The following is a 184,262-nucleotide window of genomic DNA, read 5'->3' on the forward strand; positions in this document are numbered from 1 at the left end:
ATTGCCAGAGGCTATTTAAACCGTCAGTCCCTGACTGCCCAAAAGTTTGTTGATAACCCGTATGAAGCCGGAGAGAAGATGTACCGGACAGGGGACCTTGCCCGCTGGCTGCCGGATGGGAATGTGGAATATCTAGGAAGAATCGATGATCAGGTAAAGATCCGGGGATTTCGGATCGAGCTGGGGGAGATTGAAGCAAACTTACATAAGCATCCGCTGATCCGTGAGGTGGCAGTAATCGCCAGAGAGGATAAAAAGAAAGAAAAATATCTCACAGCATATTTTACTTCGGAAGATGAGCTGAAAGCAGAAGAACTGAAAAAACATCTTTTAAAGGAACTGCCGGACTACATGGTCCCAGCCTTCTTTATGCAGCTGGAGCATATGCCCATGACTCAAAGCGGTAAGATTGACAAAAAAGCACTGCCGGAGCCCGAAATACGCGGAAATTCCGGGGCAGATTTCATAAGCCCGAGAAACGATGCGGATAAGAAGATTCAGGAAGTGTGGCAGGATACACTGGGAATTGATTCAATTGGAATTGACGACAATTTCTTTATGCTGGGCGGTAATTCCATCAAGGCAATTCAGGCAGTATCAAGGCTGGCGTCAGAATTTGAAATTGGGATCAACGACATGTTCCAATACCCCACAATACGTAGCCTGTCAGATCAGATAAAATACTCCAAAGACAGGCTGAAGACAGCGATTGAAGCACTTGAAGAAGCAGCAGTCACCAGAATTGAAGGAAGGGGAGCCAGTGATGGCAGAATCCTTAAAAGCCTGAAAGAATACCATAAAAGAAATCAGAAGTATAAAGAAGTTGCGATATCAGAAAAAGCTGGCTACCAGAATATACTGGTGGCGGGAGGAACCGGTTATCTTGGAATACAGATTGTATATCAGCTGTTGAAGACCACTGATTATAAGATATACATAGTGGTCAGGGGAAAGGATGACAATGAGGCACAGGAACGGCTGTATGCAAAGCTTAAGTTCCACTTTGGAGATGAAATATGCGGTCAGGGAACAATGGAAGACAGATTGTGTGTATTCTGTGGAGATTTGACAAAGGAATACTTCGGGCTGGGTAAAGAGCGTTATGAGAGTCTGGCAGAAATAATTGATGCAGTCATAAATTCTGCGGCAAATGTAAAGCATTTTGGAAATTACTCAGAGTTCTATGCGATTAATGTGGAAGGAAATAAAAGGCTGATTGAATTTGCGGGTACAGGGAAGAGAAAGGTGTATAACTTCATCTCTACCACCAGTGTGGGAAGCGGTTTCATAGAAGGCCAGTCAAGTGTGGTATTTACCGAGTATGACTGTGACGTGGAACAGAGCTCCGATAACTACTATGTAATGACGAAACTGGAGGCTGAGAAGCAGATTGTCAGGGCGAGAGAAGAAGGCATAATATGCAATGTTTTCAGAGTGGGGAATCTGGTCTTTGATTCAAAGTCCGGTATATTCCAGGAAAATATTCAGGATAATGCGTTCTACACCATGGTGAAATCCCTGATAAAACTTGGATATGTCCCTGCGATTGCCGATAAAACTCTGGATTTTTCCTTTGTAGACCAGGTGGCGAAAGCTGTCGTACTGCTGTTCGACAGGAAGAATTTAAAAAATGAGACGTATCATTTATTTAACAGCCATCGGATTAACATGATTTCCTTTGCCCGGTTTTTAAATCAGGCCGGGGTAGAAGTAGAGACGATGCCCGTAGACAGGTTTACCTCATTTATTCTGAAAAAATACGATGATGATGATGCGAAACAGGAAGTATCCAGAATACTTGTCCATTCCAATATATTCTTTGAAGGTGCCAGCAAGACATTATTCCTGGTGAAGAACAGAAAAACTGACGGCATCTTAAAGACACTGGGATTTGAGTGGCAAAAGCTGGACAGCAGCAGAGTAAAGCTCATGATTGAACACTGCAGAAATGTAGGGTTTATGCAATAAAAATACGCTGGAGGCAGTAAAAGATGGATGCAATCAAACTTGCAAGTTTATACTTTTTTGGAACAGAAGAATTTAATTCGTCCAATTGCATGATAGCAACAGTCAGCTTTAAGAAAAAAATTGATCCGGAAAAATTGTATCCCAGCTACCGGGCGCTGGTTATGGAAAATCCGCTGCTGCAGGCAAAAATGGTGGAACGGCCTGAAAAAAATACGTTTCAATGGAACCGGTTTCCCAAAGAGGAGCTAAAAGCTTTGCTTGATTATGAAGAGGAGCAGCTTTCTAAGTATTATACTGAGGAAGAGGTTTTGGAACGATACGATTCCACCAATTCCAGGCTGGTTTTTCATCTGTTTCCTGTAAATGAGAATACGATGGTATTTTCCATGCACCATGCCGTGACCAATGGCCGGGGACTGATATTCTGGATTAAGAAGTGGCTTGAGTATTATTCGTGTGAAATTGATACAGTGCCGGGAGAGACAGACATCTCTTCCGGCTTAAGAGAACGTATTCTTCGCACGGGAAGAAGAATTTCTGCTTATATATGGCTGCCTGTATTTTTAACAGGCTATGCATTCAATGCGAATAAGAAGGATAAAAACGAAACGTTAGACTTAAGTTATGACAGAAAACCAAAGAAAGGCAGAGGCTATGTAAAAAAATCCTACAGCTTCAGTGCTGAAAAAACCCGGGAAATATTACGTCAGAGCAGACGGTATGATATGACATTTAGTGAATATCTCTGTTATAGAATGACGGCTGGATTATTGGAGCATGATTCCGGAAAACAGCGGGTGCTTGTCTCTATGCCTATGGACATACAGCCTTTGCATTTTTATTCGCCACAGACCATGCATGGTAACTATGTGGCAAGTCTTCCGGCGCAGTTTTTCCGGGAGGGAGATTTAAGAAAACAGGTAAAAGAAGCGTTTAAATGGTTCAAAAGAGGAGTCCCGTACGGCTTGCTGCGTCTGGCAGCTGTATTCTCCAATTCATTGAAAAAATACAAGAGACTATGTTTGAAATCGTGTAAGAAAACCATGTCTGAAAGGGGGCCGTTGATGAATACGTCCATCACACTTTCTAACCTTGGCATTATATCCTATCCGATTATGGAAAAATGGGTGGAATCCTTTTATATTTCTGTGAGAGCCCAGTCACTTTTCCTTTCGTCGGCTACCATATCAGGGCGCTTAATGATGGAACTTTGCGTTTCAAAAAATCTTTACGATCCGGAAGAAGTTATTTCTCTTTTTGACAGGATATTATCTGAGAAACATTTATTAAATTCATAGTAATAAGGGGAGATCAATCAGTATGGAAACACAAATGAAAAACGTTACAGAATATCCGTTAAGCTCATATCAGAAGGACATATGGCTGGAACAGTGTATGTATCCCGGTAAGCCGATTTATAATATTGGCGGATATACAGAAATAAAAGGCAAAATTAATGTATCATTATTCAACCAGGCCATTCAGGTTTTCATAAACCGCAATGAAATGATGCGGGCTAACGTGGCAGAAAGGGACGGAGTACCATATCTGAACATATTATCAGAGTCTTTGTATGAACTGCCTGTGCATGATTTCTCCGGGAAGGAAAATCCCCGTGAGTTTTGTATGGAATGGATGCGGGGAGAGTTTCAGAAACCCTTTGATATGGGAAAACAGCTCTTTCAGTTTGATCTGCTGAAATGGAGTGATAACCAGTACTTTGTATTCATCAAAGCCTTTCATCTTATTATAGATGGCTGGGGTTTTGTACTAACTCACAAACAAATCATAGAAAACTATAATGAATTATACAGAGAGGGAAAAACGGAAGAGAAACCGGTCTATTCCTATCACGATTTCCTGTTGGAAGATCTAAACTATCATGATTCAAAAAACTTTATAAAAGACCGGGAATTCTGGAGGGATAAGTACTTAAATATTCCCGAGCCTTTATTTAACCGAAACGCAAACGGCACCAATCCGGACGGGCAGTCAGACTGGAGCGGCAGGCGTGTTTTAAAGATAGACAGGGAATTATATAACCGGATCATTCAGTTTAGTGAAGAAAGGGGCTGTTCTGTCTTTCACTTTGTACTTGGAACCTTATATACCTATTTCAGCAGAGTATGCGATAAGGAAGAGGTAGTAATCGGCGTACCGGTTCTAAACCGAAGTAAAACAAAGTACAAGCAGACGATGGGACATTTTGCCAATGTGATTCCATTAAGGATATCTCCGGGAAGCGATATAAGCTTTCAGGAACTTGTGAAATATATTAAGAATGAGCTCATGGATTGCTACAGGCACATGAGGGTTTCCACCGGAGAAATATACCGGACCGTTTTCAGTACATCAAACGAAAAAAGCAGTCTTTTTGATATTTCGTTTTCCTATGAAAAGCATGGGGCGACGGAAAGCTTTGTGGATGCTGAAATTGGAAGCCATGTAATGCTGCCTCATCATCATGAACGCAACGCCCTGACAGTCTATTTAAGAGAGTATGAGGATGCAGAAGTTTATATTGATTTTTCCTACCGGATGGATGTATTTGACAAATTTATTCCAATTGAAAATGTGGTCTCTCATTTTGACTTTTTATTCCGCCAGGTATTGGAATATAACGAATCCGGCATATCAGAAATCGGAATTGTACCTGAATGGGAACAAAAGAAAATGACAGAAGAGTTTCATGCAGCTGCTGCGGATTACTCCAAAAACAAGACCATACACACTCTGTTTGAGGAACAGGTTTTAAAATACCCGGAACAGGCTGCCGTATGTCTGGAAGATGAGAAGCTTTCGTACCGTGAATTAAACCAAAGGTCTAACCAGCTGGCATGGACCCTGAGAGAGAAGGGGGTAAAAAAAGATCAGATCATTGCCATCATGACCGGACGTTCGTTTGAAATGATCATAGGTATGATGGGAATCCTCAAAGCAGGCGGAGCGTATTTAACCATTGATCCCAACTATCCTTCAGAAAGAATAAAGTATATGCTGGAAGACAGCGCGTCGGAAATTTTGCTGACTCAAAAGCATCTGAGGGATAAAGCATATTTTAACGGTGAAGTGATCCTGCTTGATGACAGTCAGAGTTTTCATGATAACAAAGACAATCCAAAGATCAGAAGTAATCCGGGAGACCTGGCATATATCATCTACACTTCCGGATCTACCGGGAGACCCAAAGGAGTTATGGTGAAGCATCAGGGAATCTTAAACCTTCAGGCCTTTTTTGTGCAGAAGCATGAGATGAATAAAAATGACAGAATGCTGCAGTTTGCAAGCAATTCTTTTGATGCCTCCGTATGGGAGATTTTCACCACCCTGCTGACAGGTGCCACCCTTTATTTAATACCAAAAGAAACCATAAACAACTTAATGGAATTCGAAAAATATGTAAATAAAAACGGTATTACCATATCATTGCTTCCTCCAACCTATCTGTCTAACTTAGAACCGGGAAAACTGCCCACTCTCACAAGACTGGTTACCGGAGGGTCCGCAATCACAAAAGAAATGGTGAAAAAGTGGAAGGATGGGCTTACCTATATCAACGCTTACGGGCCCACGGAATACAGCGTTATTACTACTACGTGGACATATAAAGAAGAAGAGATGGAATATGAATCGGTACCTATCGGAACCCCTGTAAACAATACCAGAATATTTATTCTTGACAAAAAGCGTCATATACTGCCAATCGGTGCAGCGGGTGAATTATGCATTTCTGGTGACGGACTTGCAAGAGGTTATTTAAACCGTCCGGAGCTTACGAAAGAAAAGTTCGTGGATAACCCCTTTGAAGCAGGGGAAAAGATGTACCGGACAGGGGATCTTGCCAGATGGCTGCCTGACGGCAATATTGAATTCCTTGGCAGAATTGACGATCAGGTAAAAGTCAGAGGTTTCAGAATTGAACTGGGTGAAATCGAGAGCCAGCTGCTGAAACTGCCGCAGATCAAAGAGGCAGCAGCCGTTGCAAGGGATGATTTGCAGGGCAATAAATATATTGCAGCTTATATTGTCGGGGAAGAAACATTACCGTCAGACAGGCTGAGAGCAGAACTGTTACAGGAACTGCCGGATTATATGGTACCTTCCTGTTTTGTTCAGCTTGACCAGATGCCGTTAACTGTCAATGGAAAAATTGACCGCAAAGCCCTCCCGGAACCTGATCTGACTATGGATACAGGTGCAGAGTACGAAGCGCCTTCTGATGAACTGGAAGAAGGTATCTGCCGGCTGTGGAAGAAAATATTTAAGGCTGAGCGTGTGGGCATTAATGATAACTTCTTTGCACTTGGGGGAGATTCATTAAATGCTATTGTACTTTCCTCTGAAATCCACAAAGAATTTAATGTTAACATCCCGTTAAAAGAGATTTTCGCAGGTCCCACAGTTAGAGAAATGGCGCAATATTTAAAGAATGCAAAAGAGGATATTTATGCTTCCATCAAACCAGTGGAACAGGCGGAATATTATCCCATGTCATCTGCCCAGAAGAGAGTATATGTATTAGGGCAGCTGGAGGACGGGAAGACAGTATATAACATACCGGGGGCTGTACTGATTGAAGGCAGTATTGACGCGCAAAAAACAGAAGCTGTTTTTAAAAAGCTCATCGAACGTCATGAAACTTTAAGAACCTCCTTTGAGATGATGAACGGGGAACCGGTCCAGAGAGTGCATGAACAGGCAGAATTCAGTGTGTCTTACAGGGAAGCGCCGGAAGAAACAACAGATAACCTGCTGGATGAATTTATAAAGCCCTTTGATTTAAGCAAAGCACCTCTTTTGCGTGCAGGTCTGGTGAAAACCGGAGAAAACAGGCATGTTCTTTTGTTTGATATGCACCATATTATCTCTGACGGAGTTTCCCTGGAGATACTGATCCGTGAATTTTCAACCCTTTATGAAGGAAAGGAGTTAAATCCGCTCAGGCTTCAGTACAGGGATTATTCCGCATGGCAGAATCAGATGTACGGAGATGGAACCTTGAAAAAGCAGGAAGAATACTGGATGAAAACCTTTGAAGGTGATATCCCTGTACTTAACATGCCCCTTAATTATCAAAGACCGGCAGTACAAAGCTTCGAAGGAGACAGAGTCAGGTTTCATTTAAGCCAGGACATTTCCAGGAAGCTTCAGGTTGTGGCAAAGGATAACGGAGCTACCATGTACATGGTGCTGCTTGCAGCATATAACACACTGCTTTATAAATACACCGGCCAGGAAGATATTATAGTGGGTTCACCGATAGCTGGAAGGCCCCATGCTGATCTGCAGAATATTATAGGAATGTTTGTCAACACTCTGGCAATGAGAAACTATCCCCGGGGAGAGAAGACATTTCAGGAATTTTTGGCGGAAGTCAGGGAAATGGCTCTCGGTGCGTATGAGAACCAGGATTATCCCTTTGAAGAGCTGGTAGAAAAGCTTAAGCTGAAAAGGGATGTAAGCCGTAATGCTCTATTTGATGCGTTCTTTGCCCTTCAGAGTGTAGATACTGCAGCGTTTGCAATGAATGGGCTGGAAATGATGCCTTACAGCTATGATGTGAAAATGTCCAAATTTGACATTGCCCTGACTGCCAGAGAGGAGGAAGCGGGGATCGAGTTTGAGCTGGCATACTGCACCAGGCTGTTCAGCAAAGAATTCATGGAGAAAACCGCAATTCACTACGGCACATTGCTGGAAGAGATTGCTGCTGATCCGCAGATCCGGCTTAAGGATCTTCAGATGCTTAAAAAGGAAGAAATTCAAAGAATCGTATATGGCTTTAATGATAACGCTGCAGAGTATGCCAGAGATAAAACCATCATTGAGGTATTTGAAGAACAGGCGGAGAAAAATCCAGACCGTGTAGCTGTGGAATTTGAAGAAAGCAGCCTGACCTATGGGGAATTGAATGCACGTTCCAATCAGCTGGCAGGAGTATTGAGAGAAATAGGAGCTGGTACGGAAAAGACGATAGGTATCATGACAGAGCGCTCGGTAGAAATGATAGTGGGAATTATGGCAGTACTGAAAGCAGGAAGCGCTTATCTGCCCATCGATCCCCTTTATCCGGAAGCAAGAATCCGGTATATGCTGGAAGACAGCCAGACGGAAATCCTGCTGACACAGACAGAAGTTTTGGACAAGGTGCAATTCTCCGGAAAAATACTGGACTTAAAGAATGAGTCATTGTATCAGGGAGACGCAGCAAATATAGCTCCTCTTAATTTCCCGGATGACATGGCCTACGTTATCTATACCTCCGGAACAACAGGTATGCCAAAAGGAGTCATAATCGAGCACAGGAATGTGCTGAATCTGACAGCAGGTTTAAACAGGCATATTTACGGAAAGTATGACAGGAATTTAAAAGTTGCCCTGGTGGCGCCCTACGTTTTTGACGCATCGGTCAAGCAGATATTCCCGGCTCTGATGCTGGGTCATACACTTTGCATCGTTCCGGAAGAAGCAAGGCTGGACGGCATGAGTCTGCTCCGTTACTATAAAGAACATTCCGTGGAGGTCTCCGATGGCACCCCGGCACATATCCGCTTTCTGGAGAATGCCATGCTGGCTGGAGCGGATGTCTTAACGGTAAAGCATTTTATAATCGGCGGTGAGGCGCTGGGGATAGAAACAGTAAAGAGTTTTTATGACCGGATTACCGGAGAAAGACCCAGGATCACCAATGTATACGGCCCCACAGAATGCTGTGTGGATTCCACCTTATTTTCCATTGATTATGAAACCGCATCCGGACTGAACTCCATTCCCATCGGAGTGCCGCTTAACAATGTCCAGGTCTACATTCTTGGAAAAGACAGAGAGGTACTTCCGCTTGGCGCGGCAGGAGAGCTGTACATATCCGGTGACGGAGTGGGAAGAGGCTATTTAAACAGAATGGAACTGACAGAGCAGAAATTTGTGGAGAATCCGTTTGTTCATGGAAGCAGGATGTACCGGACAGGGGATTTGGCAAGATGGCTGCCTGATGGAACGGTTGAGTTCCTTGGAAGAATTGATTATCAGGTAAAAATCCGCGGATACAGGATCGAACTGGGCGAGATCGAGAACCGTCTGCTGACCCATGAGTCAGTCAGAGAAGCCGCAGTGATTGACCGGGAAGACGGATACGGGACAAAATATCTCTGTGCATATATAGCAGGAAAAGAGGAGCTTACAACTGGGGAACTGAGAGCATACCTGTTAAAGGATCTGCCAGACTACATGGTGCCGTCCTATTTTATCCGGCTTGAGAAGCTGCCGCTTACCTTTAACGGAAAGCTTGACAGAAAGGCACTGCCTGAGCCGGAGGGCAGGATTGATACCGGTGTGGAATACGAAAAGCCGGAAGGAATGGTGGAAGAAAAGCTGGCCGAGATCTGGCAGGAAGTGTTGAAAGCTGAGAAAATCGGGAGAATGGATAACTTCTTTGAACTGGGAGGACATTCTTTAAAGGCGACCGTGCTGGTTTCCAGAATCCATAAGGAATTCAACATCAACATTCCGTTAAAGGAGATCTTTGCAGGACCCACAATTGCTGAAATGAAAAAATTCATAGAAAATGCAAAGGAAGACTTCTATGCATCGATTGAGCCGGCAGAAAAAGCGCAGTATTATCCAATGTCCTCTGCTCAGAAGCGGGTTTATGTATTAAGCCAGCTGGGAGGTGGTGGAATTACCTATAACATGCCTTCTGCATTGCGGATAGAAGGTAATATTGATACAGAACGTCTGCAGGCGGCCTTCAGTCAGCTGATTGAGCGCCATGAAACCTTAAGAACATCCTTTAAAACAATAGATGGTGAACTGGTCCAATGGGTGGACGATCACGTCGATTTTACAGTAGGCTATGAAGAAGCCACGGAAGAAGAGGGGAAGGAAATTGTCCGTAATTTTGTAAAACCTTTTGACTTAAGCAAGGCACCTCTTTTGAGAGCAGGACTGGTAAAATTGAAAAATGACACCTACATCCTGATGTTTGACATGCACCATATCATTTCCGACGGAGTTTCCATGGAGATTCTGCTAAGAGAATTCAGCATCCTTTATGAAGGAAAGGAATTAAAACCGCTGCAGTTTCAGTACAGGGACTATACCGTATGGCAGAATCAGATGTATGGGAACGGTTCACTGAAACAGCAGGAAAATTACTGGCTGGAGACATTAGGTGGTGAAATACCTGTACTTAACATGCAGACAGATTTCAAAAGACCGGCAGTGCAAAGCTTTGAAGGAGGCAGAGTCCGTTTTCACTTATGCAGCGAAATTGCCGGGAAGCTTGGTGAGATTGCAAAAGAAAACGGAGCCACCATGTACATGGTACTGCTGGCAGCCTACAACACGCTGCTTTACAGATACACAGGGCAGGAAGATATTATAGTAGGCTCCCCCATTGCAGGAAGGCCTCATGCTGATCTGCAAAATATAATAGGGATGTTTGTTAACACCCTGGCAATGAGAAATTACCCCCAGGGAGAAAAAACCTATAAACAATTTCTGGCGGAAGTCAGGGAAATGGCCCTGGGCGCTTATGAAAACCAGGATTATCCCTTTGAAGAGATAGTAGAAAAACTGGGCTTGAAGGGAGACATGAGCAGAAATGCGTTGTTTGATACCATGTTTGCTCTTCAGAATATGGAAACCGGAATCTTTGAACTGGCTGGATTGAAGGCTGCTCCTTATGGCAGCGGGGCTTCTATATCCAAGTTCGACATCACTCTGGCTGCCATTGAAACACAGGAAGGCATTTCCTTTGAACTGGAATATGGGATTAAGCTGTACAAGAAGGAGACCATGGAAGCTCTTTCGGAACATTTTGTAAATATTTTAAAAGAGGTGGCAGAAAATCCGGAGGTGAAGCTGAAGGATATTCAGATTCTTGATGAAGAAGAACGTAAAAAGATATTATATTGCTTTAACAGGACAGCGGAGCCGTATCCAAAAAACAGTACCATTCATGGAGCCTTTGAAGATCAGGTCAGAAAGGCTCCGGATAAGACGGCGGTAGTCTTTGGTGAGAGCAGTTTAAGCTATCTGGAACTGAACAAAAAGGCCAACGCCCTGGCTAATATACTGAGGAACAAGGGTGTGGGGACGGATAAGATTGTCGCCATTATGGCGGAGCGCTCCCTGGAAATGATTGTTGCAATGTTTGGAGTTTTAAAAGCAGGAGGAGCCTATCTGCCTGTAGATCCCAGTTATCCGGAGGACAGAATCCGGTATATGCTGGAGGACAGCGGTGCAGCGGTAGTCCTGACACAAAGGCATCTTAAGGAGAAGGCTGTGACTGACAGTGAGGTGATTTTCCTGGATGACCAAATTGGTGAATGTGGGGAAAACCCTGAGAACTTAAGCAGTGCAGGAGATTTAGCGTATATTATCTACACCTCAGGTTCAACGGGAAAACCCAAAGGAGTTATGGTAGAACATCATGGTATCATAAACCTCCGGAATTATTTTAAGAGATACTGGAAGGTGGACGAAAATGAGCGGATGCTTCAGTTTGCAAGCAGTTCCTTTGATGCATCGGTATGGGAGATCTTCACCAGCCTGCTGGGAGGAGGGACCCTGTATCTGATATCAAAAGACACCATAAACAACCTAAATGAATTTGAAGCATATGTCAATGAAAAGGGAATAACCATAGCACTGCTTCCGCCTACTTACTTAGCCGGAATTGAACCGGGAAAACTGCATACACTGAAAAAACTGGTTACCGGCGGTTCCGCTATTACAAAAACTATGGCCTGTCAGTGGAAGGACAGTGTTGAGTATATGAACGCCTATGGTCCGACGGAATACAGTATTATAACCTCCGCCTGGAAGTACAGGGAGGAAGAGATGTGCTACGGTTCCGTACCGATTGGAAGACCTGTGGACAACACGAGAATCTATATTCTGGACAAAAACGGCAATCTGCTGCCGGCAGGTGCGGCAGGTGAATTGTGTGTAGCCGGAGACGGAATTGCCAGAGGTTATTTAAACAGGCCGGAGCTGACTGCTGAAAAGTTTACTGCTGATCCATTTATGGCCGGTGAAAGAATGTACCATACCGGAGATTTGGCAAGATGGCTTCCGGATGGAAATATTGAGTATATGGGAAGGATTGACGACCAGGTAAAGATCAGGGGCTTTCGGATTGAGCTTGGAGAAATCGAAGCCCGGCTGCTTCAGTGTCCGTCAGTACGCGAGGCAGTGGTGATAGCCCGCGAAGACAGTCATGGAGATAAGTACCTTGTTTCCTATTATACCGGAGAAGAAGAACTGGAAGCTGCAAAACTCAGGGAACAGATGGCGGAAGCATTGCCTGATTATATGGTGCCGTCCTATTTTGTACAGTTGGATGGGATGCCTGTGACTGCCAATGGTAAGATTGATAAAAAAGCATTACCGGAGCCGGAGAAAGGCGGAAGCGGGGAAGCAGAGTACATCGGACCGAGAAATGACACAGATGCCAAAATCCAGAAGGTATGGCAGGAGGTCCTGGGAATCGGGCAGATCGGTATCGATGACAACTTCTTTATGCTTGGCGGCAATTCCATTAAAGCGATCCAGACAGTATCCAGACTGGCTATGGAGTTTGAAATAGAGATCAACGATATTTTTAAGTGTTTAACTATAAGGGTTTTATCGGATCATATCAGATATTCCAAAGACAGGCTGAAAAATGTGCTGAGTGCCTATAGAGAAGCGGCTGTAACAGCTCAAAGCGGAATGGCTGCATTAGACGAAGGAATGGAAAAACGGATCATTAAATATAAGACCAGGATCCAGAAGTATAAAAAAATGGACTTATCAGAAAAAGCAGATTACAAAAATATCCTTCTGGCAGGAAGCACCGGTTATCTGGGAATACACATTTTATACCAGCTGCTGCAAAATACTGATTATAAGCTTTATGTGCCAATCAGAAGTAAGGATGACAAAGAAGCCTTGGAAAGACTTTTAAAAAAGCTTGAGTATTACTTTGATGCAGATACGAAGCTAAAGAATAGTTTAGCAGACAGAGTCTGTGCATTTTCAGGAGATCTGGCAAAAGACAATATGGGCTTAAGCCAGGAACTGTATGAAGTGCTGGCAGATAAAATTGATGTGATCATTAATTCAGCGGCGAATGTGAAGCATTACGGCCACTACTCTGAGCTGTACGACGCCAATGTGGCAGGAAATGAAAGGCTGATTGAATTTGCCCGGACAGGGAAGAAAAAGGCATATAATCTCATTTCCACAACCAGCATAGGAGAGGGAAATATAGAGGGAAAGGCCAGAGAACTGTTTACCGAATACGATTGTGATCTGGGGCAGAATTCGGAAAATTACTACTCACAGACGAAATTTGAAGCGGAGAAGATGGTTGTAAAAGCCCGGGAAGAAGGCGTAAACGCCAATGTGTTCCGGGTAGGTAATCTGGTATTTGACTCTGCCACAGGTATTTTCCAGGAAAATATCACAAATAACGCGTTCTATGCTGTGATCAGATCCTGTATCAATCTTGGCTGTTTTCCTGAGACGAAAGAAAAGAACATCAATTTCTCTTTCATCGATCAGGTGGCCAAAGCGGTTGTACTGCTGTTCGACAGGAAAAAACTGCAGAATGAAACGTATCACCTGTATAACAGTCATACTGTGAGCATGAGTTTCGTTGCAGAGCTGATCAATCAGGCCGGGGTGAAAGTTAAGATCATTCCTCCTGCAGAATTTGTGGAGAATCTGCTTAAAAAATATGATGATAAAGATAAAACAGATGATATCACCCAGATTCTTGTCCACACCAATATGTTATCCGGAAGCATGGAAAAGACCTCATTTACCTTGTTAAACAGCAAAACGGATGTGATATTAAAAGCTGCAGGTTTTGAATGGTCCAGGCTTGACTGTGAAAAGGTAAAGTTAATGCTTGAGCATTGCATCAAGGTGGGATTTATTAATATAAATAACGGCAAAATGGAGAATAAATAATGGAACGTGTAAGTATTATCCAATGTGAGAATTATGAGTATGAAAAAGTGGAGCATGCAGTTTTTGAGTGTCTGGATCATTTAACAGAAATGAAGGGCATGATCAAAAAAGGGAGCAGAGTTCTGGTCAAAGTAAATCTGCTGAAAAAAAATCTGCCGGAAGATGCCGTAACGACCCATCCGGCTGTTGCAGAAGCAATTGTAAGATATCTCCAGAAAATGGAATGCAGCGTGGTTGTGGGAGACAGTCCGGGAGGTGCTTTCACGCATAAGCGGCTGGAGGATATTTACCGGGCCTCCGGCATGGTAAATGTTGCCCAAAATACAGGCTGTGAGTTAAATTATGATACCTCAGAGGCAGAGGTATCCAATCCCAAAGCAGAGAAATTAAAGCACATGAACATCATAAAAATAGTGGAAGATGTGGACTTTGTCGTATCAGCGGCAAAACTTAAGACACACGGTATGATGACATATACGGGAGCAGTAAAGAATTTGTTTGGTGTCATACCCGGTCTCACCAAGGCGGAATACCATTTAAAGATGATATCCATTGAGAACTTTGCCGAACATCTGGTGGACATCTGTGAATATGTCACTCCTGTTTTTTCTGTTATTGATGCAATAGAGGGCATGGAAGGCGATGGCCCTTCTGCAGGGAAAAAAAGGCACGTGGGACTGATAATGGCTTCTGAAAGTCCTTATGCCCTTGATGTTGCCGGCGCTCATTTAATCGGGCTTAAGCCGGAGCAGGTCCCCACAATCCAGGCTGCTGTTAAGCGGGGACTATGCAGCCAGAATGTGGAAGATATAACCGTATTGGGATGTCCCTTTGAATCCGTAAAAATACCTCCGTTTCAGCTTCCAAAATCCTTTGATCAGGATTTGTTTGGCAGGAAAGTTCCCGGATTCTTAAAACAGATTCTGACCGATGCATTACGTGCTAAGCCGGTCTTTGACTATAATAAATGCATTTCCTGCGGCGAATGTAAAAGAGGCTGCCCTGCAGGTATTATTGACATGAGTTCCGGAAAACCGAAACCGGATTTAAGTAAATGTATCAGCTGTTTTTGCTGTCATGAGTTATGCCCGGTACAGGCGGTGGATATAAAAAGACACTGGCTGAACCGGAAGCTTTTTGACCGGAAGGAGGAGAAACATGAGCAGGATTAAGCTGTTTTGCCTCCCTTATGCAGGAAGCTCCGCCATGATATATTACCAGTGGAGTAAATTCCTCAGTCAGGACATTGATCTGCAGCCTGTGGAACTGGCAGGAAGAGGGAGCAGAATGGATGCCCCTTTATATGAAAGCATTAACGGAGCAGCACAGGAGGTGTGCTGTTCCATAAAAGATCAGATCAAAGATACGCCATATGCCATATTCGGACACAGCATGGGCAGCTGGATTGCGTTTGAATTGTACCATGAAATTATAAAGTCCGGTCTTCCAATGCCGGAACATCTTTTCTTCTCCGGAAACAGGGCACCTCACCTGAATGTCAGAAGAAATAAAATCATCCATAATCTGCCTGAGAATGAATTTAAAAATGCCGTTTTAAAACTGGGAGGGACTCCCAAATCGGTATTTGAAGACAAAGCGCTTGCTGATATCTTCGTTCCTTTAATCAGGGCGGATTATAAAATTACGGAAACGTATCAATACATACCTGGAAGGAATAAAATTGAGTGTCAGGTTTCGGCTTTATGCGGCAGGGAAGATTCAATCACGCAGGAAGACATGGAAGCGTGGAGAGAGCATGTATTAAATAAGATGGATGTTGTATATTTTGACGGTGGACATTTTTTCTTAAACCAGAATATCGGAAACGTAACCTCATATATTAATCAGAGGCTAAAAAGGAGTGATTGTCGAGTGTCATAGGATATTTGTGAATTCTATACCGTACAGCTTGACGTTTGGAGGAATATCCGGGTATAATTAATTACTGCTGTGAAGTTGAGAAGGGATATAAGGAATGGTACGATATGGGCGATTCAGTAAATAAGTGTGACTGTCAGGCGGTTAATAAGGAATTGGCGGAAAAAGTGAAATCAGAGATGGAAGATGACAGCTGTTTTTCTTATCTTTCTGCATTCTTTAAATTAATCAGTGACGATACCAGGATAAAAATTATGTATGCATTATCAAAAAGTGAATTATGTGTGAATGATCTGGCCGTTATTTTAAATATGACGAAATCTGCAATTTCTCATCAATTAAGGCTGCTTAAAGCCTCAGGTCAGGTGAAGTCAAGAAAAGAGGGGAAGTTTGTTTATTATTCTCTGGATGATGAACATGTATTTGAGATTATGGAGAATGCCCTCATTCATGTAAAACACAAAAAATAAATTATCTTGATTTTATAATTTTTTTGTATTATACTGTAGTTAAGTGGATGGTGATTGCATTTGCAAGCTATACCTGTTTATTATGTTTTTATGGCATTTTGGGCCATAATACATGATAAACAGGTTTTTTTTCGCCAAAAACAGGAACTTGAGGGTTATTTATACCAGTGGACAGGGGTGAAACGCATGATCATTTATAAAATTTTTAATAACAATGCAGTCGTTATTAAAGATGAAAACGGGGTGGAGAAGGTTGTAATGGGCTGCGGCCTGGCGTTTAAAAAGAAGAATGGAGATGAACTTGATAAAAGCAAGATTGATAAGATTTTTGTTTTGTCCGACCCACTGATAAACAATCGGTTTCAGGAACTGGTTGCCAGCATACCGATCGGTTATGTGGAGCTTGGAGAGGAGCTGATTGAATATGCCTCAAAGGTTTTAGAGGTGGATTTAAATGATACCATACATTTATCCTTAATTGATCATATTTATTCTGCAGTAAAGAGGTTTCAGGAAGGGATCACAATAAAAAACGCCATTCTCTGGGATATAAAGAAGTTTTATAAGAAAGAATTTGAGATTGGATTGAAGGCCCTGGATATGATAGAGAAGCGTTACTCCATCCGCCTGCCGGAAGATGAAGCTGGTTTTATTGCCATTCATTTTGTGGAAGCCGTGACAAGAAAAGGGGCAGAGGAGATCCATCAGGTTGCTGAGCTGATCGCTGAGATCACAAGTATTGTATCCTATAATTTTCATTTGTATTTTAACGAGGACTCATTATATTATTACCGCTTTATCACTCATCTGAAATTCTTCGCCCAGAGACTGTTAGAAGGGAAAACCTATCTTGATGACGAGCAGGATGACTTGCTTACGATCATAAAGAAAAAATATGCGAATGCATATGAATGTGCGGAAAAGATCTGTGAGTTTCTTAAAAAGAAATATAACTACCAGGTATCCAATGATGAAAAGCTGTATTTAACGCTTCATATTGAACGAGTTGTCTATAAGACTGTTTTATGACAAGATGGTTACATTAGGTTGGCTAAACTTTCATATTTCAAATAAAAAAGAAAAATGGAGGATTTAACAATGGGAAAATATGACCTGTTGGCAAAAGACATTATCAAAAAAGTCGGCGGCAAGGACAACATTTTAAGCCTTGTACACTGTGTAACCCGTCTGCGCTTTCAATTAAAGGATGAAAGTCTTGCAGATGATGAGGCGCTGAAGCAGACAGAAGGTATCATAACAGTGATGCGCAGTTCCGGGCAGTATCAGGTAGTGATTGGAAACCACGTTCCACAGGTATTTGCAGATGTGTGCAGAATTGCAAATATCTCCTCAGAAAAAGAAGCAGAAAAAAAGAAGATGAGTTTCAGGGAAAAATCACTGGATCTTATATCCGGTATTATGATGCCGGCAATCGGAATCCTCTGTGCCTGCGGTATGTTAAAGGGACTTAACTCCATTCTTTCGTACCTGGGACTTTATTCCAATGAAGACGGAATTTATATTCTGCTTAATGCAATCGGAGATTCCATTTTTTATTTCTTCCCGGTAGTGATCGGCTACAACACTGCAAAGAAAATTGAGATGAATCCGTTTCTGGGTCTGATTATAGGAGCTGCACTGTGTTATCCAACCATTAACGGAGTGGATGTACCTTTGTTTGGTCATGTATTCAACGCAACTTATACGTCAACACTGCTTCCTGTTATTTTAATCGTAGCCATAGCAAAACCTCTGGAGCAGTTTTTTAACAGGGTAATACCTGATATGGTGAAAACCTTCATTACGCCAATGCTTGTATTATTAATATCCGTTCCCCTTGGTTATGTGGTAATTGGACCTCTTGCCAATATGATGTCTAATGGCATTTCCCAGGCAGTATTATCTGTATACAAGCTAAGCCCCATAGCAGCCGGATTCTTAGTGGGCGGATTCTGGCAGGTAATGATTGTATTTGGTGTTCATATTGTGCTTGTTGTTTTATGTATTACAAATATTATATCAGGAACTCCGGATCCGATCCTGGCATTTACCACCTTTGTTACGTTCACTACTACTGGTATGGTTTTTGCCATGTGGCTGAAAACAAAGGATAAGAGCTTAAAGCAGATCGCTCTTCCTGCATGGATCTCAGGCCTTTTCGGAGTAACAGAGCCGGCAATTTACGGAATTTTACTGCCGAGAATGAAGCATTTCGTTATTTCCTGTCTCTGCGGAGCTGTCGCTGGTGCAGCAACAGCGGCTTTAGGTTTAAAATATCACACAATGGCAGGTATGGGACTGTTTGAGATCCCGGCGCTTCTTGATCCGGCCCAGCCGGGAGTGAGTCTGGTGAGAGCAGTGCTCGCTGCAGGTATCTCGCTGGTAATTGGTTTTGCCGTTTCCTTTATCACTTTTAAAGATGATGAGCGATCTCAGGCAAAAGGGGAGGAAAGTGTTTCTGAAAAATGTAAAAAAGAAGTAATAGCATCACCGTTGTCCGGTAAGGTTAAATCTTTAAGTCAGATTAATGATTGTGCATTTTCCAATGAAACTCTGGGAAAAGGAATTGCAGTTACACCTGCAGAAGGAAAAGTAACGGCACCCTTTAACGGCACGGTTATGATGCTGTTTCCTACAAAGCATGCCATAGGGCTTATGTCTGATCAGGGCTGTGAGATTATCATCCATATAGGTATGGATACGGTTCGGTTAGACGGAAACCATTTTGAAGCACATGTGAAAGAGGGAGATAAGGTTAAAAAAGGAGATCTTCTTATTACTTTTGATAAAGATGCAATTGAAAAAGAAGGATATTCTCTTGATACTCCGGTCATTGTGACCAATACAAATGATTATATGGATATTATCGCAATGATGGAAGGCGGATCAGCCGTTCATCGCGGTGATGACTTAATCACCACATTATAACAGACGGGAGGAATGAAATTGTTTCCAGATAATTTTTTATGGGGCGGCGCTGTTGCAGCCAACCAGTGTGAGGGAGCCTGGGAAGCTGATGGAAAAAAAGAGAGCATTTGTGATCATCTAACGGCAGGATCTCTGCATAAGAACAGAGTTTTTACTACTGATATTCTTAAGGCAGAGAGTTATCCCAGTCATACCGCAGTAGATTTCTACCACCGCTATAAAGAAGATATTGCATTATTTGCAGAAATGGGGTTTAAAGTATTCCGGTTGTCCATCGCCTGGAGCAGAATTTTTCCAAATGGAGATGATGAAAGTCCCAATGAGGAAGGCCTGCAGTTTTATGACCGGGTTTTTGACGAATGCCGCAGATATGGTATTGAGCCGATGGTGACTCTGAGTCATTTTGAGTTACCTTACCATCTGGTGAAAGCCTATAAAGGATTTGCAGACCGGAGGGTGATTGGCTTTTTTGAACGCTATGTAAGGTGCGTAATGGAACGGTATAAGGATAAAGTCAAGTACTGGCTGACATTTAATGAGATTAATTTTGCCACCATGCCCATGGGCAATCTTGAAGTACTTGGAATCATTAACAGGGAAAACGATGAGGTGGCTGATCCGTTAGATGACAAAAATCTCCGCTTTCAGGCACTGCATCACGTATTTCTTGCCAGTGCAAAAGCAGTGGCTGCAGCAAAGGAGATCAACCCGGAATTTAAAGTGGGCTGCATGCTTGCCCATATTACCATGTATCCTTTGACTTCCAGACCGGAAGATATGCTTCTTATGCAGGAGCTGGACCATTTAATCAATGATTTCTGCGCCGATGTCCAGATCAAAGGAAGCTACCCCGGTTATGCACTGCGCTATCTGGAAAAGAATCACATAGAGCTGTCGGTTGAGCCGGAGGATGAGGCGGTACTGCAAAAGGGGTGCGTGGATTTTTATTCATTTTCGTACTATATGAGCAACTGCGTCACTACTGAAGAAGGCCATGCCACTACTCTTGGAAATCTGCTGGGAGGGGTGAAAAATCCTTACCTTAAGACAAGTCAGTGGGGCTGGCAGATTGATCCAAAAGGGCTGAGGTATACTCTTAATAAGATTCAGGATCGTTATGGGATACCTGTTTTTATTGTTGAGAATGGACTTGGAGCGGTTGATGAGCCAGATGATACCGGCTGCATCCGTGACGATTACAGGATTAACTATTTACGGCAGCACATAACGGAAATGGAAAAAGCCATTGAAGATAAAGTGGATCTCATCGGGTATACCGTGTGGTCGGCTATTGATATCGTAAGTTCCGGTACCGGAGAAATGAAAAAACGGTATGGCTTTATCTATGTGGATAAAGATGATCAGGGGAACGGGACAATGAAGCGGGTCAGAAAAAAATCATTCTACTGGTATAAAAAAGTAATTGAAACCAATGGGGGAGATTTAACAGATATAGAAATTTGATAACAGGGTTATGCTGAAGGCGTTTTGCTTTCAGCATAGCCCTTATTTAAAATAAAATGCCAGAAAGTTTAAGCACAGATACTCTTGACAGAAATTCAAGAAAGGAGTATTATCTATTTAGATAAACTTCTAAATAGAAAAATATCTAAATAGATAGGGGGATTATATTGGGCTTTCCAGATACATTTAAGGCTCTCTCAGATCCGGTCAGGCGGGAAATCCTGTTAATGCTGAGAAGCGGCCGTTTATCTGCCGGACAGATTGCAGATAAATTTGATATGACAAATGCCACGATTTCATACCACCTTGCACAGTTAAAGAAAGCAGACCTGGTAACGGAATCAAAGCACAAAAATTTTGTTTATTATGAACTGAATACCTCTGTTTTTGAGGAGCTTATGCTATGGTTTTCTCAATTTAAGGGAAAGGAAGAAAATGATGAAGAATAAAAAAACAATTATTTTAACATCTGTTTTGTGTTTGCTTCCGGAGATTTTGGCTGTTATACTCTATAAGAGACTGCCGGAGCAAGTTGCCGTGCATTGGAACAGCGCAGGTGAGATTGACGGTTATCTTCCAAAAGCTATGGCTGCATTTGGTATGCCGTTTGTATTCCTGCTATTAAATCTATTTACAAATATCAGTCTGCTCTATGATCCAAGACGGGAGGGACATCCGAAGGCACTGCGTGCGATTGTTAACTGGCTGATTCCTCTTACTTCACTGATTCTGATACCTGCCACCCTGTTTATGTCAATTGGTGTTAAAATTCCAATAACCGCATTATCATTTACCGTTGTAGGCATCGTATTTATCGTAATAGGAAATTACTTACCTAAAAGCAAAAGAAATCACATGATGGGAGTGAGGTTGCCATGGACCTTTCATGATCCCGATAACTGGAATAAAACGAACCGGATAACTGGTCATATGATGGTGGCCGGAGGAGTTGTTATCCTGGTGAGCGCATATTTACAGCAGATAGCCGTTTTGGATGGAGTTTCTATTATTGTTGTTATAACAGCTTTGATCATTGTAATTCCCTTTTTTTATTCCTTTTTTCTCTATAAGAAAGAGCAGGATAAGAATGAGCCTGATTAAAACCGTATTATGAAGTGGCAGAGGCGGTAAATGGAGTCATCATGAAATAAGGTATAAGAACGGAACGAGGACATTGGATTGATAATGTCCTCGTTTTTTACATCTGGAAAACCCTTCAATCTTTTAATTTGAATCTAAAAAATATTTAGGTTAAAAAAATTAAAATAGATGTTGTTGTGTTGTAATAACAACCGACATAAATCAGGTTCAATGATATTCTTAATGAGCAACAGGACATTAACACAATATTGAAACGCGCACAAACTCCCAATGGGGTGTGTATAAATTTACTTTAGGAGGTAAGGAATATGAGCATGTTTTGCTATCAGTGTCAGGAGACAGCAAAGAACACAGGATGTACAGTGAAAGGGGTATGCGGAAAGACAGAAGAGGTTGCCAAGCTGCAGGATCTGCTTATCTATGCAGTTAAAGGAATCTCTGAAGTAGTCGTAAAGACAGGAACAAATGCGGCTGATATCGCTGAAATCAATCATGAGGTAGTAAAGAGCCTTTTTATTACCATTACCAATGCAAATTTCGATGCAGCAGCCATTGAAGCACAGATTTTAAAGGTACTCGGCTTAAGAGATGAGCTGGCATCAAAGAAAGGTTACACGGGCAGCAGCGATGCAGCTATTTTCCACGTGACTACAAGAGAAGCAATGCTTGATAAGGCAGCTACAGTAGGCGTTCTTGCCACAGAGAATGAGGATGTACGTTCCTTAAGAGAGCTGATTATCTATGGTATTAAAGGTATGGCTGCTTATGTTGAGCATGCGGTTAATCTTGGTAAAGAAAATACTGACATTTATGGATTTATGTATAAAGGGCTGGCAGCAACTCTTGACAACACCCTTTCTGCAGATGATCTGGTTGCATTAACATTACAGACAGGTGAAGTTGGCGTTACAGCCATGGCTCTTCTTGATGAAGCGAATACTTCCCGTTACGGTAATCCGGAAATCACTTCCGTTAATATTGGTGTCAGAAAGAATCCGGCAATCTTAATCTCCGGTCATGATTTAGCAGATATGGAACAGCTTTTAGAGCAGACTGCCGGAACAGGCGTAGATGTTTATACTCACGGCGAGATGCTTCCAGCTCATTACTATCCTGCATTCAAGAAGTATGATCATTTCGCTGGAAACTACGGGAATGCATGGTGGAAACAGTTAGAAGAGTTTGAATCCTTCCATGGTCCGGTTCTCTTCACAACCAACTGTATCGTACCTCCAAGAACACCTGAGGCAGCAGCTAAAATTTTCACCACAGGCGCTACTGGTTTCCCAGGATGTACACATATTGAAGCTGATGAAAACGGAAAGAAAGATTTCTCAAAGATCATTGAGCTTGCAAAGACACTTCCAAGTCCGGAAGAAATTGAAACTGGATCCATCGTAGGCGGATTCGCACATAATCAGGTATTTGCACTGGCTGACAAGGTGGTTGATGCTGTAAAATCCGGCGCGATCAAGAAATTCTTTGTTATGGCAGGCTGTGACGGCAGGGCAAAATCAAGAAACTATTATACTGAGTTTGCACAGAAGCTTCCAAAAGATACGGTTATTCTGACCGCAGGCTGTGCAAAATATAAATACAATAAGCTGAATCTGGGTGATATCGGCGGGATTCCAAGAGTCCTTGATGCAGGTCAGTGTAACGATTCCTATTCTCTTGCAGTAATTGCTATGAAGTTAAAGGAAATCTTCGGACTGGCTGACATCAATGAGCTTCCCATCGCTTATAACATTGCCTGGTATGAGCAGAAGGCAGTTATTGTACTTCTTGCGCTTCTTCATCTTGGCGTAAAGAACATTCATTTAGGACCGACACTACCGGGATTTTTATCTCCTAATGTTGCAAAGGTGCTTGTAGATACCTTCGGTATTGCAGGTATTGGAGAAGTGGATGATGATATTGAATTATTTATGAATGCATAATTAAAAATATTTAAAAAAGTCCATCGGACCTGTTGCTTTTAGCAGCATTTCCATGGACTTTTTTTATTGCCTGCATACTGTTTCCGTTATATTCCATATTTTACCAGCACTAACAAAGTTAACAAGAGGAGCTGGTGAATCGAAATTATTTCATAGAATGGTATGGAAAGAAATATGTCGAATAAAATAGTTTATTGTAAAAATGCACAAAATAAGTTTTGCAATTTTATGAAAATTCACATCTTGAATAAAATGCTGAAGTAAAGTAAGATAAGTATAAATTAAATTAATTAATTAATTACTTTTACATTTATCAGAGGTGAAGTATGAAAGAAATAAGTATGGAATTAATAGATGGTTCCTCATGGCTTACGACTGAGGAAATCACAGACAAGATGGAGGAATACGCCCCTTACCTTGATGAAGTAAAGTATGGGGAGAAGCAGTATGAAGATAACCTTGGCTGGCTGAATGTAGATGAGTGGGCAGGTGAAAAGTGGATCACTTACTATCAGGAATTAGCAGCTGATGTACGAAAGAACGCAGATGTCTTTGTGGTCATCGGTATCGGCGGTTCAAATCAGGCGGCGCGTGCAGTGGTAGATGCGATCGGAGAGACCGGTCCGGTCACAATAAAATGGGCGGGCAACAGTATTTCTGCAGACAGCATTCGTAATGTATTGCAGGAATTAAAGGGAAAAAGTGTTTACATAAATTTAATCGCTAAGAATTTCGAAACGCTGGAGCCCGGCATAGGATTTCGTGCTCTTCGCAGTTTTATGAAAAAAGAATACGGTGCTGGATATGCAAAGCGTGTGATCTGTACCGGCACGGAAGGAAGTCATCTGGAGAAGCTTTGCAAGGTGAATGGGTATCACTTTCTTCCGTTTCCCCTTAATATCGGAGGACGGTTTACAGCTCTTTCCCCGGTAGGACTATTCCCTATGGCTGTGGCTGGAATTAATATTGGTGCAATAGCAGCAGGAGCAAAGTGCATGCGGCAGAAGCTGCTTGAAGAAACTGCTTCTGAGAGTATGGCATTAAAATATGCAGTGATAAGAAACCTGCTGTATCAGAAGGGTTTTGGCATGGAGATGCTTTCTTATTTTGAACCGCGCTATTTCCGCTTTGCAAAGTGGTGGATGCAGCTGTTTGGTGAAAGTGAGGGAAAAGATAACAAAGGGTTATATCCGTTATTTGGAAATTTTTCAGAGGATCTGCATTCCATCGGGCAGTTTCTACAGGATGGATCAAATATAATTTTTGAAACTTTCCTGGATATTCAGGATACAGGGGCATCTTATGTACTGCACAATGATAATGTGGATGATATGTTCGATTATTTAAACGGTAAGGATTTTGATGAAATAAACCGGGCAGCGTTTGAGGCGACAATTACTGCACACAGTAAAAAGTTTCCATGTATGAAGATACTTATTCCTGCTGTTGACGAATGCACGTTTGGCCAGCTGTTTTATTTCTTCGAGTTTGTATGTTATTTGTCGGCAAAGATTCTTGGGGTTAACCCGTTTGACCAGCCAGGTGTGGAAGCATATAAACAGTATATGTTTCAGGCTCTGGGAAAAAACAGACATAAGATTCAGGTTAACGGTAATGGGGCAGCTGTCGGTGACAGTAGTGCCAGTGGAATCTCTTTTTAATATCAGGTGCATGAAAAACACTTGAAATATAAGGCATCAGAGAAGGAGGAATTTTTTATGAAAAAAAGTTTTAAGAAGTTTTGCTCACTTGCCCTGGCTGTAGTAATGACAGCTTCAACGCTGGCAGGATGCGGCGGTTCTAAGCCAGAAACGTCAGAAAGCAGTGCAGGCAGCAGTGCTGCAGCTGAAAGTACAACAGCAGGCAGTGGTGATACTAAGGCAGCAGCCACAGGCAGCGATGGTGTATTGGATATCGGTTATAACCAGATGGTGGAAAGCTTAACACCATTCAGGGGGAATACTTTAAGAAATGCTCCGTTTATGACTCAGCTGTATGAATCTCTGGCAGTTGTAAATGAAATACGCGAAATGGAGCCACTGGTTGCAAAATCATGGAAAACAGATGATAACGGATTTACTTACAATATTGAAATCTGGGACAGAGTAAGCGATTCCGCGGGAAATAAAATCGATGCTTCTGATATTGTCTGGTTTATGCAGGAATCCATGAAACGGGCATTAAAGCCTGTATTTGCAAAGGTTGAAAGTGTAGAACAGACTGGCGACTATACATTGACAGTAAAGATGAAATCCAATATCGTCGGTACGTTTGAGTCTCTTTTAAGAGATACATACGCAATATCCAAAAAATCATTTGAGGCCAGTCCTGATGAATTCGGTGCATCACTGGTTTCCTCATCACCCTACATGGTCACAGAATATACTGCTAATTCAATCCTGTCTCTTGAAAAGAGAAGTGATTATTGGCAGGATGAAGCGAATATGCCAAAATGTGTACGCCCCTCAGTTAAGAAGCTCAGTTATCACTGCATTAAAGAATCTTCCCAGATGGCAATTGCTTTAGAAACCGGTATTGTAGACATGGTAATTTCGCTGGATCCATCTTCTGTAAAACAGTTCGCTGACAATAAGGATGATTATACGGTTGAACTGGCGGACGGCTCTCAGGGATGGCAGATGTTTTTCTCCGGTGCAGACAGCAGCATAGTTGCAAATAATGTGAAACTGCGTCAGGCAATTTGTTACAGCATTGATGAAAATGGTCTGATTACAGGTCTTCTTCAGGGCTATGGTACTCCAATGTATGATGTTTGCCCGCCGATGTTTAACGGATTTAACCAGAAGTGGATGGAAGAAGATTATTACAATTTCAATCTTGATAAAGCAAAGCAGCTGATTAAAGAATCCGGATATAATGGTGAACCAATCAGCATTCTCACAACCAGCAATACATTATCACAGAGAATGGCGCAGATGCTTCAAAGCTACATGATGGCAATTGGCATCAAGGTTGAATTAAAAATTGTTGATATGGCATTATATACCGCAACCCGTCTTGATGGTACGCAGTATGACATTGTACTTAATACCATCGGAGGAACATTCTTAAGTGACCATTGGTCTATCCGGTATGACCCCGCTGCTTATAAAACCGGAGATGCAACAAGCCGTCACGACAATACTCTGGCAGAGCTTTTATATAAGACCTGGACACCCAGCGGTTATACAGAAGAAAACATTGATGCAGTACATAAGTATATAAAGGATACTGCAATTGCATATGGTATGTTTAATCCCCAGACAATTGTGGTAATCAGAAAAGATGCTGGTCTTGAAAAAGAAGTTCTTGAATATCAGGGATATATAGCTCCGGCATCAAGTACATTCACCAATTATTAAAGAAAAGAAGCAGGACAGTTTTATACTAATTCTAAGCTGAGGTGCGCAGAAAACTTACAGCTGCGCACCAGTCAGCTTCAATGGAGAATAATATATGCTAAAATATGTATTGAAACGATTGATCTGGATGATACCGATTGTTCTGGGAGTAGCAATTCTTGTTTTCATTATGATGACTTTTTGCCCGGGAAGGCCGGAGGAAATTATCCTTGGTCCCTCAGCGACGGAAACAGAGCTTGCCGCGAAACGTCTGGAACTGGGACTGGATGACCCGATTGTGCTTCGTCTCGGCCGGTATATGAGTGATGTTTTTATCCATTTTGATCTGGGAAAATCCTGGCTGACTAATGTGGATATTATCAGTTCGATTAAGGAACGTCTTCCCAGAACATTGATGCTGACCGTTGCTACCTTATTAATATCCGTTGGTATTGGAATTCCATTGGGTGTAATAGCCGCGATTAAACAGAATAAATGGCAGGATTCTGTGTGTATGGTGCTCGCTCTGGTGGGAGTGGCAATTCCTAATTTCTGGCTTGCCCTGCTGCTGGTTTTACAGTTTTCCGTTAAACTTAACTGGTTACCGGCTTTGGGAATCGGAACCGGGCTTGCAGGAATTAAATTTTACATCCTGCCTGCTATTTCCGGAAGTACCGGAGGTCTTGCAAGCTGTGCGAGACAAACCAGGTCGGCCATGCTTGATGTAATCCGCGCTGATTATATCACAACTGCCCGTTCAAAAGGTGTTCCGGAGCGGGATGTAATCATGAAACATGCCTTAAAAAACAGTCTGATTCCTATTATAACTGTTATGGGAACGATGTTTGGCCATTTTCTTGGAGGAGCGATGATCATTGAAACTATTTTCGCAATTCCAGGTATGGGTACTTATATTATTGAGGCTGTAAACAGCCGTGATTATCCCATTGTGCAGGGCGGATCCATTTTCCTTGCAATTACCTTCAGCTTCTGTATGCTTATTGTAGATTTACTTTATGCAATGGTAGATCCGAGAATTAAAGCACAGTATGCTTCAGGCAGGAAGAAAAGGAAGGTGAAAGCAAATGCCTAAGACAACATATGCCAAAAAACAGAGCGGATTTGCTACTGTCATGAAGCAGATGAGTAAGAATAAAGCAGCAATGCTTGGTCTTTTAATCCTTTCAACTGAAATCATTCTGGCAATTCTGGCACCTTATATTATACCTTATGACTATTCTTATATGGATATGGCAAATATGTTTGCCAAACCATCAGCTTCCCATCTGTTTGGCTGTGATGATATGGGAAGAGATATATTCAGCCGTGTGCTATATGGTGCCAGGTATTCCATTTCCATTGGTATCATAGCTGTTTCCATCGGTTCCGCCATTGGCTGTACCATTGGTGCGATCTCCGGTTTCTTCGGGGGGCAGGTAGACAATATCATCATGCGTTTATTAGATATTATACAGGCTATTCCAGGAATGCTTTTAATGATTGTTATTTCTGCCGTACTGGGACCTGGTTATTTTAATACAATTATCGCATTATCCATAGGAAGTATTTCCGGCATGGCCAGAATGCTGCGTGCCCAGATGCTTAAGGAGAGGGAAAACGAGTACATTGAAGCAGCCCAGTCCATTAACTGCAGCAAATTCCGGATCATTACAAGCCATCTGCTTCCCAACTGTATATCACCCATGATTGTATCTGCTACAATGGGAGTGGCGCAGACCATAACGATTGCAGCTGGTTTAAGTTTTATCGGTCTGGGTGTTCAGCCTCCTATTCCTGAATGGGGTGCCATGCTATCAGCAGCCCGCCAGTTTATTCGACAGGCTCCTCATCTTGTTTATTTCCCCGGCCTTGCGATTGCAGTGACGGTACTTGCATTAAATTTACTGGGAGACGGCTTAAGAGATGCTCTGGATCCCAAATTGAAGAATTAAGGAAGGAGGAACAGCTGTGCATCAGAAAAAAATCAATACAGATATGCCGTTCCTTTCTATAAAGGACTTAAAGGTAGAATACAAATCGGATGGACAGATTGTACATGCCGTAAATGACGTAAACCTTCAGCTGGAGCGCGGAAAAACCCTGGGACTGGTTGGTGAGACCGGTGCAGGTAAAACTACGATTGCAAAATCCATTCTGCGGATTTTGCCTGATGTTGGAAGCAATATCTCCAATGGTGAGATTTACCTGGAAGGGGAGAATCTCTTAAAGTTATCGGAAACTGACATGAGAAAGATCCGCGGCAACAAGGTTTCCATGATATTCCAGGATCCCATGACAGCGTTAAATCCGGTTCTTCGTGTTGGCGATCAGATCGCAGAGGTAGTGAGTCTGCACAGTGATAATAATAATCATGCAGAACATGAAAAAAGAGCAAAGGAAATGCTTGAAATAGTCGGTATCCCTGCAGAACGTTATTATGCATATCCTCACCAGTTTTCCGGCGGTATGAAGCAGAGAGTTGTTATTGCCATTGCCCTGGCATGCAATCCTGATCTGCTGCTGGCGGATGAACCCACCACTGCGCTGGATGTGACGATTCAGGCACAGGTGCTTGATTTAATTGCAGAGTTAAGAAATAAATATAATACTGCCATGCTGTTAATTACCCACGATATGGGGGTTGTTGCGCAGGTGTGCGATACAGTGGCTGTCATCTATGCGGGCAGCATTATTGAATATGGAACGAAACAGCAGATTTTTAAGCACCCCTCCCATCCATATACCATCGGTCTGTTCGGTGCAATTCCTGATATGAATGAGGATGAAGAGTGGCTTCACCCGATAGACGGACTGCCGCCGGATCCAACCAACCTGCCTCAGGGCTGCTCCTTTGCTCCACGATGCAAATATGCAACCGATGAATGCCGGAAGGAAACAATCGGCATGTACAAGACTCAGGATGGACACGACTGCCGCTGCTGCCGTATCGAAGCCGTTATAAAGGGGGAGGATTAAATGAATCCGGTTATTGAAGTGAAGAATTTAAAAAAATATTTTACAACCCCTCGCGGTATGCTTCATGCTGTTGATGACGTCACATTCACCATTGAAAAAGGGCGTACTCTTGGTGTTGTAGGAGAATCAGGCTGCGGAAAATCCACCCTTGGAAGAACGATTATTCATCTCCATGAAAGTACCGAAGGACAGATTTTATTAAATGGAACGGATGTCACCAACTTAAAGGGGAAAAATTTGCGGCAAGCCCGCGAAAAAATGCAGATTATTTTCCAGGATCCTTATTCCTCTCTTGATCCGCGTAAAACAATAGACAGTACGATTCGGGAACCCTTAATTGTATCAAGGCGTTTTACAAAAAGTCAGATTGATGAAAAGACACAGGAATTAATGGATCTGGTTGGTATAGATGAACGATTGAGAAAGGCTTATCCCCATGAACTTGACGGAGGACGCAGACAGAGAGTGGGAATTGCACGTGCGCTTGCACTGGAGCCAGAATTTATAGTGTGTGATGAGCCGGTATCCGCTCTTGACGTATCAATTCAGGCACAGGTACTCAACCTTTTAAAGAAGCTCCAGAAGGATAAGGGTCTGACCTATATGTTTGTGACCCATGATATGTCTGTGGTACGCCATATTTCCGACGATATATGTGTTATGTACCTAGGACAGGTAGTTGAAAAATGCTCTTCTAAGGAACTGTTTCATAACCCGCTTCATCCTTATACAAGAGCATTGCTTTCTGCAATTCCTTCTACAGATCTTGATAAACCCAATAAGCGTGAGATTCTGCGCGGTGAAATCACATCGCCGGTCAATCCAAAACCAGGCTGCCGCTTTTCTGCCCGCTGTCCTTATGCAAAAGAGGAGTGCTTAAAGCAGCAGAAGCAGGAAGAGGTATCCCCTGGACATTTCGTGACATGCTGCCGCCTGCACGAAATAAATTCTTCATATAATTAAAGAAGAAGACTCCAAAAACGCGAAAGAAGAATCAGTGTTTTTGGAGTCTTTTCAGCAGAATCAGAGATGAATATCGCCTGCATTATAAGTCTGGATTTTGTTACTGAATCGCATCTGTATTTCATCTAAACGTTGTTTGGAATAGGTGAGAAAAATCTGATTCTTTGGCGGCCAGTGAAGCATCATGTCAAACCGGTCATCGTCAGTTAACGTTGTTTTTGAAATGTAGATATAGAGTGATCCTGCGTTTTTGGATTCTTTTTTTGTAAATAACCTGGTTCCTGCAACACCAACTTCTGCAATTTCACTCCAGGTGAAGCATTGAAGCGTCTTCCACGGGAGAAATAAGCGGATACCTGTCTGGTCCACCGAAACGAAAGCTGCGTAGGTGAATACTGGTTTTATAAAAATAAGTCCGATCAGGAAGAATACCGCAGCTGATCCAAAACGATGGATGATGATCAGACTGATAACAATTGTGAGAGAAAACAAGACGGTGGCGATGCTGACTGCCGCCTTAAAGGTATCGACCAGGTATGATTTTTTCATGTAGTAATATTCCTCTCCTTAAATTAAATAATTTAACTAATTAACACTATTATAACCAATGAACTGTATTGTGTCAAATTGCAAAAAGATAAGAATAAATTAAATTATAAATGGAGGTATTTGGTATGGAATTATACAAAGATCCACATCAACCGATAGAAGCAAGAGTGGAGGATCTTCTTTCCAGAATGACGCTTGAAGAGAAGGCTGCCCAGTTATGCGGTGATTTGCCGGCTTCATTTATTGAAAATGGGAAGGTAAATACAAATCTGCTGAAAGAGAAATTTCCAGATGGTCATGGCCGTTTTACCCAGTATTCCATTGTTGGTCTGGTAAGTCCTGAGCAGATCTCCAGGATCAGCAATCAGATACAGCGCTATTTTGTTGAAGAAACCAGACTTGGAATTCCGGTTGCATTACAGGCAGAAAATCTTTGCGGTTATCCTGCAGCAGGCGGAACTCTGTTTCCTGCGATGATCAACATGGGCTGTACCTGGGAGCCGGAGCTTGCTCAGAAAATGAGTGAAATTATCGGGCAGGAGAGCCGCAGTGTGGGAATCACCTCAGCTATGAGCCCGGTAATCGATGTTGTACAGGATCCCAGGTGGGGAAGAACTTATGAGACATTTGGAGAAGATCCTTATCTGACCAGTCAGTTTGGCATTCACTATGTAAAGGGTATGCAGGAGCAGGGCGTCAGCTGTATCGCAAAACATTTCCTGGGGTATTCGTCAACACAGGGAGGCTTAAATACGTCGGCATGCCGTATGGGAAAACGGGAGCTTTATGAAATATTTGCAACGCCGTTTGAAGCAGCGGACAAGCTGGCAGGACTGGATGCCATGATGGCAAATTATGGGGAAATTGATGGACTTCCGGTGATTGTGAACAAGGATATTATTGAAAATCTGCTGCGCAAAACAATGGGCTTTGATGGAGTCTTAACGTCTGACGGTGCGGCTGTACTAAAGACTCATCAATACTTCAAAGTTGCAAAAACCTATGAAGAAGCCGGATATCTGGCGAAAAAGGCAGGTACGGACACTGAGATTCCGGTAGGCGCCGCCTTCCGCCAGCTGCCGAAGTACGTCCGGTCCGGCAAACTGAGTGAAGAATGCATTGATGCTTCTGTGCGCCGCGTGCTGAGAATAAAATTCAAACATGGCCTGTTTGAGAATCCTTATTGTGAGGAAGAAAAGGTCTCAGTGGCTTTAAGCAATGCATCTAAAAATAAATTAAGTGAAGAAATTGCGGCAAAATCAATGGTTCTTTTAAAGAATGACGGTCTGCTCCCCCTTAAAAAAGGAACGAAAGTGGCGTTAATTGGTCCTCACGCTGATTCATTGAGATATCCGGTGAGCGGTTATACTTATCCGGCTTATGTAGAAATGATGAAAGCTGGTGCCAGCGGACAGGCAACTGGTTTCAACGGTCTGGCTGATGAACAGGAAAAAGCGCAGAGCAGTGAAAAGAAATATAAAGGGCCGTTTGCGGTTATGTTTGATATGTTCTCAAAGGAAGAGCAGGATTCCATGAATGATATGGAATCGGCACTTAGAAGAACTGGTACCCGTAGCTTAAAAGAGGTTCTAACGGAGCGTTTCTCCGTATCCTATGCACAGGGCTGCAGCATTACAGGGGAAGAGACGGATGGTTTTGCCGGGGCAGTGGAGGCAGCCAAAGAATCAGATGTGATTGTAATGGCGTGCGGTGGGAACTCCGGCTGGGTCAATGTAACCGGAGGTGAGGGAAAAGACCGCCAGTTCCTTGATTTACCAGGTGTTCAGCAGAAGCTTCTGGAAGCGGTTGCAGCAACCGGAAAACCAGTGGTTCTTGTACTCTATGGACCAGGAGTGTTCGCCGTTAACTGGGCTCAGGAAAATTGCGGAGCGATTCTGCAGGCATTTATGCCAGGACCATTTGCCGGAAAGGTTGTCACCGATGTGTTAGACGGAACATTAAATCCTGGAGGAAAGATGACAATGACTGTGCCGAGAACAACCGGGCAGATTCCGATCTATTACAACCACAGAATCGGATCCGGTTATAACAGCGGAGGTGATATCACTGCTTCCTCAATCTTCACCGGGGGATATGTGGATGGTCTGGCAGATCCTCTGTACTGTTTTGGACATGGTCTCAGCTACACTACGTTTGAGCTTTCTGATATGGAAGTATCTGCTGCTGAAATTCCAACAGACGGAAAGCTGGAAATCAGCTGTAAAGTAAAAAATACCGGAACTATGGCGGGGGATGAGGTGGTACAGTTATATACCAGCTTTACTGAGGCACATGTTACCCGTCCTAACAGACAGCTGTCCGGTTTCCTGCGGGTGTCTCTGAAACCAGGTGAGGAAAAGCAGGTTGTATACCATCTGGATCTGGCACAGCTTGGGTATTACAACGAATGTATGGATTTTGTGGTTGAACCGGGTACCATGCATCTTATGATTGGCACTAGTTCTGCAAATCTCCCGTTAAACAGCAGTGTAGCGCTGACAGGAAAACCGGTTGATGTTATGGGCAGACGTTCTTACGTATGCAAGACAGAACTGAGGTAATTTAAAATATGGAGGTCAGCTTAACAATGGCTGGCCTCTTAAATGTACGTTTGACACTGTTCTGGAAAGGAAGAAAGACTTATGGAGAAAAAACCTCATATTATTATTTTTAATCCGGATGAAATGCGCTCAGACTGTCTTGCCCATCTGGGTCAGAATAAAGCTGCCAAAACTCCGTTTTTAGATGAATTTGCCCGGTCAGAAGGTGTATCGTTTCGTAATGCCTTCTGCCAGAATACGGTCTGCGTTCCAAGCAGATGCAGTTTTTTTACCGGTCTCTACCCACATGTCAATGGCCATCGCACCATGCAGCATCTGCTGCGCAGCCATGAGTCAAGCCTGTTTTCTGAATTAAAGGATGCTGGTTATTATGTCTGGATGAATACACGAAATGATCTGGTTGCAGGTCAGATCCCAGGTCTGGTGGAAGCACACGCAACAGAGATCTATTACGGGGAGGATTGTCCTAAAGCACCAGGACCTGAAAAGAAAGATTTTCGCGGAAAGATGGGGGATAAAAACTATTATTCCCATTACGAAGGCAGGCTGCTGCTGGATGAAAACGGAACCCATTATTCGGATGATGACGGAGTAGTGGATGCGGCGATTGACCGGATATTACACCGGGTGAATGACCAGCCGCTTTGCATGTTTCTTGGATTAATGTATCCTCATACACCTTATGCAGTGGAAGAACCTTATTTTTCAGCAATTGATCGAAGTATGCTGCCAAAACGTGCTGCCGCCAGAAAGGATAAGCCAGAGATGGAGTCAGTTCTGAAAAATCTGATGGCTATGGACTCCTATACAGAAAAGGACTGGGATGAGCTGCGAGCCTGTTACTTAGGAATGTGTATGAAGGTGGATGAACAGTTCAGACGATTATGTGATGCGCTTAGGGAAGCGGGAATCTACGACGATTGCGCTATCTTTTTCCTGAGTGATCACGGTGATTATGCCGGTGATTTTGATTTGCCGGAAAAATCCCAGAATACGTTTGAAGATTGCCTGACAAAGGTACCGCTGCTTATAAAACCGCCGATGGGAGAGTTGGTTGATGCAGGAATCTCTGATTCTCTGGTAGAACTGGTGGATTTTTATGCGACTGTAATGGATTATGCTGACGTAGCCCCAGATCATGATCATTTTGGAATGTCACTCAGGCCTGTTCTTAAGGATCGGAGCAGTCAGCTGCGGAATTACGTTTTCTGCGAGGGCGGAAGAATGCCATGGGAAACACAGGCCGATGAGTACCACCCGGCAGCCGGCAGTTCCGGCGTAATTCCCAAAACCAGCATGTACTGGCCCAGGCAGACCGCCCAGCTTAATGCAGATGCCCACTGTAAAGGAACCATGATACGGGATCATTTTTATAAATATGTTCACCGGTCAAACGGGAAGCATGAGTTTTATGATCTTCGGTCTGATCCTCTTGAGGAAAATAATGTGTATGGTGACTTTGAGCACGAAGCAAAAACAGCAGAACTTAAGCATAGCCTTCTGGACTGGTACCAGCAGACCTGTGATGTTGTCCCGCGGGATTATGACAGACGTATGAGTGATCGGATGATGTGGGCAAAAATAAAACAGGATTGTCCGCCGCAATTTGAAGAAAAAGTGTGGGAAATGATCCGGGATGGAAAGGGGATGGCCTATATCAGAGGCCAGCTGGCAGCAATGCAGTCAGAAGAATAAGACGGAAACTGCGGTATCAATTATCTTCTGCTTAAGATAATTGATACCGCAGTTTAATTTTATTCAATAAAAGTTTTCAAGTCATTTTGTACAGCAGCAGCTGCAGCGCCTAAAGCACCGCTGTATATGTCTGGCTCAACAAACATAAATTTTGTATCGATATCTGTGGCGGTATATAAATTCCGCAAAATGACTTCCATAAGCTGATCTTTGTTTTTCTGATTCTGGAAGATATTGCTGTCAATCAGAATGCATTTCGGTCTGACAAAATTATCGATATTGGCGATTCCAATACCCATGTGATAAATCGCATCTTCCAGAATTGCATTCACACTCTGGTCTCCTTCAGACTGTGCTTTTATTATTTCATATATAGTCGGGGATTCTGCATTGCTGCATATCTGGCGGAGTGTATCTGCCTTGCCGTTATTCAGTTCACTGATACAATTGGAAATAATTGCGCGCTCACTTGAAAATGCTTCAAGGCAGCCATGGTTTCCGCATCTGCAGAGAGGACCATGAGAGTCAACCACCATGTGTCCCACTTCGCCCTGACCGATGATAGATTCGCGGAAACGGTCATGTGTATACATCAATGGACAGGCAATTCCAGTTGAAACCATAAAGTATGCGAAGGAATGATAGTTATCCATTCGTTCATGATCAAATAAATAAGAACCATAGGCTCTCGCGCAGGCATTATTTTCAATTGAAACAGGGCCATCGTAGTTAAGCAGCCTGGATAAATCACCTCTTAAATCTTTATTTTTCCATTCATAACCTGGAAGAACAATCAGTTTCCCCTTGTTGCGGTCAACAAGTCCTGGTATGCACAAGCCAATACCGGCTATTTTAGATTTTGGTATTTTACTGGTTTGCAGCAGCTTTTTAACCAGTTCAGAAGTTTCTGTCATGATTTCATCATAATCACTATAGACAATATCGTCTGCAATCGCTTTTATTAAGTTTCCCCGATAGTCTGTGATACAGGCGCGGCGCAGTGTACCGCGTGTTTCTATTCCAACAAAATATCCACCTTCGTCTGAGATATCAATTAAAGATGCCTTTCGCCCAAGGGTCTTACCAGTAGCTTTCGTATTTTCCACTTCTTTAACAAGTCCTTTGGAAAGCAGAAAATTGACGGTGGTGGTGATTGTCGGAAGCGTAAGTGACAGTTTTTCTGATATTTCAATTCTGGAAATCGGGCCATCGTGATAAATCATCTGGCGTATCGCGGACTGATTGGTGACCTTAACTCTTGAGAGATTGTTTCCATTGGCAATCTGCATGTTGTTTGGTTCCTTTCTGTATATGTATCATATATTTTCTATTATTTTAAATGCGGGTTACAGGGAATGATATGTTCCTGCGTAGCAAGTTCGTCACGTTCGGCGATTTAAAGTGTTTTCATATTTCCTCCCGGATGATTTTGCAATAATTAAATGATTTAATAGTCATAATAGCAGAATAATTAAGAAAATACAAGTTTTAGAAAATATTTATTGCAGGTAGATATTGAAATTATAACTTACTGATGATATAATAAATTAAATTAATTAAAAAATAGATTAGAAAGGATAAACGACGTTATGAAGGACGTTTTACTCTACATGTCTGATCAGCATTCCTATAATCTGCAGGGGTATGCCGGAAACAAAATAGTAAGAACTCCTAATTTAGATTCCATTGCCAGGGAAGGAACTGCACTCACCAATGCATATACTCCATGCCCGTTGTGTGTACCGGCCCGTGCCTCCATGATTTCAGGACAGCTTCCCAGCAATAACGGTGTTTTATTTAATTTTAACTCGATTAATTCTGACAGTGCTACCTTTCTTCACAGTCTGACTGTATCCGGCTATGAGACGGTTCTTTGCGGCCGTATGCATTTTGTCGGACCGGATCAGCGCCATGGCTATGCAAAACGTATTGCAAAGGAGCGTACTCCTGTATACCACAATGGTCTTCATAACGTGAAAGGTGAGATGGAAAAAAAATCCAAAGTAAAAGGATTTGATGAGAACAGCTCACTTTACTATATTGGCGGTGGGGATTCTCCGGTTCTGGCTTACGACCGTTATGTTGTAGACCAAGCACTGGATTATTTGAGCCAGGAGCATGATAGACCTCAGTTTATCACGGTAGGAACTTATGGACCGCATTTCCCATATGTCGCGCCTGAGGAGCTTTATGAGTATTATTATGACAAAGTCAGCCTGGAGGATGTTTCAGAAACCTATCAGGGTCATCCGGCTCTTGACGGTAAATTTGTTGAGGCAGATCCGGAAGTGGCCAGAGCAGCGCGTGCAGCCTATTATGGTCTGGTTGAGCAGCAGGATCGGCATATTGGAGCAGTATATCAGGCATTTCAGGAATATTTAAGACGCACCGGTCATGAAGGCGTATTTATCTATGTTTCCGATCATGGTGACATGAACGGCACGCATGGATATTATGGCAAGCAGGTGTTTTATGAACCGTCAGTCCACATCCCATTCTTAATTCAGGGAGATGGAATTCCTGCCGGATGTACGATTGACAGTCCCACAAGCCTTTTAGATATCGGACCTACGATCTGTGGTCTGACTGGTGCGGAGATTTTAGAAGGCGACGGGAAAGATATTTCTGCACAGATTATGGAAAACAGCCAGGATGAAGACAGAATGGTGGTCAGTGAGATGTATACTTATCTGAGTAATGCAGAGACATCGTTAGGAAGGCTTGTCCGTTTTAAGCAGTGGAAGTATTTTACTTATTCCGGTTTTCCAGAGGATGATGTGCTCTATGATCTGGAGAAGGATTCAAACGAAGAACATAATGTAATTGACCGTTTTCCTGAGATTGCAGAAAAGCTCAGGCAAAAGGCTGATTCCTATAAGAGCTATGATGAGGTAATGGAACATGAGAACTGGGTGATGAGGCAGCTTCGTATCCTGATGAAGTGCGATTATGACAATCCGGATGAAAGATGGATTCCCTCTGGCCTTAAGGAACTTGACAATCCGGTTAAAAGCAAAAAGCCATTTCAGCCGACACCCTGGGCAGTACAGATGAGAAAACGGCTGAATGAAATATAAATTACGAAAAAAGGGAGGAAATTACAGTGAGAGTAAAACAGATTAAAGATATTGATGCTTTTTTTAAGGCACTGGCGACCTGCCAGGGCAGAGTGGAACTGATTACAGATGATAAGGATGTGCTTAATTTAGCATCAAAGCTGACGCAGTTTATAGGTCTTACCAGGGTATTCAGCAATCCTGAAATAGAATCCTATGAAATCGTCTGCTACAACGGAGAAGACTATCAGAAAATTAAAGAATACCTGGTTCCTGCAGAACAATAAGTATACAGGTTCAAAAAGGGTAACAAAAACGTTTGACGAATGAATTGTTGAAAGGGGAAAAAACTATGCCAATCATACCATTAAGACCTCTCTTGGAGGCAACCGAAAAATATCAGTTTGCTCAGGGCGCATTCAATGTAAATGCAGTATCCCAGATAAAAGCAGCAATTGAGGTCCATGAAATGTTAAGAAGTCCGGTCATATTACAGGGGGCAGATTTAGCCAACGGTTTTATGGGCGGAAGAACCCATTTTTTAAACTCAACCATTGAGGACAAACGTATCGGTGCAAAAAACATCGGAGCTGCCGTTCAAAAATACGGTGCCTATTCTCCAGTTCCGATTGTACTGCATTTAGACCATGGAAAAGATTTTGACTCGGTAAAAGCGGCAATTGACGGCGGATATACATCGGTTATGATTGATGGTTCGTCCCTTCCCTTTGATGAGAATGTGGAACTGACCCGGGAGGTTGTAAAATATGCACATGCCCGCGGTGTATCGGTAGAGGGTGAGCTTGGGGTTCTGGCCGGAGTGGAAGATCATGTATTCGCTGATACATCTACTTACACTAATCCTATGAAGGCAATTGAATTCTTCAAAAAAACAGAGGTTGACTGTCTGGCCATCTCCTACGGAACCATGCATGGAGCTGTAAAAGGAAAGAATGTAAAACTTCGGAAAGAAATCGTAATTGCAATCAAAGAATGCTTAAGACACGAAAAGATATTTGGAGTATTGGTATCTCACGGTTCCTCAACCGTTCCCAAATACATTGTCGACGAAATCAATGCTCTTGGCGGCGAGATCACCAATGCGGACGGCATTTCGGTAAACGAAATAAAACAGGCAATTACATGCGGAATCGGCAAAATTAATGTAGATACAGATTTACGTCTGGCAGTAACAAGAAATTTACGTGAATATTTCTATCAGAATCCAGATAAGAAAAACAGCCCATCCGTTGGAAAAATATATGATCTGCTGGAAGAAAAGAAATCGGCATTTGATCCCAGAGTTTTCCTGACCCCCATCATGGATACTGTGATGAAGGGAATTGAGAATGATAACGACATACGAACACTGGGAGAGTGTATTGAACAGGGCGTAAAGGAAGTTGTCGGCACTCTGATCGTTGAGTTCGGTTCTGTAGGCAAAGCCTCTGTTGTTGAGCAGCTGACAACAGCTGATATGATCAGAAAATATAGAAAATAATGAGGAAGGAATACCATGAAGCATATCTTTTTAAATTTAAAACGTTTTGATATTCCCAGAGAATACAGCGGAGTAAACAGCATTGCCAGTCCATGTGAATGGGGATCATACATAGTTAGTAAAGTGCAGGAAGAATTAAAGCAGTATCAAAAAGATGATGTGGAATTTGTGATGTATATGCCGGAAGCGCATATTATCAATGCAGTAAAAGAGCGGAAAGAAGATTCGAATCTTAAAATCGGCTGTCAGAGCGTGTTTCGTGAAGATACCGCACCAGGAATGAACTTTGGCGCTTTTACTACTCAGAGAACCGGTAATTCCATGAAGGCGATTGGCTGCGACAGCACAATCATCGGACATTGTGAGGAGCGAAAGGACAAAGCAGGCATTTTGTCTGAAGTTGGAGTGGAGGACTCTGATGCAGTCAACCGTATACTAAACAGGGAGATTAAGGCAGCAATCCAGGCAGGACTGGACGTGCTTTACTGCATCGGTGAAACAGCAGACCAGCAGGAAAACTGGAAGGAAGTTTTAAAAAGCCAGCTGACCATCGGATTAGACGGAGTTGATATCAGTAAAGTGGCAGTCGCCTATGAGCCTGTATGGGCCATCGGACCTGGAAAAACACCGCCTGACAGAGAATATATCCGAAAAATAGCCTGCTTTATCAAAGAGGTAAAAAACGGGATTGCAGTAACCTATGGCGGAGGACTCAAAACAGATAATGCCGCCATGCTGGCCTCTATTCCTGAAATCGACGGCGGGCTTATTGCGCTCACAAGATTTTCAGGAGAGATTGGTTTTTACCCGGATGAATATCTTGAAATAATACGTACATATTTAGGATAGATTAAAATTTGTTATGAAAGTGAGGAACCGAAATGAAATTACAGTTTGAATATGGACATGGTTTTGTAAATGCCGAATTGCCGGACAGCACAGATGTATTTATACCAGGAGAAACAGTTGCAGATCCGCCTTATATACCGGAGGACCAGCTGGAGGCAAAGACTCTCGAATCTCTTCGTAATCCCATTGGTATGGAGCCATTAACAAAGCTGGCTAAAAAGGGATCAAAGGTAACAATAATTTTTCCTGACAGAGTAAAAGGAGGAGAACAGGCAACTGCTCACCGTAAGATTTCAATAAAATTAATTCTTCAGGAATTGTACAGCGCAGGAGTGGAAAAGAAAGACATTCTCTTAATCTGCTCCAATGGTCTGCACAGAAAAAACACCAAGGAAGAGATCTATAATATCCTTGGAAAGGAATTATTCCATGAGTTCTGGTTCACCCATCAGATAATCAATCACGACAGCGAAGATTATGATCATCTGGTCGACTTAGGCGTTACAGACCGGGGAGATCCGGTCATCATGAATAAATATGTGTATGACAGTGATGTGGCGATCCTGATCGGACATACCCAGGGTAATCCCTATGGCGGTTATTCCGGCGGCTATAAGCATTGTTCTACCGGTATCACACATTGGAAATCCATTGGTTCCCATCATGTTCCGGAGGTTATGCACCGGGATGATTTCGTTCCTGTCAGCGGGAAATCATTAATGAGATCTAAATTTGATGAGATTGGCGAGTATATGGAGAAATGCATGGGCAAGAAGTTCTTCTGCTGTGATGCAGTTCTTGATACCTATTCAAGGCAGATTGAAATCAACAGCGGCTATGCAAAAGAGATGCAGCCGGTTTCCTGGAAAACAGCGGATAAAAGAACCTATGTGCCATTTGCTGAGAAGAAATATGACGTAATGATCTTTGGTATGCCCCAGTTCTTCCATTATGGAGAGGGTATGGGGACGAACCCGATCATGCTGATGCAGGCTCTTTCTGCGCAGGTAATCCGTCATAAAAGAGTCATGAGTGATAAGTGTGTCATTATCTGTGCATCAACCTGCAATGGTTATTTCCATGATGAGTTATGGCCCTATACCAGAGAGATGTATGAGATGTTCCAGACAGATCATATGAATACACTTCCGGATATGAACCGTCTGGGCGAATATTTTGCGACAAATGAGGAGTACATCAGAAAATACCGTTATACCAACGCATTTCATCCGTTCCATGGCTTTTCCATGATTTCCTGCGGTCATCTGGCAGAGAAGAATACATCTGCGATTTACATTGTGGGTGCAGAACAGCCAGGCTACGCAAGAGGAATGGGATTAAAAACAAGGGCAACGATTGAGGAAGCACTTGCTGATGCAAAACTCAAATATGTGGGAGAAAATCCAAATATTCTGGCTCTTCCAAAAACATTTAAATTATCAGCCGTTCATCTTATGATGAAGGATGAAGTATACACCGGAGACAACATGTATCATCATCACTAACAGATTAAAACTTGGAATAAGGATTGGTGGATCAATGCAGCGTAGTAAATGGGTTACGATGGAAGAGGGGATTTTAGAAGCGTATATACGAAATCTCAGCGGGGAGATTGTTCTTGGAATTGATGGATTTATTGATCAGGTATGGCAGGTAGTTGAAACAAGAACCCTGGATAATAACTACATACTGATTGATAAGATGCAGGAGTTTGGAAAACTCATTGTCAACCGCAGAGAAGGCGGTATGGCAAATGAGCTGATTAAAAAGAGGCGAAGCTATGGCGGATTTACTGCCAATACCGGAAAAGCTCTGGGAAATATGGATTTGTCAACGACTCTGATTGGAATGTATGGAAAAGAAGAAATTGATAAGATATTTCTTGATCTGGAAAAGAAGTGTAAATTAATATCCGTTGGAGATCCTGTAGTCAGTACAATTCTTGAATTCACTGACGGGAAAATCATGATGCCGAATTTAGATGAACTGCTGAATTTTACATGGGATGATTTCCTCAGCATAATCGGACATGATCAATTACAAAAGATATTATTAAACGCTGATATTGTATCATTGGGATACTGGTCAAACATGCCTGATTTTGATACGTTTATGACGAAACTCAATGAGAATTATTTCCATACAGACCGGCCAAGACGGTTGTTCTTTGATTTTGCAAATATAAAGAAACGAAGTGTGGAGGCGATTAACTCCACTTTCCGGGTTTTAGAAAAAGTGAATGATAAAATACCCGTGAGCCTCAGTTTAAATGAACATGAAGCGGTTATATTGTTCTCTTATTATGACCGGAATTTTTCTGATGACTGTGAAGAGGTTGCAAGGGACTCGGAATATATCAGAAGCATCATAGGTCTTGATGAGCTGATTATACACACTCCCCAATATGCGGTTTTATCTTCCAAAACAGAGGGAATAGAGTTATTAGAGCAGGATTACTGCGCGGCGCCTGTGATAACCACGGGAGCCGGCGATACATTTAACGGCGGATACATTGCCGCATGCCTGGGTAATCTGAAAGCTGCACAACGTCTTGCCATAGCAAATGCAGCCACCAGATTTTATATAAGCAACAGTCATACGCCTGACAGGCAGGAGCTGATTTCAGAGATAAAACGGATTAAAAAAGTTTTAAGCTGAAGTTTTTGAAACAAAAGGAAGGTAACAGGTATGGACAATATATTGTATTTGGATTGCACTTCCGGAATCAGCGGGGATATGTTTGTCGCTTCCCTGCTTGATTTGGGAGCTGACAGGGAGGTTATGCAAAAAGCGTTAGACAGCCTTCTGGTTCATGGGTTCGAAGTAAAAATAAGCAGAGTGGAAAAATCAGGACGTAATGCATGTGATTTTTGTGTTGTTTTAGATGAAAAGCATGAAAACCATGATCATGATATGCAGTATCTTCACGGCAAAGCAGAAGGGCATTCCCATAAGGAAGCCGCCCATCACGACCATGAGTGCAGGGGTATTATTGAGATAAATGAAATTATTGAAAAAGCCGACATGACACCGGGGGCAAGAGCGCTGGCTAAAAAAATATTTTCAATTCTGGCAGAAGCGGAAGCAAAAGCCCATCAGGTTCCGGTAGAAAAGGTACATTTTCATGAGGTGGGGGCAGTTGATTCCATTGCGGACATCGTTGCGGCGGCAGTCTGTTTTGACAATCTGGGTATAAACAGAACGATTATTCCGCAGATATGCGATGGAACGGGCACCATACGCTGTCGTCACGGGGTGCTGCCTGTTCCGGTGCCGGCGGTGAAAAATATCGATCTGGCACATAAGCTGAACCTCCATATTACAGATGTGGAGGGAGAATTAGTTACTCCGACGGGGGCCGCGATTGCCGCTGCAATCCGTACTGATGAACAACTGCCAGATCATTTTACCATAAGCAGGACCGGTTTGGGAGCAGGAAAGAGAACTTACAAATGTCCGGGCATTTTAAGAGCTGTCTTTATTACAGAAGATTAAAACCCGTCCACATGTCGTTTGCCGATGTTAACTAAATAATTGGTAATGGAAGAAATTATTCTGATTTGCTGTTATAATATTTTTAGTTATCTTAAAAAGCAAGGAGGAAATAGTTGTATGCCGCCAGTGAATTTACTGATTAAGCCAGCTTCCGGATTGTGCAATATGGAGTGCGACTACTGTTTTTATTGTGATGAGACAGAAAAGAGAAAGCAGGCTTCTTATGGATTTATGTCAAAAGAGACCTTGGCCAATGTGATACGTAAGGCACTTTCTTATGGAGAGCAGAGTGTTGGGATTGCATTCCAGGGAGGAGAACCGACTCTTTGCGGAATTGATTTTTTTGAAGAGGCAGTCCGGTGTGTAAAACAGTACAATGGAAACAATTTAAAGATTGAATATGCACTTCAGACCAATGGTTACGCAATTACGGAGGAATGGTGCGAATTCTTTAAAAAGAACCACTTTCTTGTAGGATTATCCGTTGACGGTATGGAAGGGACTCATGATAAGTACAGGCACAGCAAAAACGGAGAAGGAACATACCAGAAGGTTCTCCAGGCAGCCAGACTTATGAAGAAAAGCGGTGTGGATTTTAATATACTCACAGTGGTAAACAGGGAAACGGCAGAAAATATCGTACCCATTTACAAGGAATACAAGAGAAATGGCTGGGAATATTTACAGTTCATTGCCTGCCTGGATCCCCTTGGGGAAACCCGCGGACAAAGGGAATATTCCCTTACCCCAAAGGCGTACGGGGAGTTCTTAATCAAGCTTTTTCACCTGTGGTATAAAGACTGGAAACGGGGAAAACAGCCCTTTATCAGACAGTTTGAAAACTACATCGGCATTATGCTGAAGTACGAACCAGAATCTTGTGAGCAGAGAGGCATATGCGGAATACAGAATGTAGTGGAGGCTGACGGCGGAGTCTATCCCTGCGATTTTTATGTTCTGGATGAATTTAAGCTGGGAAATCTAAACCAGGATACAATGGCAAAAATACAGGAACGAAGATCAGAGATCGGCTTTGTTGATCGGTCTTTGAATCATTCCGAAGACTGCAGACAGTGCCGCTGGTTTTCTCTCTGCCGCGGCGGATGTTACCGCTGCAGAGAAGGTGTGGTGGATAATTATTTCTGCGAAAGCTACCGGATGTTTTTTGAGAACTGTTTTACACAGATGGAGGAAATAAGCCGGTTTCTGTTAGCGACCAGGTATATCGGAGCCGGGGACGGTCGAGGATTTCATAATATAAAATAAAATTTTTAGAGAATATCTGAAGTTTATGATTTTGTCTGCATATTTTCCTGGTGACTACAGAAACTAATGTCACACAGGAGGTAAGATTATGGCAAAAGCAGGAATGAGAAGACCGAGTCCTTATGATCCCAAAAATCATGGAACGGAAAATCATGAAAAAATGCATCATCCAAAGAATGAACAGGCCAGGGTTCCCGAGATTCAGGGAGCTGCTAAAAACAGCAATGAAAAAGCAGGTCCTATCAACGCTCCAGACTGGGCGAGCGACGATTACAAAACCGGAAAAAAGAGTGAGGACTGATCAATGAGAAGGACTTAGCAATGTTTAGAGCTAAGTTCTTCTTTCGGTTTTCAGGGTATATTCATTTCTGATAAAATTCTGTCAAATCATTGAAATTTATTGTTGTCCGGTTTGGTTTAATCCCCAGGGATATTGATGAGGCGGCCTTTCTTGACGGGTGCAATAAGTGGCAGTTATTTATAAAGGTGATTCTGCCGATTTCCAAGCCGGCAGTGGCAACTCTGGTTATCACCGATTTTCTGGCAACCTGGAACGAATATTTACTTGCCAGTGTTATTATAAATGATAATGCAAAAAAACTGTTCCAGTGGGAATTATGACGTTTGTCGGAGAGCATGGAACAGATTATGGTTATTTATGTGCAGGAGTTCTGCTTTCGGTGATTCCGGTATTAGTGGTATATCTGGTTTTTCAGCGCCATTTCGTAGAAGGAATGGCGGGAGCAGTAAAATCATAATAAATTTAGGAGATTGATATGACAGAATTTATTCAGAAACTTGAAAAATGGGACACATGGGAAATAACCTGTCCCGGTCACACCGATAAAAATCCGTTTGTGGATTATAAAATCCAGGGAACCTTTACCGGCGCCCATGAATGCAAAACAGTGGATGGCTTTTACGATGGAGACGGGAACTATGTGGTCCGGTTTATGCCTTCCTTTGAAGGGAACTATAAATTTTTTATCAGCGGAAGTTTTTCTGAGAAGACCCTGCAGGGAACCTTTGAAGTACTTCCTGCTTCCGGCAGCAATCATGGACCTGTCCGTGTTGCAAATACATATCATTTTGCCTATGAAGACGGTGTTCCCTATTATTCCGTTGGAACGACCTGCTATGTATGGGAGCTGCAAGCGGAAGAATTACAGAAACAGACTCTGGAGACTCTTAAGACGAGCGCATTTAACAAAATTCGCTTCTGTATTTTACCAAAACATTATGATTACAATTTAAATGAACCGGTATCTTATCCATTTATAGGAACTCCCTGTGACAGCACAAAATTAACCAGTGATAATTTTCAGCAGTTTACTGGAAGGGCAGAGGGAAACCAGTGGGATTATTCCCGCTTTAATCCTAAGCATTTCCGGCATATTGAAGAATGTATCAGACAGCTGAGAGATTTGTCCATTGAAGCGGATTTGATCGTTATGCACCCCTATGACAGGTGGGGGTTCAGTCTCATGAGCAGAGAGCAGGACGAACGATACTGGAACTATGTGATTGCAAGATTTTCTGCATACAGGAATGTCTGGTGGTCACTTGCCAATGAATATGATCTTATGCCTCAAAAGTCCGTGGAGGATTGGGAAAATTATGCAGGGATCATATGCAGAAAGGACCAATACAATCACTTGAGATCCATTCATAACTGCAGGCCTTTTTATGATTATACCAGACCGTGGATTACCCACTGCAGTATACAAAGGCAGGATATCTACAAAACGGCTGAATACGTGGATGAATGGAGAGAACGGTATAAAAAGCCGGTAGTACTGGATGAAATAGTCTATGAAGGAAACATCCAGCATGGCTGGGGAAATATCAGCGGAAAGGAACTGGTGCGCAGGTTCTGGGAAGCCAGCTTGCGAGGGGGATACGCACATGGAGAAACTTACATGAACCCAGATGGGATCTTGTGGTGGTCCCACGGCGGTGTTCTGCACGGAGAAAGCCCGGAAAGGCTGAAGTTTCTGTATCGGATACTATCAGAAACACCGGGCTATGGACTGATGCCGTTAAAACAGGCCTGGGACGAGGTGTGTGCAACCACTGAAGATGTCAGCTCTATGATACTGAATATTAAAAGCTATTATCTGTACTACTATGGGTTTAACAGACCTTCCTTCCGGGAGTTTTACTTTGATGATACTACAGAATTTCATGTAGAAGTCATTGATACATGGGATATGGAAATTCAGTACAGGGGAATATTTAAGGGGAAATTCAAAGTGGAACTGCCGGGGAAGGAATATATGGCGGTCCGCATAAGGAAGCATCAGGCATAGAGACAGCAGGGAAAGAAATATAGTCTGGTGGGGATTATACTGGACCATAGCCGGGCAATATGATATACTGAACCCAAAAATTGATTTTAAGAATAAAGGACAGCAGGAGGAGATTGACCAATGGCAACTCTTAAAGATGTGGCCGAACGGGCAGAAGTTACGGTCACCACTGTCTCGAGAGTCATTAATAACCGGGGCTATATCAGTGAGCAGACGAGAAAAAAGGTTTACGATGTCATGAAGGAGCTGAATTATCAGCCCAATGAACTGGCGCGGTCCCTTTCCATGCAGAGAACCAATACCATAGGGATCATCGTCCCTCACATTGTTCATCCGTACTTTGCCAAGCTTATCAGCAACCTAGAGAATGCAGCTGCGAATAAAGGCTATAAGATATTACTTTGCAATTCAAAAGAAAAGAATGAAAAGGAACTGGAATACATCCAGATGTTTAAAAGCAACCGGGTATCCGGGATCGTACTTTGCAGCAGGAACGTTGATATTGAAGAGATGAAGAATTTAGACATTCCTGTCATTACAATAGAACGTAACTTAGAAGCAGGAACGGTGGGAATCCAGTGCGATAATTACCAGGGAGGCTGTCTGGCGACGGAACACTTAATATCCTGCGGCTGTAAGAATCTGCTACATTTAAGCGGAATCAAGAATGAAAACATGCCGGCAGATGCGAGAGCAGAAGGATTTATAGCCGTATGTGAGAAGTACGGCGTACGCCACCAGGAAGTAATGGCGACCAGCACGATTTACAATACTCTGGATTATCATGAGCATATCAGAAAGGCAATTGAGGCTGATCCTGGCGTAGACGGCATATTTGCAAGCAGTGATTTAATTGCAGCCCAGACCATTCAGATCTGTGCGGAAATGAACATCTCCATACCAGGTCAGATCCGTCTGGTTGGGTTTGATGATGTGGATATTGCCCGGCTGACAACTCCCACAATTACAACGATCAGACAGCCGGTCAGGGAGATGGCGGAATGGGCGGTTGAATTTATACAGAGAAGTCTGGATCACGAAGCAGTTCCGGAGCAGTTTAAGCTGCCGGTTTCTCTTGTGAAAAGAAATTCATCATAAATAAGAAAGGCACTGGAATCTGAGACAGTGTCTTTTTTTTGCAGAAAAGATCCACATAACATTATAAGCGTTTGACTTATAAAAAACACTATTTAAATTTAATAATATAATTATAATATTTATAAAAACCAGTTTTAAATTAGTAATGATGCACAAAAATTAAGAATAAAATTTTGCAGTAAAGACGAAAAACATGTCAAGCGGTTGACATACGCTGCAGAGGGGAATATACTCAGGGTACAGCATACACAAAGCTGCTTTCATGAGGCAATAAAATTTTGTGTAAAAATCAGAATATCAGGGAGGTATTGGAATGAAACGAAATCAGGTTCTTTCATTGGGATTAGCAGCTGTTATGGTACTTTCTGCAGCTGGATGCAGCGGCAAAAGCAAGACACTTGAGGGGGACGCAGGCAGTACGGCGGTACAAAGTGCGCAGGGCAGTAAGGCAGAGGATTCCAAAAATGCAGGAACTGGGGAAGGAGGGGTTACCATCACAATCCTTAACACCAAGGCTGGTATGGAGAAATTTTTTGAACCGGCATTTGAGGATTACAAGGAAAAGACCGGAGTGACAGTGGAGATGTCCTCTATTTCTGAAGGAGATTCTCCCTATGAGGCAATTCAGAAAAGATATGCAGCCGGAGATGCCCCCACACTTGCCATTATGGACTGCAACGATATTGTTGCACTTGCAGAACAAAAAGCGCTCCCGTTAGACGGGGAAAAATGGGTGGCCGACGGCGGAGACAAATACGGTGTGAAAGTAGGGGGAAAGCTGTACGGATTCCCATTCAGTCTGGAAGGAAGAGGGCTTTTATTTAACAGAACTGCCATTGAAAAAACACTGGGAAGGGATTTTGATGAAAAATCCATAAAGAGTCTTGATGATTTTAAGGCAATCTGTGATGAACTGGTTGCTGCAGGTATGGAAAAACCGGTCTGCATATCCAAAGAAGACTGGTCACTGGGAGCTCACTACCTGGGGCTTATGTATGAGGAACAGGACGGAACAGCCAAAGGGGCAGAGAATTTTATTGCTACGTTAAAAGACGGATCAGGAAAGCTGATTGACAATGCAAGATTTAACAGTCTGTTTAACACCTTTGATGTGCTGATGAAATATAACATTAACGGCAAAGATCCTCTGGCAGCAGATTATGACACAGATAATGCCTATTTTGCAGAAGGAGACGTTGCATTCTGGTTCAACGGCAACTGGGTATGGGAAGTTGTATCCGGGTTTGCTGATTCCAGTTCCGAGTTTGGCATGCTTCCTGTAGTTCAGGACACGACGGATGATAAATTCAACACTCTGGTCAATGCAGTTGGTTCCAAACAGATCATGATTGATAAAAGCGCATCTCCGGAACAGATCCAGGCAGCCAAGGACTTTTTAAACTGGCTGGTATATGATAAGACAGCCCAGGATATTGTGGCAAACCAGATTCTTGCAGTGCCGTGCTTTACCACCTACAATGCATCACCGGACAATAAGCTGGGGCAGGCGTTAAAGGCATATGCAGATGCAGGGCTGACATTTGACCAGTATAATGGCCTGCCTGGAGACCACTGGTCTGTATGCGGCGGTTATGTACAGAAATATCTGGGAGGAAAAACTGACAGGGCAGGTCTTGCTGCTGATCTGGAAGGTTATTGGAAATCTCAGAAATAAGAAACAGGCTGAAAGAAAAAGGAAGGAACGCTTTTATGAAAAAAATGCGATGTCCAATCAAATCAAAACATATATCATGTTCGCTGGTCCGGCAATGTTTTTCTTTTTTGCAGTAGTCATCATTCCCTTTATCTATGGTGTGTATCTGACTTTTACCAACTGGGATGGGATTTCTGAGAAAAAGGAATTGATCGGAATCACCAACTACATAGCAGTATTTCAGGACGGAGGGTTCTGGTCTGCACTGCTGCTGACCCTGTCTTATGTGACGGTCAGTACAATCCTGGTGCAGGTGATTGCATTTTTGCTGGCATATTTACTGACCAGCGGGCTGAAAGGGCAGAACTTTTTCCGGGCCGGATTTTTTACACCAAACTTAATCGGCGGAATTGTTTTGGGATTTATCTGGAAGTTTGTATTTTCCAAGGCATTTACAGCCTTTGGAGATATGATTTCGATCCCGCTGTTTGAAAGTTCCTGGTTATCTGACCCCATAAAAGCATTCTTTGCCTTAATCCTGGTCACTGTATGGCAGTATTCCGGATATATGATGCTGATCTACGTTGCAGGATTTGTGGGAGTGCCTAAAGACCTAATGGAGGCTGCAAGCATTGACGGGTGTACCAATATACAGCGGACGAGGCACATTGTGATACCGATGATGGTGCAGTCATTTTCCATCTGTACATTTTTGACATTGACCAGATGCTTTATGGTATATGATTTAAACGTTTCCTTAACAGGAGGGGAACCATACGGAAGCACCATTATGGCAGCACTTTACGTATATCAGAAGGCGTTTAAATCCAAACAGTACGGGTTAGGTCAGGCAGAGGCACTGGTGCTCTTCGTGGTGGTTGCAGTGGTGGCTGTCACCCAGTATTATTTAAGCAGGAAGAAGGAGGTGGAAGCATGATGACAAAAGGGAAAACTGTGGCAGGCGGAAGAAAAGCAGTTATTATGAACCTTATAAAACTGGTTTTATTAGCATCATTGCTGGTTTTATACATGATTCCATTTTTCTTAATTCTGGTGAATTCATTTAAAAGGAAGATTACGATTATAAAGAACCCTCTTATGCTGGCAGATCCCAAAGGTTTCTCGTTTGAAAACTATAGTTCGGCGTTTTGGGAGATGAATTATCTGAGAGCTTTTGGCAACTCACTGCTGATCACGTTTGTAAGCGTGGTGTTTATAGTCCTGTTTGCTTCCATGGCAGCCTACTTCTTTGCAAGAACAAGGAGCTTTGCAGCCAAATTCAGTTTTTCGCTGATTGTGGCTGCTATGGTTATTCCGTTTCAGACGATTATGATTCCATTAATATCTATTTATGGCAATATGTTAGGAATGCTGAATATGAGATCAACTCTGATCTTTATGAATACCGGATTTGGAATGGGGCTTGCAATTTTTATCTATTATGGATTTATACGCTCCGGAGTCCCTGTTTCCCTGGAGGAAGCGGCCATTATCGATGGATGCACACCATATCAGCTGTTTTTTAAGATCGTGTTTCCGCTTCTGAAGCCGACTACCGCAACTTTGGTTGTGCTTGATGTCTTATGGCTCTGGAACGATTATCTTCTTCCCAGCCTGATCCTTGGAAAGAAGAGATTATATACGCTGCCCTTATCAACCTATACCTTTTATGGGACTTATTCCAGTGATCTGGGTAAAATCATGGCAGGTCTGGTGCTGACTATTCTGCCGGTAATTGTCATTTATTTAATATTGCAGAAACAGATTATCAGCGGTGTTGTGGCCGGAGCAGTAAAGGCGTAGGAGAAAAGATATAAAGAGAGGGCGGCAGGTTGAAAAAGACAATTCGTATTACAGGGAAATATTTGTGGATTCCCATCACTCCGGGTGCGAAAGATTCCATTGTATCGTTTTATTATGAGAATGAAAAGATACAGGAAATATGCATTGAAACAGGGGAAGAAGAACCGTGTTTTTACGCATGGTATGATGCCCGGGACTATCAGGGCGGTTCGATAATGTTAGAAGGTGATTACGAAGAAAGCTGGTTTGAACATGTTGTGGTGCGGGATGAAAAACCCTGTAATCCGGGAAAAAGCAGACCTCTTATTCATTATGCTCCGGAGTTTGGGTGGCTGAATGATCCCAATGGGCTGATTTATCACAAGGGACTCTATCATATTTACCATCAGCATAATCCCTATGGAGTGAGATGGGAGAACATGCATTGGGCTCATACCAGTACTCCTGATTTTCTCTCTTATACACAGACGGAAGATGTTTTGTTTCCCGATGAGGAAGGACCGGTTTTTTCTGGAACAGCCATTTTAGATCAGAACAATTGCCTGGGGTTTGGGGCCGATACGATCGCTTATTTTTATACCTCTGCAGGCAGACGCAGCCACTGGTCTATGGATCACTGGTTTACCCAGAAGATGGCAGTGAGCACGGATCATGGTAAGTCTCTTAATAAGCTGGAGGGATTTGTTCTGCCTCATATTAAAGAGGAGAACAGAGATCCTAAGGTGTTTTATCACAAAGAAAGCGACTCCTATATCATGGTTCTTTATATTTCCGATGATACCTTTTATTTCTTCCGTTCCACAGACTTGAATGAGTGGGAGAAAATACAGGAAATTACGATACCCGGGATGTGGGAATGTCCGGATTTTTTTCCTCTGGTCTGTGAGGAGGATGGAGTGAAAAAATGGATTTTATGGTCTGCAGACGGGTATTATTGTGTCGGTGAATTTGACGGGAAGTGTTTTCTGGCTCAGAAGAATAAAGAAGGAGATGGGATTGCCAGATATCAGCTTTATGACATAATCAGAGACAACACAGAAAAAGCTGACCGAAACGTTGTGAGGCCATATGCAGCACAAACCTTTCAGGAGACAGGAGACCGAATTATGCAGATCAGCTGGATTACCAGCGTAAAAAAAGACAGGAATTATGCCGGGATATTATCACTTCCCGGAGAACTTTCACTTACCGCATCTTCTTACGGATACCGGATCTGTATCAGCCCGGCTAAGGAACTGGTAAAACTCAGAAGAGAGTCGTTTGAGACAGTTATTAAAGACAGAGAGGATCAAAAATCCGGTCCGGGCTGTGCCAGTCTTTATTCCGGTGAGGGGCAGGCACTTGAGCTGGAGCTGACATTTAGAGACAGCAGAGAGTTAAGTGATACAGGAGACTCATATATAAAACTGTCTGTTTTTAAAACGTTGTTATTGATTGATCTTTGCAGCCGCAAACTGACAGTGGGACCACACAGGATTCTGCTGCCGGAAGAAAAAGAATATCATCTAAGACTTTATGCAGATTTGGATGTGTTCGAGTTGTTTGTATGCAAAGGTCTGACATACGCTGTTACAGATAATGAAAGCGGGAGTGTGTCGGGGTCAGTTGAGATTGAGTATTCCGGGATCAGGGGAAGCATTCAGCTGCATGTGTTAAAAAAAATCAGGATAAGCGAATCGATAGGAGTTGAATGAATGAAACTGAACAATAAGATCATGTTAATTACGTATGCGGACAGTCTGGGTAAGAATTTAAAGGAACTGGATACAGTGCTGCACACATATCTGAAGAATGAAGTGGGCGGTGTTCACATTCTTCCTTTTTTTCCCTCTTCTGCAGACAGAGGCTTTGCTCCTCTTTGCTATGATCAGGCAGATGCGGAATTCGGAACATTTGAAGACATAAAAAAGATCAGCAGGGATTATTACCTGATGTTTGATTTTATGGTCAATCATATTTCCAGAAGTTCTGTTTATTTTAAGGATTTTGAGGAAAAGAAGGAGTTTTCCGCTTACAGGGATATGTTTATCCGTTATAAAGACTTCTGGGATCAGGGAGAACCGACCGAAGAAGAGGTGGATTTAATCTATAAACGGAAGCCCCGTGCGCCCTATACTGAGGTTCAGTTTAAAAATGGGGAAGTGGAGAAGGTATGGTGCACCTTTTGCGAGGAACAGATTGACTTAGATGTCAGGACTGAGACGACAAAGGAATTCATTCGGAAATCTTTAACCGGCATGTGTGAAAATGGGGCTTCCATCATTCGTCTGGATGCATTTGCCTATGCTGTGAAAAAGAAGAACACCAACTGTTTTTTTGTAGAACCGGATATCTGGGAGCTGCTCCATGATATACAGGATGTTGTGTCCCCAAAGGGCGTGGATATTTTACCTGAAATACATGAGCATTATACCATTCAGATGAAAATTGCACAACAGGGATTCTGGATCTATGATTTTGCCCTTCCGGTGATTGTTTTAAATGCGCTTTATACAGGAAACGGGGTATATTTGAAACGATGGCTTGAGATGTCTCCGAAAAAGCAGTTTACCACACTGGATACCCATGACGGAATCGGAATTGTGGATGCAAGAGACTTAATGCCTGATGAGGAGATTGAGGAGACGAAAGAAAAGATGTTTACCAAGGGAGCTAATGTGAAAAAGATATACAACACAGCTGCTTACAACAATCTGGATATTTATCAGGTAAATACCACCTATTATTCTGCTCTGGGTGACAGGGATGACGCGTATCTCCTGGCAAGAGCCATTCAGTTTTTTGCTCCTGGAATACCCCAGGTGTATTATGTGGGACTGCTTGCCGGATCTAACGATATTGAACTGATGGAGAAAACAAAAAACGGCAGAGATATTAACCGCCACGGTTACAGTCTGGAAGAAATCACCAGAGAGACGAAACGGCCGGTTGTAAAACGGCTTTTTGAACTAATGCGTTTTAGAAACACTCACCCGGCGTTCGCATTAGACGGGAATATGGAGGTGAAGCTTAAAAAGGATCATCAGCTGACCATAATCCGTACCTGGGGCACCTATTATGCAGCGCTTACGGCTGATTTAAAAAGCTTTGAATTCGACATCAGCCATAATTAGAAGATACGAAAGGTTATCAGCATTGACAAAATCCCTCCGCATCATTAAGATTAATACAGAATAAATAAGGAGGGTTCCTGAGGGATGAATACCATAAACAGCGTGATTGCAAAGATGATGGACTATTATAAAGGTGACCCAAAGAGGATTCAGCATTTTATTAAAGTATACCAGTTTGGCAAACTGATAGGAGAAGAAGAGGGGCTTGATGATACGAAACAGCGGATTCTGGAAACAGCCTGTGTGGTTCATGATATCGGTATTAAGGCAAGTGAGGAAAAATATCACAGCAGTGCAGGCAATTACCAGGAACTGGAGGGGCCTCCTATCGCAAGAAGTCTTCTCATGTCTTTTGATTATTCACCGGAAGAGATCGACCGGATCTGCTGGCTGGTAGGCCATCATCATACATATAAGAATATAGAAGGTGCGGATTACCAGATTCTCGTGGAAGCTGATTTTCTTGTCAATGCATGGGAGGATGGGATGTCTAAGGAGGCGGTTGAAAGTGTCAGGAATAAAATATTTGCGACGGCAGCAGGAATCCGGATGTTTGAAACCATGTATATATAACTTAATAATTGAAAATTCTTAAAAATTGCATATCATAAAATAAGTATTGAATATACACGTTTGTATCATTTTATGTAATAATAGTGAATAGGGTTGCTGCATTATTTGCAGCATCCCTTTTTCATTGTGTGACAGTAAAAAAGAAACCCCCTGCTATACAGGGGGAGGGCTGATCTTTAGATATAAGTTACTCCTGTGCTAAAATAAATGTAGGTCTGCAAACCACAAATAAAAGCACAGGAGATCCATAATGGACATTAATAGTTTAGCCCATACTAAATGGGAATGCAAGTACCATATAGTCTTTGCACCAAAATATAGAAGGCAAGTAATCTACAAAGATATAAAGGCAGATGTTGGTCAAATTTTAGGAAGTTTATGCCGGAGAAAAGGAATCGAGATAATGGAAGCGCAATGTATGCCAGATCATGTACATATGTTAATCCGAATTCCACCAAAATACTCAGTATCAGAAATAATGGGATACTTAAAAGGAAAGAGTTCGCTAATGATATTTGAAAAACATGCGAATTTAAAATATAAGTACGGAAATCGGCATTTCTGGTGCCGTGGATATTACGTCGATACAGTAGGAAAGAATACAGCTGCGATTAAGGAATACATACAAAACCAGATAAAAGAAGATTTAGAATACGATCAGATGTCACTAGTAGAGTATATAGACCCGTTTACGGGTGAGCCGGTGAAGAAAAACAAGAAATAAGACTCTTAAGAGTCAGTTGGAAATCAAAGCAAAACTGCAAGCCCCTTTTGGGGCTGCGCCGGAAAAAGGCAGCTCCGATTAAGCCCTTTTAAGGGCAGCTGAGAATGTGGTGCAGTAGGCAGACTTTCGGAGCGCCTTCCGGGCGCAAGCAGGAAACAAACCCCTTATAGGGGGTGAGCAAGCCACCGGCTAAGCCGGTGGTATTGACTTCTATTCTCATAATTCATAAAAAAATTTCCCGTTAGGAGACCTGTTATGAAACAAAATGGAAAGAGAACTTTTAAATTATTCAGAAAATCCAAGGCACATACCATTTTGTATCAATTTATGGTGACGTATTTTATCGTATTATTTATCCCTTTATTGATCTGCAGCGTTTATTATATAAGAATGATTTCAGTAATTGGCAATGACGATATACAGACCAGGAAAACAGAATTAAAGCATGCAGCAGTTTTAGTGGATACCATGCTTAATGAATTTTCCTATCTGGGAGACAGTCTTGCTTCTAATACTGGTGTTAATAGTTTTAAGAGGATTTCTGATGCTTTTGATGGTCCGAATTCCTATAAGGTTTATGAACTTCACAACATGCTTCCGGATCTATATGCCATTAATCAGTCTATATTTGACTATTTCATTTTTTTTGATAAAAGTGAAACGGTAATAAATAAGCAGATTGCTTATACATACAGGGATTTCTATGATCTCTACCTGCATGAGGAGAGGTATGAAAGTTACAATGACTGGTATCGGCATATGAAGGAAGATGAAGTGATCTATGGATTAAGTCCAATGGAAACTTATCAATACAAAACTAAGACCTCCCTGAATATGATTGCTTACACAAGACCTTTGATTTATGGGGATTATAATGGTAAAAGCAGGATACAGATCATGTTTAAAGATACGGTATTAGAAACTTTAATGCCGGCACGGGCTGATAATAGTATCCAGTTTATAAAAGATTTTCATGGCAGGCTGATGTACTATAAAGCCCAGGGGGAGCCTGAAAAGTCCGACCAGGGAGAGGTAACCAGTGCAGTTGATAAAGTCATTACCCAGACTGAAAATCCTGAAAATCAGACAGTATTGATTGATAAAGAAAAATATCTGGTAATCCGGTATGTTTCAGATAAATCCGGGCTGGAATATTATATGCTGCAGCCAATGGTGGCAGTTAACAGCAGGAGCATGTACAGTATTTTCATGCTGGCTGTTTTTGTTTTTGCTGCAGTTACGGTTGGAATCATATTAAGTTATTATATGTCCCGGAAAAGTGCCACTCCCATTAATGATATTATGAAAGAAGTTTCCCAAAGTACGAAACGGTTTCATGGACATCAGGCAGTATTTTTAAGTTTAAAGGAGACTTATAAACATCTTGTGAATACCAATACGGATATGGCGAGGGTAATTGAGAGCCAGAAACCGTTTTTGAGAAATGCTTTTTTAAACCGGTTACTATATGGTAATTTCACTACAGAAGAGGATGCTTCCATAATTGCGGAGAATATTGGGCTGCTTCACAGAGACAGGTTGTTTGTCATCCTTGTTTTTCGTTTTAATGCGGATATCGATAAAATAGTAGAAGATGATTTAAAACTGATTAATTCCTGTATCCTTTCAATGATTGAGGTATTGGTAGAGGTACTTCCAGACAGCCTCTATACGAATCTTGACGGTGATCAGGTAGTACTGCTTATGAGTATCGAGAAGAAACGCAGAGAGTATTTTAAAGAAGAGACAGAACGAAAGATCAGGAGAATCAAGGAAGCAATGCCCTTAGATGTATCGGAGCAGTTCTTTGTATACGGGGGAAATGAAGTTGAGAGTCTGACAGAACTTAAGGATTCCTATAATAACGCAGTTTATATGTTCCAGAATGAGAGGGGACAGATTGATAATACCGTTATCTGGTATATCAACAATTTTGTTAATATACCTTCCTATCCGCCCCAGGATTTTTCGCTGAAACTTATGCATTATGTAATGGCAGGAGATAGTGAGGGACTCCACGATGCGCTTGAGGAGATCATTAAAAAGTATTTTATAGAGAACAGCCTTCCGGTTTACCTCCAGCATATGCTTTTGAATGAATTGCAGACAGCATTATTCCGCATAATCCGCCGGATTGGAACAGATGAATCGGAATACAGTGCTTATTATAACAAATTAGAAGAAAATAATAATGCAACGCTGCTGAATCAGTTCACCCTCACTCTCAACCTGTACCGGGTGGTATGTAAAGGTGTCGGTGACAAAAAGAAGCTTAAGGATACTTCCGTGATTACAGCTTCCATTGCTTCCTATATTGATATTAATTACGGCGATAAAAATCTGTCCCTTACCAGTGTGGCTGATATATTTGGCATAAGTGAACCTTATCTATCCAGTATATTTAAGCAGTCCCTGGGAATTAATTTTTCTACCTACGTGGAAGGGGTAAGAATTGAAAAGGCAAAGGAATTTTTAGAGAAGACGAATTTGTCCATCGGAGAAATTTCCGATCATGTAGGTTATGGTTCGGCTAATTCTTTCTGCAGGGCTTTTAAAAGAGTAATGGGAAGCAGTGCTTCCGAATACAGAAAAAAATAAAGGGATATGAGATCGTAGAAGCCTTGAAAACAGCGGAGTCTTAAAATATGAATAGTGGGAAAAAAGTATTGTATATATATTTTTTTCCGTCAGTGTGCAATGATGAAAAAAAAGAAAAGGGAGAGGTGGATGAATTGCAAATTCAAAAGAAAGGGAGCTTTACGAAATATTTTTCTTCACACTGGCAATTATATCTTATGATGGCACTGCCTTTAAGTGTATTACTGATTTTTTCTTATGGTCCCATGTACGGCATTATACTTGCTTTTAAGAATTATAAGGTAAGTATGGGGATATGGAATAGTCCATGGGCGGACCATTATGGTTTTAATAATTTTATAAGATTCTTCAATAACTATAATTTTAAAGAATGTCTCCGCAATACCCTGGTGGTTTCCATCTATTCCATGGTGGTAAGCATACCCTGTTCCATATTTTTAGCAATTTCCTTAAATTACACGAAAAATGTTTTATTTAAGAAAACAGCCCAGCTGATTACGTATTGCCCCTATTTTATATCTACAATTGTATTTGTAGGAATCATAAATATAATCATGGATAACAGAACCGGTGTAGTCGGCAGTATTCTTTATAATCACTTCGGTATTAATGTACTGGGCAGTGCCGGATTGTTTCCTTCTCTTTATGTATGGTCAGGTGTCTGGCAGGGGATAGGTTTCGGCGCAATTATTTATATTGCCGCACTGGCTGGTGTGGATATGGAGCAGCATGAGGCAGCCATTATAGATGGAGCCACGCTGTTACAGAGAATACGGTTTGTGGATATACCGGCAATTATACCTACTGTGGTTATTATGATGATCCTAAATATGGGAAGCTTATTAAATGTGGGATATGAGAAGGTTCTTGCCATGCAGAACCAGAATAATCTGGCTGCTTCTGAGATTATCACCACCTATTCTTATAAGGTTTCATTGGTTTCCACTTTTCCGGATTATCCGTATTCTACCGCGATTGGATTGTTTCAGTCCCTGGTTGGGTTGTTTCTGATACTGGCCGCAAACAAAATCGCCAATAAAGTATCGGGAAATGGTTTTATGTAAAGGGGGAAATTATGAAGAGTAGAAGAATTACACAGGATAAGGCAGTCTGTTTCATCAATTATATATTACTCACCCTGCTGTTAAGTGTTGTGTTATATCCGATTGTCTATATTATCAGCTGCTCGTTCAGCAGCGGTAATGCGCTGATGTCTGGAAAGGTTAAACTCTTTCCGGTAGGATTCACCCTGGACAGCTATGAAACAGTATTTAAATATAATTCTATCTGGACCGGTTTTAAGAATTCACTTACATATACAGTCTGCGGCGCTTTCATCAGTATAGTTCTTACGCTGTTTGCGGCATATCCCTTATCCAGGTCTGATTTCAGAGGGAGAAAAATATTTACAGGAATATTTTTGTTTACCATGATGTTTTCCGGTGGATTAATACCAACTTTTATGTTAGTGAAGAATCTTAAAATGATTAATACCATGTGGGCGGTCATTTTACCCGGCGCAGTCAGTGCTTATAATGTTATCGTAGCAAGAACATTCTTTGATCAGACGATTCCAAAAGAATTACTGGAAGCCTCACAAATGGATGGCTGCTCTGATTTTAAATTCTTTTCCATGATAGTTGTGCCTTTGTCTAAACCAATTATAGCAGTTCTGAGTCTTTGGGTAACGGTTTCCATATGGAATTCTTATTTTAACCCTATGATTTATATTAATTCCACAGATAAATACCCTTTGCAGCTGGTACTCAGAAAAATCATTCTGATGTCCCAGGTGGATCTGTCATCCGCCAATGTGGACCCGGCTATGGTGGCAAAGAACCAGTATTTAAGTGAGATGCTAAAGTATGGGACAATCATTATCAGCAGTATGCCCTTGATGATTGCATATCCTTTTGTACAGAAATATTTTGTAAAGGGTGTTATGATCGGTTCTGTTAAAGGTTGAATGTGTAATTTTTAAAGTTTATATAGGAAGAAAGAGGAGGGAATTTAAAAATGAGAAGGTTTTTTAACAAACGCACGATATCAGTAATAGCTTCAGCAGCTATGGCAGTATCACTTTTGGGAGGTTGCGGGAACTCAGGTACGAAAACTTCCGTTGCCAAAACAGATGATGCAAATTCTTCAGAAGATTCATTTAATTTCAAATCTGTGAAAGATGTGACTTTTCCACTGAAGCAAAAACTGGAATTAACAGTTTTTGTATATGCGACTGCGACTGGCGGCGGTACGTATCAGGATAACTATGTAACCGACTGGATTGAGCAAAAAACCAATATTCATTTAAACTATGTATATGATTTAGATGGTGATGATGCAAAAACCAAATTAAATCTTGTTATGACAGATAAAGCCAGCCTTCCAGATATCTTCCTGGCCACAAACTGGACGAAATCAGAAGTACAGTCTTATGGACAGCAGGGGCTGATCCTGCCCCTGAATGATTATTTAAAAGATGCACCGAACTGGAATGCCAATAATGAAAAGAGTCCTGGAAGGAAAGCTGATCTTACGATGACTGATGGAAATATCTATACATATGGCGATGAGAATGAAAGCTTTCATAATATGTTCCAGAACAGAATGTGGATCTATATGCCCTGGGTAGATAAGCTTAATGATGGTAAGGTACCCCGGACCACAGAAGAACTGTATGATTACATGAACAAAATTAAAACCCAGGATCCCAATGGTAACGGTGCAGCAGATGAAATACCTATGACCGGTTATATTGGCGGCTGGGCAACCGATCCCACCGTCTGGATGATTAATTCCTTTATACAGTGTAACAATCCGTTAAGCAATACCAACCCTACGGTAGCAGCCGGGTTTGTGGTTAATAACGGAAAAATTGAGTATAACGTAATGAAAGACCAGTATAAAGATGCGCTTAAATACATGAATAAACTTTATAAAGAAGGCCTGCTGGATAATCAGACCTTTACTCAGGATAATACCCAGTTTAATGCTGCTTTAAATAATGATGTCCATCTGGTCGGATTATATGCAGATGGCGGTGTGAATGCAGACGGAGATAATTTCTGGGCTAAAAAACCTGGTGACTGGCAGAACTGGGCATGTCTTGAGCCTGTTGCAGGACCTGACGGGGTCAGGCTGGCGGCCAGAAGTATTGCTACTTATTTTGGTTCTTCCATAGGAAGTATATCAGCAAATTGCAAATACCCTGTTATTGCAGCAGCATTATTTGATTTCATGGCATCAGAAGAGGCTTCCAATGTACAGGCATATGGACCGGAAGGCTTTGGCTGGGATTGGACAAGCGAGGGAACTTCTCTGGGGGATGGTACTCCCAAATATGAAACACATACAATACCGGATGATTTTGACTGGGTTGGAAACGGATTTCCCAGAAATTATGCTCACAAGGCCTACACTGCGGATGCTATGGTAAGATCCAGTGACATTGCCTATCGTTCTGCCTTAAAGATTGAAAATCCAGATCTGGATGTCGAGTATGTATTCCAGAAAGCAGCAGAAAAATATGAGAAATATTCACCGGATATTAATACTCTGATTCCAAACTTAGCATTCGAAGGAGAAGACAGTCAGGCTGTTTCGGAGTATACACTGACCATTGGAGGATATGTAAACCAGGCTACGGTTCAGTTCATCACCGGAAATCTGGATATTGACAAAGAGTGGGATAATTATATCAGTAAATTAAAGGATATGGGAGCAGATGATTATATTGCACGTTATCAGAAATGCTATGATGCATATATGAAAGCGGAGGCAGGTAATAAGGAATAAAAAGTTTGAATCAGAGCGGAGGTATCAATTATGAAAAAACAGGCCTTAAATCCGTATCTTCCCTCATGGGAATATATACCTGACGGGGAACCTCATGTATTCGGGGACCGTGTTTATGTATATGGATCTCATGACCGGTTCAGGGGCAATGCATATTGTTTAAATGATTATGTGTGCTGGTCGGCTCCGGCAGATGATCTGGGTAACTGGAGATATGAGGGCGTGATTTACCCAAAGGTATCTGATCCCCTTAATAAGGACGGCAGTATGTGTTTGTATGCGCCGGATGTGACGTTAGGTCCTGACGGACGTTATTATCTTTATTATGTGCTGGATAAAGTAAGCATCGTATCCGTTGCTGTGTGTGAGGAACCGGCGGGGAGATATGAATTTTACGGATATGTTCATTATGCTGACGGGACACGTCTGGGAGAAAGAAAGGGGGATGAGCCTCAGTTTGATCCGGGAGTCCTTACGGAAGGTGACACAACCTATTTGTATACTGGATTCTGCGGCATAGGGGACAGGTTAAGAAGTGGTCCCATGGCTGCGGTACTGGGACCTGACATGCTTACCATAGTGGAAGAACCTGTATTTATAGCCCCAAGTGAGCCCTTCAGTGAGGGAAGTTCTTTTATCGAGCATGAATTTTTTGAAGCACCGTCTATGAGAAAAAAAGGAGATACTTATTATTTTATTTATTCCTCCATAGTCATGCATGAATTATGCTACGCAACCAGTAAATATCCCACAAAGGATTTTGTATATGGGGGAGTGGTCAGCAGTAATTGTGATATGCACATTCATTCCTATAAACCGGCCAGGAAACCCATGTATTATGGATCTAATAATCATGGCAGCATCGTTGAAATCAAAGGCCAGTGGTATGTATTTTACCACCGTCACACAGACGGAACAAATTTCAGCAGGCAAGGCTGTGCAGAGCCAATTGAGTTTATGGAAGACGGATCCATTATACAGCCGGAGATGACTTCCTGTGGTTTAAACGGGGGACCGCTGGCTGGAAGGGGAGAATATCCTGCTTATTTAGCCTGTAATCTTTTCTGTAAGGACGAAGAGATTTATACTCCCCTCGGAGGTCTGTGGCTGGACAGCCGTTTTCCCAAAATAACACAGGATGGGAAAGACGGGGATGAGGAAGTGGGTTATATTCAGAATATGCGTGATACGGCAACTGCAGGATTTAAATATTTTGACTGCAGGGGAATTAAAAGTGTTATAATTAAAGTACGCGGATATTGCAGGGGACAGTTTGAGATAAAAACATCCTGGGATGGAGAAGTACTTGTAAGTATTCCAGTCGTTTATACCAATATATGGAAGGAATATGCGGCAGATATTGAAATTCCGGATGGGATCTGGCCAATTTATATTACCTATCGCGGAGAGGGAAGTGCATCGTTACAATCGTTTACTTTAATTTAGTCTGGGGGTATCCATATGAAGAATCGTTTCCTATATGACAGACCGGTTCCGTACCAAAGATACAGATCTGACAGTGAAGAAATCTGGAATGAAGCAGCACCCATTGGCAATGGGAACATGGGAGCTATGGTTTTTGGCGGAGTTCAGACTGATAAATTACAGCTGAATGAGGATACCATCTGGTATGGAAACGGGGGCAGAAACCGTGTGAATCCGGAAGCGAAAGATAATTACCTTAAGATTCGCCGGCTGTTGTCAGATGGTATGGTCTCAGACGCTCAGAAGCTTGCCAGTGATACGATGATGCCGATTCCTGACCAGCAGAGAAATTACAGTACTGCCGGCGAAATCTTTTTTGAATTCCATGAGGAAAATAAGGAATTTAAGAATTATAAAAGATACCTTGATTTAAATACGGCGATTGTTACTATGGAATATGAGATTGGCAGGGGGCAGTATCATAGAGAATATTTTGCAAGTGCGCTGCATCAGGTAATAGCCCTCCATCAGGAGAGTAAAGAGGAAGAGAAGGTAAATGGCTGCCTGACCATGACATTTTTCCGAAGTAATGTTGAAAAAATTGAAAAAATCTCTGAACAAATTCTGTCCATGACGGTAAAGGAAGGTGCTGAGGGCTGCTGCTATTGCGTAATGGCAGCAATTAAGAATGAAGGCGGTACCGTGGAGATTCACAGAGACCAGATCCGCGTAAAAGAAGCCGATTCCTTTACGATCTATCTGTCAATCCGAAGTGATTTTTATAAAGAAGAACCAACTGGCTGGTGCAGAAAAAAACTGGAGTCTGTACTTAAACTGCCCTATGAACTTGTAAAGACAGAGCATATAAAGGAGTACCAGAGCTATTTTAACCGCGTTCAATTTTCATTAGGTCAAGACACCGGGAAAGCGGAAAGGCCGATTCCTGAAAGACTAAAAGCCATGCAGCAGGGAGAACAGGATCTGGAGCTGATTGCAGATTATTACCAGTTTGGCAGATATCTGTTGATTTCAAGCAGCAGACCAGGGTCCCAGCCGGCAAATTTACAGGGCATCTGGAACCGGAATGAACATCCTGCCTGGGGAAGTAAATATACAATTAATATTAATACGGAAATGAATTACTGGCCGGCAGAAAGCTGCAATTTATCAGAATGCCACCTTCCGCTGTTTCAATTAATCCGAAGAATGCTTCCATATGGTCAGAAGGTCGCAAGGGATATGTATGGTTTGTCCGGTTTTGTTGCCCACCATAATACAGATTTGTTTGGAGACTGCGCTCCCCAGGATTCAGTAATGTCGTCTACGATCTGGCCTATGGGGGCGGCCTGGCTTTGCATACATATCTGGAATCATTATGAATACACCCTGGATCAGGAATTCCTGAGAGAGAATATGGATTTGATAAAGGAAGCCAGTCTTTTTATATCGGAATACCTCTTTGAAAACCATCAGGGGAAACTGGTGACAGGACCTTCCATATCACCGGAAAATACCTACCTTCATCAAAGCGGACAGGAAGGACAGCTTTGTATCGGGCCGTCCATGGATACCGAGATTATCAGGGATCTGTTGGGGGCTTGCATCAAAGGGGCGGAGATTACTGGCTGCGAGGATGGACTGACAGATAAGCTAAGAGCCATTTTACCTCGTCTGCCGGAACTTTCTGTGGGTAGATACGGACAGTTAATGGAATGGGCGGAGGATTATGAGGAGATGGAACCTGGCCACCGTCATATCTCACATCTGTATGCATTGTATCCGTCTGAGCAGATAACTTATGAGAAAACTCCTAAATTAATGGAGGCTGCAAGGGTGACCTTAGAAAGACGTCTTAAAAACGGAGGCGGTCATACCGGATGGTCAAGAGCCTGGATTATTACCATGTGGGCCAGACTCAGGGATGGGGAAAAAGCAGGAGAGAATGTCAGGGATTTACTGACAAAATCAACCTATCCCAATCTTTTTGACTGTCATCCTCCGTTTCAGATTGACGGTAATTTCGGTGGTACGGCAGGAATTAAGGAGATGTTACTGCAATGCATAAACGGTGAACTTACGTTTCTGCCTGCACTCCCAAAAGCCTGGGACTGCGGACATATAAGCGGACTAAAAGCCAAAGGTGCCGTAACTGTTTCCTTTACCTGGAAGGATGGAGAGGTTATTTCCGGCAGTATTCTTGCAGAAAAAGGTGGAAGATGCAGTTTTATTAAGCCTGACAGAATCAAAAAGATCGTTTCGGAGCAAAAGGTAAACATTACATATGAAGGACAGAAGGTGGTTTGTTACGGTGAGGGCGTCTATGAAATACAGCTCTTAGTATAAAGCTGGCTTATTCTTATTATGCAGGAGAAATTGACGATGGAATATTATGTAGAATTGAAACTAAGAAAAGATGCCCATAGCGGAGGGTTTTCTAATGGTCTGACCTTATGTGGAAGTGAATCCACGAAAGGGCTAGAAAAAGTTCTTGAAAAGGATGACACAATAGTATATAAAAACAGTACCAGTCAGTATGTTACACTGGATATGATAAATAATAACGATACCGTTGAGGTAAATACCATATTTGAGAACAAAGGTACTGAAACTACAACTTTAGAAATGCTCTCATCTTTTGCTTTAAAGGGAATAAAAGCGGATAAAATCCACAGGCTGCAATCCTTTTGGAGTGCGGAAGGAAAACTCAGGACAGAAACAATTGAGGAACTGCACTTAGAGCCCTCCTGGAACAGATGTGGTATGCGTGTTGAGAAATTTGGCAATTTAGGATCTATGCCAGTGCGGAAGTATTTCCCTTTTATCGCGTTGGAAAACAGTGAAACACATGAGTTTACGGCGGTTCAGTTATACGCCCCCTTTTCCTGGCAGATTGAGATTCTGTGCAAAGAGGATGAAACTCTGTCAGTTGTGGGTGGTATTGCAGACAGGGATTTTGGACACTGGTTTAAAAATATTGCACCAGGTGAGACCTTTACTGCCCCCAAAGCGGTCATTGCCAGGGGGAATTCCCTCTATGAGGTATGTGATAAACTGGTGAAGGCACAAAATCCTGACATATCCGGGCTGGATCAGGATATGGGGATTATGTTTAATGAATATTGTACTACCTGGGGGAACCCAACCCTTGAAAACATCAAAAAAATCTGTGATAAGTTAAAGAACAGGGGAGTTAAGTACCTGGTAATTGATTCCGGCTGGTATGGTAAAAATGAGGGCTGGTGGGCCAGCATCGGGGACTGGGATGTCAATTATGAAAAGTTCCCGGGCGGATTAAAAAAAGCTGCGGACTATATCAGGGAATGCGGGATGATCCCCGGTCTCTGGTTTGAACCGGAATCCGTGGGCAGACTGTCAAAACACTGGGACAATACGGAACATTTGCTGAAAAAAGATGGCGTAGTACTTACGGTTGGCGATAAACGCTTCTGGGATATGTCCGATCCCTGGGTTATGGAGTATTTAAATAATGCGGTTATAAAAACCCTGAAAGAATGCGGATTTGGTTATATTAAAATTGATTATAACGATACCATCGGCATTGGCTGTGACGGGGCCGAAAGTCTGGGAGAAGGGTTAAGGCAGAGAGTCAGTGCAACCCAGGAATTTTTCAAACAAATCAAAAGGGAGATACCGGATATTGTAATTGAAAACTGTTCCAGCGGAGGACACAGGCTGGAGCCATCCATGATGGAACTGGTATCCCAGGCAAGCTTTTCCGATGCTCATGAAACCACGGCCATACCGATTATTGCGGCAAATATGCATAGGGTAATAAAACCGTCCCAAAGTCAGATATGGGCAGTTATGCGTGGCGGTGACAGCAATAATAGAATCTACTATTCCGTTATCAGTACTTTTTTGGGAAGAATGTGCTTAAGTGGCGATATCTATGATCTGACTGAAAAACAATGGGAAGTCATTGAGGCGGGAATGGAATTTTATAAAAAAGCAGCTGATATCATAAAATACGGAAAAACAATAAAATATGAAAACAGTACGAAAAGCTATAATAATCCCCAGGGAGAACAGATTGTTATCCGGGAATTTTGCAACAAACAGTTAGTGATTGCCCATAGATTTGAGAATTCCAAAGAAATCAGCCTCGATTTCCTGCAGAATAAAAAAATTATAAAGGAATATGGGGTTATCGATGGTGATTTTACTGCTAAGGCCTGGCTGATAGGATAAATAAGCGGTTTAGGGGTTGACAAACTCGGAGAATTGAACTAGTATAAAGACGAATATTCGGTAGGTGAGGCTACTACAGGGATACGGGCTGTTGCCGCAGAGTTGTGGAGACACAATGAGATGGTTTGAACAGGCTGCATCGAGATTAAGGTGCAGCATAACACAGTTACATTGCCCTGTAAAGCTAAAACTCATACGAAAATATAAGAAATGTAATTACATTCTCGTATATTCTTTCCGGATATACGGGGATTTTTTATTTTAAGAGGAAAGGATGTGTCTGTCTTGGATAGTGGTAATTATCACAGTTGTTTGAAAAGAATGATGGCAGTATATGAATCCGGTGACAGGCATCCTCTGCCTGTTGCTTAGTTGTGCTGTGCAGCCGGATATTGGCGCCATCGTTCTCAAAAACGCAGTTTTTGGTGACGGTGGTTTTTTTGTGCCCATTTTTGGTGAATTCCATAGCGGGCTTTATGATAGATACTATAGTTTTGAAGGTGAGGTGAGGAGAATGGATGCAGACGGAAGTAGCGGTGCGGCCCCCGGGAAGCGCAGCAGCAGGAATGGTTTGGATGGAGACGTACATTTGTCTGCTCCAGGCTCCTGAATCAAATACGCTTCTCATGGCCGCCCATAATTTTGGAAATGACAAAATACAATTATGGAGGCAGGAACCATGAAGAAGATTTTTATGAACAGCAAATTAAAAGGAAGGATTTTAGCAGATCGTTCCCGTCACAATGAAACAAAACAAAGGCTGACTCAGGCTGCAAATGCAAGTAGAGAACAGGTACTGAATGCATTAGGCACTTTTGAAGAAGGACTTACAGAACAAATGGCAGAAAAATCAAGGGAAACTTTTGGAAACAATGTGATTACTCATGGCAAGAAGGACTCCGTATGGAAGCGGATCTGGGCTGCATTTGTCAATCCGTTTACGTCAATCCTGTTCCTCCTGACAGTCGTCTCTGTATTTACAGATATTATTTATGCAGAACCTGGGAACAAAAGCTTTACTACAGTTATTATTATTACTGCAATGGTGATGATTTCCGGGATTCTGCGCTTTGTTCAGGAAACAAGAAGCGGCAATGCGGCAGCCAGGCTTTCCCAGATGATTCACACAACCACCTGTGTGGAGAGAAAGGAAACAGGAAGCCGGGAGATTCCTTTAGAGGATGTAGTTGTGGGGGATATTATCCATCTCTCAGCAGGAGATATGGTACCTGCAGATGTACGGATTCTCAATTCCAGAGATTTATTTATCAGTCAGTCAGCGCTGACCGGAGAGAGTGAACCGGTAGAGAAACTGGCATGGAATGAATCCAATACAAATGTGCTCACTGAGATGACTGATCTGGCTTTTATGGGAACCAATGTCATAAGTGGGAGCGCAAAAGCAGTTGCTTCTGCGGTTGGAAATGATACGGTGTTAGGAACGGTCGCGAAGGATCTGACTGTAAAGCCGCCGATGACTGGTTTTGAACGGGGAGTGAATTCTGTCTCCTGGGTACTGATCCGTTTTATGCTGATTATGGTGCCTGTTGTACTTTTTATCAACGGATTTACCAAAGGTGACTGGCTGGATGCAACGCTCTTTGCTATCTCTATCGCAGTGGGGCTCACCCCCGAGATGCTGCCCATGATTGTAACCACCTCTCTTGCACGGGGAGCAGTTGCCATGAGCAGAAAAAAGGTGATTATTAAAAATCTCAACGCTATACAGAATTTAGGTTCCATTGACATTCTTTGCACGGATAAAACAGGAACCCTGACACAGGATAAAGTCGTTTTGGAGTATCACCTTGATATTCACGGAAAGGAAGATGACAGAGTTCTCCGCCACGCATTTTTAAACAGCTATTATCAGACGGGACTTAAAAACCTCATTGATCTGGCAATCATTTCAAAGAACCGGGAGCTTGAGCAGAGCCATCTTGAAACTGCATACACGAAGGTGGATGAGATCCCCTTTGATTTTAACCGCCGCCGTATGAGTGTGGTAGTCTCAGATACCGGCGGGAAGACCCAGATGATAACAAAGGGAGCTGTGGAAGAAATGCTCAAATGCTGCTCCTTTGCAGAATATAATGGAAATGTTGAGCCGCTTACAGAAGAGATACGGGAATTTGTTTTATCCAAATCAAATGAGCTCAATGCAGATGGAATGCGTGTGATTGCCGTAGCCCACAAGACAAATCCCGCACCGGAAGGCCAGTTTTCTGTTTCCGATGAGGCAGATATGGTACTGATCGGATATCTGGCTTTTTTAGATCCGCCCAAAGAAACAACCGCCCAGGCAGTAAAGGCACTTTATGAGTATGGTGTAGATGTTAAAATACTGACCGGAGATAATGAAAAGGTAACCTGCTGTATCTGCAGACAGGTTGGGCTTGCGGTAAATGAGCTCCTTCTGGGATCTGAGATTGATGAGCTTGATGACAGGGAGCTGGCCCAAAAAGCGCAGAGCATTACAGTTTTTGCTAAATTATCTCCCTCCCAGAAAGCCAGAGTAGTGAGAGTTCTCAGAGAAAACGGTCATATCGTAGGTTATATGGGAGATGGAATCAATGATGCCTCTGCCATGAAGGCATCGGATGTGGGAATTTCGGTTGATACTGCGGTGGATATTGCAAAAGAGTCAGCAGATGTGATTCTTCTTGATAAGGATTTAATGGTGCTGGAATCGGGAATTATAGAAGGCAGGAAAACCTATGCCAATATGATAAAATATATTAAGATGACGGCATCCTCCAACTTTGGAAATATGTTTTCCGTGCTGGCAGCCAGCGCATTCCTTCCCTTTCTTCCTATGGCATCGATTCATTTAATCTTATTGAATCTGATTTACGATATTTCCTGTACAGCCATTCCGTGGGATAATGTTGATAAGGAATATTTATTAAAGCCAAGAAAATGGGATGCATCGTCTGTGGGTGGTCTTATCAAAGCCTTCCATGGAAGCCACGAATAAAGAAAGGAAGATCCAAATGAAAATTATTATGTATGGATCCCTCTGTTTATTCTGGAAGACGGGACTCAGACCTTTGATATGGCTGACTTTATGGAAGAGATAAAGTCCCGGCCGGTTCAAAATGCCTGCTCCATTGACGGCAAAGGGTGCTGATAAGCGGTTTTTTCATATGCTGTATCAGGATAACAATTATATCAGGAGGTATTTTATGAATACGTTTCAAACCATTACTGCAAAAGAATTTGATTACAATCCATTTCAGTTAATCGGGGATGAGTGGATGCTGATTACTGCTGAAAAAGACGGGAAGGTAAATACGATGACTGCTTCCTGGGGCGGATTAGGGATTTTATGGAACAGGAGTGTTGCTTATGCAGTGATCAGAAAGAGTCGTTTTACAAAAGAATTTGTAGATGGAGCGGACCATTTTTCTCTCTCATTTCTGGATCACAAGACATATGCAAAAGAGTTGGGATATTTAGGCAGCATATCGGGAAGAGACGAAGATAAGATTAAAAAGACCGGGGTAACGGTGAATCATGAGGACGGAGTCCCGTTTATTTACGAAGCTTCCAGAGTTTTAATCTGTGAGAAACTGTTTGTAACAGATATGAAGCCGGAGAATTTTGTGCTACCTGAAATCGATAGTAAATTTTATGCAGATAAAGATTATCACTATCTGTATATTGGAGGCATCACAAAGATACTGAGCAGATAAATGACTGGCGGGCATACATAGGATTCCGAAAATGACGTATCATAAATAAAAAAGAAAGGAGCCTGTTTATGCCAAAAGACAGTCAGCCGGATAATAAGGAAGCCAGAATGGAAAAATGCAATGGTCAGACGCCTATAACAAGAGAGAATCAGAATAAGAATAAAAATGCAAAGCGTAAGTCCATTAAGCATAATGATGTTTAACTAGTATGCCAAACCCCCCATAGATTACAACTCTGGGGGGTTTGGCACGTTCTGAGATAAATTCTTCATTGACAACTTCTGTCTATTGTGATAATTTGAATATAGACAGAAGTTGTCAATCGCAAGTGTGATAGAAGGGAGGCTGCAGGATGGATATAGAGCGTTTTTCCAATATCGACCTGGAAAACGAAAAGGTGCTTCGTATTGTAAATTGTGGATTTGAGGTGTTTGCGAAAAATAATTTTGAAAAGGCGTCAACAAACTTAATCGTGGAAAAGGCAGAGATTTCCAGAGGTCTTTTATATCATTATTTTAAAAGTAAGAGCGAGCTTTATGAATTCCTTTTATACTTTTCTGGAAAACAAGTTTTAAGTAACATAGTGGATTCGGTTGACTGGTCCAATACCGACTTTCTATTGCGGATCAGGCAGGCTTTGGTTTCTAAAATAGATACTCTTGCCAAATATCCATATCTTTACGAATTTTGTGACAAATATGCAAGAGATTATGCGGAGGAATTGAAACAAAAATTAATACCTGGAATACAAAAACGCATATTTGAGGAGAATCTTGATTTTTCACAGCTTCGCAAGGAAGTTGACCCAGAAATGATGAAAAGTACCATAATCAATACTTTGAGTAAAATTACAACTTCAATGTTTAGAGACGGATCTGGGCTTAGTAAAACAGAAAAAATGAAGCTTGCAACAGCAGAAATAGATAAATATCTGCAATTTTTTAGAATTGTGTTTTATATATGATGGAGGTATGCCATGAATAAAGTTTATAATTTCGGCTCAAAAACCATACCCCTGCTTTCAGAGGCTGGCGGTAAGGCAAAGGCACTGATTGAAACTACAAATGCAGGTTTTCCTGTACCCGATGGACTTGTTCTGACAGTGGAGTTTTTTGCAGCATGGACAGATAAAATCAAGAAAACTGAGGAATGGAAGTCTCTGCTTTCAGATGTCACAAAGGATAAGTGCGATGATTTAAAAACATTAGCAGAAAACCTGACGTTTGATAAGGAACAAAGATTGCTGCTTTCAGATGAATTAAAAAACATTAATTCAGATATTTATGCTGTTCGTTCTTCTTCTCCTGAAGAGGATTTGGAGGGAACCAGCTTTGCAGGAATGTATGAAACATTTTTAGGAGTCACTCCTGATATGCTGGAAAAGTTTATTGCAAGGGCGTTTGCCTCCATGCTGGATTACCGGGTACTGGAATATAAGGCACAACACAATCTTTGTCTTGCAAACACAAAGATTGCCGTAATTATTCAGAAACAGCTTTATTCTGCTATAAGTGGGATAGGTTTTTCGGTAAACCCTCAAAACAACAGCTATGACGAGGTAATGATAAACGCTTCCTTTGGTTTAGGAGAGTATGTTGTTGGCGGGAAGGTTTCCTCCGACCATTACATCGTAAATACCGCGCAAAACAAGATCACCTCAAAGAAAATTAAAGATAAAAAAATTGCGCTTCATATCCATAAAAACGGTGGAACAACAGAATCTGTTTGTGATCACCCAGACAAACAGGCACTCACGGATGATCAGATCTTAGAGCTTGCAAACCTTATTAAAGAATGTGAATCATACTATGGTAAACCTGTGGATACAGAATGGGCATATGAAAATGACAGGCTGTATCTGTTGCAGTCCCGCCCGATTACTACATGTTTTCCCGTTTACAAAGAATTATTGAGCAAACCAAATGAGCGAAAAGAGCTTTACCTTGATATCGTAAAAATGTCACAAGGGTTCCAATGGTCTATGAGTGAGCTTGGCTGTGATATATTTTGTGAGCTTATAAGTAAGGCAAAGCAGGGCTTATTTCCCATAGGAAGGGATGGAGCGGTTTACGGGTGTCATGGAAGGGTTTATATACTTCTTGGAAATTTAGGCAGGATTTTAGGCGAATCTAATGTTAAAAAAATTATTTCTTCGGTTGATCCATCCTTTACAAAAGTCTTTTCATCTTTCGTATTCAAAAATTATTTTCCTAAACACAGGCCCCCAAAAATGAAAGGTATTGTGGGAAAATCTTTCATGCTTGGAGCAAGACTTAGTCCCTCAATGATCTCCGCGGCTATTGATTTTGATAAAACAATTAATGATTATTATAAAACAACCGATTACTGCTTAAAAAAATTGGATAGCCTTCGTAATAGTAAAGAGAATTTTATCGGACAGATTAATGCTGCTTTTGAGGTGTTTAATATTATGGTGTCCAAAATGATGCCCATACTGCTTGCGGTGAACGCCACTTCGTCGTTGATGAAAATGTTTCACGATAAAAGCCTGGAAGATGATATTCTCGCACTTAATATGGATTTAAAGGGGAACCCCACAAGTGAAATGGGTTATAAACAAGTTGAACTTGCTTCCTTTCCTGAGTTTATTGCAGTCAACAGCTTTGAGGAATTTTCCCGTAAACTGAATAACAGAGGTTTTTCTGCGGAGTTTACCGGGGTCTATAATGAGTACATGAGGTTATATGGCTGCCGTGGCATCGGTGAGATAGATATTGCCAGTGAGAGAACCTACGAAAACTTAGAAAGATTCTATACCATTCTAAAGCAGATTAATATTTCTGACAATGCGTTAATTAAGGTGCAGGAGAGAAAAAAAGCAGCATATCACAGACTTTTAAACCAGGCCAAGAAGATAGGAAAAGAGAAAAAATTCATAAAACTGGCAAAACAGCTTCAGTGGATGGGGCTTCGTGAACATCCGAAATATATGTATGTGTATGCTGTTGATGTATTAAGGCACAATGCTCTGAAAATTGCGGAGAAATTTGTTTCAGATGGCAGACTTAACAGGGTAGAGGATATATTTTTTCTCACGAGAGAACAAATTGAAAAAGGACAAAACAATAAAAATATAAATATTGGTTTATTTGTGAACGAAGAAAAGAAAATGCGACTGAAACGATAAAAGACGGAGATTTACTTGAGGTTGACGGAACAAATGGATTTGTAAAAATCATTAAAGAAAAGACATTGGATTAATAAAAATGATGTGATATATTTAAACAGGGACAAACCCTGTTTTGGATAGTAAAATAAGGGGAAGAAATGTGGAGGAAAAGTGATGGATAGAAAATTAACGATAATTTATTTTAGTCCGACTGATACAACTAAAAAGATTGTAAATGCGATAGCTAAGGGAATGGGTGATAATTGTGTTCAGACAATCAATCTGACTGATCCCAGGGCCCGCAGCTTAAATTATTCTTTTAAGAAGGACGAGATAATTATAGTAGGGATTCCTGTATATGGTGGAAGGATACCAGGTTTCCTGACCCCTGTATTTGATAATATAAAGGGTGAGAGTACGCAGGCAGTCTTTGTAGCAGTCTATGGAAACCGAGCTTATGAAGATGCACTATTGGAACTGAAACATACATTTGAAGAGAATGGTTTTGTGGGTTTGGCAGCAGGAGCGTTTATCGGTGAACACTCAAACACAGAGAAGGTGGCAGGTGGAAGACCGGATGCTCAGGATATTGAAGCAGCGGAAGGGTTCGGAAGAGAAATTGCCGAGAAAATGAAGAAAAAAAGCATCTCTGGAATAACCGTTAAAGGTGATTACCCGTATAAAGAAAGAAAACCAGCTGTACCGATGGCACCTGATACTTCTGAAAGCTGCATACAGTGCGGGATTTGTGCAAAATACTGTCCAATGGAAGCAATCAGTTTCAGTGATGCAAAAATAACAGACCCATTGAAATGTATTCGCTGCAGCAGCTGTGTAAAGCGCTGTCCCCAGAAAGCGAAAACCTTTCATCATGAAGCTTTTAATAAAATAACGGAATGGCTTATAGAAAATTACAGCCAGGACAGAAGTGAGCCTGAATGGTTTATATAAATCGGAGGTGTCTATGTCAGATCATTCCATGAAACTTTTTCAAACAGATACAAGGAACAGGAGCTGTCAGTTTGGAATCCGGACCGGATACCACGAAAAAGAGCGGAACCAGATGATTAAGAAGCCTCCGCATTTCTGGTTACAACGCCAGAATCCTTATATCTGATGTTGACCAGTAAATCTGGACAAAAAATTGACGGACTTGGGATTTTATGGAACAGAAGTGTCGCTTATGCTGTCATCAGACAGAGCCGTTTAACAAAAGAATCTGTAAATGACCAGAAATGATGATAGTGACAACGAGCATGAAAAAATCCTCAGAGTGCAGCTCTGGGGATTTCTTAAACACCCTTTGGGTCAATAATTATTTTTCTACTTTTATATTATCCAAAATAAATGACTTATCTTCATTGATTACAACATCGGCTTTTATAGACCCAATATATTGTGGTGTAGCAATATTAGTGAAAATAGCTTCTATTCCTAAAGTTATATTTACTCCATTGTCAAAAGAAAATGATACATTGTTACCATAAGAAATTTTTTCGAAATTCCAATTAGAATCAGCAAAGTTTTTAAGATCGATGTCATATAAATCTTTTTTATTGATAATTATATCTAAAACATTGTCACTCTGTAATTTGTAGTTGATTGCTTCATTTAACTGTTTTTTATAATTATTTGCTGAAAAATTTATAATATTTAAAGAGCTATTAGAGTCCTTAGAGTCCTGGTAAAAACCATATAAATCTTCAATATATACCTCAGATCCAGATTCAGTATTAAAAGAGCATAATATAATGTCCTCTTGACCTATTTGAATATCTTTTAATTTAGGAAGAACAAACATTGGTGTCATATATTTGATGTCATATTTTTTTAACTCATTTCCATATCTGACTATGATACCTTTATAGCTATCAGTATTATCATTTATGCCATATATATAGAAATTCTTTTCTGGAATTTCAGCTAATAAAGGAAATTTAGATTTTTTAAATGTATCTTCATTTGTAATATTCTTATCTAATTTATCAATACTTAACTCTTTATTCGCTTGATGTTTGCTTAAATATAATATGACTATTCCAGCTAATATAACTGCTATACCCCAAAAAATATACTTTCTTTTAACGTTCATACTTAGTTTCCCTCCTTGATAATTTAATTACTATGATAGTTTATGCACAAAATTTTGTCAACTGTTGCAACTAATGCTTTATTAACATATGATTGCAACTATTGTTTTATTAACAATAAAGTAAGCTCTAACTGGAGTGTCAGTCGGAGCTTACTTTTCTATTAATTAATAACCTTGAACTTTAAAAAAGGTATGTCCACCAATAACCTTTTTTTCCGTAACTTTAACATAATCTCTACCATTAAAGGTATATGATTCTGTTGAACCTGATTTTTTGATTTTGTTTTTGTATAAGCTATTTGTAACAAACCAAAGACAAGTTCCTATAGGATTTACAACGCTATTTGGATTTAAGAAAAATTTTTGTGCTAAATCTAAGCATTCTTGCCAAGCAGTTGAGTTTATATCAGGCTTTAATGCAGATTCTGTTGTCATTCCTTCAAATGAGTATTTTTTTAGTATTACTCCCGAATATGAATTTCCACCAAATTCAGATGAGTTTTTAGCCATTCTGTTTCTTACTACATAGCCGCAACCTCTTCTGCCTTGATCTGATTCACCCCTTGCTTCTGAGTAGAGCATTCGCGCAATAAGATCTGTTTGACTCCTGTCTTTTAAATCATTCGTACTGTTTAATGGATCTCCATAACCCATAATTAATTCCTCCTTTATTCTAATCGACATTGTTTTATAACCGGTTATGCTTAATAAAAAGGAATTAAATTCTTATTTGTAAACATTGACTTTAAATTAAATACCTTTATTATTTGTTATCTCATAAATTGACAGGTTACATACCATTATTTATAATAAAACAATACAGCAGTGAAATATAAAAAACGGAGGCGTCTATGTCAGATCATTCCATGAAACTTTTTCAAACAGATACCAGACACTGGTTTGAACGTGCTCTTGGTACCCCTACCCTGGTTCAGAAACAGGCATGGCCTGAAATTGCAGCAGGCAGGCACACCCTTGTTTCCGCCCCTACCGGAACGGGTAAGACGCTGACGGCATTTTTGATATTTCTTGACAGGCTTTTAAACGAAGCAGTAAGGGGTGAGTTAAAACAGGAATTGCAGCTGATTTATATTTCTCCTTTAAAATCCCTGGCTGGTGACATCAGGGAGAATCTCAGGCGGCCTTTGGAAGGAATTGTGCAGGAGAGAAAAAAATCAGGGAATTTTAACGGGCAGGAGCTGTCAGTTGGAATCCGGACCGGTGATACCACACAGAAAGAACGGAACCAGATGATTAAGAAGCCTCCGCATATTCTCATCACAACGCCAGAATCCTTATATCTGATGCTGACCAGTAAATCGGGACAGAAAATATTAATGACTGCAAAAGCACTGATCATTGATGAACTGCATGTGATGATTGATACCAAAAGAGGAGCCCATTTAATGCTTTCTGCGGCGAGACTGGACAGGCTCTGCAAAAAGCCCTTGCAGCGCATCGGGTTGTCTGCAACCATTGAACCTCTTGATCTTGCGGCGAAGTACTTAGCACCTGGAGAGGTCTCCATTGTTGCACCCGGAATGAATAAGGAGATACGGATTGAGGTAAAAAGTCCTTTTTCAGATGGCAGCATTCAGGGGAAGGATTCCGTCTGGAAAGACATTGCGAAGACGATATATTCTTATATAGACGGATCGGGCAGCTCTCTGGCATTTGTGGAAGGACGGGCATATGCAGAAAAACTGGCTCATTTTATGAACGAATTAGGTGGGGAAGGCTTTGCCCGCACCCATCACGGAAGCTTATCAAAGGAACAGCGGTTTGAAGTGGAGCAGGCTCTTCGCAATGGGGCATTAAAACTTCTTTGTACCACCTCTTCCATGGAACTCGGCATCGATGTGGGTGAGATCAAACAGGTATTCCAGGTCGGATGCCCCCGTTCCATCTCAAGTACCATGCAGCGGCTGGGGCGGGCAGGGCACAAACCAGGCCGTATCAGCATCATGTATATGTTCCCCAGAGAGTCTTCGGAAGGATTGTACTGCGGATTTACCGCAGAGGCAGCCAGAAACGGTAAAATTGAGTACGCCAGCCCGCCCAGGCTATGCCTGGATGTTCTTGCCCAGCATCTTGTATCTATGGCGTGTACGAAAGAATACGGCGTGGAGGATGTGATGTATATTCTGTCCGGAGCGTATCCGTTTTATGACGTAACTGCTGAGGAAGTGAAAGGTGTTCTTCGGATGCTGGCAGGTGACTATGAGCATGAAAGGGATATTCCGGTAAGACCACGCATTATCTACGACAGGATTCATGACCGGGTAAGTGCAGATGCTTATAGCCGCATGCTGGCAATCAGTGCAGGGGGAACCATACCGGACAGAGGACTTTATACAGTCCGTTCGGAAAGCGGAGTCAGGCTGGGAGAGCTTGACGAGGAATTTGTTTTTGAATCCAGAATCGGGGACCGTTTTTTACTGGGAACATTTGCGTGGCAGATCGTAAGTATTATGAGGGATACAGTGATTGTATCTGCTGCTAACCCTTCCGGGGCCAGACTTCCATTCTGGCATGGAGACATCAAAGGGCGGAGGATGAGAACAGGACTTGTGTTTGGTGAGATTCTGCGCAGATTCAATCAGGCAGGAAGTGCAAACGCCTTGTTGGCTGAATTGAAAAGTCTGGGACTGGATGAACAAACCGGGGAACGTGCCCTGGATTATCTGCTCAGTCAGCAAAAAAGTACGGGCATTCTTCCTGATGACAGAACCATTCTGGTAGAACACTTCATGGATGAAAACAGCAATCATCAGATGATGGTACATTCTGTATTTGGACGCCAGGTCAATGAGCCCTTGTCCCTTCTTATGACGGAAGCGGCAAAGCTTCATGTGGAAACCACCATCAACGCTACAGCAGATGACGATGGATTTTTGCTGTTTCCTTATGATGGCAAGCCGCTGCCCGACGGACTTATATATGAAATATCTCCCCAGACGGCTGGCCAGATTGTTGCTGCATTACTTCCCGCAACGCCCCTGTTTCATATGAATTTCCGCTACAACGCTGCCAGGGCACTGATGATGGGAGTGAGGAATCAGAAGCGTCAGCCTCTCTGGATCCAGCGAATGAAAAGTGCCCAGATGCTTTCTTTTCTTGTGAAACAGGATGACCATCCCATACTGAAGGAAACAAAACGGGAATGCCTGGAAGACTTCTGGGATTTAAAAGGATTGGAAACCGTTTTACATGAAATACAATCAGGTGAAATTCAGATACGGGAGATGTACTTAGAGACACCTTCTCCCATGTCATTGCCATTAAGACGTCAGACGGAAGCCTCCATGATGTATGATTATTCACCAACACCCCAGAACATCCATGAGGCGGCAAAAGAAGCACTTCATGAGGCAGCAGGGATCACGCCGGAACCGGAGCAGCTGGCCCGTGTTTCCAGGCGGCTGCGTCTTCCGGAAGATGAAATACAGCTTCACACACTTCTCATGATAGAGGGGGATTTAGAAGCAGGAGAACTTGATATTCCCATCGAATGGCTGGAAAAGCTGGCGTCGGAAGGAAGAGCACTCTACGTAGAACCAGGGTTATGGATTGCAGCAGAGCATGAAAATGATTATGAGAATGCCCTTGTTAAGGGGCAGAAGAATGCTTCGAAACGTCTTGTTCAAAGATTACTGAGGTATCGGGGTGCGAAAACCCTGGAAGAGGTGGCTAAGCGGTATTTATGGACAGATGACAGGGCACTTGGTATTTTATCTGCATTGTGCGACCAGGGTAAGCTGATACTGCAGGATGATATTTATTATCATTTCGAGCTTTATGACAGGGCCAGAAATGAAACGATCAGAAACAGAAGGAAGCAGATATCCACTCTTCCTCCCGAGCGGTATGCTGCTCTCATGGCAATGCGCCTGCGGATATCGGCATCTCCTCTGGAACAGCTGGAAGAAGCAGTAAACGGGCTTTTGGATCAGCCCTTTCAGGCACAAATGTGGGAGTCTGTACTCTTGCCTGCACGGGTGAACCGCTATCATCCGGAACTCATGGATTCTCTTTTGACAGCTGGAAAGGTATTCTGGCAGATGGGGGAGGGGGCCAGTCTCACCTTTCATCAGACTGCAGACATTGACTGGACTGCAGATTTATCAGAAGTATATGAACGGCTGGAAGGAGAGGAGAAGGCTGTGTACGGTGCCCTGTTAAAACATGGGGCAAGCTTCATGCAGAGACTGGAGGGAATTCTGGGAAAGTCACCTTATGAAGCTCTTTTTTCACTGACCCAAAAGGGGCTTGTAAGCGCAGACAGTCTGATTCCGGTCAGGCAGCTGATGATCAGGGACCAATTAAATAAGGGGACTGTACGCCAGCGGGTAAATGCAAGGACAAAGATTCTGCTGACAGGAAGATGGGAAGTTATCCGCCCTCTTAAGAATATTACAGTTGAACAGATACTTAACCGTAACTTTGATAAAACCGTCCTAGTCTGCAGAGAGACAATAAAGGGAATCCCATGGAGTACAGCACTGGAGACACTGCGGATCTGGGAATATACTGGCAGAGTGCGCAGGGGATACTTTATCGAAGGTCTGTCCGGGATACAATTTATCCGGGATAAGGATTATGCAGGAACCATGGTAAGCCTTTCAAATCCCAGAGAAGGGGTGGTCTGGCTAAACGGGGCTGATCCAGCCCAGCTTTGGGGGAAAGTGCTGCATCATCAGGAAGGAAAAACATTTTTAAATGTACAGGGGACTGCGGTTGCATTCGTATCGGGAATACCTGCAGCGGTTTTGGAACGTCAGGGCAGGGTTCTTAAGATATTTGATATGGGTTGTGCCGGAGAGGTTCTTACAGAGTTTGTCAGGGAATTTACGGCACACCGGATATTCCCGTCGCGTAAAAGAATTGTGATAAAGGAATTTCCAAAAGAAGCAGAAAGCCTCCTCCGTCTTGCCGGGTTTCAGCGTGAACTTCAGGATTATGTACTGTATTGTCTTTAGAGACATTGCGCTAAGCTGGAAATGGGAGAAGAGCATGGTCCGGAGTAAAAAAACACGGGCAGATTACCGGACCATCCGGTTTTTTCTGCCCGCTTTATTTAATTATTTATATACTTATTTTTCGTATACTTTCCATTCAAGAATACCGGTTGAACTTGTTCCATTTGAATCCATCACGATGGAAATAGCCCTTGTATTTACAGGCGTAAAAGTGGTTTTATTATATTGATTGATCTTTGTACCAAGACCTTCTGGATTCTGAACCTCCTGCCATGCACTACCATCCCAGTAGTAGATGTAGTAGAAAGCAGGTACATCAATTCCCTGACCATCTTTAAACCAATAGACATCACATCCTGTAATGTTGTGATTTTCATTAAATGTGTACTGAACCCATTGTGAACCGGTTTCCGGCCAGTTTCCGTAAACAGCACCGCTTCTGTCATTTGAATCTGCAGGATCAATTCCATCATTCAGTGCACTTATGTTTTCCCAGTCAGATACATAAGAAGCCGTGGCAGCGGCTAGTCCGGCTATGTTTTTAAACTGAGGCTCCGGGTCTGGATCTGGATTTTGGTTAGAGGCAGACTGCACAAATGTCATTTCAGTCCCCAGACTGCCGATCTGTGATAATTCCAGACCTGATTCCCACTCATTCCACCAATTGGAATCGGGAGTTGTAACGCTGGTAAAAGAATCCCGGTATCCTGCCCGGAATAAATCGCCCCTGTTTCCTCCGTTTTCATTTCTTTCCATATCATAATAGCCATCTGCCTGTTCAAGAGATACTAAATAATGGCTGCCAGATGTCATTTCGTTTTTGGAATTATTTCCCTTTTCGTCCACGTGCCAGATTGCCAGTCCTGCATCAGGTACATCAGCATATCTGCCATTTCTTTGAATGTTTTCTATTAAAAAATATTCATTAGACTGACTGCCTGACCATTTATAAGTATAGGAATTTCCATTGCTGTCAGCAACTGCAGTAAATTTAGTTCCGGCACCATATTCGTTCATGTTCATGGGCAGATTCCAGCGGGAAATGATATTTCTGCAGTATGGATCCGGCGGTACAGGATTTTTATAATTTAAAACGGTGCTCATTAAACTGTATGCTCCGGTACCTTGTGAATCCCCATCGTAATCATAAAGATCCGGATATCCGTAAATCATATGACCACTCTCATGACATATTGTGTAGAGTGACATATCACTGCCTATTTCAGACATCTCATATTTCTGGATTCTGACACCGTTAATATAATCGGATTTGGGATACCAGGACTGATGTGGCCATAAGCCTTTTGCCCATCCGGCATCTGGCGTTCCTGCGTAGAGGAGGTTAACGGCTTTTAAGTATCCTCTGGAATCAGTAGTAAGAGAGGAAAGGTTAAATCCGGAAGATTTAAGCCATTGAAACGTCTCCTCAGCAAGTTCATCTGATTTTGCATAGGAACCAGTTTGTTCATAAATATCGTCGTAATAGGATTTGGGGTGCTTCGCAGTATAAAATCCGATTAATGTATTTGTATAAGTGACTTTTCCGCCGGAGACGTCATAATAATAATCTTTTATAGATCCATTGTTGTTAAAGCCTGTGTAACCTGTTTCGTTAAAGAAACGGTCTATTTCTGAACGGCTGATATCACTTTTTACATCTGGGAAATCAACTAATATTGTCAGGCCTTTTACATCACCGGAAGTTCTTATTTTCGAATCCAGGAGTCCTCTGTCTAAATCACTATCTGATTCCGGAGCATTTTTAAAATCAGTTCCATGGAGTCTTTTCCTTACTTCATCAGCTTTGTCTTTGATTGCCTCTTTTTTGATTTTTACATGCTTTTCCAGGTTAGTCTTTCCCGGATCTTCGGATCTTCGGCTGTTAATTCCTTTATATACGATTCCGGAAGATACATATTCTGTTTCGTCATCATTTAATTTGGCATAACAGATCCAGCCGTTTTCATCACGGATAAGGGTATACCCTTCCGGAGTCTCAATCTGCTGGAAATATTCATCTCCTGTGGCACTTACTAAGACCCTGCTTCCATCGGGCTGTACTAATTCAAATTGTTTGTTGACATAGGGAGCTGCTAAAACGCTGGAGCTCATGATTGTAAGCATTGCTGCTGCAGCAAATCCAGTTGTTAATAATTTGATTTTCTTCTGCATACTTAATTCCTTTCGTTTTCATCTTTTGCTTTTCATACCCCTGTTACTTTTCATACTTCCTCACGGAGCAGATCTCCTTATTGTAAATTCCGCAATGGTATCACCCCCCTCCTGTAAAATTATTTAATTTACAAAAGTTTTATCGTATTTGTTTGTGAAATAATAACATTAGTCCTTGAAAATTAAAAATTATTAAACAAAAAATCCGTTAATTTATTGATAAATACAGTAATAATGCAAAAATAACAGAATTTAATTGTAAAAAAAGAGACCGATCTTTTGCAGCCGGTCTGTTTTGCTATATACAGATATCCTGAAGTTTTGTATTATATTTATATATGCTGATGTTAATGAAACTTTGACTCAACAAAAGAGTTTACATATGCCTGCATTTCCAGCTTTGATTGAAGTGTTTCCGCATGATCCACCATATGCTGCTGTTCTTTTTCCGGCAGGGAAAAGAAGTAATCCATTGCCTGGTATTCTTCCAATGCCAATCCAAAACCAACAGGCAATTCAACGCCACGAGAGTACTTTTTCATTGATGTCTCCTTGTATTTTATTATTTTTTATTATTATTGTATTTTTTTTATAGATCTATGCAGAAACCGGTATAATAATTAGATTCTAAATTTAATTGATGTTTACCCGTATGATGAAACCATAAAAAGGAGGGATCCAATGATTTTAAGTGTAAGCCGCAGAACTGATATTCCGGCGTTTTATTCTGACTGGCTGCTCAATCGTTTAAAAGAAGGATATGTACTGGTTCCAAATCCAAGAAATCCATCCCGTTACAGCCAGGTGCAGCTAAGTCCGCAAACTGTGGACTGCATCGTGTTCTGGACCAAAAATCCAAGAGAAATGATTTTGAAGCTTGACACCATATCCGCAATGGGATATGATTTTTATATTCAGTTTACTCTTACGCCTTATGGAAGAGAGGTGGAAGCGTTTCTGCCGGATAAAAAAGAGCTAATTGAAACTTTTCAAAAACTTAGTGCAATCCTTGGTCCTAAACGTGTTATCTGGCGGTATGATCCAGTAATTTTAACTGATCAGATGGATGTAGCCTATCATTTAGAATGTTTTGAGAAAATGGCCGGTTTGCTGCAGGGCTGCACAGAAAGATGCGTGTTCAGTTTTCTTGATTTCTATGCCAGGCTGGGAACTACTTTACGGGAATTGGGAGCCTTTCCCATACAGGAAGGTGACATGTTCCGGATCGGTGAAGGGTTTTCACAGAGTGCACATAAGTATGGAATCCAACTGTCAACCTGCTGTGAATCTGTGGATCTAAGCCAGTTTGGTATTACTCATGCTTCCTGCATTGACGGTGACTTAATCGAAGAACTGACAGGCTGCAGACTTCGCAAAAGGAAGGATACCGGACAGCGTCCCGGCTGTGGGTGCATGGAAAGTGTGGATATCGGCAGTTATGACAGCTGTGCTCATGGCTGCAGATATTGTTATGGAGTTTTTTCTCAGGAACGTGCACGAAAGAACAGGGAGAACCATGACCCGAAGGCGCCTGTATTATTTGGTTCTCTGCCTGAAAATGTAATTATAACACAACGGCCCGTAAAATCATTAAAGGATGGACAGATGGACTTTTTACATCTCCTTTCGTAGTTTTCACATCATGTCAGTATCTTTCTTTCTGCTGTCTGTCTCTGAATTTTCTTTACAGTAAAATCATAAGTCCCAGGACATAAAACATATATTAAATAAAGCTGCCCGTTTGGAAGACAAGCAGGATATCAGACGGGCAGCAGTTATGCTTTTTGAGGGGAGGATCAGATTCTGAATAATCAAAAACGGATAGCCTGGAAAAAAATCAGGCTGCTTTCTTTAAGCAGCAAATTTACATTGCTGATCCTTGGGGTTCTGATGGTGCCCATTGGAATTTTTCTTCTGCTTTTTTTTCATAATATGGAAGTGTCCTTATATAAAGATGGACAAACACAGATGATGTACGAACTGGATAAAAGCTGTCAGAATGCGGAGCAGATTGCTGTAAACTGTAAATTATCCGCTGAGATCATTGTAAATAATGAATCGATTAATGATTTCTTAAATCAGATTGCTTCCGACAAGAAGTTCAGCTTTATGGATATTCTGGATTTTTACGGGAAGGAAATCAGCGGAGTCCAGAAGATTGTTAAAAGCAATCCATATATATATAAGCTGAGAATGTTTGTTCATTCCGAATCTGTGAAAGAAATTATTCCCCTGCTTTATAAAGAGGACAGGATTGCGGACTTAAAGTGGGGAAAGGATGGAGTGCCGGCAACCGGAACCTGGTGTTTTGACTATGTGGATACTCTGGAACAGGAGGAGGATCCCCAGCATATACCACGAATTGCCTCTCTGATTACAAGGCTGAATGATTACCGGTACGGACGGTATGGAATTGTGGAATCCGCAGTGACTATGGAAAATATGTTTCCGGATCTCTATCATTCCACGGTATCGGACAGGACCTGTTTTGTGGATCAGGCAGGGACCATTTACAGCAGTCCGGAATTATCGGATCTTTTCAATAGTCAGAAGAAAGATATTATGGATTTTCTGAACAATCAGGATCAGGCAGAGTTGAATAGGAACGGTGCTGTCTGTAAGAGAACGAGACTTGGCGGGGAAGAGGTGATAGCTGGCTATGTAAAGATTAAATCCATTCAGGGTTACTTAATACGAATCGTTTCCACGAAAAATGATGAGATGATCCTTCGTTCTTCCAGAATTGAAATCCTCCTTCTCTGGATTGCCATTGTTATTGTTCTTCTTCTGTTTTCCAACAGGCAGGTTACTCACATACTGAGGCAGTTTTATGAGATTTATAATACGGTATACCGGGTTCAGCAGGGGGATTTAGAGGTCAGGGTCCAAAATATGAGCAGAGACGAATTTGGAGTTTTGGGAATAGAAATAAACACCATGCTGGACCGGATACAGAGACTGATGGAAGAAACCCTTCAGCGTGAACTGCTTGTAAAAAATTCCCAGATTAAGGCACTGCAAAATCAGATCAACAACCATTTTATCTACAATGTACTGGAATCAGTAAAAATGATGGCGGAGATTGATGAAAAATACGAGATCGCAGATACGGTTTCTTCTTTTGGACAGCTTCTTCGTTACAGCATGCGATGGAAAACAGGTTATGTAAAAGTAGAAGAAGAAATTGAACATATCAGGAATTATCTGGCTTTGGTGAATTTATGGTATGACGACGAGATATGTCTGCGTATGGAAATTCCCCAGGAGATTCTATTCCAGGAGATACCAAAGATGTCACTGCAGCCAATTGTTGAGAACTCCATAAGTCACGGAATGCGGGAATATACACAGGATACCAATATCTATATGGAGGGAGAGATCATTGGAGGGGATTGTTACATACGAATAACGGATTTCGGCTGCGGAATGGATGAAGGGGAACTGTTACAGCTGAACAAGCGTCTAACTGGGGAAAGAGAGGATCAATCCGGGCAGGAGAACGGAATCGGATTAAAAAATGTCCATGACAGACTGCAGATTGGTTTCGGGACGGGGTATGGAATCGTCATTGAATCAGAAAAGCATCATTATACCCGGGTTACAATAAAAATTCCTTATCAGAAAAGAAAGCGGGGGCTTATATGAAAAATGTACTGGTTGCGGAGGATTGCAAAATAATCAGAAAGGGAATTTCTGCCATGCTTGCCAGGTGCCAGGTTCCCATTGACCAGATTATAGAATGTAAGAATGGACAGGAGGCACTGGAAATTGCAGGTAATATGCCTGTTGATGTTTTGATTACGGACATACGGATGCCTGAGATGGATGGAATCACATTGGTTAAGGAGCTTCAAAAAACCAGATACATACCAAGAATTGTTGCAATCAGCGGATATGATGATTTTTCCTTTGCGGTTGATTTATTGCGGTGCGGGGCAAGAGAATATCTGCTAAAGCCTGTAAAACGGGAAGAACTGAATGCTATTATGGTAAAGCTGGAGGCAGAAATCCAACAGGAGTCAGTGCAAAGACGGGCCAAAAAGGCATTGTGCAGCAGTCAGTTAAAAAGAATTCTTTTGTCCGAGAATATTACACAGGAGGAGATGGAAGAAGCAGAGCGTCTCAGCAGGTTTTATAATACGGAATTTTCCGTTGTCTGCGGGAATGAAAGATTGAAAAACTGGAGCAATGATCAGATGTTTTCCTTCCCGGATCTGGAGGGACACTATGTAGTTTTAATGGCTGCAAAAGATGCCGGAAATTTTCTGTTAAAAAAGAATGAGGAAGGTATTTTTGGAATCAGTGAAGCTTATGAAGGACTTAGGAATCTAAGAAGAGCTTATGAGGAAGCAAGGCAGCGCAGACTCCGTCTGTTTAGTATGCAAAAAGAGGATACCGGACCCGGATGCAGTTATGTAATATCACCTAATGAACTGGAATGCTTTGTACAGAGGATCGGCACCCAGAAAAACACAAAAAATGAATTGTTTCTTCTTGCAATGGCAGACAGGATAAAAAAAGGAGAAATAGAAGGGATATGGTTTCAGGAGCTGATTAGTCAGATTGCTGCAAGGGTAAAAGAATTTTACGGCAGAATCCTGGGAGCAGAAGAAATATTGCCGGGGAATCTTTGCCATATGCTTGCTTTTGACAACATTGATGAATACTGTACAGAAATCAGACGTGTATTATTAAGGATCAATCAAAGAGCGCTCAAAGAAAATGATGATTATAAAAATCGCATAAAGATGGAGCAGGCACTTGCCTATATGAATGAGAATTACCCCAGGAACATTAACATGGCTATGGTATCCAACTATATTTCCATGAATTATACGGTATTTTCCATTGCCTTTAAGGAATACACGGGAGATAACTTTGTTTCCTATTTACGAAAGATCCGTATGAACGAAGCGAAGAGGCTGCTGTCTGAAACGGATTTAAAGATTGGTGAGATCGGATCCATGACAGGCTATGAGGATTCCAAGCATTTTATGAAAACGTTTAAATGGACCACCGGTGTCACTCCCAGTGAATTCCGTAAAAATTCAAGGAGAAAAGGAGGGGGAATTGAAAATATCACACCAAAAACGAAAATAGGAACATTTTAATTCAGCCTTTGTTCATCTACAATAGAATAGTAGCAGATAGTTGCCCCGGGTTTATGACCTGGGAGATGATTGGGTGGAGGTTTATAGATGAGAAAAAGACACAGCAAATTGACTGCGCTTCTTACCGTGAGCGCAATGACGCTGACTCTTCTTTCCGGATGCCAGAAAGCGGCACCGGCCGAAGGGACAGTACAGACGAGCAAGGCGGAGGAGACTAAGGTAACGGCAGCAGAGACATCGGCAGCAGAAGAGACAAAGGCAGCAGAAGAAGCGGGGTCCACACCGAGGAAAGAGACCCTGTACTTTAATGGACAGCAATGGGGGACAATCAATGACTGGAATCCATTAAGCTCCAATTCAAACAATGCAATGGCTATAGCCCAGCAGGATAATGCCAGAGAGATCGTATATGAGACACTTTTCATGTATAACATGCTTGACGGGAAACTCTATGGACTGCTGGGGAAAGATTATTCCTGGAATGACGGGCAGACAGAACTGACTATAACCTTAAATCCGGATGCAAAGTGGAGCGATGGTACTCCGGTGACTGCACAGGATGTGTCATATACCTTTGACTGCCATAAAAAGTATGCGACTGCCCAGGGCAGTGATTATGCCAATTATATTGAATCGGTAGATGCTAAAGACGAACATACCGTTATTTTTAAAGCTAAGTTAGATGAAACAGGTCTTCCTGTGAATCCGTTAAAGGTAGTAGAATATGTTCCCAAGATCTATGTGCTGCAAAAAGCCTATCTTCAGAAGGTGGAAGAGCGCAATGGGAATGATGCAGACAAAATCAAACAGGACCGTATGGATGATTTTGTTTCCTCCGGACCTTATAAATCCTATTACAATGACGATCAGAAAGTCGTCTTTGTAAGAGATGATAATTATTGGGGAAAGGCCTTATGGGGAAAACTTCCCGCACCGAAATACATAACCCATGTAATCTATGAGAATAATGCCGCAGGGGATACTGCATTTAAATCAGGAGAGGTGGATGTATCCCAGCAGTTTATTACCAATGTTCAGAAGCTTTGGGAAGAAGATGGTCTTCCTATTTCCACCTATATTGATGAAGCACCCTATGGTGTCTGTGCCACCATGCCTACCGCATTCTTTAATGTGGAGGTGCCGGGTCTTGACCGGAAGGAAGTGAGAAAAGCCATTGCCATGGCGGTTGATTATGATCAGATTATTGCCTCCGCCATGTCCAATCAGTCCCCCAACTTTAAAGATGTACCGCGTTCCATCATGAACCCCACATCTGCAGAGCAGTCACTGGTGAATCAGGATGCACTCAAGGATTACCAGTTTACAGGCAATGATGTGGAAGGGGCGAATGCTCTCTTAGACAAGGCAGGAATTGTAGATAAGGATGGAGATGGAATCCGTGAGATTGACGGGAAGAATCTTTCCTTTAAAGCAGAATGTCCGGACGGCTGGACCGACTGGAATGCATCACTGGAGATTGTTGCAGCAGCAGGAAGCAAAATAGGAATCAACATTGAAACTTATTTTCCGGATGCCAATACTTTCTATGATGATATGACTACCAGAAAATTCGATATCTGCATGTGGAACCCACCGGCAGCCTCCGTTGCTAACCCATGGGGCAGAGCCATGGCCTTCATGTCCACGGATTATGCCAACTTAAAGGTAAACTGGACTGGTAACTACGGCGGATACATTAATGATAAGGCAAACGACCTTTTAAAGAAGATTCCATTAGAGACCAATAAGGATACTCTGAAAGAATATTATACCGAACTGAGCAGGATTTATTTAGATGAGGTTCCTTCCTTCTCCCTGATGTACAGACCGATGCTGTTCCACGCGGTGAATGAAAGCGTATGGACCGGCTTCCCGCAGCTTGATGACGGAGACAATATACCGCCGACGGACTGCACTGATGGCTATGGAATTGCAGCACTTTATAATCTGGTGAATGTTAACTGACAGAGAATACTAAAGGGGTGAGACTTTGACAGGATATAAAAAATATTATACCAATAAAATCATCTGGTATCTGATAACTCTGGTGATCGCTGTTGTGCTGAATTTTGTTCTTCCCAGACTGATGCCAGGTGATCCGGTCTCAGCCATTGCGGCCAGAGCGGTAGACGGCATGACCGATTCTACCGCAATTCAGGCCGTATATGAGGACTATGCGGAGAAATTCGGCGTTAATCTGCCGATGAGCACTCAATTTCTTATTTTCTTAAAGAACGCTGTCAGAGGGGATTTTGGAGTTTCGTTCAGCCAGTATCCCAGAACAGTAAGCGATATTATCTCCTCCTCTGTATGGTGGACCGTCTGTCTTCAGCTTCCTGCAATATTATTGGGCTGGATTCTTGGGAATGTTCTTGGAGCCATTTCCGCGTATAAAAAAGGTATATTTGATAAAGGAATACTACCCGCATTTTTATTTATGAGTAATGTACCTGCTTTTGGCATGGCGACTATTCTTCTTTATGTTTTTTCCCTGAAGCTTGGTCTGGCACCTTCCAGCGGCGGCTATGGATTTGACTTGATTCCTGCAGCCAGCCTTACATTTTTCCGTTCTGTACTGGCTCATTATCAGCTGCCGTTCTGGTCAATTGTTCTTATTACAGTAGGAGGCCAGGCGATCGGAATGCGTTCCATGTCAATCTATGAACTGAATGCTGATTATGTAAAATACAGCCGTTTTATGGGAATCAAAGACAGGAAAATCGTAGGATATGTGTTCCGCAATGCCATGCTCCCCCAGATTACGGGTCTTGCCATGTCTATCGGAACCATGATTGGAGGAGCGCTGGTTGCGGAGATCATATTCAGCTATCCGGGCCTTGGAACCACACTGCTTGCAGCTGTGAAAGGCAGGGATTATCCATTAATATCTGCATGTACACTGATTATTACAGTGATGGTTTTGCTGGCTAATTTATTCGTGGAACTGATTTATGGAGTCATTGATCCCAGGATCAAGGCTGCTCAGCAGGATTAGGAGGGTGAGTGATGAAAAACCAGATCAGACAGATTTTCCATTCCCCTAAATTTACTTTGGGATTTACTATTTTTGCATTATTGCTCCTGCTGACGATCTTCTATCCTTTGATTGTGACGGATGATCCTTTGGAAATGGTTGGGCAGGGGAACTTTTTTAAACCAGGAACCTATATATCTGTTAAGGAAGCGGTGGATACAGATCCTTATACGTTAAACTTACATACATCAACCAGCAGACTGGAAAAAAATTTAAGCATGGATGAACGAATGGCAATGGCAGACTGGCTGCAACAGTTTGCAGGTCTGTCTCCAAAGGAGGTGGATGTGACGGATGCAGATGGGCTTGTATCCCTGTGGAAGGAACATTATGATTCTGCCAGTGAGCAAAAGGGCCTGATTGCTGCCAGAAAAAAGTATTTCAGCAGGCTGGATAAAAAGATTCAGGGACTGCTTGAGAACAGCGATGTTCTTGTAGCGGAAAAGAATGAGGAAACGGGGGAAGTGTCAGTTAAGAAGACCATTCCATCAACCTCTTATGTGAATGTTTCCGAAGTGGGGAGCAAGCGGGTCTTTATACTTGGAACAGATAATTTTGGACGTGATGTTTTAACGGAGCTGGTGGCAGCCATAAAAACTTCCTTAAAGATAGGTTTCATTGCAGGACTGATCGCCACTACCATCGGGCTTTCTCTCGGCCTTATTGCCGGCTATCTGGGAGGATTTATCGATGACTTAATCCTGTTTATCACTAATTTATTTACTGTGATACCCAGCTTTATCCTGCTCATTCTGATATCCTACAGCATTGGTAAAAATGCCAGAGGGGTAATGATGGTGGCGGTTATTATCGGACTCACCTCCTGGACCTGGACGACAAGATCGGTCCGTTCCCAGGTAATCTCCCTTCGAAACAGGGATCATGTGAATCTGTCAAAGCTTTCGGGACATAGTCTGGTCCGGATTATCCTCACGGATATTCTACCCTATATTGCTTCCTACGTTGTGATGGCACTGATTTTACAGATATCTTCAGGTATTCTTGCGGAGGCACAGCTGTCTATGATCGGACTTGGACCTGCTACGACGACAGTATCGACTCTTGGTTTAATGATGAACTGGGCAATGTCTTACAGTGCCCATTTAAATGGGGACTGGTGGGCATATTTTCCTGTCATTCTTTCCATTGCACTGATTTCATTTTCCTTGAATCTGATGAATACGGGCCTGGATCAGATATTTAATCCGCAGCTAAGAGAGTGAGGGGATAAAAAGTGGGAAAGACAATGCTGGAAGTGGATCATTTAAAAACAAAATATATAACTAGATTCGGAGAAAATATCTTTGCAGTTGACGGGATATCACTTAAAATAGAAGAAGGAAAATCACTTGGAATTGCAGGGGAATCAGGATGCGGAAAGTCCACACTGGCACTGAGTCTGATGGGGTATTACTTTGCACCTCTTCATTACCAGAGCGGAACCATAAAAGTGGACGGGGTGAATATAACTGCCATGAAGCCGGATGAGATCCGCAAGAAAGTCCTTGGGAATGAAATCGCCTATATCCCCCAGGCAGCCATGAATGCCCTGAATCCAACACAGAAGATTATCTCCTTTATTGAGGACGTAGTCCGGGCGCATGATTCCGGAATCGCCAGAAAAGACATCTATGACCTTGCGAGACAGCGGTTTGAAGTTCTGGGCCTTCCGGAGAGTGTTTTAAACAAGCATGCAGTGGAACTGTCCGGGGGCATGAGACAGAGGACAGTCATAGCCATATCCACCATATTATCACCGAAAGTGCTGATTGCCGATGAGCCCTCTTCAGCCCTTGATGTGACTTCTCAGAAGATGGTAATTAAAATGCTTCGAAGCTTAATGGAAAAGGGTTTTATTAAATCCATGATATTCATCACCCATGAGCTTCCTCTTCTTTACAATGTTACGGACGAGATCATGGTGATGTATGCCGGACAGATCGTGGAGCACGGAACTGCCAGAGAGATGGTTTTTGATCCTCTTCATCCATATTCCAGAGGCTTAATGGGCTCCATTCTGGTACCGGAAGAGGGGGTAAGAGGGGCGAAGCTCACTGCCATACCAGGCACTCCGCCTAACTTAAAAAAACCGCCGAAAGGCTGCCGTTTTGCGGACCGCTGCCGCTACGCAAAGCCTGCCTGCATGCTTCATCAGATAGCGGAGAGCCATCTGGAAAATGGACGGATGTTCCGCTGTTATCTGGAAGAAAAGGAATTAAGGGAGGTCTGCAAGGATGAATGATGAAAAGAAGCAAGAACAGAACCTTTCCTGTCTGAGCGGCTCCGGTGTCACTAAGATCTTTGGAATGGGTAAGGAAAAAACGGTTGCGGTGGACCACGTAGATTTTCAGTTTCAGGAGGGGGAGATTGTATCCATTGTGGGAGAGAGCGGTTCCGGGAAAACCACCCTGTCAAAAATGCTCCTCGGACTCATCAGTGTCACGGAAGGGGAGATTTGTTTTCAGGGAAAGCCCCGGGATATCAAAGGATATAGAAAGAAAAAAGAGTACTGGAAGGGGATCCAGGCGATTTTTCAGGATCCGTTTTCTTCCTTTAATGTCTTTTATAAAATAGATCAGGTTCTTTTGGACTGTATTAAAATGAGAGGGGGAGGAAGGCTTCCGTATGAAAAGAAAGTGGAGATGATGACGGAAGCCTGCAGCTTTGTAAACCTCAAATTTGAAGAGCTGACCAACAAATACCCCTTTGAGCTTTCCGGAGGTCAGATGCAGAGACTGATGATCGCCAGGATTTTTCTTCTGAAGCCGGCAATATTGCTGGCAGATGAGCCCACTTCCATGATTGATGCATGTTCCAGGGCTACTATACTGGATATGCTTTTAAAACTGAGGGATGAGATCAATATGACGATTATTTTTATCACTCATGATATTGGGCTTGCTTTTTATATTTCAGATTCCATCTACATCATGGAGCATGGAAAATTTGTGGAATCAGGTACTGCAGAGTCAGTAATTTTAAATCCTAAAGCAGCCTATACAAAAAGGCTTATTAACGATGTACCCAAAATACATGAGGAATGGGATTTATCGACGGTCTGATTCTGAGTAAAGGAGAATGGATGATAAAAAGGGAAATAGATAAAACTTTTGTAATGCGCATTGCATCAGAAGAGCAATGGTATCCGGCAACAGTACCGGGCAGCGTATATGGAGATCTTCTGGCTAATGGGGTGATGGAAGATCCTTACTGGAGAGATAATGAATTAAAAGCTCTGGAGGTTATGAAGGAAGATTTTGAATACGTGGGCGTGTTTGACGGGGATGAGGCGGTTCTTAATCAGGAAAAAATCTACCTGCACTTTAATGGACTAGACACTCTGGCGGATGTATACTTAAATAACACCATTCTTGGCAGCGTCAATAACATGCACCGGGAATGGGAGTTTGATGTAACAGATGTGATAAGGCAGAATGGGAACGAGCTACGGATCATCTTTCATTCTCCGACCAGATACATAGAGGAAGAATACAAGAAGGAAAAAATCGGTGGTTCTGAGGATGCCATGCGGGGATTTTCCAGGCTGAGAAAAGCGCACTGTATGTTTGGCTGGGACTGGGGTCCCAGACTTCCGGATGCCGGGATCTGGAGAGAAATTTACTTAATCGGTGTAACAGGTGCCCGTTTAAACAGCGTTTCTGTTACGCAGCGCCATGAGCAGGAAGGGGTATATCTGGGGTTTAAGGTTTTTTTGGACCAAATCAGAGATAACAGCCTGATTGATTGGGAAAAGTATGACATGGAGCTTAAGGAAGAGGGCTATGCTCTTCGTATTACGGTTACAGATCTTACAGATGAAAGCAGCAGGACAGTCCGGATATTTCGGGGTAAAACAGAAGAGATTCTCATTGAAAACCCGAAGCTATGGTGGCCCAATGGATATGGAGAACAAAATCTTTATTCGGTCCTGGTTCAGCTTTTCAACGGGGATGAGGAGATTGATTCCTGGGAAAAGAGAATCGGTCTTCGGACTCTTACGGTACGCAGATCAAAAGATAAGTTTGGTGAATCCTTTGCCCATGAAGTGAATGGAATTACCTTTTTTGCCATGGGGGCAGACTATATCCCGGAGGATTGTATTTTAAGCAGATGCAGTGAGACGAGGACCAGAGATTTACTAAACCAGTGCAAGGAAGCGAATTTTAATGTAATACGTGTCTGGGGAGGTGGTCATTATCCCTATGATTCGTTTTGGGATATTTGTGATGAGCTGGGTCTGGTGGTATGGCAGGATTTTATGTTTGCCTGCGCGAATTATGACTTAACGGAGGAATTTGAGGAGAATGTCCGAAGGGAGGTCATTGATAATATCCGTAGAATCCGGCATCACCCCAGTCTTGGGCTCTGGTGCGGCAACAATGAGATGGAGATGTTTACAGATGCGGGGATATGGGAGAGTACACCCAGGCAGAAAGCCGATTATATCAAGCTGTATGAATATATCATTCCAAAGATATTAAAGGAGGAGGATCCCCAGACCTTTTACTGGCCGGCCAGTCCCTCATCCGGAGGTAGCTTTGACAATCCAAACGATGAAAACAGGGGAGATGTTCATTATTGGGATGTATGGCATGGAAACAAGCCCATTACGGAGTATCGCAAATTTTATTTCCGTTATGTGTCTGAATTTGGATTTCAGTCATTTCCGTCCTTAAAGACAGTGGAAACATTTACGGAGGAAGAGGACAGAAATATATTTTCCTATGTCATGGAGAAGCATCAGCGCAATTCCACGGCTAATGGGAAGATTATGAATTATATGGAACAGACCTTTCTCTATCCGGGGGATTTTGATACGCTGCTTTATGCCTCCCAGCTGCTGCAGGCAGAGGCCATCCGCTATGGAGTGGAGCACTTTCGAAGAAACAGAGGCCGCTGTATGGGAGCTATTGTGTGGCAGCTCAATGACTGCTGGCCGGTTGCTTCCTGGTCCTCCATTGACTACTGCGGAAGATGGAAAGCACTTCATTACTATGAAAAACGGTTTTTTGCACCTCTTTTGTTATCCTGCGAGGAGGAAGGCATCCTTACCCAGGATCCAAATCCCAATGCGCAGCCGTATGAGGTGATGAAATCCATACGCCTCTGTGCATCTAATGAGAGCCGTAAAGATGAAAGAGTGACAGCAGTATGGGAGCTGAGAAAAAACACCGGTGAAGTAGTGAAGCACAGCCAGGAGGAATACATGCTTCCAAAGCTTTCTTCTCTGTGGTTTGAAAAGGTTTCCCTGCAGGAAGCAAGTCTTTATGAGGATTATGTAAGTTTCAGCCTGGAGCAGGACGGGAAAATCGTGTCCAGTGGAACTGTTTTGTTCTGTCCGCCCAAACACTATCGTTTTATTGATCCGGAACTGACTGTCCGTTCAGAAGGGGATAGTCTGGTGGTAACTGCAAAGGCTTATGCCAGATCAGTGGAGATCCGCAACAAAAAGGACGATCTTCTTTTGAGTGATAATTACTTCGATATGAATCCTGGGGAAAGGAGAATAAGGATTTTGAAAGGACTGCCGGAGGAATTAACTGTGAGAAGCGTTTATAACATCAGATAATCGTTAATCTGAATAGAAGGGATAGGAAAAATGGATATTAAAAAATTGATTGGGGAAATGACACTGGAAGAAAAGGCGGGATTATGTTCGGGAGCAGATTTCTGGCATACAAAGACCGTGGAACGCCTGGGTATTCCGGCAACTATGGTGAGCGATGGCCCTCATGGATTACGAAAGCAGGATGAGAAAAGCGATCACTTAGGCGTGAATGACAGCATAAAGGCAGTCTGCTTTCCTACCGCATGTGCAACCGCATCATCCTTTGACCGGGAACTGCTTACAAGCCTTGGTGAGGCGCTGGGAGAAGAATGTCAGGCGGAGAATGTCAGTGTCATTCTGGGACCTGCAGTAAATATCAAGCGGTCCCCTCTGTGCGGCAGAAACTTTGAATATTTTTCTGAGGATCCATATCTTGCTGCCCAAATGGCAGGAAGCCATATAAAGGGAGTACAGAGTAAGCAGGTAGGAACCAGCTTAAAGCATTTCCTTGCCAATAATCAGGAGCACAGGCGTATGACCTCAGATTCTGTTATAGATGAAAGAACATTGAGGGAGATCTACCTGGCTGCATTTGAAGGCGCGGTAGAATCAGCAAAGCCCTGGACTGTGATGTGCTCTTACAATAAAATAAACGGAACCTACGCGTCGGAAAACAGACGCTATCTGACGGATATACTGAGAGAAGAGTGGGGCTTTGACGGTTATGTTATGAGTGACTGGGGAGCGGTCAATGATCGCGTTGCAGGAGCCCAGGCAGGCCTTGATTTAGAGATGCCCTCATCAGGCGGAATCAATGATGCGGTTTTAGTGGAGGCTGTGAGAGAGGGAAGGCTCAAAGAGGAGGTTCTTGATCAGGCAGCAGCCAGAATTCTGACGATAGCAGACCGCTATTTAAAGAACCGGAAGTCAGATACAATATGGGATAAGGAGGCTCATCATGAGCTGGCGAGAAAGATGGAGGGAGAGTGCGCAGTTCTCTTAAAAAATCAGGAGATTCTTCCCCTTACGGACTCCAATGAAGTGGCATTTATTGGTTATTTCGCAGCTCATCCCAGATACCAGGGAGGCGGCAGTTCCCACATTAACTCTACGAGAGTGGAGTCTGCAGTGGAGGCGGCCAGAGACAAGAGGGTAATTTATGCCCAGGGATATGAGATAGATTCAGATCGGGTCAATAGCACTCTATTAGAAGAAGCTGTGGAAGCGGCAAAGAAAGTAAAAACAGCTGTTATATTTGCCGGACTTCCTGATTCCTTTGAGTCAGAGGGGTATGACAGAGCCCATATGGCTATGCCGGAATGTCAGAATGCCTTAATTGAGGGGGTGGCTGCTGTCCAGCCCAATACAGTAGTGGTGCTTCACAATGGTTCACCTGTGGAGATGCCATGGATTGATAAAGTAAAAGGAGTATTGGAAGCTTATTTAGGCGGTCAGGCGGTCGGCGGTGCAATCGTGGACATTTTATATGGTCATGTAAACCCAAGCGGAAAACTGGCAGAGACGTTTCCACGTAAGCTGGAAGATAATCCGTCTTATCTTTATTATGGAGGAGAAAAGGATGTAACAGAATACCGGGAAGGAGTATTTGTAGGATACCGGTATTACGATAAAAAGAATATGGAAGTGTTATTCCCCTTTGGTTATGGATTAAGTTATACAACCTTTGAATACAGCAATATGAAAGCAGATAAACTGGTGATGACAGATAACGATACAGTGACGGTTTCTCTTGATGTTACCAACACAGGTAAGGTTAAGGGAAAAGAGGTGGTGCAGATTTATGTGGAAGCACAGGAAAGCCAGGCAATCCGTCCAGTGAGAGAACTGCGTGAATTTGCAAAGATTGAGTTGGAGCCGGGAGAGACAAAGACAGTATCCTTTACACTTGGTAAACGGGCATTTTCCTACTACCATGTGGGGATGAAAGACTGGTTTGCAGAAACGGGCACCTATCTGATACATGCCGCCTCTTCTTCCAGAGATCTTCGCCAGAAGATAGCTGTTAAGGTAGAATCTACGGTGAAAGAACCTGTAGTTTACAATCTAAACAGTATTATAGGGGATATTTTAACAGATCCAGATGCAGCAGACATAATTAAACCTCTGCTTGAACGTTATAAAAAAGGAAGTGCACTGGGAAATTCAGAAGGAGAGGCTGCAAAGTCGGCAATTACACAGCAGATGGATGATGCCATGTTCCAATATATGCCACTTCGCCAGATATTAAGCTTTGCTCCTCAAGTAAGTTCTTTTAAAGAAATGCAGGAACTGGTAGACCGGCTTAATAATAAGAGATAGAAATGCAATAATATATTTTTAGAAAAAGACGGGCTGTATTTGCGCCCGTCTTTTATTGTAAGTCCTTGTTTTCGAGCGTTTATCCTAATTGTTGACAGTTGCGTATCAATGCCTTATGCTGTATTAAAATACAACACAAGTGAAATGATTATGGATACAGTGATTGCATTAGATTAAGGAAGATCATGCCCTGGGCGAAAATCGGCTGCATGATATGCCGGCTGGAGACATATGCACAATCCTGCAATCCTGAGGATCAGCTTCAGGCGCTTAAGGAGGACCATATCAACCTGTTTTATCCTGATGTACAGGTACGGGGAGAATATCCGGCTTATATGAGACGGTATTTTGAAGAAAATGGAATTGAGCTTGAAACTCTGCCTGAAGATTTCGAAATAATAAAGGAAAATACCGCTGACTTTATTTCTTTCAGTTATTACATGACCTATGTAACAAAGGGAGGTCCGAATGCAAAGGAACTTTCTGGCCATCTGGTATCTAAAATTAAGAATCCGTATATCAGATTAACGGATTGGGGCTGGCCTATTGATCCGATTGGATTAAGAATTACGTTAAACAAATTATGGGACAGGTATCAGATACCACTGTTTGTAGTTGAAAATGGATTAGGGGCGGTGGATACTCTGGAGGCAGATGAAGCTGTGCATGACCCTTACCGGATTGAATATATGCGTGAGCATATCAGACAGATGAAAGAAGCGGTATGCGACGGAGTGGAACTCATGGGATATACATCCTGGGGCTGCATTGACTTAATCAGCTGCGGAACTTCTCAAATGAGCAAACGTTATGGAATGATCTATGTAGACCAGGATGATGAGGGAAATGGAAGTTTAAAGAGAATAAGAAAAGACTCTTTCTTCTGGTATAAGCAGGTAATACAATCAAACGGTGAAGTGCTCTGATAAACTGAAAATAAGCGTTGGTTGTTCTTAATGGACATCCAAACGCTTATTTTTAGGTTCTTCCTTGAATATTCTGGTTATCATTGAATTGTATAATATGATTTGGTATGCTGATAATGTAATAAAATTGTCAGCTTAATCCGTTACGAACGTTTAAAAAATACAGGTTCGTAATGCGGTGTGGAAGAACGGAGATTGTTATGGAAAACACATTGTATACCAAAGATAATATGGATTCACCCAATTACGAAGTATTTTATAAGGATAATATTCCCTCAGTGGATCATCCTCTCCATTACCATGATTTCCTTGAAATATATTATCATGCGGAAGGAGACTGCGATTATATCATTGACAGCCGAATCTATACACTGAAGCATGGCGATATTGTTTTAATCAACAATCAGCGTTTACACCGGGCAGTAATAAAAGACATGACAAAACCGTATCGCCGGTTTGTTTTGTGGCTGGAATATAATTATATTGAAACATTGCTGGGGGGGGAAATTGAATATAATCAGATGATAGGAAGAGAGAGCAGGGCAGAGGTATTCCGGCTTCCCGGACAGCAGAGTAAAGAGATTGAATCCATTTTCAGAAAAATGTGCAAGGAGAGCGAGGGCACCGATTTCGCCAGCGCCAGTCTTTTGGAGAGTTATTTAAGGCAGCTGCTTTTGCTTCTTTGCCGTTACAGTCAGAATTTTCACTCGGTTGAAGAAACCACTTTTGAAAATGACGAGATGATTCATTCTATTATGGATTATATTGACCAGCATTACATGGAACCTATCACTCTGGATATGATTGCAAATCATTTTTTTATGAATAAATATCACCTGATGAGAAAATTTAAAAAACATACGCGGATGACCGTTATGGATTATTGCAAAAAACGTCGTCTGATTATAGCGAGGAATCATCTGATGGAAGGAGCAAGAATACAGGATATCTATAAACTAAGCGGTTTTGATGATTATTCTAATTTTTTCAGAGCATTTAAATCTACATATCAAATGTCCCCAAGAGATTATAAGAATTATATGATTCAAAACCATAATAGTACAATACAGCTGGCGGTGGATCGTGACCAGATTAATAAGAGACATTAAATACATAAATTGTCAACATTTGCAATGTTCACGCCAGTTTTCGTTATTTATTCTCAATTTATAATGCTATAATTTATACAAGAGATGGTGTTAGATCTCAAAGAAAAATGGCAATATATACAATGAGAAGGAGGATTATTTATGAAAAAGGTTATTAGTTTTTTATTGGCGGGTGTCATGGCAGCATCATTGACAGCCTGTTCCGGAGCTGCCAAAGAGACTGCTCCTGCAAAACAGGAAGAAACGAAAGCAGCAGAACAGACAAACGACAGCAAAGGCAGCGGGGAAAAAGTGGAGATCAGTTTTCTTGTGACAAAACCGGAAATTGTTCCTCAGTTTGAAGAAACATTCAATCGATATACCCAGTCTCATCCCAATGTGACGATTACAGCAATTCCACTTTCAGGGCAGACCATATATGAAAAACTTACTTCCCTGTATGCATCAGGGAATGCACCTACGATCACAATGGTAGGAGGACCGGAATTCACATCGTTCAAAGATAATTTTTTAGATATCACGGATACAGATTTTGCAAAAAAAGTTTACAGCTGGGCACAGGATAAGACAAAATCAGACGGAAAAGTTCTTGCAATTCCTACTACAGCAGAAGGCATCGGCATCATGTATAACAAAAAGGTGATTGAGGATGCCACTGGAAAAGAGTTTGATCCTTCCGCCATCAAGACAAGAAGTGATTTTGCAAAACTTCTGGAAGAGATTTCAAAGACAAAGTACGCACCGGTACAGATCACCAATAAGGACTGGCTGTTAGGTTCTCATTTAACTTCCGTATTATATGGTTCTGTAAGCAAGAACTATGATGAGAGGCAGGCTGTTATAGAGGCATGCCGCAAGGGAGAATATGATTTTGCAGACAGTGAGGTGTTTAACAACTGGATGGATACGTTTGACCTTCTCATGAAATATAACAAGTATGCAAAATCACCTCTTGCCAATGCTTATGAGGATGACCAGCTGATGATGGCAAGTGATGAAGTTGCTTTCTGGCCCATTGGAAATTATATTTATCCAAACATCGTTGATATCAACCCGGATGCTGAGGTTGGCCTGATGCCATATCCAATGGGAGATGACGAATCAACTGTGGGAAATAATGAAATTGTATTGTCTTACTCCATGTTTGCCATTGATGCAAAACAGTCAAAACCAGAGCAGCAGGCTGCAGCCATTGATTTCTTTAACTGGCTGATCGCTTCTGAAGAAGGTCAGGATTCCTATGTCAATACTCTTATGTTTGTACCGATTTTCGAAGGCTTTGGTATTCAGCCCACGAATCCGGTAGCAAAGCAGATTGTTTCTTATATGGAGCAGGGAGATACACTGGAGAGAATGAGTGATTATTTCCCGGCTGGTGTCATGAATCAGTTTGGTGCAACCATGCAGCAGTATCTGGCCGGCAAGATTACTAGAGCCGATGTTGCAAGTCAGTTTCAGGAAAAATGGCTGGAATTCTCCAATAAATAAAAGAGGATACGGGAGATATTATGTATAAAGAAAAATCAATTTTAAAAAGTTTTCAGGTATTTGCTACATTTGGGTTAATCCCATTGTTGGTTTTTGGTATCGTAGTACTCATCCCTTTCTTTTCCGGTCTGTTTTTATCACTTACGAATTGGAATGGTTCCATAGACGGCAAAATTGAGTTTATTGGAATCGGAAATTATATTTCAGCAGTCAGGGACCCCGCATTCTGGGGGTCTCTGGGTAAAACGTTTTATTATGTTTTTTTTGTTATGATATTAACAAATACATCTGCTTTTTTATTCGGTATGCTGGTAACCAGCGGTATGAAAGGACAGAATTTTTACAGGGCGGGGTATTTTACTCCTAATCTGATCGGCGGCGTAATTTTAGGATATATCTGGCAGTTTATTTTTTCCAGGGTATTTGTATATTTTGGAATGAAGACAGGTATCCCATTTTTTGAAATCAGCTGGCTGACAGAACCTCATGCAGCTTTATGGGCCCTGATCGTAGTAGGTGTCTGGCAGAATGCTGGTTATATGATGTTAATTTACATTGCGGGATTCGTGGGAATTGATAAAAGTCTGCTTGAAGCGGCACGAATGGATGGAGCAAGTCCGCTTCAGATGCTTCAGAAAATAAAAATACCAATGATGGTGCCGGCATTTACCATCACGCTGTTTCTCACCTTAAGAAAAGCATTCATGGTTTATGATGTGAATCTCTCTCTGACAAAAGGAGGACCTTATAATACCACAGAGCTGATTTCCATGCATGTGTACAATGAAGCTTTTTTAAACCAGAATATGGGTCCTGGCCAGGCAAAGGCATTTTTACTGTTTTTACTGGTCGCTGTTATTGCGGTTGCCCAGGTGGCAGCATTAAAGAAGAAGGAGGTTGATGCAATATGATGACACAAAAAAGAATCAACTCCCTGATAAAACAGCTGTTTGCATTACTGTTTTTGGTTTTTATGCTTTTACCGTTCTTTCTTGTACTGATCAATGCATTAAAACCGAGAATCGATATTATAAAAAATCCCATGTCCCTTCCTCATGCGCTGTCACTGGCCAATTTTACAAAAGCCTGGGCGACGATGAAATTTGGAACTGTACTTTTTAATACTGCTTATATCACAGGCTTTTCTCAGATCGTGCTGATTGTTTTTGGCGCAATGCTTTCTTATATGCTGGTCCGCTGGGATTTTAAAGCAAATAAAATAATATTTACAATATTAATCTGTGCAATGATTATACCATTTCAGTCATTGATGATACCATTTGTCAGCATTTTCGGCAAGCTGGGAATGATGAACAGCCGGACGGCACTGATATTTTTCTACATGGGCTTTGGTATGCCTATGACTACGTTTATGTATCATGGCTTTATGAAGGGAATATCCAAAGAGATGGAAGAAGCGGCACTGATTGATGGCTGCTCCCATTTTTACTGTTTCTGGAAAATAGTGTTTCCGAATTTAAAGCCAATTACGACTACCATACTGATTGTAAATATATTATGGATCTGGAATGATTTCCTTCTTCCTTCCTTAGTCCTCATCAAGGATAATAACAGGACAATTCCGCTTTCCACATTCTATTTCTTTGGTGAATATACAGCGGAACTGGGGCTGGCAATGGCTGCATTAATATTAAGCGTTCTCCCGGTTGTTGTGATTTATCTGTTCCTTCAGAAGCAGATTGTGACAGGAGTGATGGATGGGGCTATTAAATAATGGAGGTAAGCCGACTTGAATATATCGAACAAAATAATGCTGATTACTTATCCGGACAGCATTGGAGGAAATCTCCGTACATTAAACAGAGTATTAAATGATTATTTTAAAGATGCCGTAGGAGGGATACATATTCTCCCATTTTTCCCTTCCAGCGGAGACCGGGGATTTTCCCCAATTACCTATGAATGTGTGGAACCTGCTTTTGGAGACTGGAACGACATTAAAATGCTGTCGGAAAATTATTATCTGATGTGTGATGTGATGGTAAATCATGTTTCTAAAAGGAGTAAAGAATTCCTGGACTATCTTGAAAAAGGCGAGGCTTCCCTATTTGCTGATATGTTTCTTGATTATGAAAAGTTCTGGGGAGAGGGAAGACCGGATAAACGGGACATAAACCTTCTCTACCGGCGAAAGGATGGAGAACCGTATCAAAGCTTTGTCCGGGAAGATGGCAAGACCGTGAAACTCTGGTGCACCTTTACTAATGAGCAGATAGATCTGGATCTTCGGACAGAGACAGCAAAGCAATATCTGAGAGAGAATTTCAATCGTCTTGCATTAAATGGCATCAGTATTATCCGCCTTGATGCACTGGGTTATGTGGTGAAAAAAAGAGAAACAAGCTGTTTTATGGTGGAACCTGATATCTGGAACGTGATTGAAGAAATTACTGGGATGGCAGGAGACAGAGCATGGCTTCTGCCGGAAATTCATGATACATGGGAGACAGCTAAGAAACTGGAAGAACATCACGTCTGGAGCTATGATTTTGTACTCCCGTTCCTGATGCTTCATGCCATCTATACAGGGGATACAAAAAAGCTGGCAGGCTGGCTTAAGGTGGCTCCCCGTACACAATTTACAGTTTTGGATACTCATGATGGGATTGGTGTTTATGATGCCTATGACTGGGTTAACGAAGAGGAAGCAGCTGCATTAATTGAGCGGATCGAAGACCGCTTAAGCTATCAGTTTAAACCGCTGAATCCGGAAAAGAAACGATTTAAAAAGGCATATCAGCTTTACACAACCTACTTTTCAGCACTTCATGAAAATGATCAGGCATATCTGCTTGCCCGCGCGGTACAGTTCTTTGCACCGGGAATTCCACAGGTATATTATGTAGGAATGCTGGCTGGGGAAAATGATTACGCAGCTTTGCAGCAGTCAGAAGATCACAGAGCAATTAACCGTCATAATTATACGGTGGAAGAGATCAGAGCCTGCGCTGAAAAAGACGTCGTAAAGAAACTAAAATCCCTGATGCAATTTCGAAATTCATTTGGAGCATTTGACGGAGATCTGGAGGTTATTGCGCCTTCAGAGGGAATTCTGGTTATGAGAAGGACTGGAAATGATGAGTGGGCGGAGCTGATCTGTAATTTTGCAGTTTTGGATTTTTCTATTTGTTATATGAAACAGGGAACGATTCATAGGCTTAAGCTGTAATTATAATTTGGGGTATATTTCCCCAGACATGTAAGGTCCGGGGAAATACCCTGGGCTTTACTTAGTTTATATTCCCCTTATAAATGCCGTACTTATGAAAATTATACCAATTAATAATATCGTTTTTGGGGGCAATATTTAATGCAATGAGAACCTCTCTTGCAAATTCCAAAGGCGAAGCTCCATTTGCAGTAACGATTTTTTCATCTCTTACCGCCGGCTCTACGATATAGTTTTTTTCACCTGTATAAGCATCTTTAGCCCACTGTTTTAAATTATCGCAGTCATTGCTGGTATGTCTGACGTTATTTAACAGACCTATAGTACCCAGGAATGCGGAAGCATCACAGATGCCGGCTAAAATTCTTCCATCATGAAAACAGCTTTCTGCCAGCGGCCGGATCTGCTGCGCTGATTCACCCCTCCATGAGGTTCCGCCGATGAGGATGAGAGCCTCATAATCCACTGGCATATCATGTATATCATAATCGGGGATAACCCGGAATCCGCCAATGGATTCTATTGCCTTCTTTTCTAAGGAAACAGTCTTTACATCATATTGATCCGCATCAAATGTCCGGATTGCGGAAGATAAATAGGCAGCTTCCCAATCTGCAAATCTTTCCATAATTACAAATAACACATTCTTTTTCATATTGTTCTCCTGTTCTTTTACCCCTGGTAAGTAAAAACATTAACGGTTCGGGCAGAGACACCCTCATTATTTCTCGTTGCCAGAACCAATTTTCTAAATTATAACACTCAATTGTTGACATCTGTATGTCAATGATTTAAGCTGATCTAAAAAATGGAAGTGATGAGATGAAAATAGACAGGCTAATTGCAATTATCATGATTCTTTTAGAGCGGGAGAAAGTAACCGCAAAATTTCTGGCAGAGATGTTTGAGGTTTCCATGCGGACAATATACAGGGATTTGGAGGTGATTAATCAGGCAGGAATTCCGGTCTTTGCCACCTCAGGTCCGGGTGGCAGCATAGAAATCATGAAAGAATTCAAAGTAGAAAAACGAATTTTCTCTGCAAACGATATAACCGCACTACTGATGGGATTATCCAGTATTAAAAATAATCTGCCTGGGGAACAGACCATGGCGGTGCTGGCAAAAGTAAAGGGCATGATTCCCAAAGAACATCATAAGGAGTGGGAATATCGTGCAAATCAGATGAAAATAGATGCATTACCATGGTTCAATGCCGGGAATCTGTTTTACACAGTAGAACTGATACAGGAAGCGTTAGATCAGCAGAGACTTCTCACATTCCAATACCGGGATATCAGAAATAAAAAAAGCAGCAGAGAAGTAGAACCCTATCGTCTTTTGTGGAAGGGAGAGGCGTGGTATCTTCAGGGATATTGCCTGTCACGCATGGATTTTCGTACTTTTAAACTGTTAAGGATGAGCGACCTTTTAATATCAGATCAGCGATTTGAAATCCGGGATTTCCCCATCGAACGGTTGGATGAGATACAGACCAGAGAAAATTCTCTGACAAGGGTAAAGCTAAGGATTCAGGAAGGAGTAAGGGATTTAGTTATAACGCGTTTCGGGGAAGACTGTCTGACTCCGGACGGTCCGGATCATTATATAGCAGAACTATATATGCCTGTGGACGATCTTGCCTGTGGCTATCTGCTTGGCATGGGTACCAGATGTGTATGTCTGGAGCCGGAGGAAATGCGGGAAAAGATGAGACGGCTTTCTTCAGAGATCTGTGGATTTTATCAATCTTCATAAGCTTCTATGCCACAGTTTTTCAGCATATAGATAGGATGTACTTTTTTGAAACTGCAAAAGGCGCATAAAACGAAAGGAGTACATCCATGATTGTATCGTGGCTGACAACCAACGAGTGTAATTTAAAATGCAGGCATTGTTACCAGGATGCCGGAAGCAGAAAAACAAAAGAACTGACAACAGCAGAAGCGGAAAAAATGATTGGAGAAATCGCAAAGGCAGGCTTTAAAATCATGATTTTCAGTGGGGGAGAGCCACTGATGCGGCCCGATATTTATCATTTGGTATCTCATGCCGCAAAAGCCGGACTAAGGCCGGTCTTTGGAACCAATGGGACACTTTTGACGGAAGAAACGGCGAGAAAGTTAAAAGACAGCGGCGCTGCAGCCATGGGAATCAGCGTGGATAGTTTAGATGAAGAAAAGCATAATGATTTCCGAGGCTGCTCCGATGCATTCCGCTTAACCATGGAAGGAATTGAAAACTGCAAAAAAGTGGGACTGCCGTTTCAGATCCATACCACAGTTCTGGACTGGAATCAGGCTGAAGTAAACGATATCATTGATTTCAGTGTAAAGGCGGGAGCTGTGGCTGACTACATATTTTTTCTCATTCCGGTGGGAAGAGGGAAATTCCTGGAAGACACATCGTTGAAGGTCATGGAATATGAAGCATTATTAAAAAACATTATGGAGAAACAGAAAAATGTACCCATCGATATAAAACCTACTTGTGCACCCCAGTTTGTCCGTGTGGCAAAGGAACTGGGGGTTACGAGCCGTTTTAAAAAGGGCTGCCTTGCCGGCTTGTCTTATTGTGTGATAACTCCGGAGGGATTAGTCAGACCTTGTGCATATATGACAGAAATTGCGGGAGATGTCCGAAAGGAATCATTTGATAAAATCTGGTCTGAAAGCAGTGTGTTTGAAAAGTTAAGAGGCAGGGAGTATAAAGGTGCCTGTAGTATCTGCGTTTACAAGGAGGAATGTGGTGGATGCAGGGCGAGAGCCGGGTATTATCATGACGGTGACTATATGGCGGAGGACAGTTACTGCGCGTTTGGAAAGAAGTGGAAGGAGGGATAATAAAACAGAAAGTCAGATTGGGTATTATCAATTTACGGATGTATTAGGGCAGGAAATCCGGGTGAAAAATCCACAGCATGTTGTTGCGCTCTTGAGAAGTGAATTGACATTGACACAGGTAGATAGTTGATAAAAGCAAATAAAATACTTGACTAAAGCAATTAATATGATAAGATATAAATATCATATACAGCAGGAGGCCAAGCCATGCAGAGTTACTTAAAGAAATATATAGGAATAATCCGTAGTTTCAACCGATATTACACGAATGTACTTGGATTGCTTAACCAGCATTTTCTGGACAGCCCGTATTCTCTTTCCGAAGTGCGGATCCTGCATGAAATAGAAAAAACAGAGCAATGTACCGCCAGTATGCTGGCAGATACTCTTTCCATGGATGTGGGATACTTAAGCCGGATATTAAAAAAGTTTGAGAAATCTGGATTGATTGAAAAAAAGCAGTCAGCAGAAGATAAACGATCTTTATACCTTACCGTAACGCCGTTAGGAAAGGAAAACCAGGATCAGTTTAATGACCGGTCCGATCATCAGATTGAAAAGCTGGTAAAGGCCCTTCCTGAGGAAGAGATTAAGATGCTGGCACGGAACATGACTTCCATTGAAACCATATTAACAGAAGGAAAAAATATCAGGCGCAGTGATATTACCATACGTGACGATGTAAGACCTGGAGATGCAGGCTACCTCACTTATTTACACGGCTGGATTTATAAAAAGGAATATGATTATTCCGTGGCATTTGAGGGATATGTGGCAGAATCCTTTTATCAGTTCCTGGTTCAGTATAATCCGGAAAAAGACAGACTCTGGTGTGCAGAGCATGAGGGAGAAATCGTGGGATGTATCGGTATCGTCGGTCACGGAAAGAGGGCACAGCTTCGATGGTTTCTCCTGCACCCAAACTACCGGGGAATCGGACTTGGGAAAGATCTTTTTGAGCTGGCTATGTCTTTTGCCAGAGAAAAAGGCTTTGAGAAGGTATACTTAGAGACTACCAATGACTTAACAAGAGCAATCGGAATGTATACGAAGGCGGGATTTATAAAGACGTCAGAAAAGGAGAATCGGGCTTGGAGGGATGATTTGCTGGGGCTTGAATTCGAAATGAAGATATAATTGTAAGAGCTGCAGAAACCGGATGCCAGGTTTCTGCAGCTTTTATCGCCAGTCTTATACTATTTTCTATACGGAGTGTGTTTCAGAGGAAGACTCTGGCGGAAAACTCCATCCAACCGGTAATACGCATGTGCTTCATTCGAGAATTTATCAGTATAAACTTATAATTTTTTTAATACAATGTTACAAATGCAATTAAGAAGAGGTATTAAATGAATTATGATGGGATAATCATTGGCGTAGGGACGTTTCTTATTATAGGGCTTTTGCATCCGGTTGTGATTAAGGCAGAGTATTATTTCACTGTTAAAATATGGCCGGTGTTTCTGATATTCGGACTTTTGTGCATGGCAATCTCTCTTGTGTCACCTTCCCCAACGGAACGGTCACTGTCAGCAGTACTTGGCTGTTCACTTTTGTGGAGTATAAAAGAGATTTTTGAGCAGAAGAAACGGGTGGAAAAGGGATGGTTTCCAATATTTAATAAAATTGGCAGAAGTCTGAATTATATTACAGTCAAGCTTTAAATTCTTTTACACCATAGCAGTCTCTGTATTGCTTTAATGTCATACCTGTAACTTCCTTAAACTGCTTTCCCAAGTGACTTTGTGAGGAAAAACCCAGATAGGCTGATATCTCGATATAATGATATTTGGAATAAATTAAAAGATTTTCAGCCAGTTTAATTTTTTCATTTCTGATGTAGTCTGTAATAGAAATACCTTCCCATTTTTTAAATAAATCAGAGAGATAGTTGGGGTTCATCTGAAGTTCCCGGGCCATATCACCTATATTAATTTTTTCGTGAAGATGGGAAAAGATATAATCCTTACACTTCTCAATACGGGGATTTTTTTCTCTCTTTAAATTTCCTTTCTGTTGTTCTTTTATTTCCTGTACCAGCCTGGCATACTCGTATTCCGCACTGTTTTTAATATGGAGCAGAGTGGCGATATCATTGGATTCTTCTATTTTCATAATAAAAATGTCACTGAGAGAAAAAGAAATTTCCGGGCTTAAGCCTCCCCGTATGGCAGCCCGGCTTGCCAGTGTAATAACGACGATACAGACATTTTTATAACTTCGCAGCCGGTCTTTTGCCAATATGCCCAGTTGTCCGGTATAATCCTCTGCCCAGCTTTGCTCAAGCTGCCGGATATCCCCGTTTTCGATGCTGGAAAATTCCCTTATTTCCTGATCATAAGGGTTGTGCTTTTTGCCGCTCTCATGATTTTTAAAGATAAGTTCTGAAAAATTTTTCTGAATATGCTCCTGAGTCAGCAAGTCCACACAGTTTTGCTTTATGATGTCACCCGCCTCGAGCATTTCTTCATGGAACAGGTTATAGATGAGGAGAACATCCTGCAGAAAATCATCAAAATCACAGATACTAAGACTTTCGCTCCAATTGGAGTCAATATTAATATCCGGAATGATGCGATTAATGTTTACCTGTGTATGAAATCCCACTGGACCAATCACATAAATCATATTTTCAACAGGGACTGCTGCATATATGATATTGCTGTTAACAGCGGTAAGTGTGGGAACACGGTCCTCTGGTATTTCAAGCACGGTGTCTCTGACTTCCTCACATAAAAAAGGAAGATCAGTAAAGTCCTTGCGTGCGCAAATGATCTCCACACATTTTTTATCCATTGTATAGGATTTTACGAAGGTATGAAGATGATAGGAAATATGTTTCATGAAATAATTCGTAATCATACAAACTCCTTTATATGAGAAACATGATAAAAAACTGTATATATTGATATAAGATCAGTATAACTTAATTTAAAATGAAATCAACTAAAAAATGATACAGCAAGGAGATTTAAATGAAAGTAAATGGCGTAAACCTGGGAAACTGGCTGGTACTGGAAAAATGGATGAGTCCCGGGTTATTTGAAGGAACGGATGCAGAGGATGAATATTGGCTCCCCCGCAGTCTGACAAAAGAAGTTTATGAAGCCAGAATTAAAATACACCGCAGTGAGTATATTTCAGAGCGGGATTTTGTGACCATCAAATCCTGGGGCATGGATACCATCCGTATTCCGGTTCCATATTTTATATTTGGTGACAGAGAGCCGTTTCTGGGGTGTATTGATGAACTTGACAAGGCATTTAACTGGGCTGAAAAGTACGGTCTTAAAATACTGATTGATTTACATACCGCACCGGAAAGCCAAAACGGATTCGATAACGGAGGAATCAGCGGTGTATGCAAATGGGCTCAGAATCCACAGGAAGTGGAGTTTGTGCTCACGGTTCTGGAACGTCTGGCAAAGCGATACGGAACAAGGACCGGAATGTGGGGAATTGAGGTCCTCAATGAGCCGGCTACGGAAGCAATCTGGGAGTTTATGAATGTGCAGAAGAGATATCCCCCAAAAGATGAGGCAATGGGAAAGGGAAGCTGCGGAATTTCCATTTCGTTTATCAGACAGTTTTACCGGGAAGCCTACAAAAGAATCAGAGCCTTTATGCCGGAGGAAAAGCAGGTGGTTTTTCACGATGCGTTTGACTTATCCGGCTGGAAGGAATTCTTTGAGAAGGAAAAGTTTCAAAACATTGTTTTGGATACTCATCAGTATCTGATGATGGCTGAAATGATGGGATGCGGTCAGCACCTAAACGAATATTTAGATTACATTCAGACCCATTTTGCAAAAGAGATAGAGGTAATACAGGCATATGTTCCGGTAATATGCGGTGAATGGTGTCTTTTTAATTCTCTCGCATGCGGCTGGGATACAAAAGGAGGGCAGACTGTTTTAAACGGTGTAAAAGGTTGGGATAAAGAACTGAAATCAGCAGAAGAAAAAAAAGAAATCTATCAGGCTGTGGCAAAAGCCCAGTTAGATGCATGGAATAAAGGTTCCGGTCATTTTTACTGGAGTTATAAGCTTTTAACGGATACAGTCAACACCAGCGGCTGGAGCGGCTGGGACAGCTGGGATTTGGGAAGATGTGTGGATTTTGGCTGGTTTCCTGTAAAAAGGTAAAATATAATTCAAAAAAGAGGAGAAGATATGAAACAGACAAATGCAAAAGGGACGCTTTCTTTTGTGGAGCGTTTTGGATATGGTATGGGCGATTATGCCGGAAATTTAGTTTATTCTGCAATCAGCGCATTTTTATTGGTCTATTATACCAATGTAGTAGGTGCAAGTGCCGCGGCTGCGGCAGGAATTATCGCAGTATCTAAACTTTTTGATGGGGTTTCAGATCTGGCAATGGGATACATTGTAGACCATACGAAAAGCAAATGGGGTAAGGCCCGTCCCTGGCTTGCCAGACTGTGTGTGCCTCTTGCAGTCTGCACAGTTTTGATGTTTACTGTGCCTCAAAGCATGGAGGGTAAGGTACAGCTGGTTTACATGTTCCTGACTTATAATCTGGTTTCCACCATATTTTATACTGGAATCAACATTCCATATGCAACCATGCACGGCCTGATGACAACCAATCAGTATGAACGGGGACTTCTGGGAAATTTCCGAAATCTTCTGGCGACTGCAGGTACAATGACCATTAATACAGTGGTATTAAAGATGACAGGGTACTTTGGTGGTGGGGATAAGTACAGCCAAAAGGGCTGGACGCTTACCATGATCATCTTAATGATCGTATTTATTATAATCAATCTTTTTACATTTACAGTTTGCAAAGAGCGTGTGGTGGCTGAAAAATCAGAAAAAGGTTCGGAGGTAAAGGTATCCTTTAATAAGGGGTTAAAAGGACTGTTGGTTAATAAATACTGGATTCTGCTTGTGATTGCAATCTTTTCCCTGTATTTCATGATGTCCTGTTTCTTTGGATCAGCAGTTTACTTCGCACAGTACCGCCTGGGAGATGCCAGTTATTTCACCCCGGTTTCCAACTTCCTGTCCATTTCCCAGATCATAACCTTATTCATAACTCCGTTTTTAATGAAGAAGTTTTCAAAGAAGCAGCTGATGCTTACAGGTCTTACGATTGCGACACTGGGATTTGCTTTAACAGGAGTGTCCTATAACATTACCTTTGTCAGTGCCATGTCAGTGATAAAAGGAATCGGATTTGGTTTATCCGGAGCGTGCATGTTCGGGCTCTTACAGGATGCCATTACATACGGGGAGTGGTACAACGGATACGGTACAGCAGGCATGGGAAATGCAGCCTCTTCCTTTTGTATGAAAGTTGGTTCCGGAATCGGAACAGCAGCACTTGGCTGGGTTCTGGCAGCAGGCGGTTTTAGTGCAGACAAGGCAGTGCAGAGTGCATTATCTTTAGCAGCAATTGATTGGGCGTTCATCTGGATTCCTGCGCTTACCATGGGAATCGGGGTTGTTTGTCTCTTATTATTTGATCTTGATAAAAAATATGATAAGATAGTTTCAGATTTGTCAGAAGGAAAACACAGATTGGAGAACTGATGAAGGAAAGCAATGAATATCAAAGAAAAGTTCTTTTGTTTGGTACTGCGTATTACCCGGAATATATGCCTTATGACAGGGTGGAAACAGATCTGTCCATGATGTGCGAGGCTGGAATGAACGTGGTCCGGATTGCGGAATCCACATGGAGTACTTTAGAGCCTTCCGATGGAATTTATGATTTCAATTATATTGACCGGGTTCTTCACGGGGCCCAAAAGTGGGGGATGGAGGTAATAATCGGTACGCCCACATACGCAATCCCAAGCTGGCTGGAAAAAAAAGATAAAAACGTAATGGTAAAGACAAAAACAGGACAGGCTGTCTATGGACGAAGACAGATCATGGATATTATGAATCCATCCTACCGTTTTTATGGAGAGCGGGTGATCCGCAGACTGTTAGAACATACCGCAAAGCATCCATGTGTTACTGGTTTTCAGATTGACAACGAAACGAAGCATTACGGTACCTCTTCTGAGTTGGTACAAGAGATGTTTGTGGAATATCTGCAGCAGAAATTTGTTACAACTGACCGGCTGAATGAAGCCTTCGGTCTTGCCTACTGGAGTAATTCCATCCATGACTGGAGTGATTTCCCGGATATGAATGGCTGCATCAATGCCGGTCTGTCCTGTGAGTTTCAACGCTTTCAAAGAAGTCTTGCAGCCGAATTTCTCTTATGGCAGTCAGAAATAGTAAAAGAGTATAAAAGAGATGATCAGTTCATCACCCATAATTTTGATTTCCAGTGGAAGAAATTCGGAGCAGATATTGCCCAGGATGGATATTCCTACGGTGTTCAGCCGGATATCAATCACTACGAGGCCTCGAAAGCAGTGACGATTGCAGGTACGGATATTTATCATCACACCCAGGATCAGCTTACCGGAGCGGAGATCGCTTTTTGCGGGGATTCCATACGCTCTTTAAAAGAGAGAAACTATCTGGTCCTGGAATGCCAGGCCCAGGCATTTAAATACTGGACACCTTATCCCGGACAGTTGAAGCTCCATGCTTACAGTCATCTGGCAAGCGGTGCAGACGGAATCATGTATTGGAACTGGCATTCCATTCACAGTGGATATGAAACCTACTGGAAAGGGCTTCTAAGCCATGATCTGGCAGCAAATCCAGCTTATGAAGAAGCCTGTCAGATCGGAAATCAGTGGAAAAATATGGGAAAAAGTCTTCTGAATCTGAAAAAAGACAATAAGATCGCTCTGGTAATTGACAGCCAGTCTCTGCATGCATTGGAATGGTTCCCCATAGACCGGGATTTAAGCTATAATGATGTGGTGAGATGGATGTATGACAGTCTCTATGAGCTGAATATGGAATGCGATGTAGTGGATATCAACGGTTTGGACCCTTTCAAATACCAGATGATCGTGACGCCTGCCCTGTACAGCATTACGGAAGATAAATTAAAGCAGTTAAAAGCATTTGTATCAAAAGGAGGAGTTTTAGTAAGTACCTTTAAATCCTTTGTTTCCAACGAATATTTAAGCGTTTATCCGGATACACAGCCCCATTTGCTCCATGAATGCTTTAAAATTCACTATAATCAGTTTACGGATCCGGGAACAGCGAAAATCAAAGGACAGCAGGTTCAGTATTTTGCCGAGCTGCTTATAACAGACGGCGCCAGAGTGCTTGCACCCTATGAGCATAAATACTGGGGAAAGTATGCTGGAATTACCCAGGCGGATTATGAAAAGGGCAGCGCCTTTTATATCGGGTGCTATACAGACAAGGAGATTGTAAAAGAGATTTTAAAAATGGCTGTAAAAGACGCAGGTCTGGATGGGGTCATACCGGATGTCTGCTTCCCGGTGATCATTCGCAGCGGGGTGAATCAGGATAATAATAAGATTCACTATATACTTCATTATTCTGAAGAGGAAACGGCTGTTGTCTGCCCGTATGACCGGGTAAATAACTTATTGGACGGAATGAGCTATAAGAAAGGAGACAAAATCCCCTTGAAAGACTGGGATACTATCATTTTGGAGGAAGAATAATGAGCGAATACGATAAAACAATAAAAAACCCCATTCTGCCTGGTTTTAATCCAGACCCATGCATTTGCAGAAAGGGGGATGATTATTATCTGGCAGTATCAACCTTTGAATGGTTTCCCGGAATCCCAATATACCATTCAAAGGATTTAAAAAGCTGGGAATTGTACACCCATGTACTGACAGACGATGAAATGGTTGATTTAAAGAAGCTTCCATCTGCAAAAGGAATCTGGGCCCCATGCCTCACGTACTGCGAAGAGGAAGATATGTTTTATGTAATCTACGGAGTCATGAATTCCATGAACGCCCGGTATTTTGATGTAAACAACTATCTTATTACTGCCAGGGATATCAAAGGACCCTGGAGTGAGCCGGTATATCTTCATTCTTCAGGGTTTGATGCCTCCATCCTCCATGATAACGGAAAAAAATATATCGTGTCTCTGGAATGGGAGACCAGGGAAGGATATGAAAAGCCTGGTGCAATCTGTATGGTAGAATACGATCCGGAAAAAAAGGAGATTATCGGTTATCCCAAACGAATCTGGAGCGGCGGAACAGACCGGGGCTGCATAGAAGCACCCCATTTATACAGGCGGGGAGATTATTATTATATCATGTGCGCAGAAGGCGGAACCGGTTATAATCATTGTGTAACCATGGGAAGATCCAAAGAAATCTGGGGACCATATGAAGGAGATCCAAAGAATCCCATTGTTACCTCCGTTCCGGTGGATTCTAATGAGCGTCATGATCCGGACCATTTAAAAACCAGATACTATAATCCGGATTCCCTTCTTCAGAAATCGGGCCATGGCAGTATGGTGGATACCCAGAGTGGAGAAACCTATCTGGTGCATTTATGTGCCCGTCCCTTTGTACCGGAGCTGCGCTGCACTCTTGGAAGAGAAACTGCCATTCAGAAAATGATGTGGACAGATGATCAGTGGCTGCGTATGGCCAGTGGGGGAAATCTGGCGGAAGTTCTGGTTGAAGCAAGTAGTCTGCCTGAAGTACCGGTAAAGCAGATTCCTGATTTTGATGATTTTAATGAAGAAGAGCTGGGACTGCAGTATTACGCACCCAGAATTATGCCCCAGCGCTTTGCTGATTTAAAAGCCCGTCCGGGTTATGTGCGGATTCGAGGTCAGGAATCACGGACTTCCTTAAATCAGGTGAGCATCCTGGCAAGAAAGCTGACCTCTGTCTATGCGACCGTGACCACAAAAATGGAATTTATTCCGGAGGTCCATCAGCACAGTGCCGGCCTGATTTTATATTATGACAACATGAATTATATTAATCTGAGAAAATATTACAGCGAGACGCTGGGACAAAGTGCGCTTTCCATTATCCATCTGGAGAACGGAGAGAAAACCGAATTTTTAAATACCAGAATACCGGTAAGCGATGATCCTGTCTATTTGCGGCTTACAATTGAAGGCCGGCAGTCCTGTTTCTCCTGGTGTTATGACGGAGTGAATTACCAGAGAATCGGAAGAGTCTTTGACACCACCAGATTTTCTGATGAATACTGCAAATATGGGGAATTTACCGGAACTATGGTAGGTATTACCTGCGCAGACCGCGTAAAACACAGTCACTATGCGGATTTTGACTTTTTTGAGTACTGTGCAGACGAGGACAGAGCAGTCCGGTAATGATATCTGGTTACATGATGAAAGGCGGGACAATGTCCCGCCTTATGTAATAAACAAATCCATAAAAGCTGAGTCCCGGACGATCCGCCTTCATCTGCAGGAATTGAAATTATGTCGAAACCACAAAAAATTAATGTTATACTTTTTAGAGAGATCCCCCAAGCATCAATCCCAATGCTGCTCCATATAGAATCATTAAGTAGCGGTTGGAGGTGATGGGACATGCCCCACTGGGGCAGCCTATTTTTTTATGGTAAAGATATCCGGCAAAGCCTCCGATTGCAGTACCGATCAGTTGATTCCATATCATGGTAAATTCCTCCGTTTTCTTAAAATAATAGTCTTTTTACCATTACAGTTCAGTAATAATGTCACAGAAGAACTGGGCAGTTCCAGTCTAAAAAATGGATAAAACGAGTTAAAAAACAGTAAGAATCTCAGGAATGCATCTGATATACTTAGGTCATACCGGATAAAAAACGGAAAAAACCATGTAATTGGGAGGTGCTTATGGAGAACGGAAAAATCAAACAACTGACTATGAAAGAGAAAGTTTCCTATGGCCTGGGTGACTGCAGTGCCAATGTAGCGGTTGCAATGTGCTCCACTTTTTTAACTGCATACTATACCGATACGGTAGGAATCGCAGCCGCAGCTGTGGGAACCATGATGCTGCTGACGCGGATTTTTGACGGAATCACCGATATTTTCATGGGGGTCATCGTAGACAGAACCAGCACAAGATGGGGAAAGACCAGGCCCTGGCTGCTTTGGACGGCACCTTTTATGGCATTGGCTCTGATTTTGCTGTTTCATGTGCCTAGCGGGTTAAGCAGTGGGGGTAAGCTGCTGTATATCTATCTGACTTACATATTTCAAAGCTGTATCGTGTATACAGCCAACAATCTGCCCTATAATGCTCTTCTGTCCCGAATGACATTGAATGTCAATGACCGTGCCTCTGCTGCCTCTATCCGCTTTGTCATGACTCAGATCACCGCTCTCATAATTAATGCGGTAACTGCCAGCTTCCTGGCAACCGTGGGCTGGTTTGCTTTATCGGCAGTTTATGGTATTATAATTATGGTTTTACTTCTGCTCTGTTTCTGGGGAGTGAAGGAACACCTGGATGAAGATGAAGAGACCGGAACGGTGAAAGCGAAAAAAGTTCCCCTTAACCAGGCTCTTCCCGCGCTGTTGAAGAATCGATATTTTTATATCCAGGCCCTGCTTTTCCTTTTCTTATACATTGCAGTTGTCAGTACCGGTTCCATGATATTTTATTTCTGCAATATTGTACTTGGAAATATCGGAATGATTACCCTGATCAGCATCGCTTCCACGATTCCGGCAATGATTGTAAATCTGATTATGCCACAATTGGTTAAGCAATATGGAAAATGGAAGATGATGATATCAGGTTCTGTTCACATGATCCTTGGTTCTGTAATCATCGGAGCGGCAGGAGCGAATGTGACAGTTGTTATGATAGGTGTGGCAGTGAAAGGCTTTGGCATGGGACCTATTATGTCAGGACTCTTTGCAATGACTGCCGATGTAGTTGACTATGGTGAGTGGAAAACCGGAGTGCGCTCTGAAGGCCTTATCAACAGCTGTACCTCCTTTGGAATGAAGGTTGGCATCGGGGTTGGGGCTGCCGTCTGTACCTGGATCATTGCACTAGGCGGATATAATGGAACAGCCGCAGTTCAATCTGCGTCTGCGGTGAATATGATCCGTTTTGGATTTGGTTATAATGGTGCAATTATATCAGGAATTTGTCTGATTCTCTGCATTATGATGAATATAGACCGCTATATTGTCCAGATACAGGCCGATCTTGAGAATAAGCGTGATAATAATAGAAAAGTGGGTGAATGATATGTCAGAGACAAGTGACAGGATACGGAAAGCATTCCGGGAGGGTGATCAAAAGCGGGATGATGGCTTAAAAACGCCTGATACGATACAACGATACGATGATATTGTGTATGGGAATGATGCAAAGTGGCAGGTTTTGGATGTATACCGGCCAAAGGCTTCGGAAGATAAAAAGCTTCCAGTGATCGTCAGCGTTCACGGAGGAGGCTGGGTATATGGAGATAAGGAGACTTACCAGTTTTACTGTATGAATCTTGCAGAGCGTGGGTTTGCAGTAGTTAATTTTACTTACCGGCTTGCACCGGAACATAAATTTCCAGCGTCCATAGAAGATACGAATCTGGTATTCTCCTGGATACTGGAGCATTCTGAAACCTATGGCTTTGACAGGAATCATATCTTTGCAGTGGGTGATTCTGCTGGAGCTCATATTCTGGGACTGTATACGGCAATCTGTACCAATGCAGCCTATGCAGAACGTTATCCCTTTCAGGTGCCAGACGGTTTTATACCAAAGGCAATTGCATTAAACTGCGGTGCATTTCATATGGGTGGAAACGAAAAAACAGGTGATGACACCCAGTCTCTGATGGGAGATTTTCTTCCCATGGGAGGAACACCCAGTGAACTTCAAAATATCAGTGTGGATCACTATGTAACATCAAAATTCCCACCAGTGTTTCTTATGACTGCAGTGGGAGATTTTCTGAAAGATCAGGCATCTGTTATGGCTGAGGTACTGGCAGAATGTAATGTTGAATTTATCTACCGGCTTTATGGCAGTGATAAAAACCGTCTGGGTCATGTTTTTCACTGTGATATCAAATCAGAAGATGCAAGGATGTGTAACGATGAAGAGTGCTTCTTTTTTAAAGAATATGTGAATAAGGATCATTAACCACAATGAGTGAACCGATTGCAAAGCATCAGATGTTTGAATATGAAAATAACAATCCCTTCCAGATTATTAATCTGGAAGGGCCGTTGATTTGCGAAGAAAACTTATTAAACCACTGGCATACGGAGCTGGAAATGGTCTACATCTTTCGAGGACACAGTGAGCATTATATTGACGGCAGCTGCATACAGGCGGGCCCAGGTGATATGGTTGTTGTAAATTCCGAAAGTATTCATAGCATTATTCCCGAAGCTGCTGTGTGCCAAAGCTGGGGTATGATAGCAGTGGTACTGATTATATCCAGTGATTTTGTAAAGGGATTTTTACCTGATCTGGATAGTCATTACTTTGTGGTATCTGACAAACTGGACCGTACTGAGGTAAGGCGTATCATGCTGACTCTGTCTGAGACGGTTAAAAGACCGGCCAGTCAGGAGATACTGCTCATAAAGGGGTTAATCCTGGAGCTGCTTTATTGCTTATGTCAGGATGGTTACCGGATTAAGGATTATGTTATGGACATTAACCGGCAGAAGAATAATGAACGGCTCAAGGGGGTTATCCAGTACGTAGAACGCCATTACATGGAACCGATTACCCAGTCAGAGACTGCGGACCGTTTCTATTTTACAAAAGAGTATTTTTCCCGTTTCTTTAAGAAAAACACGGGAGTTAATTTTAAGGAATATTTAACGAACTACAGAATACTGAAGGCCAGAAGAGAACTCATACACACAGACCACAGTATTTTGGAGATTGCATTTAATAATGGGTTTACTGATGAGAGACGTCTGATTGAGTCATTTAAGAAACGATATCAGATTACACCGCTGCAGTACAGGAAGAGAGAATCACAGTATTTCAAACATGAAAAAAATGATTGACAATAAGTGAATGATCGTTTATTATAGAACCATAGAGGTGATGGAATGAGAAGAAAAGACGACGAAAAGGTGAAGAATATCAAGGAAGCAGTGATTAAACTGATCCTGCAGGAGGGGTTTCATGGCACTTCTGTCTCTAAAATTGCCAGACTGGCAGGGGTTTCGCCGGCAACGGTTTACATCTATTATGAGAATAAGGATGTGATGCTGCATGACATTTACCTGGAATATTCAGAAGAGATTTACGATTATCTGTTAGACAGTATGAAACAGGAGATGGAAGGCCGCAGGCAGATTGAATTACTCATCCGAAGCTATTATAACTATATTCTGGAGAATAAGGAAATTTTCAGTTTTGTGGAACAGTTTTCCAACTGTCCGTCATTAGCCAACAGTTGTTCCGGTAAACAGGGAATCTGTAAAATTTATCATATGATGGCTGAGATGAAACAGAATCACATCTTAAGAGATTACAGGGAAGATAATTTACTTGCAATTATTTTCCAGCCGGTGAAGGCGATCGCCGTCGATAACCGGAAGAATGCAGACCAGAAAGAAGATTTACTCACAGAGCTGATTGTAATGATACAAAATGCAATTATGATGTAAGAATGATATGCGGGATTCTTTTACTGATGTGGTAAAAGGTATCTCGCAAATAAAAAAATCATACTTAAATGAACATTCACTTAAAATACGCACAGAAAGGATAAAACTATGAAAAATTATAATGATAATCATCTCGGTATAATTGTTCCGGTTTTTAATAAAGTTTTATTGCCTGGTGTCGCGACAATAATACATCTGGAACATTTAAATGAAAGTCAGATCATTAGCCTGTCAGACGAAAAAATCGTAAAGATTGCGCTTCCGTTGAAACAGGACTCCACCATAAGAGAAAGGCTGGAAGAAGATTTTCACCGGATCGGTGTCACTTTCTCCATAAACTCAGTGGAGAAGACTGAAAAAGGGATCCGCCTATCAGTAGAACTTGGCGGCAGAATCCTGGTAAATCAGATCAGTGAAGAGAAAGGTGTTTTCTATGCATCATTTGAAGAGGCACCGGATTTGGAAGATTTAGATGAAGCAAGCCTTAAGGAGATGCTTGGATATATTAAAAAGATCAGTAACGATATCAGCAATAAATTTACAGGCGGTGAACAGTATCAGAGAATCGTAAACGGATTTTATGATATCAACAGACTTATCATGTATTTATCCCAGTTTATACAGATATCTCCGGAGGAACGCTATCAGCTGTTAGAGATCCAGTCCTTAAAGGAAAGAAGTCTCCGTTTCATGGATCATATACTGAAGCAGAAGGAAATGATCGAGCTGCAGATGCAGGTGACTGAAAAGTTTTCTGAGAGAGCTAACAAAAACTACCGGGAAGCGGTCTTAAGAGAGCAGTTAAAAGCGATCCAGGAGGAATTAAACGAGGGAAAAGAGAACGGGAAGAAGGAGAACGACTACCGCACCAGGATTGAGGAAGCCGGTATGCCGGATGATATAAAGGAATCAGCTCTGGAAGAATATGAAAAGATGGAGGAGCAGGGGCCAAATCAGCCGGATTATAAAGTGATGCGTAATTATCTGGATTTACTGGTTAAGCTGCCCTGGAAAAAGCAGCCTTCCAAATCCGTAGATTTAGATGGGGCAAGAAAAATACTGAATGAAAGGCATTACGGTCTTGATAAAGTGAAGGACAGAATCATACAGCATCTGGCTGTTATGGAACTGAACAAAGAAAAGAAAGGCTCCATACTCTTACTTGTGGGTCCTCCCGGAACAGGTAAAACCAGTCTTGGCAAAAGCATTGCCGAAGCGCTTGACAGACCTTATACACGATTAAGCCTTGGCGGCGTCAGGGATGAATCGGAGATCAGAGGGCACCGGAGAACCTATGTGGGGGCTATGCCAGGAAGAATCATTCAAAGTATGAAAAAAGCCGGTTCTACTAATCCGGTAATGGTACTGGATGAAGTGGATAAGCTGATGTCAGGAGGATACAGCGGAGATCCTGCAAGTGCACTTTTAGAAGTACTTGATCCGGAACAGAATAACACATTTACAGATCATTATCTGGATGTTCCTTACGATTTATCCGATGTATTTTTCATCGCGACTGCAAACTCCTTAGAGACCATACCGGGACCGCTGCTTGACAGAATGGAAGTCATCAGTATCACCAGCTATACGGCAGATGAGAAGTTCCATATCGGTAAAGACCATCTCATCCCGGAAGTATTAAAAGAGCATGGACTGACTTCAAAAGAACTTGTGATTGCAGATGAGGTGCTTCGGGCAGTCATAAACGATTATACCATGGAAGCCGGAGTCAGAGGCCTTAAAAAGCAGCTGTCATCTCTTGCCAGAACTGCTGCAGAAAAAATTGTTTCCAAAAAGGCAGAGATTCCAGTTGATATAAAGACCAGAGATCTGGAAGATCTGCTTGGCAGAAAAGTATCCCGTCATGAGAAAGCTCAGCCGGACAACCCGCCTGGCGTGGTAACCGGACTTGCCTGGACACCGGTAGGAGGGGAGATTTTATTCATCGAAGCTGCGGATATGCCGGGAAGCGGCAACATCATATTAACCGGAAAGCTGGGAGATGTGATGAAGGAATCCGCCAGAATTTCCTTAAGCCTGTTAAAGTCCAGACTGCCTTTAAATACCTTTAATTTTAAAGAAAGAGACCTTCATATTCATGTTCCGTCAGGAGCAGTGCCAAAAGACGGTCCTTCCGCAGGAATTGCACTCTTTACAGCACTGGCATCTTTAGTCACAGGTGCTAAGGTAGATTCCAGGCTTGCAATGACTGGTGAAATTACATTAAGGGGAGCGGTATTACCGATCGGCGGGCTGAAAGAAAAGCTTTTAGGAGCCCAGAGAGCAGGGATTAAGAAAGTTCTGATTCCTCAGGATAATGTAGTTGATTTAAAGGAGGTGCCGGAAGAGACAAAAGAGGGACTTACCATCATCGCGGTAGAAACCATTGAAGATGTCATAAGAGAAACCGTAGGGATTGCACTGCCCCGGATGGAGCAGGTACTTCTGCAAAGCGAAGGAGCAGGGCGGCTATTCGAAACGATTGAGCCAAAGAAAAATAATATCAGAAGAGAGGTAATTTAAATGAATCTTACAGTGACAAAGGAAACATTAATCGGAGAGATCTTAGCAGCAGACAGTACCACAGCACCTTACTTTTTTGAAATGGGAATGCATTGCCTCGGCTGTCCTTCCTCCACTATGGAAAGCCTGGAAGAAGCCTGTATGGTGCATGGAGTTCCTGTTGAGGAACTGTTAGAGAAATTAAACGGACATATGTCCAGATAGAATTGTAAGCCCCCCGGTATGCATCATAAATGCACATCGGGGGTTTTGCTATTACATATCACTGTCTCCAAGCATTGCTTCTGCCATGCTTTCATATCCATAGATACCTGCTACATAGCGGAGTCCATCTGATATCTCAGATTTGGAAAAATCATGGCTGTCTAAGAATTCGCCATCCTTATCATTTAACGTGTAATAAAACATCAAAGCCAGTTTTAAATATTCCGTATTCTCTGGTTCCAGGTCCTCTAACAGAGTATTCTCCGCGTCATTAATGGATCCGTCCTCAATCAGCTTTTTCAGTTCCTTAAATTTTTCTTCCATCTCCCGGCTGTTAAAAGCCCTGTCGTCGTTTTTCCACAGTTCTATGTTAAAAATCAGCTTTAACAGCGTACTTACCATTCCGTTGTTGATCCGGGTAGCGTAATCATCCGTCAGCATAACATTCTCCTATTCTGCTCCTATATCGTATTTTGTGCTTCACACATAAGAAATACTTTATCATAACAGATTATAAAAGTAAAGAATATCAATGCTGCGTATCCTGACCAGTTACCAGTTGGAATTTACCTACCAGAGATTTCAAATTCACTGCCTGTGCAGACAGCTCTTCTGAGGTGGCAGCACTTTCTTCCGAAGTGGCGGAAGTCGTCTGAACAACAGCAGAGATCTGGTCAATTCCGGTTGTGATCTGTGTTATTGCATCAGCCTGTACTTTAGAAGCTTCCGCAATTTCCGCGATTTTACCGGTGGAAATTTCAGATTTCTGAACTACCATACGCAGTGCCCTGGCAGTTTCATCTGCTATTTTAGTTCCGCTGCCAATTGCTGAGATGGCATTTTCAATCAGTGAGGTGGTGTTTTTGGCTGCCTCAGCTGATTTGCCAGCCAGGTTTCTTACTTCATCAGCAACTACAGCAAAGCCCTTGCCGGCTGATCCGGCCCTTGCTGCCTCCACCGCCGCATTGAGTGCAAGAATATTCGTCTGGAATGCAATATCATCAATGGTTTTAATGATTTTGCCGATTTCATTGGAGGTATTGGCAATTTCATTCATTGCTTCCGTCATTTGGCTCATTTTATGGTTGCTTTCGGTAATCCCTTCACCCGCTTCCTGTGAAAGGGTGTTTGCCTCAGCTGCATTTGCCGCGTTTTCTTTCACGCGCTGGGAGATTTCTGTAATTGTTGCAGACAGCTCTTCTATGGAAGATGCCTGCTCGGTCGCTCCCTGGCTCAGCGCCTGAGACGCATCTGCCACCTGGGAAGCACCAGTGGAAACCTGTTCGGAGGCCTCATCAATCTCCAGAAGTGTGGTGCTTAGATTCATGCGGATGTTGTGCATTGCCTCATAAATATAGCGGTACTCACCGGTATATTGATCCTGGCAGCTGGATATAGCTTTAAAGTTGCCCTGGCTCATCTCGCCAAGCAGATAATTAATGTCCTGAATAATCAGCTTTAAGTTTTTGGCCATATCTGAAAACGTCTTTGACAGCAGTCCGATCTCATCATTGCTTTTTACTGTCAGATCAACCTCCAAGTTCCCTGCAGCAATATTTTGGGCCGCAGTGACAACTCCATCGATTGGTTTTAATGTCCGGCGTAAAAAGACAGAAATAACGGTATTAATAAAAATAAGGGATAAAACAGCCAGCACGATCATCACAATCACGCTTCTTACTACATCCTTATACAGATCATTTCTGTTAAGGCTGCTGGAAGCCCACCATGTCTGGGTTCCGCAGGTGATTGGATAGTAGTGGCTGATTACGTATGTACCATCCCCTTTTTTCATTGTAACGTGGAATTCCTTCTTAGCTTTCTGCATCTTTACGATCTTAGCATATTCTGATGAAGGTATTAAGTCTTCCAGCTTTTTGGTAATATTATCGCTTGATTTACTGTCGTAAGCGATCATATTTCCCTGTGTATAGATATCTACATACATGGATATTTTGCATCAGAAGTTTTAATTCTGTTAAAATTAGATACGTTAATATCAGCCAGAATCACGCCGATTACCTTGTCACCATGATTGATTGGATATGCAATGGTGCTCATCATAGTACCCTTGTAATCGAAAGGATCTGTCAGATAAGGAGCTTTCGTTTCTTTTGCAACACGGTAATAATCCTGATTGGAGTATTCACTGTATGTCCCAAGAGACTGAGCCGTGTTGTTTTTTGCATTATCACGGTCAACATATACTGAATAATCTTTGACTGCCGGATCAAACTGGCCTGGTTCAAAGAACGCGCCAACACCGTATAAGGAATCGTTGTTGTTCACCGCTGCCCATGCTGAATTTGTAATATAGTTCTCAATCTCGTAATTGACTTCTTTCAGCTGGGCATTGTACAGCTTACTTCTCCGGTTGATGTTTTTCCAGTCACCGGCAGCTTCTACCTGATTATATGCACGGTTTAAGTAGTCTTGTAAATCTTTGGCAGTACCAGATGCATCATTGATAATTGACTGAACCATGAGACCATTCTGAGCAGCAATCCCATTAAATTCGCCGTTGATTGCTTTGGATATTGCGTTGCTGGTAAGTATTGCGGAGATTGAAATCAATAAGGTTAAACTCATCATCAGTATGACAGCTGTGGTTAAGGAAGTCTTAGCCGCAAGCTTCATATCATTGAAATTAAATTTTTTCTTGTTTTTCATCTTAATGCTCCCTCAAATTGATAAATAGTGAAAAAATAAACTGCATATAAATGCAGCTGATTATATTTATTAAATTGCCCTCCTTTCCATATAAAAGTTTCCTATTCCCTGACCATCAACTATTATTCGACATAATGTGACAATTTGATAATAGATAATCTAAAAAAACAGTTACTACAATTATGAAGGAATTGAATATTAAGATAATTATAACGTTTAAATGCATGATTTGAACATGCAAAAGCACAAGAATAGACTTTACACACCGGGCGCAATAAGCTGAACTGCCAGCTCAGCAATACCACACAGAACCATTACCATAATGGGATCTTTCTTTTTACGGAGAAGAAAAATAGCAATGATAAAATAGATCACCGGACGCAATTTCCATTGACCCTGCGAAAACGAGATGGAGCCGGAAGGAAAAATTGCAGGAAGAAGAATATCAATTCCGGCAACTGCGATCATGGATACCACGGCAGGGCGCAGGCTCCCCAGAATATCCTGCAGAAGACTTAAATTCCGGTACCGGTTATAAGCCCAGGATAAGAATGTAACAAACAAACAAGAGGGAAGGATACAGCCCAAAGTTGCAAAGAAAGCGCCGGGTATCCCGGCAATCTGGTTTCCTACAAAGGTGGCAGAATTAATGGCAATAGGTCCAGGTGTCATCTGGGATATGGTAATTAAATCTGTGAAATCATTCAATGTAAGCCACTGATATTGGACGATGATCTGCTGCTTAATTAACGGCATGGCAGCATAGCCCCCTCCGAAGCTGAACGCTCCGATTTTGAAAAATGCCCAAAATAGTCTGATAAAAATCATAATTTTGCCTCGCTTCTAAGTTTTCGTAAGATTGTCTTGCCTGTGCCTGCCAGTGCGGCAGCAAGAATAATGAAAATAACGTTAACATGATAATAATAAGCCGCAAGAAAGGAGGCAGCCATCAGGATCAGGAGCATAGGATCTTTCTCTTTTACCACATCGCTCCCCATATCGTATACAACGGAAATAATAACAGCACCAACTCCTGCTTTCATTCCGTTTAGCATTGCCTGGATCAACAGGTTTTCTCTAAATGCATTGTAAAAAAATGAGATAATGGTTAAAAGAACAAATGGCGGGATCACGGCTCCGGCGACTGCGCATAGGATACCAGGGATTCCAGCCAGTTTATAACCAACCACGACAGCGCCGTTGACAGCAATGGCTCCGGGGGAAGACTGTGCGATGGCTACCAGGTCAAGCATCTCCTTCTGGTCTATCCAGTGAAGCTCATCAACAAACTTCTTCTTAAGCAGAGTGACAATAACATAGCCTCCGCCAAAGGTAAAGGAGCTTAAATACAATGTGGATAAGAATATTTTACACAATTTTTTTTTATTCATCTGAGTGATTCTCCATTTCCGTCAGAAATTCATTGTTTTTATCTAAGTATCTGCAAAAAATAAATAGTCCCATTAAAATAAATGGAGTGAATACCGGGTCTGATTCCACAAGCCAGCCGCCCCCCTTTGGGTTGTGTTCCAGTCTGGCCGCAACCCAGCTGTTTTCATCCATGATACAGTATTCCTGACAGCTCTTCATGTATAGATTATAAGGTCTGTGGTCCATGGTGAGTTTGATTTGATTTGCCGCTATCCCGCCCAGTAATAATAACTTTCTGGTGTAAACAGGGCGGCCGGATAAAATGGTCTGATTAAGAGAATCAGAAAGGATATAAAGCTGATCCCGGTTTCTTTTGCTGTCCTGACAGTTTTTAACATCTGCATATAATTTAATTCTGCCGTCAGGGGAAATAATGGTTTTCTTTACGGGATAATACGGTGGTTTTAAGCAGGCCAGCTTTGCGCCGGGTCTTCCATTGTCGATCTGATAAAGTTTTCCTGTTTTAATTAAATATTTCATAAATATTCCTTTCCGTGCACTTAGGAGTTGATAACAAGTGAAAATTTATCTGATACAAGTATAGCACTTGCCAGTTTATAATTAAAATAGTATAATTTTATCAAAAACATATGAAATTAACTATGATGTATAGGAGGTATATCCATGTCAATCCGACATCTTCGCATATTCCTGACTGTATGTGAATGCAATAACAGTATAACCAGAGCAGCGAAAAAATTGTATATGACACAGCCGTCAGTTTCTGTGGCAATCCAGGAGCTGGAAAAATATTATGGAATAAATTTGTTTGACCGTATATCCAGAAGGCTGTATCTGACTGAGGCGGGAAGACAATTTTTAGAATATGCCCAGCGTATATTTGCTTTATTAGATGATATGGAAAAAGGGATCAGGAACTGGGATACCATCGGTGTTTTGCGAACAGGTGCAAGTATTACGATTGGTTCTCAATTTATGCCAAGCTATGTGGAAGCATTTTCTGGCATGTATCCGGATGCTGAAGTGCAGGTGTTTATAGGGACATCCCATCAGTTGGAGCAGAAGATTTTAAATAACGAACTGGATTTTGCACTGGTGGAACGTCCGGTCCGCGAAAGTTCCCTGATTGAGGAGCCTTATATGGAGGATTCACTTGCTGTAATCGCTCCGGCCCGTCAGCCCTATTACCCAGGTCGGATACTGAAAAAAGAGGAGTTAAGCGGTCAGAAATTTCTTTTGCGTGAACATGGGAGCGGAACCAGGGAGGTGTTTGAAGAGGTAATGGCGAAAGAGGAAATATCCATTAAGCCTATATGGGAGGCGATGAGCACAACTGCGCTGGTAAATGCAGTGATTCATGGATTGGGCATTGCAGTAGTGCCAAGGCGCATGGTATCCGGTCCGCTGGAGAAAAAGCTGGTTTACCCGCTGGAGATAGAAGGAATAGAATTTAAAAGATGTTTCTACATTGTGCATCATAAAGACAAGCTTTTAACGAGGACATTCCAGGAGTTTATTGATCTGTGCAGGTGTTATGAACTGGACTACCCACTGCCCAAATATAACGGACTCTTTTAAAAATCACTAATATATGCAATAAATTGCAGGAATAATTAGCTATATTTACAACGGTGTTTTTGAGTGATATAATTTATTCACAATATACAAACGTTTGTATCTAAATAAAATTGTATATTATGCTCACCCGGGCTGCGAAATGGAATCATATGCACCGCGCAATGCATGTGAAATTGAACCGATTAAATTCTTACATCAAAAGGAGATAAAAAATGTCAAAAGTAAAAAATTGGAAAACAATATTCCCTGCAATCTGCGTACCTATGAACGATGACTACAGCATTAATGAGGGAGAACTCAGAAAATATGTCAACTGGCTTGCCGGCTTTGATGAAATTGAGGGTCTTGTGTGCAATGGACATACTGGAGAGATCACCGGGTTAACCAGACAGGAACGAAAAAGAGTTGTGGAAATAGTGGCCGATGAGGTAGGAGACAGACTGACCATCATTTCCGGAATCAACTGTGAAAATACGGCTGAGTCCATTGAGATGGCAAAGGAAGTAAAAGAGGCAGGTGCTGACGGAATTCTGCTTATGCCTCCTCATATGTGGCTGCGTTTTGGAATGCATCCAGATGCACCTTTTAACTATATAAAAGATGTGGCAGACGGTGCGGACATTGACATTATTATTCATTTATACCCTGCGATCAGCAAGGCATTCTACCCAGTTGAAACGTTGGTTAAGATGTGCAAAGAAATTGATCATGTAAAGGCGATTAAGATGGGAACCAGAGTAACGCCGTTATATGAAAACGATGTCCGTGTTCTGCGCAGAGAAGCACCACACGTATCACTTATTACCTGTCATGATGAAAGTCTTATGTCTTCTCTGACATTCCCGGGCATGGATGGCGCATTAATTGGTTTTGCGGCATGTATTCCGGAATTGATCACCGAGGCATTCAAAGCTTACAAGGCAGGAGATTTCAAAAAAATCCATGAATATGATAACAAGATATTCCCGATCTCCAGAGCAATTTACGGAGGAGGTCAGCCATCAGGAGAAGCCCATGCCAGAATGAAAGAAGCACTTTTCCAGAGAGGTATCTTTTCTTCCGCACTTATGCGGCGCCCGGTGCTTCCACTGACAAAAGAAGAGAAAGATCAGGTATCAGAGGGTCTGAAAGGAAGCGGCTATACATCTAAAATTACTCTGTAAAGAGTTGACTCGGAGAAGATGACTGTTTTGGTTCCGTTTATAGGGGATCGTAAACGGAACCTCTTAAGGTGGAGGTCAGTTTATGGAAGAAACGATTCGTACAGCAGAAGGATCATCAGATGCAGCGTTTGACAGCTCAGCAGTAAAAACTCTGTCGTTTCTTGAGTTAGTGAAAAGAATCGGTCCCGGACTGGTTCTTACCGGTATCGTAATAGGTCCGGGAGCCATCACAACTGCAGCTATGCTGGGGGCAAGATATGGATATGGGATAATATGGCTGTTTATTCCCATTCTGTTTATGGGGGTTACTTTTTTACTTACCAACTATCGGATTGCATTGCTCACTGGAAAACCAATTATCCATGCGATCAGGTATTACTACGGAGGAGGGGCAGCAGCCTTTGTAGGAGTCGCTTCCTTTTTATCATGTATGTTTTTCACAATGGGAAACATATCAGGGTCAGGATCAGGCATGAATCTGATTTTTGGTATAAACTGGAAAATAGGCGCAATCATTATGATTATGGTTACTATATTCTGCTACCTGACAAAAGGCGTTTATTCCAAAGTGGAAAAAGGCATTACCATCTGTATTGCCGGTATGATAATTGCTTACTATGCCACTCTGGTAACTGCAGGAGGACCATCCTGGGGAGAGCTTGGAAGCGGCCTCACTCATTGGTCATTCCCTGCAGGAAGCCTTGCAGCTGCTCTTGGGTTTATCAGCACCAGTGCATCTGTTACCACAGGTTTATATGGAACGTACCTTGGGAAAGAAAAGAAATGGGACAAAGAGGATTTGTTTAATGGCGCCATGATGGTTGACTCAATTACTCATATTGCAGGGGTTATCCTCATAAGCGGGGCTGTTATGCTGGTTGGTGTCGTTGTGCTTCATCCGGCAGGAATTGTAATTAAAAATCCCGCTGAATTAGGAGAGATGATGGTACCTCTTCTGGGAAAAGCAGCATTTACCGTCATGGGGATTGCGCTTCTTGCGTCTGCATTCTCCTCACTATTGGGAAACACCCACCGTACGGTTGTTTTATTTAATGCAGGTTTTGATAAACCGACGAATCTGGAACACAAGAGTATAAAAATAGGCTCTATGGTTGTGCTTGCAATCGCTGCAGTTATCTGTTTTTCTTATAATGGATCGCCGACTCAGCTGATTTTATTTGCCAATATTATGACAGCTGTGGCGACTCCGGTATCAGGATTTTTTGTATGTATGCTGATCTGGAATAAGGATGTGAATAAAGGGGTAAAGCAACCAAAAATATTAGGGATTTGCATGATAATCAGCTACCTGTTTTGTCTGGTTCTGACTGTTTCAGCTCTTAGAACAGTCATTCCAAAGTTCGCTGATTCCATTATGAAATTATTTACCTGATTTATAGAATCGGATTTAAAAGTCTTCGGAGGGCAGTATGCCTCTGGAGACTTTTTATTACAAAACAATCTGACCGGTTGACAAGAATCTTCTGTGTGGTATAAAAGAATGTAAGGCATTTGGTTATATATGGAAAGGAGATGGTATATTGGCAACATTAAAAGACGTGGCAAGACTGGCAAATGTAGATATAAGCACGGTATCAAGAGCTCTTAACAATACTTCATACGTACACCCCGAGACAAAGAAAAAAATTTATGATGCAGTAGAACAGTTAAGCTATAAGCCTAATCTTTTGGCAAAGGGGTTAAGGCAGGGAAAAAGACATACGATTGGTGTTGTTATCCCTGAAATTAATTTTTCCATATTTGGTGAAATGGTACAGGGAATAGAAATGCAGGCAAGAAAAATGGGGTACAGCATCATTATATGCAACACAAAAGACAAGCAGGATGCGGAAGAAGAATGCTTAAACCGGCTGAGAAACGGGTTGGTAGACGGAATATTAATCGCTGCAACCGGGCAGAACGGGAGGCTTTTGAGAGATATAAAAAGCAGCGGAATATCTGTGATGCAGATAGTAAGAAATCAGGACAGCTTACTAAACAGTGTTGTAGCAGATTATTATGCCTGCGGTTATGAAGCGGTTAAATACCTGTATGGTAAGGGATGCAGGCATATTGGGTTTATTAATGGATCAATGGAAATAATCCCTTATAAAGAGCGGTACAAGGGATACCGGAAAGCCATTCGGGAGCTTTCGGCAGAAGAATATGTGGCTTGTAGTGCATACTCGCAAAGGGATTATTTTAAAAGCGGTTATAATGGAATCCTGGAGCTGATAGAGAAGGGGGGTGAACTGGACGGCCTTATGGTGGCTGTGGATATGCAGGGGCTTGGTGCGATCAGAGCGCTAAAGGAACGGGGAATCAAAGTTCCGGAGGCGATGAAGGTCATCAGTCTGACTGGACACTCCATCGGAGGGATGTTAGAGACTGCAATGACTTCCATGGAGGTTCCGGCAAAAGAAATGGGAGAAGAGGTGACAAAGATGATTGTTTCTGATATCGAATCGAAACCGGATAAAAAATGCTGCCCGTTTCATAAGGTATTTGAAGCTTCGCTCATAGAGAGGGAAACTACTTAGACCTAGAAACGGGCCAATGGATAAATTATTGGAGCTCGTTCTTTTCCTTTCCTGATTTCCATAAAAGAATGAACCCTGCAAGAGCTGCAAACAGCGAGATAAACTGGGAGGTGGATAAGCTTCCCACAGATCCTCTTATTAAATCACCTCTGTAAAATTCAATGACAAACCGTCCCAGGCTGTAAAAGATCAGATAGAAAGCACTGATTCTTCCGGCAGGCGGATTCCTGCGTGCCAGTATCAGCAGAACGAAAAAGTTAACGAAATCAAAGACACTGGATACAATCTGCGTAGGAAGCAGGGGGATTCCGTTAGGAGCAAACTGGGACCTGCTGAATGTAATGGAGAATGGACCGGAGGTTTCCCGTCCATAGCAGCAGCCCGCAAGAAGACATCCGATTCGGCCAAAGCCCTGTGCCAGGGCAATGGACGGCACTACCAGATCCAGATAGCGGATTGCATTGATTTTTTTTATTCTGCAGTAAACAAATCCGGCGGCAATTCCGCCAATAATTCCTCCATATACCACAAATCCGGCGGAGATATCAAGTAAAAGCCCGGGGTTTCTCCTGATATCGTCAAAGATAGTGATATAATAAAGCAGTTTGGCGCAGATCAGACCGCCTCCGGCTCCTAAAATAAGCAGATAGAATAAATGATCCGGTTCAAGTCCAGCCTTTCTGGCACGGTATTCGGCAGTAAAATATGCGGCAGCAATTCCAATTCCAATCATCAGACCATATCCGTGAACCGTTAAGCGGCCGATAGAGAACAAATCGTTATACATGGTTATCTTCCTTCTTTTATCTTTAGAATAAAAACGAAATTATTATATCACATCTTATACTGCATTGCAAAAGAAGCAGAAAGATTTCTGCTTTCAGACTATATATAAAATGGTCATCTCTTTTAATTTCTCATTCAGCTGCTGTCTTAAATACAGTTCGCCTTCTTCTCTTAAATCATTTCTGTAACAGTATTTTCCCCTGCCTCTTCCTGTCATCAGTTCTTTATCATAAAGCTGGTCCGCATCCGGAAATGCCTCGCTGTTTATGGCATTATGGACATAGCTGTAAGTCATAAAAATAACTTCAATCAGGGCAGTTCTTTTAACCTTTTCACTTAGCTGCATGGATAGAATTGTGATCAGTTCAGAATAAAGCTGCTTCCAGTCTTCTGTTAATATTACAGGTGCTATGAGGATTCCCACCCGGTAACCGGCGTCACACATCTTGTTTAACGCGGTAATTCTGGCATTTAATCCGGAAGTTCCTGGTTCAAACCTGGTTATAATGGATTGTGGATTTACGCTCATGCGCATAATGATACGCCCCCCGTGGTTCAGAGACAGAAGAGGGTCCACCTGATTAAATTTGGTTGGAAAAGTTAAAAAGCCTTTATTGGATTTTCCAAACTGTTCAATGGTCCATGACAAATTGCCGGTAATTGTGTTCTCCAGGACCAGGTCGCTGTTGCTTCCGATTTCATAAGTATAATCCTGGATTGATTTTGCCTGATGGGTGATAATTTTATTCAACATCTGTTCCCGGTTTACAAACAGGCGCAGATAAGCACATTTGTTATAGTTGCACACCAGATAACAGTAGTGGCACATGGCAGTGCAGCCGGAAGATGTATAAGGGACAAGAAAATCAGATACCTTGTGGTTGGGAACATAGTGATGGGTTTTTCTGACCCCTATTACCAACAGCCTCTTCAATGAAGGAAAATCCTTGTTGGGGCGGGTACGCAGTTCATCTATTTTGTTATGGCTTTCAATGGGGATCCATGGAATATCTTTGAATTTCTCTTTTAACAATCCGCCCAATTCATAGTTAAGAGAATCTGGTTCATAATAAATTTTATCCGGAATCATGCCGATTTACCTCCTGTTCCAAATTAGTATGCGGAGAAAGGAAGGTGACAACCCATGTAAATATGCACAAAAAAACGACCAAAATCTGTAGGATATTACAAAAATATGATAACGAACATATAAAATGAAAACGAACATATATAGATATTGAAAATACATATCAATCATGTTAATATGACATTACAGAAACAAAACGAACATAAAAACAGGCGTTAAGATCAAAGGAGAAGTCAGTATGAGCAAGGTGAGCGATACGACCAGAGAATCATGGATCATGAGCACGTTTCCGGAGTGGGGAACCTGGCTGAATGAAGAGATTGAAAGCGAGGAAGTAAAACCCGGCACTGTGGCAATGTGGTGGTTAGGCTGTACCGGAATCTGGTTTAAAACCCCTGGCGGATGCAATTTAACCATCGATTTATGGTGCGGTAACGGAAAACGGACGCATGGAGACGGTAAGATGGCGGCGGGACATCAGATGGCCAATATGTGCGGTGCCAGAAAAATGCAGCCCAACTTAAGAGCGGTGCCCTTTGTCATTGATCCATTCGCCATCCGAAAGGTGGATGGCGTTTTAGCAACACATTACCATCAGGATCATATGAGCGCAGAATATGCAGCTCACGTGATTCAAAGCGGCATGACGACAACCGATGATAAGGGAAATGAAATACCGGTACCGTTTATCGGTCCTTTAAAATCAGTGGAGACCTGGATCAAATGGGGAGTTCCGAAAGAACGGTGCAAAGTGGTGCGCCCCGGCGACACCATTAAGATTAAAGATGTGGAGATCGTAGTCCTTGATTCCTTTGACAGAACCTGTCTTGTGACAACAGATTCTACAGGTGAAGACAGAGAAGAACTAACTGGGGTATGTCCTGTGGATATGGATGACAAGGCGGTCAATTACTTATTGAAAACTCCGGGAGGAAACATCTATCACAGCGGTGATTCCCATTATTCCATTTATTTTGCAAAGCATGGCAAAGACCATAAGGTGGATGTCGCTTTTGGCTCCTACGGCGAAAATCCGGTGGGGATGGCAGACAAGATGACCTCCTGCGATGTGCTTAGAATGGCGGAGGCTTTAAAATGTGATGTGGTGATACCTATTCATTACGATGTGTGGAGCAACTTTATGGCAGATGTCAATGAGATACGGGTGCTTTATGACATGAAAAAGGACCGTCTGGATTACCGGTTCCACCCATTCTTCTGGGAAGTAGGCGGAAAATACATTTATCCCACAGACAGGGAGAAAAAGGCTTACCATCACCCCAGAGGTTTTGAAGACTGTTTTGAAGCTCCGCAGAACATACCATATCGGTCCTGCCTGTAGGCGATTGGGGAGGGGGAGCCATGCTGTTAAGAGAATTTGTAGAACTGGGGCATTATAAATTTGCTGAGGAAGCGGCAAGCTGGGAAGATGCGGTCCGGATGAGCTGCGAAACCTTAGAAGCTGACGGGACAGTGGAGGCAGGTTATAAGGAAGAAATCATTGAATGTATCAGGAAGTATGGGCCTTATATTATTATCATGCCCAATGTAGCTATGCCGCATTCGCAGGAAGGTGCAAACGGGGTGCACAAAACTGCAATCGGATTCATGAAGCTGAATAAGCCGGTCAGCTTTGAACCAGGTGATAAGGAGAAGGATGCCAGACTATTCTTTACGCTGGCATCCTGCGATCCGAAACAGCATCTGGAAAATATGTCAAGGCTGTCGGAATTGCTGATGAATGAAGGGGCGGTGGAAGCACTTTTAGGTGCTAATACACCGGAGGACTTGTTAAGAATCCAGAGCCGGTATCTGGATTGAGAATGGGGAGGGTTTCTTATGGATATTTTATTAAAAATGTGGTCGTATTTTGCAGTTAATGTATTACAGCAGCCGGCGTTTATGATTGGTCTGATCGTTATGATCGGATATGTGCTGCTAGGAAAGCCCTGGTATGATGTTCTTGCAGGAGTGATTAAAGCGATCGTGGGATACTTAATCCTGACCGTTGGTTCCGGCGGTCTGGTCAGCAATTTCCGCCCGGTACTTGTAGGCTTAAAAGACCGTTTCAATATGAATGCCATGGTCATAGATCCCTACTTTGGACAGAATGCGGTAACAGCAGGTGTAGAAGAGGTGTTCGGCAAGGTATTCGGCAATGCCATGATTTTACTTTTAATCGCATTTATCGTAAACATCCTCCTGGTTCGCTTCAGCAGGGTGACAAAGTTAAGAGCACTGTTTACCACAGGCCATGTTCAGGTACAGCAGGCAGCCACTGCTTACTGGCTGATCCTCTTTGCCTGTCCGTTTTTATTAAACAACAATGCTGCCCTTCTGGTAGTGATGGCACTGATACTGGGAGCATACTGGGCGGTTGGATCAAATCTTACCATTAAGCCCTGTCAGGAACTGACCGATGGCGCAGGCTTTTGTCTGGCTCATCAGCAGATGTTTGGAATTGCAATTAATACCTGGCTGGCAGAGAAACTGTTTGGCAAAAAGAAGAACGGGAAAGAAGTGAGAAAGATTGACGAGATCGAGCTTCCTGGTTTCATGTCTGTCTTTAATGAAAACATGGTATGTACCTCCATTTTGATGATTGTTTTTTTCGGAGCCATCCTCTGCATACTGGGGAAAGACTATCTGGTGGAACAAAAGTTCATGAAGGAAGGAGCCAGCATGTTCTTTTATGTGATTCAGACCTGTCTTTACTTCTCTGTTTACCTGGCAATCCTTCAATTGGGCGTTCGGACTTTTGTTACCGAACTGACTGCATCCTTCCAGGGTATCGCAGATAAACTCCTTCCCGGCTCCCTTCCTGGCGTTGACTGTGCAGTTGTATTCGGGTTTGGATCTGCCAATGCCGTCCCCCTTGGTTTCCTTGCAGGCTTTGCAGGTCAGATTCTTGCTATTGTGGCACTGATTTTATTAAAGAGCCCTGTGCTTGTTATCTGCGGTTTCGTTCCTGTATTCTTTGATAATGCAACCATTGCTGTATTTGCCAACGAAAAAGGCGGAATCAAGGCAGCCCTTATTTTACCGTTCTTTTCCGGTATCTGCCAGGTATTCGGATCTGCAATTATCGCAGGCTGGGTCGGCATGGCAGCTTACGGCGGATATTTAGGCATGTGGGACTGGGCGGTTGTATGGCCGGTCATGACAGCAGTCATGAAGTTCTTAAGTTATGCCGGAGTGGTGATCGTAGTAGCTGTTTTACTTGCAATTCCCCAGATCCAGTACCGCAGGGACAAAAAAGGTTATTTCTTAATTACAGAAAATTATGAAGCTTATAAGGAATTAAAGGGAATTAAATAAAAGTCAGGAGAATGGTTATGTCAAAAGTAAATATGAGTTTTATGGTATGCTGTGCCAATGGGGCCGGCTCCAGTCTTATGATGAAAATGACAATGCAGAAGGTACTGGATAAGGCGGGAATCAAGCCGTTAAAGGTTCATCACTGCGCCTTATCGGAAGGGAAAACTGCAGCTGCCCAGTATGATGTTGTCTTTTGCGCACAGAACTTCGCCGGCATGTTTCAGAGTGCCAGAGAAAAAGGAACCCTGGTGATTGGTCTGAGAAATATCATGTCTCCCCAGGAGATGGAACAAAAAATGAAGGAAAATGGAATTCTTTAATTTCAATCAAAACGAACATAAAAGAAGTGACACAGGCATCTGAACAGGCTATAATGAGGATAAAGAATCATATCTTTATAAGTTGAGAGGGAAAAAAATGAAAAAGGACAGAGCTTGTGTTGAAAACAGAAGGAACCGCATTTTGGAAATCATGGAGAAAAATCCCAGAGTGCGGGTGGATGAACTGGCGGAAGCGTTAGAGGTTTCTCTTATCACTATACGCAGAGATCTGCAGTATCTGGAAGATAAGAAACTTCTGGTACGAACCCACGGGGGAGCCGTCGCTTCCAACAGCCCCGCAGATGAAGTATCCTTATACAGGAGACTGATTGCTGAATTTGCTGCTGAATTTGTATCAGATAATGATACACTTTTCATCAATACCAGCAGCAATGCATTAAAAATACTGGAACACATTACCTGTTCCAATGTAACCGTCATAACGAATAACGGAAAAGCCATTCACTGTGAGCATTCCCAGGAAGTCAACGTGGTGCTGACAGGCGGTGAACTGCGCTATCCCAAAGAGGCTATGGTTGGGGATTTTGCGCTTAGAAATTTACAGACAATTTATGCAAAAAAAGCATTCATTGGCTGCTCCGGAATCAGCGGGGAAAACGGCATGACAACGGAGATTTTTAATGAGGTCAGCATCAACGAAATGATGGTTGGTCATGCAACTCAGGATGTGTACGTCCTGGCTGATCATACAAAGATCGGAAAAAACAGCAGCTTTGTAAGCTGTCCTATTGAAAAAATTAAATATCTGATTACCGATGAAAAAGCACCTTTGGAAGCTTTGGATTTAATCAGGGAAAAAGGGGTGGAAGTTTTTGTGGTCCGCCGGTCGGATTTATGAATCAATCATAGTGGAACAATGCCCGGGCTTCCATGTTGATTGCATCGTTTGGAGGCATATTTTATGGAAAAGGCATATACCCTTGGATTATATGAGAAATCCATGCCTGCAGGGCTTGGATGGAAAGAAAAGCTTGAGGCGGCAAAAACTGCCGGTTACGATTTCGTGGAAATCAGCATTGATGAAACCGAAGAGAAATTAAATCGTTTAACCATGTCACAGGCGGAACGGCTGGAACTTATCAGTATGATGAAGATTGTGGGGCTGCCTATCCGCACCATGTGCTTAAGCGGCCACCGCAAATACCCCCTTGGAAGCCATGATGCGGCTGTACGGGAAAAAGGGCTGGATATAATGAGGAAAGCAATCCAGCTGGCAGATGATCTGGGTGTAAGGATTATCCAGCTGGCAGGATATGATGTATATTATGAGGATTCCAGTGAGATAACAAGACAGTATTTCCTGGAAAACTTAAAAATAGCAACAGAGATTGCAGCGCGCGCCGGTGTTGTACTGGGATTTGAAACCATGGAAACGGAATTTATGAATACTGTGGAAAAGTCCATGGAATACGTAAATCTGGTAGCATCTACATATTTAAATGTCTATCCGGATATTGGAAATATTACAAACGCTGCTAAAACATACGGTATTAACGCAATGGATGACTTACGTGCGGGAAAAGGTCATCTGGTTGCCATGCACTTAAAGGAAACCGTTCCGGGAAAGTTCCGTGAGATACCTTTTGGAACGGGGCATGTGGATTTTGAAAGCGCAATTAAAACGGCATGGGAGCTGGGGATACGAAAATACGTGACGGAATTCTGGTATAGCGGGAATTCCCAGTGGATGCTTGAACTTTACGATGCCAACAAACGGATGACGGAGATACTGGATAAACAGAGCTGAAAGGAGCTTGGGATGAGAGCGGAGAAAAAGGTGGTGGGGCATCTGACTAAATGTTATTCAGTAGCTCCCCTTTTTTATAAAGGAAACGAATATTTTCTGACAGCGGCAGAAAAAGAAGATCCCTGCCTGCTGTTTGATATGGATGGCAATAAAGTGGATACGGTCTGGGAAGGACCGGGTGGTACCATGTCCATGGTACAGGTACCAGATACAGACGGTCAGTTTCTGGCTACGCAGAAATTTTATTCTCCCAATGATTCCAAAGAGGCAAAAATTGTACTGGTAACTCCGGATGAAGCGGGAAACTGGCAGATTAAGACCATAGCAGTGCTTCCTCATGTACACCGCTTTGATCTGTTAAAAAGAGGGGAAACCAGGTATCTTATTGCCTGCACAATAAAATCCGGTCATGAGTATAAGGAAGACTGGTCAAGTCCTGGTAAGGTTTATGCTGCAGTGCTACCAGAAAACCTGTCCGTCCTTTGTGAAAAAAATCCGTTGCAGCTGGAAGTCATACAGGAGGGTATGATTAAAAACCATGGTTATTACAGGGTGGAAGAAAATGGGATGGATACCGGGCTGATTTCCTATGAAGGAGGAGTCTGCCAGTTTATTCCTCCGGCAAGGCAGGGAGAACCGTGGGAAGTGAACATGCTGCTTGACACGCCTGCCAGCGATGCGGTATTAGTGGATTTTGATCAGGACGGGGAAAGAGAGCTTGCGGTTTTATCCCCGTTTCATGGTGATTGCATCTCTATCTATAAAAAATACGGGGGCAATTATCAGAAAGTATATGAATATGAGAAGCCGGCGGAATTTTCACATGCCATATATGGAGGGAGCTTATGCAGGCAGCCGGCTCTGGTGGTCGGGCACAGACAGGGAAACCGGAATCTCATCTGCTTTACCTGGAACCAAGATAAACAGGCGTATCAGTGGAATATTCTTGATCAGGACTGCGGACCGGCCAACGTCCTGCATAAAAGAAGGAATGGGGAAGACTGGTTGATCAGTGCAAACCGGGAGACCGACGAAATCGCCATGTACAGGATTACACAATAAGTGTACGCAGACTCCCTGGAATGACTGCGTTTCTAAAAGAGAAATGGACAATACTACCTTTGTAAAGTATACTGAAAGAAAAATAATAAGCAGAATTAAGCATTATTTCTGCTAAGTTACAAAGGAGGAATTGTTGTGAAGAGCATAAAAGCTAAGATATTTTTATACATGGCATGCACTGTTTTCTTCTCTCTTGCCGCAGTGGGAGGAATCAGTATTTTTTTAAATTATTACAGTATGACGGGTACCATGAAGCAGTCCATGACGGAGCTGGCAGTGACTGCTTCCCAGCGTGTTGAAAAGGAACTGGATATTTATAAGAACCTGGCTTATGAATCAGGCAGCATTGCCAGACTGGCCAATCCTAAGACAAGCATTCAAGAGAAAAAAACGATTATTGACCAGAGAGCCCGGACACACAATTTCCAGAGAGGGAATATTATTGGCGTCGACGGCATCAGTATTTTTGATGGGAAGGATTATTCGGAGAGAGATTATTTTAAACGCTCCATCAAAGGAGAGATGGCGGTATCAGAGCCTATAGTCAGCAAAATTACGGGACAGATGACTATCATTATATCAGCTCCCTTGTGGGAGATGGGGATACCTGGTACGAAAGTGGTTGGAGTGGTTTATTTTGTTCCAAAGGAGACCTTTTTGAATGATATCGCCGCTTCCATTCATGTCAGCAGTCATTCCAACGCTTATCTCCTCAATCAGTCTGGTAAGGTGATTGCAGATCCGGATATGAAAAAGGTTTCAGACGGCATAAATGTGCAGGAAAATGCGGCAAAGGACCACGGACTTGCGGAGCTTGCAGCAGTGGAAGCCAGGATGATACAGGGGAAAAGCGGATTCGACCGCTATAAAAGAGATGGAGAAGAAATGTTTCTTTCCTATGCTCCTGTTGCGGGAACCGATGGCTGGAGCCTGGGAATCAGCGCCCCTATGGGTGATTTTATGGGATCAACCAAAACTGCCAGTATTGTTACTGTAGTATTAATTGCAGTATTTCTTGGAATTGCAGCTGTGTTATCTGCGGTTCTGGCCGGAAGAATAGGGGGCCCCATTAGGGTATGCGCTGACCGGTTAAAGCTACTGGCGGAGGGCGATCTTAAGTCCCCTGTAACAGAGATTAAAAATAAAGATGAAACGGGGATTCTGGCTGATGCCACACGGGATCTTGTCCGTAAACTGGGTTTAATAATCGGAGATGTGGATTACCTTCTTCATGAGATGGCAGGAGGTAACTTAACTGTCAGCAGCACATGTGATTTTGCGTATGCTGGCGGTTTTCAGGGGATCCATCAGTCGATGCACCAGTTGAAGACCCAGCTTGGAGATACTCTTTCTAATATCAGCCGTTCTTCCGGGGAAGTAGCGGCAGGAGCGGATCAGGTATCCGCAGGAGCCCAGGCACTTTCCCAGGGGGCTACAGAGCAGGCGGGCTCAATCCAGGAACTGGCTTCTGCCATAGGAGAGATTTCAGTGCAGGTCGAGGGGAATGCGAAATATGCAAAGGAGGCCAGTCTGCAGGCTGAGGAAACTGCGCAGGAACTGAAGAATGGTAACGTGCAGATGATAAAGATGACAAAAGCCATGGATGAGATCTCACAGACATCGGGTGAGATCGGAAAAATAATTAAAACAATTGAGGATATCGCATTCCAGACCAATATTCTGGCACTGAATGCCGCGGTAGAGGCTGCACGGGCTGGGGAAGCGGGAAAAGGCTTCGCAGTCGTAGCAGATGAAGTACGGAATCTGGCCTCTAAGAGTGCGGAGGCATCTAAAAATACCTCTGTTCTGATAACTAATTCCAATCAGTCCGTGGAACAGGGCACACATATCGCGGCGGAAACAAAAGAAGCTTTGGATCGGATTGCTGCTTCCTCTGAAAGAACCGTAACGCTGATCAATGAGATATCCAAAGCATCCGGAGAACAGGCACTTTCCATAAGCCAGGTCAATCAGGGAATTGACCAGATTTCAAGTGTGGTTCAGACAAATTCCGCAACAGCGGAAGAAAGTGCGGCAACCAGCGAAGAACTTTCCGGACAGGCTCAGATTCTAAAGGACCTAATCGACCGGTTTCGACTGTAATCGAGCTAATTAAAATATCGTTAAAGATCGGCCCAATCTCTATCTTTTTATGACAGAAATACTAAAATAAGAGGGTAGAAGGAGGGATCACTATGGGAGTCATTACAGTTTTGCTGATGGCGTTATATGTAGTCATAGGGGGACTGACAACGCTCTATCTGCTGTTCAGCTTCCCGGCAGTCATTGTCTGGAAATTTTACAGAAAATTTAAAAATGGCATTTCCCTTTTTAGATGAAATAAAGGAATAAGCAGGCACCGTTAAAACCTGATATCAGGTAACTGGGTGCCTGCTTTTCTATAATACAAAAGAAGATCACAGATTGGTAAGCCGTTCAAATAAGTTATTCACGTTGATAATACCATATCCCCATATATTATTAGGGTAGACATTCAAAGTGCTTCTTTCCGCTCCCCTTATGATCAGCCGGTTGACGTCATATCCGGTCAGAGTGGTATAATTTCCTCTTGTTATGCCCCATTCAAGAACCATTGCTATGATTCCTGCAGCATGTGCACTGGCTGCTCCGGTGCCGGTTGCAGTTCCATACTGATTACCGGGAACGGCGCATGGAATCTGATAGCCAGGTGCTGCGATATCCGGTTTTACCAGTCCGGTTCTGGTATAGCCCCTGCTGGACTCAGGAAGTATGCTGTCCGTAAACTGATTATAGGCGGTGACTGTCAGCTGGCTGACACCATTCCCCGGAGAAGTGATGGTGGTATCCGGATTAGGAATCAAAAAAAATGTATTATTAGAGATTAAGTCACCGTTTGGAAGCCAGCAGTGAAAAGAAAATGGTTCATCTTCAATGCTTTGGGCACGGAAATACCAGACACCGGGCTGGGGATTGAGAAAACGGACCAGGATAAGCTGATCCCCGGTTTCTTCCTCGAATATAATATTGTTCACCCAGACGACACTCTGTGTAAATATAAAGTTGAACCTTCGGCAGTCTGCAATGGAAGGATAAATACGCTGGGTGGATTCTCTGTTTGGGGTAGAAATATCAATGGAAACCCGTTCCGGAGCATAGGGCCAGATTTCCATCCAGAATTCTTTGTCCTCTTCCCCGATTCTCAGCTCAAAATCATTATAAAAGGGAATAACAGAGGTACTGTTAAAATAGTGCCTCTGATTATTTCCTTCGTTTCCGGCTGAGACGGAAACGCCGATTCCGGGAAGCTGTACGATATAGGTTAAATAACTGCTTAATACCCCCTTGCCGTCATGGCTTCCCTGGCTTGTGCCGAGTGCAATGCAGATGACGAGGGGGAGTTTGAGTTTCTGTGCAGTTAAAAGAAGATACCTGACGCCCAGTACGATATCAGATTCCTGGAAGCAGTAGGCATCTTCGGGGATTAAAAAAATGTTTTTTAAGTTATTCTTAGCCTCTTTCAGCTTCACAATAATAAGCTGGGAATTGGGTACTACGCCGGTAAAAGTCTGATCTGCACTATAACTTCCGGCTGCAATACTTGCCATGGCGGTTCCGTGTCCATTGGTATCCTCGGTCGGAACAATGGAAAAAGGATCCTCTGATGATAAAGCCAGATTAATGGTTTCGCTGTTATATTCGCTGCCAAAGGTAAAACCCTCCGGAATGGTACCTGTCTGCACGGTCTGATCCCATATGGAAACAATACGGGTGGTTCCGTCAGCATTTCGGAAAGCGTTATGCAGATAATCGATTCCGGTATCCACAAAACCCATTAAGACGCCCTGACCATTCAGGTTTAAAAATGGATTCCTCTGTACCGTTCCAATGCCTGATTTTTCTATACTGATGGTGGATTCAGGGGTATACAGGGAGGGAAAGGTATGATAAGGGCGGATTCCTAAATCACAAGGCTCTGCTTCCGCCGTGGGGACATGAAGCAGGGAGCTGCGTTCTGTTAACAGAGTGATATTATCTCCTGTATCGTAGGAGGGAGCTGATATAGTATTAATAATCAGGTCGTAATAGTCATTGTCCAGTATTTTAAGCAAAATCAGACCTCCTTATGCAGAATTAATGGATTATATATTGGTCAGCCTCCGAAACAGGTTATTTACATCTAGCCGGCCATAGCCCCAGATATTGTTTGGATAAATGATAGAACTATCACGTGCAGCACCCCGTATGAGCAGGCGGTTAACGTCATTACCTGTCATGGAAGTATAGTTTCCCCTGGGAATTGCCCATTCCATAATCATGGCAATCGCACCGGCAGTATGAGCGGCGGCTGCACCTGTTCCAGTCATGGTTCCATATAGATTGCCTGGCAGTGCACAGGGAATCTGATACCCGGGCGCAGCGATGTCTGGCTTCACTAATCTGTTTCTGGTATATCCTCTGCTGGATTCGATAAGAATACTGTCATTAAACTGGTTATAGGCAGTGACAGTCAGCTGACTGGGAGCATTTCCCGGTGCGGTAATCGTAGTATCCGGATTTGGGTTTAAAAAAAAGGTGTCATTTGAAATGATATCACCGGAAGGAAGCCAGGAATGGAATGACAGAGGTTCGTTATCAATACTCTGCACCCGGATATTCCAGACGCCTGGCAGGGGATTGCGAAAACGGATAAGAACCAGCTGGTCGCCGGTCTCTTCTTCAAATGTAAAGTTATTTACCCATAATGTGCTGCCCGTAAAAATAAAATCAAACTTTCTGCAGGAATTGATCGTTGGAGAAACCGGCTGGGTTGATTCCCTGTTTGGGGTGGAAACATCTACAGAAATGCGGCCTGGTGCATATGGCCAGATTTCCATAAAAAACATAGGATCATTTTCTCCGATCCGTAATTCAATATTATCATAAAATGGCGGTTCTGTTATACTGTTGAAATAATGGCGTCTGTCATTGCCTTCATTTCCTGCTGAAACAGAAATTCCGATCCCTGTCAGCATCGCCAGATAGTTTAAATAATTACTTAATGCGCCAGTTCCGTCATGACCGCCCTGACTGCTCCCAAGAGCAATGCAGATGACCAGTGGACGGTTGGCTTTCTGGGCGTATTCTTCCAGGTAGCGGAGCCCAAGCATAATGTCCGATTCCTGATAGCATATTACATCCGGTGCCACAAATTGGATTTCTTTTAAGATTGGTTTGGGCTCTTTCAGTTTTACAACTACCAATTCTGATTCCGGCACGACCCCGGAAAAAGAATTTTCCGGATTTTCCCTTCCAGCAATAATGCTGGCAACTGAGGTCCCATGCCCTATGGGATCTGTAGTTGGAACTATGGATAAGGGATCATCGGATCGTAAGGCAATGTTAATGGCTTCTCTGTTGTATTCGGTACCGAAGGTAAAGCCTGCAGGCGTATTACCGCTCTGAATGGTCTGATCCCAGATGGAGAGAATCCGGGTTGTATTATCATTATACAAAAATGCCTCATGCTTGTAATCAATTCCTGTGTCAATGATTCCGATAATAATACCTCTGCCTGTCAGATTCAGAAACGGATTCCTCTGAACAGCACCGATCCCTGACTTTTCTATACTGATCGTAGAATTGAGCGTATAGAGAGATGGAAAGTTGTGGTATGGATATTCTCCTAACAGGCAGGGGGTGGAACCGGCTGCCGGTATATGGAGCAGGGAATGCCTGAAATTAATCGTGGTTATATTTTCTGAACCATAGACAGGGATAGAAATATTATTAATTATCAGATCATAATAATCGTTATCCAGAATTTTTTCCAAAAGACAGTCCCCCGGTCTATTTTGTCTTATTTTGCTGCTCAGATGTTCGTAAGCTGTTTAAATACATGTTCTATGTCAAGCCGGCCGTAGCCCCACAGGTTATTGGGATACACATCGCCTGATGAGCGTTTTGCTGCTCTCACTATCAGCCGGTTAATATCATACCCGGTTAGATACGGGTAATTTTCCTTGGCGATTCCCCATTGCATCACCATGACGGCAGCACCAGCCGCGTGAGCGGCAGCGGCGGCTGTTCCGGAAATATTGCCGAACGAATTTCCGGGGATGGCACAGGGAAGCTGAAATCCGGGTGCGGCAATATCGGGTTTGACCATGTTTATCCGGGTATAACCTCTGCTGGCTTGTGGAAGAACACTGTCATTATACTGGTTGTAAGCGGTAACCGTTAATTGACGTATACCATTTCCTGGCGAGGTTATGGTTACAGAAGCATCCGGATTTAGAAAGTAGGTATCATCGGAAAGGAAGGGACCATTGGGAAGCCAGCAGTGAAAGGAGATCGGCTCTCCTTTGATGCTTTGTGCCCGCAGATACCATACTCCGGGCATAGGATCCTTCCACCGGATCAGAATCACCTGATTCCCTGTTTCCTCTTCAAATACAATATTATTAACCCATATGGTGCTTTGTGTAAAAATAAAATTAAATTTTCTGCATTCATTAATAGCGGGATAAATTCTTTGTGTGGATTCTCTGTTTGGAGAGGAGATATCAATGGATATCCTGCTGGGTGCATAGGGCCAGATTTCCATCCAGAACTGTTTATCTTTTTCGCTGATTTTCAGTTCAAAATCGTTATAAAAGGGAATGTTGGCTGTATTATTGTAATAATGCCTGGCTTTGTTGCCTTCATTGCCGGCGGCCGTTACAAAGCAGATTCCCGGATTTCGGATTTTGGCAGTCATATAGCTGCTGATTGCACCGTTGCCGTCATGGCCTCCCTGGCTGCTACCAAGACAGATACAAACTACAATAGGTTTTGCTGCGCGTTTGGATACAGACAGCATATAGGTCAGTCCCAGATAGATATCAGATTCCTGAAAACAATAGGTATCTTCCGGAACAAAGAAAATATTTTTCAAATTGTTTTTCGCACCCTTCAGCTTGACAATAACAAGTTCTGAGGATGAAACTATTCCAGTAAAAGCAGGATCCGCTGTGGCAGAACCTGCGGCAATGCTGGCAATGGCAGTACCATGACCGTTGCTGTCAATAGACGGAACGATGGAGAGCGGCTGAGGAGCTGATAAAGCTTCGTTAATCTGATCCTTATTATATTCACTTCCAAAGGTGAAGCCGTCCGGAGCCGTTCCTTCCTGTATGGTCTGATCCCAGATGGAATAGATACGGCTGGTATTATCAGAATTTCGAAATACCATGTGCGTATAATCGATACCTGTATCAATAAAACCAATCAGTACACCTTCCCCTGTAAGATTTAAATTACTTTTTTGCTGAACGGAACTGATTACTGGTTTTTCAAGGCTTACTGCAGATTCCAGTGTATATAAGGAAGGAAAAAAATTGTAAGGCCGGGTTCCCAGATCACAGGGATCCTGGGATACTACCGGTATATGGAGCAGGGAAAAGCGTTCACTTACCGGGGTTACATTATCTCCGGTATTAAAATCGGATATGATTGTATTGCTGATAATCAGATCATAGTAATTATTGTCCAGTATTTTGTTCAACAGAGGTCCTCCTATCTTTTGCTGAGGGCATATATGATATGTTTATGCAGCAGGAGTTCTATTATGAAAGAGGGAGATGGAATGAAAAATAGTTACACGGTCAGATAATGGTAAGCCGTTGAAACAGTTCGTTGATATCTAACATACCGTATCCCCAAATGTTATTTGGGTAAATTGTGGAAGACTCTCTTCTTGAACCGCGGGTAATCAGGCTGTTAACCGTATTTCCGGACAAAGTGGTGTAATGACCCCTGGGAATGCCCCATTCCAGAATCATGGCGATGGCACCGGTGGTATGAGCAGTGGCAGCGCCTGTGCCTGTCAGCGTTCCATAGCTGTTTCTGGGAAGTGCACAGGGGATCTGATAGCCGGGAGCACTGATATCTGGTTTTACCAGGTTGTTTCTGGCATAGCCTCTGCTGGATTCAATCAGGATGCTGTCGTTAAACTGGTTATAAGCTGTGACGGTCAGCTGGTGCATTCCATTTCCAGGACTTGTGATGGTAGTATTAGGATTGGAATTCAAAAAAAAAGTCTCATTGCTGATAAGATCTCCGGATGGCAGCCAGGAATTAAAGGATAGGGCTTCGTTTTCCAGACTCTCTATATCAAAGGACCAGATTCCTGGCATCGCGTTCTGAAACCGGATTAAAATCAGCTGGTCACCGCTATTTTCTTCAAAGGACAGATTATTTACCCATAAAACAGTAGGAGTGAAGACAAACTTAAACTTTCTGCAGTCATTAAGACCGGGACGGATAAGCTTGGTTGATTCCCGGTTTGGGGTGGTAATATTGATGGATAGTCTGCTGAGAGCAGAGGGCCAGATCTCCATGGAAAACATGGGGTCCTTTTCACCGATTCTAAGCTCAAAATGATTGGAAAATGGGGGCTGTTGCGTGGAGTTAAAGTAATGTCTTCTAAGATTACCCTCATTTCCTGCTGAAACAGCAATTCCAATACCCGGCATGCGCACCAGGTAATTTAAGTAATAGCTGAGAGCACCGCTGCCGTCATGCGATCCCTGGCTGCTTCCAAGAGCAATACAGACAGCGAGAGGACGGTTGGCTTTTTGCGCATAATCTACCAGATAAGTAAGGCCCAGAATTATATCGCTTTCCTGATAACAGAGCTTATCCTCTGAAATAAAAAATATATTTTTCAAATTTGCTTTTCCCTCTTTTAACTTGACAATTACCAGTTCAGCATGAGGAACAATACCGGAAAAGGTTTTTTCTTCCTCCGGTGCGCCTGCAATAATACTGGCAATCGCGGTTCCGTGTCCGTTGGTATCCTGTGAAGGAACAATGGATAAAGGGTTATCGGAAGCCAGGGCCAGATTAATCATGTCCCTTGTGTATTCCGTTCCAAAAGTAAAAGCGCCAGGAGGTTCTCCATCCTGTATGGATTGGTCCCATATAGATAAAATTCGTGTAGTTCTGTCATGAAAGAGAAATGAAGGATGCTGGTAATCGATGCCTGTGTCTATGACACCGATAATAATTCCTCTACCATTCAGATTTAAGAAGGGATTGCGCTGTACAGAGCCAATTCCTGATTTTTCGATGCTGATAGTTGAGGTGAGTGTAAATAGCGCTGGAAAGCTAAAATATGGATATTTACCCAAAGTGCAGGGATCTGCGTTTTCCACAGGAGTATTAAGAATGGAATGCCTGAGGTTTAAGGGGGTAATGTTATCGCCAGTGGCGTATTGCGGAACAGAGACATTATTTATAATAAGATCATAATAATTATTATCAAGAATTTTTTTCAAAAAAGCCCCCCCTGCGTATAAAAGGAGTATATGTTTTATACTATGCAAAAAAAAGGGAGAATATGTGAATCATGGTCGTATGGTGCGGCAAAGAGATCACAGCTTCTGTATGTTGTACTGAGTATTAATTATGAACCACATCTGGGCATTAAATTTCATAATTGTCCAAAGAGACAGACCCAGAAGATTGTATTGTGTAACCAGCATAACCTGTGCCTGAAAGCTTCTTGCATCATTAAACCATATGATATGTAAAATACCATCACTATCCATATAATAGAAATAAGGCGATTGTGTCGTTTCATTAAATTGTATCGGCAGGTTTTTATCGGCAGCTATTTGTATTGCTCTGTCATTGGTGACAATATTAGCGGCTGTAACACCTGGGATATAAGGCAGTTTCCAATCATAACCAACCGTTATGAATCCCAGAAATATATCTTCAGATGGAATGACTGAAACTGCATAATTCAATAAATTAATTAATATATTTACCGGAAATATAGAGCTTGGATAGCCGAACGTTGTCGCCCAATCGTAAGAGGCAAATATGATTTTATCTACATATTGAAATAATTTTGTATAGTTCAGTTCTTCAAGACTGATACCAGAGGCATTAATGTTTGTAACAGGTGTAATAGTAATTAGTATCTGATAGCCTTCTGGATGTAATATATCAGAGGCTTTCTTTAAATATGCAGAAAGTTTGTCGAGATTGTCGAATGAGATTTCTTCAATATATATATTTATGCCATAATAACCTTTATTTTTTAATACTTTCAGCGAGTTCTCAATAAGCAGGTCCTGTATCGCAGAATTATTTAAAATGTTATAGTTTGTTTCACGGTTTATCATCCCCTCCCTGGTAATGGTGGAAACAAACATTATTGGTGCCACACCATTTGATAATGCCATCTGGATCAGTTCCGTGTCGTCACCAGCAGGAATCAGTTCTCCTTTGTCTGTCGCTGTATAATTGAAGATTGTCAGATAAGTCAGAAAAGGGAGCGTTTTCTTCAAAACTGCTTTATCGATGTAAGAAAAGGTATATCCGTTGGTAGCGATGGTTTTTGTTTTATTCGTCTGATATGTAATCACTATGGTTTCTCCAGGGTAAAGATAGTTACGGTCTGAAAGTGTGGGATTGTTCCTTAAAAGATCCATAACGGTAACACTGTGCTGCTTTGCAATACTCTGCAAAGTATCACCAGCTCGAACCGTGTAGACTGTTTCTGGCTGAACAATTACAATCGTCTGACCAATTGCTAAATTATCCGGGTTTGTGATGCCGTTTTCTATAATTAATCTGTCAACTGGGATATGATAATATTCAGATATTGAAACAATAGTTTCACCGGATTGAACAACGTGTATGATCATGGCTTCCCTCGTATTCTTATTATTACAATTATATGCGCATCTTTCATGATATTTCTTCCTAAATGAAATATTTATATAACAAAACCACCGGAATCCCCTGTAAATACAAGTGATCCCGGTGTTTTGGCTGTTTATAGAAAAATGGAAGTAATGGGGCTCGAACCCATGACCTTTCGCGTGTGAGGCGAACGCTCATCCCGGCTGAGCTATACTTCCATTTCGTGGAGATAGCGAGACTCGAACTCGTGGCCTATGCGTTGCGAACGCATCGCTCTCCCAGCTGAGCTATATCCCCTTGTTTAAATTATAGCATGAAGATTCTGAATTACAAGTATTATTTGAACAAATTGAAAAAAGAGAAAGAGGCATCCAGATACACGATGCCCCTCTGACTTAATCTTATAGAATTTTATTAATCTGATCGCCTTCCATCCACTTTTTCAGGTTCTCAAATACGATATCCGCTCTTAACTTCATAGATTCTGCAGAAGCAAATGCGATATGAGGAGTAACAATGGTATTCTTGCTGTTTAATAATGGGTGTGCAGGATCAATGGGTGGTTCGTTCTCAAAAACATCGATTCCAGCTCCTGCAAGATAGCCATTGTTTAAAGCCTCTGCAAGGGCTTCAGAATCCACAACAGGACCTCTTGCGGCATTAATGATAAAAGCTCCCCGTTTCATTTTGGCAATCGTATCCCGGTTGATCAAATGACGGGAATCCTCATTCAATGGACAGTGGAGACTTACGAGATCGGAGTTGGAGAGGAGTTCTTCCAGAGATACGAATTCAATGAAGTCCGGTTCGTTTCCACTAATGTTTCGTTTGTATCCGAGCACGCGGCATCCAAAGGCTTTGCAAAGCTGGGCGGTCCTTGTACCGATTGCACCGGTTCCGATAATTCCCACTGTTTTACCCTTCAGTTCAAAGCCTGTCAGACCATCCTTTGTCTTACCTTCCCGGCAGCGGGCATCTGTTTTTATCACATTGCGAAGAAGTGAGAGCATAAGGCCTAATGTTAGTTCTGCTACAGCTTCTGTTGAGTAACCGGCGGCATTGCTCACTGAAATATGCCTGCTCTCCGCAGCTTCCAGATCTACATGATCAACACCTGTAAATGCAACATCTATAAATTTTAAGTTCTTACAGGCATTTATTACTTCTCCGCCCAGAGGCATGTTGGCAATCATTATGACATCGGCATCCTGAGCTTCTTCAATCTGAACTTTCGTATCCGTATTCTTTTCAAAAGCTTTAAAACTGTGACCTGCATCGATGAATGGTCTGGCATATTCATTCAGCAGGCTGTCTGGAATCCCAAGAGATTCTAATAGTACGATATTCATATGGTTCACTCCGATCATTTGTTAAATTACAGGACTAGATAAAATGACCCTGCAAAAATAATTATAGCACCAGACTGCTAAATAAAAAAGGAATAATTGTGAAAAGAACAGGCCAGCTGATTGGCGGCATTCATACCTGTATACAGTGCTCCCTGCATCCAGGCATGCTTTGTGGACAAATGTTCACCGGCAAAGAAAATCCTCTGATTAAATTCAGGCTTTAGTATTTCATAAGCAAACAACTGTTTCTGACCCGGGAGTGACTCAGCAAAAGCCCCACGGTTATAAGGCTCATTATCCCAGACCACTGTCTTATGGTCTGCCACAATGGAATCTAAGAATCCTCCTGGCAATCCGTGAACTTCCTCCACGCTTTCTTTTATATATTCAAATCTAAGATTTTCTTTCATATTTCCCACTCTAGTCGCATTCATATGATAATTATAGGAAGCGGTCAGTACACCCGGTTCATGGGGCGGGCAGGAAGAAAGATCCGGACATAGAAGGTGATCTCCCGGATAGAAGATGTATTGAATCGGCAGATCTGTCCGTGAAAATCCTCCCACCATTCGCCCATAATCGGTATCCTGTTCCCAAAATCGTTCCTTGCATAAAAAGAAGGTCTTTTGTGAATTCGTATAATTATATTCTAAAATAGCCTGCATTTTTCGATTGCTGAAACGTGGTTTGATGTCTACTTCCCTCAGAGTGGAGTAAGGGATTGCACATACAACGTAATCATAAGCTTCGGCAGTGCTGCTTAAATCCTGCACATTGCGGTGGGTCAGTACAATCTTGCTGCTGTTTTGCATCTCATAAATGCCTGTTACCGTCTGACCCGGCCAGTAAGTAACTGTACCCAGCCTGGAGGATGGAATCGTTTGATATTGGGGTGGTTTGTCAGTATAGAAAGACTGGATAAATGCATATGGCAGGTTTACAATTCCACCTTCTATGGTATAGGTGTTACGGTAGTCCATGGTATACTCTTCCTGAACGGTTTCAGCGTAACTGATATCAAGTAAAGCTCCGGTTCCCGGATCCACTCCCGAGATCAGGCTGATTGCTCCCTGGCTTAAACCCAGATTTTCCAGAGTCTGCCGGACGGAATAGTTTGCAAGAGTCAGATATTCAGGGGAATACTTTGGCAGAATCTGTATTAGCTCTGAACGGATATCAGGGGGAGCTGCAACATCGGATACAAAAAGGCATAGTCATTCAGTTCCGGCCAGGGAGTGTTTTGCTCCTGGGGAGTTAAATTGTACAGAGGGTAAAGAATCTGTTCGATGGAGTCTGTTGTTCTCAAACGGGTGTTGTGTACATATAAAAAATTGTTGCGCTTCCTTAAAGTCAGAGGAAGGGTATTTAAGCCGAACAAATTGATGTAGTGCCAGGTAGTCTGGTGGGTGACCGGTATTCTGTGAGCGCCGAATTCGTTATAATATTTACCTTCCGCATCAAAATAGTATGTATAAACTCTTCCTCCGATTCTGCTGTCATTTGCCTCCAGTATCGTAATGTCGGCTCCCAGCTTTCTAAGCTCGAATGCAGCGGATAAACCGGCAAGGCCTCCACCGATTACGCCGATTTTTACACCTTTTAGTTCTCCCGGCTGTGCATAATTTGTAATATCCGGGGGAGGACTGAGTAAACGGACAATATATTCGTAATCTTCCGGCCGGCCAGCGGTTTCCAATGAATTTCTGATCATTTCCTGCCGTTGTTCATTGGTGGGATTCAATACCTGATTTAATGGAATTTCCATAGATTATACCTCATAATGTCACTGCTACAAGGGGACAATTGCCTGCGCAATGTCCCCTTTCCTTTTTACGGTTTATTTTACTGCCTTCTCAGAAAACTCTGTTGTTACCAGTTCTTCATAAGGAACCCGGTCTTTTAGCTGCCCGGCCTCCTCCAGAATATTCTCTAAAAGCTCAAAGCTGTCTTTGTTAAATACCGTATCTTTTTTCCATGTATCCTGGGCTTTGTAACGGTCTACGATGGCTGCAATGGTTTTTACGTCGGTTTCCTTGAACTGGGGCTGTATTACCTTTGCAATTTCTTCAGAAGAATGAGAATTTACGTATTCCAGGCCTTTTTGAATTGCATTGGTGAATTTTTGTACCGTCTCAGGATTCTTAGCCAGATAACTTTTCCTGACACTGTAAGCAGTGTAGGGAACATAACCGGAGTCTACACCAAGAGAAGCGACGACAAAGCCATTTCCTTCTTTTTCCAGTCCTGTAGCAAATGGTTCAAATTCAACGGTATAATCAGCATCGTCGCTGGTAAAGGCAGCGGCTGTCAATCCAAAGTTGATACTTTGATCAATGGTAAGATCAGCAGCAGGATCAATTCCGTTCTTTTTCAGAATGTATTCAAATACCATCTGCGGCATACCGCCGGCTCTGCCGCCCAGTACTTTTTTCCCTTTTAAGTCCGTCCATTTAAATTCAGGCTGTTCACTTCTTCCAACAAGGAAATTGCCTGCACGCTGTGTCAGCTGGGCAAAATTAACTGCGTAATCCTGGGAACCGTTTGCATAAGTATAAATTGAGGCCTCAGAGCCCATAAAGCCGATATCTGCATCACCAGATATGAGAGCAGTCATAACCTTATCAGCGCCTGCTCCGTTTACTAAGGTCAGATGAATGCCCTCGTCCTCAAAATACCCCAGTTCAATGGCTGCATACTGGGGGGCATAAAAGATGGAATGGGCAACTTCATTTAATTTGACCGGGGTTAAGTCCGACGAATCAGCTTTTGAACCACAGGCGGTTAAACTTAGCAATGACACTCCGGTAAGAATGGCCATTATAAAAGAGTGACAGGCTTTTCTCATAAAATCCTCCTTATCAAATCTTAATACTACATTGTATTGCTGTTATATAGGAAAGTACCTTGTCTTAAAAAATTTTAAAGCATAAAGATCTGGGTGGATACATGGAAAAAAAGAGGTCTGATTTGTTTCCTGGACGTTGTTCTGCATCCGGACAGGCATCCGGCGACCATAAATGCGGTCAAAAAGATTGCAATTACTTTTTTCATTTGATTCTCCTCCATTCATCCTCCTAGTAAATTCTATGATATCAGACAGGCAGAGTTTACGATGGAATCGATATTTTCTTATTTTAAGATGGTATATACGGTAAAACTGTGATATACTGCTATAGTAAAATTTACAAAAGCAGGAGAAATGCAATGAGATATCGAATGATAGTGCTTGATTTGGATGGGACGCTGACGAACCGGGATAAAGAGATCACACCCAGAACAAAAGAAGCACTTTTTGAATTGCAACGGTTGGGCGGAGTGATTGTTCTGGCTTCGGGCCGTCCAACATATGGAGTCATGCCTGTTGCAAGAGAATTAAGGCTTCATGAGACTGGCGGTTATATCTTATCCTTTAACGGAGGACGCATCATAGACTGTAAAACGGGAGATACCATTTTTGCAAAGGAACTGCCGGTTGCTTCCAACCAGAAGATCATTCGCATGGCAAAGGAATATGGTGTAAATATCTTAACCTATGAAGATGACTTAATCATAACCGGGAATGCGGACGATGAGTATGTAGGTAAGGAAGCTGCAATTAATAAGCTGGAGGTCAGGCAAGTGGACGATATGGAAAGCTACGTTAGATTTCCTGTGGTGAAATATCTGATGCTGGAAGAGGGAGATTATATGGCCATGATAGAACCCAGGGTTAAGGCAGCACTGGGACGTGATTACAGCGTATACCGGTCTGAACCATATTTTCTTGAGATTCTGCCAAAAGGGATTGATAAAGCAGCAAGTCTGGAGCGGCTTCTTGAAAAACTTCATATGAGCCGTGAGGAGATGATTGCCTGCGGCGACGGCTACAATGATTTATCCATGATCCAGTACGCCGGGCTTGGTGTAGCCATGGAGAATGCAGTTTTACCAGTGAGAATGGCGGCGGATTATGTGACTGCTTCCAATAATGATGACGGAATCGCTTTGGTAGTGGAAAAATTTATGCTTTCCTGATATCTCAGGGGGTGGATTTTATAACGTTAATATGTTAATATACAGATAGACCATAAGGAATAAAAAGGGGATAGATCTCAATGAATAAAAAAATTAAGACAGATGCGGTTGACCATCTGTTTGAAGCTATTTTAACCTTAAAAACACCGGAGGAGTGTTATACGTTTTTTGAGGATGTGTGTACAGTCAATGAATTATTAAGCTTATCCCAACGTTATGAAGTGGCGAAGATGCTTCGTGAAGGCAGAACTTATCTGGAAATTGCAGAGAAGACAGGAGCCTCCACTGCGACCATCAGCCGTGTGAACCGTTCTTTAAACTACGGTAATGACGGATATGATATGGTATTTAAGCGTCTGGAAGAGAAGAAAGAGATATAATAAAGCAGGGGACAAGTCCGTTTTCCGGTTCTTGTCCCCTGTTCGTTTATTTTTTCTTCTTAGATGCCTGGTCCTCTCCTAAGCTGTCTATAAGCTGCTCGATTACCTGTTTCTTTATATATACATCAAAAGATAATTCACAGATCCAGGAAAAAAGCTGTAAGTATTCCAGATCATCGCCCTCAATTCCTTTATCTTCAAAGGTTTTGCTGGAATGCTGGTACTTTTCCAGTATGTCGGATTTGATTCGTTTTAAATCAGTCTCTTCCTGAGAGAAGATCTCTTTGTAGATGGCTTCTAAAGGCATGCCGTTAGAAGGATTAAAGTGTTTTTCGGTAATGGGATTAAATAGCTGTTCAATATCATGAAATGATAATAAATTTTTAAAATAATAGATGAATATAAGAAGAAGCATATGTTCTTTCGTATATTTTTTTTTACAGGGAGCCGGAAGAAGATTGTTCTTCGCATAGTTGTTGATCATCGTCTTTGTTAAGACCTTATCATCAGGGTAACGTTTCGTATCACTCAAATGCTTATCCATGAAAGTAGTGACCTGATCCATATATAAATCAATATTTGGTATGGCTTCCGGCTTAATATACCGCAATCCATCCAGATGCTCTAAGATATCCTGCATTCGCTCTTCGTTGGTTTTCATATGTCCTCCGTTCTGCACGGAATTGCTCCGTACATGTGATAATCCCCTTCATCATATTATATAGTATTCAATACCAGATGACAAGGGGGAAAAACACCCCCTGAGCTAAAATTTTTTGAGTACACCAAAAAGATTTTCTTGACATTTAAGGAATGTGTGTTAATCTAGAATTATCATTGTAATGAACGAAAGGAGATACATAATTATGAAAAAAGTTTTGGCGACAGAAAAGGCTCCGGCAGCAATCGGTCCTTATTCTCAGGGAGTTCGCGGAGGCGATTATGTGTTCGTTTCCGGTCAGCTTCCCATAGACCCGGCTACCGGTACATTTGCAGGTGAGGATATTGCAGCTCAGACGAGACAGTCTTTGACAAATATAAAGGCAATACTGGAAAGCGGTGGTTTAACTATGGAGAACGTGGTTAAAACAACCGTATTATTAAAGGATATTAATGATTTTGCGGCAATGAATGAAGTTTATGCAACCTTCTTTCAGGGAGAATGTCCTGCCAGAGCAGCATTTGGAGTGGCAGCTCTTCCAAAAGATGCATTAGTGGAAATCGAAGCCATTGCCTATTGCGGAGAATAAAAGCAATACGGTTTAAAGGACAGGGGGTGCCATATTTTGGTATTCCCTATTTTGCGTTGTACCAGATTTTGTCCCTTCCAGGCAATAAGAAGGAGCAGGATGTAGAAATAAAGGGCTTTTTGCGAAAGAAATGGGTTGCATATTGGCAGACATATATTATAATTAATTGAGGAAGCTCGATTAGTCCGTTTTTTTATCTTAATAAAGTAATTGAATCCAGTAATTTTAGCAGGGAAGTTGGTACTTAAAGGATGAGATGTGAAGAAACGGCAGAAGAATATATAAGCCGTATCCCAATGTGGACGAAAAAAAAGAATTCACTGGAAGTGATTCGGACGTTTCTGATGGAGCTTGGCGAGCCGGATGAAGCTATGAGAATTATTCATGTAGCGGGGACGAATGGAAAAGGTTCTGTATGCGCCTTTCTGCAGTCCGTCTGTTTACAGGCAGGATATCAGGTGGGTACCTTTACCTCTCCTCATCTCATGGATATCAGAGAACGGTTTTGTGTAAATGGAGAGATGACTTCTGAATCAGCCTTTTCAGACAGCTTTCAGACTGTACAGGCACTTTCAGAACGTATGATGAAAAGAGGGTACAGCCATCCGTCTTACTTTGAATTTTTATTCTATATGGCTATGGATTTATTCCGGAAATTAAACGTTGATCTTGTGATTCTGGAAGTGGGACTGGGCGGAAGGCTGGACACGACCAATGTCATCCGGCACCCGCTGGTATCCGTTATCACTTCTGTCAGTCTGGATCATATGGAATATTTAGGTGATACACTAGAAAAGATTGCCTCGGAGAAGGCAGGAATCATTAAGAAGAAGACTCCTGTGGTCTTTGACGGGAACCAGCAGAATGTTGCTGAAGTGATCACGAAAAAGGCTGTGGAACAGGAAGCGCCTTATTATGATACAAACAGCCGCTGTTATCGGATAATCCGATTTGAAAACAATCGCTTTTATGTGGAATTTACAGGTGTGAATGGACATATCTATCAGGCGGTTATTCCTTCTCCGGCCAGATACCAGGTAATGAATGCGCTGTTAGCATTGCGGGCAGCGGAAATTTCCGGATTACTGAGTGAAGAACGGGCCGAAGAGCAGATCAGAGAAGGCTTTTTGCGAATGAAGTGGCCGGCAAGGATGGAAGAGGTATGTCCGGGAGTATTTTTGGATGGAGCACATAATCCGGGAGGAATTGAGGAGTTTGTCTGGACAGCGTTAAACCTGTGCACAGACAGGAAAAAAAGAGCAAATCTTTTATTTTCTGCTGTATCCGATAAGAATTATCATGATATGATAAAGAGGATCGTGAACGGTCTGCCTTTAGATGAAGTGGCAGTGACTCATATCGATTCTGACAGGGGATTAGAAACAGATGTAGTTTTTCGGGAGTTTGAGGAAGCAGCCTGCTGCACAATTACAGGTTTTCCAGGCGCAGAGGAGGCATTTTTCTATATGCTTGATAAACAGGATGACGATCACCTCCTGTTTTGTGCAGGCTCTCTTTATTTAATGGGTGAATTAAAAGCAGCTTTAAGGAGGAATGGATATGATTGATTTTGATTCTGAGATGAATGAGTACAGGCCCAGCCTGGAGGTTGATGCAGTGGAGGATGCCATTGTAAGAAGTGATATCACCGATATGAACGATCTTATAATGAATCTGATAAAAGAAGTCACCAAGGAATAGGCGGATAGAATATGGATTATGAAAGAAAAATCCGGGTGATAGCAAACAGCTATTATAATATGGGATTAGAAAAGGCTAAGCTAAGGGATTTATCCGGATCAGCCGATTGTTTAAAAAAGTGTCTTCATTTTAATAAATACATGACAGATGCAAGGAATCTGCTGGGCCTTATTTACTATGAGGTGGGAGAAGTCGGCGACGCATTGGTCCAATGGGTCATCAGTAAGAATCTGCAGCCGGAGGACAACCGTGCCGATTATTACCTGGAAGCGATTCAGAAGAAAAAAGGAACCATGGATTTGGAACGAAAGGCAGTGCGCCGGTTTAATCAGGCACTTGCCTATATCAAAAGCGGAAGTGAGGACCTGGCCATCCTGCAGTTGAATAAAGCAGTGGAGGACAAGCCTAATTATATAAAAGCCCAGCTTTTATTTGCACTTTTGTGCTTAGTCAGGGAGGAACACCAGAAAGCTGGGAAAGCGGTTAACAAGGTGCTGCAGATTGATCGTAATAATTCAAAAGCGCTTTATTACAAATCAATCATGAAAGATACCGGTACCAAGATAAAGCCAGAGCGGGAACCGGAAAAAAGAAAACTTAAGAATGTGCTCTCCCACAGGCAGATGCAGGATGATGATGTGATTATACCGCCAAGCTATAAGGAAAACACCAGGGATCAGGCAGTTTTAAATATTATGGCAGGCCTGCTGTTAGGAGCGGCAGTGGTGTTTTTTCTGGTTATGCCGGCGAATACCAAATCCATCAATGAAAATCATAACAGAGAGATCTTAAAATACAGCGAGCAGTTAAGCCAGGCCAATCAGAAGGCGGATCTTTTATCCCAGCAGCTTAAATCCCTGGAATCTGAGAAGAAGACAGCGGAGGAATCGTTGGCATCCTTGACCAACAACTCTGACAGTATACTGGCCCAGTATCAGGCTGTGATCGGTATTCTGCAGGCATATAAAAAAAATGATTTTCCATCTTCAGTTAAAATTTATGCAGGACTTAATCCGGAACTGATTGCATCAGCAGATGTTCAGGCTATAATAGCCGAGATAAAAAAGGATATGACGCAGAAAGGCTGCCCCATTTTAGAAGATCTGGGTGATAAAGCCATGAAATCAGGAGATAATCAGTCGGCCCTGAATTACTATGGGAAATGTATCGAGTTAAAACCGGACAGCTGGCAGGCAAAATTTAATACAGCTGTCATATACAAGGGAATGGATCAGAAGGACCAGGCCAATGCGTTGTTTTCTGATATCATCAATAACAGCAAAGACGAAACGTTATCTGCTAAGGCAAAATCAGAACGAGGGTTTTAATGGCAGAATTCGAAAAGACACTACAGAAGAATTATTTTTTTTGTGGTGTCTTTTTTTATTCATCCGGATTATTTTCGGCATATAAAAAACACTCTTCTCTGGTATTACGGACAGACAATAAGAAATGGAGGAGTATTGCATATGAATCAACCACACTTTACGTATGAGGCAGACGGGCAGACATTAATTGTTCATCTGCCGGAGGAACTGGATCATCATAACTGTTCCGGGTTAAAATATGAAACAGATCTAATCCTTTCCGAGAATTATATCCGCCGTATATTATTTGATTTTTCAAGAACGAAATTCATGGATTCCTCCGGAATCGGAATCCTTCTGAACCGTTATAAGCAGATGGCATTAAGCGGAGGAAGCGTTGCCATCTATGGAGCAGGAACCCAGGCTCTTCGGATTTTAAAAATGGGTGGAATTTTAAAATTAATGAAATTATATGACTCTAAGGAAGCAGCAGTCACAGGTTGAGGAGGAACATATGTCTGAACTAAACAAACCAGAAATTCTGAAAATGGAATTGGAAGCCCTGTCCCAAAATGAAGAATTTGCCAGAGTAGCAGTAGCCGTTTTTATGGCTAGACTGGATCCTACTCTGGAGGAGGTGGATGATGTAAAAACAGCTGTCTCAGAGGCAGTTACCAATGCGGTCATCCATGGATACCAGGGGAAGGGAGGAATCATCTACATAGAGGTAATGACTGAGGGGCAGGAACTGACTGTTTCCATACGGGATACAGGAATAGGAATTACGGATATTAAGCAGGCAATGGAGCCAATGTTTACCACTGATCCGGATGGGGTCCGATCCGGTATGGGATTCTCTTTTATGGAAGCATTTATGGATCAGGTGGAAGTGAAGTCAGAGCCAGATGCAGGAACTGCGGTGATCATGAAAAAGAAGATTAGCAGGTGAGCCCTATGGATGAGACCATGAGATTGATACAAATGGCTCACGAAGGAGATAAAGCGGCAAGAGACCGGCTTGTAACCGAGAACTTCGGTTTAATCTGGAGCATTGTACGCAGATTTACAGGGCGCGGTTATGAACCTGAGGATTTATTTCAGATCGGAAGCATTGGCTTAATGAAAGCCATAGATAAATTTGATTTGACGTATGAAGTAAAATTTTCCACTTACGCAGTTCCTATGATTACCGGAGAGATTAAGCGTTTTTTACGAGATGACGGAATCATAAAAGTCAGCCGGTCCATTAAAGAGATGGGACTGAAAGTAAAGAATGTGAGGGAGGAACTGATTTACCGGTTTGGACGGGAACCTACCGTAGAAGAGATAGCCGGAGAAATCGGGGCCAGTAAAGAAGAAGTGGCTGCCTCCATAGAAGCAGGAGCTGAGGTGGAATCCTTATATCGTTCTGTCAATAAAAATGATGAAAACAGCCTGCTGCTGATTGATAAAATAGAAGAAGAAAGTTCAGCTCAGGAAGAGCTTTTAAACCGTATGGTGCTGCGGGAGCTGCTGACGGACTTGTCGGACAAAGACAGGGAGATTATAATCCGGCGTTATTATTATAATGAAACGCAAAGTCAGATTGCAGAGAAACTGGGGATTTCCCAGGTGCAGGTTTCCAGACTGGAAAAAAAGATTTTAAAACAGATGCGTGAAAAATTATAGAATAAAAAATTTTATACGGCTCATACTAATTCTGAAAAACCAGAGAAAAGGATGTGAGCATGTATGGAATCCATGAAACATAAACTTGTCATGACGCTTCTGGTCATATGCTTAATTGCAATTGCTGCAGCAATCTGGTATATGATCGCAGTTATGCCCGATGGCACCCAGAAGGAGGGAACGCTTGTTAAGGCTGCTCAGGGATGGGAGATGATGGCTTCTTGAGTAAGACTGTATATTTGAATATCAGCCAGATTACAGAGGTACATCACAAGGAAATACAATTAAAAGACGTAGCGGATGTGTATTGTGATGACTCAGCCGTTATGAATAAGTGCAATGCTCTGCGGATTAAGACGATTCATCTGGATCGTAACAAACGTTACATTGAAAGTACGCTTGATGTGATTAAAAAGCTGGTGGAGATGGATCCGTCTATTACAGTCAATAACGTTGGTGAAGTGGATTATATTATAGATTACCATAAACCGAAGTCTCCCAACTGGGTCTGGCAGTGGATGAAGACAATTTTTGTCTGTATTATCTGCTTCTGCGGCGCTGCCTTTGCGATTATGACATTTAATAATGATGTAAGTGTTGCGGAGGTATTTAAGGAAATTTACCGAATTATTATGAGGGAGGAGTCCGGAGGGTTTACGATTCTGGAAGTGAGTTATTCGGTAGGGCTGGCTCTTGGAATTGTCGGATTTTTTAATCATTTTGCGAAACTAAAGATTAATACCGATCCGACACCTCTGGAGGTGGAGATGCGTCTTTATGAAGATAATGTCAGCAAGACTCTGATCCAGAATGATGGAAGAAAGGAGTCTGATATTGATGCTTCCTAAAGAAGTATTGCTTTGTTTTATCGGATTAAGCGCTGGCGGCATCATAGCAGCCGGCGTTTTTGCCTTTTTGGCAATTATCGGTGTATTTCCACGCCTGATTGGATTTACTCATACGAAGAAACACATCATGCTTTACGAAACATGTATTATACTTGGAGGTGTGCTGGGAAATATCTATGATATCTATGAATTGCCCATCGGATTCGGAGGAAATTTATTTCTTGGAATTTTTGGATTAGCAGTGGGAATATTTGTGGGATGTCTGGTAATGTCTCTGGCTGAAACATTAAAAGCACTACCTGTGATCAGCAGAAGAATTAATCTTGGAGTGGGGCTGCAATATATTATTTTATCCATAGCCCTTGGAAAACTAACCGGCTCTCTTGTGTTTTTTGCAGAACGATTTGGTCAATAACAGTAAATGGTTACAGAATGGAGGTAAAGAATGGAAGTTAATAAAAAGGCCTATGAAGCCTATGTTAAGGAAATGACACCGGTTAATAAAAAAATACCCAATATTATAAAAGCTTTTATTGTTGGAGGAATCATTTGTACAATCGGTCAGATATGCACCACCCTGATTATGAATCAGGGAGCAGAAAAGGATACGGCATCAGCCTGGACCATCTTGATACTAATTGCAGCCAGTGTCATTCTTACAGGACTTAACATCTATCCTAAAATAACCAAGTTCGGCGGAGCAGGCGCCCTGGTTCCCATCACCGGCTTTGCCAACTCCGTGGTTGCACCTGCCGTGGAGTTTAAAGCAGAAGGCCAGGTATTTGGTATTGGCTGTAAGATATTTACCATTGCCGGACCTGTAATTCTTTATGGAATATTAAGCTCGTGGTTACTGGGTGTGATCGCCTATGTTTTAAAAGCATTTGGCATCGTGTAAAACTGAAAGAGAAATGGAGTGAGAGAAATGCAGGTTGGAAAAGCGAGCATTAAATTTGAAGAACCTCCGGTGATTGAAAGCATGGCTTCCATAGTCGGAAAAAAAGAAGGAGAAGGACCGCTAGGCAAGCTCTTTGATGTAGTGGAACAGGATGATATGTTCGGAGCAGATACCTGGGAGAAAGCGGAGAGTGCCCTTCAGAAGCAGACAGCAGATCTTGCCATTGAAAAAGGGGATATCCGGAAAAAAGATATCAGGTATCTATTTGCCGGAGATTTATTGGGACAGCTGATTGCCACGTCATTTGGTACTGTGGATTTGGAGATACCATTGTTTGGTCTTTTCGGCGCCTGTTCTACTATGGGAGAAGCCTTAAATCTGGGATCAATGACAGTGGCAGGCGGTTATGCGGACAAAGTAATGGCAATGGCTTCCAGCCATTTTGCAACAGCAGAAAAACAGTTTCGGTTTCCGCTGAGTTACGGAAACCAGCGTCCTTTCTCCGCTTCCTGGACAGTGACCGGCTGCGGGGCAGTCATACTTTCAAAACACAAAAAAGAAGGAATTGCGGCTATTACTGGTATTACCACCGGCCGAATGGTGGATATGGGAATTAAAGATTCCATGAATATGGGAGCAGCCATGGCACCAGCAGCATTTCATACCATTCAGCAGAATTTTGATGATTTTAATGTGGATGAGAATTATTATGATAAAATCATAACAGGGGATCTTGGACAAGTTGGCCGAACCATTCTCCTGGATTTCATGAAAAACAAAGGTCATGATCTGGAAACCATCCATACAGACTGCGGAATTGAAATTTTTGATCCGGATTCCCAGGATACACATGCGGGAGGAAGCGGCTGTGGCTGTGCTGCATCAACGCTCTGTTCCTATATATTGCCTAAAATAAAGGATGGAACATGGAAACGAGTCCTGTTTGTGCCAACAGGAGCACTGTTGTCCACAGTCAGTTTTAACGAAGGAGAAACCATTCCGGGTATTGCTCATGGAGTTGTTATTGAGCATATCGGTAATTAGTTCAGAAAGGAGACAGCTATGGAATACGTAAAAGCATTTTTGGTAGGAGGAGCAATCTGCGCAGTGGTTCAGGTTGTAATGGACAATACCAAGCTGATGCCTGGGCGGATTATGGTACTCTTAGTGGTAACCGGAAGCATTCTTGGGTCACTGGGGATATACGAGCCTTTTAGTGAATGGGCAGGAGCGGGAGCAACCGTGCCGCTGCTGGGGTTTGGCAATTCTCTCTGGAAAGGCGTATTAAAAAGTATGGGAGAGGATGGATTTCTTGGTATATTTAAAGGGGGATTTACTGCAAGTGCAGTAGGAATATCAGGGGCCCTAATATTCGGATACATCGGATCAATCCTGTTTAAGCCGAAGATGAAAAGCTGAATGGATAAAAAAGAGGCATCAGACCTTTGCAGATCTGATGCCTCTCTTTTTTTATCAATAGTCTTCCCAGGGATATTTTGGTTTGCTGGTGCCAGGATTTGGTGGTACATACCCCGGAGCATATTGCTGGGGAGAGGTTTCCTCGTCTTCGTAAGAACTGCTGCCCGGAGGGATAATAAACGAGTTTGCCGAATGTACGGTGCAGTAACCAGGCATAGCGTATTTAGAATCATCTGTCTGACCGGTCTCTCCGCTTGGCAGTACCATAAAGACTGCGGTTGTCCTCTCGTTCTCCGGACAATAGGGAGAGGGCAGCTGATGGGATACGGAGCATACGGTTGCTCTTACGTGAATGTTGCACACGTCAGTGGGAACCGTTCCCTTAGCAAAGTATTCTGTATAAACTGCATTGCCTCTGGGATCCTCCGTACATACGCCGGTGACTGCCAGTTTGCCGGATTTTCGGCATATTTGTGCGGTCTCTATGCTGTCGGGAACGGGGAACCCAGGGTCCGGCTTCCCTTCGTGGACCCTGGTCATAATTTTCCGCCAGATTGCCTTGTGGAAGGAAGCACCTCCGTTTTTCTTTGTCAGCTTCTGGTTGTCATCACATCCTGCCCAGATACCGGCTGTATAATAAGGTGTGTAACCGACAAACCAGATATCGTTGTTGGCAGAGGTTGTACCGCTTTTTCCTGCAGCGGACATACCTGGAATCTTAGCTGCAGGGCTGGTGGAACTGGGGCCTGAACTGGAAAACTTCCGGCTGCTTTCCATGGAAGCTGCCATTGCATCCGTTAAGAGGAATGCCGTGGAGTCTTTTAAAACACGATGAGTTTCAGGTGTATTATCAATAAGAACCTTTCCGTCGTGATCCAGGATTTTTGTGAAGAATACCGGTTTGGTATAAACACCTCCATTGGCAATGGTGGCAAATGCACCGGTCAGTTCTAAGTTGGAGACACCCTTTGTGATTCCGCCCAGCGCCAGAGCCGGATTATAGTCGGTGTCAGTTAAGGAAGTGATTCCGAAATTCCTTGCGTATTCTACACCAAGCTGTGGTTTTACTGTTTCCATCAGACAGCGGACTGCCACAATATTCATGGAATAAACAATGCCATCCCGAATACTTGAGTACCCCTGATAACCTGAGCTGTACCAGTTGGAGAAGGTTTTATTACCGATGGTATAGACGGAATCGTAATAAACCGACCCCAGAGTGGCGCCGCAGGTATCCAGGGCAGGTGCGAAAGCAGTGAGGACTTTAAAGGTTGAACCGGGCTGTCGATAGGTTTTGCTGGCACGGTTTAGTGTCAGACTGGCAAGCTTTTGCCCCCGGCCTCCGCTGATTGCTTTAACTTCTCCGGTTTTCTGATCCATGATTACGAAGGAAGCCTGTGGCTGTAAGGTCTTATGAAGCCGTTCACCGATAATGGTATCCCCTTCTTTCAGCTGGTAGGCTTTGTACCCCTGTATGTCCTCATCAATCTGTTCTTCGGTATCATATAAACCGTCGTAACCATTAGCTCCCTGTTCTTTATGATATCGTTTGATGTTTTCTTCGGAGTAATGTGTAGTTGTTCCATCCTTATGTGTTACGGACAGCCGGTATTCGATGGAATATCTTGCAGCCGAATAGTTCTCAGGATTATTGATTTCTTCATCCACGATTGTCTGAATTCCAGGGTCCTGGGTGGTATAGATGGAAAGCCCCCCGCTGTATAGCATATTGTGGGCCTGAGTTTCCGTATAGCCCAACTGATCCTTCATGGCAGTCATAACTTCTGATACCAGTTCGTCTGTAAAGTAACTGTATGGGGAAGCGGTTTCTTTCGCTGCAGTGTCCACATTCTGGATTCTGGAGTAGACATCATCGGCAAGAGCCTGATCTTCCTCATCTTTTGTGATATATCCCTGGTCATGCATATACTGAAGGATGACCTTCTGTTTTTCAGAGTTGTTCTTCTGACCGGATATGGGATTGAATTTAGACGGATTCTGTGTGATTCCCGCTAAAACCGCGCATTCGGATAATGTCAGTTCCGATACATCCTTGTTAAAGTATCTCTTGGCCGCTACTTTAACGCCCAGAGTATTATTGCCTAAATTAATGGTGTTTAAGTAGTTGGTTATAATCTGTTCCTTTGACATGACACCGTCAAGTTTGATGGCAAGATACCATTCCTGAAATTTTCGTTCCAGACGTTCCCCGAAACTTTTTTCCATACCACCGCCGAACACACTGTTTTTAATCAGCTGCTGGGTGATGGTGCTGCCGCCTCCGGCAGAGGAATCGCCGGTGAGAACACCTTTGACAGCTCTCATGATGGAACGCAGATCAATTCCGTTATGTTCCCAGAATCTGGAATCTTCATAGGAAACAAAAGCATTAACCAGATTTTTCGGAAGTTCCTCGTAAGTGGCTTCTTCCCTGTTTGAACCAGCAGTTACCAGAGTTTCAGTAACATTGCCCGCACTGTCATAAACAGTAGTGGCATATTCGTTGGGGACAATGGTAGAGATGTCCACATCAGGAGCATTGTCTATAATTCCCTTCACCATGCCAAATAAGACGCTTGCGGCTACAATGCTTCCGAACAGGCATAGGATAAACAGACTTTTAAAAAAGGCAAGAAAAACTTTAGTGGTATATTTCCTTGCTTTTGAATTGGCAGATTTAATCTTTCTCTCTGTCTCTTGCTTGCCGTAATTCATAGGAAACCTCCTTTACCGGATCATTATACCAAAAACTGTGGTGCAATTCAACACTTACCATTTTTGGAACAAATTGATCCATTTATACACGCAGCCTTGATCCCGACCATGTTTTTGGATATAATAGGAAGAGATTTTTATAAACAGGAAACGAGGATGCTTATGAGGAAAGCTTATAAAATATTATACAAGGAAGGAACAGGTGAACTGACAGAAAAAAAATCACGTTTTATAGCCAGCTTTTGTCCTGTAAAAACAGAAGAAGAGGCACAGGCTTTCATAGAGGAGATGAGAAAAAAGTACTGGGATGCCAGTCATAACTGTTATGCCTGGATTCTGGGAGAGAATGGGGAAGGGAAGCGCTGCAGTGACGACGGAGAGCCCAGCCAGACTGCCGGAAAACCAATGCTTGATGTTCTGGAAGGGGAAGAAATCGTTAATATCTGTGTGGTTGTCACCCGATATTTTGGTGGTACACTTCTGGGAACAGGAGGGCTTGTCAGAGCTTACTCCGGCGCGGTAAAAGAAGGGCTTAAATCGTGCACGGTACTAACCCTGATTCCTGCCAGAAAACTTCTGATCGATACCGATTATAATGGAGTGGGGAAAATCCAGTATCTGTTAGGTCAGCGTAATCTTGTAACATTAAACAGTGAATATACAGACCGTGTTATGCTTACCGTACTTGTGCCGGATGAGGAGGTCGTAAAGCTTCAGGCGGACATTACGGAGGCTACAGGAGGTAAGGCGGTGCTGGAGATATCTGATTCCATCTATTATGGCATGAATGAAAAAGAGGTCCTGCTGTTTCCGGAAGGTTAGTGGATTGCAGAAAAGAGAAAAAAATCTTGCAATTATCTAATCCAGGTGATATACTAATAAATCGTGATAATGTAGATTGAACTAAGGGCATTCAAGGTCCTTAGTTTTTTATGATATGGGATAAATGACCTGTATTATGTTTTGAATAACAGAAGGAAGAGTACATTTATGAAGATGAAAAGAGAAGACGTCAGGAATGTGGCAATCATTGCCCACGTCGATCATGGAAAAACCACGCTTGTGGATGCCCTGTTAAAGCAGAGCGGTATATTCCGCGAGAATCAGGAAGTGGTTGAACGCGTTATGGATTCCAATGACATCGAAAGAGAACGCGGTATCACCATTTTATCCAAGAATACGGCAGTGCATTTTGGAGAGACAAAGATCAATATTATTGATACACCAGGACATGCTGATTTCGGCGGAGAAGTAGAACGTGTATTAAAGATGGTTAATGGAGTAATTCTGGTCGTAGATGCTTACGAAGGGGTTATGCCGCAGACCAAGTTTGTTTTAAGAAAAGCACTGGAATTAGGACTTTCTGTGGTTGCCTGCATCAATAAGATAGACAGACCGGAAGCCAGACCGGAAGAAGTGGAAGAAGAAGTGTTAGAACTTCTCATGGATCTTGATGCCAGTGAAGAACAGCTTGATTGTCCGTTCCTTTACGCTTCTGCAAAAGCAGGATTTGCAAAAAACCAGCTTGAGGATGAAGGCATTGACATGGCTCCTTTATTCCAGACTGTTATTGATCATATTCCGGCACCGGAAGGAGATCCGGAAGCCTCTACCCAGCTTTTAATCAGTACCATTGATTACAATGAATATGTGGGACGAATCGGAGTTGGTAAAGTAGATAACGGAAAAATCAGGGTGAATCAGGAATGCGTCATCGTAAATCATCATGATCCTGACAAGTTCCGCAAGGTTAAGGTTGGCAAGCTGTATGAATATGAAGGCCTGAATAAGGTAGAAGTACAGGAAGCTGGAATTGGTGCCATCGTAGCCATCTCAGGTATTGCAGATATTCACATCGGTGATACGCTTTGCTCTATGGAAAATCCGGAGGCTATTCCGTTCCAGAAGATTTCTGAGCCAACAATTGCCATGAATTTTATGGTAAATGACAGCCCTCTTGCAGGTCAGGAAGGAAAATTCATTACTTCCCGCCATTTAAGAGAACGTTTATTCCGCGAATTAAATACAGACGTCAGTCTTCGTGTGGAGGAGACAGAGTCTCCGGACTGCTTTAAAGTATCCGGAAGGGGTGAACTTCATTTATCCGTATTGATCGAGAATATGAGACGGGAAGGCTTTGAATTTGCAGTAAGTAAAGCGGAAGTTCTGTATCATTATGACGAAAGAAACAGAAAACTGGAACCTATGGAGATCGCTTATATTGATGTACCGGAAGAGTTTACCGGAGCTGTCATTCAAAAACTTACAAGCCGTAAGGGTGAGCTTCAGGGAATGAGTCCGGCTAACGGCGGCTATACCAGACTGGAATTTTCCATACCTTCCAGAGGCTTAATCGGCTACCGTGGGGAATTTATGACAGATACCAAGGGTAACGGTATCATGAATACTGCATTTGATGATTACGCACCTTATAAGGGAGATCTGACCTATAGAAAATCAGGATCCTTAATTGCATATGAATCCGGAGAATCCATAACCTATGGACTTTACAATGCCCAGGAGAGGGGAACTCTCTTTATCGGAGCCGGAGTCAAGGTGTATTCCGGTATGGTAATCGGACAGAATCCAAAGGCGGAAGATATTGAGATCAACGTCTGCAAGTCCAAGAAACTGACCAATACCCGTTCATCCGGTGCGGATGATGCGTTGAAGCTCACCACTCCTAAGGAGATGAGTTTAGAGCAGTCCCTAGACTTTATTGATGTAGATGAGCTGTTAGAGATCACCCCTGTCAGCCTTCGAATCAGAAAAAAAATTCTGGATCCAACCATGAGAAAACGTACTTCACAGAATAAAAAATCTTTAGTATAAATTGTTATAAACAGGAGAATGCTGACGCAGATCGCCGAAATATCGCCGATCAGTCAGTATTCTCCATTATTTTTTGTGCATTGTGCCTCCTTCTGTCGATATTTTTGGTATGCTTTTTATCATTTTCATGTAATCTGCCACATAAATTTAATATTAGCTGTGAAGCATATTAGCAAATTAGTGAAAGAAGAGGAGAAATACAATGTCAGAAAAAATGATTGAAAACAACAAAGTAAGCGTTATCGGAGAGATTGTCTCCGGCTTCACCTTCAGCCATGAGGTTTTTGGAGAAGGATTCTATATGGTGGACATTGCTGTGAATCGTCTCAGTGAACAGGCTGATGTGATTCCGCTGATGATCTCCGAGCGTCTTATTGACGTGGAAGGAAATTACGAAGGTTGTACCATTGAAGCGGTTGGTCAGTTCCGTTCCTATAATCGTCATGAAGGAACAAAGAACCGTCTTGTACTTTCGGTATTTGTCCGTGAGATCCACTTTATGGAAGAGTTTACAGACTACACAAAAACCAATCAAATTTTTCTGGATGGATATATCTGCAAAGCACCCATTTACAGAAAAACCCCTCTGGGCAGGGAAATTGCAGATTTACTCCTTGCAGTCAACCGCCCTTATGGAAAGTCCGATTACATACCCTGTATTGCGTGGGGAAGGAATGCAAGATATGCTTCTGGTTTTACCGTAGGAACCAGAGTCAAGGTATGGGGAAGAGTTCAGAGCAGAGAGTATACCAAGAAGCTTACGGACACGGAATGCGAGAAGAGAGTTGCATATGAGGTATCAGTCAGCAAGCTGGAATGTTCTGAATAAATTGTTATTGATATATTAAGGAAATAATAAGAAAACTTGAAAAAATATTAATTATATGATACGATAAGCAGGTTCTAGCGTAATAAGTAAATAATTGCTTTTTAGCTGTTATGAGGTGCTGAAAGATGAATCGTGGTACAATACAGGTGATATGCGGAGAAGGCAAAGGCAAGACGTCTTCTGCACTCGGCATGGGAATCGAGGCTCTGACGAAAAACAGGACGGTTATTATGATCCAGTTTTTGAAAGGCTGTCAGGGGGGTGGATCTCTGGAAATCATGAAAAGACTGGAACCGGAGATGAAGATCTTCCGGTTTGAAAAGTGCGATGGCTTCTTTGAAAACCTGTCTGTTAAACGTCAGGAAGAAGAGCGCATGAACATCCGCAATGGTCTTAATTTTGCCAGAAAAGTAGTGTCAACGGGAGAATGTGATATGCTGATTCTGGATGAAATTCTTGGACTTTTAGACCAGGGGATTGTGGAGGCAGGTGAACTCATAAAGCTTCTTCAGTCCAAAGTTGATGAGATGGAGGTCGTATTAACCGGTAAGATATTTTCTAAAGAAATAGAACCTTATGTAGACAGTATTCTGGAAATCAGTCATGTTAAAGTTGACAATATAAAATAATAATGTTAGTATGGTAACATACATAATAGAGTAGAGGTTGCGTTGATTATGAGTACGCTGTCCGATGTATCAGGTACAGAGGAGGATGGGGGAAAGGATGAGACGCCGAAGAACGGTATGACCTGGACATATCTGTTCTGGGCATATGGTTAAGAGCCATATGACTGTCATCCATATGGATGGGGAGCTACTTAAAGAACGATGAGATTACCAGATTCTGGACTTTAAGAGCTGACCCTGTTGTCAGCTCTGTTTTTACGTTGTCACCCGGAAGGACAGAGCGTAACAGGAGCCTGATAAGTTTTTACTATGTATAATGATAAAGAATCAGGAGGATAAGACCATGGCAATTTATGAAGGTGCTGGTGTAGCGCTTGTAACTCCGTTTAAAGACAACGGAGATGTGAATTATGAGGTACTTGAAAGACTGGTTGAGGAGCAGATCGCTGAGGGAACGGATGCGATTGTTGCATGCGGAACCACTGGGGAAGCATCTACGATGACTCATGAGGAACATCTGGATGTAATCAAATTTGTATGTGAGGTAACGAAACAAAGAATTCCGGTTATAGCCGGAACCGGCTCTAATTGTACAGATACAGCTGTTTATCTGTCACAAGAGGCAGAAAAGCTGGGGGCGGATGGTCTTCTATTAGTATCTCCATATTATAATAAAGCCACACAGAACGGGTTAAAGGCTCATTTTAAAGCGGTAGCAGATGGGGTAAAGATTCCGATTCTTCTATATAATATACCAGGCAGAACCGGGGTAACCATTAAAGCCCAGACTATCGCAGATCTCTGCTTAAACGTTCCGAACATCGTAGGAGTCAAAGAGGCCAGCGGTGATTTTTCCGCAATTGCAGATTTGTTAAGCCTGACAGACGGAAAAGCCGATGTCTATTCCGGCAATGACAACCAGATCATACCGATGATGTCTTTAGGCGGAAAAGGAGTTATTTCAGTACTTTCTAACATTGCACCTGCAAAAACACATGAGATGTGCCGGGCATATTTAGATGGCGATGTGAAACTCAGTGCCAGACTTCAGCTGGAAGCCATTCCGCTGATTAATGCATTGTTCTGTGAAGTGAATCCCATACCTGTAAAAGCGGCACTCAATCTTATGGGAAGCCAGGCAGGACCTATGCGACTTCCATTAACAGAAATGGAGGATAAAAATCAGCAGATATTAAAAAATGCCATGAAAGAGTATGGAATTTTATAACTCGTCTAAGATATACATATGGAGGAAATCATGATTAAGATGATAATGCACGGCTGTAACGGGGCCATGGGACAGGTCATTTCCGGTATTGCAGCGGAGGAAAATAATATAGAGATTGTTGCCGGGATCGATCCCAATAAGACGAAGGAAAATTCCTATCCTGTTTTTCCTTCATTAGAGTCCTGTGATGTGAAAGCAGATGTGATCGTTGATTTCACCTCTGCAAAAGCTGTGGAAGGTCTCCTTCATTACAGTGTAGAAAATCATATTCCGGTAGTTTTGTGTACGACAGGACTTTCTGACGATCAGGTAAAGCTGGTGGAACAAGCATCAAAACAGGTGGCTGTTCTCCGGTCTGCCAACATGTCTCTTGGTGTCAACCTGCTGATGAAGCTGATTAAAGATGCGGCACTGGTGCTTGCAGATGCCGGGTTTGATATTGAAATTTTAGAAAAGCATCACAATAAAAAACTGGATTCCCCCAGCGGAACAGCGCTGGCTCTGGCAGATTCCATTAACGAGACCATGGATCAGGAATTCCATTACGTTTATGACAGAAGCCAGGTGAGAAAGACCAGAGATAAAAAAGAAATCGGTATTAGTGCAGTCCGCGGCGGCACCATTGTCGGGGAACACGACGTCATATTTGCCGGAACGGATGAAGTTGTCACATTCCGTCACACTGCCTATTCCAAAGCAATCTTTGCACAGGGGGCTGTGTCTGCAGCCAAATTTTTAGCTGGAAAAAAACCGGGACTTTATACCATGAAAGATGTAATAGAATCCTGATTTTCCAAAATTTCCCACTATAAATCATTTCTCCTTTACACATACTAACGTTAGAATATGAAAGGAGAAAATATTATGAAAAAAATAAAACATTACGTATTTGCAGTACTGATTATTATGTCCGTTATGTGCCTGACCGCATGCGGAACAACAAATGGAACGGATGGAACGAAAGATGCTACAAAGGCTGGAGCAACAACAACAGCTGAGACTTCAGCTGCTGCTACAACCACAGCTGGTGCTGGTGCAACGAATGCCGATGAAAGCGTGACAAAAAGCGGTGTAGTCGATGATGCTGTAGAAGATGTGGAAAAGGGTGTTGACAAAATTACAGGTGAAAGTAACGGTCAGCCTACCACAGAAAGTACTACAGCCGCAAATTAATTTTATTTATAAAAAGCTTCGGGCAGAAAATAATGCTTGAAGCTTTTTTTTATATCGTATATAATCAGGTCAGGACACTTCTTTTTTTCTGTAATTTTGTTTTTCGCTTTCCATGCAGGTCACAACTGGAGTATATCTATGAGAACAATCAGCAAAAAAATACGTATATGGCGCTATAATAATAAGAAAAAAACATGGAGAAATTTTAAATGGGCGTTTGATCATCCTAAAAAACGGAGGGTACTATCCTGCCTTTTGTATTGCTGCCTGGTTTTGGAAGGGGTCATTCTTTTTCCACAGGAGACAGATAAAGTCTGGGTCGAATTGAAAAAGCTGTATTCGGTCAGAGACGAAGAAACAAGGAGAGAACTGCCGTCTGAGGAAGATTTAAAGACAGAATTGAGAGAACGCGGGATATCCATGGATCTGAAAGAAGGAGAAATCAGATTATGGCAGCGGGTGGAACGGCAGATTCTTGATAAATCCGATTGAGAAACAGTAATGCATACTGGTCATTAGTATTTATAATAATAAAACCAGTTGCATTCCGATTTTTACTGTATTATAATTTCTACTGAAACACCAGAGTTTTATTTGAAAAACTTATAAATTAATTCAGAAAAGGACAGGTGGATACTGTGGAGAAAAAAGAAATGCTGTATGAAGGAAAAGCAAAGAAGGTCTATACGACTGAAGATCCGGATGTATTGATTGTTTCATATAAAGATGATGCAACAGCTTTCAATGGTCTGAAAAAAGGTACAATTGTTGGAAAAGGTGCAATTAATAACCGCATGACCAATTTTGTTTTCAAAAAGTTAGAAGCCAAGGGTGTTCCGACTCATCTGGTTGAAGAGTTAAATGACCGTGAGACTGCAGTGAAAAAAGTGGAGATTGTTCCTCTTGAAGTAATTATCAGAAACTATTCTGCCGGAAGTTTTGCAAAAAAGATGGGAATGGAAGAGGGGATTAAGTTTGCCTGTCCGACACTTGAATTCAGCTATAAAAATGATGATCTGGGAGATCCGTTTATCAACAGCTACTATGCTCTTGCCCTCAATCTGGCAACCCAGGAGGAAATTGATGCCATCACGAAATATGCGTTTCTGGTAAATGAGGTTCTGATTGAGTATTTTAACACCTTAAACATCGATCTGATTGACTTTAAGATCGAGTTTGGCCGTTACCACGGACAGATTATTCTTGCTGACGAGATTTCTCCTGATACCTGCAGACTGTGGGATAAGGATACCCACGAAAAGCTGGATAAGGATCGTTTCCGCAGAGATTTAGGCGGAGTGGAAGATGCATATGAGGAGATCTTCCGCCGTCTTGGTATTCAGTAAACAGCACAGAGAGGGTAGACATTTCATGAGTAACGAATTAAACTTCAATATAGAGGAAGAGTTACATGAGGAGTGCGGCGTCTTTGGTATCTATGATTTCGACGGCAGTGACGTTGCTTCCACCATTTATTACGGTTTGTTTGCATTACAGCACAGAGGACAGGAGAGCTGCGGAATTGCTGTCAGTGATACCGAAGGTCCGAAAGGAAAAGTAAGCGCGCATAAGGGGATGGGGTTATGTAATGAGGTCTTTACTCCCGATGTTTTAGAAGATCTTCATGGCAATATCGGAGTTGGACATGTTCGTTATTCAACGGCTGGAAGCAGTACACGGGAAAATGCCCAGCCTCTTGTGCTTAATTATGTAAAAGGCACTCTTGCCATGGCTCATAACGGGAATCTGGTGAATGCACCGGAGCTGAGGAAAGAGCTTGAATACAGCGGAGCGATTTTTCAGACAACGATTGATTCGGAGGTAATTGCCTACCATGTTGCAAGGGAGCGGGTTAAGACTCCTTCTGTAGAGGCGGCCGTTGCCAATGCGATGAAGAAAATCGTGGGTGCGTATTCCCTGGTGGTTATGAGTCCCCGCAAACTGATCGGTGCAAGGGATCCATATGGATTTAAGCCATTGTGCATTGGGAAACGTGATAATGCTTACATCATCGTATCAGAGAGCTGCGCCCTTGATACGGTAGGTGCCGAATTTGTCCGTGATGTTCTGCCTGGAGAAATTGTAACCATTACGAAAGATGGTATTGTATCAGATACCAGCCTCTGCTTTAAGGAAAGATCCAAAGAGGCCAGATGTGTTTTTGAATATATTTACTTTGCCAGGCCGGACAGTGTATTTGACGGAGTCAGTGTCTATCATTCCAGGCTTTGTGCAGGCCGGGCGCTGGCTGTGGATTCACCGGTAGAGGCAGATGTGGTGGTAGGCGTTCCGGAATCCGGTAATGCAGCTGCACTTGGATATTCGCTTCAGTCAGGAATTCCTTATGGAACGGCATTTGTTAAGAATTCCTATGTAGGCCGGACATTTATTAAGCCAAAGCAGAGCAACCGTGAATCATCGGTAAGAATTAAGTTAAATGTACTTAAGGAAGCTGTCGTGGGAAAACGGGTAATCATGATTGATGATTCCATCGTCAGGGGAACCACCAGTGCCCTGATTGTAAACATGTTAAGGGAGGCTGGTGCCAGTGAGGTCCATGTACGGATCAGTGCACCTCCCTTTTTACACCCCTGTTATTTTGGAACGGATATACCCGATGAAGATCAGCTGATCGCCCATAACAGAAGTATTGACGAGATTCGCGATGTTCTTGGAGCGGATTCCCTGTCTTATTTAAATATAGAACGTTTAAATGAAATGGCGGAAGGACTGCCCATCTGTACGGCATGTTTCAGCGGAAATTATCCCATTGAACCGCCAAAAGAAGACATCAGAGGAGAATACAGCAGATAAATAGAATCAGGGGCTGTCAGACCGGTTTGCGCTGCATAACCGGAAGGCGGTCCCTGTCTGCTCTTCCCATTATAAAAAAAATATGCTAAAATAGCCCTACAACGAACCCAAGGAGGAATGAAAGGAACATGACAGATCGATACCAAAGCCCGCTGTCTGAGCGTTATGCCAGCAAGGAGATGCAGTACATTTTTTCTCCTGATAAAAAATTTAAAACCTGGAGAAAACTGTGGATTGCTCTGGCGGAAGCGGAAAAGGAACTGGGACTTCCAATAACGGAAGAACAGATAGAGGAACTGAAGACGTTTCAGAATGACATTAATTATGATGTTGCAAGACAGCGGGAAAAAGAAGTCCGCCACGATGTAATGTCTCACGTATATGCATACGGAGTACAGTGTCCGAAGGCAAAAGGCATTATTCATCTTGGTGCCACCTCTTGTTATGTGGGTGACAATACCGATATTATTGTTATGACGGAAGCACTTATGCTGGTACGGAAAAAACTGATTAATGTGATCAGTGAGCTTGCAGCATTTGCAGACAGCTATAAGGATCTGCCCACTCTTGCATTTACCCATTTTCAGCCTGCCCAGCCAACCACGGTAGGTAAGAGAGCCACTTTGTGGCTTCATGATCTTACTATGGATTTAGAAGATCTGGATTATCTTCTTGATTCCATAAGGCTTCTCGGCTCCAAAGGGACAACCGGAACCCAGGCCAGCTTTTTGGAATTATTTGACGGAGACATGGACAGAGTGAGAAAAGTAGATGCCATGATTGCAGAGAAGATGGGATTTCAGGGCTGTTACCCGGTATCTGGTCAGACTTATTCCCGCAAAGTTGACAGCCGTGTGGTCAATGTTCTGGCGGGAATTGCCCAGAGTGCCCATAAGTTTTCCAATGATATCCGTCTGCTCCAGCATTTAAAGGAAGTAGAAGAGCCGTTTGAAAAAAGCCAGATCGGTTCATCAGCCATGGCTTACAAGAGAAATCCCATGAGAAGTGAGCGGATTGCTTCTTTGTCAAACTACGTGATGTCAGATGTTATGAATCCCATGCTTGTTTCTTCTACCCAGTGGTTTGAACGGACACTGGATGATTCTGCCAACAAGCGTCTGAGTGTCCCGGAAGGTTTTCTTGCAATAGACGGAATCTTGGATCTGTATCTCAACGTGGTAGACGGTCTCGTCGTTTATCCGAAGGTGATTGAAAAGCACATGATGGCAGAGCTTCCCTTTATGGCGACAGAAAATATTATGATGGACGCGGTTAAGGCAGGCGGAGACAGGCAGGAGCTTCATGAGCGGATCAGGGAGCTTTCCATGGAAGCAGGCAGGAATGTGAAGGTGAACGGACTGGATAATAATCTTCTGGAACTGATTGCGGCGGACCCATCTTTTAATCTTTCCCTGGAAGAACTGAAAAAGAGTATGGATCCGAAAAAATATGTAGGATGTGCTCCTGCACAGGTTACCATATACCTTGATGAGGTGATTCGTCCTCTTCTTAAGGACAACCAGGAACTTCTTGGTATGACAGCAGAAATCAATGTATAAAATAACTGCGGACGGACTGATTTTTGCCGATGAGTCTGTCCGCAGTTTTTCATTGTATAGCAGTCTTTTAATAAACCACCTGCTATGCAGGTGCGTCCACAGCCGCTTTAGCTTACAGAAAAAACCTCCAATGATATAATAAGTGTAGGTTCGCCAACCACACTAAATCAA

Annotated in this window: 152 protein-coding genes, 2 tRNA genes, 1 pseudogene and 2 riboswitches; of the genes and pseudogenes, 124 read left to right on the plus strand and 31 right to left on the minus strand. The window is 42.4% G+C overall.

Annotated elements, in window-relative coordinates; all coding sequences use genetic code 11:
- The 18 genes from CRO04_RS14125 to CRO04_RS14210 all read left to right on the plus strand — a co-directional run.
- The coding region (locus CRO04_RS14125; RefSeq protein ID WP_141400987.1) for an SDR family oxidoreductase at positions 1 to 1,968 on the plus strand (1,968 nt) is incomplete at its 5' end.
- Between the two features lie 23 nt (positions 1,969 to 1,991).
- Positions 1,992 to 3,266 carry a hypothetical protein gene (locus tag CRO04_RS14130; RefSeq protein WP_097004910.1) on the plus strand — a complete coding sequence of 425 codons (1,275 nt, stop codon included), beginning with the start codon at positions 1,992 to 1,994 and terminating at the stop codon, positions 3,264 to 3,266.
- Positions 3,267 to 3,288: 22 nt separating this feature from the next.
- The gene (locus tag CRO04_RS14135; protein ID WP_097004911.1) at positions 3,289 to 13,929 is read left to right on the plus strand and encodes a non-ribosomal peptide synthetase; all 10,641 of its coding nucleotides are present in this window, start codon (positions 3,289 to 3,291) and stop codon (positions 13,927 to 13,929) included.
- Positions 13,929 to 15,101 carry a DUF362 domain-containing protein gene (locus tag CRO04_RS14140; protein WP_097004912.1) on the plus strand — a complete coding sequence of 391 codons (1,173 nt, stop codon included), beginning with the start codon at positions 13,929 to 13,931 and terminating at the stop codon, positions 15,099 to 15,101. The genes CRO04_RS14135 and CRO04_RS14140 overlap by 1 nt, the downstream gene beginning before the upstream one ends.
- Positions 15,088 to 15,810, plus strand: coding sequence for a thioesterase II family protein (locus CRO04_RS14145; protein ID WP_097004913.1), 723 nt, complete (start codon positions 15,088 to 15,090; stop codon positions 15,808 to 15,810). Before CRO04_RS14140 ends, CRO04_RS14145 begins: the two co-directional genes overlap by 14 nt.
- Before the next feature lie 104 nt (positions 15,811 to 15,914).
- A complete protein-coding gene (locus tag CRO04_RS14150; RefSeq protein ID WP_097005036.1) occupies positions 15,915 to 16,277 on the plus strand; it encodes an ArsR/SmtB family transcription factor in 363 nt (120 codons plus the stop codon).
- Positions 16,278 to 16,463: 186 nt separating this feature from the next.
- A complete protein-coding gene (gene licT / locus CRO04_RS14155; protein ID WP_097005037.1) occupies positions 16,464 to 17,306 on the plus strand; it encodes a BglG family transcription antiterminator LicT in 843 nt (280 codons plus the stop codon).
- Positions 17,307 to 17,375: 69 nt separating this feature from the next.
- Positions 17,376 to 19,205 carry a beta-glucoside-specific PTS transporter subunit IIABC gene (locus CRO04_RS14160; RefSeq protein WP_097004914.1) on the plus strand — a complete coding sequence of 610 codons (1,830 nt, stop codon included), beginning with the start codon at positions 17,376 to 17,378 and terminating at the stop codon, positions 19,203 to 19,205.
- Positions 19,206 to 19,217: 12 nt separating this feature from the next.
- Positions 19,218 to 20,669 carry a glycoside hydrolase family 1 protein gene (locus CRO04_RS14165; protein WP_166432564.1) on the plus strand — a complete coding sequence of 484 codons (1,452 nt, stop codon included), beginning with the start codon at positions 19,218 to 19,220 and terminating at the stop codon, positions 20,667 to 20,669.
- Between the two features lie 167 nt (positions 20,670 to 20,836).
- Positions 20,837 to 21,118, plus strand: a complete 282-nt coding sequence (locus CRO04_RS14170) for an autorepressor SdpR family transcription factor (protein ID WP_097004916.1) — start codon at positions 20,837 to 20,839, stop codon at positions 21,116 to 21,118.
- Positions 21,105 to 21,770, plus strand: coding sequence for an SdpI family protein (locus CRO04_RS14175; RefSeq protein WP_097004917.1), 666 nt, complete (start codon positions 21,105 to 21,107; stop codon positions 21,768 to 21,770). Before CRO04_RS14170 ends, CRO04_RS14175 begins: the two co-directional genes overlap by 14 nt.
- Before the next feature lie 308 nt (positions 21,771 to 22,078).
- Entirely contained in the window at positions 22,079 to 23,710 is a 1,632-nt protein-coding gene (hcp, locus tag CRO04_RS14180; protein ID WP_097004918.1) for a hydroxylamine reductase, read from the plus strand.
- Between the two features lie 326 nt (positions 23,711 to 24,036).
- On the plus strand, positions 24,037 to 25,371 hold the full coding sequence (locus CRO04_RS14185) for a glucose-6-phosphate isomerase (protein WP_097004919.1): 1,335 nt from the start codon (positions 24,037 to 24,039) through the stop codon (positions 25,369 to 25,371).
- Between the two features lie 57 nt (positions 25,372 to 25,428).
- Positions 25,429 to 27,072, plus strand: coding sequence for an ABC transporter substrate-binding protein (locus CRO04_RS14190; protein WP_097004920.1), 1,644 nt, complete (start codon positions 25,429 to 25,431; stop codon positions 27,070 to 27,072).
- 94 nt (positions 27,073 to 27,166) lie between these two features.
- Positions 27,167 to 28,144, plus strand: coding sequence for an ABC transporter permease (locus tag CRO04_RS14195; RefSeq protein ID WP_097004921.1), 978 nt, complete (start codon positions 27,167 to 27,169; stop codon positions 28,142 to 28,144).
- Entirely contained in the window at positions 28,137 to 29,003 is an 867-nt protein-coding gene (locus CRO04_RS14200; RefSeq protein WP_097004922.1) for an ABC transporter permease, read from the plus strand. Before CRO04_RS14195 ends, CRO04_RS14200 begins: the two co-directional genes overlap by 8 nt.
- A 43-nt stretch (positions 29,004 to 29,046) precedes the next feature.
- Positions 29,047 to 30,027, plus strand: coding sequence for an ABC transporter ATP-binding protein (locus CRO04_RS14205; RefSeq protein WP_097005038.1), 981 nt, complete (start codon positions 29,047 to 29,049; stop codon positions 30,025 to 30,027).
- Positions 30,028 to 30,990: an ABC transporter ATP-binding protein gene (locus CRO04_RS14210; protein WP_097004923.1), complete on the plus strand. Its 963-nt coding sequence runs from the start codon at positions 30,028 to 30,030 to the stop codon at positions 30,988 to 30,990.
- 60 nt (positions 30,991 to 31,050) lie between these two features.
- Here CRO04_RS14210 and CRO04_RS14215 read toward each other — a convergent pair whose 3' ends face one another.
- Positions 31,051 to 31,539, minus strand: a complete 489-nt coding sequence (locus tag CRO04_RS14215; protein WP_097004924.1) for a hypothetical protein — start codon at positions 31,537 to 31,539, stop codon at positions 31,051 to 31,053.
- Between the two features lie 125 nt (positions 31,540 to 31,664).
- On the opposite strand from CRO04_RS14215, the gene CRO04_RS14220 reads away from it, so the two are divergent.
- Both CRO04_RS14220 and CRO04_RS14225 read left to right on the plus strand, forming a co-directional pair.
- Complete coding sequence (locus tag CRO04_RS14220) at positions 31,665 to 34,100, plus strand: glycoside hydrolase family 3 N-terminal domain-containing protein (protein WP_166432565.1); 2,436 nt, start codon at positions 31,665 to 31,667, stop codon at positions 34,098 to 34,100.
- A gap of 81 nt (positions 34,101 to 34,181) precedes the next feature.
- Entirely contained in the window at positions 34,182 to 35,795 is a 1,614-nt protein-coding gene (locus CRO04_RS14225; protein WP_097004926.1) for a sulfatase-like hydrolase/transferase, read from the plus strand.
- 59 nt (positions 35,796 to 35,854) lie between these two features.
- Here CRO04_RS14225 and CRO04_RS14230 read toward each other — a convergent pair whose 3' ends face one another.
- A complete protein-coding gene (locus CRO04_RS14230) occupies positions 35,855 to 37,084 on the minus strand; it encodes an ROK family transcriptional regulator (RefSeq protein WP_097004927.1) in 1,230 nt (409 codons plus the stop codon).
- Positions 37,085 to 37,384: 300 nt separating this feature from the next.
- On the opposite strand from CRO04_RS14230, the gene CRO04_RS14235 reads away from it, so the two are divergent.
- The 34 genes and pseudogenes from CRO04_RS14235 (at position 37,385) to CRO04_RS14385 (ending at position 77,036) form a co-directional block, all read left to right on the plus strand.
- A complete protein-coding gene (locus tag CRO04_RS14235; protein WP_097004928.1) occupies positions 37,385 to 38,872 on the plus strand; it encodes a sulfatase-like hydrolase/transferase in 1,488 nt (495 codons plus the stop codon).
- Positions 38,873 to 38,898: 26 nt separating this feature from the next.
- Complete coding sequence (locus tag CRO04_RS14240; protein WP_097004929.1) at positions 38,899 to 39,138, plus strand: polya polymerase; 240 nt, start codon at positions 38,899 to 38,901, stop codon at positions 39,136 to 39,138.
- Between the two features lie 65 nt (positions 39,139 to 39,203).
- The gene (locus tag CRO04_RS14245; protein ID WP_097004930.1) at positions 39,204 to 40,352 is read left to right on the plus strand and encodes a class II fructose-bisphosphate aldolase; all 1,149 of its coding nucleotides are present in this window, start codon (positions 39,204 to 39,206) and stop codon (positions 40,350 to 40,352) included.
- A gap of 15 nt (positions 40,353 to 40,367) precedes the next feature.
- Positions 40,368 to 41,201, plus strand: a complete 834-nt coding sequence (locus tag CRO04_RS14250; protein WP_097004931.1) for a triose-phosphate isomerase family protein — start codon at positions 40,368 to 40,370, stop codon at positions 41,199 to 41,201.
- 32 nt (positions 41,202 to 41,233) lie between these two features.
- On the plus strand, positions 41,234 to 42,706 hold the full coding sequence (locus CRO04_RS14255) for a lactate racemase domain-containing protein (RefSeq protein WP_097004932.1): 1,473 nt from the start codon (positions 41,234 to 41,236) through the stop codon (positions 42,704 to 42,706).
- A gap of 34 nt (positions 42,707 to 42,740) precedes the next feature.
- Complete coding sequence (locus tag CRO04_RS14260; RefSeq protein WP_166432566.1) at positions 42,741 to 43,859, plus strand: carbohydrate kinase family protein; 1,119 nt, start codon at positions 42,741 to 42,743, stop codon at positions 43,857 to 43,859.
- 30 nt (positions 43,860 to 43,889) lie between these two features.
- The gene (locus tag CRO04_RS14265) at positions 43,890 to 44,696 is read left to right on the plus strand and encodes a LarC family nickel insertion protein (protein ID WP_097004934.1); all 807 of its coding nucleotides are present in this window, start codon (positions 43,890 to 43,892) and stop codon (positions 44,694 to 44,696) included.
- Positions 44,697 to 44,813: 117 nt separating this feature from the next.
- Entirely contained in the window at positions 44,814 to 45,962 is a 1,149-nt protein-coding gene (locus CRO04_RS14270; RefSeq protein ID WP_097004935.1) for an anaerobic sulfatase maturase, read from the plus strand.
- An 88-nt stretch (positions 45,963 to 46,050) separates the two neighbouring features.
- On the plus strand, positions 46,051 to 46,263 hold the full coding sequence (locus tag CRO04_RS14275; protein WP_097004936.1) for a hypothetical protein: 213 nt from the start codon (positions 46,051 to 46,053) through the stop codon (positions 46,261 to 46,263).
- 89 nt (positions 46,264 to 46,352) lie between these two features.
- Entirely contained in the window at positions 46,353 to 46,583 is a 231-nt protein-coding gene (locus CRO04_RS26870) for an ABC transporter permease subunit (RefSeq protein WP_242974502.1), read from the plus strand.
- Positions 46,580 to 46,720, plus strand: coding sequence for a hypothetical protein (locus CRO04_RS26875; RefSeq protein ID WP_242974503.1), 141 nt, complete (start codon positions 46,580 to 46,582; stop codon positions 46,718 to 46,720). The genes CRO04_RS26870 and CRO04_RS26875 overlap by 4 nt, the downstream gene beginning before the upstream one ends.
- 18 nt (positions 46,721 to 46,738) lie before the next feature.
- Complete coding sequence (locus tag CRO04_RS14285) at positions 46,739 to 48,271, plus strand: DUF5605 domain-containing protein (RefSeq protein WP_097004937.1); 1,533 nt, start codon at positions 46,739 to 46,741, stop codon at positions 48,269 to 48,271.
- A 120-nt stretch (positions 48,272 to 48,391) separates the two neighbouring features.
- The gene (locus tag CRO04_RS14290) at positions 48,392 to 49,369 is read left to right on the plus strand and encodes a LacI family DNA-binding transcriptional regulator (protein WP_097004938.1); all 978 of its coding nucleotides are present in this window, start codon (positions 48,392 to 48,394) and stop codon (positions 49,367 to 49,369) included.
- A 313-nt stretch (positions 49,370 to 49,682) separates the two neighbouring features.
- A complete protein-coding gene (locus CRO04_RS14295; RefSeq protein ID WP_097004939.1) occupies positions 49,683 to 51,044 on the plus strand; it encodes an ABC transporter substrate-binding protein in 1,362 nt (453 codons plus the stop codon).
- 49 nt (positions 51,045 to 51,093) lie between these two features.
- A complete protein-coding gene (locus CRO04_RS14300) occupies positions 51,094 to 51,960 on the plus strand; it encodes a carbohydrate ABC transporter permease (RefSeq protein ID WP_097005039.1) in 867 nt (288 codons plus the stop codon).
- Entirely contained in the window at positions 51,957 to 52,826 is an 870-nt protein-coding gene (locus CRO04_RS14305; RefSeq protein ID WP_330400856.1) for a carbohydrate ABC transporter permease, read from the plus strand. The genes CRO04_RS14300 and CRO04_RS14305 overlap by 4 nt, the downstream gene beginning before the upstream one ends.
- Before the next feature lie 29 nt (positions 52,827 to 52,855).
- A complete protein-coding gene (locus tag CRO04_RS14310; RefSeq protein ID WP_097004940.1) occupies positions 52,856 to 54,520 on the plus strand; it encodes a glycoside hydrolase family 32 protein in 1,665 nt (554 codons plus the stop codon).
- Positions 54,521 to 55,939 (plus strand): sucrose phosphorylase, encoded by a 1,419-nt coding sequence (gene gtfA / locus CRO04_RS14315; protein WP_097004941.1) that lies wholly within the window; start codon positions 54,521 to 54,523, stop codon positions 55,937 to 55,939. It abuts the gene before it with no gap.
- An 84-nt stretch (positions 55,940 to 56,023) separates the two neighbouring features.
- A complete protein-coding gene (locus tag CRO04_RS14320) occupies positions 56,024 to 56,512 on the plus strand; it encodes an HD domain-containing protein (RefSeq protein WP_097004942.1) in 489 nt (162 codons plus the stop codon).
- A 250-nt stretch (positions 56,513 to 56,762) separates the two neighbouring features.
- Positions 56,763 to 57,236 carry an IS200/IS605 family transposase gene (tnpA, locus tag CRO04_RS14325; protein ID WP_024836645.1) on the plus strand — a complete coding sequence of 158 codons (474 nt, stop codon included), beginning with the start codon at positions 56,763 to 56,765 and terminating at the stop codon, positions 57,234 to 57,236.
- Positions 57,237 to 57,491: 255 nt separating this feature from the next.
- Positions 57,492 to 59,834, plus strand: coding sequence for a helix-turn-helix transcriptional regulator (locus CRO04_RS14330; protein WP_097004943.1), 2,343 nt, complete (start codon positions 57,492 to 57,494; stop codon positions 59,832 to 59,834).
- Between the two features lie 47 nt (positions 59,835 to 59,881).
- Positions 59,882 to 60,898, plus strand: a complete 1,017-nt coding sequence (locus CRO04_RS14335; RefSeq protein ID WP_097004944.1) for an ABC transporter permease — start codon at positions 59,882 to 59,884, stop codon at positions 60,896 to 60,898.
- Positions 60,899 to 60,909: 11 nt separating this feature from the next.
- Positions 60,910 to 61,800, plus strand: a complete 891-nt coding sequence (locus CRO04_RS14340) for a carbohydrate ABC transporter permease (RefSeq protein ID WP_097004945.1) — start codon at positions 60,910 to 60,912, stop codon at positions 61,798 to 61,800.
- Positions 61,801 to 61,850: 50 nt separating this feature from the next.
- Positions 61,851 to 63,626 carry a DUF3502 domain-containing protein gene (locus CRO04_RS14345; RefSeq protein ID WP_097004946.1) on the plus strand — a complete coding sequence of 592 codons (1,776 nt, stop codon included), beginning with the start codon at positions 61,851 to 61,853 and terminating at the stop codon, positions 63,624 to 63,626.
- A gap of 30 nt (positions 63,627 to 63,656) precedes the next feature.
- A complete protein-coding gene (locus CRO04_RS14350) occupies positions 63,657 to 65,072 on the plus strand; it encodes a family 43 glycosylhydrolase (RefSeq protein ID WP_097004947.1) in 1,416 nt (471 codons plus the stop codon).
- Between the two features lie 15 nt (positions 65,073 to 65,087).
- Positions 65,088 to 67,394 carry a glycosyl hydrolase family 95 catalytic domain-containing protein gene (locus CRO04_RS14355; RefSeq protein ID WP_097004948.1) on the plus strand — a complete coding sequence of 769 codons (2,307 nt, stop codon included), beginning with the start codon at positions 65,088 to 65,090 and terminating at the stop codon, positions 67,392 to 67,394.
- A 36-nt stretch (positions 67,395 to 67,430) separates the two neighbouring features.
- A complete protein-coding gene (locus CRO04_RS14360; protein WP_097004949.1) occupies positions 67,431 to 69,260 on the plus strand; it encodes a glycoside hydrolase family 36 protein in 1,830 nt (609 codons plus the stop codon).
- A gap of 49 nt (positions 69,261 to 69,309) precedes the next feature.
- Positions 69,310 to 69,469, plus strand: a riboswitch (M-box (ykoK) riboswitch).
- Positions 69,470 to 69,778: 309 nt separating this feature from the next.
- Complete coding sequence (locus tag CRO04_RS26270; protein ID WP_166432567.1) at positions 69,779 to 69,943, plus strand: hypothetical protein; 165 nt, start codon at positions 69,779 to 69,781, stop codon at positions 69,941 to 69,943.
- Between the two features lie 11 nt (positions 69,944 to 69,954).
- Positions 69,955 to 72,210: pseudogene (gene mgtA, locus CRO04_RS14365) on the plus strand (magnesium-translocating P-type ATPase); the annotation flags it as partial.
- 235 nt (positions 72,211 to 72,445) lie between these two features.
- Positions 72,446 to 72,955, plus strand: a complete 510-nt coding sequence (locus CRO04_RS14370; protein ID WP_097004950.1) for a flavin reductase — start codon at positions 72,446 to 72,448, stop codon at positions 72,953 to 72,955.
- Positions 72,956 to 73,023: 68 nt separating this feature from the next.
- Positions 73,024 to 73,158, plus strand: coding sequence for a hypothetical protein (locus CRO04_RS27055; protein ID WP_278321371.1), 135 nt, complete (start codon positions 73,024 to 73,026; stop codon positions 73,156 to 73,158).
- Between the two features lie 149 nt (positions 73,159 to 73,307).
- Complete coding sequence (locus tag CRO04_RS14375) at positions 73,308 to 73,919, plus strand: TetR/AcrR family transcriptional regulator (RefSeq protein WP_097004951.1); 612 nt, start codon at positions 73,308 to 73,310, stop codon at positions 73,917 to 73,919.
- A gap of 12 nt (positions 73,920 to 73,931) precedes the next feature.
- Complete coding sequence (locus tag CRO04_RS14380; RefSeq protein WP_097004952.1) at positions 73,932 to 76,103, plus strand: PEP/pyruvate-binding domain-containing protein; 2,172 nt, start codon at positions 73,932 to 73,934, stop codon at positions 76,101 to 76,103.
- A 156-nt stretch (positions 76,104 to 76,259) separates the two neighbouring features.
- Positions 76,260 to 77,036 (plus strand): EFR1 family ferrodoxin, encoded by a 777-nt coding sequence (locus tag CRO04_RS14385; RefSeq protein ID WP_097004953.1) that lies wholly within the window; start codon positions 76,260 to 76,262, stop codon positions 77,034 to 77,036.
- Between the two features lie 364 nt (positions 77,037 to 77,400).
- On the opposite strand, the gene CRO04_RS14390 is transcribed toward CRO04_RS14385, so the two are convergent.
- Positions 77,401 to 78,177 (minus strand): hypothetical protein, encoded by a 777-nt coding sequence (locus CRO04_RS14390; protein ID WP_097004954.1) that lies wholly within the window; start codon positions 78,175 to 78,177, stop codon positions 77,401 to 77,403.
- Positions 78,178 to 78,342: 165 nt separating this feature from the next.
- Entirely contained in the window at positions 78,343 to 78,831 is a 489-nt protein-coding gene (locus CRO04_RS14395) for a cell wall hydrolase (RefSeq protein ID WP_166432568.1), read from the minus strand.
- A gap of 197 nt (positions 78,832 to 79,028) precedes the next feature.
- On the opposite strand from CRO04_RS14395, the gene CRO04_RS14400 reads away from it, so the two are divergent.
- Positions 79,029 to 83,156, plus strand: coding sequence for a DEAD/DEAH box helicase (locus CRO04_RS14400; protein ID WP_097004956.1), 4,128 nt, complete (start codon positions 79,029 to 79,031; stop codon positions 83,154 to 83,156).
- 114 nt (positions 83,157 to 83,270) lie between these two features.
- Here CRO04_RS14400 and CRO04_RS14405 read toward each other — a convergent pair whose 3' ends face one another.
- Positions 83,271 to 85,328, minus strand: a complete 2,058-nt coding sequence (locus CRO04_RS14405) for a M6 family metalloprotease domain-containing protein (protein ID WP_097004957.1) — start codon at positions 85,326 to 85,328, stop codon at positions 83,271 to 83,273.
- 347 nt (positions 85,329 to 85,675) lie between these two features.
- Positions 85,676 to 85,870 (minus strand): hypothetical protein, encoded by a 195-nt coding sequence (locus tag CRO04_RS14410; protein WP_097004958.1) that lies wholly within the window; start codon positions 85,868 to 85,870, stop codon positions 85,676 to 85,678.
- Between the two features lie 139 nt (positions 85,871 to 86,009).
- On the opposite strand from CRO04_RS14410, the gene CRO04_RS14415 reads away from it, so the two are divergent.
- The 16 genes from CRO04_RS14415 to gtfA (CRO04_RS14490) all read left to right on the plus strand — a co-directional run bounded on the left by CRO04_RS14415 (position 86,010) and on the right by gtfA (CRO04_RS14490) (position 108,053).
- Positions 86,010 to 86,960: a DUF1848 domain-containing protein gene (locus CRO04_RS14415; RefSeq protein WP_097004959.1), complete on the plus strand. Its 951-nt coding sequence runs from the start codon at positions 86,010 to 86,012 to the stop codon at positions 86,958 to 86,960.
- A 336-nt stretch (positions 86,961 to 87,296) separates the two neighbouring features.
- Positions 87,297 to 88,973, plus strand: a complete 1,677-nt coding sequence (locus CRO04_RS14420; RefSeq protein WP_166432569.1) for a sensor histidine kinase — start codon at positions 87,297 to 87,299, stop codon at positions 88,971 to 88,973.
- Complete coding sequence (locus CRO04_RS14425) at positions 88,970 to 90,439, plus strand: response regulator transcription factor (RefSeq protein ID WP_097004961.1); 1,470 nt, start codon at positions 88,970 to 88,972, stop codon at positions 90,437 to 90,439. Before CRO04_RS14420 ends, CRO04_RS14425 begins: the two co-directional genes overlap by 4 nt.
- Positions 90,440 to 90,526: 87 nt before the next feature.
- Positions 90,527 to 92,404, plus strand: a complete 1,878-nt coding sequence (locus tag CRO04_RS14430) for an ABC transporter substrate-binding protein (protein WP_097004962.1) — start codon at positions 90,527 to 90,529, stop codon at positions 92,402 to 92,404.
- Positions 92,405 to 92,429: 25 nt separating this feature from the next.
- Entirely contained in the window at positions 92,430 to 93,434 is a 1,005-nt protein-coding gene (locus CRO04_RS14435) for an ABC transporter permease (protein WP_097004963.1), read from the plus strand.
- Between the two features lie 11 nt (positions 93,435 to 93,445).
- Positions 93,446 to 94,696 (plus strand): ABC transporter permease, encoded by a 1,251-nt coding sequence (locus CRO04_RS14440; protein WP_097004964.1) that lies wholly within the window; start codon positions 93,446 to 93,448, stop codon positions 94,694 to 94,696.
- A gap of 11 nt (positions 94,697 to 94,707) precedes the next feature.
- Entirely contained in the window at positions 94,708 to 95,715 is a 1,008-nt protein-coding gene (locus CRO04_RS14445; RefSeq protein ID WP_166432570.1) for an ABC transporter ATP-binding protein, read from the plus strand.
- Entirely contained in the window at positions 95,708 to 96,535 is an 828-nt protein-coding gene (locus CRO04_RS14450; RefSeq protein WP_097004965.1) for an ABC transporter ATP-binding protein, read from the plus strand. Before CRO04_RS14445 ends, CRO04_RS14450 begins: the two co-directional genes overlap by 8 nt.
- A gap of 20 nt (positions 96,536 to 96,555) precedes the next feature.
- The gene (locus tag CRO04_RS14455) at positions 96,556 to 99,042 is read left to right on the plus strand and encodes a beta-mannosidase (RefSeq protein ID WP_097004966.1); all 2,487 of its coding nucleotides are present in this window, start codon (positions 96,556 to 96,558) and stop codon (positions 99,040 to 99,042) included.
- A 30-nt stretch (positions 99,043 to 99,072) separates the two neighbouring features.
- Complete coding sequence (locus CRO04_RS14460) at positions 99,073 to 101,340, plus strand: glycoside hydrolase family 3 C-terminal domain-containing protein (RefSeq protein WP_097004967.1); 2,268 nt, start codon at positions 99,073 to 99,075, stop codon at positions 101,338 to 101,340.
- A gap of 185 nt (positions 101,341 to 101,525) precedes the next feature.
- Complete coding sequence (locus CRO04_RS14465) at positions 101,526 to 102,266, plus strand: family 1 glycosylhydrolase (RefSeq protein ID WP_097004968.1); 741 nt, start codon at positions 101,526 to 101,528, stop codon at positions 102,264 to 102,266.
- A 200-nt stretch (positions 102,267 to 102,466) separates the two neighbouring features.
- Positions 102,467 to 103,375, plus strand: coding sequence for a helix-turn-helix transcriptional regulator (locus CRO04_RS14470; protein WP_166432571.1), 909 nt, complete (start codon positions 102,467 to 102,469; stop codon positions 103,373 to 103,375).
- 141 nt (positions 103,376 to 103,516) lie between these two features.
- On the plus strand, positions 103,517 to 104,863 hold the full coding sequence (locus CRO04_RS14475; RefSeq protein ID WP_097004970.1) for an ABC transporter substrate-binding protein: 1,347 nt from the start codon (positions 103,517 to 103,519) through the stop codon (positions 104,861 to 104,863).
- A 20-nt stretch (positions 104,864 to 104,883) separates the two neighbouring features.
- A complete protein-coding gene (locus CRO04_RS14480) occupies positions 104,884 to 105,774 on the plus strand; it encodes a carbohydrate ABC transporter permease (protein WP_097004971.1) in 891 nt (296 codons plus the stop codon).
- On the plus strand, positions 105,771 to 106,598 hold the full coding sequence (locus CRO04_RS14485; RefSeq protein WP_207654451.1) for a carbohydrate ABC transporter permease: 828 nt from the start codon (positions 105,771 to 105,773) through the stop codon (positions 106,596 to 106,598). Before CRO04_RS14480 ends, CRO04_RS14485 begins: the two co-directional genes overlap by 4 nt.
- Before the next feature lie 15 nt (positions 106,599 to 106,613).
- Positions 106,614 to 108,053, plus strand: coding sequence for a sucrose phosphorylase (gene gtfA, locus CRO04_RS14490; RefSeq protein ID WP_141400989.1), 1,440 nt, complete (start codon positions 106,614 to 106,616; stop codon positions 108,051 to 108,053).
- Between the two features lie 61 nt (positions 108,054 to 108,114).
- Here the strand turns inward: gtfA (CRO04_RS14490) and CRO04_RS14495 are convergent, their stop codons facing one another.
- A complete protein-coding gene (locus tag CRO04_RS14495; RefSeq protein WP_097004973.1) occupies positions 108,115 to 108,708 on the minus strand; it encodes a type 1 glutamine amidotransferase family protein in 594 nt (197 codons plus the stop codon).
- Positions 108,709 to 108,875: 167 nt separating this feature from the next.
- Between CRO04_RS14495 and CRO04_RS14500 the strand changes: the two genes are divergently transcribed.
- From CRO04_RS14500 to CRO04_RS14515, 4 genes are all read left to right on the plus strand, one after another.
- Positions 108,876 to 109,811, plus strand: coding sequence for a helix-turn-helix transcriptional regulator (locus tag CRO04_RS14500; protein ID WP_097004974.1), 936 nt, complete (start codon positions 108,876 to 108,878; stop codon positions 109,809 to 109,811).
- Between the two features lie 86 nt (positions 109,812 to 109,897).
- Positions 109,898 to 110,896, plus strand: coding sequence for a putative heme d1 biosynthesis radical SAM protein NirJ2 (gene nirJ2 / locus CRO04_RS14505; protein WP_097004975.1), 999 nt, complete (start codon positions 109,898 to 109,900; stop codon positions 110,894 to 110,896).
- A 207-nt stretch (positions 110,897 to 111,103) separates the two neighbouring features.
- Positions 111,104 to 112,033 carry a bifunctional helix-turn-helix transcriptional regulator/GNAT family N-acetyltransferase gene (locus tag CRO04_RS14510; RefSeq protein ID WP_097004976.1) on the plus strand — a complete coding sequence of 310 codons (930 nt, stop codon included), beginning with the start codon at positions 111,104 to 111,106 and terminating at the stop codon, positions 112,031 to 112,033.
- Positions 112,034 to 112,245: 212 nt separating this feature from the next.
- Positions 112,246 to 112,560 (plus strand): DUF4491 family protein, encoded by a 315-nt coding sequence (locus CRO04_RS14515; protein ID WP_097004977.1) that lies wholly within the window; start codon positions 112,246 to 112,248, stop codon positions 112,558 to 112,560.
- Here CRO04_RS14515 and CRO04_RS14520 read toward each other — a convergent pair.
- Entirely contained in the window at positions 112,550 to 113,758 is a 1,209-nt protein-coding gene (locus CRO04_RS14520; RefSeq protein WP_097004978.1) for a helix-turn-helix domain-containing protein, read from the minus strand. The genes CRO04_RS14515 and CRO04_RS14520 overlap by 11 nt on opposite strands.
- A 113-nt stretch (positions 113,759 to 113,871) precedes the next feature.
- Here CRO04_RS14520 and CRO04_RS14525 point away from each other — a divergent pair, with 113 nt between their 5' ends.
- The 4 genes from CRO04_RS14525 to CRO04_RS14540 are packed head-to-tail and all read left to right on the plus strand — an operon-like array spanning position 113,872 to position 120,139.
- The gene (locus tag CRO04_RS14525) at positions 113,872 to 115,041 is read left to right on the plus strand and encodes a glycoside hydrolase family 5 protein (protein WP_097004979.1); all 1,170 of its coding nucleotides are present in this window, start codon (positions 113,872 to 113,874) and stop codon (positions 115,039 to 115,041) included.
- A gap of 27 nt (positions 115,042 to 115,068) precedes the next feature.
- A complete protein-coding gene (locus CRO04_RS14530) occupies positions 115,069 to 116,454 on the plus strand; it encodes an MFS transporter (protein WP_097004980.1) in 1,386 nt (461 codons plus the stop codon).
- Positions 116,454 to 118,478: a beta-galactosidase gene (locus CRO04_RS14535; protein WP_097004981.1), complete on the plus strand. Its 2,025-nt coding sequence runs from the start codon at positions 116,454 to 116,456 to the stop codon at positions 118,476 to 118,478. Before CRO04_RS14530 ends, CRO04_RS14535 begins: the two co-directional genes overlap by 1 nt.
- Positions 118,478 to 120,139 (plus strand): glycoside hydrolase family 43 protein, encoded by a 1,662-nt coding sequence (locus CRO04_RS14540; protein WP_097004982.1) that lies wholly within the window; start codon positions 118,478 to 118,480, stop codon positions 120,137 to 120,139. The genes CRO04_RS14535 and CRO04_RS14540 overlap by 1 nt, the downstream gene beginning before the upstream one ends.
- Before the next feature lie 145 nt (positions 120,140 to 120,284).
- On the opposite strand, the gene CRO04_RS26005 is transcribed toward CRO04_RS14540, so the two are convergent.
- Entirely contained in the window at positions 120,285 to 120,449 is a 165-nt protein-coding gene (locus tag CRO04_RS26005; RefSeq protein WP_242974505.1) for a DUF6132 family protein, read from the minus strand.
- A 200-nt stretch (positions 120,450 to 120,649) separates the two neighbouring features.
- Here CRO04_RS26005 and CRO04_RS14545 point away from each other — a divergent pair, with 200 nt between their 5' ends.
- From CRO04_RS14545 to CRO04_RS14570, 6 genes are all read left to right on the plus strand, one after another.
- Positions 120,650 to 122,020: an MFS transporter gene (locus tag CRO04_RS14545; protein ID WP_097004983.1), complete on the plus strand. Its 1,371-nt coding sequence runs from the start codon at positions 120,650 to 120,652 to the stop codon at positions 122,018 to 122,020.
- A gap of 1 nt (position 122,021) precedes the next feature.
- A complete protein-coding gene (locus CRO04_RS14550; protein ID WP_097004984.1) occupies positions 122,022 to 122,918 on the plus strand; it encodes an alpha/beta hydrolase in 897 nt (298 codons plus the stop codon).
- 5 nt (positions 122,919 to 122,923) lie between these two features.
- Positions 122,924 to 123,802 (plus strand): helix-turn-helix transcriptional regulator, encoded by an 879-nt coding sequence (locus CRO04_RS14555; protein ID WP_097004985.1) that lies wholly within the window; start codon positions 122,924 to 122,926, stop codon positions 123,800 to 123,802.
- Between the two features lie 45 nt (positions 123,803 to 123,847).
- Positions 123,848 to 124,411 carry a TetR/AcrR family transcriptional regulator gene (locus CRO04_RS14560; RefSeq protein ID WP_097004986.1) on the plus strand — a complete coding sequence of 188 codons (564 nt, stop codon included), beginning with the start codon at positions 123,848 to 123,850 and terminating at the stop codon, positions 124,409 to 124,411.
- A 108-nt stretch (positions 124,412 to 124,519) separates the two neighbouring features.
- Positions 124,520 to 126,934, plus strand: a complete 2,415-nt coding sequence (lon, locus tag CRO04_RS14565; protein WP_097004987.1) for an endopeptidase La — start codon at positions 124,520 to 124,522, stop codon at positions 126,932 to 126,934.
- On the plus strand, positions 126,935 to 127,138 hold the full coding sequence (locus tag CRO04_RS14570; RefSeq protein ID WP_097004988.1) for a DUF1858 domain-containing protein: 204 nt from the start codon (positions 126,935 to 126,937) through the stop codon (positions 127,136 to 127,138). It abuts the gene before it with no gap.
- 51 nt (positions 127,139 to 127,189) lie between these two features.
- On the opposite strand, the gene CRO04_RS14575 is transcribed toward CRO04_RS14570, so the two are convergent.
- The 6 genes from CRO04_RS14575 to CRO04_RS14600 form a co-directional block, all read right to left on the minus strand.
- Positions 127,190 to 127,579 (minus strand): DUF6483 family protein, encoded by a 390-nt coding sequence (locus CRO04_RS14575; protein WP_097004989.1) that lies wholly within the window; start codon positions 127,577 to 127,579, stop codon positions 127,190 to 127,192.
- An 88-nt stretch (positions 127,580 to 127,667) separates the two neighbouring features.
- Positions 127,668 to 129,086 carry a methyl-accepting chemotaxis protein gene (locus CRO04_RS14580; protein WP_097004990.1) on the minus strand — a complete coding sequence of 473 codons (1,419 nt, stop codon included), beginning with the start codon at positions 129,084 to 129,086 and terminating at the stop codon, positions 127,668 to 127,670.
- Positions 129,077 to 129,808, minus strand: coding sequence for a cache domain-containing protein (locus CRO04_RS14585; protein WP_097004991.1), 732 nt, complete (start codon positions 129,806 to 129,808; stop codon positions 129,077 to 129,079). Before CRO04_RS14585 ends, CRO04_RS14580 begins: the two co-directional genes overlap by 10 nt.
- A 258-nt stretch (positions 129,809 to 130,066) precedes the next feature.
- Entirely contained in the window at positions 130,067 to 130,636 is a 570-nt protein-coding gene (locus CRO04_RS14590) for a chromate transporter (protein WP_097004992.1), read from the minus strand.
- Positions 130,633 to 131,199 carry a chromate transporter gene (locus CRO04_RS14595; RefSeq protein ID WP_097004993.1) on the minus strand — a complete coding sequence of 189 codons (567 nt, stop codon included), beginning with the start codon at positions 131,197 to 131,199 and terminating at the stop codon, positions 130,633 to 130,635. The genes CRO04_RS14590 and CRO04_RS14595 overlap by 4 nt, the downstream gene beginning before the upstream one ends.
- Positions 131,192 to 131,719 carry a hypothetical protein gene (locus tag CRO04_RS14600; RefSeq protein WP_097004994.1) on the minus strand — a complete coding sequence of 176 codons (528 nt, stop codon included), beginning with the start codon at positions 131,717 to 131,719 and terminating at the stop codon, positions 131,192 to 131,194. Before CRO04_RS14600 ends, CRO04_RS14595 begins: the two co-directional genes overlap by 8 nt.
- Before the next feature lie 144 nt (positions 131,720 to 131,863).
- On the opposite strand from CRO04_RS14600, the gene CRO04_RS14605 reads away from it, so the two are divergent.
- The 4 genes from CRO04_RS14605 to CRO04_RS14620 all read left to right on the plus strand — a co-directional run bounded on the left by CRO04_RS14605 (position 131,864) and on the right by CRO04_RS14620 (position 136,481).
- On the plus strand, positions 131,864 to 132,778 hold the full coding sequence (locus CRO04_RS14605) for a LysR family transcriptional regulator (protein WP_097004995.1): 915 nt from the start codon (positions 131,864 to 131,866) through the stop codon (positions 132,776 to 132,778).
- Positions 132,779 to 132,990: 212 nt separating this feature from the next.
- On the plus strand, positions 132,991 to 133,941 hold the full coding sequence (locus CRO04_RS14610; protein ID WP_097004996.1) for a dihydrodipicolinate synthase family protein: 951 nt from the start codon (positions 132,991 to 132,993) through the stop codon (positions 133,939 to 133,941).
- A gap of 82 nt (positions 133,942 to 134,023) precedes the next feature.
- On the plus strand, positions 134,024 to 135,334 hold the full coding sequence (locus tag CRO04_RS14615) for an Nramp family divalent metal transporter (RefSeq protein WP_097004997.1): 1,311 nt from the start codon (positions 134,024 to 134,026) through the stop codon (positions 135,332 to 135,334).
- A gap of 148 nt (positions 135,335 to 135,482) precedes the next feature.
- Entirely contained in the window at positions 135,483 to 136,481 is a 999-nt protein-coding gene (locus CRO04_RS14620; RefSeq protein ID WP_097004998.1) for a LacI family DNA-binding transcriptional regulator, read from the plus strand.
- Between the two features lie 25 nt (positions 136,482 to 136,506).
- On the opposite strand, the gene CRO04_RS14625 is transcribed toward CRO04_RS14620, so the two are convergent.
- Complete coding sequence (locus CRO04_RS14625; RefSeq protein WP_097004999.1) at positions 136,507 to 137,268, minus strand: prolipoprotein diacylglyceryl transferase; 762 nt, start codon at positions 137,266 to 137,268, stop codon at positions 136,507 to 136,509.
- 93 nt (positions 137,269 to 137,361) lie between these two features.
- Positions 137,362 to 138,357, minus strand: a complete 996-nt coding sequence (locus CRO04_RS14630; RefSeq protein ID WP_097005000.1) for an SPL family radical SAM protein — start codon at positions 138,355 to 138,357, stop codon at positions 137,362 to 137,364.
- Positions 138,358 to 138,592: 235 nt separating this feature from the next.
- Here CRO04_RS14630 and ulaG point away from each other — a divergent pair, with 235 nt between their 5' ends.
- The 9 genes from ulaG to CRO04_RS26275 all read left to right on the plus strand — a co-directional run bounded on the left by ulaG (position 138,593) and on the right by CRO04_RS26275 (position 147,161).
- Positions 138,593 to 139,696, plus strand: a complete 1,104-nt coding sequence (ulaG, locus tag CRO04_RS14635) for an L-ascorbate 6-phosphate lactonase (RefSeq protein ID WP_097005001.1) — start codon at positions 138,593 to 138,595, stop codon at positions 139,694 to 139,696.
- A gap of 20 nt (positions 139,697 to 139,716) precedes the next feature.
- Complete coding sequence (locus tag CRO04_RS14640; RefSeq protein WP_242974506.1) at positions 139,717 to 140,175, plus strand: PTS sugar transporter subunit IIA; 459 nt, start codon at positions 139,717 to 139,719, stop codon at positions 140,173 to 140,175.
- A gap of 18 nt (positions 140,176 to 140,193) precedes the next feature.
- Complete coding sequence (locus CRO04_RS14645) at positions 140,194 to 141,672, plus strand: PTS ascorbate transporter subunit IIC (RefSeq protein ID WP_097005002.1); 1,479 nt, start codon at positions 140,194 to 140,196, stop codon at positions 141,670 to 141,672.
- A gap of 17 nt (positions 141,673 to 141,689) precedes the next feature.
- Positions 141,690 to 141,992 carry a PTS sugar transporter subunit IIB gene (locus CRO04_RS14650; protein WP_207654452.1) on the plus strand — a complete coding sequence of 101 codons (303 nt, stop codon included), beginning with the start codon at positions 141,690 to 141,692 and terminating at the stop codon, positions 141,990 to 141,992.
- 97 nt (positions 141,993 to 142,089) lie between these two features.
- Positions 142,090 to 142,851, plus strand: a complete 762-nt coding sequence (locus CRO04_RS14655) for a DeoR/GlpR family DNA-binding transcription regulator (RefSeq protein ID WP_097005003.1) — start codon at positions 142,090 to 142,092, stop codon at positions 142,849 to 142,851.
- 63 nt (positions 142,852 to 142,914) lie between these two features.
- Positions 142,915 to 143,760, plus strand: a complete 846-nt coding sequence (locus tag CRO04_RS14660; protein ID WP_097005004.1) for an L-ribulose-5-phosphate 3-epimerase — start codon at positions 142,915 to 142,917, stop codon at positions 143,758 to 143,760.
- Between the two features lie 12 nt (positions 143,761 to 143,772).
- Positions 143,773 to 144,822, plus strand: coding sequence for a hypothetical protein (locus CRO04_RS14665; protein WP_097005005.1), 1,050 nt, complete (start codon positions 143,773 to 143,775; stop codon positions 144,820 to 144,822).
- Between the two features lie 135 nt (positions 144,823 to 144,957).
- Positions 144,958 to 146,925 (plus strand): methyl-accepting chemotaxis protein, encoded by a 1,968-nt coding sequence (locus tag CRO04_RS14670; protein ID WP_097005006.1) that lies wholly within the window; start codon positions 144,958 to 144,960, stop codon positions 146,923 to 146,925.
- 92 nt (positions 146,926 to 147,017) lie between these two features.
- Entirely contained in the window at positions 147,018 to 147,161 is a 144-nt protein-coding gene (locus tag CRO04_RS26275) for a hypothetical protein (RefSeq protein ID WP_166432572.1), read from the plus strand.
- Between the two features lie 78 nt (positions 147,162 to 147,239).
- On the opposite strand, the gene CRO04_RS14675 is transcribed toward CRO04_RS26275, so the two are convergent.
- The 12 genes from CRO04_RS14675 to CRO04_RS26280 form a co-directional block, all read right to left on the minus strand.
- Entirely contained in the window at positions 147,240 to 148,913 is a 1,674-nt protein-coding gene (locus CRO04_RS14675; protein WP_097005007.1) for a S8 family peptidase, read from the minus strand.
- A 30-nt stretch (positions 148,914 to 148,943) separates the two neighbouring features.
- Positions 148,944 to 150,614 carry a S8 family peptidase gene (locus CRO04_RS14680; protein ID WP_097005008.1) on the minus strand — a complete coding sequence of 557 codons (1,671 nt, stop codon included), beginning with the start codon at positions 150,612 to 150,614 and terminating at the stop codon, positions 148,944 to 148,946.
- A gap of 38 nt (positions 150,615 to 150,652) precedes the next feature.
- Entirely contained in the window at positions 150,653 to 152,326 is a 1,674-nt protein-coding gene (locus tag CRO04_RS14685; RefSeq protein ID WP_097005009.1) for a S8 family peptidase, read from the minus strand.
- Positions 152,327 to 152,426: 100 nt separating this feature from the next.
- A complete protein-coding gene (locus tag CRO04_RS14690) occupies positions 152,427 to 154,100 on the minus strand; it encodes a S8 family peptidase (RefSeq protein ID WP_097005010.1) in 1,674 nt (557 codons plus the stop codon).
- Positions 154,101 to 154,196: 96 nt separating this feature from the next.
- Entirely contained in the window at positions 154,197 to 155,480 is a 1,284-nt protein-coding gene (locus tag CRO04_RS14695; RefSeq protein WP_097005011.1) for a LysM peptidoglycan-binding domain-containing protein, read from the minus strand.
- Positions 155,481 to 155,622: 142 nt separating this feature from the next.
- A tRNA-Val gene (locus CRO04_RS14700) sits at positions 155,623 to 155,696 on the minus strand.
- Positions 155,697 to 155,702: 6 nt separating this feature from the next.
- Positions 155,703 to 155,775 (minus strand) — tRNA-Ala (locus CRO04_RS14705).
- A gap of 104 nt (positions 155,776 to 155,879) precedes the next feature.
- Positions 155,880 to 156,827, minus strand: a complete 948-nt coding sequence (locus CRO04_RS14710) for an NAD(P)-dependent oxidoreductase (RefSeq protein WP_097005012.1) — start codon at positions 156,825 to 156,827, stop codon at positions 155,880 to 155,882.
- A gap of 77 nt (positions 156,828 to 156,904) precedes the next feature.
- Positions 156,905 to 157,807, minus strand: a complete 903-nt coding sequence (locus CRO04_RS26880; protein ID WP_242974507.1) for a flavin monoamine oxidase family protein — start codon at positions 157,805 to 157,807, stop codon at positions 156,905 to 156,907.
- Between the two features lie 179 nt (positions 157,808 to 157,986).
- Positions 157,987 to 158,592, minus strand: a complete 606-nt coding sequence (locus CRO04_RS26885) for a flavin monoamine oxidase family protein (RefSeq protein WP_242974508.1) — start codon at positions 158,590 to 158,592, stop codon at positions 157,987 to 157,989.
- A 72-nt stretch (positions 158,593 to 158,664) separates the two neighbouring features.
- Positions 158,665 to 159,672, minus strand: coding sequence for an ABC transporter substrate-binding protein (locus CRO04_RS14720; protein WP_207654453.1), 1,008 nt, complete (start codon positions 159,670 to 159,672; stop codon positions 158,665 to 158,667).
- Between the two features lie 74 nt (positions 159,673 to 159,746).
- Positions 159,747 to 159,893 (minus strand): hypothetical protein, encoded by a 147-nt coding sequence (locus CRO04_RS26280; protein ID WP_166432573.1) that lies wholly within the window; start codon positions 159,891 to 159,893, stop codon positions 159,747 to 159,749.
- A gap of 138 nt (positions 159,894 to 160,031) precedes the next feature.
- On the opposite strand from CRO04_RS26280, the gene CRO04_RS14725 reads away from it, so the two are divergent.
- Positions 160,032 to 160,841, plus strand: a complete 810-nt coding sequence (locus CRO04_RS14725; protein WP_097005013.1) for a Cof-type HAD-IIB family hydrolase — start codon at positions 160,032 to 160,034, stop codon at positions 160,839 to 160,841.
- A gap of 80 nt (positions 160,842 to 160,921) precedes the next feature.
- Positions 160,922 to 161,221 carry a YerC/YecD family TrpR-related protein gene (locus CRO04_RS14730; protein WP_097005014.1) on the plus strand — a complete coding sequence of 100 codons (300 nt, stop codon included), beginning with the start codon at positions 160,922 to 160,924 and terminating at the stop codon, positions 161,219 to 161,221.
- A 46-nt stretch (positions 161,222 to 161,267) separates the two neighbouring features.
- Here the strand turns inward: CRO04_RS14730 and CRO04_RS14735 are convergent, their stop codons facing one another.
- Complete coding sequence (locus CRO04_RS14735) at positions 161,268 to 161,882, minus strand: DUF1836 domain-containing protein (protein WP_097005015.1); 615 nt, start codon at positions 161,880 to 161,882, stop codon at positions 161,268 to 161,270.
- A gap of 205 nt (positions 161,883 to 162,087) precedes the next feature.
- On the opposite strand from CRO04_RS14735, the gene CRO04_RS14740 reads away from it, so the two are divergent.
- The 13 genes from CRO04_RS14740 to spoVAE all read left to right on the plus strand — a co-directional run bounded on the left by CRO04_RS14740 (position 162,088) and on the right by spoVAE (position 170,312).
- Complete coding sequence (locus tag CRO04_RS14740; RefSeq protein WP_097005016.1) at positions 162,088 to 162,471, plus strand: RidA family protein; 384 nt, start codon at positions 162,088 to 162,090, stop codon at positions 162,469 to 162,471.
- Positions 162,472 to 162,722: 251 nt separating this feature from the next.
- Positions 162,723 to 164,039 carry a bifunctional folylpolyglutamate synthase/dihydrofolate synthase gene (locus CRO04_RS14745; RefSeq protein WP_097005017.1) on the plus strand — a complete coding sequence of 439 codons (1,317 nt, stop codon included), beginning with the start codon at positions 162,723 to 162,725 and terminating at the stop codon, positions 164,037 to 164,039.
- Positions 164,032 to 164,172 carry a hypothetical protein gene (locus CRO04_RS26285; RefSeq protein ID WP_166432574.1) on the plus strand — a complete coding sequence of 47 codons (141 nt, stop codon included), beginning with the start codon at positions 164,032 to 164,034 and terminating at the stop codon, positions 164,170 to 164,172. Before CRO04_RS14745 ends, CRO04_RS26285 begins: the two co-directional genes overlap by 8 nt.
- Before the next feature lie 11 nt (positions 164,173 to 164,183).
- Entirely contained in the window at positions 164,184 to 165,500 is a 1,317-nt protein-coding gene (locus CRO04_RS14750; protein ID WP_097005018.1) for a tetratricopeptide repeat protein, read from the plus strand.
- Positions 165,501 to 165,641: 141 nt separating this feature from the next.
- Positions 165,642 to 165,983 carry an STAS domain-containing protein gene (locus tag CRO04_RS14755; RefSeq protein ID WP_097005019.1) on the plus strand — a complete coding sequence of 114 codons (342 nt, stop codon included), beginning with the start codon at positions 165,642 to 165,644 and terminating at the stop codon, positions 165,981 to 165,983.
- A gap of 10 nt (positions 165,984 to 165,993) precedes the next feature.
- Positions 165,994 to 166,428 carry an anti-sigma F factor gene (spoIIAB, locus tag CRO04_RS14760; protein ID WP_097005020.1) on the plus strand — a complete coding sequence of 145 codons (435 nt, stop codon included), beginning with the start codon at positions 165,994 to 165,996 and terminating at the stop codon, positions 166,426 to 166,428.
- Between the two features lie 5 nt (positions 166,429 to 166,433).
- A complete protein-coding gene (sigF, locus tag CRO04_RS14765) occupies positions 166,434 to 167,147 on the plus strand; it encodes an RNA polymerase sporulation sigma factor SigF (protein ID WP_097005021.1) in 714 nt (237 codons plus the stop codon).
- A 63-nt stretch (positions 167,148 to 167,210) separates the two neighbouring features.
- Positions 167,211 to 167,372: a hypothetical protein gene (locus CRO04_RS26290; RefSeq protein ID WP_166432575.1), complete on the plus strand. Its 162-nt coding sequence runs from the start codon at positions 167,211 to 167,213 to the stop codon at positions 167,370 to 167,372.
- Positions 167,369 to 167,995: a stage V sporulation protein AA gene (locus tag CRO04_RS14770; protein ID WP_097005047.1), complete on the plus strand. Its 627-nt coding sequence runs from the start codon at positions 167,369 to 167,371 to the stop codon at positions 167,993 to 167,995. The genes CRO04_RS26290 and CRO04_RS14770 overlap by 4 nt, the downstream gene beginning before the upstream one ends.
- The gene (locus CRO04_RS14775; RefSeq protein ID WP_207654454.1) at positions 167,982 to 168,410 is read left to right on the plus strand and encodes a stage V sporulation protein AB; all 429 of its coding nucleotides are present in this window, start codon (positions 167,982 to 167,984) and stop codon (positions 168,408 to 168,410) included. The genes CRO04_RS14770 and CRO04_RS14775 overlap by 14 nt, the downstream gene beginning before the upstream one ends.
- Positions 168,411 to 168,440: 30 nt before the next feature.
- Complete coding sequence (locus CRO04_RS14780) at positions 168,441 to 168,893, plus strand: SpoVA/SpoVAEb family sporulation membrane protein (RefSeq protein WP_097005023.1); 453 nt, start codon at positions 168,441 to 168,443, stop codon at positions 168,891 to 168,893.
- Positions 168,894 to 168,920: 27 nt separating this feature from the next.
- Positions 168,921 to 169,937, plus strand: a complete 1,017-nt coding sequence (gene spoVAD / locus CRO04_RS14785) for a stage V sporulation protein AD (protein ID WP_166432576.1) — start codon at positions 168,921 to 168,923, stop codon at positions 169,935 to 169,937.
- 18 nt (positions 169,938 to 169,955) lie between these two features.
- On the plus strand, positions 169,956 to 170,312 hold the full coding sequence (gene spoVAE, locus CRO04_RS14790) for a stage V sporulation protein AE (protein ID WP_097005025.1): 357 nt from the start codon (positions 169,956 to 169,958) through the stop codon (positions 170,310 to 170,312).
- Between the two features lie 54 nt (positions 170,313 to 170,366).
- Here spoVAE and CRO04_RS14795 read toward each other — a convergent pair whose 3' ends face one another.
- A complete protein-coding gene (locus tag CRO04_RS14795) occupies positions 170,367 to 173,027 on the minus strand; it encodes a transglycosylase domain-containing protein (RefSeq protein WP_097005026.1) in 2,661 nt (886 codons plus the stop codon).
- Positions 173,028 to 173,189: 162 nt separating this feature from the next.
- Here CRO04_RS14795 and CRO04_RS14800 point away from each other — a divergent pair, with 162 nt between their 5' ends.
- From CRO04_RS14800 to purB, 11 genes are all read left to right on the plus strand, one after another.
- Positions 173,190 to 173,849, plus strand: coding sequence for a YigZ family protein (locus CRO04_RS14800; RefSeq protein ID WP_097005048.1), 660 nt, complete (start codon positions 173,190 to 173,192; stop codon positions 173,847 to 173,849).
- 168 nt (positions 173,850 to 174,017) lie between these two features.
- Positions 174,018 to 175,859: a translational GTPase TypA gene (typA, locus tag CRO04_RS14805; RefSeq protein ID WP_097005027.1), complete on the plus strand. Its 1,842-nt coding sequence runs from the start codon at positions 174,018 to 174,020 to the stop codon at positions 175,857 to 175,859.
- A 202-nt stretch (positions 175,860 to 176,061) separates the two neighbouring features.
- On the plus strand, positions 176,062 to 176,688 hold the full coding sequence (locus CRO04_RS14810) for a single-stranded DNA-binding protein (RefSeq protein WP_097005028.1): 627 nt from the start codon (positions 176,062 to 176,064) through the stop codon (positions 176,686 to 176,688).
- 125 nt (positions 176,689 to 176,813) lie between these two features.
- Positions 176,814 to 177,317 carry a cob(I)yrinic acid a,c-diamide adenosyltransferase gene (locus CRO04_RS14815; protein WP_097005029.1) on the plus strand — a complete coding sequence of 168 codons (504 nt, stop codon included), beginning with the start codon at positions 176,814 to 176,816 and terminating at the stop codon, positions 177,315 to 177,317.
- Positions 177,318 to 177,340: 23 nt separating this feature from the next.
- A riboswitch (Lysine riboswitch) is annotated at positions 177,341 to 177,515 on the plus strand.
- Between the two features lie 145 nt (positions 177,516 to 177,660).
- Entirely contained in the window at positions 177,661 to 178,545 is an 885-nt protein-coding gene (gene dapA / locus CRO04_RS14820) for a 4-hydroxy-tetrahydrodipicolinate synthase (protein WP_097005030.1), read from the plus strand.
- A gap of 30 nt (positions 178,546 to 178,575) precedes the next feature.
- Complete coding sequence (gene dapB, locus CRO04_RS14825) at positions 178,576 to 179,334, plus strand: 4-hydroxy-tetrahydrodipicolinate reductase (protein WP_097005031.1); 759 nt, start codon at positions 178,576 to 178,578, stop codon at positions 179,332 to 179,334.
- A gap of 75 nt (positions 179,335 to 179,409) precedes the next feature.
- Positions 179,410 to 179,718: a hypothetical protein gene (locus CRO04_RS14830; RefSeq protein ID WP_097005032.1), complete on the plus strand. Its 309-nt coding sequence runs from the start codon at positions 179,410 to 179,412 to the stop codon at positions 179,716 to 179,718.
- A 138-nt stretch (positions 179,719 to 179,856) separates the two neighbouring features.
- Complete coding sequence (locus CRO04_RS14835) at positions 179,857 to 180,210, plus strand: hypothetical protein (RefSeq protein ID WP_097005033.1); 354 nt, start codon at positions 179,857 to 179,859, stop codon at positions 180,208 to 180,210.
- A 146-nt stretch (positions 180,211 to 180,356) separates the two neighbouring features.
- Positions 180,357 to 181,064, plus strand: coding sequence for a phosphoribosylaminoimidazolesuccinocarboxamide synthase (gene purC / locus CRO04_RS14840; RefSeq protein ID WP_097005034.1), 708 nt, complete (start codon positions 180,357 to 180,359; stop codon positions 181,062 to 181,064).
- Between the two features lie 25 nt (positions 181,065 to 181,089).
- A complete protein-coding gene (purF, locus tag CRO04_RS14845; protein ID WP_097005049.1) occupies positions 181,090 to 182,532 on the plus strand; it encodes an amidophosphoribosyltransferase in 1,443 nt (480 codons plus the stop codon).
- A 128-nt stretch (positions 182,533 to 182,660) separates the two neighbouring features.
- Entirely contained in the window at positions 182,661 to 184,091 is a 1,431-nt protein-coding gene (gene purB / locus CRO04_RS14850) for an adenylosuccinate lyase (RefSeq protein ID WP_097005035.1), read from the plus strand.
- Positions 184,092 to 184,262 lie beyond the last annotated feature (171 nt).

It is taken from the genome of Lacrimispora amygdalina, from assembly GCF_900205965.1.
GTDB lineage: Bacteria > Bacillota > Clostridia > Lachnospirales > Lachnospiraceae > Lacrimispora > Lacrimispora amygdalina_A.

Excerpts from the sequence above, each read along its gene's own strand:
- CRO04_RS14410 (WP_097004958.1), bottom strand. The coding sequence starts at position 85,870 with ATGAAAAAGTACTCTCGTGGCGTTGAATTGCCTGTTGGTTTTGGATTG.
- CRO04_RS14530 (WP_097004980.1), top strand. The coding sequence starts at position 115,069 with ATGAAACAGACAAATGCAAAAGGGACGCTTTCTTTTGTGGAGCGTTTT.
- typA (WP_097005027.1), top strand. The coding sequence starts at position 174,018 with ATGAAGATGAAAAGAGAAGACGTCAGGAATGTGGCAATCATTGCCCAC.
- CRO04_RS14720 (WP_207654453.1), bottom strand. The coding sequence starts at position 159,672 with ATGAGAAAAGCCTGTCACTCTTTTATAATGGCCATTCTTACCGGAGTG.
- CRO04_RS14810 (WP_097005028.1), top strand. The coding sequence starts at position 176,062 with ATGTCAGAAAAAATGATTGAAAACAACAAAGTAAGCGTTATCGGAGAG.
- CRO04_RS14725 (WP_097005013.1), top strand. The coding sequence starts at position 160,032 with ATGAGATATCGAATGATAGTGCTTGATTTGGATGGGACGCTGACGAAC.
- ulaG (WP_097005001.1), top strand. The coding sequence starts at position 138,593 with ATGAGCAAGGTGAGCGATACGACCAGAGAATCATGGATCATGAGCACG.
- CRO04_RS14425 (WP_097004961.1), top strand. The coding sequence starts at position 88,970 with ATGAAAAATGTACTGGTTGCGGAGGATTGCAAAATAATCAGAAAGGGA.
- CRO04_RS14415 (WP_097004959.1), top strand. The coding sequence starts at position 86,010 with ATGATTTTAAGTGTAAGCCGCAGAACTGATATTCCGGCGTTTTATTCT.
- spoVAE (WP_097005025.1), top strand. The coding sequence starts at position 169,956 with ATGGAATACGTAAAAGCATTTTTGGTAGGAGGAGCAATCTGCGCAGTG.
- CRO04_RS14355 (WP_097004948.1), top strand. The coding sequence starts at position 65,088 with ATGAAGAATCGTTTCCTATATGACAGACCGGTTCCGTACCAAAGATAC.
- CRO04_RS14555 (WP_097004985.1), top strand. The coding sequence starts at position 122,924 with ATGAGTGAACCGATTGCAAAGCATCAGATGTTTGAATATGAAAATAAC.
- spoIIAB (WP_097005020.1), top strand. The coding sequence starts at position 165,994 with ATGTCTGAACTAAACAAACCAGAAATTCTGAAAATGGAATTGGAAGCC.
- CRO04_RS14220 (WP_166432565.1), top strand. The coding sequence starts at position 31,665 with ATGGAATTATACAAAGATCCACATCAACCGATAGAAGCAAGAGTGGAG.
- CRO04_RS14740 (WP_097005016.1), top strand. The coding sequence starts at position 162,088 with ATGAAAAAAGTTTTGGCGACAGAAAAGGCTCCGGCAGCAATCGGTCCT.
- CRO04_RS14165 (WP_166432564.1), top strand. The coding sequence starts at position 19,218 with ATGAAATTGTTTCCAGATAATTTTTTATGGGGCGGCGCTGTTGCAGCC.
- CRO04_RS14645 (WP_097005002.1), top strand. The coding sequence starts at position 140,194 with ATGGATATTTTATTAAAAATGTGGTCGTATTTTGCAGTTAATGTATTA.
- CRO04_RS14235 (WP_097004928.1), top strand. The coding sequence starts at position 37,385 with ATGAAGGACGTTTTACTCTACATGTCTGATCAGCATTCCTATAATCTG.
- CRO04_RS14650 (WP_207654452.1), top strand. The coding sequence starts at position 141,690 with ATGTCAAAAGTAAATATGAGTTTTATGGTATGCTGTGCCAATGGGGCC.
- CRO04_RS14470 (WP_166432571.1), top strand. The coding sequence starts at position 102,467 with ATGGAAAACACATTGTATACCAAAGATAATATGGATTCACCCAATTAC.
- CRO04_RS14830 (WP_097005032.1), top strand. The coding sequence starts at position 179,410 with ATGAAAAAAATAAAACATTACGTATTTGCAGTACTGATTATTATGTCC.
- CRO04_RS14340 (WP_097004945.1), top strand. The coding sequence starts at position 60,910 with ATGAAGAGTAGAAGAATTACACAGGATAAGGCAGTCTGTTTCATCAAT.
- lon (WP_097004987.1), top strand. The coding sequence starts at position 124,520 with ATGAAAAATTATAATGATAATCATCTCGGTATAATTGTTCCGGTTTTT.
- CRO04_RS14160 (WP_097004914.1), top strand. The coding sequence starts at position 17,376 with ATGGGAAAATATGACCTGTTGGCAAAAGACATTATCAAAAAAGTCGGC.
- spoVAD (WP_166432576.1), top strand. The coding sequence starts at position 168,921 with ATGCAGGTTGGAAAAGCGAGCATTAAATTTGAAGAACCTCCGGTGATT.
- CRO04_RS14515 (WP_097004977.1), top strand. The coding sequence starts at position 112,246 with ATGAATTATGATGGGATAATCATTGGCGTAGGGACGTTTCTTATTATA.
- CRO04_RS14835 (WP_097005033.1), top strand. The coding sequence starts at position 179,857 with ATGAGAACAATCAGCAAAAAAATACGTATATGGCGCTATAATAATAAG.
- CRO04_RS14615 (WP_097004997.1), top strand. The coding sequence starts at position 134,024 with ATGGAAGAAACGATTCGTACAGCAGAAGGATCATCAGATGCAGCGTTT.
- tnpA (WP_024836645.1), top strand. The coding sequence starts at position 56,763 with ATGGACATTAATAGTTTAGCCCATACTAAATGGGAATGCAAGTACCAT.
- dapA (WP_097005030.1), top strand. The coding sequence starts at position 177,661 with ATGGCAATTTATGAAGGTGCTGGTGTAGCGCTTGTAACTCCGTTTAAA.
- CRO04_RS14430 (WP_097004962.1), top strand. The coding sequence starts at position 90,527 with ATGAGAAAAAGACACAGCAAATTGACTGCGCTTCTTACCGTGAGCGCA.
- CRO04_RS14405 (WP_097004957.1), bottom strand. The coding sequence starts at position 85,328 with ATGCAGAAGAAAATCAAATTATTAACAACTGGATTTGCTGCAGCAGCA.
- CRO04_RS14450 (WP_097004965.1), top strand. The coding sequence starts at position 95,708 with ATGAATGATGAAAAGAAGCAAGAACAGAACCTTTCCTGTCTGAGCGGC.
- CRO04_RS14390 (WP_097004954.1), bottom strand. The coding sequence starts at position 78,177 with ATGAACGTTAAAAGAAAGTATATTTTTTGGGGTATAGCAGTTATATTA.
- CRO04_RS14585 (WP_097004991.1), bottom strand. The coding sequence starts at position 129,808 with ATGAAAAACAAGAAAAAATTTAATTTCAATGATATGAAGCTTGCGGCT.
- CRO04_RS14190 (WP_097004920.1), top strand. The coding sequence starts at position 25,429 with ATGAAAAAAAGTTTTAAGAAGTTTTGCTCACTTGCCCTGGCTGTAGTA.
- CRO04_RS14290 (WP_097004938.1), top strand. The coding sequence starts at position 48,392 with ATGGCAACTCTTAAAGATGTGGCCGAACGGGCAGAAGTTACGGTCACC.
- CRO04_RS14495 (WP_097004973.1), bottom strand. The coding sequence starts at position 108,708 with ATGAAAAAGAATGTGTTATTTGTAATTATGGAAAGATTTGCAGATTGG.
- CRO04_RS26875 (WP_242974503.1), top strand. The coding sequence starts at position 46,580 with ATGACGTTTGTCGGAGAGCATGGAACAGATTATGGTTATTTATGTGCA.
- CRO04_RS14255 (WP_097004932.1), top strand. The coding sequence starts at position 41,234 with ATGAAATTACAGTTTGAATATGGACATGGTTTTGTAAATGCCGAATTG.
- CRO04_RS14580 (WP_097004990.1), bottom strand. The coding sequence starts at position 129,086 with ATGTATGTAGATATCTATACACAGGGAAATATGATCGCTTACGACAGT.
- gtfA (WP_097004941.1), top strand. The coding sequence starts at position 54,521 with ATGAAACTGAACAATAAGATCATGTTAATTACGTATGCGGACAGTCTG.
- CRO04_RS14460 (WP_097004967.1), top strand. The coding sequence starts at position 99,073 with ATGGATATTAAAAAATTGATTGGGGAAATGACACTGGAAGAAAAGGCG.
- CRO04_RS14370 (WP_097004950.1), top strand. The coding sequence starts at position 72,446 with ATGAATACGTTTCAAACCATTACTGCAAAAGAATTTGATTACAATCCA.
- CRO04_RS14745 (WP_097005017.1), top strand. The coding sequence starts at position 162,723 with ATGAGATGTGAAGAAACGGCAGAAGAATATATAAGCCGTATCCCAATG.
- CRO04_RS26290 (WP_166432575.1), top strand. The coding sequence starts at position 167,211 with ATGGAATCCATGAAACATAAACTTGTCATGACGCTTCTGGTCATATGC.
- CRO04_RS14320 (WP_097004942.1), top strand. The coding sequence starts at position 56,024 with ATGAATACCATAAACAGCGTGATTGCAAAGATGATGGACTATTATAAA.
- CRO04_RS14800 (WP_097005048.1), top strand. The coding sequence starts at position 173,190 with ATGAGGAAAGCTTATAAAATATTATACAAGGAAGGAACAGGTGAACTG.
- CRO04_RS14655 (WP_097005003.1), top strand. The coding sequence starts at position 142,090 with ATGAAAAAGGACAGAGCTTGTGTTGAAAACAGAAGGAACCGCATTTTG.
- CRO04_RS14375 (WP_097004951.1), top strand. The coding sequence starts at position 73,308 with ATGGATATAGAGCGTTTTTCCAATATCGACCTGGAAAACGAAAAGGTG.
- CRO04_RS14440 (WP_097004964.1), top strand. The coding sequence starts at position 93,446 with ATGAAAAACCAGATCAGACAGATTTTCCATTCCCCTAAATTTACTTTG.
- CRO04_RS14305 (WP_330400856.1), top strand. The coding sequence starts at position 51,957 with ATGATGACAAAAGGGAAAACTGTGGCAGGCGGAAGAAAAGCAGTTATT.
- CRO04_RS14575 (WP_097004989.1), bottom strand. The coding sequence starts at position 127,579 with ATGCTGACGGATGATTACGCTACCCGGATCAACAACGGAATGGTAAGT.
- CRO04_RS26275 (WP_166432572.1), top strand. The coding sequence starts at position 147,018 with ATGGGAGTCATTACAGTTTTGCTGATGGCGTTATATGTAGTCATAGGG.
- CRO04_RS14400 (WP_097004956.1), top strand. The coding sequence starts at position 79,029 with ATGTCAGATCATTCCATGAAACTTTTTCAAACAGATACCAGACACTGG.
- CRO04_RS14455 (WP_097004966.1), top strand. The coding sequence starts at position 96,556 with ATGATAAAAAGGGAAATAGATAAAACTTTTGTAATGCGCATTGCATCA.
- CRO04_RS14420 (WP_166432569.1), top strand. The coding sequence starts at position 87,297 with ATGATGTACGAACTGGATAAAAGCTGTCAGAATGCGGAGCAGATTGCT.
- CRO04_RS14570 (WP_097004988.1), top strand. The coding sequence starts at position 126,935 with ATGAATCTTACAGTGACAAAGGAAACATTAATCGGAGAGATCTTAGCA.
- CRO04_RS14205 (WP_097005038.1), top strand. The coding sequence starts at position 29,047 with ATGCCGTTCCTTTCTATAAAGGACTTAAAGGTAGAATACAAATCGGAT.
- CRO04_RS14345 (WP_097004946.1), top strand. The coding sequence starts at position 61,851 with ATGAGAAGGTTTTTTAACAAACGCACGATATCAGTAATAGCTTCAGCA.
- CRO04_RS14145 (WP_097004913.1), top strand. The coding sequence starts at position 15,088 with ATGAGCAGGATTAAGCTGTTTTGCCTCCCTTATGCAGGAAGCTCCGCC.
- CRO04_RS14630 (WP_097005000.1), bottom strand. The coding sequence starts at position 138,357 with ATGATTCCGGATAAAATTTATTATGAACCAGATTCTCTTAACTATGAA.
- CRO04_RS14535 (WP_097004981.1), top strand. The coding sequence starts at position 116,454 with ATGAAGGAAAGCAATGAATATCAAAGAAAAGTTCTTTTGTTTGGTACT.
- CRO04_RS14780 (WP_097005023.1), top strand. The coding sequence starts at position 168,441 with ATGGAAGTTAATAAAAAGGCCTATGAAGCCTATGTTAAGGAAATGACA.
- CRO04_RS14395 (WP_166432568.1), bottom strand. The coding sequence starts at position 78,831 with ATGGGTTATGGAGATCCATTAAACAGTACGAATGATTTAAAAGACAGG.
- CRO04_RS26280 (WP_166432573.1), bottom strand. The coding sequence starts at position 159,893 with ATGGAGGAGAATCAAATGAAAAAAGTAATTGCAATCTTTTTGACCGCA.
- CRO04_RS14200 (WP_097004922.1), top strand. The coding sequence starts at position 28,137 with ATGCCTAAGACAACATATGCCAAAAAACAGAGCGGATTTGCTACTGTC.
- purB (WP_097005035.1), top strand. The coding sequence starts at position 182,661 with ATGACAGATCGATACCAAAGCCCGCTGTCTGAGCGTTATGCCAGCAAG.
- CRO04_RS14210 (WP_097004923.1), top strand. The coding sequence starts at position 30,028 with ATGAATCCGGTTATTGAAGTGAAGAATTTAAAAAAATATTTTACAACC.
- CRO04_RS14295 (WP_097004939.1), top strand. The coding sequence starts at position 49,683 with ATGAAACGAAATCAGGTTCTTTCATTGGGATTAGCAGCTGTTATGGTA.
- CRO04_RS14215 (WP_097004924.1), bottom strand. The coding sequence starts at position 31,539 with ATGAAAAAATCATACCTGGTCGATACCTTTAAGGCGGCAGTCAGCATC.
- CRO04_RS14595 (WP_097004993.1), bottom strand. The coding sequence starts at position 131,199 with ATGAATAAAAAAAAATTGTGTAAAATATTCTTATCCACATTGTATTTA.
- CRO04_RS14285 (WP_097004937.1), top strand. The coding sequence starts at position 46,739 with ATGACAGAATTTATTCAGAAACTTGAAAAATGGGACACATGGGAAATA.
- CRO04_RS26885 (WP_242974508.1), bottom strand. The coding sequence starts at position 158,592 with ATGGAAATTCCATTAAATCAGGTATTGAATCCCACCAATGAACAACGG.
- CRO04_RS14135 (WP_097004911.1), top strand. The coding sequence starts at position 3,289 with ATGGAAACACAAATGAAAAACGTTACAGAATATCCGTTAAGCTCATAT.
- CRO04_RS14195 (WP_097004921.1), top strand. The coding sequence starts at position 27,167 with ATGCTAAAATATGTATTGAAACGATTGATCTGGATGATACCGATTGTT.
- CRO04_RS14735 (WP_097005015.1), bottom strand. The coding sequence starts at position 161,882 with ATGAAAACCAACGAAGAGCGAATGCAGGATATCTTAGAGCATCTGGAT.
- CRO04_RS14640 (WP_242974506.1), top strand. The coding sequence starts at position 139,717 with ATGCTGTTAAGAGAATTTGTAGAACTGGGGCATTATAAATTTGCTGAG.
- CRO04_RS14245 (WP_097004930.1), top strand. The coding sequence starts at position 39,204 with ATGCCAATCATACCATTAAGACCTCTCTTGGAGGCAACCGAAAAATAT.
- CRO04_RS14350 (WP_097004947.1), top strand. The coding sequence starts at position 63,657 with ATGAAAAAACAGGCCTTAAATCCGTATCTTCCCTCATGGGAATATATA.
- CRO04_RS14610 (WP_097004996.1), top strand. The coding sequence starts at position 132,991 with ATGTCAAAAGTAAAAAATTGGAAAACAATATTCCCTGCAATCTGCGTA.
- CRO04_RS14600 (WP_097004994.1), bottom strand. The coding sequence starts at position 131,719 with ATGAAATATTTAATTAAAACAGGAAAACTTTATCAGATCGACAATGGA.
- CRO04_RS14330 (WP_097004943.1), top strand. The coding sequence starts at position 57,492 with ATGAAACAAAATGGAAAGAGAACTTTTAAATTATTCAGAAAATCCAAG.
- CRO04_RS14755 (WP_097005019.1), top strand. The coding sequence starts at position 165,642 with ATGAATCAACCACACTTTACGTATGAGGCAGACGGGCAGACATTAATT.
- CRO04_RS14540 (WP_097004982.1), top strand. The coding sequence starts at position 118,478 with ATGAGCGAATACGATAAAACAATAAAAAACCCCATTCTGCCTGGTTTT.
- purF (WP_097005049.1), top strand. The coding sequence starts at position 181,090 with ATGAGTAACGAATTAAACTTCAATATAGAGGAAGAGTTACATGAGGAG.
- CRO04_RS14520 (WP_097004978.1), bottom strand. The coding sequence starts at position 113,758 with ATGATTACGAATTATTTCATGAAACATATTTCCTATCATCTTCATACC.
- CRO04_RS14525 (WP_097004979.1), top strand. The coding sequence starts at position 113,872 with ATGAAAGTAAATGGCGTAAACCTGGGAAACTGGCTGGTACTGGAAAAA.
- hcp (WP_097004918.1), top strand. The coding sequence starts at position 22,079 with ATGAGCATGTTTTGCTATCAGTGTCAGGAGACAGCAAAGAACACAGGA.
- CRO04_RS14385 (WP_097004953.1), top strand. The coding sequence starts at position 76,260 with ATGGATAGAAAATTAACGATAATTTATTTTAGTCCGACTGATACAACT.
- CRO04_RS14625 (WP_097004999.1), bottom strand. The coding sequence starts at position 137,268 with ATGTATAACGATTTGTTCTCTATCGGCCGCTTAACGGTTCACGGATAT.
- CRO04_RS14265 (WP_097004934.1), top strand. The coding sequence starts at position 43,890 with ATGGACAATATATTGTATTTGGATTGCACTTCCGGAATCAGCGGGGAT.
- CRO04_RS14815 (WP_097005029.1), top strand. The coding sequence starts at position 176,814 with ATGAATCGTGGTACAATACAGGTGATATGCGGAGAAGGCAAAGGCAAG.
- CRO04_RS14590 (WP_097004992.1), bottom strand. The coding sequence starts at position 130,636 with ATGATTTTTATCAGACTATTTTGGGCATTTTTCAAAATCGGAGCGTTC.
- CRO04_RS14550 (WP_097004984.1), top strand. The coding sequence starts at position 122,022 with ATGTCAGAGACAAGTGACAGGATACGGAAAGCATTCCGGGAGGGTGAT.
- CRO04_RS14605 (WP_097004995.1), top strand. The coding sequence starts at position 131,864 with ATGTCAATCCGACATCTTCGCATATTCCTGACTGTATGTGAATGCAAT.
- CRO04_RS14475 (WP_097004970.1), top strand. The coding sequence starts at position 103,517 with ATGAAAAAGGTTATTAGTTTTTTATTGGCGGGTGTCATGGCAGCATCA.
- dapB (WP_097005031.1), top strand. The coding sequence starts at position 178,576 with ATGATTAAGATGATAATGCACGGCTGTAACGGGGCCATGGGACAGGTC.
- CRO04_RS14665 (WP_097005005.1), top strand. The coding sequence starts at position 143,773 with ATGAGAGCGGAGAAAAAGGTGGTGGGGCATCTGACTAAATGTTATTCA.
- CRO04_RS14545 (WP_097004983.1), top strand. The coding sequence starts at position 120,650 with ATGGAGAACGGAAAAATCAAACAACTGACTATGAAAGAGAAAGTTTCC.
- CRO04_RS14335 (WP_097004944.1), top strand. The coding sequence starts at position 59,882 with ATGAATAGTGGGAAAAAAGTATTGTATATATATTTTTTTCCGTCAGTG.
- CRO04_RS14270 (WP_097004935.1), top strand. The coding sequence starts at position 44,814 with ATGCCGCCAGTGAATTTACTGATTAAGCCAGCTTCCGGATTGTGCAAT.
- CRO04_RS14380 (WP_097004952.1), top strand. The coding sequence starts at position 73,932 with ATGAATAAAGTTTATAATTTCGGCTCAAAAACCATACCCCTGCTTTCA.
- CRO04_RS14485 (WP_207654451.1), top strand. The coding sequence starts at position 105,771 with ATGATGACACAAAAAAGAATCAACTCCCTGATAAAACAGCTGTTTGCA.
- CRO04_RS14480 (WP_097004971.1), top strand. The coding sequence starts at position 104,884 with ATGTATAAAGAAAAATCAATTTTAAAAAGTTTTCAGGTATTTGCTACA.
- CRO04_RS14500 (WP_097004974.1), top strand. The coding sequence starts at position 108,876 with ATGAAAATAGACAGGCTAATTGCAATTATCATGATTCTTTTAGAGCGG.
- CRO04_RS14360 (WP_097004949.1), top strand. The coding sequence starts at position 67,431 with ATGGAATATTATGTAGAATTGAAACTAAGAAAAGATGCCCATAGCGGA.
- CRO04_RS14230 (WP_097004927.1), bottom strand. The coding sequence starts at position 37,084 with ATGCAGATTGCCAATGGAAACAATCTCTCAAGAGTTAAGGTCACCAAT.
- nirJ2 (WP_097004975.1), top strand. The coding sequence starts at position 109,898 with ATGATTGTATCGTGGCTGACAACCAACGAGTGTAATTTAAAATGCAGG.
- CRO04_RS14260 (WP_166432566.1), top strand. The coding sequence starts at position 42,741 with ATGCAGCGTAGTAAATGGGTTACGATGGAAGAGGGGATTTTAGAAGCG.
- CRO04_RS14300 (WP_097005039.1), top strand. The coding sequence starts at position 51,094 with ATGTCCAATCAAATCAAAACATATATCATGTTCGCTGGTCCGGCAATG.
- CRO04_RS14185 (WP_097004919.1), top strand. The coding sequence starts at position 24,037 with ATGAAAGAAATAAGTATGGAATTAATAGATGGTTCCTCATGGCTTACG.
- CRO04_RS14510 (WP_097004976.1), top strand. The coding sequence starts at position 111,104 with ATGCAGAGTTACTTAAAGAAATATATAGGAATAATCCGTAGTTTCAAC.
- CRO04_RS14560 (WP_097004986.1), top strand. The coding sequence starts at position 123,848 with ATGAGAAGAAAAGACGACGAAAAGGTGAAGAATATCAAGGAAGCAGTG.
- CRO04_RS26005 (WP_242974505.1), bottom strand. The coding sequence starts at position 120,449 with ATGATATGGAATCAACTGATCGGTACTGCAATCGGAGGCTTTGCCGGA.
- CRO04_RS14275 (WP_097004936.1), top strand. The coding sequence starts at position 46,051 with ATGGCAAAAGCAGGAATGAGAAGACCGAGTCCTTATGATCCCAAAAAT.
- CRO04_RS14225 (WP_097004926.1), top strand. The coding sequence starts at position 34,182 with ATGGAGAAAAAACCTCATATTATTATTTTTAATCCGGATGAAATGCGC.
- CRO04_RS14795 (WP_097005026.1), bottom strand. The coding sequence starts at position 173,027 with ATGAATTACGGCAAGCAAGAGACAGAGAGAAAGATTAAATCTGCCAAT.
- sigF (WP_097005021.1), top strand. The coding sequence starts at position 166,434 with ATGGATGAGACCATGAGATTGATACAAATGGCTCACGAAGGAGATAAA.
- licT (WP_097005037.1), top strand. The coding sequence starts at position 16,464 with ATGATCATTTATAAAATTTTTAATAACAATGCAGTCGTTATTAAAGAT.
- CRO04_RS14130 (WP_097004910.1), top strand. The coding sequence starts at position 1,992 with ATGGATGCAATCAAACTTGCAAGTTTATACTTTTTTGGAACAGAAGAA.
- CRO04_RS26880 (WP_242974507.1), bottom strand. The coding sequence starts at position 157,807 with ATGGACTACCGTAACACCTATACCATAGAAGGTGGAATTGTAAACCTG.
- CRO04_RS14750 (WP_097005018.1), top strand. The coding sequence starts at position 164,184 with ATGGATTATGAAAGAAAAATCCGGGTGATAGCAAACAGCTATTATAAT.
- CRO04_RS14695 (WP_097005011.1), bottom strand. The coding sequence starts at position 155,480 with ATGATCATACACGTTGTTCAATCCGGTGAAACTATTGTTTCAATATCT.
- CRO04_RS14710 (WP_097005012.1), bottom strand. The coding sequence starts at position 156,827 with ATGAATATCGTACTATTAGAATCTCTTGGGATTCCAGACAGCCTGCTG.
- CRO04_RS14465 (WP_097004968.1), top strand. The coding sequence starts at position 101,526 with ATGCCCTGGGCGAAAATCGGCTGCATGATATGCCGGCTGGAGACATAT.
- CRO04_RS27055 (WP_278321371.1), top strand. The coding sequence starts at position 73,024 with ATGCCAAAAGACAGTCAGCCGGATAATAAGGAAGCCAGAATGGAAAAA.
- CRO04_RS26270 (WP_166432567.1), top strand. The coding sequence starts at position 69,779 with ATGCAGACGGAAGTAGCGGTGCGGCCCCCGGGAAGCGCAGCAGCAGGA.
- CRO04_RS14140 (WP_097004912.1), top strand. The coding sequence starts at position 13,929 with ATGGAACGTGTAAGTATTATCCAATGTGAGAATTATGAGTATGAAAAA.
- CRO04_RS14730 (WP_097005014.1), top strand. The coding sequence starts at position 160,922 with ATGAATAAAAAAATTAAGACAGATGCGGTTGACCATCTGTTTGAAGCT.
- CRO04_RS14175 (WP_097004917.1), top strand. The coding sequence starts at position 21,105 with ATGATGAAGAATAAAAAAACAATTATTTTAACATCTGTTTTGTGTTTG.
- CRO04_RS26285 (WP_166432574.1), top strand. The coding sequence starts at position 164,032 with ATGATTGATTTTGATTCTGAGATGAATGAGTACAGGCCCAGCCTGGAG.
- CRO04_RS14150 (WP_097005036.1), top strand. The coding sequence starts at position 15,915 with ATGGGCGATTCAGTAAATAAGTGTGACTGTCAGGCGGTTAATAAGGAA.
- CRO04_RS14660 (WP_097005004.1), top strand. The coding sequence starts at position 142,915 with ATGGAAAAGGCATATACCCTTGGATTATATGAGAAATCCATGCCTGCA.
- CRO04_RS14250 (WP_097004931.1), top strand. The coding sequence starts at position 40,368 with ATGAAGCATATCTTTTTAAATTTAAAACGTTTTGATATTCCCAGAGAA.